Below are 230,686 nucleotides of genomic sequence, written 5' to 3' on the forward strand. Positions count from 1 at the left end.
AAGGTCAAGTATTAATTTACTTGACCTTTTTTCATTTTAGAATCTTTACAGAAATGACGGACTCTCATCCGTTTTTTTTTCATTTAAAAACAAATCTCTTATCGTATTCATTAATAATACTCGAAATATTGTTCGGCTATTTGATTAATTTCTCCTTTGTCATTATAAGAAGTACACAGCAACCAATTACCATTTCTATCATATTTATAAGTATAAGCGGTCGTTTCTTTACTACTAGAATTGGTTTTCATTACAGGATTGCCGAATTCATCATTTTTATACGTAACCACACTTTTAAGTATTGGTTTATCTAAATATCCCGAAGGACCAACACTCCAAAACGATTCTTTTATTTTATAATTATCAGCATCATATTCATAATGTTTTTCCATATTTAGCTTCTCATCCTTATCATAATTCATATGTACAACTAAATTTCCTTTCTTATCACGAATGAAAACTGTTTTCGACTGCAAGATACTTCCCTCATAAAACCAATAACTTACTTCATTTTTAGCCGTATCCTGTTTTACAGTAATAAGAAATGATTGGCTCATTTTTGTTCCCGGATAATAATAGTCAGACGCATTAAGAACACCATCTGTATCATAATAATATTTTATTTCAAGTACTTTAGCATTATAAGAAACAGAATTAGATGAAATAAGAAAGCCTTTTTCATTGTAAGTATTCCCAATTCCCATTCGGCACATTTTATTACTAGCTGCAAGAGGCATCGAAACGCCTTCAAGAAAGCATTGTCCAAATGATTTTACATTCCCTTTCAGGTTAACATCTTTCAGGTCATTGTGATTGGTCTGTGCCAGCGATACATTAAAAGTAAAAAACAGAAGACAGAATGTTGTAAAAAGTGATTGCATTTTTGTTATTATGATTTCTAAGTTAGACCAAAATAAAACAATCTAAATTAAATTCAATTATTTCTGTAACCTTCTTTGATTTATTTCTTCTAATAAATGAACTGACTCTTTGCGCACTAGCTTATATCATGTTTAAGATTCATTCAAAACACCTCAGCCTACTAAAAAATAATGCAATCGTATGAAACATCTGCAAAAAGGTACATTTTACGGACAAACCAATGAAACCATTGCTCTGGATGGAATAACACTCACAGATACTGTTTACACCCACAGCAAAGTAGACTGGCATTATCATGAGAATGCTTATTTTACTTTTATACTAGAAGGAAATGTTATCGAGGGTAATAAAAAGGAAGTATACAATTGCTCTCCCGGAAGTTTGCTTTTTCATAATTGGCAGGAACCCCATTATAATATAAAACCTGACGGATTTACCAGAGGTTTTCATCTTGAAATCGAAAAACATTGGTTTGATACTATAGCATTATCAGATGAGAATTTGCAGGGAAGTATTAATATCTCTAAACCGGAAATCAAGTTTTTAATGTATAAAGTTTTCAGAGCAGCTAAAATTGAAGGCCCTGCTGTAGATTTTTCAACCCAAACCTTACTGATCGAAATCTTATCAAAACTCAGCGCGCATAACAATTCATTATTATACAAAAATCCAAAATGGGTACAAATTATTGACGAAATTCTTCACGACCAGATTGGAGACACCATCTCATTAGAATATTTATCTAAAATAGCCGAAATACACCCTGTTCACTTGTCAAGAGATTTCTCTAAATACTTTCACTGTACTTTAAGCGAATACAGGAGAAAATTAAAGGTCGAAAAAGCACTTTCGTTACTGTCTTTACAAAAACAATCCTTAACCGAAATTGCTTACGAATGCGGGTTTTCTGACCAAAGCCATTTTACAAGATGCTTCAAAGAGGTAAACGGATTAAATCCTTCTGCGCATTTAAAATTACTTTTAATGAAATAATGCAAAATGTTAATCTGGTACAATTTTTAATGCTGCCGGCTGCATAATTTTACACCTCAATCAAAATCAATCAAAAACATGAAACGAACATTTTTTCTATTTGCAATCAGCCTTTTCTGCCTTACTGGTTTTAGCCAGAATGCAGATCTTTTTAAAACCGAAGGAATTACCGGAGAACTTCATCAATCAAACATCGGGAAAGTTACTTTTATGGATGGCAACATTCCGTTAGACCAATATAAAAAAACCGATTTTCTTCAGTCGTTTAATCTTACATACAAATCCAACCTTAACATCAGGATTTTTCTGGATAACTCGATAACGAACTACTTACATGAATTAGCCCCAAATTTGTCGGCTGACAAACTTGTAGAAACAGGCAATCTTCAGTTTGCTTTTTATATTGATAACAAATTCATTTATAAAGATAATATTAACTCAGGATGCAATTTTGGATACGGAAGCAGCAAGAATACCTCAACAGCATTGACTATTCCACTAACCAGCTCAAAAGCCCAAAATCTATGGTCATTGCATATGTGGGATCGTTTTAAACTTAATGGCGGCGAAAAAGCATTAACAAACGGAACTCATACGCTAAGAATTGAAGTTAGACCTTATATCATAACGAATAAAGACAACGAAGCAATAGTGGGAAATTTAATAGCCATAGGACAAATTAAATTAATCATAAAAACTCCTAAAGTGACCGCCAAACAAATGGAAATACAACAGATAGTACCAAACAGCGGATGGGAGATTTCTGACTTTCAATTCAACAAGAAAAAAATCGAATTGCTAAACAAGGAAATTGCTTCTTACAACCTAAAAGAAATAACAAGCGTTGTTGCTGTTTATAATGGCAAACTTTTGATAGAAGAATATTTTAATGACGCCAATAGAAATACCTTGCATGACACCCGATCGGCAGGAAAATCTTTTGCATCGACACTTATGGGGATAGCTATAAATGATGGATACATTAAAAATGAAAACCAAACGCTTAATACTTTTTACAACTTAAAAGAATATACAAATTACAACGTAAAAAAAGACAGCATAAAAATAAAAGACCTTCTCACAATGAGCTCTTCATTTGAAGGTTCAGATATCGATAGCGAATCACCAGGAAACGAAGAAAATATGTATCCTACAGAGAACTGGGTAAAATTTACATTGGATTTACCCACTGATCCCGCCAAAACCAATGGCGGCAAATGGGATTATTTTACTGCGGGAGTAGTTGTTTTAGGAGATATACTGGATAAGAATACCCCTAAAGGTCTTGAAAAATATGCCGATGAAAAACTTTTCAAACCTTTAAACATCACCAATTACAAATGGCAATATACACCGCAAAAAGTACCAAATACCGCAGGAAGCCTTCAAATGACTTCATTGGATTATGCTAAATATGCTCAGTTATACAAAAATAACGGTTTTTGGAATAACCAGCAAATACTTCCTGTAAAGTGGGTAGAAAAAACTCTGACAAAACAAATCGAAATTCCGGGGCAAGACAACCAATTCTACAGTTATTTGTTTTGGAACAAAACCGTTAATTATAAGGGTAAAAATTATGAAACCTATTACTGCGCCGGGAATGGCGGAAACGAATTTATAATTTTTAAAGATTTACCGCTTGTAGTTATAATCACTTCAAAAGCTTTTAACAAACCGTACGGACATGCCCAGGCAGACAAAATAGTTCACGATTATTTATTGCCGGCGATTTTAAAATAAAATTGTCGGTTTGATTTTATAATTCACACCAAATAGCATAAAGAATTAAAAAAGGTAAAACATACAATCTGTTTTACCTTTTTTAATGCCATCAATAAGTCAGGCTAATTATAAATATCCAACATAAAAGCCTTACTCCTGCTTAAATGCTTTTAAACTTCCGTCATCATTAAACTGTATAGAATATCTTTCTCTGCTCCCATTAATACTCGAAGGATACCATCGCATCTGATTATCCCAAATAGAAACATACGCACTTGTAAGTGGTTTGGCTCCTTCTATTTCTTTTGTTTTCTCATTATAAGTAGTGGTGACTTTAGCAACATTTACAAATTTTATTTTATTAAGCGAAACTAAACGCTTTTGCACATCATCCCTAACCGACAACTGAAGAGGTTTAGGCTCAGACCACCTACCCTCTTTATAATCATAAATATCAACATATTTAGGATTTGTAGGATGCTGAAGCATAACATTAATGAGTCCGTCATTATAAAAATACAGCGTCGAATAAATAAAAATCTCTTTTCCGGCATATTGAGGCAATTTTCTCAAAGCCTCTTCCGCTTTTTCTAATTCCTTTGTATCAGTCAAAAGATCGACATTCTTACCTTCAGTATGTGTATGAGTTACAGAATGTGTTTCCAGTGCTGTTTTTATAATTTGCTGAACGTCAATCTGAGTATCTACTGTCGTTTCAGGCACAGGACTTTCTTTTTCCTTTTGAACTAACGTATCATTCGGTTTAAAGGTCTCATCGATACTTCTAGATACCTGCTGACAACCTAACAAAAGATGACAGCAAATTAGTAGTATAATTAATTTTCTCATTTTTAGTCTATAGTATTTAAATCGCTGGCAAAAGCAATTTGGTTTGGATTATCAGGCAGATAAAAAATTTCTATCTTTTCCTGTTTCGTAATATCGAGATCAAGAAGCCTGATCACTTTTTTCAGGCTATTGCGATGAACATGATGTTTATTATCCGTGTACTCAAGTTCAAAACGAATTTCCGGCTGATCATTAATATAAGTCCCGGTCTGGCTCACTTTAACCAATTTGGCCCAGGTTTTTATTCCCTTAAACTTAATCATGGATGAACTACTATTTAATCCTGTAAGCTTACTATAGATAAATTTTAAAAGATACCTAAAAAACAAAAGTACTATTGGACACACAATCAGCGGATGCCCAAAACTCATAAAACGCCAGCCCATACCATAACTTTCGGTTTGATACGAATAAATATAATAGCCAACTACTCCGGCCACAAATACCAGCCAGCCCAATACAATAAACCCTACTCTTATTACATTTAATCCCACTTCTGTAGTGGCAATGATAAAATGCGGAGCCTCTTTTGCATCTCTGTCGAGTATTAAACTTAATTTTTTCCCCGTTTCAAAACGACCTTGATGAGGTCTAGCATCCGTAATAACAGTCTTGCTTGTAATTTCTGTATCGGCCAGGTTTTTAAATGATAGTTCAAGTTCATAGGTATTGAATTTCTCATTGGGCTTAGATGTTTTTACAGCGCTTAAAATTTTTGCTTCACGCAATACGCCGCCTGACTTTAGTTTTTCTATATTTCTTTTTGAAATAAAAATTTGAAGAACCCATTTACGGAAATAGCCCATTAAAACAATCAGCCAAAGAATTATCGAAATCGAAACTATAGCCAAAGCCAACCATGGATCTTTATCTTTTAGCGTATTTATATCAAATTCATTATTTACAGAATAATAAATTATCATGGGAAAAGGAATCGCAAAAAATAACATATAGAGCGCGCCAAAAGCAAGGGCAAAATACTTTCTCATTCCTTTTTAATTATTATTGGGGGTTACTAATTAAAACGTTTATTTTAGAAAAAAAACATTACTTTTTTTGAGTATATCTATCAATTATAACATTGTTGTACAAATAGACACCAATCAAATTTACATAAAAAATTATAGCAGAAAAGAAATTAGAATAAAATCTCAATTAAGAAATGAATCCCTTTTTAAATAAAATTATCGTTTTATGAAAAGAAATAGAATAACTCTAAAATAGATTTTACCTACATTAGAGTATAAATTTTGTAACTAAAATCAATTCATTGCGTCTTATTTTTAAAACCTATAAACCCTTTTTAATCGGTTTTCCTAAAATACTAAGAGCCCTTATTTTGCGTTTGACATCGTTATGAAATTATATTTTTCTTTTTTCCTCTTTTTTATCCTTCCTTATTTTTGCCAGGCGCAGATTGACACAACGTATATTAAACCTTTTTACAATAAAGTTTCCCTAAGAACTTATCTATCGATGAGATTTATTTCGATGGAAAAGGAAACAGACGGAGAAATTAAAAATTTCATGCCCAATACACCGATGAGTTTAGGTTTTGGAGTTTCTATAAAAAATACCATCATCGATTTAAGCTATGGTCATAGTTTGAGTTTCCTCAAAGATGATGAAAAAGGAAAAACCAAAGCACTTGATTTTCAAATTCACCATTACGGAAAAAAGTTCATAATAGACCTTTTTATACAAAAATATCACGGTTTTTATACTTCAGATCAATCGGATAAAAACATACAATTATATCCTGACTTAAATATTCAGCAATATGGCGCTTTTGGCCAATATGTTTTTAATAATAAGAAATTCTCCTATAAAGCTGCTTTCAATCAAAACGAAAGACAATTAAAATCAGCCGGAAGCTTTTTGCTTGGCGGAGGTGCTTATTTTACCAAAATAGGTTCTGACAGCTCTTTTGTACACAAATCTCAAAATTCATTACGTAATTTCCAATTCGGAGTAAGTGGAGGTTATGCTTATACCTGGGCAATTAACAAAAGATGGTTTACCAGCGGATCAGCAACTATGGGGGTAAACTTTGGTACTGAAAGAATAAACGATTTTGGCAAACGAAAGATAGAAATCTACCCTACATTTTTTCCAAGAATATCTGTTGGTTATAATAAAGAAAATTGGTCTCTTGGTCTATCATATATCAATAACCTTATATTTTCTTCTTTCTCAGGCAATGACACTAACAACATTGCTTTATCGTCAGGAAATTTACAAATTGGGTATATCTGGAGGCTAAATTCCAATCCGTTTGTTCGTAATAAGAAACCAGATTAAATAATCTTTTTTTAACAGAAATAAAAACCTAGCTTACAAGGTTTTACCACAACAAAAAACAAATTTCCCAAAAAAAATAAATTAAATAATATTTATTTCACAAAAGAACTTTCCCAACAAAACAAAACTTTACTAAATTCGTTTCCAGAATTATTTAACCTACTAACCTAATCCCAAATTGGTTTATGAAACACTTTTTAATTGTATCATTTATTATGATCACTTGCTCTGCTTGGGCACAATCTGCAACCGGCTATTTTGACAAAGCCATGAAAAAAGCCGAAGCCGGCAACACAAAAGGCGCAATTGCCGATTACACAAAAGCCATTAGCATGAATTCTAAATTCGTCGAAGCATACCAAAATCGTGGTGTTGCAAAATTTAAACTCAACGATCTAAAAGGCGCCCAGGCTGATTTTAGCAAAACAATCGACCTCGACAGCATGAACGCAGATGCCTTTACCGGCAGAGCCAATGTAAATTACAAACTAAACAACTTTAAAGAAACCGTTGACGATTGCACCTCATCACTTGGTTTAAACCCAAAAGATTATATTGCTTACAACTTAAGAGCATTGGCCTACAATAAAATGGGAGACAAAAAAAATGCCTGCAAAGATTTCTCTAAAGCAATCGAATTAGGCAGCCAGAGCGCTATAAAAAACAAAGCAACTTTTTGTAAATAAAGCGACATAAAACATATTCACTACTAAAGCAATCTGTAAAAATCAATTATACAGATTGCTTTTTTTATTCCAAAAACTTCGACCTAATTTCATCTCAAAGTTATGCTTACATTTGTCCTTTAATCCAAAATTTTAATGGCACTTTTAAAAAAGATAAACCACAAAGCACAAACCGATAAAAACTCCGGCTTTGGAGCCAATGCAAACAGTTACGGAGGAAGATTTGTAAACAAAGACGGAACCCCTAATATCGAAAAAAGAGGCATGCACCTTTTTCGCCGCATCAGTTGGTATCACACCATGATTGATATGCCCAACTGGAAATTCATGTCGATTTTGTTTATTTTTTACATTGTCCTCAATTTTATTTTTGCCGTGATCTATTATGCCATTGGCATTGAACATCTCGACGGAATAGAACAATCTCAAAGCGTTTTAACCCAATTTGGCCAAGCCTATTTTTTCAGTGCACAAACCTTTACCACGGTAGGTTACGGACACATTAGCCCAACAGGTTTTTTAACAAGTGCCCTATCAGCAGCCGAAGCTTTAATTGGCTTATTAAGTTTTGCCATTGCAACAGGTTTATTTTTTGGAAGATTTAGCAAACCAACCGCCTTTTTAAAATTTTCAGATAATGCCCTAATTTCACCTTACGGAAAAAACAAAGGATTAATGATACGTCTGGTACCTTTTAAAAATACCAATTTTACAGATGCTACAGCGAAAATAACTTTAGTGATGAGTGTGGAAGAAAATGGAGAGCAAACCAATAAATTTTATAGTCTGGAACTCGAATTAGATAAAATAAATGCTCTTTCGTTAAGCTGGACTCTGGTACATCCAATTACCGAAGACAGTCCACTGTACAATTTTACCAAAGACGATTTCAAAAAAATACACGGTGAGATATTCGTCTTTATAACCACTTTCGATAATATGTATAGCAATACAGTAGCCGCGAGAACATCATATACTTTTAATGAAATCATTTATGGCGCCAAATTCGAAACTATGTACAATCGAAGCAAAGACAGTTCTAAAACAATTTTGCATTTAGATAAATTAAATAAATTCTCCAAGATCAAATTCGATTAATTCTCTAATCTTAAGAAGATTTTAAGACAAATCTCAGATTTTATCCTATTTTTGTTCACCAAATAACCAGTAATGATAAACAATATTAAGACTGTTTTCAGCATAAAAGACCTCGAAAACTTATCAGGAATAAAAGCACACACCATTCGTATCTGGGAGAAAAGATATAACATCTTAGAGCCAATGCGTACTGACACTAACATTAGACTCTATAACCTACAAAATTTACAGAAGCTTTTAAACATTACTTTATTACACGAATACGGATATAAAATCTCTAAAATTGCTACGTATCCCGAAGAAAAGATTCCGCAATTGGTTCGTGAAATTATTTCGAAGAAAAATTCTCAGAATTACGCCATAACTTCATTCAAAATGGCCATGATGAATTTTGACCAGGAAATATTCTTCAATACTTTCGATTGGCTAATCTCTGAGAAATCATTCAAAGAAGTTTTCAAAGATCACTTTCTTCCTTTATTGAAAGAATTAGGATTACTATGGCAATCAGAAACCATAACTCCTGCAAATGAACATTTCATGAGTCATTTGATCAAACAAAAAATATTAATCTATACCGAAAGTCTTCAAATATTAAAACCTACTAAGACCAATAGAATTTTTGTGCTTTCGTTACCATTAAACGAAATTCACCAAATAGGTTTGCTATACCTACAATATGAAATTTTATCCCATGGCTACAAAACCATTTATTTGGGCGAAAGTATGCCAATTGAAAATCTTCAGGATTTAACCAAACATTTCGAGAATATTACATTTATATCTTTCATGACAGTGCAGCCGGATCGCAGTGTTATCAATCAATATGTAAAATCAATGGGGCAAAAATTACTCCAAAAAAACAACGAAATTTGGCTTATGGGCAATATGGTCGAAAACATTGACCAGAAAATGCTGCCCGAAAGAATACGAATTTTCGACTCTATGGAAGAAACAATTAGCATGCTATAAGCTAATTTTGTTTAAAGTTTTTGTACATTTGTTAAACAAATGAAAAAAACAATAGCAATAATAGGATCAGGCTTCTCTGCGTTAGCCGCTTCATGTTACTTGGCACAACAAGGAAACAAAGTGACTCTTTATGAAAAAAACGAATCTATTGGCGGCAGGGCAAGACAGTTCAAAAAAGAGGGTTTCACGTTTGATATGGGACCAAGCTGGTACTGGATGCCAGATGTATTTGAACGTTTCTTTCAGGATTTCAATAAAAAAACTACCGATTATTACGAGCTTATAAAACTAAATCCTGCTTACAGGGTTTATTTTGGAGTAGATGATTTCATCAGTATATATGACAATCTCGAAGAAATAAAAACCACTTTTGAAAGTATCGAAAAAGGAAGTGGCCATGAACTCGAAACTTTCATCAAGCAGGCTAAAAGCAATTATGATATTGCGATTAAAGATTTGGTGTATCGTCCCGGAGTTTCTCCTCTGGAATTAATTACCGTTGAAACCACTAAAAAACTCAATCAGTTTTTTAGCACCGTAAGTACTGATATTCGCAAGAAATTCAAAAACGAACGACTAATTCAGATTTTGGAATTTCCCGTTTTATTTCTGGGCGCAAAACCTACCAAAACACCATCTTTCTATAATTTTATGAATTATGCCGATTTTGGCTTAGGAACCTGGCACCCCAAAACCGGAATGTTCGATGTTGTTCGCAGCATCGAAAAACTGGCTCTCGAACTTGGTGTTACGATTGAAACCAATGCTGCTATCGAAAAAATAGTAGTCGAGAATAAAACCGCAACAGCAATCGTCATCAATGGAAAAACGATACAAGCCGATGTCATTTTAAGCGGAGCCGATTATCATCATACCGAAACTTTACTGGATATCGAGCACCGCGCCTATTCAGAGAAATATTGGGAAAGCCGCGTTTTCGCGCCATCGTCGCTTTTGTTTTTTGTGGGTTTTGATAAAAAAATTGAAAACATTTCGCATCATGCTTTATTTTTTGATGTTGATTTCAACCAACATGCAGCAGATATTTACGATGAACCAAAATGGCCCGATGCCCCTTTGTTCTATGCCAATTTTCCATCAAAAACAGATCAAAGCGCAGCACCGCAAGGCAAGGAAAGCGGATTTTTTCTTATCCCGTTAGCGCCGGGAATTAATGACAATGAAGCACTTAGAGAAGAATATTTCAAAAAAATCATCACTCGTTTTGAGCAGCTTACCCAACAAGAAATTAAAAATAACATTATCTTTAAAAGATCATTTTGCAAGAATGACTTCGTAACCGATTATAACGCTTACAAAGGAAACGCTTACGGAATGGCGAATACCTTATTGCAAACGGCTTTTTTACGACCAAAACTAAAAAGTAAAAAAGTTCGTAATTTATATTTCACAGGACAATTAACCGTTCCCGGACCAGGTGTTCCGCCTGCTTTAATTTCAGGAAAACTAGTAGCCGAGTTAATTCAAAAATCTTTTAGATCGTAAAAAATGAAATCACTATTCGACACCGTTTCTTTCAAATGTAGCAAATTGGTCACCCAAAACTACAGTACATCCTTCTCGCTGGCGGTCAAAATGCTATCACCAAGCATTCGCGAAGCGATTTACAGCATCTACGGATTCGTGCGTTTTGCTGACGAAATTGTCGATTCATTTCATGATTACGACAAAGAAAACCTCATCAATGATTTCGAAAAAGAATATTACAAAGCCGTTGAGTTTGGCATTAGCTTAAATCCTATCCTCAACTCGTTTCAGCATACCGTAAAGGAATACAATATTACCGATGATCTTGTTCAGGCTTTCCTTAAAAGTATGAAATTAGACCTCATCAAATCAACCTACAGCTCCCAAACCGAGTACGAAGATTATATTTACGGTTCTGCCGATGTTGTGGGTTTAATGTGTTTGAAAGTTTTTGTAAAAGGAAACCATCAAAAATACGAGCAGTTGAAAAACGAAGCGATGCGATTAGGATCGGCATTTCAGAAAGTGAATTTTCTGAGGGATCTTAAAGATGATAATTTGGTTTTAAACCGAAATTATTTTCCCGGAGTCGATTTAAATTCTTTCGACGAAAATGCCAAAACCACCATCATCAACGAAATCGAAGAAGATTTCAGAGTCGCCTATCAGGGAATTGTAAAATTGCCTATCGAAGCACAATTTGGGGTTTACACCGCTTATATCTATTACAAAAAATTACTAAAAAAACTAAAAAAAACACCATATTACGAAATTGGAAGCTCACGAATAAGAGTCTCAAATTATACAAAAGCCGGGCTTTTAGCGCAATCTTTTGTAACTTACAAGTTAAAACTGGTTTAGATTTCGCATTTTTTATCATTTCGAGGTACGAGAAATCACACTCGTTAATCGACAAAGATTGACGCTTTTCTTTATGTTCCGAAGCTTCGGGATAGTGCGATTTCTCCTTCGTCGAAATGACAAGATTGATTGAGTTTAATTATAATAACAATTCAAAACATAAAAAATGATTTCTTTCTTCATCTTTTTAGGCGTTTTTCTCTTCATGGAATGTGTTACCTGGCTTACACACAAATACATCATGCACGGACTTATGTGGTATTTTCACGAAGATCATCATCAACCCAAATACGAAGATACTTTTGAGCGCAACGATATTTTCTTTGTCATTTTCGCCATTCCAAGTATTGTTCTTTTTTATTTTGGCGTTCAGGGCGGCTTCAATTATTTGTTTTTCATCGCTTGCGGCGTCACGACTTACGGCGCTTGCTATTTTTTAATTCATGATGTTCTAATTCATCAGCGATTTAAATGGTTCAAAAACACCAAAAATAAATACCTCATTGGTTTGCGAAAAGCCCATAAAATACACCACAAACATTTAGGAAAAGAACACGGAGAATGCTTCGGGATGTTATTCGTTCCTTTCAAATATTATAAAATGTAAACCGTTGGTACGAAAAAAATAACACATAGAAACATAGATTTTTTCTTTTTAAAGAAGATTAAAATAAATAATACATTATTTACACATAGCTATGTGCATTTAGATAAGTGAAACGCTTTTTTGATCATTCGAAATCTATGTCTCTATGTGTTAAAAAATAACCAACAAGTAAAATGTAAATCAATTTTATGAAAGTATATAAACTAGAAACCGTACAACACTTAAACGCCAGTATCGAAAAATGTTGGGACTTTTTTTCCAGTCCACAAAACCTGCAAACCATAACACCTGATGATATGAGTTTCGTAATTGAGGATTTCGATGGCAAACGCATGTATCCGGGACAAGTAATTACCTATACTTTAAAACCACTTTTGGGCATTAAAATAAATTGGATGACCATCATAACCGTTTCATCAGAAAACCAATATTTTGTAGACGAGCAACGTTTTGGTCCTTACGCATTATGGCATCACAAACACTTTTTTGAACCTACAGAAACCGGCACAAAAATGACCGATGTGGTACATTATGCCTTACCATTTGGTTTCTTAGGCCAACTCGCCAATACAATAATGGTCAGGAATAAACTGAAATCCATTTTTGAATATCGCCACAAAAAAATCGAAGAACTATTCAATTCAAAATAATAGTCTGTCACAGATGAATAGTAATTTTTAACGCAGATCTAAACAGATTTAAGCAGATACACACAGATTTATTAAATTAAAATCAAAAATAAATCTGCAGAATCTGCGTGAAACCAAAATCCTTTAATCTGTGATAAAAGAAATATAATAAAATGACAAAACAAAAAGTTACTTTTTTCTGGTTTCGACGTGATTTACGTCTAGATGATAATATCGGATTATTCAATGCCCTGCAATCTGAATTTCCGGTAATCCCGCTATTTATTTTTGATCAAGATATCCTGGAAAATCTTCCTAAAGATGATGCGCGCGTTAGTTTTATCTATGATTCGCTCAAAGCCATAAACAAACAACTTCACGCAATTGATTCCTCTATATTAATCAAAAAAGGAAAAACTTTCGACGTTTGGAAATCACTTACAGAAGAATTAGATATTCAGCAAATCTTCTTCAATAAAGATTATGAACCTTACGCGATAAAACGTGATTTGGCTATTTCAGCTTTATTAAAAGAAAATAACATAGAAGCTTTCTCATTCAAAGATCATGTGATTTTTGAAGAAAAAGAAATCAACAAAGCTGATGGACTTCCGTACACGATTTACACGCCTTATAAAAACAAATGGCTGGAGAAATACCATCTTTCAGGACAAGCTTTTGAATATGATACAAAACCTTTGTTCAGCAATTTTGCCAAAAATCAATTTACTTTTCCTGAACTATCCCAAATAGGTTTTGAAAGAAGCACTATAAAAGTATTTCCGCACAACTTAACCCAAATAGGTAATTATAAAGAAACCAGAGATTTTCCAGCTTTAGACAGCACCTCTTATCTTTCACCACATTTACGTTTTGGGACGGTTAGTATCCGTAAATTAGTCAATTGGGCGAATAAGAAAAACCAGACTTTTTTGAGCGAATTAATCTGGAGAGAATTCTTTATCCAGATTCTGTTTAACTTCCCAAATTGTGTCAATCACAATTTCAAGTCGGCTTATGATGGTATTCAATGGCGAAATAACGAAGAAGATTTTAAACGTTGGTGTTCCGGGACTACGGGTTACCCTATGGTCGATGCCGGAATGCGCCAGCTTAACGAAACCGGTTATATGCACAATCGCGTTCGTATGGTAGTAGCAAGTTTCCTGTGCAAACATTTACTCATAAACTGGCAATGGGGCGAAGCTTATTTTGCTGAGAAATTACTGGATTTCGAATTGGCATCAAACGTAGGCAACTGGCAATGGGCTGCAGGAACAGGATGCGACGCCGCACCATACTTCAGGGTTTTTAATCCGGAAATTCAACAAAAGAAATTCGACGAAAAAGGAATCTACATTCGCAAATGGATTCCGGAATTTGATTTAGGATATAATGAGCCTATGGTGGATCATGCTTTTGCGAGGGATCGTGCTATTGAGACTTATAAGAAGGGAATCATTAAGTAAAATTCCATTTTTTTTAATTCCAAATTCCAATACTTTTCGAAACTTTTACCCCAATCTTGTCATCCTAACGAAGGAAAGATCTCTGCAAGAAACTCCATTCCTAAAAGTAAACCCGACAGGTTTTAAAAACCTGTCGGGTTTGTTATTATAATAAAAATGAATTTCTAATCTTTGTCGAGTTACTAGTGTGATCCCTCGTTCCTACCAATGACGTTTTTTGGAATTAAATAAAAAATCTGTTTAAATCCGAGTCTTTGCAAAGCAAATCCGTGTCATCTGCCTATCATGGCAAAGCTTATTTCACAATCCCTTAGTGATCTCAAAGCAAAGCGAAATAAAGACAAAGCTTAGTGAACCCTGTGCAAACCTTTGCGCACTTTGCGGTAAATGTCATTTTATATTGTTTTTTTTTAGAATAAAAATTATTCCGAGATGACAAGATTGAGGTTGTAAATATTAATAGATAAAAGTTTTTATGAAAACTGTATCCCTAGCCTGGATAGCTATCGCGATCCACAAAAGATATAGCGGTTAGCAGGAAACAGCTCCTAAACCTACTTAATCAATTTATTAAGCATTCCGTTGAAAATAAAACCATGAAACGGTAAAACAGAATACCAATATAGTTTTCCTAAAATACCTTTGGGTTTGAAGGTTGCAGCCTGATATAAAGTATTGTGTATGATTTTGAATTCGAGCCAGGCTTCACCGGGAAGTTTCATTTCGGCGTATAAGATCAGTTTTCCTTCTTGTTTATTGGCGTATAAAACACGCCAAAAATCTAAAGCATCGCCGGAATGAATGTCGTGTTTATTGGTTCGGCCACGGCGCAAACCTACGCCACCAAAAAGCTTATCGATAAAGCCTCGTAAACTCCAGAGCCAATCGCCGTAATACCAACCTGTCTCGCCTCCTATTGACCAGATTCTATCTATGGTATAATCGCGATTTTCGATTTCCTTTTTTCTTCGGTCGATGTAACAATCTTTTTTAGGAACTTTTAGATGTGCTGAGATATTGCGGTTAAAACGTCCGCTTACAAGGGAATCTTTCCAGCTTGAGGCCACTTTATCTTCTTGGACTTTGATCAAAGCTCTCGAAAGCGCTTGTTTATAGGTCATGGGGTTCACTCGCAAAAGCTCATTAATGCGATGATCGTTGCAAATAACCTCGACTTTCATACTGCTTACCAAAGCCGATGCCAGTTTATATGACGTTGAGGTAACAAAATACAACCAATATGATGACAATTTAGGTGTCATGACGGGAATAGTAAAAATGTACCGTTTGAGATTTTTTGCTTCGGCGAAAGCCAATAACATTTCCTTGTAGGTTAAAATATCCGGACCGCCAATATCAAAGCTTTGGTTGTAAGTTACCGGATTTAAAAGTGATTTCGAAAGAAATTCCAAAACATCATTTATTGCAATAGGCTGGCATTTTGTATTGAGCCATTTGGGAGTAATCATCACCGGAAGTTTGTTGACTAAATCGCGGATAATTTCGAATGAAGCGCTCCCCGATCCTACTATAATTCCGGCTCTTAAAGTAGTCAGCGGCACTTTTGCTTTGGTTAAAATACTTTCGACATTTTTACGGGAAGCCAAATGTTTAGAAAGTGATTTATCGTTTACGATTCCGCTTAAGTAGAGGATTTGTTGTGCCTGAGTCTGATTTATTCTTTCGGTAAAATTAGCTGCTGAAATACTTTCTAATTCATCATAATTGGTATCAGAACCCGACATGGAATGAATGAGATAAAAAGCAGCATCGATATCAGCAGGAATTGCTGTCAGTGTTTCTTTTTCAAGAAAATCGACTTCAATGACTTGTACTTTTTGCAGAAAATCTGTAGGTATGTAAAATCTGTTTTTATCTCTTACACAGCAAATTACCTGATGTCCTTGGGCCACTAATATCGGTAAAAGACGTTTGCCAATATACCCTGTTGCGCCTGTTAAGAGAATTTTCATGGTGGTTTAAATTTTAAAATTCACTAAACCATAATCCATTTCGAAAATTTGACCTGAAATGGAATTTGCTTTTTCAGAAATCAGGAAATCAACCATATTTGCAACTTCGTCAGGTTTTAAATAATTTTTCATAGGATGGCGCTCGACCATATTTTCTTTCATGCGATCGTTTCGCAAGATGGAAGCAGAAAGCGAAGTCTCAGTAATTGTAGGTGCAATTGCATTAACCCTGACTACAGTTGCCAACTCAGCTCCCAGAGATTTTGTCAAACCCTCGACACCTGCTTTTGCCGTTGCAATACTGGCATGAAAAGGCATTCCTAATTTTACGGCAACGGTACTAAATAAAACGATCGAAGATTCGTAACCTCTTTTTAAAACAGGCAAATATTTTTGAATCGATTTTACAGCACCAACAACATTGATTTCAAAATCGTTTCTAAAATCATCAACACTTAAATTCGAAATAGGTTTTAGCGTAATTGAGCCAGGACAGTAAATTAAAGTATCGACTTCTGCAATATCCGGAAGTTCGTCCTTTAAAACATCTAAACTAAAATGCGTAAGGTTAGGATGCGTTAGCTTTGGTACGCTTCTACTGATATTATAAACCCGATTTGTCTCTAGCTGTTGCAACAAAATAGCACTTCCGATACCTTTACTGCCTCCGATGATTACAATATTTCTCATTTTTTTGATGTTTATTTTGATTCTCGGAAGATTATTTTCTTCTAATATTTTAGATAATTACTAACGACAATCTTCGCTTTCAAATCAAACATTAAATTGTACAAACCAAAGAAGGTACGGTTCATATAAATGAAATGTTTAGATCCACGATTTCCGTTCATTTTTTTGAGGCTCGTATCATTAGAGAAACGTTCGCCTAATTTGGCAATGCTGTCAAAGAAAGTTTCATCAGCAAAATCGAAAGTTTCATTTTGGAATGGTTTCGTAAAAAGGGATAACAAATCATGAAACATCTCAGTGAAATACTCGATTTCTGCCGGAGTATCATCCCGACGAAGGATTTCTAACTCGAACAACTTTTGATTAAAAAGTGCTTTATCAGTAATTACATTTTTATTAATTAACTCAAAATACGGCACATAAAATTCTTCGGGAATTATTTTCATACATCCAAAATCAAGCGCAATCAAACGGTTTTGATCGTCTACCAAAAAGTTTCCGGGATGTGGATCTGCGTGTACTTTTCTAAGAACATGAATTTGGTACATATAAAAATCCCAAAGTGCCTGCCCTAGTTTATCGCCAACTTCTTTGTCTGTATTGATGGCGGTAAATTCAGAAAGATGAATTCCGGTCATCCAGTCCATGGTGATGATTTTCTCTGACGAAAACTCAGGATAATATCTTGGGAAAAGTAAATTTTCGATTTTACTGCACGCTTCAACTACTTCTTCACTTTGTTTTAATTCGAGTAAATAATTGGTTTCTTCGATGAGTTTGTCTTCGACTTCTTTAAAATATTTATCAGAATCTTTTCCCTGAAGGTTAAACATTCGAATTGCGATGGGTTTTACTAAAGCTAAATCTGATGAAATACTATTGGCAACACCGGGATATTGAATTTTAACGGCTAACTTTTTTCCGTCTTTTACCGCCAAATGTACCTGACCAATACTGGCTGCATTGACAGAATTGGCATTGAATTCATCGAAGATTTCGTAAGGCGTTTTTCCAAAATTAGTTTTAAAGGTTTTTAAAACCAATGGAGCAGAAAGCGGCGGAACTGAAAATTGAGATAAAGAAAATTTCTCGACATACGCCTGAGGCAAAAAGTTCTTGTCCATGCTAAGCATTTGGGCCACTTTTAGGGCGCTTCCTTTCAGGCTTTTCAGTCCGTCGTAAATGTCTTCAGCGTTATTTTCGTTTAGTTTATCGCGTGTCAAATCAGGATTAACCATTTTTTCGGCATAATGCTTCACATAGTTTACACCTATTTTAGCACCGGTTTGCACCAGTTTACTGGCTCTTTCTATTTTTGACGTTGGTATATAATCGATTGTTTTCATTGTTTGCTGTAGATTTTTTCTTTAAAAAGAAATTTACCTAAATCTATCAAGTGATTTAGTGGTGTGACATTCATTAACTCAAATGAAGCATTAACTGATTTTTCGATGAAAATATCTGTTTTCTCAAAAGCGGCTGATTCATCATCAACCCAGAATTTTATCGTAAGCATTAATTGCAACCAGGCAGATTCCTGAATTCCTTTTTCCTGAAATTTCTGTAACTTTTCCTGTTCTAATCTGTAATCGTCGGTTAGGATTTCTGATACATATTCTTTAAAACTATTGCGAAGCGTAGTAAGCTGTACTAAGTTTTTTAACGGATTTCTATCGAATTTTAAGGATTGTAAAACATAACTTCTGTTGGCCGTCAGGATTTCAAAAAAAGTGAAATAAAAACTCAACATTTTATTTTTCATATCATATTCCAGGTAATCGGTGTTTTTATGCAACAAATCGACTGTGTTGGCAAAAAACAATCTGAATATTTCTTTTTCTAAACCTTCTAGTGTTCCAAAAAAGGCATAAAATTCGGCTTCGGTAAAATTATTTTCTTTTGCGAAATGATAAACCGATTTTGGCTTTTGTCCTTTTTCCAGAACTTCTTCCATATATATTGAAACGATGTCTTCTTTACTGATAGTCTTCTTTTTAGCTTCCATCTTATTAAATTTTTTAATTTGCCTTAAAGGTAATCAATGTTTAAGTATCTTTACTTATCGTTAAACAAAATACGCTGTTAAATAAATTATAAACTATCATGGCAAAAAATATTTTACTAACCGGAGGAACTGGATTTATAGGCAAACACCTTACTGATTTACTTATTGACAATGGTTTCGAAGTTTCAATTCTAAGCCGTTCTGATAGAAAAAACACTTCGTCGATCACGTATTACAAATGGGATTTGACCCGCAATTATATTGATGAAGAAGCGATAACAAAAGCAGATTACATTATTCATTTATCAGGAGAAGGAATTGTTGAAAAGCGATGGACTAAAAAACGTAAAAAAGACATACTCGAAAGCCGTACACAGCCTATCGATCTTATTTTTTCTGTCTTAGAGAAAAAGAATAAAAAGCTGGATGCATTTGTGTCTGCATCAGCAATTGGAATTTATGGTGCTCATACCAACCAGAATATATGTACCGAAAATACACCGCCGGCAAATGACTTTTTAGGCATTACTTGTCAGGAATGGGAAAAAGCGGCAGATCAAATAAATTCGTTAGGCATTCGAACCGTAAAAGTGAGAACCGGCATTGTATTGGGCAAAGACGAAGGTTTCCTTAAAAAAATTACCCCAAGTTTTAAAGCTGGTTTTGGTGCCATTTTAGGCACAGGCAAACAATATGTTCCGTGGATTCATATCGAGGATTTATGCAATATTTATTTGAAAGCAATTGCAGACGAGCAAATGCATGGTCCTTATAATTCCTGCGTTACAGACAACACCACAAACGCGAGTTTATCTAAAACCCTCGCAAACTTATTTGGATACAAAATCTGGCTCCCAAAAGCACCTGTATTTGTGCTTAAAATAGTTTTGGGCGAAATGAGTGTGGCTGTTTTAGAAGGCCAAAGGGTTTCATCTGAAAAAATAGAAAAAATGGGATTTGATTTTCAATTTACTGATCTAGAAACTGCACTTGCAAGCTGTCTGAATTAAATTTCATTTTAAAGTAAGATACATCGAATCATTGGTTTTAACGACTCCAATTAATTCGGTGTTGGCCGTTTTTGAAATTTTAGCCGCTATTTCGTTCGGAATCTGAATATTAAAATCAGATACAGAAATAGGAAAGTCAGATATAATCTGAATTCCGCCATCTACTTTTTTAATTAAAGCACTTACCAATACATCTTTCGATTTTCCGCGCAAAACCAATTTCCCTTTTATTTGATATTCTTTCTCCGTTTCATTGATATCCTTTAAATCAAACTTTTCGATTTTTCCTTTAAAAATAGCTTTTGGGTAACGACGGCTTTGCATATAGTTTTCGTTAAAATGTTCTTGCATCATGTCTAACTTAAAACGAAAATCTCTAACAAGCACAGTACAAATTAATGTACTTGTTTTAGGTTCCAGAACAATGGCAACCTGTCTGTTTACAGCTTTTACTTCTTCGAAGAAAGGTACCGAAGCTTCAAAATTGATAGTTCCTGTATTGGTGAAAAATTTATCCTGTGCGATAACAGAATAGGCCGTAAATAGCAAAATAAAAAAAGTAGTTTTTTTCATAATCGTCAATAATTTAAACAATTATGTCATTCGATTTTTTTTATTTTAAGAAGAGAAAAAAAACTGGACTTAATATAAGTTTTTAAAAATTGAATGGCAGTACTCCGTGAAAAAGTGATAACCAAATGTTTATACTTAAAGTTACGAAATTTTCACGGACACGGTTGCCGATTTTTGCCAAATATTTGTGAAATATTTTTTTGATGTAAAATATGGATTTTGAAAATGTGAAATGAAAGATAATGTCACATTATTATCGGCCCGTAGGGACTACATACACATCTAATAATTCCAATTTTCATATAAAATGAAATCATACTGAAAACATTATCCTTTTACTTCTGTACAAATCTCAATCAAAAAACCATCAAGATCCCTTAAATATGCTACAATTTGTCCCCACGGTTTTTGCGTTGGTTCTTTTACCATTATTGCACCAAATGAAGTTGCTTTTTGTACCAATTCGTCAACATTATCGGTGATAAAGCCTATCTCGATTGCAAAAGGTTTATCTTCAGGATTACTTTCGATAAAACCATCTTTTAAATTTTGAGCTGCTAATTTTTTTGAAGCAAATGAAATCGTTGTTTCTCCAGTGATCAATTCTCCATAATCCTTTTCAGGAGTTACAAATTTTCTTGAAAAACCAAATGCGTTTTCGTAAAATGCAATTGACTTTTCGACATCTTCTACATATAATATTGTGTATCCAAACTTTACCATATTCTTTAGTTTTAAATGGAGAGAATTATTCTAGCTAATTTCTAATAATACGTTGTATTTAGCTAAACCTGCCAAATCTTCAATAGAGCTTACATTGGTTACTTTTTCATGTTCTTCGACCTCTTTTCTAAGTTCAATATGTTTGATTGCTTTTCTAAAACGACGAACTTCGTCAAGGTTAGACAAAATTAATCCCGGTACCGGAACACTTTTCCCATCTTTATCTTTCGCTACCATTGTAAAATAAGAGGAATTGCAATGTTTAATTGCTCCTGTCTGAATATTTTCGGCTTCGACACGAATACCCACAACCATTGAGCTTCGACCTACATAATTTACAGAAGCTTTCATTGTAACCAGTTCACCAACCTCAATTGGTTTTAAAAAATTCACCGTATCAACAGAAGCCGTTACACAATAATTTCCTGAAAATTTTGAGGCAGAAGCAAACGCAATCTGATCCAGTAATTGCAGGATGTAACCTCCGTGAATTTTTCCGCTAAAGTTAGTATGCGACGGGAGCATTAATTCTGAAATACTGATTTTTGATGAAGATACCGGCTTAAAGTCTGTTGTCATATTATTTATATTTAAATGGGGAGTTTTCTTTTTGAATAGCAGTGATAAAAAAATGGGAATCTCCCCACCAGCTAAACGTTCTGTAGCGTTCTACATAAGTCAATTTTACATATTGTCCCTGTAGATTATTCAATTGATCTATTACTTCTTTATCACTGTCTAAAACCGAAAAGCTAAAAATTTGCGATCCTGAAACACCCTGGCTCAATTCACCTTCCCAGGTTTTCATTAGCACTCCTTTATGGCTCATTCTGATTAACTCGCCTGAACGATATCCCTCGCTGTAAGGAACATAATAGATAAAGGCGAAATAAGCCGTAAATGCCAATACACAAATTGCTGCGATAATGATTAGAATTCTTTTCATAAAATCTTAATTTAAAGATTGATTTTCGTCTATATTTGCAGCTCTGGCAACTATATTTTCCGGCAATGACTTTTTGGCCTTTGCTCCCATTTTCTTTAATTTTTCGACACTCGAAATTAAATTTCCTCTGCCATCAACCAATTTACTCATCGCGCTTTCATATTCTGTTTTAGTGTCTTTAATTTTGTTTCCAATTCTAACCAGATCGGTCACAAAACCTTCGAATTTATCATATAATGCTCCGGCTTGTCTGGCGATTTCAAAAGCGTTTTCCTGTTGTTTCTGATTGGCCCACATACTGTCGATGGTTCTTAAAGTAGCAAGCAAAGTACTTGGCGTTACAATTACGATATTGCGATCGAATGCTTTATTGTAAAGTGCAGAATCTTCGTTTAATGCAATGGCAAAAGCCGGTTCTATCGGGATAAATAGCAAAACAAAATCAGGACTTTCTATTTGGTACAAATCATGGTAATTTTTGTTGCCCAGTTGTTCCACGTGTCTTCTTATAGAATTTACGTGTTCTTTTAGAAAATCGATTTTAAGAATTTCAGATTCTTCGTTAATCCATTTTTCGTAAGCTACCAAAGAAACTTTAGAATCTACAATCATTTTTTTTCCGTCAGGCAAATTGATCACAACATCAGGAAAAACGCGATTTCCTTCGTTATTGGTAAAACTTTGCTGTACCTCGTATTCGCGTCCTTTTTCTAAACCTGATTTTTCTAAAACACGTTCGAGAACCAGTTCGCCCCAATTTCCCTGCATCTTACTATCACCTTTTAAGGCTTTGGTCAGGTTTAGGGTTTCCTTGCTCATTTGAGCATTCATTTCGCTTAAGCCTACTATCTGCTGACGAAGTGCTGCATGATAATCGATACTTTCTTTGTGGGTTTGCTCTACTTTTTGCTCAAAACCGTGAATTTTATCCTGCAAAGGCAGCAGGATATTTTTCATGTTTTCGCTATTTTGTTCGGTAAACTTTGCTGATTTTTCTTCGAGGATTTTATTGGCTAAATTTTCAAATTCTTTGGTGAATTTTTCCTGTAATTCCGTTATTTCGTTTTTTTGTTCTTTATGGCGTTCCCATAAATTTTCGAAATCTACTTCTTTCTTAGAAAGCTGAATCGCCAGACTGTCTTTTTCTGTTCGAACGTTTTCCTTTTCGACACCAACCAACTGAACCTGTTTTTCAAAATTATTCCTTTCCCTTTCAAATTGCTCTTTTTGCAATTGCAATTGGTTTATAGTCGAATTTAATCGCTCTTCGAGACTCACTTTTTCTGATTGAAATCTAGCCGAAAACAGCAACTTACCCAAAAATACTCCTAAAAATAAAGCGACAACAAAAGCTATTAAACAGGGAAGAAAATCGAACATAACGAAATTTATTTTTTAAAAAAGTAAAAGTAATCAATAATACGAAGTGCTTAATTTTTAAAATCGAAATTTCACATATTAATGCGCAGTCTGAATTAAAAAACCACTTTGAAAATTATTCGTCTTTAAAAAAAACTTTTTTTTAACGCAACCATTTCAAAACATGTGCATCTACAGTATATATAACCTATTAAAAAATTATCATGAAAAAATTAATGTTAAGCTTATTTATAGCTTTTGGATTCAGTGCATGCTCGCTTAATAATGACGATATAAAGGCTGATTGCGGGCCAACAGAAGAATCAGCTTTTATAGGAACTCCTCTTCTATGTGCATACAATGTAAAAACTTATCCAACTGTTCCCACTTATATATTAGTAAATTCAGATGAAAAATTACAAAGTTTCTTCACTAAGCGTGAAAGCTCTAGTGTTTGTCCAAATGCAGGTGATCTAAGCATCGATTTTACTAAAAATTATTTGGTTGGTCTTTTCTCAGGTCTTAAAACTACAACAGGTTATGGTATAAAAATAACTGGTATGGTAGAAAACAAATGCGAAATTCTGGTTACGTATTATGAAAAAGCACCTCAACCTGGAGAACCTATTAGTTCGACAGTAAACTATCCTAGCGATTTTATCTTAATTCCAAAAACTTTAAAACCAATTCTTTTTACTAAAACAAATGAGAATCCTGACAACATTGTAATAGGAAGCTATTTTAATCAATGTACAGGTGCAACAGACTGCAGAAAATTCTATCAATTGAATGATTATAATATCCTGAAATTCCAAAATGTTGCTGCCAATGGTTTTGATTTTAATCAATATAAATATACTGCAACAAGTAAAAAAGGAGATTATACACTGTTCTTAAAAAGCGTACCTGCAGAAATTTTAAGTTTAAAAGGGCAAACAAAAACTTACGGTTCGCCAAATGCAGCTGACCAGGGTGGTACTTATTTTGAGTTACGTCAGGCAGGAATTGTAACTAAGATTTTTATTGATAATAATGATACTAGTGATCAAAGTGCTGAAATAAAAACTTTCAAAAAAGCTATTCAGGATAAAATTGCGGCTCAAAAATAATCAGTCATGAAAAAGCAATTCTTATTATTTATCATAGTTATGTAGCTCTTTTCAATGGCTCATTCGTTAGAATCGACAAAAATGAACACCGGATCTATTGTAAAAACCTGGATCTGGCAAAAATCGACTGGAGGAGGCAGTAACCCATACACGGCGACACCTAAAACTATCGGATTTACAAAGAAGGTCATTTTTACTCCTGACGGAAGAGTTATCCCTTACAAAAACAATGTAGAAATTAGAAATAGTGCTTATCAAATAGAAAAAGGCAGCAGCTTTTTTGACCAGTCAGAAAACGACTTAATTACTTTTGAAGGCAAGACTTATATCACAGAAAGTCTTGACAATCAAAATTTAACGATTGTCAGCAATAACCAGGATGCAACCCTTACTATTTTTAAAAGGTAGTTTTATAAGCTTATAAAAACTATTTTTGCAAAACCAAACAATACTACTTTTTTGAAAGACGATTTAGAAAAATACATTCTACTGTGCATAAAAAATGACAGAGAGGGACAACTGAAAATTTATCAGTTGTTCTCTCCTGTTTTATATGGTATTTGCCTAAAGTATATGAAAAATGAGGATGATGCAAAAGATGTTTTTCAGGAAGCTTTTGTGATTGTATTTCAAAAAATAAGTCAATATAAATTTGAAGGAAGTTTTGAAGGCTGGTTAAAACGTATCTTCATTAACAAACTAATTGAAACCTTAAATAAAAAGAAAAAGGAAAGCTTTTTTTTAGATGTTTTTGATCCTGATACGGATTTTGTTGAGGAAGAAGAATTAGATATTGCTCCTATTGAACAAGAAAAACTATTAGAATATATCCGGGATTTACCTGATCAATACCGAACGGTTTTTAACTTATATGTTTTTGAAAAAATGAAACATCGGGAAATTGCAGAATTATTAAAAATTTCAGAAGGAACGTCAAAATCAAATTTAAACAGGGCCAAGCACATTTTGCAAAAAAGAATACTGAGCATAAAAAATTTTAAAATAGCATGAAAAAGCAAAATATAGAAGATATTTTTTCATCAATGGAAGACTTTTCGAGTGTTCCGCCTCCTGAATTATGGGGTGAAATTGAGAAAAAATTAGACAAACCAAAAAAGAAGAAAAGGGCTATTCTTTGGTGGTCGGCTGCGGCATGCTTATTATTAGGCTTGTTACTCCCTTCTGTTTTACATTTTAATTCAACTTCACGAATTAAAACGATACAAATTGATTCTCAGCAAAAAAATAATGTTGTTCTTGATGATCAGAAAAATGACACGAATACAAACAGAACAATCTCGACTAAGGAAAACAAATCAGGAAAAGTTGTTACCGAAAAAGAATCTGATATTATTAATGACGTTTCATCTATAAAAAACGAGGTTAATCAACCTAAAAATTCTCAAAAAAATCAAAATCAAAAAACAGCAGTTGCCCATTCAGACTCTAAAAATAATAGTAATAATGATATTTTAAATTCAAAAACAAATGCTGAAAAGCCAAATAATAATCAGGCTTTAGCCGAAAAAACACTTGTTTTGGATCAAAAAAACGGATTTAACTCAGATTCGCAGCATCAAATAGCGAAAGCTGATAAAAACGTTTCAAATCAGGTAGTATCAGAAAAAAATACTGTTTCAGGTAAAACAGCATTATTTAATCCAAATTCGAAAATTCAGCCTTTTACAGATAAGAAATTTTCGAACAAAACTTTGGCTGAAAAAGCTTTGGCAGCAGGCAAAACAAACGGATATAATTCAGTTTCTAAAAATCATATTGCAAATGCAGATAAAAAAGCCAGCAATCAGATCTTAGCCGAAAAAACGTTTTCTGCCGGTAAAGTCAATCCGTTTAATCCGAGTTCAAAAAATCAATTATCAAAATCAATTTTTGAAGATCAATCAACTTCAAAAAGCAACAATACTATTGCTTTTGCCACTGCAAACTCAAATTTGAGTGGTAATCAAAAAACTATAACTGACAATCAAGCGAAGCAAAACAGCGCTAATTTATTCTCTGAAAAACAACTGGCAAATAATCAAAAAAACAGTTCGAAATTTAATGATGTTCTAAGCAAAAAAGATTCTGTACAACTGGCAGAACTTCAAAATTTAGAAAAAGGTTTAAGCCCCGAAGAGAAAAAAGAAAACAAAGAGAAAAACAAACTTAATCCTAACGCTGAAAAATGGGCTGTTGAAGTTTTTGCCGGAGTTGCAAGTTCTGAAAACTACAAGAACGAAAAAACTCTGGGCAATACAAACGATTCAAGACAAAGTAACAGTTACGGAGTAAAAACCAAATACAAAATCAATAAGAAATGGGCGGTTGCTTCTGGATTAAAAATTAACGAATTAGGACAGAGTGTTGCAAACGTTTCGTATATAAGTGCAAAAAACAATACTTTCTTTAGTTCTAGTGACTATTTTAATCAAACTGCTTCGGCGGCTGTATCAGCACCTCTTACAGCTAATAATGATTACTTATTTGTTCCTAATTCGACTAGTGATGCATTCAAGCAAAATAACATCGAAAATAACAGTCTTAAAAATGGGAATCTGGATCAAAACTTACGATATCTCGAAATGCCTTTAGAAGTTTCGTATGTTGTTTTTAGTATGAACAGAGCAAGTGTCAATTTAAACACGGGTGGTTTTGTTGGAAAACTGATTTCTAATAATGTGGCATTAGATGGCAATTCGATTGGCCAGAATGTAAATGCAAATGATTATGTTTATGGGTCTACGTTAAGTAGTACATTGCAATATCGTGTTTACAAGAAAACAAACGTTTTTGTAGAACCTGCAATGAACTATTATATAAATCCGTTAAATAATCAATCTTTTAATCAGTTTCAATGGGGATTTAATTTTGGGTTGAATGTTTCTTTTTAAAGTTCTTTTTGTGGTATTTTTACCCAAATAACGCAACACACACCTCCCTTAAAATGACAATCAAAAACAATTGGAATGATCTAAAATCAGTGCCTAAAGATCTTATTATTGCAAAAGAATTGGTTTATGATTGTTGCGATTTTGAAATTGCATCACCTCAACCTGAAAATGAGAGTGCTGATTATGATGCCTATCGTTTTTATTTAAATCAAAAGAGGATCTGTTATCGGACGGCAAAAATTACTCCAACAAAAACAGGTCAGTTCGTAACTTTATGGAAAAGAAATCACAGCCGAATTATCGAGCCTTTTGATGCTTCAGATCCAATTGATTTTGTGATTGTAAGCGTTCGAAAAAATGATTTATTTGGACAATTTATTTTTCCGAAAAGCATCTTGCTGGAAAAAGGAATCTTTTCTACAGCAACTAAAGAAGGAAAAAGAGCCACAAGAGTTTATCCACCCTGGGATGAAACCACGAGCAAACAAGCGCAGAAAACACAACAATGGCAGTTGGATTTTTTCTATAAAATTTCTCCCGACATCGACTTAAACAAATTCAGAAGATTATTCTAAAAAATAAAGAGGCATCCACAACAGCAGATGCCTCTTTTATCATTTAGATTACTTTTATTTTTTTATAACCTTACCTTTATAAACAACTTTATTGTTCTCTGTCAAGGTATAAAAATAAATTCCGGATTGTAAATAACTTACCGGAATAGCGGTTGCACTCAAGTCTTGTGTTGCATTTATTTCTACAGAATTTCCAATTAAATGACCTGAAATATCATAAAATTTTAATTTTAGTTTCTTATTATCATTGGTTTTCACTTCAACATTTACAACATCTGTCGCAGGATTTGGGTATGCTTTTACCAGATATCCGTTTTTCAGCTCATAATCAATTATAGACAAGTTTCCTGTTAATTGAAAACGAGCTATTACTGGTCCGTGATCTGATGTTGTCGTGGTATAATTTGCAATATCCGTACGAGGATCATAAACTGCAATTGAATTTTGAATATACTGATCATTCAATTCATTAGAAATCATGATATGGTCTAAAAATCCTCCCGAACTCAGGAAACTATAAGCACCCGCCTTACTAATTTCTAAAGTAAGTGCAGTATAATTTGCGGTATCATCTACAAACATCTTATACGACGAAGGATTTGGAGTAATAACTGATGCTTTCACATCATCATTATAATCTCCTAAAATAATTAAATTAGAATTTGCATAATATTGATCTAAACTATCTTTTAATACCTGAGAATCATATTTACGCTGGTTGTATTTGCTAATATCAGTTCCGCTATTGGCACGAGCATGAAGATCAACCAAATTAAGCAGTTTTTTTACTCCGCCAATATTCGTTTCGATTTGCACCATATAAGGTAAACGTCCCGATGAAAAGAAACTTGAACCACTACCTCCTGGATAATTTGTTAAATTTTTTGTACCTGCACGAACTTCATCATACAAATCTTTGAACATTACTTTTGTAGCTTTGATAGTAGCAGTTTGTGTATTATAAAGAACTACGAGTTTTTGCGGAGGAAAACTAGGATCTGAATTTGGATCCCATGAATATGACCAAGATGTCGAAATTGTTTTATCGAAGGTCTTACCGTTTATATTTATTTTTTGAATTAAAGCATCAATTTGAGCATCACTGGAAACTTCCTGAACCACATATACATCAGCATTTAATTTATTCATGACTTTTGCCACGTTTTCAAGCTGTATCGTTTTGTCTGTGGGTCCGTAAGCCGCCGTTGGGGCTCCAAAAAATTCTAAATTATAAGTAACCACATCAAAAGTATCTTCTTGTGGTAATGAAGATCCGGTGAAAAACCCAATTTTCTTATTTAAAGAAGTTCCTGTTACCGTTAATGCTCCCGAAATTGCAAATGTTTTTACAGAAGGTACAAATCTTGTAAAAATTGTTTTGGTTGCTAATGCATCTGCCGAAGTAACAAAAACACTAGATTGAAACGAAACATTATCCAGCGACAATTGATAATCTGCCGGCGCTGTTAAGGTGATATCACCATAATTTTCAGCCTTAAGTGTAAATGACTGACTCGCAGAAGTATTTCCCTTATTTACTACTCCAAAATTTAAATTAGGATTCGAATCGACATAACCTATTTCATTGGTAATGGCAAAATCATCTATAGACCATTCTGCTGCATTATTTGTTCCTCCGGCTGTTGTTACATAAACCCACGCCAAATACGTGTTGTTGGTTTTATAAGCATCTAATTTGATGTATTGAGATTTAAAATACGATCCTGTTGTTATTGGAAATTTACCATCTAATTCTGTCCAGGTAGCCGTTTCAGGATTGCTTTTACCATCGTAATTAGTAGAAACCATTAATTTTAAATCGCTTCCTGAGTAGAACTTGCGGGAATAAAACGAAAGCAATGCCATTTTATCAAATTTAGCTGTATTGTCTAAACGTAATCTTGGCGAAATCAACCAGTCTTTGCTGGCTCCTGTATCAGAATATCCGTTCATCAATACTGCACCAGCTCCTGAGTTTACGTTTCTTGCTACTGTTGTTGTACTCCATTTATTTAATGGCCCTGCTACATCATATTGCGTCCAGGTACCATTAGTAAGAACATTTGAGTTATTAAAACCTTCCACATACGGATTAGTTCCTATTCCTGTAAGCATAACTGTTTTTGTTGCACCTTTGGTAATTTCATGTGCAATTTGTCCTGAAAAACTTTCAGCCACAGTTGGAGCAAATCTAACATAGACTGTCGGCGTCGCATTAGAAGCAAAATCTGTTGCTGCATATAGTATCGATGTGGCAAAATTGTTTCCGTCTTTCGAAACTGTAAAATTTCCTGTAGCACTTACCGTAACGTCTGTTGAAATATTTGCTCCCTGAATCTGGTAACTTAAATTTTCTGAATTATAATCTTGTTCTACTAATCCAAAGTCAAGAGAAGCAACTGTTGTTGCCAAAGATGGCACTAATACACTTGCAGTAGTCACATCTGTTTTAGTTACATTATCCTGAATATTATTGAAGGGATCTTCAGAAATAGAAAAAACAGAATAGGCAGTATTTAAACTTAATCCTGTAAAGCTTTTTACATATTCCAGAGAAGCATTTGTAATGTCAAGAAATCCAGATTGCAAAGCTGCAATTCCATTTGAATCCTGACCTACTTTTACTTGAGCAATTGTTGGAGCTGTACTTCCGCCTGGTAGTAAAACATAATAAGTCTTACCTATTTCGTCGATTTTATTAACAAAATCAAATCCTTGTCCCAAAATAGCAGCTGCCTTTGGGTAGCCAGTCTCATTAATAGGAGCGGCATCATCTCTTCCAACTATTATATTATCAATTGCAAAAGAAGGACGTGAACCTCCTCCTGATTCCTGTCTTGAAATCCATCTTATTTGAACTAATGGTTTATTTTCGCACTCAACAGGTAATATAATTTTTTTTGTTTCGAGTTTTTGATCTTTTACACCACTCAACTGATTTTCGGTATTATTTCTATAAGCTGTTGCATCTAACGTAACAAAAGGAGTGTTATCTCCAATTCTATATTGCAAAACCATTTCATTAATCCTGCTATTAGTCGTTTTTGGAGGAATATCATAAGGATTTCTAATCGTCATTGCATCATACTGAACCGGTATAGCAGTTTTACCTATAGTTGAAAAAGCAAAACCAAGTGTAAGATTTAGCGCACCTGTATTTAGAAAACCAATTTTTCCATCATAGTTATAAAAACTACCAGCAGTATTCGCAGCATCTTTACCAGCTATTATGGTTCCGTTAGCTGTTAGAGTAGCATCAGTAACATATGAGGTTTGACCTGCAGTATTACCACCCGCAACCCATCCCTGAAAACCAGGCAAAAAGTTTGTACCATCTATTGGCCAGGTACTAAAATCTTGTTTATAAGGCAATTTTAAAATTGGGTCAGGCATTATAATCTGCGCCAGAAGATTTCCAGAACAGCAACAACAAAAAATTAAAAGTGCCATGAGGTGGCGTACAGAGTAAATGTTTTTCATACGTTGAATAATAGAGTTTTTAGAAATCAAATTTATATCCTTTAAAGTTAAGAGAATATTGTTAAACCTTAAACTTATCGTGTCCAATTTTATAAAAATTCGCCAACTAAATTCACTTTAAAACCAAATTAATTAAACATTTATCAGACAAACACTAGCTTTACAAAATTATATGTTATTGAAAGAATTTACTTCAATTAAAATAATTAACAAGATAAAACTTATTTCAAATACCTGATTAGAAATAAAAAAAGCTACCTCAAATGGAGATAGCTTTTCTTAATTTATAGTAAAAAACTTTAGATTGCAGTATAACCACCATCTGCTATTATATAACTTCCGGTTGTGAAAGAAGATTTTTCAGAACTTAAAAATACTACTAGTTCTGCAATTTCTTCGGCAGTTCCTAAACGGTTCATAGGTGCCTTTGCGGCAATAGCTTTCATTGCATCATTATTTAAATGATCTTTTAATAAGGCGGTTTCAATGTATCCTGGCCCAACTGCATTACAACGAATATTTTTCAGCGCATATTCTGCTGCAATATTTTTGGTTAAACCTACCACTCCATGTTTTGATGCTGTATAAGCAGGACTAAGCGGAGCGGCAACCTGACCGTGAATAGAGGCAATGTTTACAATACTTCCTCCGCCATTTTTCTCCATTTGTTCTAATTGGTAACGACAGGCATAAAAAACTCCGCTTAAATTCAGCGCAATTACTTTATCCCAGGCTTCGGGTTCATATTCTCCTGTTGGTTTTGCGGGGCCTCCCATTCCTGCATTGTTGCAGGAAATGTCAAGTCGGCCGTATTTAGAAACGGTTACTTCGACCATATGTTTATTTTCGCTTGCACTGGATGAATCTCCTTTTACAAAAAAAGCTTCACCACCTTTGTCCTTTATAAATTTTACGGTTTCCTCGCCGTGTTCTACGTTAATATCTGAAAGTACTACTTTTGCTCCTTCTCGAGCGTAAGCTTCTGCCACTGCACGTCCAATTCCTGAACCTCCACCAGATACAAAAGCTACTTTGTTTTCTAAAAGTGCCATTTTTAATATATTTAAAATTTGTACTACAATTTACGAAGATCCACAGGGACGACCAATCTCAAAATCAAGTTTAAAATAACATTAACGTCGTTTGCCAATCAAATGTTATTTTATAAAAAAACGGCTAAATTCAGCAAGATATTCACTATTTAAAGACAGGACTTACTCCTCATCTAATTTCATGTTTCCACGATCTTCATGACTTTCAGGATTAGAATTAGGATAACGATTGGGTGTGATGTCTGAATTTCTGTCTTTATTCTCTACCGTTTTTTTTGCCTCTTCATCTGATGCAACTCCGCGATTTGCATTCGCACTAGATTTTTCATTATCTTTTACTTCTTTTATATCCTCATTTTCATTTCGGGCTCTGTCTACTACTTTTTTGTTTCCGTCAGTATCTGTAACAACTTCTTTTTTTAAATTCGGATCTTCTGTTTTTCCATCGTGCGAGATGTTTTTCCCTTTAGATTCATCTATATTTTTTTGTACTCCATTTATCTTTTTCGATCCTAAATTATTAGCTTCCATAATTTTGTATTTTAGTGTTAGTATTATAATATTACGAATTCTTAGGATGAAAACTAAGTCCTTTAACATTGCATTTGGATTATTCCATCAATATTTTAATTCCATCTGAAACAAAACTATCTTTGCAGTCAAAAAATACGGCATGCATCAACATTTTATTCTTTTTAAACCTTACGGCTATCTGAGTCAATTTATTTATGAATTAAAAAGAAAGAAAAAGCTTTTGGGAGAATTATATGATTTCCCCGAAGGTACAATGGCTATTGGCAGGCTTGACGAAGATTCTGAAGGATTGCTTTTATTGACAACCGACGGAAAAGTGAGTGAACAAATACGAAGCAAAAAAGTCGATAAAGAATATTATGTTCAGGTTGACGGCATTATTACTCCGCAAGCGATTGAAGAATTGCAAAAAGGTGTAGAAATTGGTTTTGATGGCGGCAAATACAAAACGAAACCCTGCTCTGCTTTTATTGTAACCGAAATTCCTGATTTTGGACCAAGGGCAAAAAAGATACGGGACGAACGTCACGGACCAACTTCATGGGCATCAATAACGGTAAACGAAGGAAAGTTTCGTCAGGTGAGAAAAATGACCGCTGCTGTTGGTTTTCCTACTTTAAGATTGGTTCGTGTTCGTATAGGAAATGTATATTTGCAGGATCTAAAAGCCGGTGAGGTTTTAGAAGTTCCGGATTTTTTCAAATTAGAAAAATTTTAATTAGACAATGTGTCAATTTGATAATTTGATAATTATTAAAAACTCATAATTCTTAATTCTTAATTCATAATTCATAACTCAAAAAAATGCTAAACGTTGTTCTTGTAGAGCCTGAAATACCAAATAATACTGGAAATATTGGACGATTATGTGTGGGTACCGAAAGTAGGTTGCACTTAATTCATCCGTTTGGATTTGTAATTAATGATAAAAACCTAAAGCGTTCCGGTTTGGATTATTGGGTACATCTTGATGTTACCGAATATCAAAATATTGAAGAATGGATTCAGCAAATTCCGGATCAGTCACGCGTTTTCCTAATGAGTTCTCACGCTGAAAAATCATATCTGGAAACTGATTTCCAGGATGGAGACTGGTTGGTTTTTGGAAAAGAAAGTGTTGGATTAAGCAAAGAGGTTTTAGCTCGTTTTGACAATCATTTAACGATTCCGATGTCCAAATTAATCAGAAGTTTTAATATTGCGAATTCTGTGGCTTTTGTAGTTGGCGAAGCTAAAAGACAAATTGGATTGAAAATCTAAATATGAGACCTCTAATAGACGCAAATAATCTAAACTATTCTAAAGAAACTTTAATTTATTACACAAGGACAAATATTCTTTTGAGGATATTACTTTTAATTGGACTTGCTGTTGCTGCAATATATTATTTAAACCAGAATCTCTCTACTGTATCGCTTTTATTGTCGGGTATTTTTCTATTTCAAATCCCTTACTTAGTTAAAGAAATAAAGAGAATTGATGAAATTCAGTTTAGAATTAATTCGAAAGGAATTCAATACCGAAATTTAATTCTGGTGCCGTGGAGTAATATTGAAAATGAAAGAGTGGTTACTGAGTATGTAAATTCCGAAAACAGCAATGATTATTTCATTTATTACATCATTGATTCAGGTCAGGTAATGAAATTTGATCTTTCAAAATTAAGTACGGATATTAGTGAATTATCGATCACTCTTAGAATACACAGAAATAGATATAAGAGAGAAAATAATATCGTTTAAGTAATTACAAACTTCCCTTTTTCTGCATCAAAAATAATATGTTCGTCTTTGAACAAATTGGCAAAACTTCCGTTTGAAATTAAATTACAAGGTTCATCCTGAACAATCAACTCCGGTGTCATAATGATCATTTCGTCGCTTAGCTGAATCGCTAAGTCGATGTCATGGGTCGAAAACAAAATACATTTTTGTGTTTCCTGCGTTAGTTTTTTCAGCAATTTAAACAATGAAACTTTGTGTAATAAATCAAGATGTGTTGTGGGTTCATCTAAAATAATAAGCGGTGTATCTTGTGCCAATGCTCTTGCTATTAGGACTTTCTGCAATTGTCCGTCGCTAATTTCGTAATGTTTTTTTTGAGCCAGATGTTCGATTTGAGTCAATTGTAATGCTTCCTGGACTTTCTCGATATCGGTTGGAGTCAAAGTGCCAATCCAATTCGTGTAAGGCTGACGGCCTAATGCCACCAGTTCGAAAACGGAAAGATTACTTGGCGGCAATTTTTCTGTTAAGACTAAACTTAAATTCTGTGCTAAATCAAGAGGTTTATAGGTATTTATATTTTTATCGTTCAGAAAAACATTTCCCACCAAAGGTTCCTGAATTCCTGTAATGGTTCTTAGTAAAGTCGATTTCCCGATTCCGTTTGCTCCTATTAATGAAATGAGTTTTCCTGCAGATAAGTTCAAATTAAGATTCTCTGCAATAACCACAGTTGATTTCTTGGACTTATAGCCAATGCTTAAATTTGAAGTTTTTAGGATTGATTTCATCTTTTAAAGTTACTAAGATTCTGAGATGCTAAGTTTTTTTTGCCACAGATTATAAGATTAAAATGATTTATCAATCTGTGCAAATCTGTTTAATCCGCTTAATCTGCGGGCCAATTATTTACTGAAAATTTCTTTTGCGCATTAATAAATACACTACAACGGGTGCTCCAATTATTGATGTTATGGCATTAATAGGCAATGTCGTATCTAATCCCGGTAATTGTGATGCCATATCACAAAATAGCATGATTATACCGCCGTAAAAAAATGTGCTCCAATATAAAACGGAGTGATTACTCGTTTGAAATGTCAGTTTTGCGATATGCGGAACCGCTAAACCTATAAAGGCTATTGGACCTGCAAAAGCGGTAACACTTCCGGCTAAGATACTTGTGGCGAATATGATGATCAGTCTTGCCTTTTTATAATTCAATCCCATGCTTTTAGCGTAATTTTCGCCAAGAAGTAGTGCATTTAGCGGTTTGATGCTGCTAGCGCTTAAAAGCAAACCAAAACCAACACAAAATGCCAGGATAGAAATCGATGTCCAGGAAAGGTTTCCGAGGCTTCCTAACGACCAAAAAGTAAATTTTTGTAACTGTTCTGCCGAACTAAAATAAGTTAAAACGCCCACGATAGCGCTTGTAAAGCTACCAAACATAAGTCCTATAATTAGAATTGCCATTGTGTTTCGTAAACGCTGTGCTACTAACAAAACCAGCATTAAAACCAAAACACTTCCTAATGTTGAGGCAAATACGATTCCGTACGGGGACAATAAAATTACGTTTAAAAACGAGGGTAAAAAACCTGCTCCTAAAATTACAATTGCTACGGCTAGTATTGCTCCGGAACTTAATCCTAAAACATCCGGGCCCGCCAACGGATTCCTAAATAAGGTTTGCATTAAAAGTCCGCTTATAGACAAACCTACACCAACTAGCATTGCCGTAATTGCTTTTGGCAAACGATAATTAATTATGATATATTCCCAGGTCGATTTACTGGCCTGACCTCCTGTTAAACTCGTACATACTTCTTTGAACGGAATAGTAATAGAGCCCAGACTAATGTCCAGAAAAAACATAAATAAAAGTGCTAAACCAAGTACTGAAAACAGGATTATATTTCGCTTTTTATTGATCAATACGCTTAGTTTAATTTTGATGCAAAAGTAAATTCATAGCTTGGCAATAGATCAGGATGAAAAATCTTGATATAATCTTTTAGCACTAAATCCGGACGACTTGGAGCCAATTCATAATAAACGGTTCCTCCGGTTGCGCCGTATTTACCTTCGAATGTATAAACGTTTTTATTTTTAAAGGCATCGAACTGACTGTAATGCGGATTTGTCTTTTCTATTTCGTCTAAAGTTTTAAACGATCCTGAAGCAATCCAGAAATTGGCAGTTTTGGCTTTTACCAATACTTTTTCAAAGGATAAACCTTCGCTTCCCGTTCCTTTTAAATCTGCCCATAAATAATTAGCATGGGCATCTTTCATAAACTGTGCTACCCAGCTATTTCCTTTGGCTACATACCAAACATCTTCGTACATAGAACCGTATAAAACAGTTGAAGTGGCAGGTTTATCGGCCACTAATTTTTTGGCCTGATCGTAACTCAAAACAATTTTATCAAATAATTCTTTGGCTTTGTCTTCTTTACCAAATAAAGCCCCGTAAAGTTTGATCCATTCTGCTTTTCCTAGTGGAGACTGCTCCATCCAGTCGGCTTGAATTAAAACATTTAAACCACTTTTCTTTAAATTATCCAGCGCTGGATTATTATTGTCTACACCAAAAGTTACAATCAAATCCGGAGACAATTCGATTAATTGCTCGATATTTAACTTTTCGTTTTCACCAACATTTTTAACTGATCCTTTATCGATTAGAACTCTTGTTTTCTCAGATGAAACATAATCAGTATGAGGAAATCCGATCAATTTATCTTCGACTTCTAACATTTCAAGAAACGGAATATTGGTTGTTGAGGTTACTACAACAGATTCTAAAGGAACTTTTATTGTGGTATATTTTTGTAAGCTGTCCGGAACTTTCGCTTCTTTTTCTTTTAGAACATAAGTAAACTTTGCATTGGCATTTGGCCACGGTTCTGTTACGGTTACAACTGAATACCCATCGTGCTTTACGATAGATAGGCCAGATGCGTATTCGATACTATTTTTTGCATTGGCAGATTTTGCAACAGTTTCAGTTTCATTTTTTTTACATCCTACAAGAAGAAAAAAAGGTAAAATAAAAATCAATTTAGAGAATAAATGTTTCATATATAGGTTATCTTATTTTAAGGAATAGTTATTGATTTCATGATTTTGACATTTAATTTAAATCATCACCATTTCATCATTTACGTTTTGATAGTGACAAAGGTAACGCAATTTCTATTTTTTTTATTTACCTTTATTCTTACAAAACGCAACAAATACCACTTTTAACCTATGAATAGCATAAAAACAAAAGTTTGTTCCAGCTGCGAATCTTCTTTTACTTGTGGAGATATTTCAGCAGAAAGCAAATGTTGGTGCAATGATTTTCCTCCTATTTTTAATCTTTCTGAAGGTGGCGATTGCCTCTGCCCGGTTTGTTTTAAAGAAGCTTGCGAAGACAAAATTGATGCTTATGTAGAAACGATTACACCTCAAAAAGCGCTTAAAAACAAAGCTATAACTTTATCCAAACAGGAAAAATTAATTGAAGGAATCGATTATTATATTGAAAATGGCAATTATGTTTTTAAAACATGGTTTCATCTAAAAAGAGGCTCTTGCTGCGGAAATGATTGTCGTCATTGCCCATATTAAAAGTTATGAGTTATGAATTATTAGTTATAAATTTATAACTGTTTTTTTTAATGCTATTGGTCTTTTGCGTTAGGGATAGCAGCGGTATCTTTTTATTTTTTTCTTTAAAAAATAAAAGATATAGCGGATAGCCCGACCGTAGGGAACGCCATAACAATTCACAACTTACAACTTACAATTCACAATTATAATGATTTACTTAATTACAGGAGGCGAACGATCAGGAAAAAGCAGCTATGCGCAAAACCTGGCTTTACAACTTTCAGATTCACCGATTTATGTGGCAACGGCAAGAAAATGGGATACTGATTTCCAGAACAGAATCGATCGCCATCAACAAGAACGTGATGAACGATGGACGAATATTGAAGAGGAAAAGTATTTAAGTAAAATTGATTTTACCGAAAAAATAGCCTTGATCGATTGTGTAACGCTCTGGCTGACCAACTTTTTTACAGATCATCAATATGATGTGAATTTAAGTCTGGACGAAGCTAAAAAAGAGTTTCTTTCGATTGCCAATCAAAAAAATGCCACACTAATTATTGTCACCAACGAAATTGGAATGGGTGTTCATGCCGAAACTCATATTGGCAGAAAATTTACCGAATTGCAAGGCTGGATGAATCAGTTTTTGGCATCTAATGCTGATGAGGTGGTTTTGATGGTTTCAGGGATTTCGGTTAAGATAAAAGGCTGACAATGGCAATTTCAAAAATCAATGTCAATGTCAATAAAAAATCTCAAATTTTAAAATCCCAAATTCCAACGCTATACTTTATCTTTACTTAAATATTAAAATTTCACATTAAAATAATTTTTTGTCATTGACATTGAAATTGTCATTGATATTGAGTTGGAATTTGGAATTTATATTTTGGAATTTTCCACATATTTGGAATTTAAAAAAAATGGAATTTAATAATGAGCTACTTAGATGATATTTTAAAATCGCGCCGGGATACCCGACATTTTACTGCCGATGAAGTTCCTGATGAAGTAATAGAGAAAGCTTTACAGGCCGGACATTGGGCACCATCTGTTGGTTTGACTGATGCTACGCGCTATTTTATCATTAAATCTGATGAAGTTAAAACGGCTGTAAAAAATCTGTTTTTAGATTACAATAAAAAAGCAGAGGAACTTACCGATAATCCGGAACAAAAGGAGCACTATAAATCCTTGAAATTGGAAGCGATTGAAGAAGCACCAATCGGGCTTATTATTGCTTATGATCGATCGGTTCTCAATCAGTTTACGATTGGGACTGTAGGCAGTAACGAAGCGGTAAAATTTAGTTCGGTTTGCGCTGCCCAAAATATCTGGCTTTCGCTTACAGAGCAGGGTTACGGCATGGGTTGGGTTTCGATTTTAGATTATTATCAGTTTAAAAAGATCCTTGATTTACCTGAAAATATAGAACCTTTGGGTTATTTCTGTATTGGAAAACCAGCAACGAATTACGATAATCAACCTATGTTGCAGCAGTTACATTGGAAACAAAAATCTGAAGCTCCGATTTGTACAGAAATTAAAAACGTTACCGAAATTCCTGTTTTAGATTTTAATCTAAAAGTTGAAAAATCAGCTGAACCAAAACCTGATTTCACTAGACTTTTACAGGAAAAAATAGATTCTAAAACCAAACCTATTGGTTCTTTAGGAACTCTGGAAAAGCTGGCTTTTCAGATGGCAACGGTTTTTGAAACTCTGAATCCAAAAATAACAAATCCTAATATTGTGGTTTTTGCCGCAGATCACGGCATTGCCAATCATGGCGTGAGTGCTTATCCGCAAGATGTTACCCGACAAATGGTGGGTAATTTTCTCGAAGGTGGTGCAGCGATAAATATTTTCTGTAATCAGAATGACATTCAATTATCGATTGTAGATGCTGGTGTAAATTATGATTTCCCCACCAATGCGAATTTAATTCATGCGAAAATTGCAAAAGGAACGCAGTCGTTTTCATACATTCCTGCTATGAGCGAAACCGAATTACAGTTGTGTTTCGATAAAGGAAAATCGATTGTTGAGCACATTGCTAAAACCGGTTCTAATTGTATTGGTTTTGGCGAAATGGGAATTGGAAATACTTCTACAGCTTCGGTTTTAATGAGCCTTTTAACGGGTTTACCTATCGAAGATTGTGTTGGAAAAGGAACTGGAGTCGAAAATGAAAAACTACTTGAGAAACAAAATATTCTAAAAAAAGCGATTGAAAATTATTCCGGTCAAGCCGAATTAAAACAACAGCTCTCCTATTTTGGAGGTTTTGAAATTATACAAATCGCCAGCGGAATGTTGACCGCTTTTGATAATAAAATGCTAATTTTAGTTGATGGCTTTATTTGCAGCACCGCATTTTTGATTGCTTTTAAAATAAATCCTGACATTAAAAATAACGCCGTTTTCTGTCATTGCTCTGCCGAGAAAGCGCATCAAAAACTTCTTGATTACCTAGATGCAAAACCTATTTTAAATCTTGATTTACGTTTGGGCGAAGGAACTGGATGTGCAATTGCTTTTCCAATTTTAAAATCGGCTGAAACTTTTTTGAATGATATGGCAAGTTTTGAAAGTGCGGGGGTTAGCAGGAAATGAAAAAAGTCGCAGTTTGCAGTTTCAGTTTGCAGTCCTAATCGTAAATATATAATCACAATTCTTAAATGAAAAAAGAACTACATATTTTCTTTACCTCTTTAATGTTTTACACCAGAATTCCTTGTCCCAAAAACATTGACCATCATCCTGATTATTTAAACAAAGCCACTCGGTATTTCCCTTTGATTGGCTGGATTGTGGGGAGCATTTCTTTTCTGGCTTTCTATCTTTTTTCGTTTTTTCTTTCAACAGAAACAGCGGTAATTTTTGCCCTTATTGTTTCTGTTCTTACTACCGGAGCTTTTCACGAAGATGGCTTTGCAGATGTTTGTGATGGTTTTGGTGGCGGCTGGACCAAAGAAAAAATCCTGATTATTATGAAAGACAGCGCGATTGGTGCTTATGGAGCTATTGGTTTGGTTTTGCTTTTTTTATTAAAATTCAAATTGCTTTCAGAATCTGTTTCGCTTTTTAAAGGAGATAATTCTATTGCACTTATTCAGGTTTTTATTTTGTTTATTTCTGCTCATGCTTTGAGCCGTTTGGCTGCCATCTCTATTATTTTTACGCATGAATATTCCAGAGACGATGCTTCGAGTAAAAGTAAACCTATTGCAAAAAACCATAGCTGGAAAGAAATTTTCGGTTCGTTTTTCTTCGGATTACTTCCTCTTTTCGTTTTCTCTTATTTTCAATATAAATTCCTTTTGGCTTTAATTCCTGTTTTTATAGCAAGATTTTTTCTTGCACGTTATTTCCAGAAATGGATTGATGGTTATACTGGAGACTGTCTTGGCGCAACACAACAGGTTTGCGAGGTTGTTTATTATTTAAGTATTCTTTTGATATGGAAATTTATCTAGTTCGTCATACCGAAACGATTTGCGAAAAAGGAGTTTGTTACGGACAATCTGATGTAGATTTGGCAGAACCTTTTGAATCTGTTTTTGAAAATATCGTTTCGCAATTACCTCCTGAAGCAATAATTTTTTCGAGTCCACTAAAACGTTGTGTCATTTTAGCTGAATATATTCAGGATCATATTAAAACAATTGCATTTGAAAAAGAAGATCGTTTAATGGAAATGAATTTTGGCGATTGGGAAATGAAAAACTGGAATGAAATTCCGCCGGAGCAACTTAATCCCTGGATGGAGGATTTTGTAAATATCAGGGTTTCAAATGGCGAATCATTTGTTGTATTACACGAACGAGTGGGGATTTTTTTATCTCAAATTTCAAAAGAAATAACAAAACCTATCATTATAGTAGCGCACGCAGGAGTAATACGTAGTATTTTATGTCATCATACTTCGTTGCCTCTAAAAGATACCTTTAATAACAAAGTAGATTTTGGTGAGGTAATAAAAATAGCACTTTAAATACCTTTTTGTTTAAATTTTATCCTTAATAGTCAAACAAATTAGAAAATTCGATATTTTTAACTTTATCTTTGCAACCAATTAAGGTTGTGTTATTTCAAAACACATTAAAAGGGAATCAAGTAATAATCAAAATCTTGAGCTGTACCCGCAACTGTAAGCTTAGTTCTAAAAAGAATGTTTGTTGTTAACTCTAATACCACTGCTCGCCCCGGCGAATGGGAAGGTAAACAACAAGACGCAAGCCAGGAGACCTGCCTTTGTAACAAATATCAAGCTCTCGGGAAAAAGAGTTTAGAAATTATGACTTTAAAAAAACTTTTCGCATTTTGTTTATTGCTGCTGTGCCAAATTATTATGGCGCAGAATGATACTATTAATAAACTAAAAGAAGTTGTCGTTTCAGACGCTAATCTTAAAAAGTACTCTGCCTCACAATTGGTTCAGGTATTAAATGATTCCGTTATCAGTAAAAACGCCTCTTCTTTAACTTCTCTTTTAAATTTCAATACTGTCATTTATTTTAAGGAAAATGGTTTTGGTATGACATCCGGACCTTCTTTCAGGGGAACTACTGCAGCACAAACTGCTGTTATCTGGAATGGTATCAACATTAATTCACAATTTTTAGGTCAGACGGATTTCAACACCATCGGAACAAGGGATTTTAATTCTATAGCTGTGAAAGCTGGTGGAGGAAGTGTTTTATACGGAAGCAGTGCCATCGGCGGAAGCATTCACCTTAATAATGATTTGAGATTTAAAAACGAATTCTCTAATCAGGTATTTTTTAGCCTGGGAAGTTACAATACTTTGAGTGCCAATTATCGCATCAACGCATCTTCTGATAAATATAGTTTACAGGTCAATATCTCCAGAAATAGCTCTGATAATGATTTTAAATATCCTGGCACAACAGATCAGAGAAACATAAATGGTGAGTATTATAACACCAGCATGAACACCACTTTTGGGTATAAAATAGATGCTAAAAATACCATAAAAGCATACAGCCAGTTTTATGATGCAGAGCGTCATTTTTCTTTAATCACACCCACAGAAACCAAAACAAAGTACAACGATTTTAATACCCGAAATTTATTAGAATGGGAAAGTCTGTTTAATAGTTTTACATCAAAATTGAAATTGGCACATATTGGCGAGTCCTATAAGTATTTTGCCAATATAAATTCTGAACTGTTTACCTATGGAAAAGTTGAAACTTCTATCATAAAATATGATTTGGCTTTTGATGTAAATGATAAAATCAAACTAAACACTATTGTCGATTACAGTCGTAATAAAGGATATGGTTCGAGCATCGATAATGCAAAAAGAGAAGTTGGCTCGGCTAGTTTGCTGTTAAGTCATTTAGTTACTGAAAAATGGGATTACAATGCCAGCATACGCCAGGAAGTAACCGATAATTTCGGGAATCCATTCCTGTTTTCTTTTGGAACACGTTATCAATTTACTGATTTTTATCGTGTGAAATTTAACGCTTCAAAAAATTTCAGAATGCCTACATATAATGATTTGTTTTGGGAAGGAAGCGGTAATCCTGATCTAAGACGTGAAACTTCTTATCAGGCAGAAATTGGCAATGAGTTTTTTACAAAGAATTTTTCTGTCTCTCTGACAACCTATTATAATTCGATCAAAGACTTATTACGCTGGGTTCCGACTGAAGGAAGCGGTGGCGCCTGGTCACCGGAAAACACAGATAAAGTAAGAGCTTATGGCGCCGAAATAGTATTAGAATGGAGACCCAAAATAGGAAACAACAATTTTACCGTTAACGGAACTTACGCTTATACGGTTTCTGAAAGTAAACAAATAATAAAAGGAGAATCTGTTTACAAGCAATTGATTTACGTTCCTTACCATAAACTAACAGGATCGGTTTCTTATAATTGGAAAAAAGTATCTTCTTATTTTCAATACTTATACAACGGAGATGCTTATACAACGCCTTTTAATAATCCTGCGAGTAAAGTAAAAGATTATAATATTGGGAATATTGGTGTTGATTACGATTTTGGAAAAAAGAACAGTTATAAACTTGGCATACAAGCTTTAAATATCTGGAATGAAAATTATCAACCCGTTACCAACAGACAAATGCCGGGAAGAAATTATACAATATACATAAACCTTAATTTTTAAATACGATGAAAAGATTTAACAAACTATTTTTAACTGTCATAATAAGCTCGGCATTTTTCGTGTCATGTAGCAGCGATAATGATGATACTGCACCAGAACCTCGCGGAAATTACGAAGGTGGATTATTTATTGCAAATGAAGGTCAATTTCTTAAATCGAATGGAAATGTATCTTATCTATCAGATGATTTAAAAATTGAAAACAATGTTTTTTCTTTATTAAATCCTGAAAAAACAACAAATGACATTATTCAATGCATCGGTTTTAATGGAGACTTCGCTTACCTGGTTGTAAATAATTCTAATAAAATTGAAGTAGTAAACAGATATACTTTCAAGAGCATCGCTACTGTTACTGCAAACATCAAAACCCCTAGATATATCGCTTTTGCAAACGGAAAAGGATATGTTACAAACTGGGGGGACGGAGCTGATCCAAATGATGATTACGTAGGGATTCTCGACCTTACCACAAACACTATAACATCTAAAATTCCTGTAGTTGAAGGACCTGAAAAAATAATTGAAAACGGCGGTAAACTTTATGTAACTCATAAAGGAGGTTACAACTTCGGAAATTCATTAACTGTAATTAATGCTGCAACTAACTCGGTAGTGACTAACTTCGTGGTAGGTGATATGCCTGGAGGATTGGTAAAAGACAATGGAAGCTTGTATATTTTATGCGAAGGATATCCTTACTATGCTCCCACACAAACAGCTGGTAAATTAGTAAAAGTTAGTTTAAGCAGTAATACTATTACATCTACTCTTAGTTTTGATGGTGTAATACATCCTGGATATTTAGATATTGAAAACGATAAATTATATTACACTATTGACAGTAATATTTACTCTCTTGCTACAAGCGCTACAGCTTTACCAACTGCTCCAATTTTCAAGGCTACTGAGGTTACCTCACTTTATGGACTAGCAGTAAAAAATAGCAAGATATATGTTGCAGACAAAGTAAATAATGTAGATAATGGAGATATTTATATCTATTCTCTAACAGGAAAACTTGCTAATGAATTTAGCGTAGGTGTTAATCCAAACGGATTTTACTTTAACAACTAATCTAAGAATAGAATTAGTTTATTATTTTGGATAAAAAAAGGCTTTCATTTCTGAAAGCCTTTTTTATGTTTATTATTTTAATGATCTTAAAAGTCCCTCCGGAGCATCTTTAACATACATCTGATTTCTGATACCATCCATTGCTTTGGTATCTGTAAAATTCTTTAAAACAATACCTTTATCCAGTTGCGCTTTTTTACCCGTTGCTCCTGTAATTTGCGAAATAGCAACACTTAATAACGGTTCTGATGTATCACCTAAAACTCCCAGATTAGTAATACGCTCTAGTTGTTCATAAGTTGGTTTTAATCCATCTGTATACTCTCCAAAATCAGCAGCATTTACTATTTTTAGCACCAAAGGCTGCATAGCGTATTTGTGATTTAGATTTCTTTTTGCTTTTCCAAAAGTTGGAGAATCATATAAAGTAACAGAACCAACGTTTTTACCCACTGTTGTTTCCCCTATCTGAACTACTGAAATATACGGCACCAAACCATTTATAACTAATTCACTCGCAGAAGCTGTACCTGTAGTAGTTAGAATATATACTTTAGACAAGTTTAAACTGCTTATTGCCGCTCCATCTACTTTGTCTACAAAACGATTATTTAGATATTCCGGATTATCAATTTCAAAAGCTGCATTTATTTTTGCATTCCATTTTTCCTTAGCAAAAATCTTGTCCGTAAACTGACCTGTAATCATACTTGCCAAACGCGTTGCAGTTTGTATAGAACCGCCGCCGTTATATCTTAAATCCAAAACAAGATCTGTAATTCCTTGCGATTTCAATTCGGCGAAAGCAGCATTTAATTGCGCATCGTAATTGGCATAAAAACCATTATACATTAAATAACCAATTTTATGACTACCTGAAGTAATCACTTTATTGATAAAAATAGGATTTTCGTCTAAAGTTGTTTTTACTAAAGAAACTGTTTTTCCATTAGATTCAAAACTTGTACCATTAAAATCAGCCATATTTAGAGTATAACTATCGGCTGCCAAAAGAGATTGATAGTTTGAAACGGTAAGTTGAGTTCCATTTATTGCTGTAAAAAGATCTCCACGTTTTATTTGTTTTCCTGAAGCATCAGAATTAGGAATAATATAACGTACATAACCCACTAAATCAGTTGTACTATTAGGCTTATAACTTAATCTAAAGTCGACACCATTATTTTTTGTAGTTCCCTGAAGTTCCTGTTCTAAAACAGTATAATCAGATACAATCCAACTAAAGCGATCAATTGCCTGACCTTTTGGAAATTTGCTAATAGGTTTATTTAATAAAGCCTGGAATAAATCTTCCGGTTGAGAATATCCTCGTAAAAAAGAATTTAATAATTCCTGATTATTATTAAAACGTTCATCGGCTAAATTAGGTACATCGGCTTGCCATAAATAGTATTGATTTAAGCCTTTCCAAATAAAATCATTCACCTGCAAATCAGCCGGAGCGGCAACATCATCCTGATCCTCACAAGACTGCAAAGAAAAAGCAAGTAAAAATAATAACAGTACGCCCTTTAAAATTGTTTTCATATAGTAGGTATCTATGTAGTATTAACGTAAAAATAGTATCTTTAGTTTTAACTATGATATTTTTAAAGTGTTTTTTATTATAAAAAAAATTATACTCTGCTGTAACAAAAATAATAGTGCCTCGTCTTGACTATATAAGCTAACGAATAACCAACCAATTTTATGAATCAGAATGTGTTTATAGAATTAATAAATCCTTTTAAAGACAAAGTTTTTCGTCTGGCAAAAAGATTATTAACCAGTACAGAAGAGGCCGAAGATGCTACGCAGGAAGTAATAGTTAAATTATGGAATAAAAAAGAAAATTTAGACAGCTATAATAGTGTCGAGGCACTAGCGATGACAATGACAAAAAATTATTGTCTGGATCAGTTAAAATCGAAAAGAGCAGGAAATCTTCAAATTGTACATAATAACTATACCGACCGGGAACCTCAGTTGGATAAAAAATTAGAGGATTCGAATAGCTTAGAATGGGTGGAGAAAATTATAAGTCAGTTGCCCGAGCAATTACAAATATTAATTCAGTTACGCGATGTTGAACAATATGAATTTGATGAAATTGCTAAAATTGTCAACATGAATGAAACGGCTATTCGGGTAGCACTTTCGAGAGCGAGAAAAAAAATTAGAGAATCAATGGTTAACACACACAGTTATGGAATTCAATAAAATAGAAGATCTATTAGAAAAATACTTTCAGGGAGAAACCAGTATTGCAGAGGAAAAAGAATTAAAAGACTATTTTTCTTCACCAAATGTTGCGCAGCATTTAAAGCAATACAAACCTATATTTGGTTATTTCTCTCAGGTAAAAGAACAAAAATCGACGCAGGACATACCACTAAAAACTAAAAAACGAAATGTGGCGTGGTTATCGATAGCGGCTTCTGTTGTTGTTTTATTAGGAGTTGGAACCTATTTTTATGTAAGCGAAAAAAATGCAGCTCTGGCTGTAGCGCAAACAGAACTAGGAACCTATGATAATCCGGAAGAAGCATTAGCAGCAACTCAAAAAGCTTTAGCCTTATTATCAAGCAATGTTAATGTAGGTATTGGAAGTGTACAATACATTAAGGAATATGAACAATCAAAAAATAAAATTTTTAAACAATAAAACATCAATCAAAATGAAAAATTTCATCATAACACTAGTTTTCGCATTCGTTACCACTACTTTTTATGCACAGGGTGCATTTGACAAATTTGATGGTCAGGACGATGTAACCTCTGTAATTGTAAACAAAAAAATGTTTGATTTAATGAGCAAAGTAAAAGCTGATCCCTCTGATAAAGAAACACAACAGTACATTAATCTCATTAAAAAATTAGACAACTTAAAAGTGTTTACTACTAAAAATCCTAAAATTGAAGCTGATATGAAAGCCTCTGCTGACAAATATGTAAAAACGGCAGGATTAGAAGAATTAATGCGAATTAATGATGGCGGGAGAAACGTTAGAATATCTGTAAAATCAGGAGCATCAGATTCTCAAATAAGAGAATTATTAATGTACGTTGACGGGGCGAAAAACGACGAAACTGTTTTATTATCATTAACAGGTAATTTTGATATCAACGAAATTTCAGTACTTACAGATAAGATGCAACTTCCTGGTGGTTCTGATCTAAAAAAAGCCTCTAAAGGCAAAAAATAAGATGAAAACCAACATTTTTACCTCAGCCCTTTTAGTATTACTGACTTTAGTAAGTTGTAATTCTGATCCTTCGTTGCAAAAATATTTTGTAGAAAACACAGATAACAAAAATTTTATTGCTCTTGATGTTTCTCCAAGTATTTTAAACGTAGAAAAAACAAAATTATCTGCAGAACAAAACGAAGCTTTAAAATCATTTGACAAGATGAACATTCTGGCTTTTAAAGCGAACACTACCAATCAGGTTCAATTTGAAGCAGAAAGAGCCAAAGTCAAAGCGATTCTAAAAGATCCTAAATACCAGCAATTGATGAGTTTTGGCTCAGGTAAAGATGGCGCGTCAATAAGTTATGTAGGTGCTGATGACAACATCAAAGAGTTTGTAGTTTTTGCCAATAGAAAAGAAAACGGATTTGCAGTAGTGCGTGTATTGGGCGAAAACATGAACCCAAATAACATCATGACTTTAATGTCTGTTTTAAGAGAATCAAAAATCGACATGGAACAATTAAAACCTTTACAGCAATTGGTTAAATAATACATCTATCTTACTTTAAACGAGAAAGCTCCATAATTTTGGAGCTTTTTTTTATATAACATTTTTAGAAGATTATACTGAATAATACTTTATTTGAATTGCTTTGATATGAACCTAATTTATCTATATTTGTTATTAACCAAAACATGAAAATAAATTAATATGGTACAAAAAACATCGAATGCCTTTATAGCGGCATCATGGGTAGCTCTTGGAGCAGGAATGGTTGGATACATCGTTGGACTTGCTAGAGCCGAAATGCTACTAAATGAAAAAGGATATTACTTTACAGTTCTAATGTTTGGTCTTTTTGCTGTAGTTTCATTACAAAAAAGCGTTAGAGACAGACTTGAAAAACTTCCCGTAACAGATATTTACTACGGAATTTGCTGGTTCGGAACACTTTTATCAATTGTACTATTAGCTGTTGGACTTTGGAATGCTACCATTTTACCAAGTGAAAAAGGTTTTTACGCATTTGCATTTTTATTAGCATTGTTTGGCGCTATTTCAGTACAAAAAAATACGAGAGATAATATGGCATTTAGCCAAAATGAGTAATCTCTTAGCATTATAATCAAGCAAAAACAACTTCCAGGTCAACAAAACGAAAAGCTCCATTATAGAGCTTTTTTATTACAAAATATTGTACTGCAAATTTAATATTAACAAAAATTAATCTACATTTATCCCTTAATTAACATCTAAAAATCATTGATGAAAACTACTTTAAAAACCCTATTACTTTTTTTAATTCTTTTACTAAACAGCTGTTCTAGCGATAATAACAGCGAAGAAAATCCTGAAACCCCTACTTCACCAACCTCAAAATTTGCAATGACAGCAAAAGTTGATAGCACATTGTGGGAAGTCAACAATCCTTTTAACTCAAATTTTGCCACAAAGCCATTATTTGATTATTATCCTGCAACAGAATATATTCAACTTGTAGGAAGAAAAGGATTAGAAGAAATTAGGCTTTACATTAAAAGAAGCGATCTTAAAATAGGCAGCTATACTATTACCAAAAGCACATATGACGCCTCAAAAACACAGATTGAAGTTTCGATGGCTTTGAGTAAAGAAAATATGCAGGAGGTAATTGAAGGAAATATATCAATAACTTCGATTGACTTAAGTGCAAAAACCCTTGCAGGTACATTTTCATTTAGTTGTGTTGAAGACGATTCAAAACCGGTAAGCGCTTCAAACCCTATTACAACAAAAGTAACAGATGGTACTTTTAATTTTAAATATGATTTTGCTTATTAAGAATGAAGATTGAATGTTGCAAAACTATACCTGATCTCTTTTTAAAGAATCAACATACCATAAAACTAAAAAAGCTCCAATTTTTCATTGGAGCTTTTCTTTTTATATTAGAATTTGAGATTATTTACTCAAATACATTTTTCTTCTAGAGTACAATTCGTAGAATTGATCGTCTTTTAAGTCATCAATAAACAAGATACTTTCTCCTGTCGATTTCATCTCTGGTCCTAATGCTTTGTTTACATTATGGAATTTACTGAAAGAGAAAACCGGTTGTTTGATCGCATAACCTTTTAATTGTGGGTTAAAATCAAAGTCAGTTACTTTATTATGACCTAACATTACTTTCGTAGCATAGTTTACATAAGGCTCTCCGTAAGCTTTTGCAATAAATGGTACCGTTCTTGACGCTCTAGGGTTTGCCTCGATAATATAAACTGTATCGTCTTTTATCGCAAACTGAATATTGATTAGACCAACTGTTTTCAGCGCTCTTGCAATCTTTTTAGTATGATCTTTAATTTGTTGCATTACGAATTCTCCTAAGTTAAAAGGAGGCAATGTAGCATTACTATCTCCAGAGTGAACTCCGCAAGGTTCGATGTGCTCCATAATTCCTATGATATACACATTACCATCAGCATCACAAATTGCATCAGCCTCAGCTTCGATTGCTCCGGCTAAATAGTGATCCAGCAATAATTTATTTCCTGGAATCGTTTTCAATAAATTGATAACGTGTTCTTCTAATTCTTTTTTGTTGATTACGATTTTCATTCCCTGACCTCCTAATACATAAGAAGGACGAATCAATAATGGAAAATCTAAAGTATCAGCAAGTGCAGAAGCTTCGTCAGCCGTTTCAGCAATTCCAAATTGTGGGAAAGGAATATGTAGTTCTCTCAATAAATCTGAGAAACGTCCTCTGTCTTCTGCTAAATCAAGTGCATCAAAACTAGTTCCGATAATTTTTACTCCGTATTTAGATAATTTTTCAGCCAGTTTCAAAGCTGTTTGTCCACCTAACTGTACAATAACACCTTCTGGTTTTTCATGCTGAATGATATCGTAAATATGTTCCCAGAAAACTGGTTCAAAGTATAATTTATCAGCCGTATCAAAGTCAGTTGAAACCGTTTCAGGATTACAGTTGATCATGATTGTTTCGTAACCACATTCTTTAGCAGCCAAAACTCCGTGTACACAAGAATAATCAAACTCAATTCCTTGTCCAATTCTGTTTGGTCCTGAACCCAGAACTATAATTTTCTTTTTATCGGTTACAATACTTTCGTTATCTACATAACGCTCACCATTTGCTTTTTCGATTTCAGCCTCAAAAGTAGAGTAATAGTAAGGTGTTTTTGCCTTAAACTCAGCCGCACAAGTATCAACCAATTTAAACACACGGTTGATGTTTTGATCCATACGTAAAGTATGCACTTCACTTTCTAAACAATTTACCATGTGAGCAATTTGTCTGTCGGCAAAACCTTTTTGTTTCGCTTCAAGCAAAAGTTCTTTTGGAAGATTAGATATCTTATAGTTCGAAATTTCTTTCTCTAAAGTATAAAGTTCCTCGTATTGTTTCAGGAACCACATATCGATTTTAGTAATTTCATGAATACGGCTCAACGGAATTCCCATTGCGATAGCATCATAAATTACAAAAACACGATCCCAACTTGCAAAAGTTAGTTTCTCTATAATCTCTTCGTAGTTTTTATATCCTTTTCCGTCAGCACCTAAACCATTTCTCTTAATTTCAAGAGATTGAGTTGCTTTATGTAATGCTTCCTGGAACGAACGTCCAATTCCCATTACCTCACCTACAGATTTCATCTGAAGACCTAAAGTTCTGTCGGCACCTTCGAATTTATCAAAGTTCCAACGAGGTATTTTTACGATTACATAATCCAAAGTTGGTTCAAAAAGAGCCGAAGTCGATTTTGTAATCTGGTTTTGCAATTCATCTAAGTTGTATCCTAAAGCCAGTTTAGAAGCTATTTTAGCAATTGGATATCCAGTTGCTTTAGAGGCTAAAGCAGATGAACGAGACACACGAGGGTTAATCTCGATCGCTACGATATCTTCTTTTTCATCTGGCGAAACTGCAAATTGTACGTTACAGCCTCCTGCAAAATTACCGATACTACGCATCATCAGGATGGCATAGTCACGTAATTTCTGGAATGTTGTGTCTGATAATGTCATTGCTGGTGCCACCGTAATCGAATCTCCAGTATGAATTCCCATTGGATCCATATTTTCAATCGAACAGATGATGACAACATTATCATTTTTATCTCTTAAAAGTTCTAACTCATATTCTTTCCATCCCATCAAAGCTTTGTCAATCAAAACTTCGTGAATTGGTGATGCTTCAAGTCCGCGAGTTAAAAGCTCATCAAAATCTTCTTTTTTGTAAACAATTGCTGCTCCAGTTCCTCCAAGTGTAAACGAAGGACGAATTACAAGCGGAAAACCAAATTCCTGTGCAATTTCTTTTCCTTCTAAGTACGAAGTAGCTGTTTTTGCAGGCGCAGTTGGTACATTAATTTTTTCTAAAAGCTGTTTAAACTGCTCTCTGTCCTCGGTAATATTAATAGCGTTTACGTCAACTCCAATTAATTTTACTCCAAAATCCTGCCAGATTCCTTTTTCTTCAGCTTCCAAACATAAATTCAAAGCCGTTTGTCCGCCCATTGTTGGCAAAACAGCATCAATTTGTGGATGTTCTTTCAGAATCTCAATAATCGATTTTGTAGTTAAAGGTTTCAAATATACATGATCGGCCATTGTTGGGTCGGTCATAATAGTCGCTGGATTTGAGTTTATCAAGATAACTTCAATCCCTTCTTCACGAATAGAACGAGCAGATTGAGATCCTGCATAGTCAAATTCGCAAGCTTGACCAATAACAATAGGTCCTGACCCTATTATTAAAACTGATTTTATTGATGTGTCTTTAGGCATTTTGTATGTATTGTGTAGTTATTATATGTATTCAAAAACATTCACAGTGCTTTAAAAACTAGAATGTTACATTTTTTTTTACCGACAAGGTATAAAAAAAGGCGATACTAAAAAAGTAATCGCCTTATGTATGTTTATACAAACATTATTTTTTGTGTCTAGGCTCGCTAGAAACAGTTAATTTATGTCTTCCTTTAGCTCTTCTACGCGCCAGAACTTTTCTTCCATTCGCAGAAGCCATTCTGTCCATAAATCCGTGCTTATTTCTTCTTTTTCTTTTCGATGGTTGAAATGTTCTTTTGCTCATTGCTTTGTATCTTTAAAATGGTGTCTATTTTCTGTTTTTCTGTTTTGAATATCGTTATTCCAAAACCGAGTGCAAATATACAAAGACTTTTTTTTCTCGCAAGTAGTTTTATAAAAATATTTTTAATTCATTTTACTATATTTGCAATCACAAATATACATCTATTATGTTTCACAAAAATATTAAACTTATTTTAGCCGGACTTCTTGTAGTTGCTGGCATCTGGCAATTTACGGAAAGCAATATCGGGAACGGAATCTTCCTTATATTATTGACGGCAATTCCAATATTTCTTTACTTTAAAAACGAATTTATCCTTTTAGCCTTCCTAAAATTAAGAAAACAAGACTTCGAAGGTGCTAAAAAATGGCTGGCATACATCAAAAACCCGGAAGCGGCTTTAGTTAGAAAACAACAAGGATACTTTAATTACCTTCACGGAATCATGTTATCTCAAACAAATATCAATCAGGCTGAGAAACATTTCAAAAAAGCAATCGAACTAGGACTATCAATGGATATGGATTTAGCCGTAGCAAAATTAAACCTTGCTGGAGTTGCAATGTCACGCCGCAGAAAGCTTGAAGCAACAAACCTACTTAACGAAGCGAAGAAATTAGACAAGCAAGGAATGCTGAAAGAGCAAATCACAATGATGAAAGATCAAATGAAGAAAATCTAGATTTCTTTAAATCACAATATTTTAAAATCCCAAATTCCAAAGAGTTTGGGATTTTTTTGTTGTCAGGCTCATGGGAATCGAAGCGTCAACCCAATCTTGTCTTTGCAAGGAACGAAGCAATCTCATGCAGCACATCTTGAAAGCTTGCTTATTGTTTGGATGGTTGCTTCGTGCCTCGCAATGACTTTGTTTGCGCATACATTTTTCACGCAACTACCTTTATATAAGATCCCTAATCACAAAACATTTGGAATTTGGGATTTAAAAAAAAAAAAAAAAAATGCAATTTCCCAAAATTTAATCTTCCAAGATGATCGAAGGTAAATTCTCATTCAGCCATTTATATTTATTCAGGATCATAATATGAGTTCCGCCTTTTACCACAATACAACTGTTGATATACTTTATAGGAAAAACATCATCCTGATCGCCATGAATATGAATCACTTTTGTATCGATTTCATTTCTGTCCCATAAAATAACCGATTCTACTGCCCATTGCAAATACTTAAGATCACGAACCGCTAAAAACTTCTCGTATAATTTAATTCGTTTATTGATTTTTTCTCCAAACGAATATTTTGCCAGATTTTCGATATTCAAAATCAACTTCATCGGAATCAGCTTGTAGGCTTTTGTAGTTTTACCAATTTTCATTCTTCTTGGAAATTCAACATTACTTCTCACACTCGAAATAATAATTACTTTTCGGGCTTCGATATGTTTTGCGATTTCCTGAACCAAAATTCCTCCAAACGAAACCCCAATTAAAACCGGATTCTCATGTTTGATATTTTTCGAAATTCTAAGCGCATAATCAGACAAGGATTCTTTGGGTTGCGGAATCTCCCATTCTAATAAACATACCTCAAAAACAGATTCGTCTAATTTGATTCTTTCAAAAATAGCAGGACTAGCCGCCAGACCAGGCATAAAATATACAGGGATTTTACTCATTTTAACAGAAACAGATTATGGTTACAGCTTTTAATTACAAGCTAAAATTACTTTATTTAGCAATATGCACTGCAAATCTTACACCATAATTATTTTAAACAAAATAAATTTACAAAAAAGCATACGTAACCCAAGCCTTTACCGGACTATCAAAAAATAATTTTATATTGAAAATCAAATGATTACCTTTGCACTCATTATAACCAATATCAAAAGATCCGTCCAAGATCTTTTGCACAATACTATTAACGTTCTTTTTCTATTATTTTTTTAATTCAATCCCCAAAAAACATGACTAATATGGAACCTATTGAAACTATGGAAATCAAAGACAATACTTTTGCAAGACAATTTGAAACCATAGTCCCTGAAGGATTACTTTCTGTTGAATATTCATTTCAGGAAAAGAAAATCTTTCTAACCAAAATCAACTCACCAGAAGGTTTTGACAATCAAGCATTAATTGATGTCGTACTTAAAAACATCATGGAACTAATTATCGAAAAAAAATTCAGATTAATGCCTATTCATCCCAGAATTGTATTATTCATCAAAAAAAATCCTCAGTACAAGGAATTACTTCCTCCCGGAATTCGAATTTAATTTTTAAAAATACCCAATAAGTCTTAGCCATAGCCCACCGATAACCATGTAAATAAGTAACATTGTTAATCCGGTGACTAAACCTTTGACCCACCAGCTTTTTAAATCAACATAGCCGCTCCCAAAGAAAACAGGTGCCGGCCCATGACCATAATGCGTTAAAGTTCCGTAAAGAGATCCGACAAAACCAAGCATAAAAGCTAATAACAAACCAGGAATTCCAAGCGAAACCCCTACACCAAGCAAAGCCGCATACATCGCAGCAACGTGTGCGGTCGCACTTGCAAAAAGATAATGACTAAAAAAGTACACCAGTATAATAATAGGAAAAGCCATTTGCCAGCTTAAACCTCCTATTTCGGCTTTTACCAAATTACTAAACCAGCCTATAAATCCTAATTCGTTGAGCGAACTGGCCATCATCACCAAAACCGAAAACCAAACGATGGTATCCCACGCTCCTTTTTCGGCTTTTACATCTTCCCACGTCAATACTGATGTTAAAAGCAAAACGACCAAACCAATAAATGCCGTTGTGGTAGCATCGATAGAAAATAAATCTCCTGTCATCCAAAGAAATAACAAAATAAAGAAAGTCAGCAACATCAACCATTCATCGCGAGTGATCGCACCCATTTCTTTTAGCCTCTGACCTGCAATTTGCGGAGCATCTCCTGTTTTCTTTAATTCAGGCGGATAGATTTTATATAACACAAAAGGAATCACAAAAAACGAAACCAAACCCGGAACGATTGCAGCAGTTGCCCAGGAAATCCAGCTTATTTTAATTCCTAAATCAAGGGCGAATTTTTGACACATTGGATTACTGGCCGTCCCCGTTAAAAACATTGACGAAGCGATCAGATTGACATTATAACTACTCAAAGTCAGGTATGAACCCAATTTCCTATGTGTTTCCGGCTTTTCAGGATCTGAGCCAAAACTCATTGCCATCGATTTCATGATAGGATAAATAATCCCTCCTCCTCTTGCTGTATTACTTGGCACGGCTGGAGCCAAAACCAAATCAGCTAATCCTAAACCATAGGCCAGACCAAGAGAACTTTTTCCGAATATTCTAATAAATAAAAAAGCGATTCTGTTTCCTAATCCTGTTTTAATAAAACCTCTCGCAATAAAAAACGAAATCCCGATCAGCCAGATTACTTTATCCCCAAAACCTCTCAGTGCCAAAGTAATTGATTTTCCCGCCTCACCCGGAGCTAACACTTGCGAAAAAGCTGTTAATGCAATAGCAATCATACACATGGTTCCCATTGGCGCCGCCTTTAGAATGATCCCTAAAATAGTAGAGACAAAAATGGCAAATAAGTGCCAGGCTTCATTTTTTACTCCATCCGGAGCAGGAATTAACCAAATTGCAATTCCAGCTACAAGTGTGATTATGGCTTGAGGAATTTTTACTTCTTTCATAAGATGAGAATTAAATTAAACTAAAGTCTGCACTGAAACTGAATTAAAAACAGGTTGTCATTATAATATGCTGTATTAGGAATATTTTTATCGTATTTATCGATTTCAAATCCCATTTCAATACGACCTGTATAAGCTTTACCAAATTCAAGACTTATCATTGGCGTATAAGTTCTCCTTAAATTTGGACTTGTTTTAAAATTATTATCAAAGGATTCAAATCGGCAGGATAACTCCAATGCAGTCAGTTTTTTATAATCGACCAGATATCTTAAATTAGGTAAAAAATAAATACCACGCATTTGATAATCATCAATTTTAGCAGTTCTGCCTTCCGGAGGCAAAGAAAAATATAAATTTTGATTCGTTCCCTGTTTATATTCAATTTGCAAATCAAAAGTAAATTTATCGGTAAGCTTAAAATCACTTGTAATATCTGCCCCTACAGCAAAAACCTTTTGATTAGATCTTTTTCCAATTCCACCATTCAAACCCAAATTTATTTTATGAACTTTTGATAATCCAAAAACCCATCTGGTAGCATATTGTTTTCCGTTATCATTGTCCATTTCCTGATTTCTTCCGTTTCCGTTTAAAACTGAAATAGCATAACTTATAGGGATTTTACCTACATCGACAGATCCTGTTGCAGAAGCTCCGATTTGAAAACTCGTCCATCCGTTTTTCCCAAATTCATAATACTGGTTCGAAAAGTCAAATGATTTTATAATATCTACCGGAACTAATTCTTCAATACCAAATGCCGGACGAAACTGACCTCCGGTTAAAGCGATATATTTATTAAAAGTATATTTTGCATAAGCATTTTCAAGCACCTTCCCTTTAGGATCTGATTTGAAATCGGCCAGATTCACTAAAATTACAACTTCAGTTGCTTCACTTAACTTTGTATTTAGCCCTACACGCATTCTTTTAATATCAAACGAACTTTGAGTAACCTCACCTGTCGAATGATGAACTCCCAAAACATCTACATTTTCACCAAAACTTTCTAAATATCTAGCCTGTAAAAGACCTTTAAACTGAAACTGTGGATACTTAACACTACTTTCAGAGTCTTCAGGCGCAGGCTCAATGCCCGTTTGGGCATTCATAAAAAGTGGCAGTATAAAAAAAACAAAAACGATTATTACGTGTAAATTTTTACTCATAAGTACTACAAATAAAAAATTAAGCCAATATTGGCAATTGTAAAATTTCGAGCTCTTACTCTTATCTTCTATTCGAACCTCCATTCGCCGGTCTGGTCGTTGCTGGTCTTGCTACGGGTTGTGTTGGTCTAACAGCCTGGCGTGTAGACGGATTAGTTGGAGTAACCGGTCGCGTAGTTGGCCTTGTTGTAGGCTGTGTTGGCCGTACGGCAGGTCGGGTTGAAGGATTGGTTGGAGTTACAGGACGCTTTACAGGTCTTGTTGTATTTGCTGGTCTTGTCGATGGATTAGTAGGACGCGTTACAGGTCGGGTTGTATTTCCCGGCCTTGTCGAAGGGTTAGTCGGACGTGTTGCTGGTCTCGTTGTATTTCCTGGTCGGGTTGGTCTGGTAGAAGTTACCGGCGCCGGTCTTTTATAATCCCTGCCATTATAGGTAGTATTATAGCGACCGTTTGTACGGTTATCTCTCACGATTACCGATGTATTTCTTCTTGACACATAGTTATTGTAATATCTTGGATTTCTTATTACAACCGTTCTGCGATAATAAGGACTTCCGTAATAATGTCCGTGATAACCCCAATAATCATGGTAATAAACCGGACGCCACGGATGCCAGTAAGCAGGATAATATCCCCAATGCCATGGAGATCTATAAGCAACATATACAGGCGAAAATAAAAATAATACAACTGGCCATGCGCTCACACTAGGACTTACATAACTCGGGTTAGTGGTTGTTGTATTATAATTATTGGTTGTGTTATTATTTACAATTACACTACCATCACTTTTATAACCGGGATTTGGTGTCCCTGAAACACTATCTGAAGGTTCTACAATATAATTTTTACCATATAAATCTTCATCGCCAATGGCCTGAACGTGCACATTATTCTTTTTATCTTTATCAACTTCGATAACAGCGACATCTTGTGTTTCGTTATTATTAACAGCAACCTGAAGCACAATTACATGTGTATTGCCTTCCTTATGACTCTCGACCTCGATATAATCGATTTCTCCATCATTATTTAAATCTAAATTATTAACCTTATTATCCGGATCGTTTAATGCTTTTTCGAAATCTTCTAAAGTTTTAGATTTTTGAAAAATATCCAATACTGCATACAAATTAAGATTGTCCCCTGGTAAACCTAAAGCAACAGGCTCATTATCTGTTTGAGAAAATACAGGCAGACTAAATAAACCAGTCATTACAATAGCAAAAAATAAGAAGCGCTTTTTCATGTTAATAATTAGTTAAATAGAATTATGATGACTAAGGTATAAAAAAAACGTAAGAATTTAACCTCATTACATAACTTTCTATAATTGAGACAAAAAAGAGTCTAAACGTATTTTTTCTAAACCATTTTACTTGCAACAAAGCTTCTAATGTAAGATTAATATTCTTAACTTTGTAAATACCCCTCAACCTCTTAAGATATCTTTCTTTTATAATATCTTACAAAATACTCTTTAAGATTTATTACAACTTTAAGAAACAAAATTACGATGAGAAAACATTTACCTATTTTCATTTTCTTTCTTTCACTAACTTACAGCTACGGTCAGATTGAAGTTTCGAGAACTCTTGAAGATGCTATAAATAAAGCAATAGAAAAGAGTGTTTCATTAAAAAATAAAGACCTGGATATAGAGAAATTAAATCTTCAGGAAAAAGGTGTTTGGAACAAGTATATCCCTACTGTTGAAGCCAGCGCGCTATATACTTATTTTGATAATAAACTAACCGTCGATCTTCCTACGGCTACCATACCTATTGTAAATTATCCATTATTTGATGGGAAAACGGCTTTTAAAAATTACGGAAATATTTTTAACGGAAGTGTAATGGCCAAAACAGTTCTCTTTAGCGGAATGCAAATCCCGAACGGAGCCAAGGCAATTCAAGAAAAAACCAAAGGAACTGAATTTTTAAAAGAATCTGAAAAAGATCAAATCATAAAAGACGTCATTAATACATTTGACCAACTTGAGCTATTAAAACAAATAGACCAACTTATAAAAGATAGCGAAAACCGACTGGAAACAGAAACCAAACGTGTTACAAAAGCCATAGAACAAGGACTTGCTGTTCCGTATGACAGAGATAAAATTAAATTGGCATCATTAGAACTGGCTTCAAAAAAAATTGAACTGGACGGAAAACGAAGATTGGTTTATAAAAAGATTCAATATCTGACAGGATATTCTATTGCTGAAATTGAGCAAGTTCAATACAATTTGGTTCCGTATTTAATTACAGATGAAAAATTAAGCACGCAAAACAAGCAGGAGATAAAAGCTCTGGAGTCGTTTAAAACCGCTTACGAATATTTATTAAAAAAGGAAAAAGGCACTTACTTACCTACTTTAGGCGCGTTTGGAGGTGTTTCCTATTCGAGTTTATTTAATGCAAATGCGACAACACCAATCATTACAGGAATAAACGAAGCTTTATATTTAGGATTAAACGAAGCAACGATTAGCAACAACTGGGTTGTGGGCGCGGCCATGAAATGGGAAGTTTTTTCAGGTTTTGAAAGAAAACACAAAGTACACGAAGCCAAGATAAACATAGAACAAGTTCAGAACCAGATCGACGATACCAAAGAAAAGTTAGAATTACTTCTCGAAAAAAACTTTGTTGATTATAGCGTTCTGACTCAAAAAATCGACATTACGCAACAACAGGAAAAAGTAGCAGGCAACAATTTGAATCTGGCCATAAAACAATACAAAGAAGGTTTGATCAACATATCTGAACGTTTGGAAGCCGAAAATGATTCTTATAAGGCATCGGTAAATAAAACCACTACTTTAATCGAACAGCGATTATCAGCCATTGAAACCATCATTGCTACCGGCGATCTATCAAAAAAATTATCTAAATAAAAGTTCTATTTTATGAAAAAAGTAATCATCATAATCAGTTTAATTTTCATTTTTATAAGCTGTCAAAAAGCTAAAAAAGAAAATGTAATTCAGGGAAAAATAGAAAAAGAACAAATTGCCGTTGTGAGTAAAATTCCGGGCAAAATTTTAAAAATCTTTGTCAAAGAAGGAGATATTGTCCAGAAAGGAGATACGCTTGCGATCCTTGATATTCCGGAAGTAGATGCTAAAAAAAGTCAGGCCGAAGGCGCTGTAATATCGGCCAAAGCACAATATAAAATGGCTGTAAAAGGAGCGACCGAAAATCAAATCAAACAGCTTGAAGCCAAAAAAATGGGGTTAAAAGAACAATATGAATTTGCTCAAAAATCAATTAAGCGACTGACCAATATGCTAAAAGATTCTTTGATATCACAACAAACTTATGATGAAACTTTTGCCAAATATCAAGGCGCTCAGGCACAATATAATGCCGTGGTTGCCGAATTGGACGATGCCAAAAAAGGTGCCCGTATCGAACAACAAACAATGGCTCTTGGTCAGCAAGACAGAGCTCTTGGCGCATTGCAGGAGGTAGAAACTGCTGATAAGGAACGTTATATAATTGCACCACAAAATATGAGTATCGAAACTATTACTCTAAATCTTGGCGAACTGGCTTTACCTGGTTATACTTTATTCAACGGATATATTGCCAATAGTACTTATTTTAGATTTACCATACCAGAAAATCAATTGGGACAATTTAAAAAAGGTCAGCAAATAACGGTTCATGTTCCATATAAAAAAGAAGATATAAAAGGAACGATTTCTACCATAAAACAACTTGGAGCTTACGGGAATATTGCAACCGCATATCCGGATTATGAAATGCAGGAAAGTTTATTCGAAATAAAAATAACACCTTCTAACGTAGACGGAACAAAAGATCTTATTACCAAAACCACTGTTACTTTATCTCTTTAGAACTATGCAAAATTTCTTTTCATTGCTTAAACGGGAATTCAGATTATTCTGGAGCAATAAAGTCCTGAGATTGCTTTTTATTGGAGCACCAATTCTCTATGGCGTTTTATTGGGTTATGTATACGGAAAAGGCAAAGTGACCGATTTACCTATCATCATTGTTGATCAGGATCACTCTGAATTAAGCTCAAAAGCCATTCAGATGTTTGAGGATAATGAGGTGCTTTCGATTGCTTCAATCTTGTATGATCAAAACAATCTTTCGCAAATTGCCATTCAAAAAGAAGCGACTTGTGTTGTTATTATTCCGAAGGATTTTGAAAAAATGACACTTACCAAAAAGTATCCGGAGATTACCACTATAGTAAACACCTCAAATGTTCTAACCGCCAATTATGCTTCAACAGCCATACAGGTTTGTCTTGGAACATTGAAAGCCGGAGTTCAAATTGAAACCTTAAGAAAACAAGGCGTTTCTGAAAATTTACTGGCATCGCAATACGAACCTTTTAAAACTACTTTCATAAAAAAATACAACCGGAGCACCAATTATATGTATTTTCTTTGGCCGGGTGTTTTGGCGACTGTTTTACAACAAGTACTTTTATTAGGATTAGCGCTTTCATTTGCATCAGAATTCGAAAATGGAACTTTTAAAGATTTAGTAAAAAGGTGCCCATCAATTTTAAATCTATTAGCTGTAAAAATCATTCCCTACATGATTATGAGTTTAGGAATTTGGTTCATTTACTGGCTTTTTACTTTATGGTTCCGATTGCCTTTTTACGAAAATTTATTGCCGCTTACTTTTATTGCCGGCATATTTGTGCTTTCGGTTTCTTTTATTGGTATTCTGGTGAGTATTTTAGTTCCTAGTCAATTAAAAGCAACAGAGATTTTAATGGTTATTGCAACTCCAAGTTTCATCTTAAGCGGATTTACCTGGCCTTTAAGTCAAATGCCACAGGCTGTTCAGGCAATTGCGAATGTGATTCCGTTAACGCATTTCCTAAAAGCTTTTCGAATATTGATCATAGAAAAGGGAACTTTTTCTCAAACCACAAAACCTATTTGGAACATGATAATTATAGGGATAGTTTGTTTTATTGCAGCTTATATTGCTTTATACTTTAAAAAGAAAAGCGTTTTGAAATAAATTTAAAACATCTCATTTAAAATCGGATAGGAGCCTAGGAATTAATTCCCTAGGCGACCTCCCACACCACCCGGCATACGGATCCGTACCAAGGCGGTTCTTAATTTACAATACATTTTTTAAATGTACTTCCTTGAGGCTGTTTTCAGTTATCCCAATAAAGGTCTGCTCTTCTTGGTAGCTCTGGGATTCCGTCCTATCCTTCCCAAGGTAGTTATCAAGTTACTTGATATATTCTGCATTCGTGCCTTCATAGGTAACATTCATTTACTGTTCATACTTAAATTCAGTCCTTCAGTGCTAAAGCACCTACTATGACCTCTGATGACTGCTTATAGCAATTGTTATCCACAGTTCTGTAAAAAAACTATGTCTATAAGACCTCCCCAGGTAAGAACAACAACTTTCCTCTCATCTGCCTGCTATATTTAACATGATGTTTTTGTGCAGTTTAGGGCTTCAGCTTGTGTTGCAACCTTATCCAACATTTCTGGCCTTATATAAAGTTTCTCTTCGTCAGGCCAAGAGTTTGCCTACTGCTTCCTTTAGATTCCACTCACGCGATGGACACCCTTGCATTCAGATAACACTTCCCACTGTAAAGGCGTGCTTGGGACTTACACCCTAGAGTTATCACCCATGCTGGGCGCACAATAAAAAAAGGCGTTAGAATTAACTAACGCCTTTTATATTATTATGTTTTTAACTAATTATTTTTCGATCTCTCGCATAGAATCCATTTTTTTATGCGCAAGGAAACCTGCTACATCTTCAAAATGTTCTTTGACACGTTTGTTTCCAAACTCAAAAACTTTAGTAGCTAATCCGTCAAGGAAATCACGGTCGTGAGAAACCAAAATCAAAGTACCGTCAAAGTCACGTAAAGCATCTTTAATGATATCCTTAGTTTTCATATCTAAGTGATTCGAAGGCTCATCCAGAATCAATAAGTTAACAGGTTCTAACAATAATTTGATCATTGCCAAACGTGTTTTTTCTCCTCCTGAAAGTACTTTTACTTTCTTGGTAATATCATCTCCCTGAAACATAAAAGCTCCAAGAATATTTTTTATTTGTGTACGAACATCTCCAACGGCAATATTATCGATGGTTTCAAAAATCGTAGCATTTTCATCTAATAAAGAAGCCTGGTTTTGGGCAAAATATCCAATTTGAGAATTGTGTCCAATTTCTACACTTCCTTCATCGATACCAATTTCTTTCATGATCGCTTTGATCATAGTCGATTTTCCTTCACCATTTTTACCTACAAAGGCTACTTTTTCACCTCTTTCGATCACAATATTAGCATCTTTAAAAACCACATGATCTCCGTATGATTTAGAAAGTTCTTTTACTACAACCGGATATTGTCCTGAACGTGCTGCAGGTGGGAATTTTAATTTCAAAGCTGAGTTATCTACTTCATCAACTTGTACAATTACCAATTTTTCAAGCATTTTAACACGAGACTGAACCGCATCTGTTTTAGAAAAAGTTCCTTTAAAACGATCAATAAAAGCTCTGTTATCAGCAATCATTTTTTGTTGCTCATCGTACGCTTTTTGTTGGTGTACACGACGATCTTTTCTTAATTCTAAGTAATGAGAATACTTCGCTTTATAATCGTAGATTCTTCCCATTGTAACTTCGATAGTACGATTGGTAATATTATCCACAAACGCTCTATCGTGCGAAATTACTACAACCGCCTTTGCTGAATTGATCAGGAATTCTTCTAACCATTGAATACTTTCGATATCCATGTGATTGGTTGGCTCATCCAGTAAAATCAAATCCGGCTTTTGCAATAAGATTTTAGCCAACTCAATACGCATTCTCCATCCTCCTGAAAATTCAGAAGTCTGACGTGTAAAATCTTCGCGCTCAAAACCTAAACCAACTAATATTTTTTCAACTTCTGCTTCGTAATTTATTTCTTCGATGGCATAAAATTTTTCACTTAAGTCAGAAACTCTTTCGATCAATTTCATGTAAGCATCACTTTCGTAATCGGTACGAACTGTTAATTGTTCATTGATTTCATCGATTTCAGCTTTCATTTTAAAAATTTCACCAAAAGCTTTTGATGCTTCTTCCATTACAGTCGAACCATCTTTGGTTAATAAATGCTGAGGCAAATAAGCCACAACAGCATCTTTTGGAGTAGAAATACTTCCCGTAGAAGGTTTGCTCTGACCTGCAATTATTTTTAAAAGTGTCGATTTTCCCGCACCATTTTTACCCATAAGGGCAATTTTATCATTTTCATTTATAGCAAAAGAAACATCGCTAAATAATGTAGTTCCACCAAACTGAACCGAAATGTCGTTAACTGTAATCATTTAGATTTTTAGATTTTTAGACTGCTTAGATTTTTAGACTTCTTAGCAAGTGTTTTTTTGAAAGCGCAAAGATAGATTTTAATTAGAATGTGCCAATGAGATAATTAGATAATTTCTTAATTAGAAAATTTGCCAATTTGAGAATGTGCCCATTAGAAAAATCTTAAAATGAAAAATATCATAATGACATATTTTTTACCACACTCAACAAATTATCTAATTGACACATTGACTAATTTTCTAATTAAAAAAATGTTCCCAAATGTTTCCAGAAACGGGGTTTTATTTTGAACTTGTATTCATACATTTGAAATACAGAAAACAGGTAAAAGATGAAAATTTTAATAATAGAGGATGAAGCTGGTTTACGTGAAGTGATACAACAATCACTTGAAAAAGAGAAATATATTGTAGAAACTGCATATGATTATATTTCAGGGCTAGACAAATTGGGCGCTTATGATTATGATTGCATTTTAATTGATATCATGCTCCCAAACGGAAACGGACTGGATTTACTGCAAGAATTAAAACGACAAAAAAAGCAAAGTGCCGTGATTATTATTTCGGCAAAAGATGCTGTCGATGATAAAGTAAAAGGACTCGATCTGGGTGCAGATGATTATTTGAGTAAACCTTTTCATTTATCTGAATTGCATGCCAGAATCAAATCCGCCATACGCAGGAACAATCATAATGGAGATAATCTGATTGTCTGGAAAAACGTAACGCTTTCTCCGGAACAAAGAACGGTTTCTATAGATAGTAAAGAGCTAATTTTAAATAGAAAGGAATTTGATTTGCTCTACTATTTCATCATTAACCCAAACCGACTTATAAATAAAACCGCTATTGCGGAATATGTTTGGGGCGACCATACCGATCAGGCAGACAATTTAGATTTTGTATATTCGCAGATTAAAAATTTACGAAAAAAACTAAAAGACAGTGATGCCGAAGTTGATATTCAGGCGGTTTATGGTATTGGATATAAAATGAATTAATGAAATTACAAAATTATACTCTTCGCTATCTGGCCATAACATTATTGCTTGTAATCCCAATTTGGGCAGGGATTTTTTATGTGCTGATTTTAGATGAAGTATATGACAATATTGATGATGATTTAAAGAACTCCAAAATCATGATCATTCGTCATGCTTTTGCCAATAAGGAATTATTGAACTCTCCTGAATTCGGAATCAATAAATTTACCATAAAACCACTTCCTAAAGGGGAATATTCTAATAAAGAGGAATTTTCGACCTCAAAAGAATTTATGGAATATGATAACGACAATGAACCCATTCGAACTTTAAAAACTGTTTTTAATGATGATAAAGGAAATCCTTATGAATTGACCATAAAAGCCTCGATTGTTGAAGAAGATGAGTTACTCGAAGATTTATTTCTGGCCTTAATAGGTTTATATGTTATGCTTGTTATTAGCATTCTGGCCGTTAACCATTTATTATTACAGAAAATCTGGAAATCTTTTTACACCATTTTAGAAAATCTGAAAGAAATAAAACTAGGAACCGGAAGCCAACTAAAAGCAATCGATTCTCCTATTGACGAATTTAATATTCTGGAAAAAGAAGTCGAGAAAATGCTCAATCGTAATGAATCGATTTATTCGAGCCAAAAACAATTTATCGAAAATGCTTCTCACGAATTGCAAACGCCTTTGGCCATTAGCATCAACAAACTCGAATTGTTTGCAGAAAATAGTGTTCTTGCCGATGAGCAATTAATGGAAATAGGAAAAATTACCGATACCTTAAGCCGATTAACGAGATTGAACAAATCTTTGCTGATGTTGTCGAAAATCGAAAACCAACAATTTTCTGAAGAGGAAGATGTTAATTTCAATAAACTTATTTTAGTACTAACAGAAGACTATTTTGATCTGGCCGATTTTAAAGAAGTAAAAATTACGGTAACCCAAAATGATACTTTATATTTTAAAATGAATAAAGGTCTGGCGATTGCTTTGATTAGTAATTTATTAAAGAATGCTTTAATACACAATCATCATAACGGTTTTGTGAATTTCATCATCAATAAAAACAACATCACAATCTCGAATAGCGGCAATAATTTTCCTTTAAACTCAGACCTTATCTTTAATAGATTCTACCGTCATACTACGACAAACGAATCTACCGGTTTAGGTTTATCGATCGTGAAATCTATTATCAATAATTATTCTATTACGATCGAATATCTATTTACCAATATTCACCAATTCAAAATTATTTTTCCAAAAAAATAGTATTTTTCTTATTTTCCTAATTGTTTCCAAATTCAGGTTATACACTTGTATCAGAATTAAAACATACAATTATGAAAACGAAATTAAATCTGGCTGCATGCCTAGTTGTAGGATTAACATTTGGACTTTCTGCAAATGCACAAAAATCAGTGATTACAAAAGCTGCTTTACCTGCAAATGCACAAACTTTTTTAAAGACTCATTTTACAGGACAGGAACCAACTTCTATAATTGAGGATAAAGAAACATTCTCTAAAGATTACAAAGTAAGATTTGCCAACAACATTGAGGTAGAATTTGACGGAAAAGGAAATTGGGAAGAAATCGATGGTAATCACCAAACAATTCCCGCTACTGTAATTCCTAAAAATATTGCGGCTTACATAAAAACAAATTTTCCCAATACCACAGTTACTAAAATCGACAAAGGAACCTGGGGCTACGAAGTAGATTTAAGCAATGGCATAGAACTGGAATTTAACTCAAAAGGGAATTTTTTAAGAATCGATAATTAAACAACATCAAATTAAATAATACAATCATGAAAAAAATATTTTTAACCGGCTTTATCGCTTTATCACTTTTATTTACCACTACATCATGCGATAGTGACGATGATAATAACGAATCTGTAATTAATGTTAGCGATTTACCAAAAGCTGCAGATACATTTGTTACGACTTATTTCCCTAACACGACTTATGTTACTATAACAAAGCAAAATATTGCTGATATAGACGGATCTATTTATGATGTTAAACTAAGCAATAATTTCGAAATTGATTTTGATGCCAATGGAAACTGGATCGATATAGACGGGAATCATCAGGCAGTTCCTGTTGCTCTGATTCCGGAGAAAATACAAACGTATGTAACAACAAATTACCCTAATCAGTTTGTGACTTCTATTGATAACGAAAAAACAACTGTCGAAGTTGAACTTTCTAATGATTTAGATTTAATTTTTGATCTTCAGGGAAATTTCCTTCGAATTGATCAATAAGAATCATACATAATACTAAAAAAAGCTCCGAAATTAAAGTCGGAGCTTTTCTGGTTTAAGCTATTTCCTCTTTTAAATTCAAATCTATATTCTTACATCTTTAAAAATTTAGCCTTATCTTGTATAACAATTAAAATCAGCAAATTATGAGAACGAAATTAAACTTGATAGCCTGCCTAATTGCAGGATTAATATTTGGCCTTTCTGCAAATGCACAAAAAACCGTTATTAAAAAAGAAGCTTTACCGGCAAATGCTCAAACTTTTTTAAAAACTCACTACGGATCAAAAAAGCCCAGCTATATACTAGAGGACAAAGAATTACTTTCTACAGAATACAAAGTTCAGTTTAACAATAAAACCGAAATCGAATTTGATAAAAAAGGAAACTGGAGAGAAGTAGACGGTAATGGGGATAAAATTCCTTCGTCTATTATCCCGAAAAAAATCGCTTCGTATGTAAAAACAAACTTTCGCAAAGAGAAAATAACCAAAATTGAAATAGGAACTTTTGGCTACGAAACGAAACTCACCAACGGTTTAGAATTAAAATTCAACTTAAAAGGAGATTTTACTAAAATCGATAAATAGTATTTAACTAAAATCTTACATTAATTTTTTGCCACAGATTATAGGATTATCACTGATTATTTCTCTAAAAAAAGTATAGCGTTTTCAAAAAAATCTTTTTTAATTTTATAATCTGTGGCAAAAAATGCAAAAACAAAACCCGACAAGTTCTACAACTCATCGGGTTTACTATTATTATCTCATTATCAAATTGACTAATTATCTAATTAAAATCAGTCTTTTCTCCATTTTTTAGTTTCCTCAAAAATATGCTCTAAGATGGCAGATTCTGTTTCGTCGAAATCTATATTTCGTCTTCCCATCACTAATTTGGCAGTTTCAAATGCTTTTTTGGTTACATAAGTAGTAAATCCGGCAGCTCCACCCCAGGAAAAACTCGGTACAAAATTGCGAGGAAAACCACTTCCGAAAATATTGGCACTTACTCCTACTACAGTTCCGGTATTAAACATCGTGTTGATTCCGCATTTACTATGATCTCCCATCATCAAACCACAAAACTGAAGTCCGGTTTTGGCAAAACCTTCGGTTTCGTAACTCCATAATTTTACTTCTTCATAGTTATTTTTCAGGTTCGAATTATTACTATCAGCTCCAATATTACACCATTCGCCTAAAACAGAATCTCCTAAAAATCCGTCGTGCCCTTTGTTTGAATTGGCAAAAAGAATCGAATTTTTAACTTCTCCCCCTATTCTTGATCCCGGACCAACTGTTGTTGCACCGTACACTTTGGCGTTTAGTTTTACCTGTGCATTTTCGCATAAAGCAAAAGGACCACGAATTACGGTTCCTTCCATAATTTCGGCATTCTTACCTATATATATAGGTCCTGTTGAAGCATTCAGCGTAACAAACTCTAGTTTTGCTCCTTCTTCGATAAAAACATTCTCAGGCGCTATAACATTTACGCTTTTTGGGATGGGCTGCGATCTTCTTTCTTCGGTTAGGTAAATAAAATCTTCACGAATCGCCGCGTCGTTTTTAGAGAAAATATCCCATGTATGTTCTACAGTCAGAGCATCTCCGTTATATTGGATGATTTCGTATGAATCAAAATCTACTTCTTCCTGATTTTCTGTAGTAAAAAAAGCGATAACATCCTCCCCTTTAAAGATGGCTTGATTTTCTTTTAAATCAGAAACCAGTTCTGCAAGGGTATCATTTGGTAAATATGCCGCATTGATCATCACATTTTCTTCCATTTCCACCATTGGGAATTTGGTTGATAAGTAATCTTCGGTAATCGTTGTTATGGTCGAACCTAAACGCGCTTCCCATTTTTGGCGAATCGTCATGATTCCGATTAGTATGTCAGCAACAGGTCTTGTAAAAGTAAAAGGTAGTAAAGCATTCCGGACGGGACCGTCAAAAAGAATGTAATTCATAAATATAAAATTTGTACTTGTTAAAATCTTGATTTGGTTATCGAGATCAAAGTTACAAATATTTTATTGGTTTCATAAAACCGATTGAAATCGCATATTGAAATTTTACCACAGAGTACACAAAGTTTTTTTTCAGCAGAATTTTGTAAAAACACAAAGAACACCAAGCTTTGCGAACTTGTTTTAATAAAACTTCACTAAAATCTTTGTAAACTTTCAGAAACCTTTGTGAGCTCTGTGGTTAAAAATCGATGTTATTAAAGCAAAAATAATCCCATAAAAAAAGCCTTCCGGATTGGAAGGCTTTTGTATAAGTAAAAACAGTTATTAGTTTTTAACGTGTTTTGCATATTTAGTTTTGAATTTATCAATACGTCCTGCAGTATCGATAAGTTTAGATTTACCAGTATAAAAAGGGTGAGATGTTCTAGAAATCTCCATTTTTACAACTGGATACTCAACTCCGTCAACTTCAATTGTTTCTTTTGTATCTGCAGTAGATTTAGTGATAAAAACTTCGTCATTTGACATGTCTTTAAATGCAACTAATCTGTAATTTTCTGGGTGAATTCCTTTTTTCATCTTTTCTTTTTATTTTATTGTTTAGAGCATTTCTATTTTGAAGCTTTTTCATGGTTAGAAAAAGGTGTAAACAAAGGATACTCTTTTTTTGTTTAAAACTTTTAATTATTTCAGTTTGCAAATTTACAATTCTTTTTTAATCTACAAATGTTTATCCCACTTTTTTTTAGTTAAATTCAAAAAGCTTTTTTATCTCTCATATATTGGGAATTGCTATATTTGTGGATTAATTAAACTAATAATTATATGGATAAAAATATATCTCCTGCCAAGTCGGGAACTATGTACGGTCTTTTGTTCGGTGTTATAATGGTTTTAGAGTTTGTCATTATGTATGTAATTGGCATGAAATCATTAGTAAACTCAAGTGTTGGAGTAATTGTAAATATAGCCAACTATTTAGTTCTGCCTCTTATATTTATATACTTAGGTTGCAATCATTATAAGAAGGATATCAACAATGGATTCATATCTTTTTCTGAATGTTTAAAAACAGGAGTTTCAATTACTGTTATTGCAGGTCTGGTATATGCCGTATTTAGTGTGATTTTTAATCTGATATTTCCTGAATTCATAAACGAAATGTTAGAAATTTCTAAAGAAGGAATGATAACTCAGAATCCTAATATATCGTCAAAAGAATTAGAAATGGGACTTAGCATGGTTAAAAAATTCATGAACCCATTAATTGTTCTTCCAGTAACACTTGTCATGTATTCATTAATTGGATTAATTTATTCTTTAATTATTGGAGCAATAGTAAAGAATGACAAACCTTAAGTCTATAATAAAATATAAATGAATCTATCTATACTTATACCGCTTCTTAACGAAGAGGAATCACTAAAAGAACTCTATTCGTGGATTATTAAAGTGATGCAATCTAACAATTACTCTTATGAAATCATTTTTGTAGATGATGGAAGTACGGATGATTCTTGGAATATTATCGAAAGTTTTTCTAACGAAAACCCTAACGTAAAGGGAATTCGTTTCATGAAGAACTTTGGAAAATCACAGGCCCTTCATGCTGGTTTTGCAAAAGCGCAAGGAGACGTTATTATTACTATGGATGCCGATTTGCAGGATAGCCCGGATGAGATTCCAGGATTATACGAAATGATCACGGCTCAAAAATTTGATTTGGTTTCGGGCTGGAAAAAGAAACGTTACGACTCTGTAGTGGCAAAAAACCTTCCGTCTAAACTTTTTAACTGGGCAGCCAGAAAAACTTCAGGGGTTGAATTGAATGATTTCAACTGCGGATTAAAAGCCTACAAAAATACGGTGGTAAAAAACATTGAAGTTTCGGGCGAGATGCACCGATACATTCCTGTTTTGGCCAAAAATGCCGGTTTTAATAAAATTGGCGAAAAAGTGGTGATTCACCAGGCACGTAAATATGGCGAAACCAAATTTGGAATGGAACGTTTTATAAACGGTTTCCTTGATTTAATCACAATTTGGTTCTTGTCAAGATTCGGAAAAAGACCAATGCACTTATTTGGAGCAATGGGTTCTCTGATGTTTATTATCGGATTTTTACTGGCGGGTTATATTGGCGTTTCGAAATTGTACCATATGTATAACGGAATGAAATATAGCTTAATCACCAGTAATCCATGGTTTTTTATTGCTTTAACCACTATGATTTTAGGAACTCAGTTATTCCTGGCTGGTTTTCTTGGTGAAATTATCCTGAGAACTAAAAACAATGAAGCACGTTATAAAGTTGCCCGAGAGGTTAATTTTTAACGTAAAGTCCTAGCCCTGATAGAAGGGAAAATCCTTTTTTATTGTTTTTTCTACAATAAAAAAGATTAGAATGATAGCAGGATTAGCTCCTGAAAATTATTACTATTTTAAATTAAAATTATAAAAATATACGAATGATGAATATAGCACCTAATATATTGAATGCTGTAAACGAATGGTTAACACCTACATTTGACAACGATACACAAGCTGCGGTTAAGGAATTAATGACTACCTCACCAAAGGAACTTGAGGAAAGTTTTTATAAAAACCTTGAATTTGGAACTGGCGGAATGCGCGGTGTTATGGGCGTTGGAAACAACAGAATTAACAAATATACCCTTGGAAAAAATACTCAGGGATTATCTGATTATTTACACCAGGTTTTCCCAAACCAGCCTTTAAAAGTTGTTATTGCTTATGACTGTCGTCATAACAGTAATACGCTGGCTAAAGTTGTGGCTGACGTTTTCTCAGCAAACGGAATTCATGTTTACTTATTCTCTGATTTAAGACCAACTCCTGAATTGTCTTTTGCTCTTAAATATTTAGGCTGCCAATGCGGAATCGTACTTACGGCTTCTCATAATCCGCCAGAATACAACGGATACAAAGTTTATTGGGAAGATGGCGGACAAATTGTTCCTCCGCAAGATGCTGCCATTATCAATGTAATCGAAAATTTAAGCTACGATAAGATTAAATTTAACGCAAACGAAAGTCTTATTGAATATATCGATACTGAAATTGACAAGGCTTTTGTAAAATCATCTATCGAAAACGCAAGTTTTAATACTCCGGCTAAAGCCAAAGATAATCTACATATTGTTTTTACTTCGTTGCACGGAACTTCTATAAAATCTATTCCTGATACTTTATCGCAAGCGGGTTATACAAATGTGCATATTGTTCCTGAACAGGCAGAGCCAAACGGTGATTTCCCAACGGTTAAATCTCCAAATCCTGAAGAGCCCGAAGCTTTGACTATGGCTTTGGCATTGGCAGATAAAACCAATTCTGATATTGTTGTAGGAACTGATCCTGATTGCGACCGTCTTGGTGTTGCCGTTAGAAACAACGAAGGCAAAATGATTTTGCTTAACGGTAATCAGACGATGATTTTGATGACTTCTTTCTTATTGAAACAATGGAAAAAAGCAGGCAAAATCAATGGTAAACAATTTGTAGGCTCTACAATTGTTTCTACTCCGATGATGATGGAATTAGCCACAAGTTATGGCGTAGAATGCAAAGTTGGTTTGACTGGTTTTAAATGGATTGCCAAAATGATCAAAGATTTCCCGGAACTCGAATTTATTGGAGGTGGTGAAGAAAGCTTTGGTTTTATGGTGGGTGACGCCGTAAGAGACAAAGACGCTGTTGCAGCTACATTATTAATATGCGAAGTGGCAGCTCAGGCAAAAGCAGCAGGAAGCAGCGTTTATAAAGAGCTTTTACAGCTTTATGTTGAAAATGGTTTTTATAAAGAATACTTGGTTTCTTTGACCAAAAAAGGAATAGAAGGTTTGGAGGAAATTAATCAGATGATGATTAATTTACGTCAAAATCCTTTGAAAGAAATCAGCGGACAAAGAGTAATTATGGTGGAAGATTATCAATCATCGATTGCTTTGAATTTATTGACTGGTGAGGAATCTACAATGGATATTCCGAAATCTAACGTATTGATTTATTATACTGAAGATGGTTCTAAAATTTGTGCAAGACCAAGCGGAACTGAGCCTAAAATTAAATTCTACATTAGTGTTAATGCAGAATTAGATTCGGTTGCCAATTTTGATGCTGCAGAAAGTTTCTTAGACCAAAAAATACAAAATATCATTGCAGGAATGCAATTGAAATAATAACATTACCGAAATAGCAATCAGATTGATTATCCAACTAAAAGTTGAAATTGCATAACGATAAAAATCAAAATGCTCTATTTCAATAAATTATAATTGTGCAGACAATGTCTGCACAATTTCAGCTACAATTCTAAGTAAATTATTATAGAATTATTACTGAAAAACTCGAAAGAGTAATTGCTAAAGCAGAAAAAAACATATATAAATAAATGAGTAACATAAAAAAAATAATTCCTTTTATATATCCGTATAAAAAATATGCATTCTTAAACATTTTTTTCAATGTTTTGTATGCGCTTTTTAGCACGCTTTCGTTTGTTGCTTTAATACCAATGCTTCAGGTGTTATTCGATAAAAACAAACAAATTACGGAAAAACCGGTATATCATGGAATTTTAAAAATTCAGGATTACGGTCAGGATTATTTAAGCTATTACATTACCACCACAAAAGGTACGCATGAATCCGGGTATGTCTTATCGATAATGGTCGCGATTATTATTTCGATCTTTTTGCTTAAAAACTTAGCCGATTATGCCGCTATGTTTTTTATCACTTTTTTACGAAATGGTGTTTTAAGAGATATGCGAAATGCAATGTACAAGAAAACACTGGAGCTGCCTTTGGCTTTTTATTCTGAAAAAAGAAAAGGAGATGTTATCTCAAGAATTTCAGCTGACGTAAATGAGGTTCAAAACTCATTTCTGGCTATTCTGGAACTTATCGTAAAAGAACCTCTGACGATTATTTTCACCATAACTACAATGCTGATTATTAGTCCCAAACTAACGCTTTTTGTTTTTATTTTTATTCCTGTTTCTGGTTATATTATTTCATTAATTGGAAAACAGCTAAAAAAACAATCTACTAAAGCACAACAGGAACAAGGTACTTTTTTATCGACTATAGAAGAAACTATTGGAGGCCTGAAGGTGGTAAAAGGATATAATTCTGAAAATTATTTCAACACCGTTTTTCAAAATTCCACAGAACGTTTTTTCAACTTATCAAATAGTATTGGTAATCGCCAGAACTTAGCCTCTCCTGCAAGTGAATTTATGGGAATCACTGTAATTGCGATCTTATTATGGTACGGAGGACAAATGGTTTTAATCGACAAAAGCTTAGATGGCGCTGCTTTTATCGCTTATATGGGATTAGCATATAATATCTTAACTCCGGCAAAAGCGATTTCTAAAGCTTCTTATGGAGTAAAAAGAGGAAATGCAGCAGCAGAACGTGTTCTTGAAATTTTAGATCAGGAAAACCCAATTACATCTAAACCTGATGCTATTGTAAAAACATCTTTTGATGATAGTATTGAGGTTAAAAATATCAATTTTAAATATCAGGACGAAACGGTTCTAAAAGACTTTTCGCTTAGTATTAAAAAAGGACAAACTGTAGCCCTTGTTGGGCAATCCGGAAGTGGAAAAAGTACTATTGCCAACCTAATGACCCGTTTTTATGATGTAAATGACGGTACGATTTCTATAGACGGAATCAACATAAAGGACATGAACTTACAATCGCTTCGTGGTTTAATGGGATTGGTTACGCAAGACAGTATTTTGTTTAATGATACTATAAAAGCGAATATCTCATTAGGAAAATTAGACGCTACAGATGACGAAATTATCGAAGCTCTAAAAATTGCTAATGCTTTTGAATTTGTAAATGAATTGCCTTTAGGAATTTACACTAACATTGGAGACAGTGGAAACAAGCTTTCAGGAGGACAAAAACAACGTTTATCAATTGCCCGTGCGGTATTGAAAAACCCTCCTATTATGATTCTGGATGAAGCAACATCGGCTTTGGATACTGAGAGCGAAAAATTTGTTCAGGTAGCTTTGGAGAACATGATGCAAAACAGAACTTCGATTGTAATTGCGCACCGCCTTTCGACCATTCAAAAAGCGGATCTTATAGTTGTAATGCAAAAAGGAAAAATCGTTGAGCAAGGAACTCACGACGAATTGATTGCACACAACGGAACTTATAACAAACTAGTTACGATGCAGTCTTTTGAATCGTAAAATAAAAGAATCAACTTTTAGCCACAGATTACACAGATTAACACGGATTATTTTTCTACTAAAGAATTAAAATCATATATTTATTTGTATAATCTGTGGCTTTTTTTTTAGAATAAATCTTAAAACTCAAAAAATGTATCTCAACAATCCAAACATAACACTTCCTGATGATCCGGATACCATTGTTTGGAAATACTTAGACTTATCTAAATTTCTTGATTTATTATTGTCGAAGAAATTATTCATGTCCCGATCTGATAAATTTGAAGATCAGTACGAAGGTACTTTTAGCGAGCCTACTTTTGAGGAGATCAAAAAACTTGCCGTTGACAATCCAGAATTCTTAAGTTATTACAAGACACATCGCGAAAAAGTAGCCATTAGCAGCTGGCACATTAACGAATACGAATCGTTTGCCATGTGGCAGATTTTTACTCAAAACAGCGAAGGATTAGCCATTCAGTCTACTATTGGCAGATTACAAAAAGCAGTAAGACCTGAAAATAATTTTGACCAGTATATTGGCGAGGTCAATTACATCGACTATAAAAAAGAATACATTCCGTTTGATGATTTATTCTTCCCGTTTCTATTTAAAAGAAAAAGTTTCCAGTACGAGCGTGAAGTCCGCATTCTTACCGACACTTCAAAAAGTGAGATCAAACTAAATGACGGTTTAAAAATAAACGTTGATCTTAAACAATTAATTGAAAAGATATACATTCATCCAAAATCTGAAAACTGGTATAAAAAGCTGGTTATTGAGCTCGTAGAACGCTTAGGATTTGGTTTCGAGATCGAAAAATCTGATCTGGAAAGCGATATTTTGATTTAGATTTTTTTTTAAGCGGCTAAGATTTTAAGACGCTAAGTTGCTAAGTTTTTTTTGCCACCGATTACACATATTAAAATGATTTATATTCTAGTCGCAACGGATTGTGTTGATTACAACGAAATTCATTTTTTTTTTAAATCGCTAAGCTAAACTGGACTGAAGTCCAGCTCTACAATATTGGCCGAGCCTAACGGCTCTTTTTTATCGTAAAAAGAAAAAGCCCTTTAAAAATTAAATTACTTATTTTTTAAAGGGCCTTTTCTTTTATTTTAAAATCTTAGCAACTTAGAATCTTAGTAGCTTAGAAACTTTAAATAGGTTTATAACTCTTAACCTCCCATTTTTTAGATCCTAAATCAATGTAGTTATAATGCAAAACGTCGTTTTTATCGAATTGTCCGTTTTGGTTGGTATCTTCTATTGTTCTAAAGTATAAACGGCTTTTAGATTCTACTAAACTCCAATCTATTAATTCCTGAAAATCTTCGGAAATCTTTGTGAAGTTTTCTCCACTAATACTGCTTAGATATAATGTTTTAATATCTCCTGAATCAATTTTACCGTCTTTATTGGTATCAGAATCCGCCAGAGTATATACCATAATCTGGTTTTGGGTTCTATCTGCAACTGACTTTAAATATGTAGCCGTCAAGATCAAAGCCGGTTTATCTGTTAAAGGACGGATAGAATCTGAATCTACTTTTTGAAATTTTAAATTCTGTAAATATCCCGTAATTTCATATTCGCCTAAATTCGAAATTGTAAAGCTCACATCGTTTACACTCGAAGATCCATATCGGGATTTAGTTCCTTTTTCGAAAACGCGTAAATCGCCAACAGGATGAATTAAATAACTCGTTCCTTCCATCTGAATAGGCAAATCGGCTATTTCAATCTGTGTAGAATCTGTTTTGGATACCACATTTGATTTGTTGGCTGCATCATAAATCACTTTCGGTTTCTGAACTTCGTCTTTACAACTCACTAATGTTCCGACGATTGCCAAGGCTATATAGGTTAAAGATTTTTTCATGTATGCTAATTATATTAGGATATCAAATATAGTATTTTTGATTGTATTATTTCGTTTTATTGAATTTTACTAAGGTAAAGATGTTGAGAACTACGATTCCCAGATAAGCTAGAAAAAGATACCAATACTTTTTATACAGCGCCAAAACATATTGAAATTGCTTTTCTTTCCGTTCTTTTAAGATAAACTCTTTATTAGCTTCCCAATAACCACATGTAATGGGAGTTATTTCTCGTAAATTTTTATCAACCTTCGGCTTCGGCAATATTAAAACAAAAAAATCATTGTTATATTGTTGGTAAGTAGGCATTTGTTCAATTGCTAAAATATCTAAAATTCTAACATAAACTTCATAAGCCATTTTATTTCCCAAATGAATCTGAACACCATTTATAGTATCATTTTCACGATTCATCTTCCTTAAAACAGCCTGAAGATTTTTTAAGCCTTTAGATTCTAAAATTTCAGAACTATTAAAATTAAAAACCTGATAATTTCTTTTAATAGATTCCAAATTTGACTTGGCAAGGGACTTTTCAGAAAAATAGACATCAATATATCCCTCGCTCTTAAAGACATCTTTTCTACACCAAGAATACAAACATAACAACGGAATAAAAACCAAAGATATTATTCCTGGCACGTAAAAAATCTTTTTTCTCTTTTCACGTTTGCCTGTCATAACCGCGCATTGAGCTTAATATTAAAAACTCTCGAAGTCATATAATTCGGAATAGCGTATTGATTTTTAGAATACACATCACGAACCCATGTATTGGTTATTGCGTTTTGATTATTAAAAAGATTAAAAATCTCTAATCCCAGAGATAATTCCTTAAAGTTTTTCAACCATTTTGCTTTTGCCACTTTAGTACTATTATCTACAAAAACTTTAGCAAAACCAACGTCTACCCTACGATAATCGTTCAATCGGTTTTGATACAAATAAGGATCAGAATAGGCCGGAGCCCCACCAGGCAAACCTGTATTATAAACCAGATTAAGATATAATTTTACACTTGGGATATTTGGCATATAATCCTGAAACAACATGGCAAACTTCAAACGCTGATCTGTTGGCCTGGCGATATATCCTTTGTTTTCGTAATTTTCTTCAGTTCTTAAATAACCAAAACTAATCCAGGATTCAGTTCCCGGAACAAATTCTCCGTTCAGCCTAAAATCAAGACCTTGCGCATAGGCAGTTGCGTTATTATTGGCGATATAACGAATTCTCACATTATCGATCGAATATACATTGACATCTGAAAGTGATTTATAATAAAATTCCGTCACCCATTTAAAAGGGCGGTTCCACATTTTAAAATTATAATCATTACTCAAAACAATATGTACCGATTCCTGAGCTTTTACGTTTGGATTCACAACGCCATCCAGATCTCGAAGTTCTCTATAGAAAGGCGGCTGATGATATAATCCTCCCGAAAGCCTGAAAACCATATCCATATCCCAGTCGGGTTTTATGGCAAACTGAGCACGCGGACTGAACACAATTTGATTTTTTCCTTCAACGACAGCACCTGAAACATCCCAACTCTGGAAACGTGCACCTACATTATACCAAATCTGATTAGATCCCAGTTCTGATTTTTTATTGTATTGGGCATAACCCGAAAACCTGTTGATGGTATTAAAATTTGTAGCACGAACATCCTGATATGGCAAAAGAGGTCCTGTATAAGGTTGGTAGGGCTGATTGTTTTTAGGCAAAATAACAATTGGAGGATTAATAGAAAATCCAGCTGAATCAATCATTTCCCATTCTACAATTCTGTCACGAATCGATTCTCTGGTATATTTTAGACCAAACTCTAATTGACTGTCGTTTTTCCATTCTTTAAAACCTTTAATTTCTACATTTGCGATCAAAGCATCAAGATCGTTTCTGGCGTGATTAAGTTGCGAACCAATTCCGCGTGTAAAATCAACCTGAGTTGGTCCTTCCTCCGCTACATTCCCTAATCGATATTGTGCCAAAATATCAAAATGCTCCTCCTCTATAGTATGAAACAGTGAGCCTATAAATTTTAAAGTTAAACTTGACGAAACTTTATAAGTTGTTTTTAAAGCACCAAAATAAGTATCATACTGATCGCGTTCTCTTCCTTCATAATACACCGCCAGCGACATGGGCTGATCGATTGTTCCAAATTTTGTTTCGCGTGTTAATGGCTGATACAAATATTTATTCTGAGAAATATTTCCCAAAAAACTCACCTGCCATTTATCAGAAATATCATAATTTATATTGGTCTGGATATCGGCAAAAGTAGGTGTATAATTGGTTTGTGTATCCTGGCTATTGACCAGTAAACTATTATTTCGATAACGAACACCCGTTACCGCCGACCATTTTTTATTTTTAGAAACGGCATCAACAGAAATACTTCCGCCCAATAAACTGGCTTCTAATGAAGCACCAAACTGAGTTGGTTTTCTATAGGTAATATCCAAAACCGAAGATAATTTATCTCCAAATTTGGCCTGAAATCCTCCAGCCGAAAAATCAACATTCTGAACTAAATCGGTATTGGTAAAACTCAATCCTTCTTGTTGTCCGGAACGAATTAAAAACGGACGATAGACTTCAACTTCGTTTACATACACTAAGTTTTCGTCGTAATTACCACCACGAACTGCATATTGTGTACTGAGTTCATTGTTTGAATTTACGCCAGGCAATGTTTTTAGAATATTTTCAATTCCTGCGTTTGCGCCTGGAATTTTCTTAATGGTAGCGGCATCAATTGTTGCAATTCCCTGAACTCGCTTTTTATTTCTGGAAGAAACAAAAACTTCTCCCATTTGCTCCTCTGAACTACTCATAACGGGATTAAAAACAAAAACTTCATTTGGTTTTAAACTCACTGTAAGGCTCATCATTTTTAAAGAAATATGAGTAAAAATCAGTGACAACTTTTTATTTGAAGGCACACTGATTTCAAAAAAACCATTGGCATCAGATTGCTTCGTAATACCTAAAGAGGCAATATTTACATCTGGAACAGGACGGTTATGATCATCTAAAATAACACCTTTGACACGAGCATTTTGAGCAAACGAAAAACACGTAATGCATAAAAAAAGAAAAACGAATAGTAGCTTATTATGGTTCAATCGCTTTGGTTTTATTTTTGTTGACTTCTAAAAAAACGAGTTTCAAAGATAGCAGAATTACCCACATTATCAATGACTTCTATTTTTAAATCGTTTTCTCCTTCCAGCAACAATTCATCATCAAAAGTATGCGTAATTCTTCTGGCCTTATTTTCATATTCAAATAAAACCCATTTTCCGTTCAGATATCCATTATATGATTTTATACCAGATGAGGAATCGCTAATTGTAAAATCGATTTTTTTCTGGTCACTGATCCATTTTCCTTCAACAGGTTTTGCAAGTTTAATAACCGGAGCAATTGTATCGAGAACCAAACCGTATTGACCAAGTATTTTAGCTTTGGCAGTAAAAACGTCTCCTTTTCTAAATGTTCCGTTATAACTGGTACCTTTCCCGATATACAATTTCTCACGCAAAGATTCAGGATAAGTACTGTCCTTAATAGTAATGGTAAAGTTTGAATGTACCGGAACTGTATCATCATGAATATAAACTTTGTTATTCCTTACATCAAAATTCATATTAAAATCTTCGTAGAAAGTTCCTGCCGGAAAGAAAACCGACATATTATCTTTCTCGAAATTGGAGTCCTTGTTATATCTGACAAAATATTTTGATGTAACAGGTTCTGCCTGCACGGGCGGTGTTGCAGTATCATACTCAATTGGAACTGTAATTGAATTGTGATTTCCGAAATAATCAGAAACTTCAATTCTATAAGTCGAAGCCAGATTGGGTTGAGCCGAAATTATACCGCGTTCTGAATCTGTTTTAATAATACTTAATGCAAAAGGCGTTTTCATAAAAAGTTTCTGAATACGCTGACTTGTCTTTTTATATCTTGAATAATCAATAAAAGCATTGATATAACGCATTTCGTCAAACGAATAGGTATTAAACTGATAATTATAATTTTGATTTCCGTTTAAAAAAGTGGAAACATTAAAAACTCCATTTTTGTTATGAGAAACATCATCATTATCAACCGCGTTAATTCCAAAACCAATTTTTCCGTTTGTTTTAATTTTTCCTGCCAGATACGTTCCGTCTTTTTGAAGGGTCATATTCACCAACAGCGGTTGTTTGGACTGATTAACCGTTGCATTATCTAAAGGATAAACATATAAACTGGACAGCGTTGGTTTTTTGGTGTCCTTAATATTTTGATCAAATCCAAAAAACATCGGATTAATCACAAATTCTGTTTTGCTATCGCGAATTTCAAAATGCAAATGTGGACCTTCAGAAGAACCTGTATTTCCGGAAAGCGCAATTATTTGCCCTTTTGTAACAGGTAATTCAAAAGGTTTGGGAAACACTTCTATTTCATATGCTTTTTCTTTATAATGCGTTTTTTTTACATATTCCTGAATTTCACCAACAGGAGTTTGTAAATGCCCGTAAACTGAAGTATACCCATTTGGATGTGTTATATAAATACATTTTCCGTTTCCGAACGTCGAAATTTTTATTCTTGAAACGTATCCTTCAGCAATTGCGTGCACACTTAATCCTTCTCTTTGATTGGTTTTTAAATCGAACCCTGCATGAAAATGATTGGGCCTTAGCTCCCCAAAATTACCGGAAAGCTGCATCGGGATATCAAGTGGCGGGCGGAAATCGTTCTTTGGATATTGCGTTTGAGCAAAAATAAAAGGGCAAAAAAACAAGGCAAGTAGTGAGAATTTCATAAGCAACATTTTTGCTAAGATAAAAAATTAAGAGGCCAAAACCGAGTAAAAAGCTACAAAAATACAATTGATTGAATTTCATTTAATTGGTTATTTTTAATGTAAAAAAATCGATAAAAAATTGCATTAATAAAAAGGAATACTAACTTTGTATGATTAAGTAATGAATAGGATTTACAATGAGTGTAATTGCAGAAATAATTGATACTCTTGAATATAAAGTCGAAAAGCTTTTTGAGAAGTCAAAAGCCTTAGAAAAAAATAATCAGGTATTACGATTAGAACTAGCCAAAGCTGCGCAAATTATCCAGAAACAATCTGAAGAAATGGAGGCTTTGAAAAAGCAATATGATACACTTAAAATAGCCAATTCGTTGCTCGGCAGCGACAATAACAAGAGAGAGACAAAGCTTAAAATAAATTCATTAATTCGCGAAATTGATTACTGTATAGCACAACTATCAGACTAGAAAGACATGGACGGAAAGCTAAGAATTAAAATATCAATTGCAGACAGAGTTTACCCGCTAACGGTAGAACCTACTCAGGAAGAAGGACTTAGAAGTGCTTCAAAAAAAATTGATGCTATGATCAAGCAATTCGAAGAAAGTTACGCGGTTCGTGACAAACAAGATGTTCTGGCGATGTGTGCCTTGCAATTTGCATCACAAGTAGAACAAAAACAAATTGATAACGCAATCGATGGCGAAGAAACCATCGAAAGAATTAAAAGATTAAATTCGCTATTAGATCAATATCTCGAAAATTAAACGTTCTTTACAGAAACTAAGATACTGCCTACATTAGTTCACAATTGGTAAACTCAACACTAACAAATTAAAGTGAGTGAATCTTCGCTACTATAGTATGCCATGCTTCGGCAAGGAAACTTGAACAGTGAGTTAGCTCAAAACTTGTCTTTACGAGTTTATTCAAGCAATTAATGTAGGCTTTTTTTATATATAAATTTTAACAAACATGGACATAATAACGATCATTATTTCAGGTATTATAGGGATTGCGGCAGGTTTTGCAATCGCTAAAATTATCGAAAAAAGCAATATTTCTAATCTAATCAAGAACGCAAAAAAAGAAGCTTCTTCAATTTTAAAAGATGCTAATTTAGAAGCCGAAAACATTAAAAAAGATAAAATTCTTCAGGCAAAAGAAAAATTCATTGAATTGAAATCTGAGCACGAGCAAGTAATTTTAGCCAGAGATAAAAAAGTAGCCGAAGTAGAAAAAAGAGTTCGCGATAAAGAATCTCAAATTTCTAACGAACTTTCTAAAGCCAAAAAAGTTAACGACGATTTTGAAGCTAAAACAAACGAGTACAATAACAAAATTGAAGTTTTAGACAAAAAACAAGCTGAAGTTGACAAATTACACAAAAGTCAATTGCAGCAACTTGAAGTTATTTCAGGACTTTCTGCAGAAGAAGCAAAAGAACAATTGGTTGAAGGTTTAAAAGCTGAAGCCAAAAGCAAAGCAATGTCTCATATTCAGGACACAATTGAAGAGGCAAAACTTACAGCGCAACAAGAAGCTAAGAAAATTATCATCAACACTATTCAAAGAGTTGGAACTGAAGAAGCAGTTGAGAATTGCGTATCTGTTTTCAACATTGAATCTGACGATGTAAAAGGTAGAATTATTGGTCGTGAAGGACGTAACATTAGAGCGCTTGAAGCTGCAACCGGAGTAGAAATCATTGTTGATGATACACCGGAAGCAATTATTCTTTCTTGCTTTGATCCAGTTCGTAGAGAAATTGCGCGTTTGTCATTGCACAAATTGGTAACTGACGGACGTATTCACCCGGCAAGAATTGAAGAAGTTGTCGCTAAAACAGCCAAACAAATCGATGACGAAATTATCGAAGTTGGTAAACGTACGGTTATTGACTTAGGAATTCACGGTTTACACCCTGAATTAATAAAAGTAGTAGGTAGAATGAAATACCGTTCTTCTTACGGACAAAACTTATTGCAACACTCGAGAGAGGTTTCTAAACTTTGTGGTATCATGGCAGCCGAATTAGGCCTGAATGTAAAACTGGCAAAAAGAGCAGGTTTACTACACGATATTGGTAAAGTGCCGGATACTGAAAGTGATTTACCTCACGCATTATTAGGTATGCAATGGGCGGAGAAATATGGTGAAAAAGAAGAAGTTTGTAACGCTATTGGAGCTCACCACGACGAGATCGAAATGAAATCATTACTTTCTCCTATCGTTCAGGTTTGTGATGCTATTTCAGGAGCAAGACCAGGGGCAAGACGTCAGGTTTTAGATTCATACATTCAGCGTCTGAAAGACCTTGAAGAAGTGGCTTACGGTTTTAGCGGTGTAAAAAATGCATACGCAATTCAGGCTGGTAGAGAACTTCGCGTAATTGTAGAAAGCGAAAAAGTTTCTGATGATAATGCAGCCAACTTATCTTTCGAAATTTCACAAAAAATCCAAACCGAAATGACTTATCCGGGTCAGGTAAAAGTGACAGTAATTAGAGAAACAAGAGCAGTGAATATTGCGAAGTAATCTCTAAACACTATAAAATAATAAAGGCTATCTTCTACAGATAGCCTTTATTATTTATATCAATTTATGATTTTAAATATCGTTAAAGATGATTTTAAAACTAGTCCCTACTCCAACCTCGCTTTCAACAGAAATTGTCCCTTTCATAGCTTCAATTTGATTTCTGGTTATATACAAACCAATTCCGCGGGCTTCCTGATGTTTATGAAATGTTTTATACATTCCAAATAACAAATCACCATATACATTCAAATCAATACCCAATCCGTTATCGGTAATTTTTAAAGATTTATGTCCTTCGGGTTCAATCGAAAAATCAAACACAATAACAGGATCACGATCAGGATGCGCGTATTTTATGGCATTTGTTGCAAAATTCAACAAAACACTTTCCATATAAGCCGGATTAAAATTAACCGTCAAGTACTTCGGAACATTATTTATTATCGTGACATTCTTTTGTTTATCAAACCCTTTTATAGTCGAGATCGTTTTGTCGATATAATCACAAAGTTTTAAGGGTACAACCGCAATATTAATATTGCTTTGCGTTTTTACAATCTGGGTTAAATTTGAAATCGTATCATTTAAGTCATTAGAAACAGTTCTTAAATGTTCCAGCATCTCATTTACAGTTTGTCGCTCGATATCGGCATCAATAAAGTCCAAAATCGATTTTATATTGCCTGCCTGTGTATTTAGATTATGCGAAACGATATGCGAAAAATTTACCAGTCGGCTGTTTTGATCGCTGTATAATTTCATGGTTTTCAAAAGCTCTAACTCTTTTTCTTTTTGTAAAGAAACATCGGTATGCGTACCAATAACACGTAATGGTTTTCCGTTCTCATCCCTTTTGATCACTTTTCCGCGATCCAGAATCCATTTATAATTACCGCTGGAAGTCATTACACGATGGTAATTTTCGTAATATGGAATCTTATTGTCAAAATGTTCCTGAATATCCGAATAGTATTTGGGCAAATCATCCGGATGCACAATTTTATCCCAGCGTTCCGGATCATCAAAAATATCAGTCGACTCGAGTTCCAGAATTTTAAGCGATAACGAAGAATAAAAAACATTATTGGTCATCATATCCCAATCCCAGATTCCGGCCGTAGAAGCTTCAAGAGCAAACTGAAAACGCTCTTCGGATATACGCAGCTTTTCTTCTTTATCTTTCAATTCTGTAATATCAGAAACATGGCCATAAAAACTAACGCAACCATCCGCAGGAGACAATTCGGTTTTAGAAGAAATTTTAAACCAACGCAATCCCTTTTTTGGAAGAACAGCCCTAAATTCAATCTCCCAGGGTTTTATGTCTCTTCGTGCTCTGACTAAGGAATCAAAAAAGAAATCGCGATCCTGAGGAAAAATTCTATCATAGATAATGAGTTTAGGATCACTTGAAAACATTTCGGCGGTAAGCTCAAAAATTTCATCAGCAGATTTACTGACAAGAGGAAAAGTATAATTATTATCGCAATCAATAACAAAGTGAAAAAGCAAATCAGGCATTTCTGCAAATAACTTCTTGTAAAAATTATTCACCTCTAAGCAGTCCTCACTTCCGTATAAATCAAAAACCATATGCTACTTATTTTTACTTAAATTTAGTGATCAAAATAACATTTAAAACAATAAAAGCGCTGTTTGTCGATCTTATCTGCCTTTAGTAGAAAATACATCACAATATATTAAATTTTCACTTAAAATAACTTCTCATAGCAAAAAAATTATTTTCGGGGATGATAAGAATGCATGACTTCTTTTAGAAAACTTCGATCCAAATGCACATAAATTTCAGTCGTTGTAATAGATTCGTGCCCCAACATTAACTGAATCGATCGCAAATCGGCGCCATTTTCAAGTAAGTGAGTAGCAAATGAATGACGCAAAGTATGAGGACTAATACTTTTATGCAAACTAATTTTTACCGCCAAATCTTTGATAATCGTAAAGATCATGGCTCGCGTAAGCTGGTTACCTCTTCGGTTCAGGAACAAAGTATCTTCGTGACCTTTTTTTATGGTTAGATTTACACGAACTTCCTTGTGATAAATCTGTATGTATTTTTGAGTCAATTTCCCAATAGGCACAAAACGTTCTTTGTTTCCTTTTCCGGTAATTTTTATAAAACCTTCATCAAAAAATAAATCCGAAATTTTAAGCGAAATCAGTTCTGAAACCCTGAGTCCGCAACCATATAGAGTTTCTAACATGGCGCGATTTCGCTCCCCTTCGTTAGAACTTAAATCAATCGCCGCAATAAGCGCATCAATTTCCTGTACAGACAAAGTATCCGGTAATTTACGGCCAGTTTTGGGGGTTTCGATTAGCTCCAGTGGATTATCATTTCTATAATCTTCAAAAACCAGGTAATTAAAAAAACTTTTTAAGCCTGAAATAATCCGGGCTTGCGAACGCGGATTAACCTCTTTGGCAACAGCATATATAAATTGCTGTATCGTTTCGTCATTAATTTTTAAAGGAGAAACTTCAATGTGATTCGTTTCCAAAAAAAGACGCAATCGTTCGATATCAAAACCATAATTTTCGATGGTGTTTTTCGACAACCCTCTTTCGATTCGTAAATACGATTGATAATCTTTGATGTATCGGCTCCAATTCATACTTACAAAGTAAAACATTTTTAAGCATAAAAAAACCTTCCTGAATCAGGAAGGTTTCTTAGTATGAAATTATCTAATTAGATTAGAATTTGTAGCCTACAGATAAAGAGAAAACGCTGTTTTTAACTTTTGCGTTATCGCCTTCTTCGTTTTTATTAATATTTGATAAACCAAGATTATAACGTAAACCTACAGAAAGATTTTCAGTAAAATCATATCCAGCACCAAAGTTTACCCCAAAATCAATTGATTCGAAACCATCTTTTACATCTATATCCTCTGAATATTTTTCACCATCTACAGTTTCCTCATACTTTGATTTAGCACTTAGTAAAAATCCAATTTGCGGACCTGCTTCAAGACTAAATTTTTCAGCCACATAATATTTTGCCATTACTGGAATATTTAAATAGCTTACATTTACTTTATTTTCATATGAGCCAAAAAGATCACTACCTTCTTGTTTTGAACCTTGAGTTGAGAATAAAATCTCAGGTTGAATTGCGAATTTATCAGAAAGTTTGATTTCAGCAAAACCGCCAACGTGAAAACCAACTAACGATTTTGCATCATCAACATCTCCTGTAAAAGTAGATAAGTTTGCACCAGCTTTTACTCCAAATCTTGTTTCTTGAGCGCTAACACTCATAAATGCCATAACTGCAACTGCAGATAAAAGAACTTTTTTCATTATTATTTGTTTTGGTTAAATTAATTCGATGGCAAATATAGAAATATACTTACCAAAAAATTATTTGTATTTTAACATTTTTTGTAGTAACTAGGCGCAAAATCTTATTAAAAATATATTTTTCTTACAAAAAAAAGCCTTCCTGATTCAGGAAGGCTTTTTAAATATTTTCAATAAAATATTTAAAACTTATAAGCTGCAGAAAATGAAAAAACACTGTTATGAAGTTTAGTATCATCACCTGCTTCGGTTTTTGCGATATTCGCTAATCCTAAATTATATCTTGCCCCTATTCCAAAATGCTCTGTAAACTCATAACCTGCTCCAAAATTTAATCCAAAATCGATTGATTCGAAACTATCCTTAACATCATCTTCAACGGTTTGACTAAATCCATCCAGTTTTGTTTTTGTCTTTGCAGAAGTTAAAAATCCAATTTGTGGACCAGCTTCGATACTAAATTTTTCTGCTACATAATACTTAAACATCACCGGCACATTTATATAGGATAAATTAAAATTAATATCTCCCGTAAAAAATTCATCGCCTAAGTAATCTCCAATATTTGCAATTTTAGTTCCCTGAGTAGAGTACAGAAGTTCCGGCTGAATAGAGAATTTTTCAGAAATTTTTATTTCTACAAACCCTCCAACATTAAAACCTGCTCTTGATTTTAAATTAGCTCCATCTGTATCTCCTGTAAAATTCGAAATATTTAGGCCACCTTTAAGACCATATTTAACATCTTGTGCATTTGTAAAGCCAAATGCCATAACTGCAATTGCAGATAAAATAACTTGTTTCATTTTATTTTTTTGGTTGATTAATTTCGCCAAATATAGAAATATACTTATTAAAAACCAGAATAAATCAGATACTATAATTTTGGGTGGTAAATTCTTATTATGAAAATTTTGAGCATAAAAAAACCTTTCTGAAATTCAGAAAGGTTTTTGAGATTAATTAATTCTTAAAATTAGAATTTATAAGCTAGAGATAACGCAAGGTTACTGTTTTTAGCACTATTGTAATAATCATCTTCATTATCAATATCTTTATCTGAAAGAGGAGATAAACCAATAGTATAACGAAGACCTACTGAAAGATTATCAGTAAAACTATAACCCGCTCCAATGTTAAAACCAAAATCTACTGATCTTGTATAATCTTTAATATCTTCACCATCAAGTTTTGCAGACAATAAAACACCTAATTGTGGTCCTGCTTCAACATTAAATTTTTTATCTACTATATAATATTTTGCTAAAACCGGAATATTTAAATAATTCAATTTATAATCGTAATCTCCTCCAAAACCATCAAATTTACTTCCCTGCGTTGAGAATAAAAGTTCTGGTTGAATAAAAAATTTCTCTACAACATGAATTTCAGCAAAACCGCCAACGTGAAAACCAACTAATGATTTAGTATCATCAACATCTCCACCAACTACTGTTGAAAGGTTAAGACCTCCTTTTATTCCAAATCTTGTTTGTTGTGCATTAGTAAATCCAAATGCCATTACTGCTATAGCAGCTAAAATAATTTTCTTCATCTTAATTTGTTTTGGTTAAATTTAATGTTCAAATATAAAAATATACTTCACAAAAAATAACTTGCATTTTAACAAATAAAGTGGTAATTAGACAGTTAAACTCATTAAAAGTAAACGGACAAACTTTTATTTGTTGTAAATTAAACCACAAACAAAAAAACCTTCCTAAATAATTAGGAAGGCTTTTAAAAAATATTATAATTCCGGTATTAGAAATGCAATGCAAAACCAATAGTAAATTGAAGAACATCTTTACCAAAATCTTCATTTAATGTTACGTTGTAACGAACGCCTGGCTCAATAGAAATGTTATTTCCAATAAACCATGTATATCCTCCATGAATTCCTAAATAAGAAGGATTCTCATCTGCATCTTTAACACTTGCTCCTGTATAAGAAAGTTCAAATGGAATTTTGTTGATTACATAATACTTTGCTCCAACTTTATAAGAGAACTTAGAAGTACCGTAATCTCCTCCTTGATCACCATACCCTAAACCAGCTTTTATCGCTAAATTATCCATAACGAAGTAACCTCACTCAGCACCAATATTCCAAGAAGTTGTACCATCTTCTGAATTTAGTGCAAAACCTGTGTTACCAGTTCCTCTCGCGCCAAAAGAAGTATTACCCTCAATAAGGTATTTTCCTCTTTTAGTTTGCTCTTGTGCGCTTGCAAAACCAACTGTCATTACTGCAATAGCAGCTAAAATATTTTTTTTATGTTTACAATTTTTTTTTATTATTATTCTATAAAACTAATCTTATACTTGTTAAAAAAAGTCCAAGAGAAGACTGAAAAGTATTAAAATAAGACAGAATTTATAAAGAAACAAAAAACTGAAATTCAAAGGATTAAAGGCAAAAACACCAAATAACAACCGTAAAAAGCGAAAATGAGTGCGAATTTTATTAATTATTTAAACCAATATATAAAACAATAAAATCAAAATAATGTAGTTTTGACTAATAGATAACGTTAAAAAATACCAAATTTTAAAAAAACACTTTTATGAAAAAAATAATTTTAGCGGCTGTTTTGTTCATGGCAACATCAGCTACAATTCAGGCACAATTATTAAAACTTGGAGTTAAAGCAGGGGTTAACTTTGCAAGTCAAACTGGAGATTTTCCAGATCAAATTGACAAAGAAGGTATCACTAGCTACCATGCTGGTTTGGTTGCTGAAATAAAATTACTAGACAAATTTTCTATTCAACCAGAGCTTTTATACTCTACAACAGGTGCATCTTATAAATTTGATGATGTAAGTGGAGATATTAAAAATGAGCTAGGGTACATCTCCATTCCGGTAATGGCTAAATTTTATTTAAATAATACATTTAGTTTAGAAGTAGGACCACAGGCTTCTTTCTTAGTAAGTGAAAGAAATGATTTTGATGTTAAAAATGGTGAAACTTTTGAATTTGGTGTAAATGCCGGTTTAGGAGTAAAACTTACTGAAAACTTCTTTTTACAAGGTCGTTATGGTTTAGGATTGACAGAAGCTTCTAAAAATGCAGATGTTAAAAACTCTGTATTCCAGATCTCAGCAGGGTTTATGTTCTAAAAAAATATATCACATACTTTTATAAAAACCGTTCTATTAATTAGAACGGTTTTTTTATTTTTACCAAGTGCTATGGCAATGGCAATTTCAAAAATCAATTACAATATCACTCAATTAAAAATTCAACATATAATAACTTTAGATTAAATGAACTTATATTACTTATATGGTTTTTTAAAAAAATCTAACTGTTTTTTCAAAATAACTTAAATATGAAAATTGCTATAATCAACGGACCCAATTTGAATCTTTTAGGAAAAAGAGAACCGGAAGTTTACGGAAGTCAAACCTTTGAAGATTATTTTGAAACGTTGCAAAAAACGTATCCCAATATCGAGCTGTCGTATTATCAAAGTAATATCGAAGGCGAACTGATTGGAAAAATTCAGGAATTCGGTTTTACTTATGACGGAATTATTTTGAATGCCGGCGCTTATACACACACCTCAATAGGTTTGGGAGATGCCATTAAAGCAGTAACAACACCCGTAATCGAAGTGCATATTTCGAATACTTACGCCCGTGAAAGTTTCAGGCACCAATCGTATTTATCCGGCAATGCAAAAGGAGTAATTTTGGGCTTTGGACTAAAAAGTTATAATCTCGCCATTCAATCTTTCTTGTAAGTCTTTATTTAACAATTTTTTAATAAGCTCATTTTTAACTTATTCTATTTTTGTTAGATATACCACTTTCATGAAAAACTATACTTTACTTGCCTTTTTATTTTTTTCAATCTCCAATTTTGCCCAAATAAAGGGAACTATAACCGACGAAAAAGGAAACCCGTTGCCTTTTGTTTCTGTATTTGAAGAAAACACTTATAGCGGAACCACGTCAAACGAACAAGGAAAATATCAGCTTAACATAAAAGAAGTTGGTAAAAACAAAATCGTTTTTCAATATCTGGGTTTCAAAACTCAAAAGATATCTGTTTCGGGAGATTCAAAGACAATAGTTTTGGATGTAAAAATGGCTGAAGAAAGCTTTGCTCTAAACGAAGTTGTAATTGATCTTAAAAAAAATCCTGCTGATGCTATTATAAGGAATGCTATAGCAGAAAAAAAAGAAAACTCAGACAAAACCGGAAGATATACTGCCGATTTTTATTCGAAAGGAATGTTTAAAGTCAAGGATTTACCTAAAAAAATTCTGGGTAAAAAAGTAGATCTTGGCCAGGATATGGCATCCAATCTGGATTCTACAGGAACCGGAATTTTGTATTTATCTGAAACTATTTCTAAAATTACTTTTGAAAAACCTGACAAATTAAAGGAGAAAATTATCGCTTCGAAAATTTCCGGAAACAATAAAGGATATAGCTATAACACCGCTTCGTTATCGACTTATGATTTTTATGATAACACGCTTGACTTTGATGTTAAGCTCATCTCTCCTATTGCTGATAATGCTTTCAGTTATTACAAATACAAGCTCGAAGGAACATTTTATGATGATAACAACCAACAGGTTTATAAAATTAAAGTCATACCAAAACGCGATAAAGAACCTGTTTTTGAAGGGTATATTTATATTGTCGACGATAGTTTTGCCATTTACGCCCTTGATTTAGATATAAAAGGGTATCGAATGAAGAATGAATTTACTGAAGTCATGACTCTAAAACAAAGCTTTAGTTACAATACAAAAAATAAAATCTGGACAAAAAATGCACAAACACTCGATTTTAATGCTGGTATCTTTGGCGTAAAATTCTCGGGGAAATTTAATTATGTATATTCTAATTATGAGTTTCCAGCTTCTTTTGAAAAGAAAACTTTTGGAAATGAAATTGTTGCTTTTGAAGCCAATGCCAATAAAAAAGATGATGCTTTCTGGAATCAGATCAGACCAATTCCGCTAACAATTGAAGAAAGCACTGATTATACTAAAAAAGACAGTTTGCAGACCATTAGAAAATCTCAAAAATACATAGATTCGGTAGACACAAAAAACAATAAGTTTAAAGTCACCGATATTTTAATGGGTTATGATTATAAAAACACTTTCAAAAAATATTCGTTTGATTACAAAGGATTATTAAACATCGCTTCTTTAAGTTTTAATACCGTTCAGGGATTTAATTTAGATTCTGGTTTCTCGTTTAAAAAATGGAATGAAGACGAAGGTAAAAGCACTTCGATAAGCACGACTTTTAATTATGGTTTTTCAGATGAGCGTTTTAGAATTACCGGAGATTTTACGCATAAATTCAACAATATAAATTTCGCAACGATTAATATATCAGGAGGAACAAAAGTAGCTCAATTTAATAGTTTCGAACCTATAAGTAAGCTGGTCAATTCTGTAAGTTCTTTGTTTTTTAAGGATAATTACATGAAATTGTATAATCTGGAATATGCCCAGATTGGCTATTCACAAAACATCCTAAATGGCGTAAATTTATTTGGAAAAGCGGGTTACGAGCAACGAAAACCTCTCTTTAATACCACTGATTATTCTTTCTTTAAAAAAGATGACATCTATTCTTCTAATAATCCGTTGGCACCAAATGATTTTACAAAGCCGGCTTTTGATCCTCATCACTTATTTAAAGCTGCAATAAGTACCCGAATTAACTTTGGCAACAAATACATTTCAAGACCTGACGGCAGATATAATATTAAAAATGATAAATATCCAACGGTTTTTTTAGCTTTCGAAAAAGCATTTGCTGCCAGCGAGAAAAAATACGAATTTGAACGCATTGGCGCTTCTGTTGTTTATGATTTATCATTAGGCAATAAAGGAACTCTGGGAATGAATTTAAGAGCAGGAAAATTCTTTAATGCCGAAAATATTTCATTTATCGATTACAGACATTTTAACGGAAACCAGACTCATATAGGAACAAGCGAACGTTATTTGAATGTTTTTAATTTAATGCCCTATTATGCCAATAGCACCAATGACAGTTATTTCGAAATGCATTTGGAACACAACGACAAGGGATTTATTATGAATAAAATCCCGTTATTGAATCTTTTAAAATCTACCATGAATCTTGGGTTTCATTCTTTGGCAATTCCGAACAGAAAGCCTTACACAGAATTTACGGCTGGTTTAGACAATTTAGGATTCGGAAAATTTAAATTGTTCAGAGTAGATTATGTTCATTCTTATCAAGGCGGCATTCAGCAAAATGGTGTTGTGTTTGGGCTGAAGATTCTAAATGTGTTAGACTAATCTAGGCACAAAGGATCAAAAGTTCAGAGTTACAAAGGTATATGCTTTGAGAAATTCTGGACTTCACCCAAAATAACAAGCTATTATAAAAAAAAATCCGTTTACCCTTGAAAAAGAATAAACGGATTTTTTTTATATTTCAATCTTTCTAAAGTTAAAACAAAACCTTTGTCCCTCTGAACCTTTGCCACTTTGAACCTTTGCCACTTTGAACCTTTGCCACTTTGAACCTTTGCCACTTTGAACCTTTTTTTAATGATAATCATCCGGTTCGATATGAATCAGGACATTACCCAATTCAGGAATTCTTTCTTTTAGGGTATCTTGTAGTTTATGTGATAAATCGTGGCCTTCTTTTACCGAAATTTTTGCCGATACAATAGCATGAAGATCGACATGATATTTCATTCCGGCTTTACGGATGAAACATTTTTCGGTTCCAAGGATACCGACCACTTTTAGGGATTCGATTCTGATTTCTTCGACTAAATCATCGTTCAGATTTTCATCCATAATTTCCCCAAGCGCAGGTCTGAAAATTTTATAGCTGTTATATAAGATAAAAAAAGCAGCAAAAAGCGCCGCCCAATCATCTGCTGATTCATACCCTTTTCCCATAATTAGCGCAATCGAAATACCAATAAACGCTGCTACTGATGTAATAGCATCACTACGATGGTGCCATGCGTCGGCGGCTAACGAAGAGCTATTGGTTTCTTTGCTACGATTCATTACCAAACGATATGAATATTCTTTCCAGACAATAATTACACCCAGAACATACAATGTCCATGATTTTGGTAATCCGTGTGGAGTCTGGATATTGGCAATACTTTCGTACCCAATAATGGTTGCCGAGGTGATTAAAAAACCAACAACCAAAAAGGTTATTAAAGGTTCTGCCCTACCGTGACCATAAGGATGGTTTTCGTCTGCAGGTTTATTGGAATATTTGATTCCGAATAACACCAGACAAGACGAAAATATATCGGCAGTAGACTCGATCGCATCTGCAATTAAGGCATAAGAATTGCCAAAAAAACCTGCCAGGCCTTTTACCAAGGCTAAGCAGGTGTTTCCAACTATACTAAATATAGTAGCTTTTACAGCTTTTTGTTCATCTGTCATTTGAGACTATTTTTTTCGCCATTGAATTTCAAAAATTAAAAATTAGTGTAATTCGTGTAATTCGTGGCTAACTCTTATTACGCTCTCACGATTTTAGCTCCAATTGCTCTTAAACGCTCGTCGATACGCTCGTATCCACGATCGATTTGTTCGATATTTTGAATTGTGCTTGTTCCTTTTGCCGATAAAGCTGCAATTAATAATGAAATCCCCGCACGAATATCAGGAGATGACATTGTTGTTGCTTTTAGCTGAGATTCGAAATTATGCCCCATAACCACCGCTCTGTGCGGATCACATAACATAATTTTTGCTCCCATATCGATTAATTTATCCACGAAAAACAAACGGCTTTCGAACATTTTCTGGTGAATTAAAACATCGCCTTTTGCTTGTGTAGCCACAACCAAAACGATACTCAACAAGTCAGGTGTAAATCCTGGCCATGGTGCATCGGCAATTGTTAAAATAGAACCATCGATATCGGTTTTTACTTCATACCCGTCTTTGTGAGCAGGAATGTAAATATCATCTCCGCGTTTTTCGATTGTAATTCCTAGTTTTCTGAAAGTATTAGGAATCAAACCTAAATTCTCCCAGCTTACATTTTTGATCGTGATTTCACTTTTTGTCATAGCCGCAAGACCAATCCAGGAACCAATTTCGATCATATCAGGCAAGATTGTGTGCTCACATCCTCCTAGGCTTTCAACACCTTCGATAGTCAATAAGTTAGATCCTACACCTGTAATGTTAGCTCCCATTGAGTTCAACATTTTACACAATTGCTGTAAGTAAGGCTCACAAGCTGCGTTGTAAACTGTGGTTGTTCCTTTTGCCAAAACAGCAGCCATAACGATATTTGCTGTTCCTGTTACTGATGCTTCATCAAGCAACATATCTGTTCCTGTAAGTCCTTCTTTTGGAGATTCTACTCCGTAAAAGTGATCTTCTCTGTTGTATCTGAATTTTGCTCCAAGGTTAATAAAACCTTCAAAGTGTGTATCTAATCTACGACGGCCAATTTTATCTCCTCCCGGTTTAGGAATATATCCTTTTCCGAAACGTGCCAAAAGCGGTCCAACAATCATAATAGAACCACGAAGCGCTCCACCTTCTTTTTTGAAAGCTTCGGTTTCTAAATATCCAACATTAACTTCATCAGCCTGAAACGTAATCGAACCCGGTTCATTGCGTTGAATTTTAACTCCTAAATTACCCAACAAGGTGATTAATTTATTGATGTCAATAATATCGGGAATATTATTAATTTTTACTTTATCCCCCGTTAGAAGCACGGCACATAAAATTTGTAATGCCTCATTTTTTGCTCCTTGCGGAGTGATTTCTCCTTTTAAAGGAGTTCCTCCTTCGATTTTAAAAATTCCCATATTCTTTTTTTAGAGTTTCTGAGTTACTAAGGTTCTAAGATTCTAAGTTTTTCTCTTTGTAAAAAAACTCAGTAATTTAGCTGCTTAGCAACTTTTTATTTTTGTTTTTGTTTTTTAGGGCTTTGAGTTACTGATATTCTAAGATCCTGAGCTAAAAAAATTAGCAACTTAGCATCTTAGTCCCGATAGCTATCGGGATAGTACCTTTTTTTACTTTTGATTATTTTTCTGAAAAGGTTTTGGTTTTCCCGGACCTTTATTGTTTTTGTTGCTTTGGATTTTTGGTTGTCCCGGTGGCGTGATTTTGTTCGACATGCGTTTGTTGGTACGCAATAAATCAGTAGTATTTAAAAGCTCTTCTGTGCTTTGTAATAAATTGATTTTTCCTCCTGACAATTCAAATAAATGCTCGAAAATCACATCATCTTTTACTGTGTCTTTGTTCCAGCTCAGGTATGATTTTTTCATGTGGTTGGCAATGACCAAAACCAATGCATTTTTCATTTCTCCATCTTCCCATTTATTGGCAACATCAATCATATATTTGATATTATTACCGTAAAATCTGTATTTAGGAAAATTTTGCGGATAGTGTAAAACATCCGGTTTTAACTGCAGCACATCTCTTGACGGAATTGGATAGGGTGATTCTACATTCAATTTAAAATCAGACATGATAAAAAGCTGATCCCATAATTTATGCTGAAAATCCGGTACATCACGCAAATGCGGATTCAGACTTCCCATAACCTGAATGATGTATTTCGCGGCTTTATTGCGCGTTTCATCATCTTCAATAATAGTTGCCTGATCGATCAATTTTTGCAAATGACGACCATATTCCGGAATAAGTAAACGCTGTCTTTCAGAATTGTATTCTAAATTAAAAACAACGTCATTCGCGACTTCTTTTTTATATTTTTCGACCATAATTTATAATGAAACTATACCTTCTATAGTAGAAACTTCTTTGTATTTGCTAATCACTTGATCAGCACTATGCATTGTAACATCTACAGAAACACTGGTAAATTTACCTGTTTTAGATTTTGTTGTTTTAATAACGGCGCCCATACTATCAAATGCTTTTTCAACCCGCTCGACATTATCGTCAACCGAAGGCACTATAAATTTATACAAATATTCTGCAGGCCAAGTATTTGAGTTATCTAACTCTACCTTTAATCTTTCGTAAAATTCGGCTGTGTTTTTTTCTTTATCGTTCTCCATTTGCACATTAAAATAGAAGGCAAATATACGTTTTTGATTTCAGATTTCAGATTTTAGATTTTAGATTTTTCAGACTAAAATAATTGTTTATTTTTCGCCACGAATTTCACGAATTTACACGAATTAATATCATCCAAAATCTAATTTCACGAATTATTGCATGTAATCCTATTTTATAAAGTTAAAGATTAGGGAAAACTCGTGAAATTCGTGGCGAACTTTTATATTTGAGAAAGTATTACACAAAAATTGGCTCGCTAAATCACAAAACAAGAATCTTAAAAAACTTTGTTACTGCGACTTTTCGAGATTAAACCGCAACACTATGAAAAAAATCCTTTTACTTCTTATCGCACTTATAATCAACAATCTTCAGGCACAGGAAATCAAAACGATGACTTATTTTCAGAATGATACCATCAAACTGGATCTGGATTTATACTTACCCAAAAAGAAAACTAACGAAAAAATTCCGTTGATCATTTTTGCTTTTGGCGGTGGATTTTCTGGCGGAGAACGTACAAGTGAAAAAGATTTTGGAATGTTTATGGCAAAAAACGGTTACGCAGTTGCCAGCATTTCATACAGTTTATATATGAAAGGAAAGGATTTTGGCTGTAAAGGAACCTTGACCGAAAAGATAAAAGCAATACAAATTGGTGTAAGCGATATGTGGCAAGCCACATCATTCCTGATCGAAAATGCTAACAAATACAATCTTGATGCATCAAAAATATTCATTTCAGGAATTAGTGCCGGTGCCGAAATTGGTTTTCATGCCTCGTTTTGGGATTATAAACTCATGAATTTATATAAAAACAATCTTCCTGAAAACTTTAAATACAAAGGTTTCATTGGTGGTTCGGGCGCTATTCAGGACATCAATTTAATCACAAAAGAAAAAGCGATTCCAATGTTATTAGCACACGGAAATAATGATGATACAGTTCCATATGCAGCTGGTTCACATCGTTCCTGCCCAACAAACGCTTCAGGCTGGTTGATTCTTTTTGGTTCTTATGCGGTTTATAATCATATGAATGATCTCCATAAAGATATTGAACTGATTACGTTTTGCGGCGGCGGACATGAATTCTCAGGCTATCTTTTTCATCAGGGACAACAATATGTTCTGGATTTTGTAAATGATGTTTTGAAAGGAAAAAGATTTGAATCACATATTATTATCCCGTCGGAGAAGAGGGGCAAGGATTCTGGAAAATATTTGTTTTGTGAGTAAATTAATAAAATAATTTCATGAAAGTAAAAATCATATTATCATTAGTTGTTTTAGGATTATTTACACAATGTAAAGAAGATAAAACAAAAAAAACTACACAAAAAACAGAAAAGCTATCAGCTCTTAACAACTATAATTTTATTGGAAAAGCAAGCATCAGATTTCAATTCTTCTCTGATAGCTCTTATGTTTTTACAATTATCGAAAAAGATGAGAATCACGATAAAATAGAAAAATTTAATGATTTCTGCTATTCTAAAAATGATACAATTTATTTCAGCCGAACAAGATTTCGTTATAATAGAAGCGAAAAAGCAGTAATCAAAAATAATTTTATTGAATTTATTGGAGGTGATTTCCCATTAAAAATTGAAATTCAAAAAAACCTGCTTCAAACAAAAAACAAATTGAATCTTGAAAAATATAATAATTATGCCTTTTTCTCTTTTGAAGAAGAATTTCATAAAAGTTATTTTAATTACAAACCAAACACCATAAAACCTTCAGATTTGAACCAAAAGGAATTAGCTGAAATCGATCAAATTTTAAAAAAATGTTTTTTTGATAATGCGTCAAAACTCAGAAAATTTGACAAATATGTAAATCAATGTATTGTCATAATAAACGAAAACCAAGAAAAAGAAGTTTTGATAAATAGTTATTGCAAGGATCCACGTGATGAAAAAGGTTTTAAATATTCTTTAATTCAAATGAATGATGGAGGAAATTGTAATATAAGTTTAAAAATAAATTTAACGAAGCACAATTATTCAGATCTGAATATTTCGGGTAGCGCATAAAAATAAAAATCATCAAAATATTTGGCTAAAGCCGAAATCATCAAATTCATAAATCCGTTGGTTAAAACCAACGGCTAGTCAAAATAGAATTCTATTTTTATCTCCTACAAGGTTTTTCAAAAACTTGTAGCTATTCATAACCAACTTAGCAACAATATAATTATCCTAGATAAACTGGACTAAAGTCCAGCCCTACAATATTTGCCGAGTCTACGACTCTCTTTCGTTGGAGTTGCGGAGGAACGATTCATTTTATAGGGCTGGTTTAGTCCAGTTTTAGCCAAAAGCAGCAACAATATCACCTAAAATTGCGAAATCATTCGCTCAAGGCAAAATAATCTTTTTAAATACAATAAGTTTAGGTAAATTTGCGCTTTATTTTAAGAAAGTGCAAAAACAAATCATAGTTTTAATTGGTGGCCCGGGAACGGGAAAATCTACTCTTATTAACGAATTGGTAGCTCGTGGCTACTGTTGTTATCCTGAAATTTCAAGACAAGTTACACTCGAAGCACAGCAACGTGGTATCGACCAATTGTTCCTGGAACAACCTTTATTGTTTAGCGAAATGTTGCTGGAAGGACGTATCAAACAATACCAAGACGCTCTTGAAGAACCCGACAATGTAGTTTTTATAGATCGCGGCATTCCTGATGTTGTAGCTTATATGGATTATATAGGCGATGATTATCCGGAGCACTTTGTAAAGGCTTGTGAGGATCTTAAATACACTAAAACTTTTATTTTACCACCTTGGGAAGAAATTTACGAATGCGACACCGAGCGCTACGAAAATTTCGAACAGGCGCTAACGATCCAGAAACACCTTGTTGAAACCTATAAAAAATATGGCTACGACTTAATTGAAGTGCCAAAAGATACGGTTGACAACAGAATTCTTTATATCTTAGATAAAATTTAGGCAGGTGTTTAAAGTTGCAAAACTAGAAACTGATTTCTAAATTTTTTAACTTTAAAACGAGACCATGCCAGAAGCACAAGAATTTCTTTTAAAATACTGGAAACACGACAGTTTTAGACCGTTGCAAAAGGAGATTATTGACTCGGTTTTGGATGGTCAGGATACTTTTGCCCTATTGCCAACCGGCGGTGGAAAATCGATTTGTTTTCAGGTTCCGGCCATGATGAAGCCGGGTATTTGCCTGGTCGTTTCGCCTTTGATCGCTTTGATGAAAGATCAGGTGGCAAATTTGCAAAAAAGGGAGATTAAAGCAATTGCGCTTACAGGCGGAATTCATACCGAAGAAATCATTGATCTTCTGGACAATTGCCAATACGGAAATTACAAATTCTTATACCTTTCCCCGGAACGACTTCAGTCTGACTGGATTTTGGAACGCATAAAAAATCTTCCAATAAATTTAATTGCAATTGATGAAGCGCATTGTGTTTCACAATGGGGACATGATTTTCGTCCGGCATATTTGAAGATTTCAGAACTAAAAAAGCATTTTCCAAAGATTCCGTTTTTAGCTTTAACAGCTACAGCAACTCCAAGAGTCATTGAAGATATTAAAACTGAATTAGGATTGAAAGCCCCAATAATTTTTCAGCAATCTTTTGAAAGAAAAAATATTGCCTATATGGTTTTTGAAGTCGAGGACAAATTGTATCGCACAGAACAAATCTTAAAGAAAAATCCGCAGCCTTCTATTATATATGTACGAAATAGAAAATCGTGCCTCAATATGTCGACGCAATTACAATCCTTAGGATTCAAGGCAACTTATTATCACGGTGGACTTTCATCAAAAGAAAAAGACAAAAACATGCAATTGTGGATGTCTGAACAAGCGCAGGTAATTGTAGCCACCAATGCGTTTGGAATGGGAATCGACAAAGACAATGTAAAAACGGTTATTCATACCCAGCTTCCTGAAAATATAGAAAACTATTATCAGGAATCCGGAAGAGCGGGACGAAATGGTGAGAAAGCTTTTTCTGTGGTATTGACAAATTCGTCAGACAGCATTCAGTCTGAACAGCAATTTTTAAGTATTTTACCGGATAAAAAGTTTCTGAATACTATGTATGTGAAACTTTGCAATTATTTTCAGATTGCCTATGGCGAAGGTTTAGACGATTCTTTTTCGTTTAAACTGAATCATTTTTGCCAGAAGTACGACTTCCCTACCCTTAAAACCTATAATGCTCTGCAATTTTTAAACCAGCAGGGAATTATTACGATGTCTCAGGAATTCTCTGAAAAAATTACGATGCAGTTTTTAATTGAATCGAAAGAAGTAATTCGCTATATGAGTCTGAACTCTAATGACGAAGAAATCATTCTGGCAATCCTGAGAACTTATCCGGGGATTTACGAAATGAAAATGCCATTTAATATTTCGCTAATTGCCAAAAAATCAAATCATACCGAAGCACAGGTTTCTGCTGTTTTAGAAAAACTAAAAGAGAAAGAAATTATTGAATACAAATCTAAAAATAACGACGCTACTATATTATTTAATGAAGTTCGCGAAGATAATCTTACCATAAACAGAGTTTCAAAATATCTCGAAAAACAAAATCAACTTAAAAAAGACCAGCTTTTATCTGTTCTGCATTATATAAAGGACAATAAAACCTGCAAAAACCGATTGATCCTGGATTATTTTGGAGAAGAAACTACAGAAAATTGCGGAGTCTGCTCCTATTGTATTACTCAAAAAGGAAAAATTACCGAAGCCGATTCGATTGCAGATAAAATTCTGCACTTATTAAAGACAGCAGCGTTGACTTCAAGAGAAATTGAAACCAAAATAAAATTAGATGCAAATGATGTAATTTTGGCACTTCAGGAATTACTTGAAAACAATTATATCACCATTCAGGCAAACAATAAATACACTTTAAAATTATAATGGAAAAATTGAGAATTATATTTATGGGAACCCCGGAATTTGCCGTTGGCATTCTGGATACCATTATCAAAAACAATTATGATGTTGTTGGCGTTATTACAGCCGCGGATAAACCGGCAGGACGCGGACAAAAAATAAAATATTCAGCAGTAAAAGAGTATGCTTTGGCAAACAATCTTACTTTATTGCAACCAACCAATTTAAAAGACGAAAGTTTTCTTACTGAATTAAAAGCGCTTAATGCCAATTTGCAAATTGTTGTTGCTTTTAGAATGCTGCCAAAAGTAGTTTGGGAAATGCCTAGTTTGGGAACTTTCAACCTTCATGCTTCTTTATTACCCAATTATCGTGGTGCTGCACCTATTAACTGGGCTATTATTAACGGAGAAACCAAAACCGGAGTTACAACTTTCTTCATTGACGACAAAATTGATACAGGTGCAATGATCCTAAATTCAGAAATCGCTATTGAACCGGAAGAAAATGCAGGACAATTGCATGATCGATTAATGTTATTGGGAAGCAAAACTGTGATTGATACCTTAAAAGTTATTGAAAGCAGAAAAGTAACAACAACAATTCAGGAAGATGATGCCGAAATTAAAACGGCCTACAAACTCAACAAGGAAAATTGTAAGATCGACTGGACGAAATCCGGAGACGAAATCAATAATTTAATTCGCGGATTAAGTCCGTATCCTGCTTCGTGGTGTTTCTTAAAAGATAAAAACGAAGAATTAAGCATCAAAATACACGAGGCCAAACTGGTTTCAGAAAGCCATTCTTATGAAGTTGGAAGCTTGATTAGCAGTAAAAAAGAAATCAAAATTGCGATCAAAGATGGCTTTGTTCAGCTTTTAAGTTTACAATTACCCGGAAAAAAGAGAATGCAAGTGGCAGAATTATTAAATGGGATAACTTTTTCTGATAGCGCAAAGGTCTATTAAGGTCAGTAAAACAGGGGTTTTTATCTGATTTTGAGGTGAAAACAACTAGCGTTATGAACAAAAAAAGCAAGTTATCAACAATTTTTGCTAAAATTAAAGAAAACACTTGCAAGGAACGGATTTCCTACTAAATTTGTGTATTAACAATTTTTTTTAACCAACAATTAATAACTAATTATTATGAACAAATCAGAATTAATCGATGCTATCGCTGCTGATGCAGGAATCACAAAAGCTGCGGCAAAATTAGCTTTAGAGTCATTTTTAGGAAACGTAGGAGCTACTTTGAAAAAAGGTGGTAGAGTTTCATTAGTAGGTTTTGGATCTTGGTCAGTATCTGCTAGAGCTGCTAGAGACGGAAGAAACCCTCAAACTGGAAAAACTATTCAAATCGCTGCTAAAAATGTTGTAAAATTCAAAGCTGGAGCTGAATTAGAAGGTGCAGTGAACTAAGTAAGAAAGTTCTCTAAACTTATAATATAATCAAAACCCTCCCCATGGAGGGTTTTTTTGTGCGGTTTAACGATTTTATTTGGGATTTTAAAAATTTTATGATTAAATTTAATAAAAATTGTAGCCGTATGATTTCAGAAAAATTAAAAAAAGGACACCTGCTTATTGCCGAGCCTTCTATAATTGGAGATTTATCTTTTAATAGATCGGTAATTTTATTAGCAGACCATAACAAAGAAGGATCAATAGGTTTCATCATTAATAAACCGTTAAAGTACACTATTAATGACCTGATTCCTGAAATTGAAGCCAGTTTCAAAATATATAACGGAGGCCCGGTTGAACAGGACAACCTTTATTTTATTCACAATATTCCGGAATTGATACCTAACAGTGTTGAGATTTCTAACGGAATTTATTGGGGAGGTGATTTTGAATCGACTAAAGACTTAATAAACGACGGATCTATTGGTAAAAACAATATTCGTTTTTTCTTAGGCTATACCGGTTGGGACGAAAATCAGCTTGAGAGTGAAATGCAGGGAAATTCCTGGATCATTACTGATAATAGTTATAAAAACAAAATTATCGGAAAATCGACCACCCATTTTTGGAAAGAGCAAATTATTGAGCTCGGAGGCGACTATCTTATTTGGTCGAATGCACCTGAAAATCCGTATCTGAATTAATTTTCAGATATAGATTCATTCAGTTTTTGCACTAATAAATGAGCCAGATTGCTTGTAAACTCCTTTTTTCGATACTTAGTTATCGGTTGTATCCCCGTGATTACATTTGTCAGAAATAATTCGTCAGCTTTTTGAAGATCAAATGGCGAAATTATTTCTTCTACCACTTCTATGCCTTCTACTTTTTTAGCCAAAGATAATATTTGTTTACGCATTATTCCGTTTAAACAACCTTCAGAAATTGGCGGCGTGATCATTTTTTTACCCACTACCATAAATAAATTTCCTTGTAATGCTTCGACAACATTTTTAGTATCATTGACTAAAAGACAGTTAGCCAAACCATTTTCGTGAGCAAAAATACTTCCGGTAACATTTATCATTTTATTAGTCGTTTTAATCGACGATAATAATTGTTTGGTTACATAGAAGTCTTTATACAAATCAACTTCATATTCTTCAATATTTAGTGCGTAAGAAGTGCTTTCAAGTGCAGTTGCGTGAATTAAAAATGAAACCTCATTGGTTTTTGGTAAATACAAACCTCCGTCATTTCTAAAAACAGTAATTCTGGCTCTGGCCGAAGAAGAAATATTTTTTTGATTTACAAGACTTAAAACCTGTTCTTCAAAATATTCCATTGTAAAATTCATCGGAATCTCCATACGAACCACACGCATCGAAGCCATTAATCTAAAATAATGATCTTCAAGAAACAAGATTTTATCATTGACTATTTTTAGTGTTTCAAAAACACCATCTCCATACAAAAAAGCACGATTTTGAGTTAATATATTATCGTCCTGTGCTACTATGTTTCCGTTAAAATTGATCATAAAAAAACCCTGAATTTTGTTCAGGGCAAATATAAGGTATAAAATAGAATTTTACTAAACAGATCCTATAAGATGTTTCAGATCTGAGATCTGATTCTCCCACAATTGTTTAGCTTCTCCTACCTCTTCTTTCTCTGCAAAATCGACTACCATTAATGATACATCTTTAGTCAGTTCATCAACTAAGATATGCAATTCAAAAAAGTATTCCGTATCCTTACTGCTTTCGTCAACCCATTTAAATTTTACCTTTTCTCCTGTTTTTTTAGAAGCCAAACGCGCCTTTTCCTGCGAGTCATTCCAGATAAAAGTGAAAAATTCGCCTCGTGAGTTTACATTGTCTGCAAACCATTCTGACAAACCTGACGGTGTTGATATATATTGATATAATAATTGCGGCGAAGAATTTATAGGAAACTCGATTTCGTAACGTATTTTTGGATCCATGTGCTACTTTTAATTTTTTCGAAATATAAGAATATATGTCCAAAAACAATGCATTTTTAAAAATATTTTTTTTTCTTCATTTTATTCTTGCAACCTTTAATATTATTTCTATCTTTGCACCCGCAATGAGGAACACGGTTCACTTGCAATCTTGGCGAGGTAGCTCAGTTGGTTAGAGCGCAGGATTCATAACCCTGAGGTCACGGGTTCAACTCCCGTCCTCGCTACAAAGGATAAGCCCAGTTTAACGACTGGGCTTTTTTATTGGAGGGATGTTTTGGAGGGATGAAAAATCAACCAAAAATTTTAATTTCTAAAGCTCCTTTTTCAATTGCAGTCATTACTGTTGGGTCAATATAATGTCTTTCCAGAACATCATAAGTAGAGTGCGAAGATAAAAGTCCTGTATTTTTATCCATTACATGATTAACCCAACTTATATAGGTTTTCCTTAAACTCTTCAAACTAACGTCTTTTTCAATTTCAACTCCTTTCTTATAATGAGAAAAAGCTTTCGACATGTCGTTCATTATTGTTTTTGTCATAACCGTTCTTTCTGGAAACAATATATAATTATTGGTATATTTTTTCTCACTGTAGCCCAACTCAATTAACAAATCATTCAAATCTGCATTAATCGGAACGTATCTAAAACATTCTTTCTTTCTTTGACGTTCAACTTTTAAATTGCTTATACGGAAGAATTTGGTTCCATCCATTCTAATTTCAATATCACTCCACTTTAAATCGACCACTTCTTCCCTTCTACCTCCCGTAAAGAGAAATAATTTAAAACCATTCTTCAAGTATGGTCGATACATATTCTTGGATTCTCCTTTTCCTCCTAACTTTGTTTTCGGGTCGAAAGTATCTACTGCATCAAGAATTGCATCAAACTCTCCCTTGGTCAAGGAATAGATATTTTTCTTCTGAACATGTTTAGCTGAATATACCGCAAATGGGTTCTTCATTTGAATTTCTTCTATATCAATTAAGAATTTGAAAAAAGCTTTCAGTCCCGACATGCACTTGTTAAAAGTCTTTTCACCAGGGAAATGTGATTCAGCCCATTTATAAAACCTCGCCACATCAATCTTATTTACTTCATCAATCCTTGAATTTGAAATATCTTTAACTCCTTTAAAACTTTGACAAAAATATTTACAGAATCTAATGCACTCTTTTCTATGTGCATCTGAAACCGTTTTAACATATTGTGCGAACTCATAATCTCCTGACAAATACTGATTATATCTGATAACCGCATCTGCAATAGAATAATCATTTTGAACTGGTGGCAAAATTTCTGCTTTTTGAAAATTATTACGCTTAACTTCATTTTCAAAATCAATCGCTTCTTTAACAGCCTCATTATAGGTTCTTGCAATTAAAACCTTCGTAACTTTATTATTTAGCGTTCCTGTTACATGTATTCTTACTTTGAATTTCTGACTACTAAAATGATTACATTTTGGATTATCACGTTTGCAATCGTTACAATAAATCTTTATCCCTTTATGGGAGTTACTAGGTAATTTCAATTTTATCATGCGGTCAATTGATTAAAAAGCTTGTTATCCTCTTCTGAGGTTAATTGTAGTTTTGTTGTATTTTTTCGAGAACATAATTCTCCCGACAAACTAAGAACCACCAATTCATAAACAGCTTGGTCTTTAACTACTTTTTTATAAATCTCTTTCCAATCACTTGGATATTTATTTTGAAGACTTCGAACAAAAATTTTATCAATCTCTACGTCAATATCAATTTCGTAAACTAAATAACGCTTACGGTCTTTATGTATTGGAATATTTTTTTCGTTAATCCATTTAGTTGCGACTTCATTATCTCGAAGTTTGAGTTTGATTGCAACTTCATTTATTGTTAAAAAGGATAAACTTTTACTTTCTTGTTGTGAATTAAATTCAACCATTATTTTACACAGCCTGTTCCTCTTGTTTTTATTTTAGGCTGTGAGGATTACAACATATACCTCTGTATATGTAATTAGATTTGCTAAAAAAGCAATAACAGACCCAACTCTAACAAATATACTCCGAGAAAATAACGTAACCAACAAGATTTAAGTTTTTCCTGGTCTTAAACTTATAATTGTTATTTTTAAAACTTCAAATCAAAATGGATCGACTGCGTCGATTCCTTTTGATTCATGAAAGATTAAAAAACAAAATCAATAAAATCTATTTTATGATTGACAAACAAACCGCAATGAATCTGGTTTTAAACGACTTTAACGAACTCATTTCGTCACGAATAGTTCATTTGTCAGATTGCAACATTACCCCATTAGATAATGAAAAATTTGAAAGTTCAATTCTGGATGTAAGAAACAGGTTAAGTGTAAAATTGAATAATAATGGAAAATGCAGTGCATTACTGGTTAATCAATTAGCAACTCATCAATGTGGACTTGGCGAGTTATTTATAATAAAAGAAAACAAGGATGACAATAACGAAATATCTGTTATAGAATTTTACCAATCATCCGAAATCCTAAATCTTATTGAAAATTTAGAAACCTCATTAGAGGAAAATCTGTTTACTAGTAGAAACAGCCCTTTTGAAGGTAAAGGTATTTCAAAAACTCATCATGGAGCATACAATACTTTGGGTGCTTCATTAGTAATCAATGTCAAGAACTATTGGTTCAAAAAGAATGGTCAATTACATAATGATAAAGAAGATGAATTTGACGAAATCTATAAAAAATATATTTCAGGAACAGTTAATTCTATCCAACACGCTATGCATCAAAAAGCAATTCATTCTAAGAAACTAACGGGAGAATGGCTAATCTATAAAAGGCACAACAATATAAACTACTATTTTTGCCTAGCTAAGCATAACGAAGGCGACCAAGAAATTTATGACAACAAAATATTAAAATGCTTTCAAGAATTCCCTGAACTACTTTAAAAATTATTTTTTATTCTTTAAAATTATAATTGTGCTGTTCCTGTCCCAGGATCAACACAATTATAAAAATACTTAACTAATTATGATTCACGAGGTTCTTCTATTACTGTTTTAGTATCCTCCACAACTATCCATTCTGGAGCCTCGAGCGAATTATAAACACTTTTATTAACTTCTACTTTGTAAACCTCCGCTGTCCCTTCGTTTTTAATAGATATTGTTGTATCAATTAGTTTTATTTGTGTAGAACAAATTTTCTCTATTTCTTCTTTGGCTGGTTGATTAAGGATAGTATCTCCAGCTTTAGCACCTGACATTCTACATGCATAAACAACTGGAATTCCTACAACAGTTAATTCATTACTTGTGTTAACTAAAGTAACCGTACCATAATCTATACCAATTCCCAATCCCACATCATTAATGAAAACATTAAAACAAGACTTCGAATCATGATAATGCTTATCGAAAATTTCATGACACTCTTCAGCAGATTTTAACGCTCTCACAATAGCATCTTCCCCACTGTAAAATTTAGGAAAAAATGCCAAAATCCCATCACCCGTGAATTTATCAAAAATACCGTAGTTTCCAATTATGTTTTCAGATAATTTTGAACTTAATTCTGTAATAAATTTAGAAAAAAGCTCAGGCTTTCTTGCTTTTAACATAAGCTCCGTTGAACGCCTTATATCTATTGAAACTACCACAGCATCACAACTCTTTGCATCTTCAAAAAGTGCTAGAAACTCACTGGATACGAGTAATTTTTCTCTGGCCTCCTCACGAATCCTTGGTATAATATGATTAATCTTTTCTTTTGCCTTTAATTCAGTATTTAATTTATCAAAATTATCCAAAACCTTTTGCTTATCAGCAGACTGTACACTAAGCTCTTTTGTAGTTGCCACCAACTTACGCTTTAACTCGGTTATTTCATCTACCAATTTCATTTGATTATCTAAACTTGGCTGATTAAAAGATTTCAAAGTGTTTAAATACGAGTCGTTTTCAGGTATACGAGCGAAATTTGAAAGTGCGTGCCCAACATTATAATCTGTAGAGTATCTTTTTGTAGTTCTAAATGAATCAGCAAGCTCAGTTAATGTTCTTCGGGTTGGTGTAAGCTCCATAGAATCAGCAAGCTCAGTGAGTGTTTTTCGAGGAGTTTTAAGCTCCGTAGAATTAGCAAGGTCGGACAATGTTCCTCTTTTTAAAATTGAATCAGTTGAGGTAAAAGAATTTTTACTTTCCTCTGTAGGCTTACTTTTTTCTTCGGAAGATTTTATAACATTTTCTTTTTTTTCTTCCGTTTTTTTTTCCTCGGGTGTTTCCATAATTTATTTGTCAGTGATTTGTTAAAAATTTAATCAAATAAACTAAATATAATCGAGAACGAAATAATTAATCTTACATATTTAACAAGTAAAATTTATTAAACTTAATCAAGAAACAAATCAAGAATACAATCATTAAAATCTAGTTTTTGATGAAAATGTATTTTTTAGACTATACCCAAGCGGTCATACAATTCTAATCAAAATCTAAACAGTTTTATTGAGTTTGTTATGTATCAAAAACAACCACTCTAAAATTAATACGTTTTGAATAAAATTTCTTATCTTTGTTTTATCAAAAGCAAAGAACATGAAAACTGCAAAATATATTAGAGTTAGTACAACGGAACAAAACATTGATAGACAATCAACGGCTAATCATAAACAATACATTGACAAGTGTAGTGGTTCGATTCCATTCAACGAACGTCCAAGTGCAGTAAAATTATTAAAGGACATATCAGACAAAAAAATTGACATGGTAATTGTTCACTCAATTGATAGATTGGGAAGAAACGCTTTTGACATTCAAACAACGTTAAACATGTTAAGCAACCTTAACATAAATGTACATGTAGAAAACATTGGCTTGTACTCTATGATTGACGACAAACCTAACGCTATATTCAAAATGATAACTGATGTTTTGAGTAATGTTGCCGAAATGGAAAGAACATCTTTATTAGAAAGACAAAAAGAAGGTATCTTAATTGCAAAAGCTAAAGGAACTTACAAAGGCAGACAATTAAATACTATTGAAACACCTCAACAATTTTTATCAAAGTACAACCAATCACATTTAGAACTAATAAAAGATAAAAATTATTCAATTAGAAAATTGGCATCGATTACAAATTTATCAAATAACACTATCGTCAAGATTAGAAAAATGTTGTCCTAAATAAATTCAGCATTGAATAATGTAAGAAAAAATATTCTATATATTTGATTAAAACAAAATCGATGAATAGAATTATACTTATAGGAAACGGATTTGACTTAGCGCATGGAATGAAAACAAGCTACAATAATTTCATCAATGATTATTGGAACAATACAATACTGGACATTCAAAAAGCAGGCGGTAAATCATTTGAAAATCCTGAAATTGAAATTTACAGAATACCTAAATACTGGTTACCTGAAAATAATTATCAAACTCTTACTGAAGCATTAGAGCGAATTAAATGCGAGATAGTTTTCAAAAATAAATTTCTTGAAATAATCACTAAAAAACATCAAATACAAAATTGGGTTGATATTGAAAATGAATATTATGGCTTATTAAAAGATTCATTTAAAAATGAGAATTGCGAATATAATATAGCAGATTTGAATAGAGATTTTAATGAGATTCAGAATTTACTGGAAACTTACTTAAGAAACGTTGAAGATAATTTTAAACAAACTTTCGGCAAGGACAATACTGATAAAAATCTTAAAAATTCTATTGCTTATAAGATTTATTCTGATTTTAAATTAAAAGATTTTACCGAAGCATCTATAAACAAAAAAGCTGAAGTGGAATATCAAAAAATAAAAGATGACCTTAAAGCTGTTAATACTGGAAATATTGACCTCAACGAAATAAGTGAAGAAAAACGTGCTTTAATCTCTACAATAGGTAAGAGTGACCCTATCGTAACTATTAGAAGAAGATTACTTTCTGATTCAGGAAGTAACTATTTTAATCTACAACCAACGGAAATTTTATTTTTGAATTTCAATTACACTTTTACGGAAAGAATATATTATGATATGAATTGGTATGACCTTCCAAGAAGTGTAAATGAAAATCTAGAGAAAAATATAATTCATATTCATGGAACTACAAACACTAGAGATAATAACAACGTCATTTTCGGCTTTGGTGATGAAATTGATGAAGATTACAAATCAATTGAAAATCTAAATGACAATACTTATCTTGAAAATATCAAATCTATTAAGTATTTGGAAACTGATAACTACAAAAAACTACTAGAGTTTTTAAATAGTGATGATTACCAAATATTCATTTTTGGGCATTCATGTGGAAATTCAGATAGAACACTTTTAAGTACTCTTTTTGAACATAAAAATTGTGTCTCCATTAAACCCTTTTATCATAAAAGAGAAAATGATGACAACTATAGTGAGATAGCAAGGAACATAACAAGAAATTTTAGTAACAAAGCTGTACTGAGAGATAAGGTTGTAAACAAAGATTACTGCGAACCACTAACATAAAATTATCTTATAAAAAATCTTTTTATATTAGCATAAAAAACAAAACCATGCGATACTCTGTTAATCAAAAAGTTATTTACATTTCTATAAGTGGAAAAAGAGAAGATGCAACTATAATTGCACGTAAAATAGATTTCTAAAATGGATATATCAAAACCGAAAATGCTAGCGGAAATTTTGACTATTTAGTTTCAGTAGTAAAGAATGGAAAAATAGAGCATCATTTCTGCAATGAAAGTGATATTGAATAACCATTACAATTCCCAATATATTACTAACAAAAACACAACGTATTGACTAAAAACGATTACAAAATAGGGATTTTTGGGGGTGTGATGGCTGTCATCTCATCTGCCGTTTATGATTACATAAAAGATAAACCCATACTTAGCTCGATAAAATTTTTCTTCATTTGGATATGGGAGCATATTTTTGAATTTGAGCTAAGAATCTGGCAGATACTAATCATTCTAATCATTTTATTATTTATTTATTCATTTACTAAGACGGATAAGAACGAGAATACTGCACCAAAAAATTTTAGAGACTATAATCGAGACTCAATACATGGAACAACATGGATATGGAGTTGGGAATATGATATGTTTGAGAATAAATGGCAAGTTCGAAATATAACTCCTATCTGTGATAATTGTGGTACAATGATGAAATATGAATTCAGCTACGGAGTTGAATCAACAGCCAAATGTCCAAGATGTGATAATCGTCAAACCAAGCTTAAAGACAAAGAAATTATTGAGGCACTAATTATCGATAATATTCATCAAAACTTGCATTTGGATAAAATCAAAAATAAATAAAAAAATGAAAACCATTGATTACTTAGAAAAACAGTACACTCACGCATTTGAAATGGTCAAATTTGGAGAATCAAAAAACATTGCTTTAATCGCATTTAATGGTGCTATTATTGTTGGAATATCGAAGCTAATTACTGATGAGTTAAGTTGTTTTTTGCATTATTACTTAATTTATGCCGTTGCAATGTGTTCAATATCAATTTTCATCTGTTTCTCTGCACTAATAGCCAAAATTAAGCACACAACAAACAATATGGCTCTTAATAAAAGTAACAACTTACTATTTTATGCTACACTTGCTCACTTATCTGATACAGAACTTATAGAGAAGATTGCTACAAATTATGGTTGCGAAAGGTCAAATGAAAATCACGAAAGAGATTTAGCTAATCAGGTAATTATTACGAGCCAAATTGCCGCTAGAAAATTTAAACTTTACAATGTAGCAATAACTTTCATGTTCATGGGATTATTAAGCCCGCTTAGTTATTTGATATATAAATTATTACTAGACCAAGATAGATAATATGGGATTAAAAAGCGAAATAACAGATAAAGTAAAAGAAATTTTAGATACCAATTTTCAAATTGAAGATGTTACATATGTGCCTGAGATAACTGACAGTAAACTAACCTTTTTAAATAAAGGATTAAAATTTGAAGCAACCGTTCTTTACATTGATTTAAGAGATTCTACAAAAATCCTTAATAAGCATAACAAATCAACAATTGCAAAAATTCATAAAGCATATTTACATACCACAGTCAGAATAACAAAATCACTTGGCGGAGAAGTTAGAAGTTTTAATGGCGATAGTGTCTTGGCGTTCTTTCAAGGAACATCTAAATATACTTTAAGCAATGCCGTAGAAGCCGCAATGAAAATTCGATACATGATTGCTAATTCAGAATCAGGAATCAATACTTTACTGGCAAAATATTCAGCCGTAGATTTTGGAATTGGCATCGATGATGGGCATATACTTTGTGTTAAAGTTGGCGTAGGTGGTGACGCAAATACAAAAGATTTAATCTGGATAGGAAATCCTGTCAATAAATCTGTTGTAATTAGTGATGAATGTAAAGCAAGTTATTACATTGGAATTTCCAACTATGTTTATGGTAATCTAAATGATAACGTAAAATTTGCTACAAAAAAAAATCCTTGGGGGCAAGATGAGAAAGTGAACATGTGGACTTCTTATCAGGTTTTATATAATGGGCAATATGAAACTTTTTACAAAACAAATTATTATTGGGAAGTTGAATAATATCAATTAAAAAAATACAGCATTAAAATCAAGAACATTTACATATCTTTGCAAAAAAAATTAAAGGTTCTTATATAGCTTTGATAGTGGCAAAATAATCCACAAAGAAAAATAAGGAGTGACGAAAAGGAGTGACGAAAACAGCTAAAAACGTTTCAAAACGATTTTGGGCATTTGAAAATCCTTATAATTAACTCTCTACTAATTAGTATAGTATTTATTTATAGGATTCATAACCCTGAGGTCACGGGTTCAACTCCCGTCCTCGCTACAAAAAACAACCCCCTAATCATCAATTGATTAGGGGGGGGTTTTTATTGGAATTTTGTTTCGAAAAATTGTATCAAGTAAGGACTCAAGATAGAAATTTTGCAAAAAGATAAATTTAACTCAAAGAAAAAGTAAATAAAACTTAAAACCTCTACTTCCCAAAAATAAGTTCATTTGCCAAATCTATTTCGTCCTGACTTATGGTATGCCCCATATTTTCATAGATTTTTTTAGTAACAGCTGCGCCCATTTTTTTCAGAAGCACTTCTGTTTCATTTACTCTTTCAACAGGTACGTGAAGATCGGGATCGCTGGTACCGATAAAAATTGGTGTGTTTTGGAATTTTCCTTCGTAATGATTTTCATAAATCTTATCGCCAATAAGTCCACCAGTAAATGCTACAACGCCTCCGTATTTAGCGGCATTTCTGGCAGTAAATTCTAAAGCCAGACAAGCACCCTGGGAAAATCCCAGAAAATAGATATTCTCTTTTTCAATTCCGTTTTGCTGAATTGCAACAACAACCTGATGAATAGCTTCTAATGATTTTGAAAATGAAGGCTCATTTTCATTAATAGGCGCTAAAAAAGAATAAGGATACCAGGTTCTATTTTCTGCCTGAGGGGCAACCAAGGCAAAATCATCGACATTCAGATGTTTTGAAATCGAAAGAATATCATGAGCGCTTGCACCACGTCCGTGAATCATGATCAGCGCCTTTTTAGCATCATTTAAAGGCACACCGTCTGTTATAGTTTCTACATTCATAAGTTCTAAGATTATTTTTTCCAGATATCCAGATATTCATCCGGATGTTTTTTGAATTGTGCATGCACATACGGACAAAGCGGCAAGACCATCAAATTATTGGCGCGTACGTACGACGTCATTTCGTCTAAAAGTTTCTTGGCATATCCCTTTCCTTCTCCTTCAGGTTCAACACCAGTGTGATAAACCGTGAGCAAATCTGGTTTTATGCTTACTGTCATTTCGCCCAGCTTTTTATCATCAATATAAAGATTAAAGGCCCCATGCTTTTTCTCGTCTAATTCCAGTTTTATTGTTTCCATATATTTTCTCTTAAGAATCTAATTTACAAATTTTTAGCTTAATTAATTTTAACCAAATGATTTTCAATACTTGCTCTTTGAGATTCGTATTGTGCGGGAAGCTTTAAGTTTTGACCTAATTCTTCTAAGCTTTCATCAACTGTAAATCCTGGATTATCGGTGGCGATTTCAAATAAAACTCCACCTGGTTCTCTAAAATATAGCGAATGAAAATATTGTCTGTCTATTTGCGGTGTAATTGACAATCCGTAAGCTTCGATTTTTTCACGGAAGTGCATTAAAATTTCGTCATTTTGAACTCTAAAAGCTACGTGATGTACAGATCCGTTGGCAACATGTCCGCGTTTTTCATCTGTCAATTCTACCAAGTCAACAATTGCGGCATTTTCTACTGTACCTGTTGCATAACGATAACGGTTTACATCCTGATCAATCAATTTGTAACCAAATATTTCTGTTAAGATTGCTGCAGTGGGTTTAATGTCGTTTAAAGTCAGCGTAATATTATGAAAACCTTTTGTTGCTGCGTCAGCTTTTACTTCATCTGTTTCCCAACCTTTTCTGTTGTCTCCTGTTTTAGATTCGATTAACTCTAATTTCAACCCGTCCGGATCAAGGAAAGTAAGATATTTTTCGCCGAATTTTTCTGCCGGTTTATTGTAGATTACATTATATTGTTCAAAACGTTTCTGCCAAAAATCAAGACTTCCTTTAGGAACAGAATAACCAATTTCTGTCGCCATTCCAGATCCTTTTCTTCCTTGTTGAATTCCTTCTCCCCAAGGAAAAAAGGTTAAGATGGTTCCTGCGCTTCCCACTTCATCGCCAAAGTAAAAATGATAGGTTCCCGGGTCGTCAAAATTCACTGTTTTTTTGATGAATCTTAATCCGAGTATTTTTGAATAAAAATCGAAATTACGTTTAGCGTCGCCTGCAATGGCGGTAATATGGTGTAAGCCTAAGATTTGATTTTCCATGATATTTTATGTATTAAGTTGTTTTGATTTTCTTTTACAAATTTACCTCAGCTCTTGCTGTTTCCCGGTTAACCTAGATTAAGAAATAAAACTCAGAAATGAATAAAATACTGAAGTCAATTTTAGGCCTAAATTGTTGTTCATATAAAAGATAAGGTTTTATATCAAAAGTGTAGTCTATCACATTAAGTTCAAAAATAGACTCTTTCAAATCCTTATTATCTAAAACTTTTCTTTACACATAAAAAAACATAAAAAATAATAATGCTAATTGGGGTTAAAGTCCCATTTTTGTAAAATAATTAATGCGCTAACAATATGGATATAGTTAAATTTAAAATCACATCAAAAACGATCAAAGTAGAAGTACGCAATTCGAATAATTATGTTTTTAATTTTAATAGTGCTTTAGAAATTGAAAAAGAAGACAGAGACGTTTTATTGAAGCTTTACAATGCATTAGACATTCTTTTTAAGAAAGAAGCTCCTTCTGAAGTAAAAAACTATATATCGCCCAACCAAACCAATATATTGGACCAGATTTCTGCTGTTGATGGTTTACAGGAAGAGAAATAATAAATTATCTGCCATATTTATTACCAAACAAGCCCTTAAACAGTAATTGTTTAAGGGCTTGTTTGGTAAATTTATTTCGAAAACTTTAAAATTGACTTTGTCAAAAAGACTTAACCAATATCGCAGCGCATTGTTGTGACGATTTTTTTGAAACCTGCTTTTTCATAGGCTTTAACTGCTGATTCATTTTCGTCATAGACCTGCAACCTTACCTCTGTTATTCCCTGAGATAAAATCCATTTTTTAAGAGCGGTGAGTAATAAACCGCTAATTCCTTGTCCTCTAAATTCCGGGCTTACAAACATAAAGCCGAGATATCCAAATACTTCGTGTTTTTCATATGGTTTTGCAGATCGAATTTGCGCATAACCACTTCCGATAATTTCGTTATTACTTTCGACAACCAAAATTTCTGTCGCTTTATCTGATATTAATTCCTGTATATCATAATAGAATATTTCACCCTCTTTTAGTGTTGGATCAAATGGTCGTTCTGCGTCAACAAGAGTCTGCAGGAATTCGGCGAGCTTAGGCAAATCAGTATTGGCAGCAGGCCTGATCGTTATGTTTTTGTTATCTGTACTCATATTTCAAATATATTAAATCCTTTTTGATTCAATAAAAAAGTGTTTAGAAAAATTCATTTTTAGCTTTTGCAAATGGTGTTGTTAATTCTGGTCGAAAATAATTAATTTTGAATTTAATAATTCATTTTCAAATTCATAAAGACAAAACTATTTGCTCTTTTATTAAACAAAAATCAAAGTATGGAACAACAACTTTATGAAATAACAAAGAAGGTTTATGATAAAAACAACCGAAATTTGTTCACTTTTTTGACCGGCGCCGGAATTTCTGCTGATAGCGGAATACCGACTTACAGAGGAATAGACGGGATATGGATAAAAGGAACTCAGTTTCATAAACCGGAGGAATTTGGAACTTATAAATATTTTAAAGAACACCCGGAAGAGGTTTGGCAATATTCTCTTTTTAGAAAAAAAATGTTTGAAAATGCTGAACCCAACAAAAGTCATCGCGAAATAGTAGAGATTGAAAATCTTTTGGAAGACAAATTTCATTTAATAACTCAAAACATAGACAATTTACACAGGCGGGCGGGAACAAAGAGAATTTACGAAATTCATGGCAATAACAGAGAGATTAAATGTTCTAATGGCTGTAAAGAAATAGTACATCTTGCTGATGAAATAAAAGGAAAAGATATCGATGAAGATCTAACCGCAAACGATATTGAATTACTAAAATGCAAAGAATGCAGCAGCTGGATGAGGCCAAATATTTTATGGTTTGATGAGCGTTATGATGAAAAAACAAACAAAAGATTTAGCTCTTTGAAGATTGCTAAAAATTCAGGTATTCTTTTTATTGTTGGTACTTCCGGCGCAACAAATTTACCAATGGCAATTGCTGAAACAACTTTAAAATACGGAGGAACAATTGTTGATATCAATACAGAGGATAATTTATTTACAAAATTAATTAAAGACAAGAAAAATAAAATTATTATTCGAGGCACCTCAACGGAAAATCTTAAAACCATAAAAGAAATATTTAAGAACATCTGCTAAGATCAACGAAAATTAAAAAATCAGAAAAAATAAAATCATGTCAATAAAACAAGAGTCAGAATTAATAGCAATGCAAAAGGTCAGTGAAGCTGTGGCTTATACTTTGAAAGAAATGAGAAACTTTGCCAAAGCAGGAATGACGACAAAAGAACTAGACGATTATGGCGGAAAAATCCTGAATGAATTAGGCGCAAAATCGGCTCCTTATTTAACGTATGGTTTTCCGGGATGGACTTGCATCAGTGTAAACAATGAATTTTGTCACGGTATTCCCTCAGATAAAAGAATTCTTAACGAAGGTGATTTAATAAACATTGATGTATCGGCAGAACTGGATGGTTTCTGGTCAGATAACGGAGGTTCGTTTGTAATTGGCGAAGATGTAAACGGACACCAAAAACTGGTTGACGCATCAAAAGATATTTTACAAAAAGCAATAGACAATATAAAAGGCGGAGTAAAAATTTCTGAAATAGGTTATCTTATCGAAACAGAAGCTAAAAAAAGAGGTTATAAAGTAATCAAAAATCTGGGCGGACACGGCATTGGCAGAAGCTTACACGAACAACCGGATGAATTATTAAACTATAAAAACCGATTTGATCAAAGGCGTTTTAAGAAAGATTCTGTTGTAGCAATTGAAACTTTTATCTCGACCTCATCCTCTATTGCGGTAGAACTTAAGGATGGCTGGACGATGGTAGGCAACAAAGGCGGACATATGGCGCAACACGAACATACTATTGTGGTTACGAACGGCAAACCTATTATTTTAACCGAAATGAACGGAATCTGGAATTAACAGATTCTCAAACGACACTTAAAACAGACCCTTAAACTAAATTATTTAAGGGTTTTGTGTGTTGAGGGTCTAATTAAGAATAAAAACAATTTAACACATAGAAACATAGGTTATAGAACTGTAAAAGAGGATAAAAAAGAAACAAGTTTCTTCACACATAGTCCCGATAGCTATCGGGATGAATTAATGCTAGTGAAACGCCTTTTATAATTTTACAATCCCGATAGCTATCGGGACTATGTGTTAAAAATAATTATACTAAGAGTTTTATTTTTTTTATTTGTCTACCGATTTTTGCAATTGTGCAGGATATCGATCTCCTTGTATGGTGGTTTGGGCAAAAGCATCATCAATTTTTTTAATATCATCTACAGATAGTTTAATTGAGGCTCCACCAATATTTTCTGTTAATCGGTGTGATTTTGTTGTTCCTGGAATTGGAGCAATCCAGGTTTTTTGTGCCAACAACCAACCCAATGCAATTTGCGCAGGAGTTGCTTGTTTTTGAGAAGCAATGGAAGATAATAAGTCCACTAATTTTTGATTGGCTTTTCTGTTTTCTTCACTAAAACGAGGTAACGAATTTCTAAAATCGGTCGCTTCAAAACTTGTACTTTCGGTAATTGCACCTGTTAGAAATCCTCTTCCTAAAGGGCTAAACGGTACAAAACCAATTCCTAATTCTTCAAGTGTTGGCAAAATTTCTACTTCAGGTTCTCTCCACCAAATAGAATATTCGCTTTGTAAAGCAGACACTGGCTGAACGGCATGTGCCTTTCGAATAGAGGATACACCCGCTTCAGACATTCCAAAATATTTTACTTTCCCTTCTTGTATAAGATCTTTTACCGTTCCTGCAACATCTTCCATTGGCACATTTTGATCTACTCTGTGTTGGTAGAATAAATCAATAACATCGGTTTTTAAACGTCTTAAAGATTCCTCGGCAACAGCTCTGATATTTTCTGGTCGGCTGTCTTGTCCGTTAAACGCCTGTCCTCCTTTAAAACCAAATTTGGTCGCAATAACTACTTCTTTTCTAAACGGGCTTAAAGCTTCTCCTACCAACTCTTCATTGGCAATACCATACGCTTCGGCAGTATCAAAAAAAGTAATACCCTGTTCATAGGCTTCCCTAATTATTTTTATAGCCTGTTGTTTTTCTATTTGGGCACCATAGGCAAAACTTAATCCCATGCAACCCAATCCCAGTGCAGAAACTTCTAAACCCTGAGTTCCTAATATTCTCTTTTCCATAACTTAATTTTTACAAATATTGATATGATACCTTGATTATCATTTTTAATACTACAAATTTCCTCCAATAATTCCAGCTGTCTATCATACATATTACTGCTATTCTAACCATTTTTACTGATTTGCATAATCAAGCTAAGTTATTAAAAATCTGAGTAGTATATTTGTATGTATAATTTCATAGACGCATCATGGATCCTATCATAAAACTCGAAAAAGTTGCACAATACAATCAATTAAAAGATATTGAAACACAACATCCTTTAATAAGTGTTTTTGATAATTCTAATAGTAAAGCACTCCCCAATCATACCCGCATACACTTTAGTTTTTATGCTATATTTTTAAAAGCCGGAAATTGCGGCGAACTAAAATACGGGCGTAACAATTATGATTATGATGACGGTACAATGGTTTTTGTAGCCCCCGGACAAGTACTTGAGGTTAATAATACAGACAATTATAAATCTACAGGTTTAACATTACTTTTTCATCCTGATCTGATAAGAGGAACTTCATTGGCTAAAAATATAAGTCAATATTCATTCTTCTCTTATGACTCGCACGAAGCGCTTCATCTATCTTTGAAAGAACAGCAAATAATAAAAGATTTATTTAGTAAATTAGAATATGAATTAAGCCAGTCTATTGATAAACACAGCAAAAACATTATAAGTAATAACATAGAGCTACTTTTAAATTATTGTGTGCGTTTTTACGACAGACAATTTATTACCCGTGAGAATATCAATACTGATATTTTATCAAAATTTGAGAACTTACTAAATGCCTATTTTCAATCTGAAAACGCGCAAGATTCAGGTTTGCCTTCGGTGGGATATTTTGCAGATCGTTTGCATCTTTCTGCTAATTATTTTGGAGATTTAATTAAAAAAGAAACAGGCAAATCTGCTCAGGAACACATTCAGTTAAAATTAATTACCTTAGCCAAGGAACGAATTTTTGATACTGATAAATCGATTAGTCAAATCGCATTTGAACTGGGTTTTAAATATCCGCAGCATTTTAATCGAATGTTTAAAAAGAATACGGGTTACACCCCAATTGAATACAGAAGTTTAAACTAAAATCCATAAACCAAAAGAATGCTTGAGAATTTCCCTTTTTATTTAGGTCTGTTAATTATTATTTTATTACTGATTATGTTGGCTAATAAAATAAAAGTAGCTTATCCAATATTATTAGTATTGGCTGGATTGGCTATCAGTTTTATTCCCAAAGTACCTTTAATACAAATCGAACCTGATCTTATCTTCTTTATATTTCTGCCGCCATTATTATACGAAGCTGCCTGGACGGTTTCATGGAAAGAAATGTGGCGCTGGCGACGTATTATTACCAGTTTTGCCTTTGTCGTTGTTTTTGTCTCGGCACTATCTGTAGCATTAGTTGCGAATTATATCATACCGGGATTTTCATTAGCATTGGGTTTTGTCCTGGGCGGAATTGTATCGCCTCCTGATGCGGTAAGTGCCGGTGCTATTTTGAAATTTGTAAAAGTGCCTAAAACTATTTCATCGATTTTAGAAGGCGAAAGTTTACTGAATGATGCTTCGTCCTTAATTATTTTCAGATTTGCGATGATTGCCGTAGCGACAGAGCAGTTTATATTTTATAAAGCCGCAGTAAGTTTTAGCTGGATGATATTTGGTGGCGTTGGAATTGGCTTATTAATTGGATGGCTTTTTATGAAAGCGCACAAATATTTACCTACAGATGCCAATGTAGATATCGTTTTATCATTAGCAACGCCGTATATTATATATCTTGCTGCCGAAGAAGTTCATAGTTCCGGTGTATTGGCGGTTGTATGTGGCGGATTGTTATTGTCGAACAACCGACACCGATTTTTGAGCAGTAGATCTCGTTTGCAGGGTATAAATGTCTGGCAGAGTCTTACTTTTATACTCAATGGTTTTGTGTTTATGCTGATTGGCCTAGATCTGCCACAAATTACAAACGGACTTAAAGTCGAAGCTGTTAGCATTTCGTCGGCAATTGGTTATGGTGTCTTGATAACTTTTGTTTTAATTGTCAGCAGGATCTTATCTTCTTACGGTGCGGTCCTTGTGACTCTTATTGCACGAAATTTTATTACCGTTGCCGATAGTAGAAATCCCGGTTACAAAACTCCCTTTATATTGGGCTGGACCGGAATGAGAGGCGTAGTATCATTGGCTGCAGCCTTATCTATACCTGTTTATCTAGATAATGGCAATGGCTTTCCGCAGCGAAATCTTATCTTGTTTATCACTTTTATCGTTATTCTTTTAACCCTCGTTATTCAGGGACTCACATTACCGTATTTCATTAAAAAAATCAATCTTACAGATGTCTATGATCCTCTTCCAAAAGAAGAAGCTCACAATAACCTGCGTCATGAATTGGCGGAATTTGCTTTAGATTATCTTAAAACCAATTATAGCGATCAGATCGAACATAATACTTCGCTACAGCATCTTATTCACAAATGGGAACAATACAGTAATGGCATTGATGATGAAGAAATAGGAAAAGAGCTTAAAGTAATTTATCTCGATTTATTAAATAAGCAAAGGCAATGGCTGATCAGTAAAAACAAAGAAGACCAAACTCTGGATGAAACCATCATTAGGCGACAAATGCATTATTTAGATATTGAAGAGGAAAAATTACGTTATATTTAAAAGTCATTTATTATAGCATTCTACTAAATCCGATCCTTTATATCCGGAATTTTCTCCGTCAGATTTTTCCAATATCGTTTTGGCATATGCTGAAGATGAAGCTTTGTATTTTTTCGGGATTCGATATTGACACTCTTGAAATAATTGCGCCATAAATCCTGAAAAAGTTCTTCGCCCTCATCGCTTATTTCGGCTAAGAATTTAAAAGAATTAGATTCAGTATTAAATTGTAATGCTACTGTCGAAACATTTTTAAGGTCATAATAAATACCATATTTACGCTTTGCATCATAAATTAACCAGCGCTGATCAGCATAACGGTTTTTAAAATGATTTTCTATAAGAGGCAGGACATTGCAATGGGGTTCGACGATTGCATAATACAATTGGTCTTTTGTTAATTGAAACCTGACAAATGCCTCCATTCGATGTGCTTCTTTCCCGGTCAGTCGAATGGCTTTTCGAAGTTCTAAAACATCATTATGACCAAAATCATCTTCTACATTTACAGAACTTGACAATACATATTGTACATACCGAAACATGATTTCTTCGATCTTATGGGTTTCTGATAAAAAGGCGTGATACAAACCCTGAAGTCCATTTTTCGAAAGACGTTTTTGCAAACCGCTTAAAACGCGTTTTACTTTTACCTCATCTGTAATCACGATATGATTGGTCGAAAAAAGCAAATCGGCAGAAGCTTCGTTTTTGGCAAAAACAATATCCTTCAATTTATATTCATAAATTTCGAATACGGCTGTAATCCAGCCTTCATAAGTTCCATCGTAAATTACCTGTGTCATTTAATTTAATTCAGCGATTGTAATTCTATTTGCTTTGCACATGCCACAAAAAAATATTATTAAACACATAGAAGCATAGATTTTTATGTCTCGTAAAGGAGATAAAAAAGAAATACATTTTTTTCACATAGCTATGTAAATTTTAAATAAGTGAAACGCCTTTTTTAGGTAAATAAAGGCTATGTATCTTTGTGTAAAAAATTACACCCAATACATTTAATTAAAATAAAGCAAGTTGATTCGAAAAGTCATTTTTGTATTTACTCTTTTGCGTATCTAAAATATGATTCTTGATTTGAATCGACGTTAAATCCTTTTGTAATTGAAATGGCGTTGCAAAAGCCAGAAAATATTTGGCGCGCGTATAGGCAATTCCTAATTTTTGCAAATCCTGAGGAACGAGTTTTTTAAATTTTCTTGCCGCCACAATTTTTTTTGCACTCAAAAACCCAATACCCGGAATACGCTTAATCAGTTCGAGATCGGCCGTATTGACATCAACCGGAAACTGATTCATATTGCGCAACGCCCAACCTAATTTGGGGTCGATATCCAGATCAAGATTAGGCTGATCAAAACCTACAATTTCATTTACATTAAAGCCGTAGAGCCGAATCAGCCAATCGGCCTGATACAAACGGTTTTCGCGAATCATAGGAACCGGAGTTCCTATTGCAGGAAGCCTGGTGTCATAACTTATAGGTACGTAGCCGGAATAATAAACGCGTCGCATGTTCATTTGATCATAAAAATAATTGGCCATTCCCAGTATTTCCATATCATTTTCCTGGGTTGCACCAATCACCATCTGCGTGCTTTGCCCCGCCGGAGCAAAAATTGGCGCTTTGTAGTTGAGTTTTTTTTCTTCTTTGTGACCAACAATTTCATTTTTCAGATATTCCATTGGTTTGATCACATCGATATGATTTTTATCGGGCGCCAATAATTTCAGACTTTTCTCTGTTGGCATTTCGACATTTACACTCAACCGATCGGCGTACATTCCGGCTTGCTGCAGTAATTCATCGCTTGCTCCGGGAATTGCTTTAAGATGTATATAACCATTGAAATTTTCCTCTAATCGTAATTTCTTGGCAATCCTTACCAAACGTTCCATCGTATAATCCGGGTTATCAAAGATGCCAGAACTCAAAAACAAACCTTCGATATAATTTCTTCTGTAAAAACCAATTGTAAGATCAACCACTTCCTGCACGGTAAAAGCAGCACGTTTTACATCATTACTTTTTCGGCTTACGCAATACGCGCAATCAAAAATGCAATGATTGGTCAGTAAAATTTTCAGCAACGAAACACAACGCCCGTCTTCGGTATACGAATGGCAAATACCATATCCTTTTGCATTTCCTAATCCTTTATCCTTATTCTTGCGATTACTTTGACTTGACGAACATGACACATCATATTTCGCTGCATCAGCCAAAATCGACAACTTCTCCATCACTCTTTCATGTACCATTTTGAGCCTTTTTAGTGGTTAAAAAACTAAATTTGTTTCATCTCAAAACTACTCTTTTATGATGCAAAAAATCTGAAATTGATTGTTCTAAATTGTATCAAATTTCAATAAAGCAATCTCAACTAATTAATAATAAAAACATTGAAAACATTTTTTTTAAACACATAGAGACATAGTTTTGGTTTCTTTAAAAAAGGCGTTTCACTTATTTACAACAAACATAGCTATCTCAATAAGAGAAATGTATTGCCTTTAATCAATTAAATCTAATTAATGATAAAAGATCAAAGCCCGATTTTCCCTTCTGCCCAGTAGGCTTGTGTATAGATTTTTTTATTCGAAATACCTTTTGCTTTTAATGCCTTCCTAAAGGTCTGAATAGACTTTGCATTTCCCATTAAATAAAAATGTGCGTGTTGCCATAAATCCCAAATGGTATCGTCGAAATTATTTAGAATATTTACGGCACGTTCAGCACTATTAGCCGATTTGGGTATAATATCAACCGCAATTCCTAAATCTTTTGGTACTTCTGCAGAAGCTGGATCTAATTCTAAAATGCCCAAATAGTTGTTTTCATTCGCATTAATTTCATCTTTAAAACTTTTAAAAACACTTATACAGGTTTCATCTCCATAAAAAAACTGGTATTTTTCTTCGGTCTTAAAAAATTCAAAACCTCGCGGCAAACCTACCGTAATTTGATCATTTGGTTTTAGGTTTTCGACAAAACGACTTCCGGGACCTTTTTTATGAATATGAAAGATTACTTCAAACGTTCCTTCTCCGCTATTCCATTTACTTGGGGTATAATTGCGATAATTGGTATCATCAATCCTGATAATGATAGCCTGACCAATTTTAAAATTGATGTGCGGAAAATGACCTTTGAACCTGATTCTCTTTATATTTTCGCTCAGCAATTTAGTATCCGTAACTTTTACTTTGCAAATTTTACTGCTAAAGGCAAGTTCCATAAAATCTCCAATAATTTTGGGCATCGAATTCATAATGGTATGTTTTAATTTCAATGCAAAATTGAAACTAAAACATAAAAAAAAGGTTGCAGAAGAAATAGGGATGATTGGACTATTCGCGGAATTTTAATCTAAATACTAAAGGGGTGTCGCCGGTTATTTTTTTGAATAATCTCGAAAAATAAGTATGGTCCTCATATCCTAACATAAAAGCGATCTCTTTGACATCATATTCTGTATAATACAAAAATCGCTGTGCTTCTATAATCATCGCATTCTGCAGCCAATACGTCACCGATTTACCTGTCGCAATATTGACACAATAATTTAAATGTGAAGTAGTAATATTTAACTTCTTAGCAAAAAAAGAAGGACTTTCTAAAAAAGTAGCATCAGAAATTAATTGTTTAAAATTAGAATAAATCAGCATCGATTGATTTTTAAGTTCTGATACCGGAGTATTGGATGCTGAATAAATATTAACAAAACTGTAAACCAAAGCATTAAAAAGACCATTGACAATAGCCGTTTTATTTGAAATTGCTTTTTCAAAAGAACGGTGCAATAACGTAACGTTTTGTAAAAGATCCTTCTTCTGGAGTTTATCGATTTTATTGAACTGATCAGTAATTTTCAGGTGCTGAAAAACTGCTGCGCAATCATTCGGAATTAAAAATGGAGCGACACTAATATAATACCCAACTGCATCCGGCGACACCATTTTTGGTGCATGAATCTGAAAAGGTTTAACTATTGCAATACTTGGCGCACTTGCTTTTACCTCTATCATGTCGCACTCCATGATCACTTTTCCTTTCGTCAGCACAAATAAAATATAAAAATCATCACGATGCGTTCCTAATTTATTTATGGTTTCTGAATCCTTTCCTAATAAAGATAATTCGGCGATATAAATACCACCAACTGCTTCTGAACTCTGATTGTAAACAGGAATTTTCAAAATTTATTTTTTTGATTATTAAGGAAATATTAGTTCTAAACGATGAGGTTGTACAAACTTAGAAAATTAATCCTAAAATGATTATCTCTATCAGGTAATCTATTTTTAAAAAGCAAAATCCCTTTGAACATAAACTGATCAAAGGGATTTATTTCTTTATTAAAAAAAGTAAGAAAACTTAGAAAGTCACAAATTTCACTCCAAGACTAAACCATCTTGAAGGAAGCGGAACTGCACCAACTTCATAATAAGTAGCATTGAAAATATTTTGAGCATCGACATATACGGTTACTTTTTTGATCGATTGACTTACTCTAAAATCATTTACCCAATACGATGGTCCGGTTACTCTTTGACTAAAACGCGTTGCGAATAAAGCTTTAAAATTTTTATGCTGAAAATCTATAGTACTGGTTACCTGATGTTCCAGAGACGAAACCAAATATTTAGCATAAACAGCCGAAATTACATCCTGAAATTTAAAATCAAGATAAGAATATGCCAGATTGATATTCAACTTAGAATCGTTAGAAAAACTCACTCTATAATTGGTACGCAGGTTAAAACCATTTGTATTGAGGTTTCCGTAATTGTTACTTTGCCAAGGCTCGGTAGTTACGTTTCTTGTCCAATCGATAAAATTGCTGATCTTTCTAAAGAAATAATTGGCATTAAAACTAAAATCTCTTTTGATATATTTAAATCCGATTTCACTCTGAAAAGCATTTTCGGTATCCAGATTAGGGTTGCCAATATTTCCCGGACGCTGGTTGAGGTATAAATCCGTAAACGAAGGAATACGCTGGCTTGTTCCGATATTTCCGATGATCTTAAAAGCATCTGTTATGGCATAACTCGCATCAAGTCCCGGATAAGCCTGCCATTTATAATCTGAATTATAATTGACATAGGTTCCAAAATTTACATCAAGCTTTTCGATAAAAGTTGTTCTGTATTGCAGATAAATTCCGTAGTTGTCGCGATTATGATCCCCAATGTTAGACGAACTAATATCCTCTGTTCGTACTTCGGCTCCAAAACCTAATTCTCCAGTTTCCATTTTGTACGTGGTATTCAATTCCGCCGCAACTGAATTAGTATAATGCTGACTTCTACCCGCTTTAAGATTAGCAATTCCGTAATAACGATAATCATCATAATTGTATCTGTAACTTACTCTAGGCATCAAAGTCCATTTTTCAGAAAGCTGATGTTTTGATTGTACAGATGCAAAAGTTGTTTGCACCACTTCGCTTGAGTTTTTATCTCCCGGAGCCGCATAAAATCCGTTGGCGCCAAAACCATTCTTGATATAACCAAATGAAGTTAAAATTTCATTGGCATTATTTAACTGGTAATTACCCTGATAGAATATTTTATTATTTTCGAAAGCGGTGTTATAGCGGTATCCGTTGCTTTTATCGTGCGAAGCAAAAAGTGAATGTTGCTGTTTCTCTTTACTTAAAACACCTCCAACCTGAATTCCGGTACCATAAAAAGTATCACCGGTATCCTGTGTATCTTTTTCGAAGTTTGAACCTGCATAGGTATTTACTAAAAATCCGGATTGCGTTGGTTTTTTGGTAATAATATTAATCGCTCCGGTCAAACTATTTACTCCATAAGTAAGCGCTGCCGGACCACGTATGATTTCGATTCTTTCAATTACCTCAACGGGAATAGGCAGATTCAGCATATTATGCGCGGTTTGAGAATCTATTATTTTGGTTCCGTTTATAAGTACAACGGTTTGTTCGAAGCTTCCTCCGTCTACACTTACATCGGCCTGGCTTCCAAAAGGGCCTCTTTGTCTCAGGTCAACTCCGTTTGCATATTGTAGAATTTCCTGAACAGATCGTCCCGGTAATTTTGCAATTGTGGCCTGATCAATTACATATACGTTTCTGTTTTTCTTGGATATTGGTGTACTAAACCTGTTTTCATGAATAATTACTTCATCAATATTAATGGTATCTTTTTGCACCTGAGCTTGTAAACTAACACTTATTAGAGTCAGTGCAGCAAAATAAAGTTTTGTCATTTGTTTTAATTTTTTGCAAAAGTAGTATCTTGCCGTACTACTAATGTATACCAGTTTTACAAAAATGGATAGTCCGGTTCAAATTCCTTTTAAAAGTTTTATTCAGCTTAAGCCCGAAGAAACTACCGCTTTGTATTTGCAAATCGTTTTTGAGTTTATAAAAGCGATACAAATTGGCTTACTTCCTGAAGGCACAAAACTTCCGGGAACCCGTATATTATGCAAAGTCTTAGAAGTAAACAGAAACACTCTGATTAAAGCTTTTCAGGATCTCGAATTGCAAGGCTGGATCGAAATTTTGCCCAACAAGGGAACCTTTATATTATCTGAAAAACAACAAAAAAATAAAGCCGATTTTACTGACGATAACAAAAATGTTTCAAAAGCAAACGAAGGTTTTACCTTTAAACATTCTACTATTCTTGAAAATCCAAAAGAAACCAGCAATTTACCGTATCAGTTTAATGATGGTTTGCCTGATTTGCGATTGGTACAAAGTGATGTTCTGGCGAGATTGTATGTTTCTAAACTAAAAAACCAAAAAACGACCAAAACCTGGGAACAAATTCAGGCGCAATCGCATTTGAATTTTAAAACCCAGTTTTCTAATTTTTTAAATTTAACGAGAGGAATTCGCATTTCAACCTCCAAGTTACTTACTACAAGCAGTCATGAAATTAGTTTGTATCTCGTGACCAAACTACTCATTTCTCCAGGTGATAAAGTGGTGGTGGCTTCTCCGGGATATTATATTTCGAATATGACATTGTCTGATAGTGGCGCACAAATAATCACGATACCGGTTGATAAAGATGGCATCGATACCCAACAGTTAAAACAAATTTGCGAGGAACATCAAATCAGGATTTTGTATTTAACGTCCAATTATCATTATCCAACAACAACTTCATTGAGTGCAAAAAGACGAATGGAAGTTCTGGAACTGGCCAATCGCTACGGATTTGTAATTATTGAGGATGATTACGATTTTGATTTTCATTATGACAATAACCCCGTATTGCCCCTCGCCGCTTTAGATTCAAACCAAAGAGTAGTTTACATTGGATCGTTTGGAAGGTCTCTGCCGGCAGGTTTTGGTTACGGATTTATCGCTGCGCCATCTGCATTTATAAAAGAGTTAGAAAAACATCAAAACATTCTCGAACCCGGAATTGATGTTATAAAGGAACAGGTTTTAACCGATTGGATCAAGGAAGGTGAAGTGCATCGACTTTCGAAAAAAAACAAAAAAATCTACAAAGAACGCAGGGATAATTTTGTTTTATTATTGAAAGAAAAGCTCGAAGGAAAAATCAAATTTCAGGTTCCGCTAAGAGGTTTGGCAATTTGGGTAGAATGGCTGGATCACTTTAATTTGATACAATTGCAGAAACAATGTGCTGCAAATGGATTATTTTTGCCTAAAACGGTTTTATATCAAACCAAAAATCTCACGGCAACGCGTTTAGGTTTCGGACATTTTGATCCATCTGAAATGGAAAATGCCGTAACTATTTTACGACAGTCTCTCGATACTATTTTATAATCTAAGTGTTAGATATTTTTCGCGCAGATTTAGCAGATTTTTTTATAATCTCTTTAATCCTTTAATCTGTGCCTTGATTTAAAACATTTTAAAATAAAAACATAACATGGAAATAGAGCAAATTCTTGACCTAATATATCCTCTTCCGGAACTTTCAAAACTAAAACTTCAAAATTGCGCGAAAGAAGTGCGTTTCTCTAAAGGTCATATTTTATTGCGCGCTGATAAAATTGAAACCACTATTTATTTTATTCGAAAAGGAATTGCAAGAGCTTATGCTAATCGCGATGATAACGAGGTTACTTTTTGGTTTGGTAAAGAAGGAGACACGGTTTTATCAATGAAAAGTTATGTCGCCAAGCAGAAAGGATATGAAGATATTGAGCTTCTGGAAGATTGTGATTTATATGAATTAAAGTCTGAAAAACTGCATAAGCTCTTTGAAGAAGACATCCATATTGCCAACTGGGGACGAAAATTTGCCGAAAAAGAACTTGTAAAAACCGAAGAACGACTTATCTCCCGCCAATTTCGTACTGCTTCAGAACGCTATAAAGAATTACTTACGGATTATCCGCATTTGATTCAGCGGGTTCAATTAGGACATATTGCCTCTTATTTAGGAATTTCTCAAGTGAGTCTGAGTAGAATTCGAGCCGAAATAAAATAGTTTGCTTTTTTAACAAATGTAAAATTCCCGGTCAATTCCTTTTCTAACCTTTGCAAAAAAAGATATGAACTGGATTATTTTAATTATTGCCGGCTTATTTGAAGTGGGCTTTACGTTATGTTTAGGAAAAGCAAAAGAAACAACCGGAAACGAAATGTACATGTGGTATACCGGATTTTTGATATCGCTTATTGTTAGTATGGGACTTTTGATGAAAGCGACACAAACTTTACCTATCGGAACCGCTTATGCCGTTTGGACAGGTATTGGAGCGGTTGGAACCGTTTTAATTGGTATTTTAATATTTAAAGATCCGGCTAATTTCTGGCGACTCTTTTTTATTACGACCCTTATTGGTTCTATTATTGGTTTAAAAGCAGTCTCTCATTAATAACAAACTTTATAAAAACAGACGGATTAGCATTTACTAGTCCGTTTTTTTATGTCTAAATTTTTATTTTTTAAAATCAGGTATTTCTACGTAGTGCTGTAAATGTTAAAAAAGCGAATTTTGTTTGCAGAATGTGAGAAACCGTAAACAATTCTCAATAAACGATTATAAATTAGCAAGAGATTTAGTTAAAATTAAAAAAGATAGTCATTACAAATTTCAAACCTGAAAAAGAAAACCATGAAAAATCTTTGGTGTTGGCGTTGCAAAATGGAAGTTCCTATGCTGGATGAAAAGGAATATAAAATAGCCTCTAAACTCTATCGTGATGGTTTTCAAACAGGAAAATGCAGTATGACCAGAAAGAAACGCTTTAAAGACTTACTGGATTATTATAAAGATCTAACAGGATTTGAAGAAACCAATCCTAACGCGATCATGCACCATCGAATTGATTTATATGGTTCTGCATGTGAGAATTGCTCTAAACCTTACAGAACTCCAAAGGCTTCTTTATGTGCTGCATGCGGTAATAAAAGAGCATCTGTAATTATCAATTATACCGAAATTCTACACGAAGCAGCACCAAAATGGTGGCAGAGATTTTTAATTTTGAATAGAGCCGAGTAACTATTTTTATTTAATTTTATAAAAATCATAAAACTACGAAGATCAACTATAAAATTCAATTTGCTCTATTAATCCTTTGTATTTTTTTATTGGTTTAGCAATATTCGAGATATCCAATACAGGACTAAAAACGGGAACAGATCTTTTCTGGCAAATCTCTGCTTTTGTTCCGTTTATATCATCAGGAATTATTTTTGGAATGAACTTATATTCAAAACGAATTAAAGATTAAGTTGTCTGTATCTTTTTTATTTTAAGAACGTTGCTTTTCACTTAGATAAAGGAAAATCCTTTTTGCTAATCACCAAAAAAAAAATCTTCTTTACGGAGCTACTTGTGTGGATTGCTTTGCCAGTTCGCTATCGCTAGTGTCCTCATTCGGGATGACAACCACGAAAATAAATCTGCTTAATCTGTGAGAGAAAAAACTAATCGCACAAAGACGCTAAGGCGCAAAGTTTATATACAATCTTGTCATTCTCAGCGGCATTAGGCTACTAAAAAAATGTTTCTATTATAAAAATAGGGATGATAAGATTGTGCTCATAATAAATCGCTGACTATTTCTTCAATGTCAAAAATGCGTTAAAAAACTTTTCGGATAGCAGTTTTTCGACAATAAAAAATACTTTTGTGAGATAGGAAACAAAGACTTATCAGCAACCCGAAAACAATAGTATGGATTACGAAAAATTCATCTTCTGCCTCGAAGGTGTTCCAGACGTAGACGATGACAGAGCAACTCTAGTAGTAAAGAACTTAGAAGAAATCGCTATTGATCAAGGTATTGCCAGTATTTATAAAACCTGCGATACGATTGAAGGCCTGGAAGAAAGTTTGAATGTATTGCTTTATGAAGATCATAATTTTAAGGATTATGAGATCATTTATCTGGTAATGCCAGGTGAAGCCAATACTATTTGCCTTCATGATTATTATTACAGCCTCGAAGAAATAGCGGAACTTTTTGAAGGGAAGATGAAAGGTAAAATCATTCATTTTGCCAATCTGAAAGTACTGGATTTAAATGACGAAGAAGCCCAATATTTTCTGGACATCACCGGCGCGCGCGCGATTTCTGGTTACGGATCTACTTATAATAAAATTGCCAGTTCCAGTACAATCGATAAAGCTTTTTTTAGTTTGTATCAGGATAATGATGATATTACTGAAGTGGTAGAGGAATTGTATCAAAAACATTATGCTTTGTGCAAATTGCTCGATTTTAGATTGTATTATTGAATATGAAAGCAAAGACAATTGAAAAAATAAAAACCTATAGCCCAACAGGATTTCGCGAGAAGTTTCTAGGACAAGACAATCCTATTCATTTGCTTTTCAAATCGAATTCCGATCATTTTTTCTGTCTTGAAATTGAGGACATGATGCAAATGCAGTATCCGGTTCCGCCTTCTAAACATTCTTGCCACACTTTAATTTTTATTTCCTCAGGTCAGCATGTTATGAAATTGGGATATCAGGAATTTACGACTACAGATAACGAAATAATTGTGATACCTGCAGGCCAGATCTTCTCGCTTGAGAATGTTAATAATATACACAAAGGTTATATATGCCAATTTCACCCCGATATTTTAATTGGAAAATACGGCAGCCGCGAAATGATTAATGAATTTGATTTTATGAAAATTTCCGGTAATCCAAAAATCACGCTGGATGTTAACGATGTTACTGATATTACAGCTATTCTTAAGCGGCTTCAAAAAGAATATTCTGAAACCTCAAGTGCAAATCTCAATATCGTGCAATCGTATTTGATTACATTGTTTTATGAAATGAATAAAAATTCGGTTAAAAGTGCTAAAAGCATTTCGGCTGCCGAAGTTATTGCAAACAAGTTCAAAGAGTTAATTCATCAAAATATAAAAACACACCATTTGGTTCATTATTATGCGTCGTTATTAAACGTTACGCCAAATCATTTGAATAAATCTGTGAGAACTGTTACAGGAAAATCAGCAGCAAAATGGATTGATGAAACCATATTACTGGAAGCCAAATATCTATTGTACCAAACTACGCTTTCTGTTAGTGAAATCGCCATGAAGGTAGGTCACGAAGATCAATCCTACTTTAGCCGTTTCTTTAAAAAACATGAAGGAATTACTCCTGTTCAGTACCGAAAATTGATTGATAAATCCTAATTATTGCTTGCAGAATCCTATCAAAACGAAAAGCATTTATTGAAATTTGCAAACATAAAAAAAGCAAATTATGATTTATGTTTTTAAAACTTCCGTTGATACAAATTCGAAATTAGAGTTCGCAAATGCATTACTTCAGGAATTGCTGCCAAACGCTTTATGGAATTTTGATCTTGAAGATTGTGATAACATTTTAAGAATTGACAGTGAAGACGAAATAAACGAAAGGGTATTAAAAAATGAAGTTTTCGATTGTATCGAATTAGAATAAACTGCCATTTTTTAAATCCTCTAAAACCTCAACTTAACATCATGGATACTGCATTGCACCAGAACAAAACCTTTGACACTATTGATTACTCTGATCAGAAATTATCTGATAATGAATTTGTAAACTGCGAATTTATCAATTGCAACTTTTCTAAAAGTGATTTTAGTTCGATCGATTTTTTAGATTGTACTTTTAAAAACTGTAATCTCTCGCTTTCTGTTCTTAAAAATACAGGATTAAAAAACATCAAATTTATTGGCTGTAAATTAATGGGATTAGATTTCAGTGCCAGCAATAGCTTTTTATTTTCGATGTCTTTTCAGGATTGTCTTCTTGATTATTCGACTTTTATTTACAAAAAATTAAAAAAGACAAACTTCATAGATTGCTCCCTAAAAGATGTAGATTTTTCGAATACTGATTTGTCTTTGTCTATTTTTAAAAATTGTGATCTTGCCAATGCTACTTTTCAGGATTGTATTTTAGAGAAAACAGATTTCAGAACGTCAAGAAATTACACTTTTGATCCATCTGAAAATAAAATTAAAAGAACCAAAGTATCCCATGCTGCACTTGCGGGATTATTAGAAAAATTTGATTTGGATATTGAATAATTGAAAAAGTTTTCAGTCGGGGTTTTGAAGTGAGTGTGAAAATATTTACAAAATTAGAAACAAAAAAAAAAGAGATGCAAAAACTGCATCCCTTTTTAAACTAATCTATAAATATTACTTATTTAATCCAACGTGGATCTCCAATTAAATTGTCTTTTAATGTTTGATTACCAATTGTAAAATTACCACCTGCAGCATCTGTAAATTGTGGGTTTGCAGTAGTTGCTGAAGTATCCACCTTATTACTTGCAATTGCAGTATTAGTGAAACTTGGTGCTAAATAATAATAGTTCTTATTAAATAATGGCTGGAATGTAGTTGTCTGATTGGTATAAATTGCACTTGTTGATGTAATCAAAGTATTTTTTACTGTTGATGTATTTGATCCAAAACGCAAATATAAAATTCTTTTATTCCCCGCAGTATTTGACACATTATATAATGTACAACCATCAATTAACACATTTGTTGTTAATCCAGTTCCTGAAAAACCACCATTAGCAGGAAGTACCGCATCAACTCGAACAAAATCACGTCCTATTGAACAAGAGTTGAAGGTACTGTTTTTCACCACTATACTTGCTACGTAAGTATTTCTGAAATCTATAAAATCTGCTTGTGCATTAGTATTTACATTTTTTACAATAGTATTATCCACAGTAAATGAAGTTACTTTTGAACCAGATACAGCTCCATACATTAAGGCACGTAAATAGTCGTGAATATAACAACCACTAATTAAAATATCTCCATAATTAGTATTAGCGCCAGATACTGTAATAAAACTAGTATCTCCCACAGAGGTTCCCTCTGAATCCAAATCAATTAATGAAACTTTACCAGTACCTGCAGTAAGTGTAAACTTAACATGTAATTTTGGTTTATCGCCAGCTCGTAATCCTCTTATGGTAATTTCTTTATTTACTATTATCTCACCTTTAAACACATTATAATCTCCAGGCATCAACACTAATGTTGAACCTGCAGGAGCGGCTGTAATTACAGCATTTAAGTCATCTGTTTCTTTTACTAAAATACCAGTTCCTATATCGATTCCAGTTTTAAAGCTTCTGACTCCTCTTGTTTTAGTTCCGTTTAATAAAGTCACTGCATAATCTGTTTCACCAGTTAATCCTGTTACAACTGCCACTCCCTCTGTTTTTTCTGCAGGTGTAATGTTGTGTGTAATTCCGCCCGGTGCAATCGTAATTTGAGTTACAGTACTATTTGGAGTCCATCTTAAGGTAACTTTTGTTGCCTCAACATCTTTGTCCTCAATAGGAAATAAAATTTGCTCCGTTAATGTTTTTGCAGTGACATAAGACCATTTAGAATCTGCTAAACCTGCTGCACTTACTCCTTTTACCCTGATTGAATAAACGGTTTCTCCTTCTAACGGAATTGTTACCGGAAGTTCTGTTGGTAATACATTAACTGTTTTGTAGATTGTTTTAAACTCAGTGTCGTCTGCGCTAAATTCTACCACGTAATGATCTACATCATTTTTTACTGTCCAGTTCAATTCGACTGAAGTTTGATTTCTAACAAAGGCTTTAAGCTCTATTGGAGAAAATACGCTACTTGCTCCTATGTCTTCCAATACTGGTTCGTTGTAGCTTTCGCAACCGGCAACTATCAATAAAAACATAGCCAGCAATCCTTTAAATATATATTTTGCTTTCATAATTATATAACTATAATTTATTTGTTATTTTGATTAGTTTCCTAAGACCCAGTCATTTGTTAACTGACCGTTGCTTGCATCAATAAAAGTTTGCCAAATTGGCCAAAATTGTCTTTTATCAGGATCAACTCCGGCTTTGTACAAAGTAGTTATTTTATTATCTTCTAATTTATCCCATGCTTTGGATGTAAAACCAACCGGAGCTACAGTTTCACCTCGGTTTAAACCATAAATATCCAATGTAATTCCGTCATCTTTATATTTATAGTACAATATTGAAGGCACATCTGCATAAGCAGCAGAACGTGTTTTAAGATCAGCCATTTTAACTTTAGCTTCGTCTAATTTTACTTTTAACAAATTCCATCTTACAAGAGAAAATTTACGCTCCATTTCTCCTGTAAATTCATATTTATTTTCTTCAACAATAGCATTAAACATAGCATCTTTACCAGTCAGTTTATCAACATAAGTGTCTACTTTTACAGCCTGATCTGCAGGCGCAAAAGCCCTGCGTCGGATTTCTTTTAAATAACCTGCAGCAGCTCCTGGCCCTTCTATTTCGTTAGCAGTCTCGGCAGCAATTAAAAGCACTTCTGCATATCGCATATAAATTTTATTTAGACCATCGTCATTTGGAGCCGTAACAAGACGGTTCATCCATTCAAAACGATATTTACCAAAATACCAGGTCTGTAAATCCGTAAGTTCTTGTTTAGCTTTACCATTTACAGCAGCTCCCCATTTATAAGGTACGCAAGTAACATCTCTGCGGGTATCAGCCCTGTCATAATCATAAAAAACAAATGGCAACGGGCCGTTAACTCCACCTTTATTAGTTCCCATTTGTTGAAACTGATCTGCAGCATCATGTCTAACGGCAAAGGTAAAGAGTACCCTTCCTCTTGTAGCGGCAAAAGGAATTTCCCAAAGTGATTCTCCTCCGGCTGTTACAACTTCCTGATTGTATTTTCTCCACAATCCTTCAAAAGTTGGTTCTAAATGTGCAGAACCACTATTGATAACTGAACGGCATTCATCTAATGCCAGCTTATACATTTTTGCTACTGAAAGCTCCGGATCTTTACTTCTTCTAACTCCATCAGAATATTGCTGATATCCGCTTGCCATCATTGCCAGACGAGCTCTTAAACTTTTTACAAAAGCTTTATTTACGCGTTCTGTACTGTTTGTTGCTGCAGTTTCATTAGGCCAGGCTACCAAATCTGAAGCTTCACCTAAATCTGCAATCAATTGCTTATAAATTTCGTCACGGCTTGTTTTAGGTATATAAATAGTTGCAGTAACAACTGGTTCAAAACGGGCAGGAACATCCCCCCAGTTTCTTACCAAATCGGCATAATAAATGGCACGAAGTGTCAATGCTTCTCCTAACAATTGTCCTAATTCTTTATTAGATTTTACATTACCATATCTACGCAAACCTCTAATACACAAATTGGCACGTTCAATTCCTTCATACATCATTGCCCAGGCATTTTTTGGCGAGTTCATTTCTGTATTATCGGGTCTTGCATTGTAAACTACCAAATCAGATTTAACGTTATCACTAGAAGATGCTAAAAGCCACTCCGTATCTGTATTCAATCCCTGATAAGCTAAAAGTCTTCCTCTGTAGGACTGCTCCTCTCCAAATGATACCTTTATACCGTCAACAGCACCTTGTGCTAATTCAGCATTAGCAAAGATAATCTCGTCTCCTAATGTCGATTGCGCAGGAGTATCAAAGAATTCATCTCCAAAATCCTGACAAGAAGCCAACAAACCTGAGATAATCAATCCTGCTATTATTACTTTATATTTCATTTTGATAAATTTTAAATTAGAAATTAAGGTTTAAACCAAAAACCAATTGTCTGCTGCGAGGATATGCTGAATAATCAACTCCTGGCGTAAGTGGTGTTTTTCTTTTTGTTGACACCTCAGGATCCGGACCAGAATAATTTGTAATTATAAAAACATTAGTTGCTGTAAAATAGAACCTTAACTTACTTACTCCCAGTTTCGAGGTCAATGCTTGCGGTGTGCTGTACCCTAAGGTTAAATTATTTAACCTAAAGAAAGAGCCATCTTCTACTGCCCAGTCTGTAAACATAAATTTCTGCATGTAAGGAGACCACATTGTCGTGTTGGCATTTAGCGCCTCTAATGTAGCAGGATCTGTCACTAATTGCCCAGAAGCAGGATCTAAATTTGTCCATCTTGTACCATCTGCCATTTCAGTGCTTAAATTTTTATATTGCCCGTTTCTGTTTGAAGTTGAAAACTCAGCTTTGTTAGCATTGTAGATATCATTTCCAATAGTCCAGTTGAAAGCCGCAGAAAGATCAAAACCATAAGCATTCGCATTGATAACTAAACCTCCAGTACTTTTTGGATTTGCATTACCAATAATGGTTTGATCTGATGCGGTAACTTTATTATCTGCAGAACCATCTGTATTTTTTAATTTCATCATTCCTGGCTGTACAGCACTCCCAATAGCACTACTTGCATCAACAACACCGGATTTTAAAATATACTTTCCTCCAGTGTAATCAAAATCCGACACTTCGTATCGTCCGGCACTTTGATAACCGTACATTAACCCCATTGGTGAACCCACATTTACTGCGTAATCATTACCAATATCAGTAGATGCCCAGTTGGTATTTACTCCAAAATTGTCCATCACACCAAGAGAATTAATTCTGTTTTTGTTAATACCTACATTCACAGAAAAATTTAAACCAAAATTCTCTCTTTCAATTGCTACAAAGTTTACGGTAGCTTCGAAACCTGTATTTTGAGTTTCACCCATATTTCTGTACTGAGTTTTATATCCTGTACCTCCTACCGGAAATTCTATTAACAAATCATGAGTTACATTTTTATACACATCAAAAGTTCCATTCAAACGATTTTTAAAGAATCCAAAATCAAGACCAACGTTTTGTGTAACGGTAGTTTCCCATTTCAAATTAGGATTTGCCAAAACACTCGATGGAGCCCAATAGCTTTCAAAACCATTTATATAAGAGTTCGTATTAGACATATAACTTTGAACTGTTTGTCCTACCGGAATATTATTATTACCCGCTTCACCATAACTAAGTCTTAACTTCAAGAGATTCAGCCATGAAGTGTTTTTAAGGAAACTTTCTTCAGAAATCTTCCACGCTGCTGCTGCTGCTGGAAAATATCCCCATCTATTATCATCCATAAATCTGCTTGAACCATCTGCACGAAAAGAAGCTGTTAATAAATAACGATCTTTATAATCATAATTTACACGTCCGAAGAATGACAATAATTTATCATCAGGGCTGTAAAAATTATCAACAGAAAACGGTGTTCCCTGAGTTGTCAATTTTCTTGCATCATTCAGGTCAAAGAATCCAGGATAATTTAACATTGTCGTGGTTACATTATTTGAAGTAGTAGTGATCATTTCTTCTCCCAAAAGTGCTGTTAAATGATGGTTTTCTCCCAAAATATTTTTGAAATCATAATTTAATGTATTAGCATTTCTAAAACGAACATCTTTACGATCGCTCATCACCATTGCCGGCTTTCCTGCTCCAACTTTAGCAGTACTTGAGAAATAGGTCGATGAACCATAGAAACGATAATCCTGATAATTGTAATTATCTAATCCTAAATCACTTTGAAATTTTAGATTTTCAGCAAGCTTCCATCCAAAGCTTCCTAATAAATTGTAATTTTTTCTGGATTGCTGGCGATTATTATCTGATATCGCCAAAAATGGATTTACTAAATAACTGTTCACACTTTGGTCATCATTATCTGTAGTCAAGCCCGGCATTGGAATTGGGGAATAACCCACACTGTGACGCAAACGGCTATCTAGTGATGAAACTTCATTTTGTTCATTAGCACCACCACCATTTATTTTTGTATCAGAATAACGTACTGTAAAACCAAGATCAATTTTATCACTTGCTTTATTCTTTAATGCCAATGATAAGTTATTTCTTTTATAATCAGAACCAACCATAATGGCTTTCTCATCATAATAAGCATAATTAAAATTATAGCTCAACTTGTCTGTTCCTCCGCGAATTCCTAAATCACGGCTACTTACTTCACCACGACGTCCATAAATTTGCTTTTGCCAGTCTGTTCCTTTTACTCCATTATACAAATCGCGGTCCTGCCAGTTTCCAAAATACTTGGTATAAGAATTTGGATCGCTCATAATAGTTTTATCAGTTTGAGAAAGCAAAGCATATTCGTATTGCCATTTTACAAAATCATCTACCGGAAGAACATCAATATCATTTGCCATTGTTTTCATGCCATAGAACATATTGAAACTTACGTCCATTTTTCCATTTTTACCGGTTTTCGTTGTAATAATGATAACCCCGTTTGCTCCTCTGGAACCATAGATTGCTGTAGAAGCGGCGTCTTTTAATACGGTCATTGATTCAACATTAGAAGCTGCAATATCGCTCATACTGTTTACAGGAAAACCATCCACTATAATTAAAGGTGAAGCATCCTGGGTTAACGATCCTCCGCCACGAACTCTAATCTTAATATCTGCATCCGGAGAACCTTCACTTGAAGTCACCTGAACTCCCGCTATTCTTCCCGTTAAAGCTTCTGCAATATTAGAAACAGGAACTTTCTTCAATTCATTTCCTGAAATTGAAGAAACTGCACCTGTTAAATCAGATTTCTTTACAGATCCGTACCCAACAACAACAACTTCATTTAATGCATTGGAGTCCTCAGATAAAACAACATCAAGTTTCGATTTACCGGCAACGGCTTCTTCTTTAGTCTTAAAACCTATAAAGGAATAAGTAACTATAGCTTTCGGGTTTGAAAGTTTTAGTTTATAGCGTCCGTCAAAATCTGTAGAAGCACCATTTTTTGTTCCTTTTTCTAATACATTAACACCGGGTAAAGTTAGTCCTGCAGCATCTTTAACGGTTCCTTCAAGTGTTACGGTTTGAGCATTCATTCTATTGCTCGTCAGTAAACACAATAAGAAAACAACTGCAAAGCAACAATGTGTTCCTTTGTTAAATAAATCTTTAAAATTCATGGTTGATTGTTTAAGTTATTAATAGTTTATTGTTTTATAAGTGGTTTTTTAAAGTGTAATCTATTCCGCTTTTTATTTACTAAAAGGCTATTCTTACTGAGAATAATGCTTGTTTTAATTTCTAAACAGCTTCTTTTTAATGCTATGATAAAAAGTTGTAATCGATTACACAAACATAAATATTTTTTTTATATAAAAAGTTAAAATTCATAATAATTTCATAAATAAAATAACGCATTAAAAATAAAATGCCTTTTTTATACGACTAATGTAATTTTAGTCGAATATAAATATGAATTATAATATTATTTTTTTGTGAATTCATTGCGATTTTACAGAAAAAACAATCGATTACATCTCTAATGACTGCAGATTTAGTAATGATCAAATCAAGACCGCAAATATTCTTAAAGAGCATGAGAAAAAAATATCAATGAATTCGCGAAAGATTCATAATGAAGAAAGACAATAGTTCAAAAATGGATTGATTAACTTATAACCACAAAAAAAAAGCCCTTAAACAAATTTGTTTAAGAGCTTTCTATTTTTAAAAGAAAATATTTACATCTTCTTAAGCACGCTGCAATTGCAAATTACTTTTATGTTTTTGCATTAGAACAAAAGTGATAACCATTCCAATAATTGCCATTACAACACCAATAAGGTTTGGCGAGGCATAACTGTATCCGGCAGCTAACGGTAATCCTCCTAAAAAGGCTCCCAAAGCATTCCCGATATTAAAACTTCCCTGAAGTGCTGCCGAGGCAATCATCTCAGCATCTTTGGCCGTTTTAATCATTAACATTTGGATAGGTGCAATAACAGAAAAAGAAATAGCACCTGTTAAGAAAGTCAGGAATAAAGAAATGTATTGATTTGAAGAGAATAAATAAACCAGAATCAAATCGATTGACATTACAAATAACAAAGCTAATACGGTTGGTGCCGGCGAATATTTATCAGCCAGTTTACCTCCCAAAAAGTTACCAACTACCATACCCAAACCTGCTAAAATCAAAATATACGAAACGTCTTCGGCCGAAAATTTGGATACATTAATTAATAAAGGCGCGATATAACTAATCCAGGCAAACAATCCTCCAAACCCCACTGCAGTAATTCCGATAATTAGCCAGGCTTCGGTTTTCTTGAAAAATTGCAATTGGGTTTTCATATTTACATTTCCGCTTTTCTCCAGATTTGGCATCCATAAAGAAATAAATAAAAAGGTAAGCAAGCCAACAGCAGCAATTAATATAAAAGTATAACGCCATATAAAATGATGTCCTATATAAGTACCAATAGGCACCCCTATTAAATTGGCCAATGTTAGACCCGAGAACATAATTGCAATAGCCTGCGCTTCTTTGCCTTTATCGGCCAGGCGGCTCGCTACAACTGCTCCAACCCCAAAAAAGGCTCCGTGTGGTAATCCCGAAAGAAATCTCGAGGCGAATAAAAAATTATAGGTAGGCGCGATGATCGAAAGCGCATTAAATACGGTTAACATCAATGCTAAAATTAAAAGCATTTTTTTGGGCGGAAAGTTTCTTCCCAGGATGACTAATAAAGGAGCTCCAATAACAACTCCCAGCGCATATGCAGAAATTAAATATCCTGCCACCGGAATCGAAACTTTCATATCTGAGGCAATATCTGGCAACAAACCCATCATAACAAACTCGGTAATACCGATAGTTAATCCTCCTAATGAGAGTGCGATAAGACTTTTTTTCATTTGTTTTTACAAGAAAGGAATAGATTTTCTATGGTGCAAAGTTAACGCTGTTAAACAGAAAATTAGTTGTACATTTGTGATATAAACTTGTAAATTTAAGATATGCCAATATTGAATCAATTCAAAACTCTGGTCATTGATGAATTTGAAGACGAGAAATTTCACCTTCCGCCGCACACCCATACTTATTACGAAATTATTTATATCAAAAAAGGAAACGGCGTTCACCATCTGAACAGCAACTTATTACCTTATAAAACAGGTGATCTTTTTGTGATTTCGCCGGAAGACGAGCATTATTTCGATATTAAAAAATCGACCCGTTTTTTCTATATTAAGTTTACCGATAATTATTTCAACTCGAAACAAAACCTTACTTGCGATGAATTTTTAATTCACACTCCGGAAAGTTTCATGCGTGATAAAACATTAAAAGAAACCGTTCTTAAACTAGATGATCCCTGCAAAACAATATTAAAAAACACAATCGAAAACATTGCAGCTTACAATTGCAAAACCGACGTTTCTACCTCGCCTATTGTATTCTATCAGATTCTTTCGATTTTCGGGTTAATTAAAGAAACCATGCGCGGGCAGAATCTTGTCGTGAAAGGAAATTCGATTGATAATGAACAAATCACTTCTTATATTCATCAGAATATCTACCAGCCAAAATTGGTTCAGATAAAAGTGATTGCGAATCATTTTAATATCGCAGAAACCTATTTTAGCGCTTATTTCAAAAGAACATTCGCTATTAGTTATCGTGAATATATTCATAATTTGAGAACTACATTAATCGAAAAACGAATTCACAACAATCAGCTTCCTATTAAACAAATTGCGTATGAGTTTGGTTTTACAGATGAAAGTCATCTTTCGAACTATTTTAAAAAGAGAAAAAACATGAAACCTACAGATTTCAAAAAAACTTAAAATTGGAAATCTTAAATATATAGTTGCTCTTAAAAAAAATATCTAAATTTGTACTTTCAAAAAACAATTTCATTGACTAAAAAATTCCACATATTATTTCTCTTTTTAACTCTTGGCTTCTTTTTGATGTCCAGTTCGGGTTATGCTTGTGGAAGAGCCCAAGAGAAAATGGATTGTGAAAAGAAGGAAACTTCTAAAAAAGAAACTTCAAATTCCTGCAAAAAGAATTGTTGTAAAGAAAATAAAAAAGATAAAAAAGGCCAAAACGGCTGCAACGGAAAATGCGACCATTCGGGTTGTACAACTTCATTTCTTCAATTGAGCTTAGTCACAAACGAAATTGATTTAAGCAATAATCTTTTTAATTTTTCTACAAAAAAGCCAATCTCATACTACAATAATGCTAGTATTTCTGATGGTTTTACTTCTATCTGGTTACCTCCAAAAATAAAATAATTGGATTTCTGACAGCCATAATTATGTTTAGCCGCTAAGGCTCTAAAACTCTAAGGTTCTGAGAGAAAAATCAAACTTTGCGTCACTGGGACTTTGCGAGATTAAGTATTGAATTAAAAAATAAATTTATTTAACTTAGAGGATAAATTCATATTCTCTATCAAAAATCACATAAAATGAAAAAGACAATTTTAACTATAGCAGTAGTAATCACATTATTATTTTCTACAAATACTATTCAGGCAACTACAATAAAAACAGTAATAACTACAAATGAAGATGTTGATTCTAGTCAGTTACAAGCTGTTTATGATGCTTATTTTACGGTAAAAGATGCTTTAATAAAAAGCGATGCCAAATTAACTTCGGGGAAAGCTAATGATTTACTAGCTGCAATTACTGCCGTAAAAATGGATAAGCTAAAAAGTAACGAACATACTGTTTGGATGAAAGTGGTAAAAAAATTAACCGCCGATGCCAAAAATATTTCAGGTACTTCTGATCTTAAAAAACAACGTGAGACTTTTAAATCACTTTCAAAAAACACCTACGATTTAATTAAAGTTTCTAAATCTGATGTAGCGGTTTACAAACAATATTGCCCAATGGCAGATGCTGATTGGTTAAGCAAAGAAAAAGCAGTTAAGAATCCATATTACGGTTCTTCGATGCTGACTTGCGGAAACGTGGTAGAAACCATCAAATAAATATGACACTCTACATCAAAAACATGGTGTGTGGTCGCTGTAAAATGGTTGTGAAGTCTGAGTTGGACAAACTCGGACTTCATACTATTTCTGTTGAATTAGGCGAAGTAGAACTGCAAGATGATATTACCGATTCTCAAAAAGAGATTTTACTAAAAAACCTTCAGGCTTTGGGTTTCGATTTTATTGACGATAAAAAAAGTAAAACCATTGAGAAAATTAAAAATCTAATTGTCGATTTGGTTCATCATAAAAATAACGAACTCAAAGTTAATTTGTCCGATTATTTGGTCGAAAACCTCAATCAGGATTACAGCATGCTGAGTAATCTGTTCTCGGAAATTGAAAATACTACCATTGAAAAATACTTTATCAGCCAAAAAATAGAAAAGGTAAAAGAACTACTGATTTATAATGAACTTTCGTTAAGCGAAATTGCTGACATACTAAACTATAGCAATGTCGCTCATTTAAGCAATCAGTTTAAGAAGATTACGGGTTTCACGCCTACTTATTTTAAACAGCTGAAGGATAAAAAACGCATTCAAATAGAGAATTTGTAAAAGGTCAATTTCTCGCAAAGTCGCAAAAGCGCAAAGTTTTTAATCTCTCGCAGAATCTGCGAGAGATTATTTTTATTATCTTAATAAACATAAAACTTCGCGACTCTGCGACTTTGCGAGATTATTACAAAACCCAGAAGAGCCAAAATTATTAGCGCTTTTTGCGGTTAAATAATATTACAAATCATTCTCAAAATTATACAAACCGTTGTAAAACTTACTTCGGAAATTTGCATTGTAATACCTTAAAAACAAAAAGAACAATGACTCATCAATATATAATTTCAGGAATGTCATGCAATGGATGCCGTACTAAAGTCGAGAAAACGCTAAATGAAGTTGAAGGAATTCAGGCCGAAGTAACATTAGATCCGCCACTAGCCACCATAACAATGGAAAAACATATTGTAACTGAAAAATTTCAGGAAGTTTTATCAGCTGCGGGAAAGTATACTATTGAAATGAAGTCTCCAACTCATGGTACAGAACCCGCTGTAAAATCATGTTGTTCAGTTCATAAAAAAGAAGATCACTCTTCAGATTCCCATAAAAAAGAAAAAACTGCAATTCCTCCTAATGCAACCGGAGTTTTTTACTGCCCTATGCATTGCGAAGGCGATAAAACCTATAATAAACCCGGAGACTGTCCGGTTTGTGGCATGGATTTGGTTGCTCAAATTGCCATTGGTACACAATTTACCTGCCCAATGCATCCGGAAGTTATTTCGAATGAGCCGGGCGACTGCCCAATCTGTGGGATGGATTTGGTGGCCATGCAGGCATCTGAATCTGAAGAAAACAAAACGTATACTGACTTATTAAGGAAAATGAAGATTGCGACATTGTTTACGCTTCCAATCTTTATTATTTCAATGTCAGAAATGATTCCGAATAATCCACTTTTTAAAATTATGTCGATTGAAAAATGGAACTGGGTTCAGTTTTTATTTTCAGTTCCGGTTTTGTTTTATGCGGGATGGATGTTTTTTGTTCGTGCCTATAAATCGATTATTACCTGGAATTTAAATATGTTTACCTTAATTGGAATTGGAACGAGCGTTGCGTTTCTATTTAGCGTTGCGGGAATGTTTTTCCCGGATCTTTTTCCATCCGAATTCAAATCACATCACGGAACCATTCATCTTTATTTTGAAGCCGCAAGCGTTATTATAACTTTGGTTTTATTAGGACAACTATTAGAAGCCAAAGCGCACGGACAAACCAACGGCGCGATTAAAGCATTACTAAAATTAGCGCCCACCGAAGCTACTTTAGTAGAAAACCGAACGGATAGAACCATCTCTATTCACGATATTAAAAAAGGAGATTTACTTCGTGTAAAACCGGGAGAGAAAATTCCGGTTGACGGAAAAATAACTTCCGGGGAAAGCAGTATCGACGAAGCGATGATTACCGGAGAACCTATTCCTGTTGATAAAAAAACGGGAGATACTGTAATTTCAGGAACTATAAACGGAAACAAATCATTTGTGATGATAGCCGAAAAAGTAGGTTCAGAAACTTTGCTTTCTCAGATTATTCAAATGGTAAACGATGCAAGTCGTTCGAGAGCGCCAATTCAAAAACTGGCAGACCGCGTTGCGAAATATTTTGTTCCAACCGTTGTTGCCATTTCTATATTGACCTTTATTCTCTGGGCAAAATTTGGTCCGGAACCTTCTTATATCTACGGATTAATTAATGCGATTGCCGTTTTAATTATTGCCTGTCCTTGTGCTTTAGGATTGGCGACTCCAATGTCGGTTATGGTGGGCGTTGGAAAAGGTGCTCAACACGGAATTTTAATCAAAAATGCCGAAGCGCTCGAAAACATGAATAAAATTGATGTTCTGATTACAGATAAAACCGGAACGATTACAGAAGGAAAACCAACAGTAGAGAAAATTTATGCGATCGATAATAACAAAGACATTCTTTTGCAAAACATTGCTTCACTAAATCAGCACAGCGAACATCCTTTGGCGCAAGCCGTTGTTAAATTTGCAAAAGCCAAAAATCAGCAATTATTGGAAGTTCCGGATTTTGAAGCCGTTGCCGGAAAAGGGGTATTAGGAACCGTTAATAACTCAAAAATTGCATTAGGAAACAAAAAACTAATGGAACAGATAAACGCTTCTGTTTCTGATGATTTTGAAAGCAAAATTACAGCCGAACAAAATCTGGGAAAAACGGTTTCATACATCGCGGTAAACAATATTATTGCTGGTTACGTAACCATTACAGATGCCATAAAAGTAAACAGTGCCAAAGCGATCAAAGATTTGATCGATCAGGGTGTTGAAGTTATTATGCTTACCGGAGATAATAAAAATACAGCCAAAGCGGTGGCAGATCAGCTTCATTTAAGTTCTTTTAAAGCCGATTGTCTTCCAGAAGATAAACTGAGAGAAATTGAACGTTTGCAAGCCGAAGGAAAAGTGGTGGCGATGGCCGGCGACGGAATCAACGATGCTCCGGCTTTGGCCAAAGCAGATATTGGAATCGCAATGGGAACCGGAACAGATGTTGCCATCGAAAGTGCTAAAATAACGCTTGTAAAAGGAGATTTAAACGGAATTGTAAAGGCTAAAAAACTAAGTTATTCGGTGATGAAAAACATCAAACAGAATTTATTCTTCGCCTTTATATACAATGTTTTGGGCGTACCAATTGCGGCGGGAATTTTATATCCTGTCTTCGGGATTCTGCTTTCGCCAATGTTAGCCGCGCTGGCTATGAGCTTAAGTTCGGTTTCGGTAATTGTAAATGCTTTGCGATTGCGAAACCTCAACCTTTAAAAAATCAACATGAAACTACATACTATTTTAATTGTTTTTTTGATTGCCTTTAGCGCAAAAGCCCAAAAAGTAGTTCGCTATGATTTACACGTTCGGGACACAATTGTCAATTTTTCCGAAAAAGAAAAACGCGCTATTGCGGTTAACGGACAAATTCCGATGCCAACATTAACTTTTACCGAAGGTGATATTGCCGAAATTTATGTACATAACGATTTAAAAAAAGAAAATACTGCACTGCATTGGCACGGTCTATTTCTGCCAAATAAAGAAGATGGTGTTCCGTATTTAACGCAAATGCCCATTAAACCGGGAACAACGCACAAATATACTTTCCCAATTATCCAAAACGGAACCTATTGGTATCATAGCCATTCGGGATTACAGGAACAAATTGGTTTATACGGACTTTTCATCATTAATAAAAAGAAAGATGATTCGACTTTTAGAAAAGGAATCGACGATTTACCAACCGTTCCCGTTATTTTAAGCGAATGGACCGATCTAAAACCAGAGAACGTGCAGCGAATGCTTCATAATGCGAATGATTGGTTTGCCATAAAAAAAGGCACAACTCAAAGTTATGCCGAGGCAATTAAAAAAGGTCAGTTTTCGACCAAAGTCACCAACGAATGGAAACGTATGAATGCCATGGACGTGAGTGATGTTTATTACGAAAAGTTCCTGATTAACGGAAAAAATGAAGATCAGCTTTCGCAGTTTAAAGCAGGTGATAAAGTTAGATTGCGAATTGCCAACGGAGGCGCTTCGAGTTATTTCTGGCTGACGTATGGCGGCGGAAAAATAACGGTTGTGGCCAGCGATGGAAACGACGTTGAACCTGTAGAAGTCGACCGTTTGATTATTGCCGTTTCTGAAACTTATGATGTGGTGGTTACGATTCCTGAAGATAAAAAATCTTTTGCTTTTTTGGCTACAGCCGAAGACAGAACCGGGTCTGCTTCTTTGTTTTTAGGTGAAGGAACCAAACAGTCTGTTTCTCATCTTCCGAAATTAAAATATTTTGAAGGGATGAAAATGATGAACGACATGATGAAGATGAACGGAGAAATGAATGATATGGGGATGAAAATGTCTCTCAATAAAATGGATATGAATGCCGTAATGTATCCTGAAATTTCTGGTGAAGATGCATCTGTAAAACCTGAAGATCATTCGATGCATAATATGGAAGGTATGAAAATAGATGACATGAAAATCTCGAGCGATACTACAGAAGTTGCCGAGATTACGACTTTGAATTATGGAATGCTAAAATCTCCAACCAAAACAACATTGCCAAAAGATGCTCCGGTAAAAGAATTACGTTTTGAATTGTCCGGAAATATGAACCGTTATGTCTGGAGTTTAGACAATAAAGTGATTTCTGAAACGGATAAAATCTTAATTAAAAAAGGAGAAAACGTTCGTATTGTTTTGTACAACGGATCAATGATGCGCCACCCAATGCATTTACACGGACATGATTTCAGGATTATAAACGAGCATGGCGATTATTCTCCGCTAAAAAATGTAATTGATATTATGCCAATGGAAACCGATATCATCGAATTCCAGGCAAATGCCGATGGGGATTGGTTTTTCCACTGTCATATCTTATATCATATGATGGCGGGAATGGGACGTATTTTTAGTTATGAAAATTCAGCTCCGAATCCGTTAATTCACGATCCGAAAATGGCGTACAAAATGCTAAAAATGGACGATCGTATGTTTCATTTTATGGCAGAAAATGATTTTGCATCAAACGGAAATGATGGTGAAGCGATGTACAGCAACACCCGTTGGAGCATTGGAACCGAATGGAGATTGGGTTATAACAATGAACACGGTTATGAAACCGAAACTCATATTGGTAGATATATTGGTAAAATGCAATGGTTTATGCCTTTTATAGGTTTTGACTGGCGTTATAGAAAAATGGGAATGGACGAACAGGAACAAAATATGTTCGGACAAAAGAATACCAAAGACAATCGTTCGGTTTTCAGTATTGGAGCTGAATACACTCTGCCCATGCTCGTAAAAGCTCAGGTCGAAATGTATACCGATGGAAATGTGAGGATTCAATTTGAACGAAAAGACATTCCGATTTCGAGACGTTTGCGAATGAATTTGATGTGGAATACGGATAAAGAATACATGGCGGGTTTAAAATATATTGCCGGCAGAAACTTTGGGATCACGACACACTACGACAGCGATATGGGAATTGGTTTTGGAGTGAATTTGAATTATTAACAATAATTTTAATATTATATTGACCTCCATTAACTTATCGTTGACAATTTCGAAAACCAAATCGTATTATATTTGAAAAACAATCGTTTATCAAAAAAAGAATAATATCTAACAACTAAATTATATTAAAAATGAAAAAATTATTTACCGTTTTAGCCATCGCTTTATTTACAATTGGATTACAAGCGCAAGACGCAAAACCAGCTCCTAAAAAAGAAAAAGCGAAAAAAGAATCCTGTTCTAAAAAATCAGGTGACGCAAAAGACAAAAAATGTTGCTCTAAAAAATAATTGCAGCATCATTTTACCAAAAAGGCTTCGAATATGTTCGAAGCCTTTTTTTATGTTTTTTTTCGCCACGAATTTCACGAATTGACACTAATTTAAAACACGCTCCTATTTGCACAAATTAATTCGTGCTAATTGGTGAAATTCGTGGCAAAAAAAACTCGTTATCAACTTTGACAAAGTTCTTCGCAAAGAAATCCTTTTAATCTTTTAATCTGTGGCAAAAAAACTAAAAAACTATTTTACGGTTGCCACATTTCCTGTTCTGGTGAGAACTCCCCAGCTTTGACTTTCGCCTTTTATGGCTCTCTTAAGTGCTCTAAAGAGAATTACGTACATCAATTGTCTGTAAACAAATCGTTGTGGAATTAACCATATTAATTTAGTCAGTTTTTCTTTTTCGAAAATAAAAGCAATAACGCTAACTAGCATATCTACTACCATAAAAGCGATATAGTAAACCAATATTTTATGCAGACTATCCGGATCGTTATGATTCCAGATCAAACTTACAATAAGAACTAAATCCGCAAGAGGCGCAAAGATGGGCAACACGATTTGAAAGAGAAGAATGTTGGGCAAAGCAACCATTCCTAAACCTTTATATCTTGGGTTAAAACAGGCGTCTCTGTTTTTCCAAAAAGCCTGCATAATACCATAACTCCAGCGAAAACGCTGTTTCATAAACTCTTTTAAACTTTCGGGAGCTTCTGTTACTGCTACAGCTTCAATGCAATTTATAATACGATAGTCATTTCTTAAAATACGAATAGTTAAATCGCAGTCTTCTGCAAGTGTATCGGTTGTAAAACCACCTGCTTTTTCTATTGCTGTTTTCCTAAATGCACCAATTGCACCGGGAACAACCGTAATTCCGTTTATTAAATCAAAAGCCCTACGGTCAAAATTCTGTGCGGTTGTGTATTCAATGCTCTGCCATTTGGTAAGCATAGTGTTTTCATTTCCGACTTTTACATTTCCGGCAATGGCGCCAATTTCTTCATTGTTTTTTAATTGAATGGTAAAACCTTTCATCAATTGCGAAATGGCATTGGTTCTAAGTTGTGTATCGGCATCGATGCAAACCACATAATCACTTTCCGTTAAAGCAATTCCGTAATTTAATGCCGATGCTTTTCCTCCGTTTGGTTTTGTATTCACTTTTACTTTCGGATTGTTGGCAAAAGCTTCATTGATCATGGCAAAAGTTTTATCCTTAGATCCATCATCTACAAAAACGATATCAAAATCCGGATAATCCTGACCCAGTAAATTTTCGATTGTTTTTACTGCGTTTATTTCTTCATTATAAGCCGGAACAATAATGCTCACTTTTGGAAGTGACTTAATAGAGGTTTTATAAACAGGGGGATATTTATGGTCTTTCCATTTTTTTATTAAAGCCATTATCGCCATTAATGCAATTCTCAAAAATCCAAGGAAGATAGCAACCCAAAATGTGGCTGTAATAAAATGCCCAAACCAATATCCGAAATCAAAAATTAAGTTATCGACTGTAATAAACGGACCTTGGGCTTTTGGCATAATCTCGTCTTTGGTTTTACCAAGCAAATATGCAACCGTAGTAAACTGAATATGTCTATCTTTAAAATATTTAATAATTCGGGGCAGCGCTGTTACGGTTGCCTCTCTGTTTCCGCCCGCATCGTGGAGCAAAATAATTCCTTTATCGGGATTTGTCTCATATTGCGATATAACCCTGCTATAAACAGAATCGGCACTTACGCCTTTTTCCCAATCATTTGGGTCGATACTTTCTCCAACCGTATAATAATTTTGTGCTTTACTTAAAGCAATAGGTTTTAGTTCGGCTTCAGTTGTTGGTTCAGCGTCTGCATTATAAGGCGCTCGAAAAAGCACTGTACTTTTTCCGGTAACGGCTTCTATTAATAATCTTGTGGTTTCCATTTCTTTCGCCGCTCTTTCCGGACTTACCAAAGCAATGTTTGGATGTGTAAAAGTATGGTTGCCTATTTCGTGGCCTTCGTTATAAATTCTTTGCAGCAACGGAATATTATTTTCTCCCTGAATACCAATCACAAAAAAAACAGCGGGTACTTTTTCTCTCTTTAAAATATCTAAAACCTGAGGCGTATAAGTCGGATCTGGCCCATCATCAAAAGTAAGAATGACTTGTTTGTGTACATTACCAAATTTACTAATTACATATTTCGTTGGTAATTCTACATATTTCTGTTCCGTAATAATGTCTTCATCCTTATCGATTTCCAATTCAATTTTTCCTGGCTGGGGATCCGCAATAACATTTAATATTTCGCCGTCACCAATATAAGCGGGACTTTCGATTCGTGTATTGACGCGTTTCATTACCTTAAAATCAAAAGTTTTTTTCCTGATGCTTTCGTTTGTTAAACTTCGCTGATAATAACTCCACAAACGCTGATCTTCGCTTCCTAAACGCCATAAGGCAGTTCCTGCCAAACCATATTCGTCGCTAAACCTAATGGTATTAAAATTAGTTGCGGCATCTTCAAAATTAACCTCATGTTTTTTACCATTGCTGTCTGTATAATTAAAAGAGTTGTTATAACTGGTATTGTCAAATTTAATTACGGCATTATGCTGTTTTGCAATTGCAATTGCCTGATCGTAGGTAATGGTTTCTCCTTCCTGCTTTTCCTGCCAATCGTAACCATAACCGGCAAAACAAAGGATAATTTTATCTGACGGAATTTCTTTTGCCGTTTTATCTACTATTCTTTCTATCCATTTCTGACTGCTTACATCTCCGGGAACACTGCCGGCATAATGCTCGTCATAAGCCATAAGAAACATATAGTCATTGTATTGTGCCAATGCTTTTACATTAAAATCGTCATCTCCTGCCATGATATCCTGCGTAACGAGATAACCCAGCGGATGCAGTTTTTCATACAATGCTTTTTGAAAAGCAATTATGGGTTCGTCGCCTTTTTCTTTAAATTCTTCGAAATCAATATTGATTCCTTGTAAATCATATTTTTTTAATGCTTTTACAATATCATTAATGAGTCGTTCTCTTTTATTGGTATCATGAAGAATACGGTGAACAAGATCGCCGTCAAAATCGCCTTCGCCTAAAGATTCGTTGATATTATTGATTAAAGGAAGGATTTTTACTTTTCCCTTTTTCATTACTTTTAAGGCCGCAGTATCAATTTCTGTGCGTAGTAAATCGGTTTTTGGATCAATAAAAAACCATTCCGGGACTACCATATTGAGTTTATGAATGTTTTTTTGGAGCGAAAGCAAACTCTGCGGATCCCAATCGACATAAAAAGCAGCTCTGATTTCTGAAGCTGTTTTCGAATCAATAGGCTGATTTTTTAGTTTATCAATCTTTGTTTTTGCTCTTAAGAAATAATCAAATCCTTTAAACTTTTTGAGTTCTTTTGCGCTCAAATCTTTTGGTGTAATAGGATTTTCGAGACTATGCCCCACCTGACTGCTATTTGCCAAAAGCGGTAAAGGCGGTTTTAATCCTCTTTTTAGGGTAATGAAGAAAATAGGAATCATTAAAATAAGAAGAAACAAAATAAGTCGGGTCGACCATTGAAAAGTTTTCCAGCGTTTTTGAGTTGTGGTCTGGAATATTTGTTTTTTATCATCCATATACTTTTACTTTTTGAGGCAAATACTTAAAAAGATAAATTGAAAACTTACTGACTTTTTATGGTCTGGTAAATTCTATTTATCTGAAATGATGTAAATAAAGCTTAATTTGAATGTAAAACTATTATTACTAAATGAAGTTCAAATTAATAAACTGCATTTTGATGTAATAGGAATTGTGTAATAAAAATACAAAATAAAATGAGAAAACGCATTGATTCACAAATTGGTATATAAAAAAAAGACCTCAATGTTTTGAGGTCTTTCTATATGTTTTTTTTTCGCCACGAACCGACTGATAGCGAACCGGCGAAGCAATTTCACAAATTTACACTAATTTAAAATCTAAATTGCTGATTAAATTTGCACAAATAATTCGTGGAGATTATTGAAATTTGTGGCAAAAACTTAAAAGTTATTTAATTCTTACACTCCATTCAAAATCCATTTCTGAAACCTGAACTCCTTCTTCATTTGTTCCTATAGATTTCATCCAGAAGGTTTGACCCTCGCCTGTTTCGATGGTTTTTTTGATGGCTTCAGCAATTAAAAGTCCGTCGTTGCAAACGAAAGTTATTCTTCCTGTTGCTTTTTTAGTGAAGTTTCCTTTATTATTGGCGACCAGCATTGAGATTTTTTTTCCGCTTTGCTGAATTTGCGAGATTACTAATGCTCCTGTTGTTAGCTCTGCTGCCATTGCCTGAACTGCAAAATACATGGAGTTAAAAGGATTTTGATTGATCCATCTGTGTTTTACGCTTACCACACATCTATCTTCATCGATTGCCTTTACGCGCACACCACAAAAGTATGCTGATGGTAATTTGAATAACACAAATTTATTGAGTTTAGAAACTGATATTGCCATGGTATTTTATTTTTTTATGTAAAAATACAAAAAAACTATGCACGCACAATAAATCGCAATTACTTTCCTAAAAAACCAACAAAATCAAGTCTTTTGAATGGTTTTCAATGCATTATAAGCAATTTTAAAATTTCATCTTTGTTAAAATTTTGTTAATATTTGGTACTATGCAAAACAAGATACTGTCTTTTAGACATATATTTGCATAAGAAAATACTATATACTTTTAATCATGGAAACAACAACACCACTCATCATGGAAACAACAACAGAAAGAAACGTCGCAACGTTCACACATCTAAGTACTTTAAGTCAATATATCATTCCGTTTGGGAATTACATTTTCCCAATATTGATCTGGACGAGTTACAAAGACAAATCAGAATTTGTAAATTTTAATGGAAAACAAACCTTAAATTTTCAATTGAGTCTTTTGCTTTATACTTTGATTTTAGCTTTAATTGCCATTCCGATTTTTGCATTCGTGCTTTTAAAAAACCTACCAATCAATACGGTTTTTAACGATGAAGATTTAATCGTCAGAAATCTAAACATCGACGGAAATATTGGAATTTTAAGTATTGGAGCAACAGCAGTTTTACTTTTTGGATTGTTAAAATTTGTTGAATTCTTTTTAGTGATTTACGCTTCAATAAAAACTTCAAACGGAGAATTATACAAATATCCGATTACGATTCCTTTTATCAAGTAATAAAAAAGGGCTTCCACTTCGCTCAGCCTGACATAAAAAATTAAAAGTTATAGTCGAAACTTTACAAGCAATCAACACGAATTGTTTCGCAATCAATCTTCAATCATCATCAATCAATCATCATCAATCAAAAAACGAATTGTTCAATCTAAAAAAAACAAAATGAAATTATGAACATTGAAAACACAAAAGCACAGATGCGCAAAGGTGTTCTTGAGTTTTGCATCTTATCGGTTCTAAAAGAAAAAGACGCATACACATCAGAAATATTAGACACTTTAAAAAACGCAAAATTACTAGTTGTTGAGGGAACAGTTTACCCACTTCTAACGAGGCTGAAAAACGACGGTTTACTTAATTATCGCTGGGAAGAATCGACTTCAGGACCACCACGAAAATATTATGGATTAACCGAAATAGGACAAACATTTTTAAACGAACTTAGCGGAACATGGACAGAATTGTCTGACGCCGTAAATCTAATCACCAATCAAAATCAATAAGTCATGAACAAAACAGTAAATATTAACTTAGGCGGTATGGTTTTTCACATCGATGAAGACGCATATTTAAAATTGACACGCTATTTTGACGCTATAAAACGATCATTGAACAACTCATCTGGACAGGATGAAATTATTAAAGACATCGAAATGCGTGTTTCTGAATTATTAATAGAGAAACAAAAAAGCGACAAGCATGTTGTAGGACTGAAAGACGTTGATGAAGTGATTGTAGTGATGGGACAACCGGAAGACTATATCCTGGAGGACGAAGAAAAATCGAACCAATCCTTTAATGACTACGGAGCAAGAAAACATAAAAAATTATACCGCGATAAAGAAAAAGGTATGATTGGTGGTGTAGCAACTGGTTTGGGTCACTATTTTGGAATTGACGCTGTTTGGATCAAAATCATATTCTTGATATTTGTTTTTGCAGGTTTTGGAACAGGGATTTTGGCTTATTTCGTTCTTTGGATTGTAACTCCGGAAGCGGTTACAACATCTGAAAAATTGGAAATGACGGGTGAACCGGTTACGATTTCGAACATAGAGAAAAAGGTTCGTGAGGAAATTGAATCATTGTCTGATAAGTTTAAAAGTGCAGATTATGACAAAATGGGAAACCAGGTAAAGTCGGGAGCTGAGAGAATAAGTCGTTCATTTGGAGACTTTATTATGACGGTTTTTAAAATCTTCGCAAAGTTTTTGGGCGTAATTTTGATCCTGTCAGGAATTAGTGTTTTGATCATGTTATTGATTGGGGTTTTTACCTTAGGCACAAACATCTTTATCGATTTTCCTTGGCAAAACTTTGTTGAAGCAGGAAACTTTACAGATTACCCTATCTGGTCATTTGGTTTATTGATGTTCTTTGCTGTTGGAATTCCGTTTTTCTTTTTGACACTTTTAGGTTTCAAATTGTTATCTCCAAACTTAAAATCTATTGGAAATATTGTAAAATATACTTTGTTAGCCATTTGGATTATTGCAGTTGCAATCGCAATTAGCATAGGAATTAAACAAGCTACTGAAATTTCATACGATAATAAAACAGTAGAGAAAAAAGTGCTTAACATCACGACAAAAGATACTTTGTTTGTAAAATTTAGATACAATGATTATTATGCAAAAGATCTAAATCATCACAGCGAATTTGAATTTGTTCAGGATTCAGCAAACAATCAATTATTATATTCAAATGATGTTCGTTTACATGTTTTGCGAACGGATGAAGCTGCTCCTTATATTCAGATCGAAAAAAGTGCCAGAGGAAATTCATTTATCTCGGCAAAACAAAGAGCAGAGAAAATCAATTACAAATTTCAGATCAACGGGAATCATTTAGTTTTAGATAATTATTTTCTTACTGATGTAAAAAACAAATTTAGAGGTCAGGAAGTTGATGTATATTTGTACTTACCTGAAGGTCAATTATTCAAGCCAGATGCTTCTGTTCAGGACTATGATGATTCTGAAAATGATTTTTTCAACTTACACTTTAGCGGTAACTATAACTATAAAGTAGAAGGTTCTAAAATTAAATGTTTGAATTGTCCATCTGAAGAGAATGACTATAATGATATAAACGAAGAAGAAACTCAGACTGACAATGACACAGTAAATGAGGTTTCGGTTAAAATTAATGGAAAAGAAATTTTAAACGGAAAAAAAACTAACGGCAGATTAACCACTGACAAAAACGGAGTTATAATCAAAATTAACTAAGCCATGATAAAAATAATCATTCATATTACGAAATTTATAGTTGCGACTGTTACAGCACTATTGTTTGCCTCATGTAACTTTAACGTGAATACAATTGAAGGAAGCGGAAATGTGACTACTGAAAAAAGAATTGTTCAGGGAGATTTTACAAAAATAGATGTAAGCAATGCAATTGACTTAGTGGTTATACAATCTGATTCGACTGAAATTGTTGTTGAAGCGGATGATAATCTTCAGAAAGACATTATTATCAAAGTAGAGAACGGAACTTTGATCATTAAATCTAAATTCAATTCTTTTCGAAATATAACAAAGAAAAAAGTAACGGTAAAAATGCCTAAAATTGACAAGTTGGAAGCTTCAAGTGCTTCAACTGTATCAAACCAGGGAATAATTCAGGGTGAAAATCTAGATTTAGAAACTTCGAGTGCAGCCACTATAGATGTGACTGTAGAATCTGATAATATCTCTGCTGATTCAGGAAGCGGAAGTACGATTAGCATAAAAGGAAAAGCATTAATATTCCATACTTCGGCATCAAGCGGCTCTAATGTAAATGCAGGTGAATTATTAGCCAATGATATTCATGCTGAAGCTTCAAGCGGAGCCAGTGTAAATGTTCACCCTATTGTAAAATTGAAAGCTGAAGCAAACAGCGGAGGAAGTGTTAACTATAACAACACTCCTAAAACAATCGAGAAAACTTCGAATTCAGGAGGAAGTATTAGCCAGGGGTAAAAGATATTTATCTGTTAAATATAAAAAAATCATTCATCGAAAGTGGATGATTTTTTTATATTTGTGAAAATCAAATCTAGAATTAATGAAAAAAAATACAGCCTTACTCCTATTATTATTGGTTACGACATTAACTTTTGGTCAAAGAAGAGAAAAAATAAAAGGATCTAAAATCGTAACCACTTCAGTAAAAGAAGTAGGAGAATTTGATGGCATTGAAGCCGATGATAATCTGGAAGTTTATCTTGAAAGAGGAGAAAAAAACGAAATTAAAATTGAAGCCGATGATAATTTACATGATATTATCGGGATGGATTTAAGAGAAAAAGTACTTCGTTTATACACCTCTAAAGAAAGTACTATTTTTAAAAAGCTAATTGTTCGCGTGACTTATACCAGTTCCTTAAAAACTGTAATAGCAAAAAATGATGCTCTAGTTTATGCCATTCAGGAACTTCAGTTAGAAGATATTACGTTTAATACTTTTGATTATGCTAAATTATTTTTGAATGTAAATTCTAAAAAGTTTACATTATTTGCTGATGATAAATCAAAGACCGAATTGAACTTAAAGTCTGAGGATGCAAATTTACAGTTGAGTAAAAACTCCTCGATAAAAACATTGGTATCGGCTATAAAATTCAAATGTGATTTATATCAAAAAGCAGTTGCCAACATTGAAGGAATTGCCGAAAAAGCAACTATTCGTTTAGATAATAATTCCATCTTTACAGGAACCAAATTTACTCTGAAAGATGCCAATATCACTGCAGAAAATTATGCAACAGGAAGTGTTCTAGTAGAAACTACAGCCTCAATAGCGCTTGGAGACAAAGCTGAACTTTCTCTTTTAGGAAATCCTACCATTACGCTGACTCGTTTTTCTGAAGAAGCAAAACTGCTTAAGAAGATAAAATAAAAAGTCACAGTATTCAGTTTCAGTTTTCAGTCTAAAACTTCTTAAATATAAATAAACAAAAAGTCCCAATCTTGAAGATTGGGACTTTTATTTTATAGCTCTATCACATTTCAATAAACTGAAAACTGAGACTGAGACTGAAAACTTATTCCTTAGAAGCCAAATATCTTTCAGCATCTAATGCAGCCATACATCCTGTACCTGCAGCAGTAATTGCCTGACGGTATACATGATCTGCAGCATCACCAGCTACAAACACACCCGGTACATTTGTATTAGAAGTTCCCGGAGTATTGATGATGTAACCTGTTTCATCAAGTGTGATGTAATCTTTAAAAATATCTGTATTTGGTTTGTGACCAATAGCTACGAAAAATCCTGTTGCAGGAATTTCAACAACTTCAGCAGTAGTTTTGTTCAACGCTTTTATACCGTGTACAACATTTCCATCTCCTAATACCTCAACAGTATCGTGGTTTAGTAAAATTTCTATATTTTCGGTTTTGCGAACGCGTTCTTCCATGATTTTAGAAGCTCTGAATTTCTCGCTTCTTACCAACATTGTTACTTTTTTACAAAGTTTAGATAAGTAGTGTGCTTCTTCACAAGCAGAATCTCCAGCTCCTACAATTACAACTTCCTGATTACGGTAAAAGAAACCATCACAAACGGCACAAGCAGAAACTCCGCCACCCATTTGTAAGTAATGTTGTTCTGATGGTAATCCTAAATATTTAGCAGATGCTCCTGTAGAAATAATAACCGTTTCACAGTGCAATTCGATTGAATCGTTAATCCATACTTTATGAATATCTCCTGAAAAATCAACTTTTGTAGCCCAGCCATCACGGATATCAGCTCCAAAACGTTTTGCTTGCTCTTGTAATTGAACCATCATTTCTGGTCCTGTAACACCGTCAACATAACCCGGAAAATTTTCTACTTCGTTAGTAGTAGTCAACTGACCACCAGGTTGCATTCCCTGATATAAAACTGGATTCATATTTGCTCTGGCGGCATAAATAGCAGCAGTATAACCTGCAGGACCAGAACCTATGATTAGGCATTTAATTTTTTCGATTGTATCTGACATAATATGATTCTATTAATAATTGATGGTGCAAAAGTAAGTTTTTATTGTTGGAATAAAGAACTCAATTAATCAGTTTTTGCTATTCTCAAATAGAGAATAATGAATACGGCAGAAATAAAAAAACCTTCGTGACGCATCAATCCTAAATATTGTAGAGAAACATTAAAAATTTTATGTTCCTAATTGTTTTTTACCGCAGAGATCACAAAGGTTTTCGCAGAGTTCGCTATGCTTTGAGTTGTGTTTACACAATCTAAGTCCGCAAAGATTTGTGAACTTTGTGTTTTACTAAATTTAAATAACTTTGCGTTCTCCGTGTTAGTTTTTTTTCTCTTGACAGGTTTTGAGATTAATTCATATTTTACTCAATACTATAGTTTTTTAATTACCAGTCAATCATAAACTATTTTGACAATAGAGATACAAATGCTTTAGCAGAATCTTTCAATGCCAAAATAACAGCATTCAGATCAAAATTCAGAGGCGTGAGAAATGTAGATCTCTTCTTATTCAGATTGTCTAATTTTTTCGCCTAATCCCCAACTTTTGGACCTGATCCGTTTTCGTGTTGATCCATAAGATAGAATTTTAGTTTTATGCAAAAAAAAAGTCTCTTCAAAAAATGAAAAGACTTTTGTCGGGGTGGCAGGATTCGAACCTGCGGCCTCCTGCTCCCAAAGCAGGCGCGATAACCGGGCTACGCTACACCCCGTAAGCGGGTGCAAATATATAACTATTTTTTGCTTATCCAAAACAATTTTAGAAATAAGAACAAAAATATTTCACAACAAATTATAATTAGAAACAAATGAGTCAATTACTAATTTATACAAACAACATAAATATGTCTTTTAATATCATAAGTATGGCCTTTACAATAAACCTAATTGTCTAGATTAAGCTTTTTTTGCAAAAAAAATCAAGAAAATGAAAAGAATACTATTATATATTATTTTCACTATCTCAGTGACAGCCGTTGCACAAGAGAGCCCAATATCCAAAGATGAAACATCAAGATTGAAAATTTAAAATTGCATACAGAAAAGGCACATGCTTCTTATTATCATGATAAATTTAACGGAAGAAAAACAGCAAGCGGTAAAAAATTCGACAACAATAAACTGACTGCCGCGCATAAAAAGCTTCCTTTTGGTACAAAACTAAAAATCACAAACGTATTAAATAAAAAATCTGTTATAATAGAAGTTACCGATAGAGGTCCTTTTGTTAAAGGCAGAGAAATTGACCTTTCTAAAAAAGCTTTTATGGATATTGCCTCAAACAAAAATAGTGGAGCGATTAATGTAAAAATTGAGATTTTACAAAACTAGGATCCTAATTTTAACAGCTGTCCTAAATATTTTTTAAAATTAAAGTCATAACAGTTATCACCTGATTGAGAATCATAGCCCGTGGTTTAAACCATGGGAAACGTATAATAATACATTGTGATAAATGTATTAGAACCCAACGGTTGAAACCATTGACTATGCTCAAATGCGATAAATGCCTCTTTAAGGTTTTGCCATCCTGATTGAAAACTGGGATGTTACCAGATTGGAATAAAAAAACTCTGAAGATCAATTGACCTTCAGTGTTTTGTTTGAAAGGTTTCTAATGAGTCTTTCTTTTTACTTCTCCATAGTAATATACGCAGGATACGATTCACGATTAGGCAAATCAAATTCTTCATCATAAGGTTTTGTACCTTCGGCATTGTTATAAAATGCCACACGTTTCACACCAGTTGCTGTACTGCCGCCGATACCATTGATAACATTTTGAATATTACCCGGACCTGCAAAACGAGTAATACACATTTTTTCGAGTTTCACATTTGGGCTATTAGGAGCTTCAAAACCATTTTTCTTATTCACTTTACCATCAGTTCCTGTAAAAACGGCATAAGATCCCATTCCTATACTTTGATGTTCTTTTACAGTATTAGCAACTTTGAATGCTGCATAACCATCAACTCGTCCTCCCTGACTACTCCAACTCGCCTGATTTGGCGCATCGTATGGTGGTTCATTCTGAAAGAAATAAGTTCTGCCGCGTTCTCCTAACCAAAGCACTTCATATTCTTGATAATGTTCTGTAAACAAAGCATAAAGTGTAACATCATCACCGGAAACAATAAGTCCGTTTTTGCATCTATCTCTTAACCAACGTAAATCTCCACCACGCTGCGAACCATGGTCGGCGCGCCACAGCCAAAAATGATCACCCACCACATTGTTACTATTTATTTGCATAGAAGCATGTATCTGAATATTTTTTGACTGAACTCCACCTACTCTACAAGTAATATCTGTAACCAAAATAGGATTTCCCGAATGATCTGCATTTGCTCCTTCGTCACCAATTCTAACCTGATACGTTGTACTATTGAATGAATCCACAAGAAGTCCTGCAATGATAATACCGTCCTTGTCATCAGCATAGATACATCCCCAGGTATTTTTCTCAGTAGGCTCCAGCGTTACCGATGCTATACCGGCACCCAGAAGTATGGCATCTTTTCTATTTACCTGAATAGGTGCATTCAATGTGTAATGTCCTGGTGTAAAAAATATATTTTTGCCATTTTTTAGCGCATTATTGATTTCTACATCAGTGTCTCCTTCTTTGGCAACGTACCAGTTGTTAAGTAAATCCTGAATTTTTCCTTTACCCATATCTGTTGACGACCATGAAACTCCTACTCTGTCCTTTTGCCATGCCGGAACAAATACTTTGTACTCGCCATCGTTATCTATAAAAAGAAAAGGTTTTTCTCTGATAATAGGTGTAGTAGGAACCGGTGAATTGGCATCATCTGCTTGTGGGGGATTGACGCAACCTTGCCAAACCATATTATATGAACCTCCCATTGCTCCGGAACCTGACGGAAAAACAGCATTTCTGGTATACCATTGTTGTTGTCCTCCCCAGTTTGGCCTGGATGATGTATAATGAGTATCAGCAATAAAACCGCCGCTACCCCAAAAACTGGTATCTCCAATATCCGAAATATATTTTGAAGTACTTTCAATCAGCATTCTTCTTGCACTGGTTGATTGAGAAACTGTCCAGGCAAAATCCCGCATCACTGCTACATTTTCTACAGAACGCCAAAATGTACAGGTAGCATTTGCTCCTCCTGAAAGGTGAGGTCTGGTAAATACAGCACCCAATTTAACAGCCGATGGCACTTTACCCAAACCCCCTATGTGAGAATAAAATCCTAATTCTATTGAATTCGCTGTTGCAGATGATGCAGATCCCGACCCGCCCGAATCGTAAGTCTGATCTTTAATATTTGCTTTAAAATAATAAGCCTGACGCTTTGTAGTCCACTCACCATTTGATCCGCCAAGACCAATAGCACTAAACTGCGAATTAATATGGTTTCGCGCAGTTTCTGCTTTTTCATATTTTCGATCATAGAAATACATATTATTGCCAAAGATTTGGTTCTCCAACGAAACTATTATGGTTATAGCATTACGGGTAATTTTATAATAGTTCTCGTATTTATCAGTATTTGGTTTATTATCTGTAAATGTCAATTTGGTAGTCGAACCAACAGAAACAAAATCTGATGCCAGGTGACTTCCTCCTCTTGTAATTACGTAATTTCCTGAAGCGCCAAATGCCGGCCATGATAAGGTTATACTATGTTTCTTTTTGTTGTAAACAATCTTGCCTTCTGTCTTATTCTCCTGATTTTTTTCATCAGATAAATTTAGCGTTACAAAACTGCATAGCATCAGCATGACTGTAAATGCAGTAAATACTGAGATTAACTTTTTAATCATAAATAATCTTTTTGGTTTAATAGTAATAATAGTTTTTAAGGATTCGAAAAATAGTCATAATCTTTAACCTACAGGTCCGTATTTGGTCCCGATTTTCTCATCAAAAACTATACAAAGGCTCAATTTTCCTTTAATACCAACGCTAAAAGTTAAAGACTGAATACCTAACAGAGTTGTAATTACAAATAGAGCGTTTTGGATCAGGTGAATTCTATAGAAAAACAAATATTTCATTTAACACGAAAAGAACTAAAAAAATCACCTTCGTATCAAAATGTTATTATATTTACCAATCATAACATTATACTTAGTTCTTTATGGAAAGTTTTCTTATAGTTGCGTTATTTTGTTTTTTAATCTACATCCTTAATACAATCAAAGGCCGTTTCGACCGTCTTGAAAACGACATTAATAGACTTAGCAAGAAGATTGATGTTTTAAAAACAGTTGAAAAACCTTCTGAAATTACTCCTGTCGCACCAATTGCTGTTGCAAAGAAAGAAGAATTCAAAATTGATCCTAAACAGTCGAACAAGGCTATTTTTGAACCTACTCCACCAGAAGTTGTCAAAGAAAAGATCTCAGACGAGCAATTAGAAAAAATAGCTTTATCTTCTAATATTGATAATACATCTAAACCTATTGAATCGAGACCTCTGGAACCAAAACCAGTTCAAAAACCAATTATTCCTGTTGAACCGAAAAAATCTTTTTGGGAAAATTTCAAAGAGCAAAATCCGGATTTAGAAAAATTCATTGGTGAAAACCTTATCAATAAAATTGGAGTTTTGATTCTTGTATTAGGAATTAGCTATTTTGTAAAATATGCCATAGACAAAGACTGGATCAACGAACCTGCCCGTGTTGGAATTGGTGTTTTATGTGGCGCCCTAGTGATGGGAATTGCTCATAAACTACGTAAAAATTATGCCGCCTTTAGCTCTGTAATTGTTGCTGGGGCAATTGCGATATTCTATTTTACAATAGGAATTGCTTTTCATGATTATCATTTATTCAATCAAACGGTTGCCTTTAGTATCATGGTAATTATTACGGCATTTAGCGCTTTAATATCATTATCCTATGACCGAATTGAGTTAGCAGTACTTTCGCTAATTGGCGGATTTGCGGTTCCGTTTATGGTCAGCACCGGCGAGGGGAATTACGTGGTACTTTTTACCTATATCATCATTTTAAATATCGGGATTTTAGGCATAGCTTATTACAAAAAATGGAATCTGGTTAATGTACTTGCCTATATATTTACCGTCTTATTATATGCCGCATGGTTAACCAGAGATTTAAGTTCTGACAAACCTCACTATTTAGGAGCCTTAGTATTTGGATTTATTTTCTATTTCATTTTTATATTAATGAACCTTGTAAACAACATCCGATCTAAAGGGGAATTTTCTAAAACCCAACTCACAATTCTGGCTAGCAATACCTTTTTGTTTTATGGTGCCGGAATGGCGATTTTGACTAATTATCATCCGGAATTAAAAGGTTTATTTACTACGATTCTTGCCTTGCTGAATTTAATTTATGCCTGGTTTTTATACAAAAAATTCGATCTCGACCAGAAAGCTGCTTATTTACTTATTGGCTTAACGCTGACTTTTATAACATTAGCAATTCCTATTCAGTTCGAAGGCAATTATATCACCTTATTTTGGGCAGCAGAAGCCGTTTTGTTATTGTGGTTATCTCAAAAATCCAAGGTTACAAGCTATCGATTTGGCTCTATAATAGTTCACATTCTAATGATTTTCAGCCTTATCATGGACTGGAACAAATACTACAATGGCACTTTAGCTTTAAATATTATTATAAATCCTATATTTATAACGGGCATTTTTGCTGCAGGTTCTTTGTTTGCGATTTGGTATTTATTAAAAAATGAAACCGAAAATTCAACTATTTTCGACATCAGTTTTAATCCTGAAAAATATAAAAGAATCGTTTTAGAAGTTGGCTTTGTGATTACCTATTTCACAGGTTTGCTCGAAGTTATTTATCAGTCCAATCATTATATCGAGAGCATTTACAGTTCTATAGCATTACCTGTTTTGTATCATTTGCTATTCTCTGCTTTGTTCTCATCTTATCTCATAAACAGAAAACCAGGGGCAGGATATCAGGGCGCTTTATTACTTGTGATTTCTAATATTGTATTGTTTGCTTTATGGTTTTCAAATTATCCTTTTTTTGAACATAAAGACATTATTAGCTCAGGAAACGGAAAAGCAATTGCTTTTTACCTTCATTACATTTCATTGATTATCACGATTTATTTTGGTTATCAATTGTTTCAAATCTATAAAAAAGTTGATTTTACTTTTCTTAAAAGCCGATACTTTATGTGGGTTGCTGCTTTTTTTGTCATTTACATTGCCAGTTCAGAAGTTATGCTTCATGGCCTTATATTTATGAATTCTCCGGTAACCGTTCAAGACATACAGACAAGTCCTATGTACGCGAGTTATAAATCGAATTTGCCTTATTTACGTGATTTTATTGCCGAAGATTATATTGGATTAGCCAGAACTAAAATCATCAAAACAGGATTTCCGATTCTTTGGGGAGTTTTAGCTTTTGTGTTTTTGATAATAGGAATAAAAAAACAACTTAAATCTTTACGTATAATCGCTTTATCCTTATTGGGCCTAACGATTTTAAAACTATTTTTATACGACATAAGCAATATTTCCGAAACCGGAAAAATCATATCGTTCATCCTTTTAGGAATTTTAATTTTGATTATCTCTTTTGTATATCAAAAAATCAAAGTATTAGTTATTGACGAAAACAAGCCTGAAGAAACCAATGAAACTAAATAAATTTATCTTATTGCTATTGGTCGCAAACCTCTCGTTTGGGCAATATCAAACTACTGCGAAACTAAAAAAAGTTAGTCAGAGTGGTTTTAATGAAATCATTTTATCACCAGAGGTTCGTTCTTTTTCGAAACAGGATTTGAGCGACATTAGGTTATTTGATGCTAAAGGAAATGAAGTTCCGTATTTTATTCAAACCCCTAAAAATGTTTCATCAAATGCTTTTGAAGAATATACTATTGTTTCAAAAACAACTATTCCTAAAAAGAGTACTTCGATTATTATTGCAATTCCTTCAAACAAACACAATAATAAACTTTCGCTCTTTATCGCTAATTCTGATGTAGAAAAAAAATATTCTGTTTCAGGAAGTGACAACCAGAAAGAATGGTTTGGAATCTCTGACTCGCAAACACTTTATGATTTAAACAGTACATCAGAAACAAGTGTTGTTAAAACGATATCTTATCCTTTAAGTACTTATCATTATTTAAAGATAGATTTTGATGACCGAAAAACACTTCCCATCAATGTTCTGAAAGTTGGAAATTTTACCTCGCAATCACAAAAAAGCGCTTTACAAGAAATCTTTCCAAAGAAATCCGTAACAACAGAAATTCCTTCAGAAAAAGAAACTCAAATTCATATTCTATTTGATGCGCCACAGGTTATTAATGAGATTTCATTTGAAATTTCAAAACCTACTTATTACAAGCGAACTGCTATTCTTTATAAGAAAACAAAACGCCAGACAAAAAGGAAATCCCAAATATTCGACGAAGAAATTACTTCTTTTGAATTGAATTCAACTGCTACAAATACCTTTATATTTCCTCAAATATTCGAAAAAGAGTTCTTTATTAAAATCAAAAATCACGATAATCAGCCCTTATCGATTTCAAAAATAAAATACTATCAAAAACCCATTTCTATTATTGCAGATTTAAATTCTAATGAAACTTATATCCTAAAAACAGGAAACAAAAACCTGGCAGAACCGGAATATGATCTTTCAAATTTTAAAAACAATATTGCCGGCAATTTACCGCAAACAACCCTCTACGATATTCAGCAAAAAAATGCGGTAAAAAATCCAATAGCAAATCAGTCTTTTTGGCAAAAATCCTGGTTTATGTGGCTTTGTATTGTTTTAGGCGGTATTACAATTTTATTTTTTACAGCCAGTTTAGTAAAAGATTTAAAAACAAAAAATTAAAATAAAAACCAGATTTAAGGTTTAAATACTTTTTTAAGATTTAAACCACAAATTGTTCTTTTATACTAAAAACAAGAATAAAATAGAACGAATTTTCGGTACTATTTTTTTATTCTATAAGAAATTAAATCCCTCAGAACACGCACCATACAACGATTAACCGAAGTTTCTTAAATGTTAACAAAATAGATTTTCAGAAACCATAAATAATTGTATTTTTACGGTTCAAAATTCAGAAAATAAATGGGCAAAATCATTGCGATTGCTAATCAAAAAGGAGGCGTTGGAAAGACTACTACATCGGTAAATCTTGCAGCCTCATTGGGTGTTTTAGAAAAGAAAGTATTGTTGATCGACGCTGATCCTCAAGCAAATGCCACATCTGGCCTTGGGATCGATGTAGAATCTGTTGAGATGGGTACCTACCAAATACTTGAACACAGTAACACTCCCAAAGAAACCATTATAAAATGTTCAGCTGTAAATGTTGATGTGATCCCTGCGCACATTGACCTTGTTGCCATCGAAATCGAATTGGTTGATAAAGAAAACAGAGAGTACATGCTTAAAAAAGCATTAGAAAGTGTAAAAGACGAATATGATTATATCATCATCGATTGTGCACCTTCATTAGGTTTACTAACCTTAAATGCTTTAACAGCGGCTGACTCAGTTGTTATTCCTATTCAATGCGAATATTTTGCACTTGAAGGATTAGGAAAATTACTGAACACCATAAAAAGTATTCAAAAAATACACAATCCGGATCTTGATATCGAAGGATTGTTACTTACTATGTACGATTCAAGATTACGTTTATCCAATCAGGTTGTAGAAGAGGTTCAAAAACACTTTAACGATATGGTTTTTGATACCGTTATTCAGCGAAATGTAAAATTAAGCGAGGCTCCAAGTTTTGGCGAAAGCATCATTAATTATGACGCAACAAGCAAAGGAGCAGTAAATTACATTCATTTAGCTCAAGAAATTATAAAGAAAAACAGTAAATAGTTTTTATGACAAAAGCAATTAAAAAACAAGCCTTAGGAAGAGGATTATCAGCATTATTAAAAGATCCGGAAAACGACATTACATCAGTAGAAGATAAAAATGCTGACAAGGTTGTTGGAAACATCATTGAGCTTGAAATAAGTGCTATCGAAATAAATCCATTTCAGCCTAGAAGCAATTTTAATGAAGAATCGTTACGCGAATTAGCCACTTCTATTAAAGAACTTGGCGTGATTCAACCTATTACTGTTCGAAAATTAGACTTCAATAAATATCAGTTAATTTCAGGAGAGCGCCGTTTGCGTGCTTCAACTTTGGTTGGCCTGACACATGTTCCTGCATACATTCGTATTGCAAACGACAATGAGTCACTGGTTATGGCTTTGGTAGAGAATATCCAGCGTCATGATTTAGATCCAATCGAGATCGCACTTTCGTACCAACGTTTGATTGATGAAATTCAATTGACACAGGAACAAATGAGTGAGCGCGTTGGAAAAAAACGTTCTACAATTGCCAATTATTTACGTCTTTTAAAACTGGACCCGATTATTCAAACCGGTATTCGCGATGGTTTTATCAGTATGGGACACGGTAGAGCAATCATCAATATTGAAGATTTAGATGTTCAGACTGATATCTACCAAAAAATAGTAAGCCAGAATTTATCTGTTCGCGAAACAGAGACTTTAGTAAAAAATTACCACGAAAGCTTAAAACCAAAAGTTGAAGGAAAACCAAAAGCAGATTCTTCATTTGTGGTGAGAGAAACACAAAAAAACACTTTCAACGATTATTTTGGTGCGAAAGTTGATGTAAAAGTCGCAGGTAACGGAAAAGGAAAAATCACCATTCCTTTTAATTCTGAAGCCGACTTTAATCGAATTATAAAATTAATAAACGGATAGTGAATAAGATTGTCCCCATAAGTCTATTGTTCTTTCTCATAGGAACCGTTTCTCTTTTTGCCCAGGCAAAAAAAGACACGGTTTTGGTTGTTAAAGACACTAGCAAGTTACAAGAAATAGATCCGCTTACACCAGCAAAAGCAGCTTTTTACTCTGCAATCTTACCCGGTTTAGGTCAGGCATACAATAAAAAATACTGGAAAATACCTTTGGTTTACGGAGCAATTGGTACCAGTTTATATTTTTATATTGACAATAATAACAAATACCGCGATTATCGTAACGCCTACAAACGAAGATTAGAAGGTTACAACGATGATAAATACCAGTTTCTGGACGAAAGCCGACTTGTTGCAGGTCAGAAATTCTATCAGCGAAACAGGGATTTATCAGCTTTATTTGTTGTTGCTTTTTATGCCCTAAACATTATAGACGCCAATGTTGACGCAGCTTTGATTCAATTCAACGTAAACGAAAGACTATCAATGCGTCCGGAGGTTTATCCTAACGACATTACTTTCAGACCAAACGTTGGACTAACTTTTAATTACCACTTTTAAATAACTGCTGTTATTTAAACTCAAAAAATACATACAAAATGAAAATTGCGCTTTTAGGTTACGGAAAAATGGGTAAAGTAATTGAACGAATTGCTTTAGAAAGAGGTCACGAAATTGTTTTAAAGAAAGACGAATTCAACACATACGACGGACTTTCAACTGCAGATGTTGCAATTGACTTTAGCGTTCCAACCGCAGCAGTAAGCAACATTTCGAGCTGTTTTAACAACAATGTACCTGTTGTTTCAGGCACAACTGGCTGGTTGGAGCATTTTGACGAAATGGTCGCTCTTTGCAACGAAAAACAAGGTGGTTTTATATCGAGTTCAAATTTCAGCTTAGGAGTAAATATCTTCTTTGAATTAAATGACTACTTAGCCAAAATCATGTCGCAATTTGATTCTTACAAAGTATCAATGGAAGAAATTCATCATACTCAAAAATTAGATGCTCCAAGCGGAACAGCTATTTCTTTAGCAAAAGGTGTTATCGAAAATAGCAATTACACCAATTGGACTCTGGATCAGGCAAAAACAAATGAGATTCATATTGAAGCAAAAAGAATTGGCGATGTTCCGGGAACTCATACCGTAACTTACGACTCAATTGTAGACAGCATCGAATTAAAACATACTGCACACAACCGCGAAGGTTTTGCTCTTGGAGCTGTAATTGCCGCCGAATGGCTTGCTGGTAAAACAGGAATTTACAGCATGAAAGATGTATTAAATTTAAAATAATCAATTTTTAAAGCATCAGGAGTTTCTATAGAACAAACCTGAACTTGAAACATAAAACAAAAAACTATGACACTATATCTTTGGTTCGTATTTTTCTTAGCCGTACAAGTAATTCACTTTCTAGGAACCTGGAAACTGTATCAGGCAGCCGGGAGAAAAACCTGGGAAGCTGCAATTCCGGTTTACAATTCAATAATTTTAATGAAAATAATCAGTCGCCCAACCTGGTGGACTTTATTACTTTTCATCCCGATTATTAATTTAATTATGTTTCCTGTTGTTTGGGTAGAAACCTTAAGAACATTTGGTAAAAAATCTACTTTAGATACTTTATTAGGTATTTTCACTTTTGGATTTTATATCTATTATGTAAATTATACTCAAAAATTAGAATATAATGCCAACAGAGAATTAAGACCTCAAAATAAAACTGCAGACACTATAAGCTCTTTACTTTTTGCTATTATCGTAGCAACATTAGTACATACTTATGTGGTACAGCCTTATACAATACCTACTTCATCATTAGAAAAATCATTATTAATTGGTGACTTCCTGTTTGTAAGCAAAGTAAATTACGGCCCTCGTGTACCTATGACAACGGTGGCGCTGCCAATGGTTCACGATACGATACCATTTGTAAAAAGAAAATCCTATTTAAGCTGGCCACAATTACCTTACTTTAGATTGCCGGCTTTAGAAAAAATAAAACGATCTGACATTGTGGTTTTCAACTGGCCTGTAGATACGGTTCATTATTTTTACGAGCCAAAAGGAAGACCCGGAGTTATAAAACCTATCGATAAAAAATCGAATTACGTAAAAAGATGTGTTGGTATTCCTGGTGACAGCTTGTCAATTGTAGACGGTTTTGTTTTTATTAATGGAAAAAAATTAATTTTACCGGAACGTGCAAAGCCTCAATATTCATATGCTGTAGCTTTAGACGGGAAAACTCCGGTTGATTTTGAATCATTAATGAAGGAGCTTGACATTACGGATGGCGCTTATATTAAAGATCAGGAAAAAAGAGATACTATATATTTTAGAGCATTAACAGAAGCTAGTGCAGAACGTTTAAAAAACACTCCCGGAATTACTGCTGTAAAAAGAGAAATTGACAGAGGAAATGACAACGCAATTTTCCCTCATATCAACAAATGGAGTCAGGATAATTTTGGTCCAATATACATTCCTCAGGCAGGAAAAACAGTCGCTTTGACCAATGAATCTCTACCATTTTACAAGGAAATCATTACCAAATACGAAGGAAACACTTTGCAATTAGATGGTTCTCATTTTTTAATCAACGGAAAACAAGCTACTACATATACCTTTAAACAAGACTATTACTGGATGATGGGAGACAACCGTCATAACTCTGAAGATAGCCGTTACTGGGGTTATGTTCCTGCAAATCACATCGTAGGAAAACCGGTTTTTATCTGGATGAGCTGGGACACTAACGGAAAAGGAATTAATAAAGTTCGTTGGGACAGGGTTTTCACTACCGTTAATGGCGAAGGACAACCACAATCTTACTTTAAATACTTCTTAATTATTCTTGCAGCCTATTTTGTTGGAGAATATTTCTGGAGAAAAAGAAAAGAAAACAAAGCATAAAAAAAATAGTTATTTTTGTTTCAGGTTTCAAGCTTCAGGTTTCTTTGCGAACGTGAAACTTGAAACCTGAAACTTTTAACGTAAAACTTAATAAAATGAATTCCTTATTACTTCCTACCTATTTTCCGTCGATTAGTCACTTTGCAGTTATGGCTCAATCTGAAAATATTACTTTTGAAATGGAAGATAATTTTCAAAAACAGACCAATAGAAACCGTACTTACATCTATAGTCCAAACGGAATTCAGTTATTGAACATTCCTGTTAAGCATTCAAAAACAACACATCAAAAAACGAAAGATGTTTTGATCGAGAATGAATTCGACTGGCAAAAACAACATTTTAAATCACTGGAAGCAGGATATAGAAGTTCGCCTTTTTTTGAGTTTTTTGAAGATGATATACGCCCTATTTTCGAAAAGCAACATACTTTCCTTATGGATCTGAATATGGAAGTTTTAGACATTGTAACGAAGTGCTTACGAATGAAATTAGAATTTTCTAAAACCACCGAATATTTTCATGAGGCCGAAAACATCACTGATTCCAGATTTTTGGCAAACGGAAAAAAAGATCCCAATGTATTTGAAAAATACACCCAGGTTTTTGATGACAAACACGGATTCATCAACAATTTAAGTGTTTTGGACTTGCTTTTTAACGAAGGTAAATTTGCCATGGATTATTTAAAAACACAGAAACTAGTTTAATTACGTTTTTATGTTTTCTTTTTGGAATTTGGAATTTTAAAAAATTGATTTTCTTTTCAATTTATTCCATCGAAAGTCTCGCCATTATAGGATAATGATCTGAATTTTCGAAATCGGGGAAACTTTCAAAACCTTTTACTTTCATCTTACTGTCAGTAAAAATATAGTCAATTCGGGCTGGGTAATAACGGAATTTATAAGTCGCGCCAAAACCTTCTCCTGCTTCTTCAAAAGCATCTTTTTGTTTTCCTTTTATACTTCGGTATACATACGAAAACGGACTATTATTCATGTCTCCACAAATAATAAACTGAGTTTTGCATTTTTTAATATTCTCTTTAAATATTTCAGCCTGCTCCTGTTGCTGCCTGAATCCTTTACTTATTCGGGTATAAATAAGCTGTGACTTTTCCTGATTTACATTATCTATATTATTCGAAATATTAGTGACATCAGGCGAAATTTTGATGGATTGCAAGTGCATATTGTATACCCGAATTACATCTTTGCCACGCTTTATATCAGCATAAATTACATTATTATCCGAATTAGGAAAAATAATATTCCCTTCAAATATGATAGGAAACTTAGAGAAAATAGCCTGACCAGTTTTAATCTGATTTCCATCGATAAATATATAGCGATGAGGATACACTTTTAAGTCGATATGAGCAGAATTGGAATATTCCTGAATACAAAGAATGTCCGGATCTTTTTCATCAATAAAAGCTTTTATATTTGACGGAATATCATCACGGTCCAGCCATTTAAAAACATTAAAAAGACGTACGTTATAACTCATAATAGAGAAGTCCTTCTCGTCTTTGATATATTCCTTGGCAGAGAATTTATAAAATTTACTGATAAAGGTAATTCCGGTCAGCAAAACCAAACCAGATAAAATAAGACGTTTTTTAAACTGAATTGCCCAATAAATAAAGAACAATCCATTCAGCACGAAAAAAACCGGCATAAAGAGCGTAAGCACCGATAGAAGAGGAAAACTTCTAGGTGCCAAAAATGGTAAAATATAAATACTAAATGTCACTACAGTCAGTACTATATTCAAAAAGAACATTATTTTATTAAACCACGAAAGGTTTTTCATATTTCTATGCTAAAAGGATTATTTTCCAGCTTTAAATAAAAACTCTTTTTCTTCTTTTGTAAGACAATCATAACCCGACTGGCTAATCTTATCTAAAATTTCATCAATTTGCTGTTGCGTTTTATCTTTTGTAACAATTCTTGACGTCACTTTTTCTGTAGGTTTTTTGTAATTTTTATGAACTTTTTTGAAAGGGGTCGAAGGGGATTTTTTAAATAGATTTACAAAGAAATCTATTGTTCTGGAAACTATTTTACTTAAATCTGTTCCGTTTTGAAGCAGTTTAATAAACAGGAATCCAAAAATTGCTCCGGCTAAATGAGAGACATGCCCACCGGTATTATCTAATCGAAACTGCATTAAATCAAGTACCAGGATTACAGCTGTAATATGCCAGAGTTTAACATTGCCAAAAAACATTAAACGCACACCCATTAAAGGCTGATACGTTGTTACAGCAACAAGAATTGCCATAATCGCAGCAGAAGCACCAACAATAGGAGCCGAAATATTAAAAAAGTAAAAACTCAGGGCAAAAGCAACACCTGCAAAGATTGCTCCTAAAACATACAATCCTAAATATTGTTTTTGGGTAAAAAAGGTAAGAAACAAATTGCTCGCAAAGTTTAAAACCATCATATTAAACAGCAAATGCAGGAACGATGCATGAAAAAAAGCATACGTTAAAAATGTCCAGGGCTTAAACAAAAATATATTGGGATCTGATGATAAGGCCAACCAGGTTGGATAATTAAAACCACCTCCTGAATATGAATAAAAGAACACCAACGAGATCAGAAAACAAACAATGTTCCAATAAATAACACGCATTGCTATACCACCCAATCTATACTGTAATTTTAAATCATCAAGAATATTCATAAAAGCTTTCTTTAGTTTTTATTTGCGATATTAAAGTTAAAAATTAATTCCAACGATTACCATTAAACTGATTTTTTTTCCAGTACCACATAATCAAAAATCCAGTCAAAGCTCCACCAACGTGTGCAAAATGTGCGATTCCAGTTCCTCCGCTTCCAAATAAAGAGCTTCCTCTAAATCCTAAAAACAAATCAACAGCTAAAATTCCAGGAACAAAATACTTAGCCTTAATAGGAACAGGAATAAACATAAGCGCTAACTCAGCATTAGGAAACATAAAAGCGAAAGCTGTAAGCAAACCGTAAATAGCTCCTGAAGCCCCCACAACTGTACCAATGTAAGAATCTGTAAAACTTGAGAATTGAGAAACAGAAACTAAATCCTGCCATCTTGTATCTATTTTACCTTCGCTCAAAAGCTTCATGACATCCGCTTTTTGATATCCATTAGCCATTAAAACATTCATAGTATCCTGAAAAGAATAATAATTTACTGCTGTATGTAGTAACGCAGCACCTAAACCACATGAAATGTAGAAAAATAAAAATTTCTTACCTCCCCAAAAATGTTCTAAAGCTGAACCAAATGAAACCATTGCAATCATATTGAAAGCAATATGCATAATACCGCCATGCATAAACATGTGTGTTATGGGCTGCCATGCTCTGAAATTTGGATTTTCAGGAAAAAACATAGCAAAATATTCATAAGAAACCGGCACTAATTGAGAACCAATAAAAAAAATAATATTAATTATCAATAATTGTTTTACAACGGGAGTCATATTCATCATAAGGCAAACTTTTTATCTATATCTTCCACACGCATGGTGATGAAAGTAGGTTTTTGAAAAGGTGAAATATTTGGATCTTTACAGGCAAACAAACCGTTTACCAAATTATCTTGTTCTTTTTCGGTTAAATAAGACCCCGTTTTAACCGCTAAACTTTTGGCCATCGATTTGGCAATTGTATCGTTCTGGCTATAACTGCTGGCCGGGATTCCGTCTTGCAAATCGCTCAACAATTGTTCTATTACAAGGGAAACTTCACTTTCGGTAATATTTACCGGAATTCCTGAAATGACAATATGATCCGTCTGCGCTTCTTCAAACACAAAACCGGTTGTTTCTAAAGAAGGTTTTAATTCTTCGATTAATGTCATTTCATCAGAAGAATAAAATAAATTCAACGGAAACAGCAATTGCTGACTCGAAGCCTGATTAACGGTCATATTAAGCAGAAATTGTTCGTACAAAATACGCTGATGCGCTCGTTGCTGATCAACAATGACCATTCCGGATTTTATAGGCGAAACAATATATTTTTTATGAATTTGATAAGTTCCCTGACTTGCCTGCTCAATTTCATTATCATTAAACAATGATGAAGTTACTTCTTCATTTTCGAATGTAAAAGGCGAGCTTTCTATTGTATCGGTTTCTAAACCTACATATAAACTTTCCCACGTTGCCGTTGGCTCTACTCTTTTATTATATCCTGAATATGAATTTGAACCCGAACCAGATCCCGAACTAAAACCAGAGCCTGAACCTGAACCCGATCCGGAACTTGTTTTAGCATAATGCTGGTTGGTTTTATCATCTGTAAACGGATTAAAAGTTCCGTCAACCTGAATTGTTGGCGTTTCTGCCTCTAAATCTTTATAGTGATATGGTGTATCTAAATTGGCATCGCGATCAAAATCAAGAACAGGTGCAACATTAAATTGCCCCAAACTATGTTTGATCGAAGCTCTTAAAATAGCATACAAAGCTTGTTCATCGTCAAACTTAATTTCTGTTTTAGTAGGATGAATATTGATATCGATCGTGTTTGGCGGAACCTTCAAAAACAAGAAATAACTTGGTTGAGAACCATCTTTCAGAAGTCCGTCATAAGCCGCCATTACTGCATGATGCAAATAACCACTTTTTATGAAACGATCGTTTACAAAAAAGAACTGTTCTCCCCTGCTTTTCTTGGCAAATTCAGGTTTGCAAACAAATCCCTGAACATTTATTATTTCTGTATCTTCATTAACAGGAACCAATTTTTCATTGGTTTTGCCGGACATAATCCCCACAATACGCTGACGATAACCTGCAGCAGGCAAATTATACATTTCGCTTCCGTTATGATAAAACGTAAAATGGATATTAGGATGTGCCAAAGCTACACGCTGAAATTCATCCATAACATGACGGAATTCAACTATATCAGATTTTAAGAAATTGCGCCGGGCAGGAATATTAAAAAATAAATTTTTAACAGCAAATGAAGTTCCTTTTGGTAAAACGGCGACTTCCTGCGAAACAAATTTACTTCCTTCGATTACGATATGAGTTCCCAGTTCGTCCTGATCTTGTTTGGTTTTCATTTCCATGTGCGCAATTGCCGCAATAGAAGCCAATGCTTCACCCCGAAAACCTTTTGTACATAAAGAAAATAAATCCTCGGCCTGGCGGATTTTAGAAGTGGCGTGACGCTCAAAACACAAACGTGCATCAGTCACACTCATCCCTGAACCATTATCGATAACCTGAACTAATGATTTTCCGGCATCTTTAATAATCAATTTAATGTCAGTTGCCTTAGCATCAACAGCATTTTCTAACAGCTCTTTTACGACTGAAGCAGGTCTTTGAACCACTTCTCCAGCGGCAATTTGGTTAGCAACGTGATCAGGAAGTAATTGAATGATACTCGACATTAAGAAAAAATAATTAAAAAGTTAAGGTTAAAATTTTCGAACCAAGAAGCACAAATTTAATGAATTTCTCTTGGCTTTTAGAATAAGTGCTGTCATAAAAAAAACAAAAAACCTGCACTATTTTACACAGTACAGGTTTTTAATATTTTAGAAGAAAAATATTGCTATTCTTTCTCGATTTTTATCGGCGTTTCTTCTATCTGAATTGCTCCTGAAGACAACAATGGTTGATTAAACGGATGTGACATCGAAGCTTGTTGGCGAATATAAGCCATTTTGATCGCAGCAATCGCAGCTTCAGTACCTTTGTTTCCGTGAATTCCTCCACTTCTATCAATCGACTGCTGTATATTGTTGTCTGTCAAAACGCAAAAAATAACCGGAATATCAGTTTGAACATTCAAATCTTTAATTCCTTGTGTTACACCTTCGCATACAAAATCAAAATGTTTGGTTTGTCCCTGGATTACGCATCCAATTACAATTACTGCATCTACATTTTGTGTCTGCAACATTTTTTTTGCGCCATAAATCAACTCAAAACTCCCCGGAACATTCCAGCGGATAATTTGTTGAGCCGGAACTTCATTATCAATTAATGCTTCAAAAGCACCATTATAAAGTCCTTCAGTTATAGTTTCATTCCACTCAGAAACAACAATCCCAAATCGAAAATCTTTCGCATTTGGGATCGTGTTTTTATCGTATTCTGATAAATTTTTATTTTCGGTAGCCATCTGTATATTTTAAATTTTTAAATTCTCAACTACAAATCTACAATCTTAAATCTTAAATCTAAAATTATTATTGCGCTAATCCAATCAATACATCAACAGAAGCTGCTTCCGGAGTTGCATCGTAATTTTCTTTAATATCTGTTAAATATTTCAAAGCATCCTCTTTTTGACCTAAAGCCAAAGCAGTTTTACCAGCTTTTAATAAGAAACGAGGTGTTGTAAAATCGTTTTTGTTAGATTCAGCTGCTTTTACATAATAGTCTAAAGCTTCTTTTTGTTGGTTTTTTTGAGAATAAGCATCTCCAATTCCACCAATTGCCAAAGCATTCACGATAGCTTCTTTAGATTTAAAGTTACCTAAATATTTAATAGCCTCATCAAATTTACCTGTATTCAAATATGCCATACCAGCATAATAGTTTGCTAAATTTCCAGCATCAGTTCCAGAATATTCTTCAGCAATTTTCACGAATCCAAATTTACCTTCAGAACCATTCAAAGCTAATTTGTATAATGAATCACTTGCTACACCATTTGTCGCTTTATCAAAATTTTGCTGAGCAACAAACATTTCGCTTGCAGCTTCGTCTTGTTTAGGAGCTTCGATGAATTTTTGGTAAGCCAAATATCCAATAGTAGCCACAGCAATACCGGCAACTAAACCAATAATGATTTTTTGATTTTTAGCAACCCAATCCTCAGTTCTTGAAGCAGTTTCATCTAGTTTAGAAAAAACGTCAGCAGTAGTACTGTTTTTTCCATCAAGAATTACTTGTTGTTCTTCATTCACAACCTCCTCTTTAACTTCCTTTTCCTTTGGTGCTTTATATCCTCTTTTATTGTAAGTAGCCATTTAAAATTAATTTAGTGAACGGCAAAAATAAAATTTTTATTGAAACTAACGTAAAAAAAAGCAAATTTATATCTATTTAAAAAAAATAATTCACTAAACAGCTAATTCTTTCACTTTAATCTCGAAATAATTCATCCCAAAATCCGCTAAATACCTAACTATTTGGATCTTTTTACCCATTTGCATCTGACTATTTTCTAATTAATAGAAAGTCTCTAATTCTATTAAAAGTAATTTTTAGCGACAGATTTCACAGATTCTAACAGATTAAGCATTAATTGAATTAAATTTGCGGAACAAAATCCTTTTTAATCTTTTATCCCGATAATTATCCGGAGCTGTAGAAAAAACCTAATCTGCAGGAGAAAGTCATAAATTGGACAAGCCAACTTTTATTATTACAGTTTCAAAAAAAATGTATTTAAACAAAATTTCTTTATTCAATTATAAAAATTTCTCCGAAGTCAGTTTTGATTTTGACCGCAAGATCAATTGTTTTGTGGGCAAAAACGGAATTGGAAAAACGAATGTACTGGATGCTATTTACCATCTGGCTTACGGAAAAAGTTACTTTAATCCGCTGGCCGTGCAAAACATCAAGCACGGAGAAGAGTTTTTTGTTATTGATGCCGAACTGGAAAAGAATGACAGAACAGAACAAATTGTTTGCAGTTTAAAAAAAGGGCAAAAGAAAATTTTAAAACGCAACGGAAAACCTTACGATAAATTCTCAGATCATATTGGATTTATTCCGTTGGTAATTATATCTCCGGCTGATCGTGATTTAATTGTTGAAGGAAGCGAAACGCGTCGTAAGTTTATGGATAGCGTCATCTCGCAATTAGACTCCACTTATCTGCATCAGCTCATTCAATATCAAAAAGTAATTGTACAGCGAAATGCTTTATTGAAGTATTTTGCATTGAACCGTACTTTTGACAATGATACCTTATCTATATATAATGACCAACTGAATAGTTTTGGGCAATCGATTTTTGAAAAAAGAAAAGATTTCCTGGAACAATTTATACCTATATTTAATATACACCATCAGGCCATAACCGGATCTGAAGAAACAGTGCAATTGGTTTATGAAAGTCATTTGTATGAAAAAGACCTGTTGACTCTTTTAAAAGAGAACATCAATAAAGATCGTGCGCTGCAATATACAAGCGTAGGAATTCATAAAGATGATTTATCTTTTGAGATCGATTCTCATCCTATAAAGAAATTCGGATCACAAGGGCAGCAAAAATCATTTTTGATTGCTTTGAAATTAGCTCAGTTTGAATTTCTAAAAAAACAAAGTGGTGTAAAACCGCTATTGCTTTTTGATGATATTTTCGACAAGCTTGACGAAATCAGAGTGGGTAAAATCATCGAAATGGTCAACAGCGAGACTTTTGGTCAGCTTTTTATTTCAGACACACATCCGGAACGTACCGAAACTATCGTAAAATCGACACATCAGAGTTATAAGATATTTAATTTGTGATTTTTTTTGCCACAGATTAAAAAGATTAAATGGATTTCAAATCTTTGACAAAGTAACCACAATATTGTCATCCCCTATTTCTATGATAAAACCAAATCTTTTTTTTCAGGAGAGAATCTCGCTATCCGTTTCAAACGAAGTTCACTGAACTACGAAATAAAATAGAAATTAAGTGAAGTAATCTTTTGTGGCTAACCGCGCCAGAAGAGTTTTTCCACTTCTTTAGAGACTAGGCATTAGTTTTCCTAACAATATTTTTAAAAACTATTCATGAAATTGGTGGCAAACTTTTTTTATTTCACTTTCTATTAAGAATTCAAAATTGAAAAATCATTACTTTAGCGATACCATATTTAAAATTTAATTCCATGAAATTCCCCAAAATTTTATTGCTAATAGTTTCAATTGTACTTATTTCCTGCAACGATAAAAAATCTAGCTCCTTTGAATCACTGCATTCAAAAGAATTTGCAGAAAAAATTAAAACAACAGATCATCCACAAATTTTAGACGTTCGAACTCCTGACGAATTCGAATCGGAACATATCGATAATGCCAAAAATGTAAACTGGAATGGTGACGATTTTGAAGCAAAAGCAGCATCTTACGACAAATCGAAACCTGTTTTTGTCTATTGCCTAAGCGGAGGAAGAAGCAAAAAAGCAGCCACAAAACTAAAAGAATTAGGTTTTGATACTGTTTACGAATTAGATGGCGGTTTCCTGAACTGGAACGAAGAAGGATTTGGAATTCCTGCAGAGGTAGATGCCGGAATGTCTATGAATGAATTTAATGATTTATTAAATTCTGACAAAAAAGTTCTGGTTGATTTTTATGCGGTATGGTGCGGACCATGCAAGCAAATGGAACCGTTTCTTTTAACAATGCAAAAAGATATGGCAGATAAAGTAAAGATTATTAGAATTGATGTTGATAAAAACAAAACGTTGGCAACTCAATTAAAAATTGACCAATTACCAACAATTGTATTATATGAAAACAAAGCCGTACAATGGAAAACTACAGGCTTTATCAGTGAAAAAGACTTAAAAAAACAACTGCAATAAAACAAAGAATATGCTAACGAAAGAATCATTGCAATTTTTAGACGATTTAAAAAAGAACAACAATAGAGAGTGGTTTCAGGACAATAAAAAACGATACGAGATTTTCAAAAAAGATTATCACCAGTTAGTGAGTGATTTTCTTGACGTAATGAAACCTCTTGATCCGTCATTAGAATTACTGGAAGTTAAAAATTGCACTTTCAGAATCAATCGCGATATTCGATTTTCTAAAGACAAATCACCTTATAAAGCGCATCTTGGTGTTTGGCTTTCATCAGGAGCAAAAGGACAAAATCGTTCCGGATATTATGTTCATATCGAAAAAGGAGCCAGTTTTATTGCTGGAGGATTTTATTCGCCAGAACCTGATCAGCTAAAGAAAGTCCGTAAAGAAATTGCTTTTTTTCATGATGATTTAGAAGCTATTCTTGCCGATAAAAACTTCAAGAAAGAGTTTGGAAATTTGGATGTAAATGAAACCAATTCGCTTAAAAATCCGCCAAGAGGTTACGAGAAAGACCATCCGGCAATTGAATTTTTAAAACTAAAAAGTTTCACGGCTACTCAAAAATATGATATTTCCGAAGTCACTCAAAAAGAATTTGTTGCCAAAATGAGTAAAAAACTTATCGCTTTAAAACCACTAAACGAGTTCATTAATCGCGCCTTAGAAACGGACGAAGAATTTTAAAAAAAAGTTAGCCACAGATTAACACAGATTAAAAATCCTTTAAATCTTTTAATCTGTGGCAAAAAAAACAAATAGGTAAAAAAATTACCACGACTAATTAGTGAAAATTCGCGAAATTCGTGGCAAAAAACTACTCCTCAAATGACAAAAAGAAAAATACTTTTTCTTGGAGAATCCTATCGCGCTGACGCTATTACATGGATGAATGGCTTGAAGGAATTTGGCGACTTTGAAATTCGCACCTGGGAACTTCAAACACCAAACAACTCGAAACTCAACCGCTTCAAACGTATTTTAGAATATATCTTCTCTCCGCTTTCTATTCGAGAAACAATCCGAAAAGAAAAACCGGATATGATTATTGCCGAGAGAACGACCAGTTACGGCTTTCTGGCTGCGATTTCAGGAATGCATCCTATTGCAATTGCACAACAAGGCCGAACCGATTTATGGCCGGAAGGTTCTGTATTGTTACCCTTAAAAAAAATCATTCAGAAACACGCTTTCAAAAAAGCCGATTTAATTCATGCCTGGGGTCCGGTTATGACAATTTCAATGAAAGCAATTGGTGTTGATATGAATAAAGTTTTGGTTATCCCAAAAGGAATTGACTTATCACTTTTTTCTCCTTCGATCAATAATTCAAATAAAATTGAAGCCATTGTTACACGTTCTTTACAACCGGAATATCGACATGATTCGATTTTGAAAGCATTCGCCATTTTAAACCAAAGAGAAATCGATTTTTCGTTGACGATTGTTGGCGACGGAACACGTTTGCAATCTTTGAAAGATTTAGCTGCAACATTACAAATCGAGAACAAAGTAATTTTCACAGGAAGAATCCCAAATACCGAACTTCCTAAATTATTACAGCAATCCAATATTTACATCAGTATGCCAATTACCGAAGGGGTTTCGGCTTCTTTATTCGAGGCAATGGCTTGTAATTGTTATCCGGTAGTTTCGGATATTCCCGGAAATCAAAGCTGGATCAAACATCGTGAAAACGGACAATTAATAGCAATTGATAATATCGAAATGCTGGCCGAAGAACTAATTTGGTCTTTCGCGAATACTGAATCCAGAAATGATGCTATTATTCAAAATCGAAAATTTGTAGAAGAGAATGCGAATTATGATATTAATATGAAGATTATTGCAGATAAATATCATGAGTTGCTGAACAATCGCTAAAATTTGAAGCCCATATAAAAACAAAAGACTAGTTTATCAATCAAAAATGAAAGACTTTTTAGAAAAAATCAGATTAATATTCTTACCTTTTTTCGCTGTTGCAATAAGCTTTATTCTAATTTATACTTTCCTTCATTGGCTATTATTTATAAAGTTTGAAGTTTTTTCTGTTAAAGAAATATTTTTAAAATTCTGGTTGCCGTTTCTATTACCGTGGTTACCCATATATTTTATTTTAATTCCAAGATTAAAAATTTTAAAATTTAAAGATGACAATAAATCTTTTGGTTTTCAGTTTTTAGCAGTTTTAATTGTTGCAATTCCGACCATTATTGCACAAGAATATTTGGTTACAGCAACAGGCAAATTGAGCAAACTTAAAACAATCTATGAATTTGAAAAAAAGAAAACAACAAAGTATTACACTTTAAGAAAATTCCACATTGACAAAACGAATATTGGAGTTTTTAAAACCAGTGATGTTTCAGGCAAAAACAACGAACATTTTAATATTCTGATTTATGTTGCAATGCCAATTTTCGAAAACACAAAAGACACTTCAAAAACCGAATGCAAGTATTGGTTAGGAAAGCGATATTCTAAAGAAATCAGCAATCATTTTTCTATTGATGAAAAAAAGACAAAATATCATGAATTTGAACAAGAAGTTGAGGCTGAATTTGTAAAAACTAATTTTAACGATTTTACTTATTTAGAGTTAATTGGCAATACAGACGATCACGAAAACTTTAATGACGCTATTAACGAAAACAAAAAATACGATTTTAACGAACCACTTGTTTTTGAAACACATAAAGATTCTTTTAGAAACAGAAATGGTGAGAAATTAAGCTGGTTCCTTGGCACATTAACAGGAGGCTTTTTAGTTTGGTTAATAATTTTATCTTTTATAAAATTTCAACCAAAATCTAAAAAAAACAAAACCAGTATTTCCAGGAAAACTTCAAATTTAAAAGACCTTATAAGTTTTTTAACTCCTAAAGAAGAATTTTACATTACGCCTATTCTATTGAACCTTAATATTATTATCTTTCTAATAATGTTATTTGCCGGATTTAGCTATGGCTTTCTTTCTATTAAAAGCAAATATCTATTAGAATATGGCGCAAATTACAGTTCTTACATCAAAGAGGGGCAATTTTGGAGATTACTAACTTCTACATTTTTGCATGGCGGAATAATACATTTATTCAATAACATGATTGGACTGTGGTTTATCGGAATGTTTCTTGAACCATCTCTTGGAAGAATAAAATTTCTTTCTGCTTATATAATAACCGGAATTTTAGCAAGCATAGCTAGTGCTTGTTGGCATCCTGTTACGATTAGCGTCGGTGCATCTGGTGCAATTTTCGGGCTATGTGGTTTATTTTTGGCTTTATTGGTTTTCAAAGCTTTTCCTTCAAATTTCAGCAAAATATTTTTAAACCTTATTTTAGGTTATGTCGGAATTAATTTAGTTATGGGGCTTTTAGGTGCTGGAGTCGATAATGCAGCTCACATCGGCGGACTTGTAAGTGGCTTTCTGATGGGCTGCATAATGTCTCCTCAATTAAGAGAAGAAAATGAATTTGACAATGAATAAAAAACAACTCAAATAAATTATAATCCTTACTTTTGAACTCAGATTATAAAAGCCTTTTATTTATGGAAATCCAATCCAATTTTTCTTTAAAAAACTACAATACATTTGGTATCGAAGCCAAAGCAAAACAATTTGTTGCCGTTCATTCAGTAGACGAATTAAAATCAATTTTGAAACAATACAAAAACGAGAAAAAATTTATTTTAGGCGGCGGAAGCAATATGCTTTTAACTAAAGATATTGAAGCTTTGGTCATTCATATTGATTTAAAAGGCAAAAAAATCATTAAGGAAGATGACGATTTTGTCTGGGTCGAAAGTCAGGCTGGCGAAACATGGCACGATTTCGTTCTTTATACCATCGATAACAATTTTGGAGGTTTAGAAAACATGTCGCTGATTCCAGGAAATGTGGGTACAACTCCGGTTCAGAATATTGGCGCTTATGGAACCGAAATAAAAGATACTTTTGTTTCGTGCGAAGCCATGAACATTGAAACTCAGGAAATAAAAACTTTTACGAATACCGAATGCAATTTTGGATACAGAGAAAGCATCTTCAAAAACAACGTTAAAGACCAATATATTATTACGGCTGTAGTCTACAAACTAACAAAGCGCAATCATAAAATCAATACTTCATACGGAGATATTACGGCCGAATTGGCTAAAAATAATATCGTTACTCCCACTTTAAAAGATGTGAGTAATGCTGTAATTGCCATCAGACAAAGCAAATTACCGGATCCTAAAGAACTGGGAAATAGTGGAAGCTTCTTTAAAAACCCAATTTTATTGAAATCTGATTTCGAAAAAATTCATCAAAACTTTCCTGAAATGAAATACTATGAAGTTTCAGAAACCGAAGTAAAAGTTCCTGCTGGCTGGCTAATTGAGCAAGCAGGTTTTAAAGGAAAACGTTTTGGCGACGCCGGAGTGCATAAAAATCAGGCTTTGGTTTTGGTAAATTATGGAAACGCAACAGGACAGGAGATTTTAGCAGTTTCAAAAGATGTTCAAAAAACGGTTTTCGAAAAGTTCGGAATTCATATTGAAGCTGAAGTTAATATTATTTAGATTCTTTTCGCCACGAATTACCGAGAATTAATTAGTGTAAATTCGTGGAATTCGTGGCAAAAAAACACTACTCTACTTTTCTCAAATGAAAGAACTTATTTCCATAAAAATCGAAAATCCAGACGACGAAAAAGTTTTGGCAATCACAGAAGAATTATCAGAAAATCTTTATATTCGTTTTGGAAGTGACGGAAAGAATTCTTTTCAGGATTGGGAGAATGAAAATTCAAAGTTTGTATTTGTTATAGCTCAAATTAATACTGAAATTGTGGGTTGCGGAGCCATCAGACCAATTGACCCAACTACTGGAGAAGTAAAACGAATGTATGCCAAATATCCTGGAAAGAAAATCGGACAAACGATTTTAGACTTTTTAGAAAATAAAGCTGTAAATCTTGGTTATGCTAACTTGATTTTAGAAACACGAGTAAAAAACAAAAGTGCTTTTCGGTTTTATCAAAAACAAGGCTATAAAATAATTCCGAATTACGGAAAATATACAGATCGAACAGAAGCCATTTGTCTGGGAAAATCTTTAAATCAAAATTCATAAAAATGTATACTCCTAAAATATACAAAGACGAAGATCCTGAATCGATCAGAGCTTTTTTGAAAGAAAACAGTTTTGGCATTCTGATCAACCAGACACACGGAAAATTATGCGCAACACATATCCCCATAGAACTTGAAGTTACAGCTGAGGGAAAAGAAGTTTTGCAAGGACATATTTCAAAATTAAATACACAAGCAGAAGGTTTTGCCCAAAACGATCAGGTTCTGGCTGTTTTTACAGGTCCGCATAGTTATATTTCGTCTTCCTGGTACGATCATGAAAATGTACCTACCTGGAATTATATAGCCGTACATGTTTATGGCCGAATTAAAATTGTAGACGAAGCCACCACAATAGAACAACTTAAAAAATTGGTTGATAAATACGAAGCCACTTCTGAAAATCCGGTTCGTGTTGAGGATTTATCAACAAAAACAATGCGCGAAGCCAGAGGAGTATTTGGTTTTGAAATTGAAATTGATGAAATTCAGGCTACCAAAAAACTGTCTCAGAACCGCGACGACCACAATTATAAAAACATTATTACGGAATTAGAAAAAACTGAAAACCCTCAGGCTATTGCTGTTGCGAAAGAAATGTCGAAATGCCGAAAGTAAATTGGCTTTAGCCATTGAAATCTAGGAATTCATAAGTACATTTGCACGCGCAAGATTCAGAAATTAAAAGACATTAAAATCAGATGCTTATAACTTTATTTTACTTCTTTATTGCTATTGTTGTTATCCAGGTTTTCTACTACTTAGGAATTTTTGGAAAGTTTGCTTTTGCCAAACCACAAGATATTACATCAAAAAAATTGCCTGTATCTGTAATTGTTTGTGCTAAAAATGAAGAAGAAAACGTAAAAAAGTTTATTCCGTTATTGGCAGAACAAGATTATCCTGATTTTGAAATTGTTTTAATAGACGATGCTTCAAGCGACGAAACCCTAGAAGTTTTTGAGCAATTCGAACAACTATATCCTAATATTCGTTTAGTAAAAGTGCAAAATAATGAAGCTTTTTGGGGAAATAAAAAATATGCTTTAACCTTAGGAATCAAAGCATCCAAAAAAGAATACTTGTTATTTACTGATGCTGATTGTTATCCTACTTCAAAAAACTGGATCACGGCAATGACTTCTCAATTTACCATGAATAAAACAATTGTTTTAGGATACGGAGGTTATGAAAAAGTAGAGCGTTCTTTACTAAATAAAATCATTCGTTTTGAAACTGTTTTAACAGCCGTACAATATTTTTCATGGGCAAAATTAGGACTTCCGTACATGGGAGTTGGCCGTAATTTAGCTTATAAAAAAGAAGAGTTTTTTAATGTAAATGGTTTTATCGAACACATCCAGATTCGTTCTGGCGATGATGATTTGTTTATCAATCAGGCGGCAAACAAAAACAATACAACTATATCCTATACTCCGGAAAGTTTCACCTATTCCAAACCAAAAGAAACTTACAGAGAATGGTTTACTCAAAAAAGAAGACACATTTCTACCGCTGAACATTATAAGTTTTTCGACAAAATGCAGCTGGGTCTGTTTTTTATATCACAATTATTCTTCTTTATCTTAGTTATAGTATTATTGGCTTTCCAATTTCAATGGATTGCTGTACTGGCTATTTTAGCAACACGTTATACCGTGGCATGGACTGTAATTGGATTTTCTGCCGGAAAATTAAAAGAAAATGATATTAAAGTTTGGTTTCCTATCGTAGAAATCATGCTTATATTCACGCAAATTAATATCTTTATAACTAATATCTTTTCAAAACCTGTATATTGGAAATAAATTCTAAAATAGAAAAAGCGAAAAAGGGCGATCAAATCGCCTTTACTTTTTTATTAGATTATTTCTGGAACGAAGTGTACGGCTTTATGCTAAAGCGCACTGAAAACGAAACTACTGCCGAAGATATCACCATCGAAACCTTCTCTAAAGCTTTTGACAAAATAGGCTCTTACAACCCTGAATTTCAATTCAACACTTGGTTAATTGCTATTGCAAAAAATGTATACATTGATTTATTGCGTAAAAAGAAAACCAATCTTTTTATAGAGATCACTGATAACGAAGACCAACAGGCTTACAATATTGCCGACCCCACTCCATCAGCCGAAGATGCTTTAATTAAAGAGCAAAATCTTTCGCGATTGCTACAATGCATCAAAGAACTGAAACCACATTATCAGGAAGTAATCCAGTTGCGTTATTTTCAGGAAATGACTTATCAGGAAATCGCACTTAAAATCGATGAACCTTTAAGCAATGTAAAAGTAAAATTACTTCGTGCTAAAAAATTATTGGCAGAAATCATCGAACGTAATAGATAATTTATTATCTTTAGGTAAAGAATAAAATATAATTCGCTTTATTCTTAAAAAAGTAAATTATCCACACATTAAAACAACAACGCTTCGTTGTTTGCTAAACCCAAAACCTTATTGCTTATGATTTAAATGTTACTTAACCTTAAAATCCATAAATCATGTCTAAATCAAGTATCTACGAAACAAGCTGGACCAATCTTGTTTTCGAAAACAAAAACAAAGAGTACGGCGCCTACCAATTACGCCAGGAGAATTCAAAAACCACCATCTCAGCTCTATTTATGGGTTTGCTATTATTAGCCGCTTTGGGAAGTGTATCAGTGTTAATTAACAAATTCAGGCCTGTTCCGACAGAAATAGTACCATTAGATCCTGGTCCATTAGTTGTAACACCGTATGAGGTACATCCTGTTATTCCAAAAACAGAAGAGCCAGTAGTTCCTCAGCAACAAAGTGCAGCTGCGGCGCCAGCTACCAGTACACAATTAACAAATCCTGTTGTTGCTGCACCAGATCAAGCTACTCCTGAAATTGCGACTAATGCAAATAATGCTCCTGCTGTAGAAAATCCTACAGGAACAGGATCTGTTGTAAACGCAATACCAACTACTGGAGGTGGAGGTGGCGAAGCCGAAGTACCTGTCATTACTAATGAACCTTTACCAACTGCACTTTTAGATAAAATGCCGGAATTTCCAGGAGGAATGGCTAAGTTTTACACTTATGTAGGTAACAATTTCAACAGACCGGAATTGGATGCTGAAAAAACATTAAGAGTGTATGTTTCATTCGTAATCGAAAGAGATGGTTCTATTACCGATATCATGGTAAAAAACGATCCTGGTTACGGACTTGGAAAAGAAGCGATCAGAGTATTAAAATCATTAAAAACAAAATGGATTCCCGGAGTATTAAACGGGAAAGCAGTTCGAACTGCCTATAACCTTCCGATCACTATAAAAACGGAAGCTCAATAATAAAAATAGAAAAGCAGAATTTAGGTTCTGCTTTTTTTTTGCGCGTTACCTCAACAACGAAAATTTCTTTCGATCATCCTGATACCCCAAATTACGACTTTGCTCCTTCAAATTTTTATGTTTTTTTTCTCAGCAAAGAAAACCTCACGCAAAGCCACAAAGACGCAAAGTTTAAAAATTCAAAACTTTAAAAAAAGCTTTGCGACTCTGCGCCTTTGCGCGATTAAATTTTTAAAAAGCTTTCCATCTTTGCGACTTTACGAGATTAAATTTTAATTACTTTTACAACACCTTTTAAAGGAAAATCAAATCTATCAAAATTAAAAACTAAAAAATGGGAATATTTTCAGCTATCCTTGGCAACGCCGGTTCTGTAAGTCAGGAAGATTTAATTAAAAAATACGGTCAGCTTTTGACTGATAATGAAGAGATCGAAATGGGTTTTAAATTAATCCGCGATACTTTTATCTTTACGAATAAAAGATTAATCTTAGTTGACGTACAAGGAATAACGGGCAGCAAAACAGAATACAAATCGATCGCCTACAAAAGCATCACTCGTTTTAGCGTAGAAACCGCAGGAACTTTTGATCTTGATGCCGAATTAAAAATTTGGGTTTCAAGCGAACTAAACCCAAGTATTGTAAAACAATTTAATAAATCTGTAAACGTGTATGATGTACAAAAAGTACTGGCTTTTCACGTTTTAGGTTAGTGTCAAAAATAATAAACCCGACAAATTTCTCAGAAACTTATCGGGTTTTATTTTACTGTCAGAAATTATTATTTCTTTTTAGTAGTTGTTTTTTTCCTAGTGGCAGCTTTTTTGGTTGTTGTTTTCGTAGCTACCGGTGCAGTATTTACAATTTTTTGTTGCACATACGGTTTATACAAACCATCTTTTTCTGCTCTTTTCTTAGCATCTTCGGCTCTTTGTTGTGAATCCGGATGCGAACTCATCATCTGATCGATAAATGACGCTTGCGATCCTTCGCTCATCTTCGCCAGAATTCTAAAAGCAGATTCTTCGGCATTTACATTATAACCATTCTTTTTCAAGAAATTGTATGAGAACAAATCAGCTTCGGCTTCTTGTTTACGGCTAAATTTACTGTCGATTATCGCGCTTCCTATTTTACCCAGCTGACTATCTGTAACGCTTGCAATCGTAGCAGATTGTGAAGCCGCACCTTCTAACAAAGCTTCTTTTCTGTAAGCTGCTTTTATCGCATCTCTTGAATCATTATTGGCAACGTGACCAATTTCATGGCCAATTACTGCAAGAAGCTCATTATCATCCATGATATCCATTAAACCCGAATATACACGAACACTTCCGTCTGCAGTTGCAAAAGCATTAACTTCCTTTAATTTATACACTTTATAATTTAAAGTATATCCGTCACCAGTAGTATATTTTCCAAAAACTCTGTTCAATCTTAAAGTGTAAGGATCCGTTGCACTTGCAACTTCATTTTCAGTATCCATCTTATCTACTGCAGCTTTAGAAAGTGCAGCTGCATCGGCATTACTAAACGTAAAACCAGTTACTCCTTTTTGAACAGCTCCAATGGCTTTTTCGCCAAAATTAATCTGCGCATTCATTTTAGTAAAACCAAAAGCGGCAAACAAAACTCCCAATACAATAAATTTCTTTTTCATGTTTTATATTATTACAATTTAACAACAAATGTATTACAATGTTTAGTTTTTTCTATTTCAATTAAATACAATTTATAACAAATAAAGATATAAATATTAAACGAGTAAAAATCAACCCTGTGCTATAATTATCCTTCTTACTCAAATAAACAAACAAAAATTAACGGATTTTATTAGCATCATGATTTAAAAACAATAATTTAACACGTGGGTAGAATTATCATCAAAACAGCTTTTCAAACTATAAAGAGATCAACACCAAATTAAATGGTAAACGAATCATCAAATAAACTACATTCCTTATCTTTGTACTTTGAATTTTGATATATGGAAACAGTCATTGAAAATATACCAACTGGAAAACCTAAATGGTTAAAAGTAAAACTTCCAATTGGACAAAAATATACTGAACTTCGCGGTTTGGTCGATAAATATAGCTTAAACACCATTTGTACCTCAGGAAGTTGCCCAAATATGGGTGAATGTTGGGGTGAAGGAACAGCTACTTTTATGATTTTAGGAAATGTTTGTACGCGTTCATGCGGATTTTGCGGTGTAAAAACCGGAAGACCGGAAACCGTAGATTGGGACGAACCTGAAAAAGTGGCGCGTTCTATAAAAATCATGAACATCAAGCACGCTGTTATTACAAGTGTTGACAGAGATGATTTGAAAGATGGCGGTTCTATTATCTGGATCGAAACCGTAAAGGCCATTCGAAGAATGAATCCACACACTACTCTTGAAACTTTAATCCCTGATTTTCAAGGAATCGAAAGAAACCTGGACCGAATTGTGGAAGCAAATCCTGAAGTAGTATCTCACAACGTTGAAACGGTTCGTCGTTTGACTCGTGAAGTACGTATTCAGGCAAAATACGATCGTAGTTTAGAGGTTTTACGTTACCTGAAAGAAAAAGGAATTAACAGAACCAAATCCGGAATTATGTTAGGTCTTGGAGAAACTGAAGAAGAAGTTTTTCAGACTATGACAGATTTACGCAATGCAAATGTTGATGTTGTTACTATTGGTCAATACCTACAGCCAAGTAAAAAACATTTACCTGTAAAAGAATTTATTACCCCCGATCAATTTGCACGATACGAGAAATTTGGTCTTGAATTAGGTTTCCGTCATGTCGAAAGTGGACCTTTAGTTCGTTCTTCATACAAAGCACAAAAACATATTCTATAAAAAAAGTTATTGGTTCAATCGTTTATTTGTTTAATCGCATCAGCGGCGAAACAAATAAACGATTGAACAATTTAAACAAATAAACAAAGCACTTGAAAACAAGAATTGCTATTAATGGTTTCGGAAGAATTGGTAGAAATTTATTCCGCTTACTTTTAAACCATCCTGACATTGAAGTTGTTGCCATCAACGATATTGCCGATAACAAAACCATGGCCCATTTGACAAAATACGACAGTATTCATGGGGTTTTACCTTTTATCGTTAGTCATGACGAAACAGGAATAATTGTTAATGCAAAACATTATTTATTTTTTCATGAAAAAAGCATTTCAAAGTTAGACTGGAAAAGCCATAATATTGATTTTGTAATAGAATCTACAGGAAAATACAAAACCCACGAAGAACTAAACGCTCATCTTGAAGCAGGGGCTAAAAAAGTAATTCTTTCAGCTCCTTCAGAAGTGGATACGATCAAAACAGTCGTTTTGGGAGTTAACGAAAATATCCTGGACGGAAGCGAAAACATTATTTCAAACGCAAGTTGCACCACAAATAATGCTGCCCCGATGATAAAAATCATCGATGAATTGTGCGGAATTGAGCAAGCGTACATCACAACGATACATTCTTACACTACAGACCAAAGTCTTCACGACCAGCCACATAAGGATTTACGCCGTGCAAGAGGTGCAAGTCAGTCAATTGTTCCAACAACTACAGGTGCAGCTAAGGCATTAACAAAAATTTTTCCTAAATTGCATGAAAAAATCGGAGGTTGTGGAATTCGCGTTCCCGTTCCCGATGGTTCATTGACAGATATTACGTTTAATGTAAAACGTGCTGTTACTATTGAAGAAATAAACAAAGCATTTCAAGAAGCCTCAAAAACAAATTTAAAAGGAATATTAGATTACACAGAAGATCCTATTGTTTCTGTTGATGTAATTGGCAATACACATTCGTGTTTGTTTGACGCGCAATTAACCTCTGTCATTGACAAAATGGTAAAAGTTGTGGGTTGGTACGATAACGAAATTGGCTATTCATCAAGATTAATCGATTTGATTTTGCGTACAAGAAAAACATAAGATTCATTGTAAAAGCATTGCATTACATGAAATACCACTTTTTTATTCTTTTTTGTTTTTTTAATTCATTTTTGTATTCTCAATCCAAAAAGAATACGGACAGTGTTTCCTATTACAACAAATTAGTCAATAAAAATCTGGAAAATAAAAAATACAACCAAGCTATTTTTTATACCCAAAAATCTATCAATTTTTGCGAATCAAATCACAAACATGAAGGTTTAGCCAATCAAACTTTTAAGCTTGGAAAAATTTACTACAAACAACATAAATACGATGAAGCCCTAAAGAGTTTTCATAAAAGTGTTGCTTCATTTGACAGTGTAAAACCAACTTGTACCAAAGTTCTGGCATTGCACTATATTGGCGTAGCTAATACTGCAAAAGGCGATTATGAAACCGCTGCTCTTTATTACAAAAAAGCCGAATCGCTTTTGAATCAGTTAAAAATGACTGATCATGCCCAAGTTTTGAACTATCAAAAAGCGATGGCATTAAAAGCAAATAAAAATTTACCTCTTGCCGCAAAATCTTTTCGCGAAATAACACAAAGAGCTGACAACCCTTCTATCCTAAAAACTAAGACTGATGCCTATTACCAACTAGGGTTAATCGAAACACAACTTAAACGAAATGATTCTGCTATAATTTATCTGGACAGCGCTTTAGAATACAATTCAAAAAGCAATAATCTGGCTCAGAAGTCCAAAATCATTTTAGCGATAAGCCAATATTACAAAAAAAACAAAAACTTTGACCTCGCCTACTCTTATCTGGATGAGCATTATCAGTTAGAAAATTATATTTTAAAAATAAAAAATGCAAAACTTGATCTTAATGAGTTCGAAAAATTCAAAAAGAATCAATCCTTAAACAATACAATTAAACGCGAAAGCGAAGAAAAAATTCAGTTAAAAACATATCGTTATTCTAAATTGGTCAGCATTCTGGCCATTGCACTTATTTCGATTTTATCTCTTTTAAGCTTAGCATTGTATAAAAATAATATTATTCGAAATCAGAATAACTTACTTTTAAGAGAAAAAAACAAAGAACTTATTTTAGCCAAAAACAAAGCTGAAAAGGCGTCAAAAGCCAGATCCGAATTTCTATCAACGGTAAGTCATGAGCTCCGGACGCCCTTAAATGCTATTAACGGAATTACGCATTTACTTCTTCAGGATAATCCAAAAAAAACACAATTAAAATATCTAGAATCTTTAAAGTTTTCAGGAAACTATCTCACGACATTTATCAATGAAATTCTGGAAATTAATAAAATCGACTCGACAAAAGTTGAAATAGAAAATATTAGTTTCAATTTAAAAGAGTTGTTATTCAATATTCAAAGCTCCTTAAAAGAATTAGCAACGGCCAACAAAAACTATTTCAACCTTGAAATAGATGATGCTATTCCGGATAATTTAATTGGTGATCCTACTAAGATTTCTCAAATCATTTTAAACCTAATTAATAATGCTTTAAAATTTACACAAAACGGCAATGTAAATGTAATTGCAAAATTATATACGAAAGAAGAAGATAGTGCTACAGTTTATTTTGAAATTGTAGACACAGGAATTGGTATTCCAGAAGACAAACTGCAAACTGTTTTTGAAAGCTTTTCGCAAGGCTCAATCGAAGTCAATCGCAAATATGGCGGAACTGGTTTAGGATTAACAATCGTAAAAAAACTGATTGAACTTTTAGGAGGCGAAATAAAACTAAAAAGTGAAGTGGGTAAAGGTTCTACTTTTACCTTTAAATTGAAATTTAAGATTAACAATGAACCTTTGGAAGTGGTAGAAGAAGCAAAACCCTATAACGACAAACAATTAAAACACAAGTCGATTTTATTGATTGAAGACAACAAAATCAATCAAATGATTACTCGAAAAATGCTGGAAAATAAAGCCATCACCTGCGAAATAATCGATAATGGCGAAGATGCAGTTGAGCTTTTAAAAGTAAAAAGGTTCGATATGATTTTAATGGATGTTCATTTACCCGGAATCAATGGCACAACGGCCACAAAATTAATCAGGGAATTTGATAAAACAACCCCAATTATTGCCTTAACAGCGATTTCGCTTGACGAAAACAGAGATATGCTTTTATCTTTTGGGATGAATGATGTTATTACAAAACCTTTTGTTCCCGATGAGTTTTATAGTATTATTGCGAAGTTTTTCGATTAATTCTTGTTGCTGCTAAGATTCGGAGTTTAATTTAACATACTCTAAAATCGTTGCGTCAAAATTTTGCTGATGATTGATAAACGTACTTCTTATTGGCAGATAATACAATTGCGAAGCCAGTTTAGAATCTTTTAAACGCACATAATCCTTTTCTGTTGTAATGATTTTTTTATTACCCGCTTTACCCTGAATCGACTCTAAATCACTCTCCGAGAAATTATGATGATCCGGATAAGTCAGGCATTCATCATTTTCATTTTTTAAATAATTAAAAAACGGCGTTGGTTTTGCAATTCCTGCAAGAAGCAATTTCGATTCTGATTTTATTTCATTTACAGCTATTTTTTTATTTTCTCCATAAATATAATCATCGTAATCTATAAACGTAAAATAGATTTTCTGCGAACAAGTCAGTTTCAATTTCAAAAGAATTTCTGCTTGTTCTGTATCTGACAAATCTTTCGGGCATTTCGTAACAATTACAATATTTGCCCTATTGGCTCCACTTCTGCTCTCGCGAAGATTTCCAGTTGGCAGAATAAAATCATCGGCATATAAATCACCGTACGAACTTAATAAAATATAAAAACCCGCTTTTACTTTTCGGTGTTGGTAGGCGTCATCTAATAAAATAACCTCTGGCTTTTCATTCTGCGAAAGCAATTGTATAATTCCGTTTGTTCTGTTGGCATCCACTGCAACCTGAATATGAGGGAATTTTTGATAAAACTGAAAAGGTTCATCGCCTAGAATTTCTGCATTAGAACTTGAACTGGCCAAAACAAAACCTTCAGATTTTCGTTTATAACCACGGCTTAAAGTAGCCACTTTATATTGATCAGATAATAACCGTATTAAATATTCTATTTGAGGAGTTTTCCCGGTTCCACCTACGCTTAAATTCCCAACGGCTATTACAGAAATATTAAATGAAGTCGATTTGAGAAATCCTTTATCAAAAAGAAAATTACGAATGCTTGTAATGAATCCGTATAAAACGGCGAAAGGAAAAAGTATTTTTCGAAGTAAGTTCATATATTATTTATCAGAATAATGTCCCATTGCAGAAACTATAATAACGGTCACAATTTCTTCTTCTACTCGATAAATCATTCGGTCTTTTTGATTAATCCTTCTAGACCAATACCCATTAAAATTATATTTCAACTCCTCCGGTTGTCCTTCTCCAAAAAAAGGAGTTTCAGTCAATTCTAAAAGTATTTTTTCAATCTTTTTTATAGTAGCTTTATTTGCTGATTTATAGTGATTTTTTAAATCTTTACGAGCAATATCGTCAAATTCTACAAAATACTTCCCCATATATCATCTGGATTTAATCTTGTCGTTTTTCCTTGTCTAATATTCTCTTCCGCTTTTTTAACTTTTTCAATAAATTCAGAGCTGTAAATACTTGGCTCTTCATTAACCTGTCCATATGTTGGTTCAACGATCTCAATACCTTCAACACCTTTAAAAAAAGCTTCAAACATCGCCATAAATGCTTTTCCTGTCTTCGTTTGCTCGTTAACTTTTATTGTAGTCATGACTTTAGGTTTAGAACTACAAATATACGAAAATCGTACAATTTAATATCAGTAATTTATACCACCAGTATCAACTATTTATACTTGGCAACAACTTTTAACTAAAGCATCAAGCTCTCAAAGTATATTATTTTTCGTTAATTTGTTTCAAATTTAAAGTTTCAAATTACAATGTAAAACCTGAAACTTGAAACCTGAAACAAAAGAATAATGAAAATCAAAGAAATATTAGCAGTCCTGGAAGAAATGGCTCCTTTGGCTTACGCCGAAGATTTTGACAATGTTGGTCTTTTAGTTGGCGATGCTGAAACCGAAAGTACTGGGATTTTAGTTTGTCATGATGCTTTAGAAAATGTAATCGATGAAGCCATTGCTAAAAACTGCAATCTGGTAGTTTGCTTTCACCCGATTTTATTCTCCGGAATTAAAAAAATTACGGGTAAAAATTATGTAGAGCGCGCTATCCTGAAAGCCATCAAAAATGATATTGCTATTTATGCCGTTCACACAGCTTTAGATAATCATTCGGCTGGAGTTAATAAAATATTTTGTGATGCTTTAGGATTAACGAATACTAAGGTTTTAATTCCGAAACAGAGTTTTATCAAAAAACTAGTTACTTACACTACTCCTGATAATGCTGATAACGTCCGAAACGCCTTGTTTCAGGCTGGAGCAGGAACTATAGGCAATTATGACAATTGTAGTTTTAATACCGAAGGCTTTTTTACTTTTCAGGGAAATGAAGACAGTAATCCTGTCATTGGAGAAAGAGGAAAATTACATACCGGAACCGAAATAAAAATTGAAGTTGTTTTTGAAAAACATTTACAATCCCGAATTTTAAAAGCTCTTTTCGCGAATCATATTTACGAAGAAGTAGCTTATGAAGTTTATGATTTACAAAACTCCCATCAAAATATTGGCTTGGGAATGATTGGTGAATTTGAAACAGAAATGGATGAAAAAGATTTTTTGCTTTTTGTAAAAAATAAAATGATTGCCAACGGAATTCGTCATTCGGCCTTTACAGGAAAAAAAATCAGGAAAGTTGCCGTTTTGGGAGGCTCAGGAAGTTTTGCCATAAAAAATGCAATTATGGCCGGAGCCGATTCTTTTTTGACTGCCGATTTAAAATACCATCAGTTTTATGAAGCCGAAAACCAACTACTTTTAGCCGATATTGGTCATTTTGAGAGCGAACGCTATACAAAAAACTATATTGTTGATTATCTTCGAAAAAAAATCCTTAATTTTGCCATCATTTTATCAGAAGAAAATACAAATCCAGTTAAGTACTTATAGAATATGGCGAATACGAAAGAATTAAGTGTTGAGGACAAGTTAAGAGCAATATACGATTTACAGCTTATTGACTCTAGAATTGACGAAATCAGAAACGTGAGAGGAGAACTTCCTTTAGAGGTGGAAGATCTAGAAGATGAAGTTGCAGGTTTAAGCACGCGTTCAGAGAAACTGAAAAGTGAACTTGAGGTTATTGAAGATCTTATCAAAGCAAAGAAAAATGCAATTGATGAGCACAAAGAGGTTATCAAAAAATACACAAAACAACAAGAATCAGTTCGTAATAACAGAGAATTTAATTCTTTGACTAAAGAGGTTGAATTTCAGGAATTAGAAATTCAATTGGCTGAAAAGCAAATCAAAGAAATGAAAGCTTCTATCGAACATAAAAAAGAAGTTACTTCGAACTTAAAAGAAAAACTTGACGCTAAAAGTTCTCATTTAAAACATAAAAAATCTGAACTTGATGCTATTATGGCTGAAACTCAAAAAGAAGAAATCTTCTTGTCTGAGAAATCAGCTGAGTATTCTGCTCAGATCGAAGAAAGATTATTAGCTGCTTACACTAGAATTAGAAGTAGTGTTCGTAATGGTTTAGCGGTTGTATCTATCGAAAGAGGAGCTTCTGCAGGATCATTCTTCACAATTCCACCTCAAACGCAGGTAGAAATTGCTTCTAGAAAGAAAATCATTACTGATGAGCACTCTGGAAGAATTTTAGTTGACAGCGCATTAGCTGAAGAAGAAAAAGAAAAAATGGAACAATTGTTCTCTAAATTCTAATACGAGTCCCGATTTTATCGGGACTTTTTTTTTGTTTTTTTTGCCACAGATTAAAAAGATTATAAAGGATTATTTTATCTCAAAGCTGAGTAATTCAATCTGTGTTAATCCTTTTAATCTGTGGCAAAACAATTTTTATCCAGTTTAAAATCTTATTTTTTACCTTTATAAAAAAATTAAGTTTTGGGAATTAAAAAAGGAATTCGTTTCATTACATTAAAATCGGTTGGGTCTTATATCAACTTCTTAAGCTATGTTCGCCCACAAAAAGCTGTTGAACTTTCTTATGCTCTTTTTAGCCAGCCCAGAGTTGGTCGATTACAAAAAGAAGATTTACCCAAAATATTAAAAAATACAGAAACCGAAACGTTTCATCATAACGAACATCATTTTCAGACGTATATATGGAAAGGGAATCAAACCAAAATTCTTCTCGTTCACGGTTGGGAAAGTAATGCTTCGCGCTGGAAAAAAACATTACCACATCTTCAGAAATCCGGAAGTACCATTATTGCTATTGATGCTCCTGCTCACGGACAAAGCAGCGGTAAGGAATTTAATATTCCGCTTTATGCTGAATTTATAAACAAAGCGGTCGAGAAATACCAACCAACCATTATTATTGGTCACTCAATTGGTGGTGCGGCTTGCGTTTATCATCAATATTTATTCCCGAATACGAGCATTAATAAAATGGTGATTCTTGGAGCGCCATCGGACTTAAAAACATTGATCGACAATTATATTGCCATGTTGAGTCTGAATACTAAGATGTTTTCACTTCTTGAAACTAAATTCATCAATCGTTTCAATTTTAAAATTGGGGATTTCTCCGCACAAAAATTCGCATCACAATTTAATGTTGCCGGTTTTATCGCTCATGATACTTCAGATAAGATTGTTGCTTTTGAAGAAGGTCGAAAAATTGCCAGTAACTGGAAGAATAGTCAGTTTATAGAAACTGAAGGTTTAGGCCACGGTATGCATGATGATGAATTGTATGAGAAAGTAATTGAGTTTTTGTTTTCTGTAGAAAAGGCTTAATGCCGCTCAGTCGCTAAGGATCAAAGTTTTTTTTTCATTCTAATTGCATTGTATATTCTCTGCGGAGTTTCTAGTGCGATTCTTCGTTCCTCAGGATGACAAGATTGAGAATAGAGGATTGTAAAGAAAAAAATCCGTTTAAATCTGCGTTTTTGCAATGCAACTCCGCGTCATCTGCGTATCATTATTCGCTATTTATTTTATTTTAAGTTTTTCTTTTTTCAGCATAAAATGAAAATAAAACTTAGTGCCTTTGTGTCTTTGTGGCAAATCTAAACAACTATTTTAAAAGACTTCAACATTTCTTTTTCGCCTTTTCCTGTTATTATGATTGCCCTTGAATCTTTGGTTTTTCTGATCCAGTCTTTCTCCAGCATTTTATTCAACAACAAAGTTCCTACTGATCCTGCGATATGATATCGTCTTTCGCTCCAGTCAAGGCAAGGTTTTAAGAATATTCTTTTTTGCTTTTGAGCTTCTTCTAAATTAATTCCAAAATCTGAAAACCATTTTTCTCCTTCGGGACTAATTTCGAAAGTACTATTCTTTTCGATTATTATTTTTTGTTCTACTAAACTATCGGCTAAAGCCACTCCTATTTTACCCGCCAGATGATCATAACACGTTCGGCAATATTTTACGGGAGGATAATTTTCGGTTTTCTTTTTTGAAGAAATCTCCGGCTTGGGGATAAGATTAGCCATAGCTTCAACAACGTAGGCTACTTCTTTACTCGAAAATCTATAATATTTATGTCGGCCTTGTTTTTTGACAGTCAGTAAATTTGCCTCAAGAAGTTTACCCAAATGCATACTCATATTTTGCGGCGATGTATTTACAGCAATCGAAAGCTCTGTGGCTGTAAAAGCTCTTCCGTCTAACAATGTCCACATAATGGCTGCACGCGTGGCGTTTCCAATTAATCCTGCCGCTTTTATAAATTGATCTTCCATTTTAGGTTTCCATAGTTAAATATAGAATGAAGTATTCTTTTGTAAAGTTAAATAACTTTGCTTTATTCCGTCAACCTAGTGAAGTTTTATGGTTTTTATTTCATGAATATAAAACGATTACACTTTTAGAAAATAATATAAAATACGAACCCTTGATTAATGCCAGATTAGCTAAAGTATCTGGATGCGATAAAATAAAAAACAAAATATGATAGCAGTAATTTTTGAAGTAATCCCTAACGAAGGAAAAAAAGAAGAATATCTGAACATCGCCGCAAGTCTGCGACCAGAATTAGACTATATCGACGGATTTATTTCGATAGAACGTTTTCAGAGTTTTAGCGATCCTGAGAAAGTTCTATCCTTATCTTTTTGGAAAGATGAAGAAAGCATCCAGCAATGGCGAAATCTCGAAATGCAAAGTCACGCACAGGCAAAAGGCCGAAATGAAGTTTTTAAAGACTACCATTTAAGAATTGCCACAGTTGTTCGCGATTACGGAATGTTTGAGAGGAAAGAAACGCCTGAGGATAGTTCTGAGTTTCATTCTTAAAATAAGGTTCAAAGGGGCAAAGGTTTTTTTAGATAAAGTAACCGCATGTTTGTCATCCTGAGGAACAAAGGATCACACCAGAAACTCGACAAAGATTGTCAACTTTCTTTACGGAATTACTCATGTGATCCTTTGTCCCTCAGGATGACAAGATTGTGTGAAATCTAAAATTCTACCAATCCAACAATCCAACAATCCAAAGATCTAATAATCTAAAATTCTAAGAAGTCCAAATTTTGCTTACTTTTGCAGTATGGAAGAGAATTTAAAACGTCTGAATAAATTTATTGGTGAAACAGGATATTGTTCCCGCCGTGAAGCTGATAAACTTATTGAAGAAGGACGCGTAACAATAAATGGTGTTGTACCTGAAATGGGAACGAAAGTTTCGCAAAATGACGAAGTGCGTATTGACGGAAAACTGATTGTTGAGAAACACGAAAAATTGGTTTACCTGGCTTTCAACAAACCGGTTGGAATTGAATGCACCACGAATCTTGAAGTTCGAAATAATATTGTGGATTATATTAATTATCCAAAACGCATTTTCCCAATTGGACGATTGGACAAAGCCAGTGAAGGATTAATTTTTATGACGAATGACGGCGATATCGTAAACAAAATTTTACGCGCCAGAAACAACCACGAAAAAGAATATACCGTAACGGTAAACAAACCTATTACAGAACGTTTTATACAACGTATGGGAAATGGTATCCCGATTCTGGATACTGTAACCAAAAAATGTAAAGTAGAGCAGATTAGTCAATTTACTTTTAAAATCATTTTAACGCAGGGTTTAAACCGCCAAATTCGTAGAATGACCGAATATCTGGGTTATGACGTAACGGCCCTTAAACGTATCAGAATTATCAATATTTCGCTTGATGTTCCGGTGGGCCGTTATCGTGATTTGACTGATGATGAAATTAAAGAATTAAATCATTTAATTGAACCGTCAAGCAAAACCGAAGAAGCAAGTTTACCAAAACCTGAAGCTCCAAGACGACGAACTGATTTTTTATCAAAAGATGATGTTCCTAAGCGACGAACAGATTTTATATCAAAGGATGATCCCAGATTTAAGAAAAAAGGAGATTATTAAATTAATCTTATAAAAAAAAGACCCTTTCGTTGCTGCGGAAGGGTCTTTTTTTTTATAACGCTTTTCTAATTTATTTTATCAAAACCATCTTCTTCTTTTGAATAGATAAACACCAAAAATAGATAAGATTACCGATACTAAAAGTAATATCCAGATTCCGTATTTACTTTCTTCTAAACCGTTTGGCACGTTCATTCCGTATAAACTGGCAATTAAAGTGGGGATCATTAAAATAATAGAAATTGAAGTCATTTGCTTCATAATATTATTCATATTGTTCGAAATCACCGAAGCATAAGCATCCATCATTCCGGTTAAGATATTGCTGTAGATATTTGCAGTGTCTTGCGCCTGACTTAATTCGATATCAACATCTTCCAATAAATCCTGATCAAAATGTTCTCTTTGGGCTTTTAGATTTTTAATTCGGTGAAACAAAACATCATTTCCTTTTAAGGAAGTAATAAAGAATACCAGACATTTTTCTATTTGCAAAAGTGCTTGTAATTCTTCGTTCTTGATTGATTTCTCTAAATTATCTTCGGCCAGTTTGATCTTTTGATTAATTTGTTTCAGATATTTTAAGTACCAAACACTTGAGGATAATAACAATCGTAAAACGAGATCAAAATTATCTCTTATGTGTATATTTTTTCGATTGGTATATTGTACAAAATCAGAAATGATTTCGGTTTCGTAAAAACCGATGGTAACACAAATATCTTCTTTAAAAATTAATCCTAACGGGATAGTTTGAAAAGGCAGTTTAACATCATTACTTTTTACAGGGATACGCATGATAAACAAAGTCCAGCCGTCTTCAGATTCCATACGAGGTCTTTCGTCGATATCTTCAATATCATTATAAAAGGCTTCAGGAACTTGCAGTTCTTCCAGTAAGTATTTTTTTTCTGTTTCTGAAGGAGACTCAATGTTAATCCAGCAGTTTGGAGTCCATTCTTTTGTCTCGGTTAATCCGTTGTTGTTTTTGTAAAAGGCTTTCATTTCAAAATTGCAGGGTTTTATCATAGCATTTTGAAATAATTCAAAAGCTATTTTAATTTAATACTAACGAATAATAATCGTCCATTGGAGAAGTTTTTTTTAAGTGGTGCAAAAGTATCCTTTATTTTTAAAACCCAAAAGTTTAAAAGTATAATTAAATACTAAAAAACCACCTTGAGTATTTTACTAAAGGTGGTTTGAGGAAAAAATTACTTTTTATTATTCAAAAACTCATAGTACAACGCCTTTGATAAAAATGTCTTGTTTTGATATTCATCAATCTCTTCTTCTTTTCTAATTTCAATTAATTTTCCATCTAAGTGAAGTTTTGAAAAATACGCTCTTCGGGCTTCGTCATTAAAATTCAAACCGCTCAAAAATAGTGGTTCGACACATTTGTTTACTGCAATATTGTAAGTCGTAATCAGATTTCCCCAATTTACAAAACTGCACAACAAAACCGTTCCGTAAAAATACCATACCATTTGGTTGGCCAGATAAGCGTTTGTTTTTTGTTTTGTTATTTTTAGAAAAACAAAAACTAAACCTATGATAGCCAAAGTCAAAAAAGCATAAACTCCCAATCGTTTATAAGTTAATCCGAAAACTGAAATGTATTCTGAGTTTTTAATAATGGTACTTACTATTAAAAGTCCGTTTAAGACAATCCAAATTTTAGCCAGTTTTTTGAGATTAGCTGCTTGTTTATCAAAATTGAATCCGCCTTTAAAATAGAACATAATAACACCAACAGCCATAACAATCGAGAAAATTACCGAATTGACTCTTTCGTGTGTATCTGCGCTCAGGTTTGATTTTTCTATCACTTCAAAAAACTGTTCGTAATTGTAGGTTACAATAAATACTAAAAGCATAATATTTAGCAACAGTAAAGTGATCTCACCGCTTTTTCTCTCGAAGTCAATATCTAAAAACGAAAATGTATTTTGGTTTTTAATTTCGGCTATGTTATTAAAATCATTGTCTAATAATTCATTTTTTTCATAACAAATTTCGGGTACCCAGTAATTCCAGAAACTGAATGAAATATAAAACCCTAATATTCCAATTAAGATTACTTCTACAATATCGATATCTAAAGTATAATCTGTAAGTAGAGAAGAGAAATGAGTACTTCCAAAAGAATAGGCTGTAAAAAATACTATTATAAAAATTGTTGGAATAACGAAATAAGCGATCAGCTTCTTGGCAAAGTTGTTATGAATTTTTCTTTCCGGAAGCCATTGGCTGAACATAAAAATACGACCTATCGACGCGAATGCATTTAAAAATACCAATGGAAATACCTGTATGATTTTAAGTTTTGATTCCTGGGTTTTAAACTGCAAAAAGAGAATGGAGATTGCCAAAGCCAAAAAAGAAACAAAATCTCCGTACCAGGCAAAAGCCAGACAAGATAAAACCGAAGTAACAACCAAGATTAAATGTGATCTGTCTGTAAAGCGATCCTGAAAGAAATAACAGATTGAACCGGTTAAGAATAGTCCAAAAATAGCGAGGTTTACTCCTATTGACTCGTTGTAAAAAAGCAGTGTAAATAGTATACTGCAAGCTAGAATGATTTGATGTTTTTTCATTGTTTTAAATTTTAAAAGTACTTTGTGTTTCAAAGTATTTAGGTAAAAAAATATAGTTATTACGATTTCATTAATTTTTCAAGGTAAGAAAGGTGTTCCTTAAAAGCCGCACGTCCTCTGGGAGTCACCTGGTAAGAGGTTTTAGGTTTTTTACCCACAAACTCTTTTTTGACTTCGATATATTCTGATTTTTCGAGCGCTGAGGAATGACTAGCCAGATTACCATCTGTAATGTTCAGAAGGCTCTTCATCTCGGTAAAATCAACCCATTCATTGACCATCAGGATGGACATAATACCCAATCTGACACGGCTTTCAAAATCTTTATTTAGTTTATCAATGATTCCCATTGCTTGGATTTATTTGTATTTTTTGAACATTATTAATCCGTAAAAGATATGCAAAATACCAAAACCGATGATCCAAAAAACTAAACCATATCCGATATAAAAAAGAGAAACAAATCCTAAAAATAATTCACAGAATCCTAAGTACTTAACATCAGAAAATGTATATTTTTCTGCATTTACAAGTGCTAAGCCGTAGAAAATTAAAGTAGCCGGAGCTACTAATCTATAAATTTCGTGGTATAAAAGTGCCAGACAAAATATACCTCCGGCCAAAAGAGGAACGGCTAAATTGAATAACATATTTTTTGTTGCCGATGTCCAGATTGGTAAATCGTATTTTCTGCTTTTTCTGATTGTAAAAAATATACCAAAAGCAAAAGCACAAACTAAAATTGCAACGCCAATCCAGAATAATTCTGAAACTAAGTTACTAGTCAACAATATATGTTGATCAGTAAAATATTCTATCCCGTTTACTTTGAATAGCTGATACACGTACAATCCGCCAATTAAAGCCGATAGGCCCGCAAATACTCCTGAGAGTCCACTTAGGGATATAAATCTTGAAGAGCGCTCCATCATGGAACGAATGTGTGCTAAATCTTCTTGATGCTTCTGATTCATAAATAAAGTACTTTGTACTGCAAAGTTATATTTTATTTTCAATTAGCAAATAGAAAATTGATTTTTTTGTTGTGATTTTTTTTCGATGCGCCTAAATCGCTCTACAACCGGTAACTCCTAGCGGAGTTTATTCTGGAAATTAAATATTGTATATTTTAATATGTCACCCCGATGGGGCTCTACAAAACATAAATCATATATTTCTATAAATATATCGTCCCTCTGGGACTGCCGCATCACGCAACGTTGCGTGAGGGATATGGTCGGGCCCAAAGTATATAAAACAGCAAAGCCTACTCGATTGAATAGGCTTTGTTTATTATTTGATGTGAAAAATTACTTTTTCGCGCTTCTCATTTTTCTGGCTAAAAGGGTATTTTTAAGCAGCATTGCAATTGTCATTGGTCCTACTCCACCAGGGACTGGCGTGATAAATGATGATTTTTTGCTTACTTCATCAAAATCAACGTCGCCTTTGATTACATAACCTTTTGGGTTTGATGCATCGTCTACACGAGTAATTCCAACATCTATAATTACAACTCCGTCTTTAACCATGTCTGCTTTTAAGAATTCAGGAACTCCTAAAGCGGTGATAATAATATCAGCATTTTTAGTGAATTCGGCTAAATTTTTAGTGCGGCTGTGGGTTAAAGTTACTGTTGAATCTCCAGGATTTCCTTTACGGCTCATTAAAATACTCATTGGTCGGCCTACAATGTGGCTTCTACCAATAACAACGGTATGTTTTCCGGCAGTTTCTACGTTGTAACGCTCTAGTAACTGCATTATACCGAATGGCGTTGCAGGAATAAAGCTTTCCATCTCTAAAGCCATTCTCCCGAAGTTTGTTGGGTGAAAACCATCAACGTCTTTATCCGGATCGATTGCCAATAAGATTTTTTGCTCGTCGATATGTTTTGGTAACGGTAACTGAACGATGAAACCATCAAGATCGTCATCTCCGTTAAGTTCTTTGATTTTTGCCAGTAAAGCTTCTTCGGTAATATCTTCGGGTAAACTTACTAAAGTTGAATCGAAGCCAATTTGCTGGCAAGATTTTACTTTACTTCCTACGTAAGTTAAACTTGCCCCGTTTGTACCAACGATTACGGCTGCCAAATGAGGTACTTTTCCTCCGGCATCTTTTATCGATTGAACTTCGGCTGCAATTTCGTTTTTAATGTCTTCAGCTGTTTTTTTACCGTCTAGTAGTTGCATTTCTTTTGAGTTAAAAGTGAGAAGTTAACTGCTTCTCTATTATTAATATAGTTAAAAAATTTAAGGTCTAAAATTCCAAGCAACTTGAAACTTTAAACCTTAAACAAATTTTTCTTTATCTCGGCATTCCGCCTGGCATTCCTTTCATGCCTCCCATCATTTTCATCAGGTTTTTTCCGCCCGGACCTTGCATCATCTTCATCATTTTGCTCATTTGGTCGAATTGCTTCATTAACTGATTTACTTGCTCGACTTTGGTTCCGGAACCTTTAGCGATTCTGGCTTTCCTTTTTACGTCGATTATGGCAGGTTTGCTTCTTTCGATTGGCGTCATCGAGTGAATGATTGCTTCTATATGTTTAAATGCATCATCTTCTATCTCTACATCTTTCATGGCTTTTGAAGCTCCCGGAATCATTCCAACCAGATCTTTCATATTACCCATTTTCTTTACTTGTTGAATCTGCGTTAAGAAATCGTCAAAACCGAATTCGTTTTTAGCGATTTTCTTTTGAAGTTTTCTGGCTTCTTCTTCGTCAAATTGTTCCTGCGCTCTTTCTACAAGTGACACAACGTCTCCCATACCTAAGATACGCTCGGCCATACGATCCGGATAGAAAACATCAATTGCTTCCATCTTCTCGCCTGTACCTACAAATTTGATTGGCTTGTTGACAACCGATTTAATCGAAATTGCAGCTCCACCACGGGTATCTCCATCTAATTTGGTTAAGATAACTCCGTCGAAGTTCAGGATATCATTGAAGGCTTTTGCTGTATTTACAGCATCTTGTCCTGTCATTGCATCTACAACAAACAAAGTTTCCTGTGGCTGAATTGCTTTGTGAACACGTGCAATTTCATCCATCATCTCCTGATCTACTGCCAAACGACCAGCGGTATCGACAATAACAACATTAAAACCGTTTGCTTTTGCATGTTTGATTGCGTTTTGAGCAATCTCTACAGGATTTTTGTTTTCTGGTTCTGAGTAAACCTCAACACCTATTTGATCCCCAACAACATGTAACTGGTTGATCGCCGCAGGACGGTAGATATCACAAGCTACAAGAAGTGGTTTCTTGTTTTTCTTAGTTTTTAAAAAGTTGGCAAGTTTACCAGAGAAAGTCGTTTTACCAGAACCCTGAAGTCCTGACATCAAAATAACGCTTGGTGTTCCCGAAAGATTGATTCCAGCAACATCGCCACCCATTAATTCTGTTAGTTCGTCTTTTACTAACTTCACCAATAATTGTCCTGGCTGAAGTGTTGTTAAAACGTCCTGACCTATTGCTTTTTCTTTTACTTTGGCAGTAAAATCTTTAGCAATTTTAAAGTTAACATCGGCATCAAGTAAGGCACGACGAACTTCTTTTAAGGTTTCGGCAACATTTACTTCTGTAATTTTACCGTGCCCTTTTAATATATGGAAGGCTTTATCTAACTTATCACTTAAATTATCAAACATAATTTTTTCTTTATTTGAAGTGCAAAGATAATCTAATTAGGTATTTCAGGCAATTTTTATTTATATGTAGTTTTTTGCCACTAAGGCGCTAAGACACAAAGTTTTTTTCACCAAGAACGTTGAGTTTTTTTTGCTAGCAAAGTCGCGAAGACGCAAAGTTTTTATTGTTTCATGCAGATTAAAAAAGATTTTAGCTGATTTTCAAAACCCACTTAATTTATGGCTTTAAATATAAAAGGCGCAAAGAAAAACCTTTGCGCCTTTGTAACTTTGTCCCTTTGAACCTTTTTTTTTAAAACTGAAAGTAGATAAATGGCTGCGAACCTGCAACGGCTGTAGCGTACACTATCCAGTAAACAAAGCCCAGGATAATTGCTTTTCCTATTAAAGGGGTTTTATCGAAAACAAATTTCATTTTTGATGTGATCACTTCTGGTAGGAAATGCCAAACATATCCAAAAAGCATTAATCCGAATACATTTTTATATCCTAATATAATGGCTTGCCAATGTTCTGGTTCGAATGTTAACTGACCAATATTGTTGATGACCTGCAAAGCTGTTTCGAAATCTCTGGCGCGGAAAAAGATCCAACAGAAAACTACAAAATGGAATGTGATTACAATAGAGAAAAACGTCCATAAAAAATTGGAACCTTTGCCTTCTTTTTTGGAAGGAAAAAATTCCATGAAGATTTTATGCACTGCCAATGCTAGTCCGTGTAGTGCTCCCCAAACAATAAATTGTGCTCCTGCTCCATGCCATAATCCTCCTAAAAGCATTGTGGTAAACAAATTGAAATTGGTTACCAATGTTTGATGTTTTTTCTTGGAAAGTAAAAATGTCAGAGAGAATAATACAATTGCTCCAATTGCTATACCTAACGGAATAAAGCTCTCGTTTATATTTGACATTCCCCAAAGCAATAATCCGAAGAAGAATAAACTTGGGAATAAAAATCCGGCGAATGTTCCTTCTCTGTTTCCTCCTATAGAAATATACAAGAAATCTTTTAACCAGGTGGATAATGAAATATGCCATCTTCTCCAGAAATCAGTGATCGAAGTTGACTTGTATGGCGTTCTAAAGTTGGCCGGTAATTTGAATCCAAGCAACAATGCAATACCAATTGCCATATCTGAATATCCCGAAAAGTCACAATAAATTTGAATAGCGTATCCGTAAGATGCCATTAAATTTTCGAACGATGTATAATTCATTGGCGTGTCGAAAACACGGTCCACAAAGTTTATTGAGATGTAATTTGAGATTACCGTTTTCTTGATTAACCCACCAATAATTAAAAACAAAGCATTGTTTACATCTTGCTTGGTCAGATTTAGCTTTTGATAAATCTGTGGCAAGAAATCTTTTGCTCTAACAATTGGTCCGGCAACTAACTGCGGGAAAAACGAAACGAAAAATAAATACTCAATATAGTTTTTTGTTGGCTTGATTTCTTCACGATAAATCTCGATAATATAACTCATCGACTGAAACGTATAGAAAGAAATTCCGACTGGCAGAAAAATATCATGAAGCTTATAATTACCATGAAACATATCATTGAATGTTACAATCATGAAGTTCATATATTTGAAATACCCCAATAATCCTAAATTCAGGATTACACTTATAACCAGATAAATTTTCTTTCTGCTGTCTTTTGCTTCTCGATAGATAATTTGGCTCAAGCCATAATCTACAACCGAGGAAAGCAATAGGAGCAAAAAGTAAATTCCGCTTGACTTATAATAAAAGAAAAGCGAGAAAAGAATCACGTATGTTAATCTCAAATAAAATGTCTTGCGTAAAAAAGCATACACAAAATAAAACACGAGAAACAATCCTAAGAATAAACCGGTATTAAATAATAGTTTTTCTTCGGGATTGTATATGAACCAACTTTTAGCCTGTTGTAAAGTAACTGCACCGAAATTTTGAACAAACCAATTATTTATGTTATCTATTGTAATCAACTTACTTTTTTAATTTAAAATTATCGTATGCTTTTAAAAACGCCTCTGTAAACAAGTCTCCTTGTTTTTCGTATCCTTTTTTAGAATAATGAACCCAATCGGGCCCTATTAATCCTTGAGATTTTAATTGCTGAATTCCATGCATTCCACCAAATTCATCATATAAATCCCAAACAGCTACATTGTCCGTTTCGGTCATTTGAATTATACTTCTCGCATAATCGAATATGTAAGTATTAGTTCTTCTTCCTTTAAGCAAAGAAGGTGCTGGCGTACTAATAATTATCGGCACATTTATATTCTGCTCTCTCACTTTCTTAATAAAGAGACGAATCTGTTCAATATAAGCTGAAGCTTCCATGTGATCATAACTTTCATTTGTTCCAAAGGAAAGAACCAACATATCAGGATGCAAAGCTTTTAGTTGTTCAAAAAATAATGAATACTTATTATAATCTGAGAATTTTGCTCCGTTTACCCCAATACCACTGTACATGATTCCAGGCGCATCTTTTTCCAGAACAATTCCGTTAAGCGCGTATTTATCAGCATTTTTATTCGGAATCAGAAAGATTTTATCCAATGCTTTATCCGAGTGATAAGAATGAGAAAAAGAATCAGATTCGAGATCTAATGAAACAAATGCTGAACTGGTAATATTTTTAGGCTTTGTTTCATTTGTTAAAATCCTCAGCGTTCTGCCCGCACGGATGTTATTTGACTTCAGATGATTCTCTCGTTTAATTTCAGCAATCGAGATCTTATACTTATCAGCAATTGTCGAGATCGCTTCGCCTTTTTTAATTTTATGAGTAATTACTTTTCGCTCTGTTGACTGAATTGTTTTGGTTTGGGATGATGTAGCCAAATCAAACATATTTTCATTTTTGGGCGTAATGATATGAATAGTATTAAACTTAAAATTTGCCTCTTTGATATGCAATTCGATTGCAAAACCACCATTATCTCTCCATAATGCTATCCCGCTTAAACCAACAGGAACATTTTTAAAAGGATGAATATTTCGATAACTTTCCAATGCTCTGTTCGAATAAAAACGCTCGTTATAAGAACCATTTGTTTTTGCCAGTTGATAAGGAAAAACCAATCCTCTGCCGGCATTACCAAACTTTCGCTGAAGATTAAGCCTGATTTCATTGGTCATTAAATCACTCTGAATATGAGAATCGCCAATATGTACAATACTTATTTTTTGATTATTATGATCCTCGTTTTCTTTTAATTTCTCAAAAAAACGCTTTAAGACTTTTGCATTATAGATTCCATCCTCTGAAAAAGAATCAACTGTTGCTGTATCGACTTTATGAATCATGTTTTTTGTTATTGGTATTGGATCTGGCTTTTGCATTTTATCGTTTGTTGCGAAAAAAAGGCAACAAAAGAAAATCATTAATCTAGTCATTTACGCTATCATTTTTTACAGAAACGGAATCTGTATTTGTTTTCCTGACGGCTTTCCGCTTATTAACGTCAGTTTCTCTATTTTCTCGCAATGCTTTATATTGCTCGTAACCTTTATTTAATTGATCGTATAATAATTTACCTATAGCTTTTGCTCCTCTTTGATTAAAGTGTGTATAATCTTTATTGGCTTTTGCCGGAGATTCATCTACCCATTTTACCATAGATCCGTCGCCTCCCATTAAAGTATACAGATTCACAAATCCGGATTCGGTTTCGAGTGCATATCTTTTTTGAGCTTTCATTAAAGGCACAACGGCAGAATCTGTTTTCATTTCCATATCATATTTTGTAGACTTATCAGCTGTTGAAATAATCAAAATAGAAACTCCCGGAAAAGATTCTTTTATTTTATTCACCGCTTTTGTCATTCCTCTTTGATACCAGGAATAATTCTTGGTTCCGTAGTTTAAAACGTTGGTTCCGTAATGCAAAATAACCAAATCGTATTTTAAGCTATTATTGAAGCCCTTCATTACATTGGCATTAAACATCGAAATTGGCAATCCTGAATTTCCTCTTTGCGAGAAATTATCAACGTGAACTCCAATCCCATTATCAAAATTAAAGCCATAAATAGGAATTGAATCAGCATGGATGAAATTAGCTTTGAATGCCTTGATACTTCCCGAGCTTACTTTTAAGGTATTGATCAAATTGTTTGGGACAAGAGTTTTTCGTAAAGTATCTTTTCCGATAATAAAATTTACACTTCCTTTTTTAGACGATCTTCCATAATACAAAGTAGGATTATCTAAAGTTGTCGCGTATTTATTAAGACCTGCCTCGTATTGAACCCAGGTGGTATTTACTTTGTCATTTGCAAAAAACACATGACCGTTTACTCCAAAAGGACTAATTGGATTTTTAATATTTAAATACGAGAGTGTTTTCCAATTTTTAGAATACGAAGATTTTACAGATCCTCTTGAAGCTGCAGATTCTGAAGTTATCGAAACAAATCCAACACCATTACCTCCAAAACGTTCCTGATAATTAGATCGAACATCCTGCACGATCAAATCGCCATCTGTCATGGAATCTCCATAATAAGCAATCCTAACTTTGGCCTGCGGATTCTTTTCGAGTTGATATAATTTTTCATAAAAAGAAATCAGGTATTGATATCCTTTATAATTATCAAAAGTTTCAGATGGAAATTCGACTCCCTCAGCAGCGTCAAAAGTAATTTTTTCTCCTGCTTCCTTCTTTTCACTTTCAGAAATACTGTCGCCTTTTAGCGCCAAAGAGTCGTTCGCTACTGATTCTAAAAGCAAGCTATCTATAAGCACATTTTTAGAATCTACCTTACTATCTGGAAAGATTTTATCAGGTAAGATTTGTTTAAATCCAATGAAAGCTATGAATGCCAATGCTACAATTGCAAAAGACTGAAAAAAATAAGATTTTGTGTTCACTAGTAATTATAAATTTGAAGAAAGGATATGTTAAAATTTTTATTCAAAATTCCTGTTAATTCCTTATAAAAAAGTATCTGCAAAGATAGAATTAAACATTAATTTATGAATTATTTTTAGCATTAAAATAAAAACAAAAAAAGAGGCTAGATTTATCTAACCTCTTTATCAAAAAAAATAAAAAAAACAAAGCTAATGATTAACTGAATTATAATGTGGTGTATGATACAATATTGGTTATCAAAGCTTAAAAACTAAAATTTTCACTTCACCTAATATTGCAAATATTTTCTTAGAATGTAGTAGTACTATTAGCTTGATAAGCGAAATTAAATGTATAATATCTTGATTTAGATTCTGCCGTTGGATTTGCTGGCGCACCTTGATAATAGCTTAAGATTTCGAATTTTGCATATTTTCCATCATGCGTTTTTACAACAAAAACTTTTCCGGCAATAGGAGAAATTACAGTATTTGCATAGTTATACCATCCTTGTCCACTAACTGCTGGAATTGAGTAAACTGTAGCTGCATCTTGTTTAAAAGTAGATGCTCCTGGAAATGTTGTTACAGCTCCAAAAGTATTAGAAACAATACTAATAGCTCCTGATCCTGTTCTTGCCGGTTCACCTGCATCATCAACATTAACTTTTGCTCCTCCATTTACAATAATAAAAGTTCCACGAAAAGCAATATCCCATTTATCAGTAGTAACAACTTTATTTTCAGAAAAGCTGAATTTTGTATATTCACCACCTGTTGGTTGTCCCGTTCCGCCTCCTCCTGTTTGTGGAGCATAAAGATCTTTAACTGGTGTTGTTACAACTACTTCAGGAGTTGTGTCTTTATCATCATCGCTGCTACAAGATGCAGTAAAAAGTACTAGTGCTAAAAGCGAAAGTTTTAAAAAATTTGTTTTCATAGTAATGGTATTTAAATTATTGTTGATTTAGAAATTGTATTGAATTCTTGCATAAAGTTGTCTTCCCGACAAACTCGGAATTTGGCCTGGATCTGTATAATCGAATAAATTATTAGCTCCCGCCTGAAGCATCAATTTATCTGCAATATATTTTGTGGCTGATAAATTTGTAATAAAATAATCTCCTATAAAATTGTCGTATTTGTCAAGAATCCCGTTTCCATTGCTGTCAAACAGACCATATTTACTGCGATATAAAACACGTAAATTAATGTCTGTTTTGATTGACGGGATGTTATAAGTAAATTTAAGATTGGCAGTGTGTTTCGATCTGTTGTATAAACCAAAATAGTCTGATTTATCAATTTTAATCGTTTGTAAATCAGAATTACGGATATACTGATGCTCTTCAAAATTATCAACAACTGATTTGTCTTTGGCAGTCAAATATTGATATCCTACTGAAACTGAAAAATCTTTAGTAAATTGATAAGCAGAATTAAATTCTACACCATAGGTAAATACGTTGCTGTAATTGAAATAGCTAAAAATGTTTTGTCCCTTTTTCTTTGTAGCGATAACGCCAGTATCAATTAAATCGCTAATCGAATTGTAGAAAGCATTTATTTCTACTTTAAGTTTGTTCTTTTTATAAAAACCTCCAAAATTAAAGTTTATCGAACTTTCCGGTTTCAATGGTTCACTAAAATCTATTCCGGCTACTCTCGACGAAAGCAAATCCTGGCTTGCAAATTCATTTAATCGGGCTTCGGCCACATTATATCCTAAAACGGTATATTCTACCGATGGATTTGTGAAATCGAAATATAACTGACGGAAATCTGGCGCTTTATAACCATATCCTAGTGAACCTTTTAAAGAAAAACTGGTTTTAAATTTATAATTTACGGCTAATTTTGGACTAAATTGTGAGGCATATTCGCTATGATTATCATATCTAAATCCGGCAAGAATATTTAATTTCTCCCTTGGATTATAATCATATTGCAGATAAACATATTGTGAATTAAATTTGACATTACTGGCAAAGTAAGTACGGTCTAATGTTTCATAATTAAATCCAACTCCTGCTGTTAATTTATCTTTATTTATAGACCATGTGGTTCTAACTTCTGGCCTAACCAGCCATTGATTATAATAGGTACGATCAAAAAGTACGTTATCCGGATTATTCAAAAATGCATCATTTTTATAATTGGTAGCATACAATTCATATTCCCAATACAATTTAGAATTCCATCTATGCTCTACTTTAATTTGCGAATTCCACTCATTTTCTTTTGCATCACCTTGATATCTTTCAGATTCTATTACCTCCCTGTTATCTATCTTTTGATTAAAAAAACGATTACTAAAAGCTAGTTTAAGGTTTTCTGAAAAATCGTAATATATTTTTGGCTGAATTGTGGTATTGTGATATTTTTCGACATTCTTTAACCACGTGCTTTTATCTAAGTCAAATCCGTCAGTCGAATAAAAATTGGCAAATAAGTTCGCCGCAAATTTTTTCTTTTTCCAAAGTAAATTAGCGTTCGCATCATTGGTATTAAAAGTACCGTATCGATAAGATAGATTACCTGAAAACATATCTTTTTTAGGTCTTTTTGTAATCACGTTGATAACTCCGCCCATTGCTTCTGAACCGTACAAAGCTGAAGACGCTCCTTTTACAATTTCGATTCTTTCTATGTTTCCAACAGAAATTCTCGATAAATCTAAAACTCCTGAACTCCTACCTACAAGAGGAACTCCATCAATAAGGATCATGGTATATGCCGCATCTAAACCTTGTATTTGCACGCCTTCAAAACCACTTTCATCAGGAATCAATATAATTCCTGTTTGTTCGTTTAAAATTTCGTTCAATCTTGTAACACCAGATTTTATAATTGTTTCAGATGTAATAACTGTCATAGGTAATGGCAAAGAAGAAAGTACTCTTTCAGTCCTGGTGGCTGTAGTAACCATAACTTCAGACAATTCATTGGTTTTAACACTATCTTTTTGCATTTCCTGTCCAACAGAAATCTGAGAAAAAAGGATAACCACAAAAAGTGTAAATTTTATCTTCATTATTTTTATTCAGTCTTAATAATGATGCAAATATATAAACTATTTTTATTTGTTCTAAATAAATTTATATATTTGCGAAAATTAAAAACAAAAAAATAAGTTATGATTTCAAAAAGCCTCTTCTTTTCAGCCGTTATGGCTTTGACTTGTAGCCTTGGTTTCAGTCAGGATAAAAAACAACAAGACATTAAATCAATCAAATCTATGTGCGGTTGTTATGAAGTGAAATTTAATTTTACAGAAACTTTTCAATATCCTAAAGACTCTCTTACTTACAAGCCTTCAGAAACGAAACATGAATCTGCTTTAGAATGGGTAGAGCTATTAGAAGACACTCCAAATAAAATTGTAATGCAACATTTATTGATAGTAAGTGACGATATGATCATCAAACACTGGAGACAAGATTGGCTATATGAAAACACAGACTTATACTCGTTTGACAAAGGAACTTCCTGGAAATATAAAAAACTGGACAAAAAAGCCGTAAAAGGACAATGGACTCAAAAAGTATATCAGGTAGATGATAGTCCGAGATACGAGGGATCATCAACTTGGGTACATGTAGACGGACAAGATTATTGGAAAAACGTTGCTGATGCTCCTCTACCTAGAAGAGAGCAAACAAAACGTAATGACTACAATGTATTGAAAAGAAGAAACATTCACGAAATTACTGCTACTGGATGGAACCACGAGCAAGATAATGACAAATTGATTCGTGATGACAGCGGAAAAGATGTTTTGTTAGCGCAGGAAAAAGGTATGGATATTTACACTAAAGTTGCAGACATTAAATGTATCGCAGGACAAAAATGGTGGAAGGAAAATAATGCGCTTTGGAAAAACGTGCGCGATAAATGGCAAACGCTTTTTGACAGACATAAAGACTTAAACCTTGAAGCAAAAGTTGATAGAAAAGCGCTTTATTCTCTTTTGTTCGATTTGAAACCAACTGCTACAAAAGCAGAATCAGATGCTATTATCGACAAATTTGTAAAATAAAAATATTTGTGTTAGTTATTAAAAAAGCCGATAGTTTTAGGACTATCGGCTTTTTTTTGCAATAAACCTTATTACATTCTTTCAGGAACTTCTATTCCTAATAATGTAAAGGCTGATTTTATAACTTCGGCTACTTTCTGTGAAAGCTGCACTCTGAATATCTTTTTAGTCAAATCTACTTCTCCTAATATATGTACTGACTGATAGAATGAATTGTATTCTTTTACCAAATCATAAGTATAATTTGCAATTAATGCAGGGCTGTGATTTTGAGCTGCATTCTGAATTACTTCAGGAAAAACTTCGATTTGTTTTACCAATTCTTTTTCTTTTTCGTGCAATTCTTCGGTATGGGTTGTGGCAGAAAAATCAAAATCGGCTTTACGGATTATCGATTGAATTCTGGCATATGTGTACTGAATAAACGGACCTGTATTTCCGGCAAAATCAACAGATTCTTCAGGATTAAACAAAATACGTTTTTTAGGATCTACCTTTAAGATGTAATATTTTAAAGCACCAAGACCAATTGTTTTGTACAATCTCGCTTTTTCTTCAGCAGAATAACTGTCTAATTTCCCTAAATCTTCAGAAATTTGTTGTGCTGTATCGGTCATATCCTGCATCAAATCATCAGCATCTACAACAGTTCCTTCACGGCTTTTCATTTTTCCTGATGGTAAATCAACCATTCCGTATGATAAATGATATAAACTTGAAGCCCAATCAAAACCTAACTTTTTCAGGATCAGGAATAATACTTTAAAGTGATAATCCTGTTCGTTACCAACGGTATAAACCATTCCGCCAACATCCGGCATATCCTTTACACGCTGAATCGCTGTACCAATATCTTGTGTCATATAAACCGCAGTTCCATCAGAACGCAAAACAATTTTACGATCCAGACCTTCATCTGTTAAATCAATCCAAACAGAACCGTCAGGATCTTTTTCGAAAACGCCTTTATCAAGACCTACCTGAACGACATCTTTTCCTAATAAATAGGTATTACTTTCGTAATAATATTTATCAAAATTAACTCCAAGATTGGTGTACGTTGTTGCAAAACCATCATAAACCCATTGGTTCATCATTTTCCAAAGGGAAATTACAGCATCGTCTCCAGATTCCCATTTTTTAAGCATTTCCTGTGCTTCAATAATAATGGGAGCTTGTTTTTTAGCTTCTTCTTCGGTTTTACCGGTTTCTACCAATTGTGAAATTTCCGCTTTATACGCTTTATCAAACTCCACATAATATTTACCTACTAACTTATCTCCTTTTAAGTTTGAACTTTCAGGAGTTTCACCATTTCCAAATTTCTGCCATGCGAGCATCGATTTACAAATATGAATTCCACGGTCGTTTATGATTTGAGTCTTATATACTTTTTTACCTGAAGCTTTAATGATTTCGGCTACAGAATATCCTAACAAATTGTTACGAACGTGACCTAAGTGTAAAGGTTTATTCGTATTTGGCGAAGAATATTCGACCATAATAGCTTTGTCCTCCGGACTTGGAGTTACATATCCAAATTTGTGATTGTCTCTTATTTCATTAAAGAAATTCAAATAATAACTATCGGCAATTACAATATTCAAAAAGCCCGAAACAACGTTAAAACGTGATACTTCAGGAAGATTTTCGACTAAATAATTCCCTATTTTATTTCCTAATTCTACCGGGTTGCTTTTGATCACTTTTAGTAAAGGAAAAATTACCATTGTAATATCGCCCTCAAACTCTTTTCTGGTAGTTTGAAATTCGATTTTATCAACAGTAACATCAAATAATGCTTGTATTGCTTTTTGTATAGAAGGAGTAAGAATTTGTGATAATGACATGTAAACTTATTTTTAAAGTGAGCAAAGATACTGCTTATTCATCAATTACAGAAAATGAAAAACATATAAAATAGAACAAAACACTTAGAACTTCTTAAAAAGCTTTTTATTCTAATTGTTAAAATTATCAAAAAATTAAAATGCTAATCTATTAAAAAACAGGGCATCTTAAAAAAAACAAAATGTTTTTTAATTTTTCCTGTAACATATCGATGATAAAAGAGTCTTAATAGGGACTTTGAATTCGTTTGAAGCAAAAAAAAAAATCTAAACAAAAACAAAAAACAAATCATCATCATCAATCAAATCAAAATAATCACGACAACATTATGAAATTAAAATTCTTTCTGTTTGCATTACTGGGGGTAATTGCAACAACACAAGCCCAGAACACGGGAACAGTGTCCGGGAAAATTACCGAAAAATCGAATAATGCGCCTATTTCTTACGCCACAGTCTCAATCAAAGATAACGGAAAAGTAGTTACAGGAGTAAATACAGATGATAATGGAAGCTTTTCGATTAAAAATTTGGCTTTAAAAAGTTATACTATCGAGATTCAGTACATTGGATTTAGAAAATACGTTGGGTCAGTAATTTTGAGCGACAGTAAAAAATCAGCCACAATTAATGCTGCTCTTGATGAAGAAGCAACGCAACTTAAAGGTGTAAATATTGTAAGCGATCGTTCGACAATAGAACAAAAAATTGACCGAAAAGTAATTACTGTCGGAAAAGATTTAACAACTGCCGGAGCTTCTGCATCTGATATTATGAACAACATTCCATCTGTAAACGTGGATCAGGATGGAAAACTTTCACTTCGTGGAAACGATAATGTTCGTGTATTAATTGACGGCAGACCATCAAATATTGATCCTGCTCAATTATTAAAACAAATTCCATCAACTTCGATCAAAAAAATTGAGTTAATCACTAATCCAAGTGCGAAGTACAATCCGGAAGGAATGTCTGGAATCATTAATATCGTTTTGCATAAAAATGCCAATACTGGTTTTAACGGAAGTTACAGCGGTGGAATCACGTTTGGAGAAACGGCTAAATACAACCAGTCTTTGAACCTGAATTATAAAACCGGAAAAGTAAATTTCTTTGGAAACGTAGGTCAGAATTTTGGAACTTATTTTAATGAGGGCTATATCAAAAGATTAGATCAGGACATTACTCAAAATTTAGATATTAAGAATGACAATGATTCTTACTTGTATAAAATTGGAATGGATTATTTAATCGATGATCATAACACTTTATCATTTTATACCAACCAAAACAAATCTAACGGAAAAGGATTTGTAGACACAAACATTGATTACAACAATGTAGCTGATTCTGATTTATTGAATGTTTTTCAAAAATCTAAATATACTGGTCCGGATCAGGTTGGAACTTACAACTTAGCATACAAACACATCTTTAAAAAAGAAGGTCATACTTTAGATTTTGAAGGAAACTATAGCGATAACAAAGAAACACAATATGCTTCATTTGATACTCAGTCAACAAAACTTGACAATACTAAAAATAGCGTAATTTATGATGACTACATTAGAGGTACTCGTAAATTAAGTACTTTAAACGTTGATTATGTAAATCCGTTAAACGAGAAAACTACTCTTGAAGCAGGTGCTGAAGCCAGAATTACTAAAACGGATAACGATTATACTACAGGCAACCCATTAGCTGAAATTCCGGTTTCTAATTATACTTACGACACTGATATTTATTCGGCTTATGTAACTTTTGGACAGAAATTTAAAAAATTCAGTTACCAGTTAGGAGCTCGTTTTGAAAGCTATAAAGTAGCTGCAAATTTAAATCACGGTCTTGAAAAATTTGATGATGATTATATTACTTTATATCCATCAGCTTATTTCACTTATAATTTGAATGAGAAAAACACTTTACAATTTAGCTATAGCCGTCGTGTAGACCGTCCTAGTTTAGAACAGACAAAACCTATTCGTGAGTTTTCTACTCCTTTAGTAACTTCATTAGGAAATCCTGAATTGAGACCTCAATTTACGAACTCAGTAGAAGTAAATTACACTAAAACTTTCGAAAAAGGAAGTTTTACAACAGGAGTATTTTACAGAAGCATCAATGACCAAATTAGCAGAATTTTATACCCGGATGACACAGATCCAAGTGGTAACAAACAAATCATGACTTTTACCAATTATGATCATAATACTTCTTATGGTTTCGAAGTTTCTTTCAATTATAAGATAACAAAATGGTGGGACATCTCTCCATCTATTGATTTCTCAAGTATTAACCAACAAGGAGTTGTGTTTTTATATGATCCGGCAACAAAACTCAGCAATCCAATTGAAAGAAAAGTTACGGTTGCTGCTTTCAACGGTCGTATGAACTCAAACTTTAAAGTAAACAAACGTTTAAGCTTCTTATTATTCGGATTTTACAGAGGTGCTGTTGATGGATTGCAAAATAATAGCCATGAAATGTACAAAATGGACATAGGTTCGCGTTATACATTGTTAGACAACAAGATGAACATTAGTTTACGTTTTAATGACGTCTTTAATACAATGAAATATGCTTTTGATACGATGTATCCTTATCCTCAGAAAGGACAATTTACATGGGAAAGCCAAACCGTTTATTTAGGATTAACCTATAATTTTGGTGGAGCAAAAATCAAAAATCTTGAGCGTAAACAAAGAGAAGACAACACTAATAAAGGTGGTGGCGGAATGTTTTAATCCCACTTTTACTAGTAGATTTTAATAGTTCTTGTAGAAAAGAAAAGCCTGGAGTTTGCCAACTTCAGGCTTTTCTTATTTTGTGTATTACTTATAAAAAATTCCGCAATTCCTTTATCTCTTCGGGATTTGCTGTTTGGCTATTATCTGTAATGGCTGACGAATGGTAAAAAGTAGGTTCTAATTTTTCCTGTAATAATTTAATATTCGAAGATCGTAGGCCTCCTCCGGGCATAATCTCGATTCGGTCTTTGGCAAGTTTCTGAATCATTTCTAAATCATCAATTCCTTCCTCTACATTTTTTCCACTTCCAGAGGTTAGGATGGTTTGAAAACCGCAATCAATAACATCTTCAAGAGCCCGTTCTATCGAATTAACACTATCGAAAGCACGATGAAAAGTACAGGAAAGCGGACTGGCCAAATTGACTAATTCCTGATTTTGTTTTTTATTGACACTTCCCTCAGGATTTAAAATCCCAAAAACAAAACCATCAACACCCAATTTTTTCAGGTGTTTTATATCTTGCTTCATTTCTGTAAATTCTTCATCAGTATATACAAAATCCCCTCCGCGAGGTCTTATGATGACATGCATTTTAATTGATAATTTTTCACGAACTCTTACCGCCAAAACAGCATTAGGTGTTGTTCCGCCAAGTTGCATGTTTTCGCATAACTCAATTCTATCTGCACCACTTTGCTCTGCAATCAGTG

Annotated in this window: 213 protein-coding genes, 2 tRNA genes, 1 pseudogene and 1 riboswitch (1 of these 217 cut by a window edge); of the genes and pseudogenes, 125 read left to right on the plus strand and 91 right to left on the minus strand. The window is 33.7% G+C overall.

Going from position 1 to position 230,686, the window contains the following annotated elements; genetic code table 11:
- Positions 1–110: 110 nt before the first annotated feature.
- Entirely contained in the window at positions 111–881 is a 771-nt protein-coding gene (locus IRZ78_RS11735; protein WP_194616728.1) for a hypothetical protein, read from the minus strand.
- 181 nt (positions 882–1,062) lie between these two features.
- Here IRZ78_RS11735 and IRZ78_RS11740 point away from each other — a divergent pair, with 181 nt between their 5' ends.
- Both IRZ78_RS11740 and IRZ78_RS11745 read left to right on the plus strand, forming a co-directional pair.
- Positions 1,063–1,875, plus strand: coding sequence for a helix-turn-helix domain-containing protein (locus IRZ78_RS11740; protein WP_194616729.1), 813 nt, complete (start codon positions 1,063–1,065; stop codon positions 1,873–1,875).
- Positions 1,876–1,953: 78 nt separating this feature from the next.
- Positions 1,954–3,618 (plus strand): serine hydrolase, encoded by a 1,665-nt coding sequence (locus IRZ78_RS11745; RefSeq protein ID WP_194616730.1) that lies wholly within the window; start codon positions 1,954–1,956, stop codon positions 3,616–3,618.
- A gap of 132 nt (positions 3,619–3,750) precedes the next feature.
- Here the strand turns inward: IRZ78_RS11745 and IRZ78_RS11750 are convergent, their stop codons facing one another.
- Both IRZ78_RS11750 and IRZ78_RS11755 read right to left on the minus strand, forming a co-directional pair.
- The gene (locus IRZ78_RS11750) at positions 3,751–4,449 is read right to left on the minus strand and encodes a hypothetical protein (protein WP_194616731.1); all 699 of its coding nucleotides are present in this window, start codon (positions 4,447–4,449) and stop codon (positions 3,751–3,753) included.
- 2 nt (positions 4,450–4,451) lie between these two features.
- Complete coding sequence (locus IRZ78_RS11755) at positions 4,452–5,438, minus strand: hypothetical protein (RefSeq protein ID WP_194616732.1); 987 nt, start codon at positions 5,436–5,438, stop codon at positions 4,452–4,454.
- 367 nt (positions 5,439–5,805) lie between these two features.
- On the opposite strand from IRZ78_RS11755, the gene IRZ78_RS11760 reads away from it, so the two are divergent.
- From IRZ78_RS11760 to IRZ78_RS11800, 9 genes are all read left to right on the plus strand, one after another.
- Positions 5,806–6,750: a DUF4421 family protein gene (locus tag IRZ78_RS11760; protein WP_194616733.1), complete on the plus strand. Its 945-nt coding sequence runs from the start codon at positions 5,806–5,808 to the stop codon at positions 6,748–6,750.
- Positions 6,751–6,935: 185 nt separating this feature from the next.
- Positions 6,936–7,436, plus strand: a complete 501-nt coding sequence (locus tag IRZ78_RS11765) for a hypothetical protein (protein ID WP_228520451.1) — start codon at positions 6,936–6,938, stop codon at positions 7,434–7,436.
- A 135-nt stretch (positions 7,437–7,571) separates the two neighbouring features.
- A complete protein-coding gene (locus IRZ78_RS11770; RefSeq protein ID WP_194616734.1) occupies positions 7,572–8,534 on the plus strand; it encodes an ion channel in 963 nt (320 codons plus the stop codon).
- 72 nt (positions 8,535–8,606) lie between these two features.
- Positions 8,607–9,506, plus strand: a complete 900-nt coding sequence (locus IRZ78_RS11775; protein ID WP_194616735.1) for a MerR family transcriptional regulator — start codon at positions 8,607–8,609, stop codon at positions 9,504–9,506.
- A 39-nt stretch (positions 9,507–9,545) separates the two neighbouring features.
- Complete coding sequence (crtI, locus tag IRZ78_RS11780) at positions 9,546–11,012, plus strand: phytoene desaturase family protein (protein WP_194616736.1); 1,467 nt, start codon at positions 9,546–9,548, stop codon at positions 11,010–11,012.
- A gap of 3 nt (positions 11,013–11,015) precedes the next feature.
- The gene (locus IRZ78_RS11785) at positions 11,016–11,855 is read left to right on the plus strand and encodes a phytoene/squalene synthase family protein (RefSeq protein WP_194616737.1); all 840 of its coding nucleotides are present in this window, start codon (positions 11,016–11,018) and stop codon (positions 11,853–11,855) included.
- 166 nt (positions 11,856–12,021) lie between these two features.
- Positions 12,022–12,462 carry a sterol desaturase family protein gene (locus tag IRZ78_RS11790; RefSeq protein WP_194616738.1) on the plus strand — a complete coding sequence of 147 codons (441 nt, stop codon included), beginning with the start codon at positions 12,022–12,024 and terminating at the stop codon, positions 12,460–12,462.
- Between the two features lie 188 nt (positions 12,463–12,650).
- Entirely contained in the window at positions 12,651–13,112 is a 462-nt protein-coding gene (locus IRZ78_RS11795) for an SRPBCC family protein (RefSeq protein WP_194616739.1), read from the plus strand.
- A gap of 152 nt (positions 13,113–13,264) precedes the next feature.
- Positions 13,265–14,560, plus strand: a complete 1,296-nt coding sequence (locus IRZ78_RS11800) for a deoxyribodipyrimidine photo-lyase (protein WP_194616740.1) — start codon at positions 13,265–13,267, stop codon at positions 14,558–14,560.
- Positions 14,561–15,114: 554 nt separating this feature from the next.
- Here the strand turns inward: IRZ78_RS11800 and IRZ78_RS11805 are convergent.
- From IRZ78_RS11805 to IRZ78_RS11820, 4 genes are read right to left on the minus strand one after another with little or no spacing between them, the layout of a single operon-like run.
- A complete protein-coding gene (locus IRZ78_RS11805) occupies positions 15,115–16,533 on the minus strand; it encodes an SDR family oxidoreductase (RefSeq protein ID WP_194616741.1) in 1,419 nt (472 codons plus the stop codon).
- A 6-nt stretch (positions 16,534–16,539) separates the two neighbouring features.
- The gene (locus IRZ78_RS11810) at positions 16,540–17,223 is read right to left on the minus strand and encodes an SDR family oxidoreductase (RefSeq protein WP_194616742.1); all 684 of its coding nucleotides are present in this window, start codon (positions 17,221–17,223) and stop codon (positions 16,540–16,542) included.
- A gap of 41 nt (positions 17,224–17,264) precedes the next feature.
- Positions 17,265–18,569: an AarF/UbiB family protein gene (locus IRZ78_RS11815; protein ID WP_194616743.1), complete on the minus strand. Its 1,305-nt coding sequence runs from the start codon at positions 18,567–18,569 to the stop codon at positions 17,265–17,267.
- Complete coding sequence (locus tag IRZ78_RS11820; protein ID WP_194616744.1) at positions 18,566–19,228, minus strand: TetR family transcriptional regulator C-terminal domain-containing protein; 663 nt, start codon at positions 19,226–19,228, stop codon at positions 18,566–18,568. Before IRZ78_RS11820 ends, IRZ78_RS11815 begins: the two co-directional genes overlap by 4 nt.
- A gap of 98 nt (positions 19,229–19,326) precedes the next feature.
- Between IRZ78_RS11820 and IRZ78_RS11825 the strand changes: the two genes are divergently transcribed.
- Positions 19,327–20,238 (plus strand): TIGR01777 family oxidoreductase, encoded by a 912-nt coding sequence (locus IRZ78_RS11825; RefSeq protein WP_194616745.1) that lies wholly within the window; start codon positions 19,327–19,329, stop codon positions 20,236–20,238.
- A 3-nt stretch (positions 20,239–20,241) separates the two neighbouring features.
- Here IRZ78_RS11825 and IRZ78_RS11830 read toward each other — a convergent pair whose 3' ends face one another.
- The 5 genes from IRZ78_RS11830 to rmuC all read right to left on the minus strand — a co-directional run bounded on the left by IRZ78_RS11830 (position 20,242) and on the right by rmuC (position 23,860).
- Positions 20,242–20,811: a YceI family protein gene (locus IRZ78_RS11830; RefSeq protein ID WP_194616746.1), complete on the minus strand. Its 570-nt coding sequence runs from the start codon at positions 20,809–20,811 to the stop codon at positions 20,242–20,244.
- 327 nt (positions 20,812–21,138) lie between these two features.
- On the minus strand, positions 21,139–21,534 hold the full coding sequence (locus tag IRZ78_RS11835) for a VOC family protein (RefSeq protein WP_194616747.1): 396 nt from the start codon (positions 21,532–21,534) through the stop codon (positions 21,139–21,141).
- A gap of 30 nt (positions 21,535–21,564) precedes the next feature.
- Entirely contained in the window at positions 21,565–22,113 is a 549-nt protein-coding gene (locus tag IRZ78_RS11840; RefSeq protein ID WP_194616748.1) for an acyl-CoA thioesterase, read from the minus strand.
- Position 22,114: 1 nt separating this feature from the next.
- Positions 22,115–22,480: a 6-phosphogluconate dehydrogenase gene (locus IRZ78_RS11845; RefSeq protein WP_194616749.1), complete on the minus strand. Its 366-nt coding sequence runs from the start codon at positions 22,478–22,480 to the stop codon at positions 22,115–22,117.
- Between the two features lie 6 nt (positions 22,481–22,486).
- Positions 22,487–23,860, minus strand: a complete 1,374-nt coding sequence (rmuC, locus tag IRZ78_RS11850) for a DNA recombination protein RmuC (RefSeq protein ID WP_194616750.1) — start codon at positions 23,858–23,860, stop codon at positions 22,487–22,489.
- A 203-nt stretch (positions 23,861–24,063) separates the two neighbouring features.
- On the opposite strand from rmuC, the gene IRZ78_RS11855 reads away from it, so the two are divergent.
- From IRZ78_RS11855 to IRZ78_RS11875, 5 genes are read left to right on the plus strand one after another with little or no spacing between them, the layout of a single operon-like run.
- Entirely contained in the window at positions 24,064–24,948 is an 885-nt protein-coding gene (locus IRZ78_RS11855) for a protease complex subunit PrcB family protein (protein ID WP_194616751.1), read from the plus strand.
- A gap of 54 nt (positions 24,949–25,002) precedes the next feature.
- Positions 25,003–25,356 (plus strand): hypothetical protein, encoded by a 354-nt coding sequence (locus IRZ78_RS11860; protein ID WP_228520452.1) that lies wholly within the window; start codon positions 25,003–25,005, stop codon positions 25,354–25,356.
- 51 nt (positions 25,357–25,407) lie between these two features.
- Positions 25,408–25,959, plus strand: coding sequence for a sigma-70 family RNA polymerase sigma factor (locus IRZ78_RS11865; RefSeq protein WP_194616752.1), 552 nt, complete (start codon positions 25,408–25,410; stop codon positions 25,957–25,959).
- Positions 25,956–27,839, plus strand: coding sequence for a hypothetical protein (locus tag IRZ78_RS11870; protein ID WP_194616753.1), 1,884 nt, complete (start codon positions 25,956–25,958; stop codon positions 27,837–27,839). The genes IRZ78_RS11865 and IRZ78_RS11870 overlap by 4 nt, the downstream gene beginning before the upstream one ends.
- Before the next feature lie 53 nt (positions 27,840–27,892).
- Positions 27,893–28,414 carry a MepB family protein gene (locus IRZ78_RS11875; protein WP_194616754.1) on the plus strand — a complete coding sequence of 174 codons (522 nt, stop codon included), beginning with the start codon at positions 27,893–27,895 and terminating at the stop codon, positions 28,412–28,414.
- A 54-nt stretch (positions 28,415–28,468) separates the two neighbouring features.
- On the opposite strand, the gene IRZ78_RS11880 is transcribed toward IRZ78_RS11875, so the two are convergent.
- The 3 genes from IRZ78_RS11880 to IRZ78_RS11890 form a co-directional block, all read right to left on the minus strand.
- Complete coding sequence (locus IRZ78_RS11880) at positions 28,469–31,894, minus strand: choice-of-anchor J domain-containing protein (protein WP_194616755.1); 3,426 nt, start codon at positions 31,892–31,894, stop codon at positions 28,469–28,471.
- A 299-nt stretch (positions 31,895–32,193) separates the two neighbouring features.
- Positions 32,194–32,946: a glucose 1-dehydrogenase gene (locus IRZ78_RS11885; protein WP_194616756.1), complete on the minus strand. Its 753-nt coding sequence runs from the start codon at positions 32,944–32,946 to the stop codon at positions 32,194–32,196.
- A gap of 162 nt (positions 32,947–33,108) precedes the next feature.
- On the minus strand, positions 33,109–33,477 hold the full coding sequence (locus IRZ78_RS11890) for a hypothetical protein (RefSeq protein WP_194616757.1): 369 nt from the start codon (positions 33,475–33,477) through the stop codon (positions 33,109–33,111).
- A 142-nt stretch (positions 33,478–33,619) separates the two neighbouring features.
- On the opposite strand from IRZ78_RS11890, the gene IRZ78_RS11895 reads away from it, so the two are divergent.
- From IRZ78_RS11895 to IRZ78_RS11905, 3 genes are all read left to right on the plus strand, one after another.
- Positions 33,620–34,198: a pseudouridine synthase gene (locus tag IRZ78_RS11895; protein WP_194616758.1), complete on the plus strand. Its 579-nt coding sequence runs from the start codon at positions 33,620–33,622 to the stop codon at positions 34,196–34,198.
- 86 nt (positions 34,199–34,284) lie between these two features.
- The gene (locus IRZ78_RS11900) at positions 34,285–34,740 is read left to right on the plus strand and encodes a tRNA (cytidine(34)-2'-O)-methyltransferase (RefSeq protein WP_194616759.1); all 456 of its coding nucleotides are present in this window, start codon (positions 34,285–34,287) and stop codon (positions 34,738–34,740) included.
- Positions 34,741–34,742: 2 nt separating this feature from the next.
- Positions 34,743–35,222 carry a hypothetical protein gene (locus tag IRZ78_RS11905; protein WP_194616760.1) on the plus strand — a complete coding sequence of 160 codons (480 nt, stop codon included), beginning with the start codon at positions 34,743–34,745 and terminating at the stop codon, positions 35,220–35,222.
- Here the strand turns inward: IRZ78_RS11905 and IRZ78_RS11910 are convergent.
- From IRZ78_RS11910 to IRZ78_RS11920, 3 genes are all read right to left on the minus strand, one after another.
- Entirely contained in the window at positions 35,219–35,995 is a 777-nt protein-coding gene (locus tag IRZ78_RS11910; protein ID WP_194616761.1) for an ABC transporter ATP-binding protein, read from the minus strand. The genes IRZ78_RS11905 and IRZ78_RS11910 overlap by 4 nt on opposite strands.
- Positions 35,996–36,113: 118 nt before the next feature.
- Entirely contained in the window at positions 36,114–37,082 is a 969-nt protein-coding gene (locus tag IRZ78_RS11915; RefSeq protein WP_194616922.1) for an iron ABC transporter permease, read from the minus strand.
- 65 nt (positions 37,083–37,147) lie between these two features.
- Positions 37,148–38,290 carry an ABC transporter substrate-binding protein gene (locus IRZ78_RS11920; RefSeq protein ID WP_194616762.1) on the minus strand — a complete coding sequence of 381 codons (1,143 nt, stop codon included), beginning with the start codon at positions 38,288–38,290 and terminating at the stop codon, positions 37,148–37,150.
- Positions 38,291–38,461: 171 nt separating this feature from the next.
- Here IRZ78_RS11920 and IRZ78_RS11925 point away from each other — a divergent pair, with 171 nt between their 5' ends.
- The 7 genes from IRZ78_RS11925 to IRZ78_RS11955 all read left to right on the plus strand — a co-directional run bounded on the left by IRZ78_RS11925 (position 38,462) and on the right by IRZ78_RS11955 (position 46,051).
- Positions 38,462–38,824, plus strand: coding sequence for a DUF5522 domain-containing protein (locus IRZ78_RS11925; RefSeq protein WP_194616763.1), 363 nt, complete (start codon positions 38,462–38,464; stop codon positions 38,822–38,824).
- A gap of 190 nt (positions 38,825–39,014) precedes the next feature.
- Positions 39,015–39,524: a bifunctional adenosylcobinamide kinase/adenosylcobinamide-phosphate guanylyltransferase gene (cobU, locus tag IRZ78_RS11930; RefSeq protein WP_194616764.1), complete on the plus strand. Its 510-nt coding sequence runs from the start codon at positions 39,015–39,017 to the stop codon at positions 39,522–39,524.
- Positions 39,525–39,748: 224 nt separating this feature from the next.
- The gene (gene cobT, locus IRZ78_RS11935) at positions 39,749–41,428 is read left to right on the plus strand and encodes a nicotinate-nucleotide--dimethylbenzimidazole phosphoribosyltransferase (protein WP_194616765.1); all 1,680 of its coding nucleotides are present in this window, start codon (positions 39,749–39,751) and stop codon (positions 41,426–41,428) included.
- 65 nt (positions 41,429–41,493) lie between these two features.
- On the plus strand, positions 41,494–42,291 hold the full coding sequence (locus IRZ78_RS11940; RefSeq protein ID WP_194616766.1) for an adenosylcobinamide-GDP ribazoletransferase: 798 nt from the start codon (positions 41,494–41,496) through the stop codon (positions 42,289–42,291).
- Positions 42,276–42,809: an alpha-ribazole phosphatase gene (gene cobC, locus IRZ78_RS11945; protein ID WP_194616767.1), complete on the plus strand. Its 534-nt coding sequence runs from the start codon at positions 42,276–42,278 to the stop codon at positions 42,807–42,809. Before IRZ78_RS11940 ends, cobC begins: the two co-directional genes overlap by 16 nt.
- Before the next feature lie 67 nt (positions 42,810–42,876).
- Positions 42,877–43,086: riboswitch (cobalamin riboswitch) on the plus strand.
- Positions 43,087–43,166: 80 nt separating this feature from the next.
- Positions 43,167–44,975, plus strand: a complete 1,809-nt coding sequence (locus tag IRZ78_RS11950; RefSeq protein WP_228520453.1) for a TonB-dependent receptor — start codon at positions 43,167–43,169, stop codon at positions 44,973–44,975.
- Between the two features lie 5 nt (positions 44,976–44,980).
- Positions 44,981–46,051 carry a DUF5074 domain-containing protein gene (locus IRZ78_RS11955; protein ID WP_194616769.1) on the plus strand — a complete coding sequence of 357 codons (1,071 nt, stop codon included), beginning with the start codon at positions 44,981–44,983 and terminating at the stop codon, positions 46,049–46,051.
- Between the two features lie 72 nt (positions 46,052–46,123).
- Here IRZ78_RS11955 and IRZ78_RS11960 read toward each other — a convergent pair whose 3' ends face one another.
- The gene (locus tag IRZ78_RS11960; protein ID WP_194616770.1) at positions 46,124–47,599 is read right to left on the minus strand and encodes a S41 family peptidase; all 1,476 of its coding nucleotides are present in this window, start codon (positions 47,597–47,599) and stop codon (positions 46,124–46,126) included.
- A gap of 162 nt (positions 47,600–47,761) precedes the next feature.
- Between IRZ78_RS11960 and IRZ78_RS11965 the strand changes: the two genes are divergently transcribed.
- From IRZ78_RS11965 to IRZ78_RS11990, 6 genes are all read left to right on the plus strand, one after another.
- Positions 47,762–48,271, plus strand: coding sequence for a sigma-70 family RNA polymerase sigma factor (locus IRZ78_RS11965; protein ID WP_194616771.1), 510 nt, complete (start codon positions 47,762–47,764; stop codon positions 48,269–48,271).
- Positions 48,258–48,716 (plus strand): hypothetical protein, encoded by a 459-nt coding sequence (locus IRZ78_RS11970; RefSeq protein WP_194616772.1) that lies wholly within the window; start codon positions 48,258–48,260, stop codon positions 48,714–48,716. Before IRZ78_RS11965 ends, IRZ78_RS11970 begins: the two co-directional genes overlap by 14 nt.
- 13 nt (positions 48,717–48,729) lie before the next feature.
- Positions 48,730–49,257 carry a DUF4252 domain-containing protein gene (locus IRZ78_RS11975; protein ID WP_194616773.1) on the plus strand — a complete coding sequence of 176 codons (528 nt, stop codon included), beginning with the start codon at positions 48,730–48,732 and terminating at the stop codon, positions 49,255–49,257.
- A 1-nt stretch (position 49,258) separates the two neighbouring features.
- Complete coding sequence (locus IRZ78_RS11980) at positions 49,259–49,795, plus strand: DUF4252 domain-containing protein (protein ID WP_194616774.1); 537 nt, start codon at positions 49,259–49,261, stop codon at positions 49,793–49,795.
- A gap of 162 nt (positions 49,796–49,957) precedes the next feature.
- Positions 49,958–50,356, plus strand: a complete 399-nt coding sequence (gene yiaA / locus IRZ78_RS11985) for an inner membrane protein YiaA (RefSeq protein WP_194616775.1) — start codon at positions 49,958–49,960, stop codon at positions 50,354–50,356.
- Positions 50,357–50,512: 156 nt separating this feature from the next.
- Positions 50,513–51,067: a DUF6252 family protein gene (locus IRZ78_RS11990; RefSeq protein ID WP_194616776.1), complete on the plus strand. Its 555-nt coding sequence runs from the start codon at positions 50,513–50,515 to the stop codon at positions 51,065–51,067.
- A 120-nt stretch (positions 51,068–51,187) separates the two neighbouring features.
- On the opposite strand, the gene carB is transcribed toward IRZ78_RS11990, so the two are convergent.
- Together carB and rpmH are read right to left on the minus strand one after the other, a co-directional pair.
- A complete protein-coding gene (gene carB / locus IRZ78_RS11995; RefSeq protein ID WP_194616777.1) occupies positions 51,188–54,043 on the minus strand; it encodes a carbamoyl-phosphate synthase large subunit in 2,856 nt (951 codons plus the stop codon).
- Between the two features lie 145 nt (positions 54,044–54,188).
- Entirely contained in the window at positions 54,189–54,350 is a 162-nt protein-coding gene (gene rpmH / locus IRZ78_RS12000) for a 50S ribosomal protein L34 (protein ID WP_008464848.1), read from the minus strand.
- A gap of 166 nt (positions 54,351–54,516) precedes the next feature.
- On the opposite strand from rpmH, the gene IRZ78_RS12005 reads away from it, so the two are divergent.
- Positions 54,517–55,032 (plus strand): hypothetical protein, encoded by a 516-nt coding sequence (locus tag IRZ78_RS12005; RefSeq protein WP_035682014.1) that lies wholly within the window; start codon positions 54,517–54,519, stop codon positions 55,030–55,032.
- Between the two features lie 297 nt (positions 55,033–55,329).
- Here IRZ78_RS12005 and IRZ78_RS12010 read toward each other — a convergent pair whose 3' ends face one another.
- A complete protein-coding gene (locus IRZ78_RS12010) occupies positions 55,330–55,989 on the minus strand; it encodes an alpha/beta hydrolase (protein ID WP_194616778.1) in 660 nt (219 codons plus the stop codon).
- A 291-nt stretch (positions 55,990–56,280) separates the two neighbouring features.
- Here IRZ78_RS12010 and IRZ78_RS12015 point away from each other — a divergent pair, with 291 nt between their 5' ends.
- Positions 56,281–56,592, plus strand: a complete 312-nt coding sequence (locus tag IRZ78_RS12015; protein WP_228520454.1) for an N-acetyltransferase — start codon at positions 56,281–56,283, stop codon at positions 56,590–56,592.
- Between the two features lie 3 nt (positions 56,593–56,595).
- Here IRZ78_RS12015 and IRZ78_RS12020 read toward each other — a convergent pair whose 3' ends face one another.
- The 3 genes from IRZ78_RS12020 to IRZ78_RS12030 form a co-directional block, all read right to left on the minus strand.
- The gene (locus IRZ78_RS12020; protein ID WP_194616779.1) at positions 56,596–58,026 is read right to left on the minus strand and encodes an anion permease; all 1,431 of its coding nucleotides are present in this window, start codon (positions 58,024–58,026) and stop codon (positions 56,596–56,598) included.
- Positions 58,027–58,046: 20 nt separating this feature from the next.
- A complete protein-coding gene (locus tag IRZ78_RS12025) occupies positions 58,047–59,198 on the minus strand; it encodes a porin (RefSeq protein WP_228520455.1) in 1,152 nt (383 codons plus the stop codon).
- A 61-nt stretch (positions 59,199–59,259) separates the two neighbouring features.
- A complete protein-coding gene (locus tag IRZ78_RS12030) occupies positions 59,260–60,450 on the minus strand; it encodes a hypothetical protein (protein WP_194616780.1) in 1,191 nt (396 codons plus the stop codon).
- A gap of 267 nt (positions 60,451–60,717) precedes the next feature.
- Here IRZ78_RS12030 and IRZ78_RS12035 point away from each other — a divergent pair, with 267 nt between their 5' ends.
- From IRZ78_RS12035 to IRZ78_RS12045, 3 genes are read left to right on the plus strand one after another with little or no spacing between them, the layout of a single operon-like run.
- Entirely contained in the window at positions 60,718–62,100 is a 1,383-nt protein-coding gene (locus IRZ78_RS12035) for a TolC family protein (RefSeq protein ID WP_228520456.1), read from the plus strand.
- Between the two features lie 12 nt (positions 62,101–62,112).
- Positions 62,113–63,066: a biotin/lipoyl-binding protein gene (locus IRZ78_RS12040; RefSeq protein WP_194616781.1), complete on the plus strand. Its 954-nt coding sequence runs from the start codon at positions 62,113–62,115 to the stop codon at positions 63,064–63,066.
- A 22-nt stretch (positions 63,067–63,088) separates the two neighbouring features.
- Positions 63,089–64,222 carry an ABC transporter permease gene (locus IRZ78_RS12045; RefSeq protein WP_347349827.1) on the plus strand — a complete coding sequence of 378 codons (1,134 nt, stop codon included), beginning with the start codon at positions 63,089–63,091 and terminating at the stop codon, positions 64,220–64,222.
- 710 nt (positions 64,223–64,932) lie between these two features.
- On the opposite strand, the gene IRZ78_RS12050 is transcribed toward IRZ78_RS12045, so the two are convergent.
- Positions 64,933–66,567 (minus strand): ABC-F family ATP-binding cassette domain-containing protein, encoded by a 1,635-nt coding sequence (locus IRZ78_RS12050; protein WP_194616783.1) that lies wholly within the window; start codon positions 66,565–66,567, stop codon positions 64,933–64,935.
- A gap of 332 nt (positions 66,568–66,899) precedes the next feature.
- Here IRZ78_RS12050 and IRZ78_RS12055 point away from each other — a divergent pair, with 332 nt between their 5' ends.
- The 5 genes from IRZ78_RS12055 to IRZ78_RS12075 all read left to right on the plus strand — a co-directional run bounded on the left by IRZ78_RS12055 (position 66,900) and on the right by IRZ78_RS12075 (position 70,435).
- A complete protein-coding gene (locus tag IRZ78_RS12055) occupies positions 66,900–67,571 on the plus strand; it encodes a response regulator transcription factor (RefSeq protein ID WP_194616784.1) in 672 nt (223 codons plus the stop codon).
- Positions 67,571–68,842, plus strand: coding sequence for a HAMP domain-containing sensor histidine kinase (locus IRZ78_RS12060; protein WP_194616785.1), 1,272 nt, complete (start codon positions 67,571–67,573; stop codon positions 68,840–68,842). Before IRZ78_RS12055 ends, IRZ78_RS12060 begins: the two co-directional genes overlap by 1 nt.
- 71 nt (positions 68,843–68,913) lie before the next feature.
- A complete protein-coding gene (locus tag IRZ78_RS12065; protein WP_194616786.1) occupies positions 68,914–69,357 on the plus strand; it encodes a PepSY-like domain-containing protein in 444 nt (147 codons plus the stop codon).
- Positions 69,358–69,383: 26 nt separating this feature from the next.
- Positions 69,384–69,845 carry a PepSY-like domain-containing protein gene (locus IRZ78_RS12070; RefSeq protein WP_194616787.1) on the plus strand — a complete coding sequence of 154 codons (462 nt, stop codon included), beginning with the start codon at positions 69,384–69,386 and terminating at the stop codon, positions 69,843–69,845.
- Positions 69,846–69,991: 146 nt separating this feature from the next.
- The gene (locus tag IRZ78_RS12075; RefSeq protein WP_194616788.1) at positions 69,992–70,435 is read left to right on the plus strand and encodes a PepSY-like domain-containing protein; all 444 of its coding nucleotides are present in this window, start codon (positions 69,992–69,994) and stop codon (positions 70,433–70,435) included.
- A 212-nt stretch (positions 70,436–70,647) separates the two neighbouring features.
- Here the strand turns inward: IRZ78_RS12075 and IRZ78_RS12080 are convergent, their stop codons facing one another.
- Together IRZ78_RS12080 and IRZ78_RS12085 are read right to left on the minus strand one after the other, a co-directional pair.
- Entirely contained in the window at positions 70,648–71,823 is a 1,176-nt protein-coding gene (locus tag IRZ78_RS12080) for a GlmU family protein (RefSeq protein WP_194616789.1), read from the minus strand.
- Positions 71,824–72,150: 327 nt separating this feature from the next.
- A complete protein-coding gene (locus tag IRZ78_RS12085) occupies positions 72,151–72,405 on the minus strand; it encodes a type B 50S ribosomal protein L31 (protein ID WP_029272307.1) in 255 nt (84 codons plus the stop codon).
- Positions 72,406–72,651: 246 nt separating this feature from the next.
- On the opposite strand from IRZ78_RS12085, the gene IRZ78_RS12090 reads away from it, so the two are divergent.
- The 5 genes from IRZ78_RS12090 to IRZ78_RS12110 all read left to right on the plus strand — a co-directional run bounded on the left by IRZ78_RS12090 (position 72,652) and on the right by IRZ78_RS12110 (position 78,902).
- Positions 72,652–73,185, plus strand: coding sequence for a DUF4199 domain-containing protein (locus IRZ78_RS12090; RefSeq protein ID WP_194616790.1), 534 nt, complete (start codon positions 72,652–72,654; stop codon positions 73,183–73,185).
- A gap of 18 nt (positions 73,186–73,203) precedes the next feature.
- A complete protein-coding gene (locus IRZ78_RS12095) occupies positions 73,204–74,160 on the plus strand; it encodes a glycosyltransferase family 2 protein (protein ID WP_194616791.1) in 957 nt (318 codons plus the stop codon).
- 137 nt (positions 74,161–74,297) lie between these two features.
- A complete protein-coding gene (locus IRZ78_RS12100) occupies positions 74,298–76,025 on the plus strand; it encodes a phospho-sugar mutase (RefSeq protein WP_194616925.1) in 1,728 nt (575 codons plus the stop codon).
- A 212-nt stretch (positions 76,026–76,237) separates the two neighbouring features.
- Positions 76,238–78,067: an ABC transporter ATP-binding protein gene (locus IRZ78_RS12105; RefSeq protein WP_194616792.1), complete on the plus strand. Its 1,830-nt coding sequence runs from the start codon at positions 76,238–76,240 to the stop codon at positions 78,065–78,067.
- 133 nt (positions 78,068–78,200) lie between these two features.
- The gene (locus tag IRZ78_RS12110; RefSeq protein ID WP_194616793.1) at positions 78,201–78,902 is read left to right on the plus strand and encodes a hypothetical protein; all 702 of its coding nucleotides are present in this window, start codon (positions 78,201–78,203) and stop codon (positions 78,900–78,902) included.
- A gap of 310 nt (positions 78,903–79,212) precedes the next feature.
- Here IRZ78_RS12110 and IRZ78_RS12115 read toward each other — a convergent pair whose 3' ends face one another.
- Genes IRZ78_RS12115 through IRZ78_RS12130 form a run of 4 tightly spaced genes read right to left on the minus strand, consistent with a single transcriptional unit; the run spans position 79,213 to position 84,767 of the window.
- On the minus strand, positions 79,213–79,935 hold the full coding sequence (locus tag IRZ78_RS12115; RefSeq protein ID WP_194616794.1) for a hypothetical protein: 723 nt from the start codon (positions 79,933–79,935) through the stop codon (positions 79,213–79,215).
- Between the two features lie 46 nt (positions 79,936–79,981).
- Positions 79,982–80,617 carry a hypothetical protein gene (locus tag IRZ78_RS12120; RefSeq protein WP_194616795.1) on the minus strand — a complete coding sequence of 212 codons (636 nt, stop codon included), beginning with the start codon at positions 80,615–80,617 and terminating at the stop codon, positions 79,982–79,984.
- Entirely contained in the window at positions 80,614–83,073 is a 2,460-nt protein-coding gene (locus IRZ78_RS12125) for a carboxypeptidase-like regulatory domain-containing protein (protein WP_194616796.1), read from the minus strand. The genes IRZ78_RS12120 and IRZ78_RS12125 overlap by 4 nt, the downstream gene beginning before the upstream one ends.
- An 11-nt stretch (positions 83,074–83,084) precedes the next feature.
- Positions 83,085–84,767 carry a M23 family metallopeptidase gene (locus tag IRZ78_RS12130; protein ID WP_194616797.1) on the minus strand — a complete coding sequence of 561 codons (1,683 nt, stop codon included), beginning with the start codon at positions 84,765–84,767 and terminating at the stop codon, positions 83,085–83,087.
- Between the two features lie 179 nt (positions 84,768–84,946).
- Between IRZ78_RS12130 and IRZ78_RS12135 the strand changes: the two genes are divergently transcribed.
- From IRZ78_RS12135 to rny, 3 genes are all read left to right on the plus strand, one after another.
- Complete coding sequence (locus IRZ78_RS12135; protein ID WP_065451073.1) at positions 84,947–85,237, plus strand: hypothetical protein; 291 nt, start codon at positions 84,947–84,949, stop codon at positions 85,235–85,237.
- Between the two features lie 6 nt (positions 85,238–85,243).
- Positions 85,244–85,537, plus strand: coding sequence for a cell division protein ZapA (locus IRZ78_RS12140; protein WP_041516860.1), 294 nt, complete (start codon positions 85,244–85,246; stop codon positions 85,535–85,537).
- A 208-nt stretch (positions 85,538–85,745) separates the two neighbouring features.
- Positions 85,746–87,308 (plus strand): ribonuclease Y, encoded by a 1,563-nt coding sequence (gene rny / locus IRZ78_RS12145; protein WP_055091880.1) that lies wholly within the window; start codon positions 85,746–85,748, stop codon positions 87,306–87,308.
- A gap of 72 nt (positions 87,309–87,380) precedes the next feature.
- Here rny and IRZ78_RS12150 read toward each other — a convergent pair whose 3' ends face one another.
- From IRZ78_RS12150 to IRZ78_RS26150, 7 genes are all read right to left on the minus strand, one after another.
- On the minus strand, positions 87,381–88,904 hold the full coding sequence (locus IRZ78_RS12150) for a PAS domain-containing protein (protein ID WP_194616798.1): 1,524 nt from the start codon (positions 88,902–88,904) through the stop codon (positions 87,381–87,383).
- A gap of 146 nt (positions 88,905–89,050) precedes the next feature.
- Entirely contained in the window at positions 89,051–89,947 is an 897-nt protein-coding gene (gene xerD, locus IRZ78_RS12155) for a site-specific tyrosine recombinase XerD (protein WP_194616926.1), read from the minus strand.
- An 82-nt stretch (positions 89,948–90,029) separates the two neighbouring features.
- Positions 90,030–90,638: a porin family protein gene (locus IRZ78_RS12160; protein WP_194616799.1), complete on the minus strand. Its 609-nt coding sequence runs from the start codon at positions 90,636–90,638 to the stop codon at positions 90,030–90,032.
- A gap of 182 nt (positions 90,639–90,820) precedes the next feature.
- Positions 90,821–91,444, minus strand: coding sequence for a porin family protein (locus IRZ78_RS12165; RefSeq protein ID WP_194616800.1), 624 nt, complete (start codon positions 91,442–91,444; stop codon positions 90,821–90,823).
- Between the two features lie 170 nt (positions 91,445–91,614).
- Positions 91,615–92,193 carry a porin family protein gene (locus tag IRZ78_RS12170; RefSeq protein ID WP_194616801.1) on the minus strand — a complete coding sequence of 193 codons (579 nt, stop codon included), beginning with the start codon at positions 92,191–92,193 and terminating at the stop codon, positions 91,615–91,617.
- Positions 92,194–92,402: 209 nt separating this feature from the next.
- Entirely contained in the window at positions 92,403–92,717 is a 315-nt protein-coding gene (locus IRZ78_RS12175) for a hypothetical protein (protein WP_228520457.1), read from the minus strand.
- A gap of 12 nt (positions 92,718–92,729) precedes the next feature.
- Positions 92,730–92,885 (minus strand): hypothetical protein, encoded by a 156-nt coding sequence (locus IRZ78_RS26150; protein WP_228520458.1) that lies wholly within the window; start codon positions 92,883–92,885, stop codon positions 92,730–92,732.
- A gap of 320 nt (positions 92,886–93,205) precedes the next feature.
- On the opposite strand from IRZ78_RS26150, the gene IRZ78_RS12180 reads away from it, so the two are divergent.
- From IRZ78_RS12180 to IRZ78_RS12190, 3 genes are all read left to right on the plus strand, one after another.
- On the plus strand, positions 93,206–93,763 hold the full coding sequence (locus IRZ78_RS12180) for a porin family protein (protein ID WP_194616802.1): 558 nt from the start codon (positions 93,206–93,208) through the stop codon (positions 93,761–93,763).
- 212 nt (positions 93,764–93,975) lie between these two features.
- Positions 93,976–94,389, plus strand: coding sequence for a type II 3-dehydroquinate dehydratase (aroQ, locus tag IRZ78_RS12185; protein WP_194616803.1), 414 nt, complete (start codon positions 93,976–93,978; stop codon positions 94,387–94,389).
- A 70-nt stretch (positions 94,390–94,459) separates the two neighbouring features.
- The gene (locus IRZ78_RS12190; RefSeq protein WP_194616804.1) at positions 94,460–96,949 is read left to right on the plus strand and encodes a DUF5686 and carboxypeptidase regulatory-like domain-containing protein; all 2,490 of its coding nucleotides are present in this window, start codon (positions 94,460–94,462) and stop codon (positions 96,947–96,949) included.
- A 252-nt stretch (positions 96,950–97,201) separates the two neighbouring features.
- On the opposite strand, the gene IRZ78_RS12195 is transcribed toward IRZ78_RS12190, so the two are convergent.
- From IRZ78_RS12195 to IRZ78_RS12210, 4 genes are all read right to left on the minus strand, one after another.
- Positions 97,202–98,077 (minus strand): cation diffusion facilitator family transporter, encoded by an 876-nt coding sequence (locus IRZ78_RS12195; protein WP_194616805.1) that lies wholly within the window; start codon positions 98,075–98,077, stop codon positions 97,202–97,204.
- A 77-nt stretch (positions 98,078–98,154) separates the two neighbouring features.
- Positions 98,155–99,468, minus strand: coding sequence for a UDP-N-acetylglucosamine 1-carboxyvinyltransferase (gene murA / locus IRZ78_RS12200; RefSeq protein ID WP_194616806.1), 1,314 nt, complete (start codon positions 99,466–99,468; stop codon positions 98,155–98,157).
- A 210-nt stretch (positions 99,469–99,678) separates the two neighbouring features.
- Positions 99,679–100,398 carry a DUF4290 domain-containing protein gene (locus IRZ78_RS12205; protein ID WP_194616807.1) on the minus strand — a complete coding sequence of 240 codons (720 nt, stop codon included), beginning with the start codon at positions 100,396–100,398 and terminating at the stop codon, positions 99,679–99,681.
- A 3-nt stretch (positions 100,399–100,401) separates the two neighbouring features.
- A complete protein-coding gene (locus tag IRZ78_RS12210) occupies positions 100,402–100,698 on the minus strand; it encodes a DUF493 family protein (protein ID WP_017498101.1) in 297 nt (98 codons plus the stop codon).
- A 325-nt stretch (positions 100,699–101,023) separates the two neighbouring features.
- Here IRZ78_RS12210 and IRZ78_RS12215 point away from each other — a divergent pair, with 325 nt between their 5' ends.
- From IRZ78_RS12215 to IRZ78_RS12245, 7 genes are all read left to right on the plus strand, one after another.
- Positions 101,024–101,938 carry a carboxylesterase family protein gene (locus tag IRZ78_RS12215; protein ID WP_194616808.1) on the plus strand — a complete coding sequence of 305 codons (915 nt, stop codon included), beginning with the start codon at positions 101,024–101,026 and terminating at the stop codon, positions 101,936–101,938.
- 17 nt (positions 101,939–101,955) lie between these two features.
- Positions 101,956–102,738 (plus strand): hypothetical protein, encoded by a 783-nt coding sequence (locus IRZ78_RS12220; RefSeq protein WP_194616809.1) that lies wholly within the window; start codon positions 101,956–101,958, stop codon positions 102,736–102,738.
- A gap of 388 nt (positions 102,739–103,126) precedes the next feature.
- Positions 103,127–103,660 (plus strand): ATP-binding protein, encoded by a 534-nt coding sequence (locus tag IRZ78_RS12225; protein ID WP_194616810.1) that lies wholly within the window; start codon positions 103,127–103,129, stop codon positions 103,658–103,660.
- Positions 103,661–103,724: 64 nt separating this feature from the next.
- On the plus strand, positions 103,725–105,620 hold the full coding sequence (locus tag IRZ78_RS12230; RefSeq protein ID WP_194616811.1) for an ATP-dependent DNA helicase RecQ: 1,896 nt from the start codon (positions 103,725–103,727) through the stop codon (positions 105,618–105,620).
- On the plus strand, positions 105,620–106,567 hold the full coding sequence (fmt, locus tag IRZ78_RS12235) for a methionyl-tRNA formyltransferase (protein ID WP_194616812.1): 948 nt from the start codon (positions 105,620–105,622) through the stop codon (positions 106,565–106,567). The genes IRZ78_RS12230 and fmt overlap by 1 nt, the downstream gene beginning before the upstream one ends.
- Before the next feature lie 180 nt (positions 106,568–106,747).
- Positions 106,748–107,020 (plus strand): HU family DNA-binding protein, encoded by a 273-nt coding sequence (locus IRZ78_RS12240; protein ID WP_017498096.1) that lies wholly within the window; start codon positions 106,748–106,750, stop codon positions 107,018–107,020.
- Between the two features lie 128 nt (positions 107,021–107,148).
- The gene (locus IRZ78_RS12245) at positions 107,149–107,709 is read left to right on the plus strand and encodes a YqgE/AlgH family protein (RefSeq protein ID WP_194616813.1); all 561 of its coding nucleotides are present in this window, start codon (positions 107,149–107,151) and stop codon (positions 107,707–107,709) included.
- On the opposite strand, the gene IRZ78_RS12250 is transcribed toward IRZ78_RS12245, so the two are convergent.
- Both IRZ78_RS12250 and IRZ78_RS12255 read right to left on the minus strand, forming a co-directional pair.
- Positions 107,706–108,545 (minus strand): aminotransferase class IV, encoded by an 840-nt coding sequence (locus IRZ78_RS12250; RefSeq protein ID WP_194616814.1) that lies wholly within the window; start codon positions 108,543–108,545, stop codon positions 107,706–107,708. The genes IRZ78_RS12245 and IRZ78_RS12250 overlap by 4 nt on opposite strands.
- 54 nt (positions 108,546–108,599) lie before the next feature.
- The gene (locus tag IRZ78_RS12255; protein WP_026984135.1) at positions 108,600–108,992 is read right to left on the minus strand and encodes an START-like domain-containing protein; all 393 of its coding nucleotides are present in this window, start codon (positions 108,990–108,992) and stop codon (positions 108,600–108,602) included.
- Positions 108,993–109,145: 153 nt separating this feature from the next.
- Here IRZ78_RS12255 and IRZ78_RS12260 point away from each other — a divergent pair.
- Positions 109,146–109,219 (plus strand) — tRNA-Met (locus tag IRZ78_RS12260).
- Between the two features lie 66 nt (positions 109,220–109,285).
- On the opposite strand, the gene IRZ78_RS12265 is transcribed toward IRZ78_RS12260, so the two are convergent.
- Entirely contained in the window at positions 109,286–110,542 is a 1,257-nt protein-coding gene (locus tag IRZ78_RS12265) for a tyrosine-type recombinase/integrase (RefSeq protein WP_194616815.1), read from the minus strand.
- The gene (locus tag IRZ78_RS12270; RefSeq protein WP_194616816.1) at positions 110,539–110,925 is read right to left on the minus strand and encodes a hypothetical protein; all 387 of its coding nucleotides are present in this window, start codon (positions 110,923–110,925) and stop codon (positions 110,539–110,541) included. The genes IRZ78_RS12265 and IRZ78_RS12270 overlap by 4 nt, the downstream gene beginning before the upstream one ends.
- Before the next feature lie 275 nt (positions 110,926–111,200).
- Here IRZ78_RS12270 and IRZ78_RS12275 point away from each other — a divergent pair, with 275 nt between their 5' ends.
- On the plus strand, positions 111,201–111,929 hold the full coding sequence (locus IRZ78_RS12275; protein ID WP_194616817.1) for a hypothetical protein: 729 nt from the start codon (positions 111,201–111,203) through the stop codon (positions 111,927–111,929).
- Between the two features lie 80 nt (positions 111,930–112,009).
- On the opposite strand, the gene IRZ78_RS12280 is transcribed toward IRZ78_RS12275, so the two are convergent.
- Positions 112,010–113,266, minus strand: coding sequence for an adenylate/guanylate cyclase domain-containing protein (locus IRZ78_RS12280; protein ID WP_194616818.1), 1,257 nt, complete (start codon positions 113,264–113,266; stop codon positions 112,010–112,012).
- 310 nt (positions 113,267–113,576) lie between these two features.
- Here IRZ78_RS12280 and IRZ78_RS12285 point away from each other — a divergent pair, with 310 nt between their 5' ends.
- The 5 genes from IRZ78_RS12285 to IRZ78_RS12305 all read left to right on the plus strand — a co-directional run bounded on the left by IRZ78_RS12285 (position 113,577) and on the right by IRZ78_RS12305 (position 117,587).
- The gene (locus IRZ78_RS12285) at positions 113,577–114,167 is read left to right on the plus strand and encodes a recombinase family protein (RefSeq protein ID WP_194616819.1); all 591 of its coding nucleotides are present in this window, start codon (positions 113,577–113,579) and stop codon (positions 114,165–114,167) included.
- A gap of 62 nt (positions 114,168–114,229) precedes the next feature.
- Entirely contained in the window at positions 114,230–115,495 is a 1,266-nt protein-coding gene (locus tag IRZ78_RS12290) for an AbiH family protein (RefSeq protein WP_194616820.1), read from the plus strand.
- Positions 115,496–115,788: 293 nt separating this feature from the next.
- Positions 115,789–116,316, plus strand: a complete 528-nt coding sequence (locus IRZ78_RS12295; RefSeq protein ID WP_194616821.1) for a hypothetical protein — start codon at positions 115,789–115,791, stop codon at positions 116,314–116,316.
- Positions 116,317–116,320: 4 nt separating this feature from the next.
- Positions 116,321–116,842 carry a Pycsar system effector family protein gene (locus tag IRZ78_RS12300; protein WP_194616822.1) on the plus strand — a complete coding sequence of 174 codons (522 nt, stop codon included), beginning with the start codon at positions 116,321–116,323 and terminating at the stop codon, positions 116,840–116,842.
- 1 nt (position 116,843) lies between these two features.
- Complete coding sequence (locus IRZ78_RS12305) at positions 116,844–117,587, plus strand: adenylate/guanylate cyclase domain-containing protein (protein WP_194616823.1); 744 nt, start codon at positions 116,844–116,846, stop codon at positions 117,585–117,587.
- 421 nt (positions 117,588–118,008) lie between these two features.
- On the opposite strand, the gene IRZ78_RS12310 is transcribed toward IRZ78_RS12305, so the two are convergent.
- The 3 genes from IRZ78_RS12310 to IRZ78_RS12320 are packed head-to-tail and all read right to left on the minus strand — an operon-like array spanning position 118,009 to position 119,905.
- Entirely contained in the window at positions 118,009–118,626 is a 618-nt protein-coding gene (locus IRZ78_RS12310) for a dienelactone hydrolase family protein (protein WP_194616824.1), read from the minus strand.
- Between the two features lie 11 nt (positions 118,627–118,637).
- Positions 118,638–118,928 carry a GNAT family N-acetyltransferase gene (locus IRZ78_RS12315; protein WP_194616825.1) on the minus strand — a complete coding sequence of 97 codons (291 nt, stop codon included), beginning with the start codon at positions 118,926–118,928 and terminating at the stop codon, positions 118,638–118,640.
- Positions 118,929–118,966: 38 nt separating this feature from the next.
- On the minus strand, positions 118,967–119,905 hold the full coding sequence (locus IRZ78_RS12320; protein ID WP_194616826.1) for a ring-cleaving dioxygenase: 939 nt from the start codon (positions 119,903–119,905) through the stop codon (positions 118,967–118,969).
- 318 nt (positions 119,906–120,223) lie between these two features.
- Here IRZ78_RS12320 and IRZ78_RS12325 point away from each other — a divergent pair, with 318 nt between their 5' ends.
- The gene (locus tag IRZ78_RS12325) at positions 120,224–120,481 is read left to right on the plus strand and encodes a hypothetical protein (protein ID WP_194616827.1); all 258 of its coding nucleotides are present in this window, start codon (positions 120,224–120,226) and stop codon (positions 120,479–120,481) included.
- 110 nt (positions 120,482–120,591) lie between these two features.
- Here IRZ78_RS12325 and IRZ78_RS12330 read toward each other — a convergent pair whose 3' ends face one another.
- On the minus strand, positions 120,592–121,068 hold the full coding sequence (locus IRZ78_RS12330) for a GNAT family N-acetyltransferase (RefSeq protein ID WP_194616828.1): 477 nt from the start codon (positions 121,066–121,068) through the stop codon (positions 120,592–120,594).
- A 180-nt stretch (positions 121,069–121,248) separates the two neighbouring features.
- On the opposite strand from IRZ78_RS12330, the gene IRZ78_RS12335 reads away from it, so the two are divergent.
- Positions 121,249–122,073: a Sir2 family NAD-dependent protein deacetylase gene (locus IRZ78_RS12335; protein ID WP_194616829.1), complete on the plus strand. Its 825-nt coding sequence runs from the start codon at positions 121,249–121,251 to the stop codon at positions 122,071–122,073.
- Between the two features lie 37 nt (positions 122,074–122,110).
- Positions 122,111–122,875, plus strand: a complete 765-nt coding sequence (gene map / locus IRZ78_RS12340) for a type I methionyl aminopeptidase (RefSeq protein WP_194616830.1) — start codon at positions 122,111–122,113, stop codon at positions 122,873–122,875.
- 276 nt (positions 122,876–123,151) lie between these two features.
- On the opposite strand, the gene IRZ78_RS12345 is transcribed toward map, so the two are convergent.
- Complete coding sequence (locus IRZ78_RS12345; RefSeq protein WP_194616831.1) at positions 123,152–124,132, minus strand: aldo/keto reductase; 981 nt, start codon at positions 124,130–124,132, stop codon at positions 123,152–123,154.
- A gap of 191 nt (positions 124,133–124,323) precedes the next feature.
- Between IRZ78_RS12345 and IRZ78_RS12350 the strand changes: the two genes are divergently transcribed.
- Positions 124,324–125,220, plus strand: a complete 897-nt coding sequence (locus IRZ78_RS12350; protein WP_194616832.1) for a helix-turn-helix domain-containing protein — start codon at positions 124,324–124,326, stop codon at positions 125,218–125,220.
- A gap of 18 nt (positions 125,221–125,238) precedes the next feature.
- The gene (locus IRZ78_RS12355) at positions 125,239–126,819 is read left to right on the plus strand and encodes a Na+/H+ antiporter (RefSeq protein WP_194616833.1); all 1,581 of its coding nucleotides are present in this window, start codon (positions 125,239–125,241) and stop codon (positions 126,817–126,819) included.
- Between the two features lie 23 nt (positions 126,820–126,842).
- On the opposite strand, the gene IRZ78_RS12360 is transcribed toward IRZ78_RS12355, so the two are convergent.
- The 5 genes from IRZ78_RS12360 to IRZ78_RS12380 all read right to left on the minus strand — a co-directional run bounded on the left by IRZ78_RS12360 (position 126,843) and on the right by IRZ78_RS12380 (position 133,084).
- Positions 126,843–127,625 (minus strand): TIGR03915 family putative DNA repair protein, encoded by a 783-nt coding sequence (locus IRZ78_RS12360; protein ID WP_194616834.1) that lies wholly within the window; start codon positions 127,623–127,625, stop codon positions 126,843–126,845.
- A 220-nt stretch (positions 127,626–127,845) separates the two neighbouring features.
- Entirely contained in the window at positions 127,846–129,105 is a 1,260-nt protein-coding gene (locus IRZ78_RS12365; protein WP_194616835.1) for a putative DNA modification/repair radical SAM protein, read from the minus strand.
- Between the two features lie 284 nt (positions 129,106–129,389).
- Entirely contained in the window at positions 129,390–130,115 is a 726-nt protein-coding gene (locus tag IRZ78_RS12370; protein ID WP_194616836.1) for a siderophore-interacting protein, read from the minus strand.
- A gap of 79 nt (positions 130,116–130,194) precedes the next feature.
- A complete protein-coding gene (locus tag IRZ78_RS12375) occupies positions 130,195–131,043 on the minus strand; it encodes a helix-turn-helix domain-containing protein (protein ID WP_194616837.1) in 849 nt (282 codons plus the stop codon).
- 178 nt (positions 131,044–131,221) lie between these two features.
- The gene (locus IRZ78_RS12380) at positions 131,222–133,084 is read right to left on the minus strand and encodes a TonB-dependent receptor (protein ID WP_194616838.1); all 1,863 of its coding nucleotides are present in this window, start codon (positions 133,082–133,084) and stop codon (positions 131,222–131,224) included.
- Positions 133,085–133,148: 64 nt separating this feature from the next.
- Here IRZ78_RS12380 and IRZ78_RS12385 point away from each other — a divergent pair, with 64 nt between their 5' ends.
- From IRZ78_RS12385 to IRZ78_RS12420, 8 genes are all read left to right on the plus strand, one after another.
- Positions 133,149–134,630 (plus strand): PLP-dependent aminotransferase family protein, encoded by a 1,482-nt coding sequence (locus IRZ78_RS12385; protein ID WP_194616839.1) that lies wholly within the window; start codon positions 133,149–133,151, stop codon positions 134,628–134,630.
- Between the two features lie 106 nt (positions 134,631–134,736).
- The gene (locus IRZ78_RS12390) at positions 134,737–135,300 is read left to right on the plus strand and encodes a Crp/Fnr family transcriptional regulator (protein WP_194616840.1); all 564 of its coding nucleotides are present in this window, start codon (positions 134,737–134,739) and stop codon (positions 135,298–135,300) included.
- A gap of 64 nt (positions 135,301–135,364) precedes the next feature.
- On the plus strand, positions 135,365–135,691 hold the full coding sequence (locus tag IRZ78_RS12395; protein ID WP_121322022.1) for a multidrug efflux SMR transporter: 327 nt from the start codon (positions 135,365–135,367) through the stop codon (positions 135,689–135,691).
- Positions 135,692–135,931: 240 nt separating this feature from the next.
- Entirely contained in the window at positions 135,932–136,321 is a 390-nt protein-coding gene (locus tag IRZ78_RS12400; protein ID WP_228520459.1) for a hypothetical protein, read from the plus strand.
- Between the two features lie 678 nt (positions 136,322–136,999).
- Positions 137,000–137,563 carry a DUF6642 family protein gene (locus tag IRZ78_RS12405; RefSeq protein ID WP_194616841.1) on the plus strand — a complete coding sequence of 188 codons (564 nt, stop codon included), beginning with the start codon at positions 137,000–137,002 and terminating at the stop codon, positions 137,561–137,563.
- Positions 137,564–137,565: 2 nt separating this feature from the next.
- Positions 137,566–138,486, plus strand: coding sequence for a helix-turn-helix domain-containing protein (locus IRZ78_RS12410; RefSeq protein ID WP_194616842.1), 921 nt, complete (start codon positions 137,566–137,568; stop codon positions 138,484–138,486).
- 70 nt (positions 138,487–138,556) lie between these two features.
- Positions 138,557–138,757 carry a hypothetical protein gene (locus IRZ78_RS12415; protein WP_194616843.1) on the plus strand — a complete coding sequence of 67 codons (201 nt, stop codon included), beginning with the start codon at positions 138,557–138,559 and terminating at the stop codon, positions 138,755–138,757.
- Positions 138,758–138,798: 41 nt separating this feature from the next.
- Positions 138,799–139,371 carry a pentapeptide repeat-containing protein gene (locus tag IRZ78_RS12420; RefSeq protein ID WP_194616844.1) on the plus strand — a complete coding sequence of 191 codons (573 nt, stop codon included), beginning with the start codon at positions 138,799–138,801 and terminating at the stop codon, positions 139,369–139,371.
- 118 nt (positions 139,372–139,489) lie between these two features.
- Here the strand turns inward: IRZ78_RS12420 and IRZ78_RS12425 are convergent, their stop codons facing one another.
- From IRZ78_RS12425 to IRZ78_RS12440, 4 genes are all read right to left on the minus strand, one after another.
- Positions 139,490–141,055 carry a DUF5123 domain-containing protein gene (locus IRZ78_RS12425; protein WP_194616845.1) on the minus strand — a complete coding sequence of 522 codons (1,566 nt, stop codon included), beginning with the start codon at positions 141,053–141,055 and terminating at the stop codon, positions 139,490–139,492.
- A 33-nt stretch (positions 141,056–141,088) separates the two neighbouring features.
- Positions 141,089–142,882 carry a RagB/SusD family nutrient uptake outer membrane protein gene (locus tag IRZ78_RS12430; RefSeq protein ID WP_194616846.1) on the minus strand — a complete coding sequence of 598 codons (1,794 nt, stop codon included), beginning with the start codon at positions 142,880–142,882 and terminating at the stop codon, positions 141,089–141,091.
- Positions 142,883–142,898: 16 nt separating this feature from the next.
- Positions 142,899–146,132 carry a TonB-dependent receptor gene (locus IRZ78_RS12435; RefSeq protein WP_194616847.1) on the minus strand — a complete coding sequence of 1,078 codons (3,234 nt, stop codon included), beginning with the start codon at positions 146,130–146,132 and terminating at the stop codon, positions 142,899–142,901.
- A gap of 571 nt (positions 146,133–146,703) precedes the next feature.
- Positions 146,704–147,870 carry an MFS transporter gene (locus tag IRZ78_RS12440; RefSeq protein WP_194616848.1) on the minus strand — a complete coding sequence of 389 codons (1,167 nt, stop codon included), beginning with the start codon at positions 147,868–147,870 and terminating at the stop codon, positions 146,704–146,706.
- A 102-nt stretch (positions 147,871–147,972) separates the two neighbouring features.
- Between IRZ78_RS12440 and IRZ78_RS12445 the strand changes: the two genes are divergently transcribed.
- From IRZ78_RS12445 to IRZ78_RS12475, 7 genes are all read left to right on the plus strand, one after another.
- The gene (locus tag IRZ78_RS12445; RefSeq protein ID WP_194616849.1) at positions 147,973–148,806 is read left to right on the plus strand and encodes an AraC family transcriptional regulator; all 834 of its coding nucleotides are present in this window, start codon (positions 147,973–147,975) and stop codon (positions 148,804–148,806) included.
- A 72-nt stretch (positions 148,807–148,878) separates the two neighbouring features.
- On the plus strand, positions 148,879–149,262 hold the full coding sequence (locus IRZ78_RS12450) for a hypothetical protein (RefSeq protein WP_194616850.1): 384 nt from the start codon (positions 148,879–148,881) through the stop codon (positions 149,260–149,262).
- Positions 149,263–149,438: 176 nt separating this feature from the next.
- Complete coding sequence (locus IRZ78_RS12455; protein WP_194616851.1) at positions 149,439–149,969, plus strand: DUF3347 domain-containing protein; 531 nt, start codon at positions 149,439–149,441, stop codon at positions 149,967–149,969.
- A 2-nt stretch (positions 149,970–149,971) separates the two neighbouring features.
- Positions 149,972–150,532, plus strand: coding sequence for an AraC family transcriptional regulator (locus IRZ78_RS12460; RefSeq protein WP_194616852.1), 561 nt, complete (start codon positions 149,972–149,974; stop codon positions 150,530–150,532).
- Positions 150,533–150,795: 263 nt separating this feature from the next.
- Positions 150,796–153,330 (plus strand): heavy metal translocating P-type ATPase, encoded by a 2,535-nt coding sequence (locus tag IRZ78_RS12465; protein ID WP_194616853.1) that lies wholly within the window; start codon positions 150,796–150,798, stop codon positions 153,328–153,330.
- 9 nt (positions 153,331–153,339) lie between these two features.
- A complete protein-coding gene (locus IRZ78_RS12470; RefSeq protein WP_194616854.1) occupies positions 153,340–155,592 on the plus strand; it encodes a multicopper oxidase domain-containing protein in 2,253 nt (750 codons plus the stop codon).
- 131 nt (positions 155,593–155,723) lie between these two features.
- Complete coding sequence (locus tag IRZ78_RS12475; protein ID WP_194616855.1) at positions 155,724–155,882, plus strand: hypothetical protein; 159 nt, start codon at positions 155,724–155,726, stop codon at positions 155,880–155,882.
- 234 nt (positions 155,883–156,116) lie between these two features.
- Here the strand turns inward: IRZ78_RS12475 and IRZ78_RS12480 are convergent, their stop codons facing one another.
- Together IRZ78_RS12480 and IRZ78_RS12485 are read right to left on the minus strand one after the other, a co-directional pair.
- On the minus strand, positions 156,117–159,512 hold the full coding sequence (locus IRZ78_RS12480; RefSeq protein ID WP_194616856.1) for a polysaccharide deacetylase family protein: 3,396 nt from the start codon (positions 159,510–159,512) through the stop codon (positions 156,117–156,119).
- 415 nt (positions 159,513–159,927) lie between these two features.
- Positions 159,928–160,380, minus strand: a complete 453-nt coding sequence (locus IRZ78_RS12485; RefSeq protein WP_194616857.1) for a DUF4442 domain-containing protein — start codon at positions 160,378–160,380, stop codon at positions 159,928–159,930.
- A gap of 232 nt (positions 160,381–160,612) precedes the next feature.
- Between IRZ78_RS12485 and IRZ78_RS12490 the strand changes: the two genes are divergently transcribed.
- From IRZ78_RS12490 to IRZ78_RS12510, 5 genes are all read left to right on the plus strand, one after another.
- Positions 160,613–161,092: a DUF4870 domain-containing protein gene (locus IRZ78_RS12490; protein WP_228520460.1), complete on the plus strand. Its 480-nt coding sequence runs from the start codon at positions 160,613–160,615 to the stop codon at positions 161,090–161,092.
- Positions 161,093–161,262: 170 nt separating this feature from the next.
- Complete coding sequence (locus tag IRZ78_RS12495) at positions 161,263–161,595, plus strand: PadR family transcriptional regulator (protein WP_008464689.1); 333 nt, start codon at positions 161,263–161,265, stop codon at positions 161,593–161,595.
- 3 nt (positions 161,596–161,598) lie between these two features.
- Positions 161,599–163,323: a PspC domain-containing protein gene (locus tag IRZ78_RS12500; protein ID WP_194616858.1), complete on the plus strand. Its 1,725-nt coding sequence runs from the start codon at positions 161,599–161,601 to the stop codon at positions 163,321–163,323.
- Positions 163,324–163,326: 3 nt separating this feature from the next.
- Complete coding sequence (locus tag IRZ78_RS12505) at positions 163,327–164,061, plus strand: head GIN domain-containing protein (RefSeq protein ID WP_194616859.1); 735 nt, start codon at positions 163,327–163,329, stop codon at positions 164,059–164,061.
- 85 nt (positions 164,062–164,146) lie between these two features.
- Positions 164,147–164,980 carry a DUF2807 domain-containing protein gene (locus IRZ78_RS12510; RefSeq protein ID WP_194616860.1) on the plus strand — a complete coding sequence of 278 codons (834 nt, stop codon included), beginning with the start codon at positions 164,147–164,149 and terminating at the stop codon, positions 164,978–164,980.
- A 145-nt stretch (positions 164,981–165,125) separates the two neighbouring features.
- On the opposite strand, the gene trxB is transcribed toward IRZ78_RS12510, so the two are convergent.
- The gene (trxB, locus tag IRZ78_RS12515) at positions 165,126–166,073 is read right to left on the minus strand and encodes a thioredoxin-disulfide reductase (protein WP_194616861.1); all 948 of its coding nucleotides are present in this window, start codon (positions 166,071–166,073) and stop codon (positions 165,126–165,128) included.
- Positions 166,074–166,471: 398 nt separating this feature from the next.
- On the opposite strand from trxB, the gene IRZ78_RS12520 reads away from it, so the two are divergent.
- Entirely contained in the window at positions 166,472–166,609 is a 138-nt protein-coding gene (locus tag IRZ78_RS12520; RefSeq protein ID WP_347349828.1) for a transposase, read from the plus strand.
- A gap of 101 nt (positions 166,610–166,710) precedes the next feature.
- On the opposite strand, the gene IRZ78_RS12525 is transcribed toward IRZ78_RS12520, so the two are convergent.
- A tRNA-Pro gene (locus tag IRZ78_RS12525) sits at positions 166,711–166,785 on the minus strand.
- Between the two features lie 340 nt (positions 166,786–167,125).
- Here IRZ78_RS12525 and IRZ78_RS12530 point away from each other — a divergent pair.
- Positions 167,126–167,404, plus strand: a pseudogene (locus tag IRZ78_RS12530) (septal ring lytic transglycosylase RlpA family protein); the annotation flags it as partial.
- 300 nt (positions 167,405–167,704) lie between these two features.
- On the opposite strand, the gene IRZ78_RS12535 reads toward IRZ78_RS12530, so the two are convergent.
- Positions 167,705–169,873, minus strand: coding sequence for a hypothetical protein (locus tag IRZ78_RS12535; RefSeq protein WP_194616862.1), 2,169 nt, complete (start codon positions 169,871–169,873; stop codon positions 167,705–167,707).
- 317 nt (positions 169,874–170,190) lie between these two features.
- On the opposite strand from IRZ78_RS12535, the gene IRZ78_RS12540 reads away from it, so the two are divergent.
- The 8 genes from IRZ78_RS12540 to IRZ78_RS12575 all read left to right on the plus strand — a co-directional run bounded on the left by IRZ78_RS12540 (position 170,191) and on the right by IRZ78_RS12575 (position 179,478).
- Positions 170,191–172,713: a DUF2339 domain-containing protein gene (locus tag IRZ78_RS12540; protein ID WP_194616863.1), complete on the plus strand. Its 2,523-nt coding sequence runs from the start codon at positions 170,191–170,193 to the stop codon at positions 172,711–172,713.
- Positions 172,700–173,926: a hypothetical protein gene (locus IRZ78_RS12545; protein WP_194616864.1), complete on the plus strand. Its 1,227-nt coding sequence runs from the start codon at positions 172,700–172,702 to the stop codon at positions 173,924–173,926. Before IRZ78_RS12540 ends, IRZ78_RS12545 begins: the two co-directional genes overlap by 14 nt.
- A 243-nt stretch (positions 173,927–174,169) precedes the next feature.
- On the plus strand, positions 174,170–174,937 hold the full coding sequence (locus tag IRZ78_RS12550; RefSeq protein ID WP_065450999.1) for an AAA family ATPase: 768 nt from the start codon (positions 174,170–174,172) through the stop codon (positions 174,935–174,937).
- A 5-nt stretch (positions 174,938–174,942) separates the two neighbouring features.
- The gene (locus tag IRZ78_RS12555) at positions 174,943–175,845 is read left to right on the plus strand and encodes a ParB/RepB/Spo0J family partition protein (RefSeq protein ID WP_194616865.1); all 903 of its coding nucleotides are present in this window, start codon (positions 174,943–174,945) and stop codon (positions 175,843–175,845) included.
- Entirely contained in the window at positions 175,845–176,405 is a 561-nt protein-coding gene (locus IRZ78_RS12560) for a DUF5683 domain-containing protein (RefSeq protein ID WP_194616866.1), read from the plus strand. Before IRZ78_RS12555 ends, IRZ78_RS12560 begins: the two co-directional genes overlap by 1 nt.
- A 38-nt stretch (positions 176,406–176,443) precedes the next feature.
- Positions 176,444–177,145, plus strand: coding sequence for a 4-hydroxy-tetrahydrodipicolinate reductase (gene dapB / locus IRZ78_RS12565; RefSeq protein WP_194616867.1), 702 nt, complete (start codon positions 176,444–176,446; stop codon positions 177,143–177,145).
- Positions 177,146–177,211: 66 nt separating this feature from the next.
- Entirely contained in the window at positions 177,212–178,768 is a 1,557-nt protein-coding gene (lepB, locus tag IRZ78_RS12570; protein WP_194616868.1) for a signal peptidase I, read from the plus strand.
- A gap of 95 nt (positions 178,769–178,863) precedes the next feature.
- A complete protein-coding gene (locus IRZ78_RS12575) occupies positions 178,864–179,478 on the plus strand; it encodes a WbqC family protein (RefSeq protein ID WP_194616869.1) in 615 nt (204 codons plus the stop codon).
- 61 nt (positions 179,479–179,539) lie between these two features.
- On the opposite strand, the gene IRZ78_RS12580 is transcribed toward IRZ78_RS12575, so the two are convergent.
- The 6 genes from IRZ78_RS12580 to IRZ78_RS12605 all read right to left on the minus strand — a co-directional run bounded on the left by IRZ78_RS12580 (position 179,540) and on the right by IRZ78_RS12605 (position 185,770).
- Positions 179,540–180,556: an endonuclease/exonuclease/phosphatase family protein gene (locus IRZ78_RS12580; protein ID WP_228520464.1), complete on the minus strand. Its 1,017-nt coding sequence runs from the start codon at positions 180,554–180,556 to the stop codon at positions 179,540–179,542.
- Positions 180,557–180,604: 48 nt separating this feature from the next.
- Complete coding sequence (locus tag IRZ78_RS12585; protein WP_194616871.1) at positions 180,605–181,468, minus strand: rhomboid family intramembrane serine protease; 864 nt, start codon at positions 181,466–181,468, stop codon at positions 180,605–180,607.
- Positions 181,469–181,511: 43 nt separating this feature from the next.
- A complete protein-coding gene (locus tag IRZ78_RS12590) occupies positions 181,512–182,261 on the minus strand; it encodes a rhomboid family intramembrane serine protease (protein ID WP_194616872.1) in 750 nt (249 codons plus the stop codon).
- Positions 182,258–184,180: a DNA mismatch repair endonuclease MutL gene (gene mutL / locus IRZ78_RS12595; RefSeq protein ID WP_194616873.1), complete on the minus strand. Its 1,923-nt coding sequence runs from the start codon at positions 184,178–184,180 to the stop codon at positions 182,258–182,260. Before mutL ends, IRZ78_RS12590 begins: the two co-directional genes overlap by 4 nt.
- Before the next feature lie 164 nt (positions 184,181–184,344).
- The gene (ribH, locus tag IRZ78_RS12600) at positions 184,345–184,917 is read right to left on the minus strand and encodes a 6,7-dimethyl-8-ribityllumazine synthase (RefSeq protein WP_194616874.1); all 573 of its coding nucleotides are present in this window, start codon (positions 184,915–184,917) and stop codon (positions 184,345–184,347) included.
- A gap of 67 nt (positions 184,918–184,984) precedes the next feature.
- Positions 184,985–185,770 carry a tetratricopeptide repeat protein gene (locus IRZ78_RS12605; RefSeq protein ID WP_194616875.1) on the minus strand — a complete coding sequence of 262 codons (786 nt, stop codon included), beginning with the start codon at positions 185,768–185,770 and terminating at the stop codon, positions 184,985–184,987.
- A gap of 415 nt (positions 185,771–186,185) precedes the next feature.
- Here IRZ78_RS12605 and IRZ78_RS12610 point away from each other — a divergent pair, with 415 nt between their 5' ends.
- The 12 genes from IRZ78_RS12610 to IRZ78_RS12665 all read left to right on the plus strand — a co-directional run bounded on the left by IRZ78_RS12610 (position 186,186) and on the right by IRZ78_RS12665 (position 197,493).
- Positions 186,186–187,265 (plus strand): DNA replication/repair protein RecF, encoded by a 1,080-nt coding sequence (locus IRZ78_RS12610; RefSeq protein ID WP_194616876.1) that lies wholly within the window; start codon positions 186,186–186,188, stop codon positions 187,263–187,265.
- 368 nt (positions 187,266–187,633) lie between these two features.
- Positions 187,634–188,332, plus strand: coding sequence for a thioredoxin domain-containing protein (locus tag IRZ78_RS12615; protein WP_194616877.1), 699 nt, complete (start codon positions 187,634–187,636; stop codon positions 188,330–188,332).
- A gap of 10 nt (positions 188,333–188,342) precedes the next feature.
- A complete protein-coding gene (locus IRZ78_RS12620) occupies positions 188,343–189,023 on the plus strand; it encodes a DUF2461 domain-containing protein (protein ID WP_194616878.1) in 681 nt (226 codons plus the stop codon).
- Positions 189,024–189,164: 141 nt separating this feature from the next.
- A complete protein-coding gene (locus IRZ78_RS12625) occupies positions 189,165–190,220 on the plus strand; it encodes a glycosyltransferase (RefSeq protein WP_194616879.1) in 1,056 nt (351 codons plus the stop codon).
- A 196-nt stretch (positions 190,221–190,416) separates the two neighbouring features.
- Positions 190,417–191,826 (plus strand): rhomboid family intramembrane serine protease, encoded by a 1,410-nt coding sequence (locus tag IRZ78_RS12630; protein ID WP_194616880.1) that lies wholly within the window; start codon positions 190,417–190,419, stop codon positions 191,824–191,826.
- 62 nt (positions 191,827–191,888) lie between these two features.
- Entirely contained in the window at positions 191,889–192,902 is a 1,014-nt protein-coding gene (gene murB, locus IRZ78_RS12635; protein WP_194616881.1) for a UDP-N-acetylmuramate dehydrogenase, read from the plus strand.
- Between the two features lie 85 nt (positions 192,903–192,987).
- Complete coding sequence (locus IRZ78_RS12640; RefSeq protein ID WP_194616882.1) at positions 192,988–193,455, plus strand: GNAT family N-acetyltransferase; 468 nt, start codon at positions 192,988–192,990, stop codon at positions 193,453–193,455.
- Positions 193,456–193,457: 2 nt separating this feature from the next.
- Complete coding sequence (locus tag IRZ78_RS12645) at positions 193,458–194,072, plus strand: FMN-binding negative transcriptional regulator (RefSeq protein WP_194616883.1); 615 nt, start codon at positions 193,458–193,460, stop codon at positions 194,070–194,072.
- A gap of 83 nt (positions 194,073–194,155) precedes the next feature.
- Entirely contained in the window at positions 194,156–195,262 is a 1,107-nt protein-coding gene (locus IRZ78_RS12650; protein ID WP_194616884.1) for a glycosyltransferase, read from the plus strand.
- Positions 195,253–195,804, plus strand: coding sequence for a sigma-70 family RNA polymerase sigma factor (locus tag IRZ78_RS12655; RefSeq protein ID WP_194616885.1), 552 nt, complete (start codon positions 195,253–195,255; stop codon positions 195,802–195,804). Before IRZ78_RS12650 ends, IRZ78_RS12655 begins: the two co-directional genes overlap by 10 nt.
- 155 nt (positions 195,805–195,959) lie before the next feature.
- Positions 195,960–196,778 carry an energy transducer TonB gene (locus IRZ78_RS12660; RefSeq protein WP_194616886.1) on the plus strand — a complete coding sequence of 273 codons (819 nt, stop codon included), beginning with the start codon at positions 195,960–195,962 and terminating at the stop codon, positions 196,776–196,778.
- 334 nt (positions 196,779–197,112) lie between these two features.
- Positions 197,113–197,493, plus strand: a complete 381-nt coding sequence (locus tag IRZ78_RS12665; RefSeq protein WP_065450978.1) for a PH domain-containing protein — start codon at positions 197,113–197,115, stop codon at positions 197,491–197,493.
- 68 nt (positions 197,494–197,561) lie between these two features.
- Here the strand turns inward: IRZ78_RS12665 and IRZ78_RS12670 are convergent, their stop codons facing one another.
- Entirely contained in the window at positions 197,562–198,440 is an 879-nt protein-coding gene (locus IRZ78_RS12670; protein ID WP_194616887.1) for a M48 family metalloprotease, read from the minus strand.
- A 327-nt stretch (positions 198,441–198,767) separates the two neighbouring features.
- Between IRZ78_RS12670 and lipA the strand changes: the two genes are divergently transcribed.
- The 3 genes from lipA to IRZ78_RS12685 all read left to right on the plus strand — a co-directional run bounded on the left by lipA (position 198,768) and on the right by IRZ78_RS12685 (position 202,923).
- Complete coding sequence (gene lipA, locus IRZ78_RS12675) at positions 198,768–199,634, plus strand: lipoyl synthase (RefSeq protein WP_194616888.1); 867 nt, start codon at positions 198,768–198,770, stop codon at positions 199,632–199,634.
- Positions 199,635–199,726: 92 nt separating this feature from the next.
- Complete coding sequence (gene gap, locus IRZ78_RS12680; protein WP_194616889.1) at positions 199,727–200,725, plus strand: type I glyceraldehyde-3-phosphate dehydrogenase; 999 nt, start codon at positions 199,727–199,729, stop codon at positions 200,723–200,725.
- Between the two features lie 26 nt (positions 200,726–200,751).
- A complete protein-coding gene (locus IRZ78_RS12685; RefSeq protein WP_194616890.1) occupies positions 200,752–202,923 on the plus strand; it encodes an ATP-binding protein in 2,172 nt (723 codons plus the stop codon).
- A gap of 12 nt (positions 202,924–202,935) precedes the next feature.
- Here IRZ78_RS12685 and lpxK read toward each other — a convergent pair whose 3' ends face one another.
- Genes lpxK through IRZ78_RS12700 form a run of 3 tightly spaced genes read right to left on the minus strand, consistent with a single transcriptional unit; the run spans position 202,936 to position 204,467 of the window.
- A complete protein-coding gene (gene lpxK / locus IRZ78_RS12690) occupies positions 202,936–203,958 on the minus strand; it encodes a tetraacyldisaccharide 4'-kinase (protein ID WP_194616891.1) in 1,023 nt (340 codons plus the stop codon).
- A 3-nt stretch (positions 203,959–203,961) separates the two neighbouring features.
- On the minus strand, positions 203,962–204,243 hold the full coding sequence (locus IRZ78_RS12695) for a Txe/YoeB family addiction module toxin (protein WP_194616892.1): 282 nt from the start codon (positions 204,241–204,243) through the stop codon (positions 203,962–203,964).
- Positions 204,225–204,467: a DUF2683 family protein gene (locus IRZ78_RS12700; protein ID WP_194616893.1), complete on the minus strand. Its 243-nt coding sequence runs from the start codon at positions 204,465–204,467 to the stop codon at positions 204,225–204,227. The genes IRZ78_RS12695 and IRZ78_RS12700 overlap by 19 nt, the downstream gene beginning before the upstream one ends.
- A gap of 210 nt (positions 204,468–204,677) precedes the next feature.
- Here IRZ78_RS12700 and IRZ78_RS12705 point away from each other — a divergent pair, with 210 nt between their 5' ends.
- From IRZ78_RS12705 to IRZ78_RS12715, 3 genes are all read left to right on the plus strand, one after another.
- Entirely contained in the window at positions 204,678–205,772 is a 1,095-nt protein-coding gene (locus IRZ78_RS12705) for a Nif3-like dinuclear metal center hexameric protein (RefSeq protein WP_194616894.1), read from the plus strand.
- 3 nt (positions 205,773–205,775) lie between these two features.
- Positions 205,776–206,555, plus strand: a complete 780-nt coding sequence (locus tag IRZ78_RS12710; RefSeq protein WP_194616895.1) for a C4-type zinc ribbon domain-containing protein — start codon at positions 205,776–205,778, stop codon at positions 206,553–206,555.
- A 183-nt stretch (positions 206,556–206,738) separates the two neighbouring features.
- Positions 206,739–207,599: an alpha/beta hydrolase gene (locus IRZ78_RS12715; RefSeq protein WP_194616896.1), complete on the plus strand. Its 861-nt coding sequence runs from the start codon at positions 206,739–206,741 to the stop codon at positions 207,597–207,599.
- A gap of 272 nt (positions 207,600–207,871) precedes the next feature.
- On the opposite strand, the gene IRZ78_RS12720 is transcribed toward IRZ78_RS12715, so the two are convergent.
- Positions 207,872–208,552 carry a winged helix-turn-helix domain-containing protein gene (locus IRZ78_RS12720; RefSeq protein WP_194616897.1) on the minus strand — a complete coding sequence of 227 codons (681 nt, stop codon included), beginning with the start codon at positions 208,550–208,552 and terminating at the stop codon, positions 207,872–207,874.
- Positions 208,553–208,760: 208 nt separating this feature from the next.
- Here IRZ78_RS12720 and IRZ78_RS12725 point away from each other — a divergent pair, with 208 nt between their 5' ends.
- On the plus strand, positions 208,761–209,105 hold the full coding sequence (locus IRZ78_RS12725) for an antibiotic biosynthesis monooxygenase (protein ID WP_194616898.1): 345 nt from the start codon (positions 208,761–208,763) through the stop codon (positions 209,103–209,105).
- A 253-nt stretch (positions 209,106–209,358) separates the two neighbouring features.
- Positions 209,359–210,210: a 23S rRNA pseudouridine(2604) synthase RluF gene (rluF, locus tag IRZ78_RS12730; protein ID WP_194616899.1), complete on the plus strand. Its 852-nt coding sequence runs from the start codon at positions 209,359–209,361 to the stop codon at positions 210,208–210,210.
- A gap of 78 nt (positions 210,211–210,288) precedes the next feature.
- On the opposite strand, the gene IRZ78_RS12735 is transcribed toward rluF, so the two are convergent.
- From IRZ78_RS12735 to IRZ78_RS12785, 11 genes are all read right to left on the minus strand, one after another.
- Entirely contained in the window at positions 210,289–211,239 is a 951-nt protein-coding gene (locus tag IRZ78_RS12735; RefSeq protein ID WP_228520461.1) for a magnesium transporter CorA family protein, read from the minus strand.
- A gap of 185 nt (positions 211,240–211,424) precedes the next feature.
- A complete protein-coding gene (locus IRZ78_RS12740; RefSeq protein ID WP_194616900.1) occupies positions 211,425–212,813 on the minus strand; it encodes a DUF4173 domain-containing protein in 1,389 nt (462 codons plus the stop codon).
- A 59-nt stretch (positions 212,814–212,872) separates the two neighbouring features.
- On the minus strand, positions 212,873–213,163 hold the full coding sequence (locus tag IRZ78_RS12745; RefSeq protein WP_194616901.1) for a transcriptional regulator: 291 nt from the start codon (positions 213,161–213,163) through the stop codon (positions 212,873–212,875).
- Positions 213,164–213,172: 9 nt separating this feature from the next.
- Positions 213,173–213,787, minus strand: coding sequence for a hypothetical protein (locus tag IRZ78_RS12750; RefSeq protein WP_194616902.1), 615 nt, complete (start codon positions 213,785–213,787; stop codon positions 213,173–213,175).
- 336 nt (positions 213,788–214,123) lie between these two features.
- The gene (locus tag IRZ78_RS12755; RefSeq protein ID WP_194616903.1) at positions 214,124–215,008 is read right to left on the minus strand and encodes a tetrahydrofolate dehydrogenase/cyclohydrolase catalytic domain-containing protein; all 885 of its coding nucleotides are present in this window, start codon (positions 215,006–215,008) and stop codon (positions 214,124–214,126) included.
- Between the two features lie 115 nt (positions 215,009–215,123).
- The gene (gene ffh, locus IRZ78_RS12760; protein WP_083694162.1) at positions 215,124–216,476 is read right to left on the minus strand and encodes a signal recognition particle protein; all 1,353 of its coding nucleotides are present in this window, start codon (positions 216,474–216,476) and stop codon (positions 215,124–215,126) included.
- Positions 216,477–216,768: 292 nt separating this feature from the next.
- On the minus strand, positions 216,769–218,454 hold the full coding sequence (locus tag IRZ78_RS12765) for an MBOAT family protein (protein ID WP_194616904.1): 1,686 nt from the start codon (positions 218,452–218,454) through the stop codon (positions 216,769–216,771).
- 1 nt (position 218,455) lies between these two features.
- Positions 218,456–219,823, minus strand: coding sequence for a GDSL-type esterase/lipase family protein (locus tag IRZ78_RS12770; RefSeq protein ID WP_228520462.1), 1,368 nt, complete (start codon positions 219,821–219,823; stop codon positions 218,456–218,458).
- Positions 219,824–219,869: 46 nt separating this feature from the next.
- Entirely contained in the window at positions 219,870–221,354 is a 1,485-nt protein-coding gene (locus tag IRZ78_RS12775; RefSeq protein ID WP_194616906.1) for an SGNH/GDSL hydrolase family protein, read from the minus strand.
- A 292-nt stretch (positions 221,355–221,646) separates the two neighbouring features.
- Positions 221,647–222,276, minus strand: coding sequence for an HmuY family protein (locus IRZ78_RS12780; RefSeq protein ID WP_194616907.1), 630 nt, complete (start codon positions 222,274–222,276; stop codon positions 221,647–221,649).
- 27 nt (positions 222,277–222,303) lie between these two features.
- Complete coding sequence (locus IRZ78_RS12785) at positions 222,304–224,370, minus strand: TonB-dependent receptor (protein WP_194616908.1); 2,067 nt, start codon at positions 224,368–224,370, stop codon at positions 222,304–222,306.
- Positions 224,371–224,472: 102 nt separating this feature from the next.
- Here IRZ78_RS12785 and IRZ78_RS12790 point away from each other — a divergent pair, with 102 nt between their 5' ends.
- Entirely contained in the window at positions 224,473–225,375 is a 903-nt protein-coding gene (locus tag IRZ78_RS12790; protein ID WP_194616909.1) for a DUF6607 family protein, read from the plus strand.
- Between the two features lie 71 nt (positions 225,376–225,446).
- Here the strand turns inward: IRZ78_RS12790 and argS are convergent, their stop codons facing one another.
- The gene (argS, locus tag IRZ78_RS12795) at positions 225,447–227,225 is read right to left on the minus strand and encodes an arginine--tRNA ligase (RefSeq protein ID WP_194616910.1); all 1,779 of its coding nucleotides are present in this window, start codon (positions 227,223–227,225) and stop codon (positions 225,447–225,449) included.
- A 329-nt stretch (positions 227,226–227,554) separates the two neighbouring features.
- Between argS and IRZ78_RS12800 the strand changes: the two genes are divergently transcribed.
- Positions 227,555–229,969, plus strand: a complete 2,415-nt coding sequence (locus IRZ78_RS12800; RefSeq protein ID WP_194616911.1) for an outer membrane beta-barrel family protein — start codon at positions 227,555–227,557, stop codon at positions 229,967–229,969.
- A 91-nt stretch (positions 229,970–230,060) separates the two neighbouring features.
- On the opposite strand, the gene IRZ78_RS12805 is transcribed toward IRZ78_RS12800, so the two are convergent.
- Positions 230,061–230,686: the 3' portion of a copper homeostasis protein CutC gene (locus tag IRZ78_RS12805; protein ID WP_194616912.1), read on the minus strand. The gene runs 46 nt beyond the window's last position; 626 of the gene's 672 nt are visible here — the last part of the coding sequence; its start codon lies off the right edge, out of view; the stop codon is at positions 230,061–230,063.

Origin of the sequence: Flavobacterium sp. CSZ (assembly GCF_015350725.1) — a bacterium.
In the GTDB taxonomy this organism is placed as follows: domain Bacteria; phylum Bacteroidota; class Bacteroidia; order Flavobacteriales; family Flavobacteriaceae; genus Flavobacterium.

What these genes read in the sequence shown, in the direction of transcription:
- IRZ78_RS11735 (WP_194616728.1), bottom strand. Translation starts at nt 881, where the DNA reads ATGCAATCACTTTTTACAACATTCTGTCTTCTGTTTTTTACTTTTAAT.
- IRZ78_RS11740 (WP_194616729.1), top strand. Translation starts at nt 1,063, where the DNA reads ATGAAACATCTGCAAAAAGGTACATTTTACGGACAAACCAATGAAACC.
- IRZ78_RS11745 (WP_194616730.1), top strand. Translation starts at nt 1,954, where the DNA reads ATGAAACGAACATTTTTTCTATTTGCAATCAGCCTTTTCTGCCTTACT.
- IRZ78_RS11750 (WP_194616731.1), bottom strand. Translation starts at nt 4,449, where the DNA reads ATGAGAAAATTAATTATACTACTAATTTGCTGTCATCTTTTGTTAGGT.
- IRZ78_RS11755 (WP_194616732.1), bottom strand. Translation starts at nt 5,438, where the DNA reads ATGAGAAAGTATTTTGCCCTTGCTTTTGGCGCGCTCTATATGTTATTT.
- IRZ78_RS11760 (WP_194616733.1), top strand. Translation starts at nt 5,806, where the DNA reads ATGAAATTATATTTTTCTTTTTTCCTCTTTTTTATCCTTCCTTATTTT.
- IRZ78_RS11765 (WP_228520451.1), top strand. Translation starts at nt 6,936, where the DNA reads ATGAAACACTTTTTAATTGTATCATTTATTATGATCACTTGCTCTGCT.
- IRZ78_RS11770 (WP_194616734.1), top strand. Translation starts at nt 7,572, where the DNA reads ATGGCACTTTTAAAAAAGATAAACCACAAAGCACAAACCGATAAAAAC.
- IRZ78_RS11775 (WP_194616735.1), top strand. Translation starts at nt 8,607, where the DNA reads ATGATAAACAATATTAAGACTGTTTTCAGCATAAAAGACCTCGAAAAC.
- crtI (WP_194616736.1), top strand. Translation starts at nt 9,546, where the DNA reads ATGAAAAAAACAATAGCAATAATAGGATCAGGCTTCTCTGCGTTAGCC.
- IRZ78_RS11785 (WP_194616737.1), top strand. Translation starts at nt 11,016, where the DNA reads ATGAAATCACTATTCGACACCGTTTCTTTCAAATGTAGCAAATTGGTC.
- IRZ78_RS11790 (WP_194616738.1), top strand. Translation starts at nt 12,022, where the DNA reads ATGATTTCTTTCTTCATCTTTTTAGGCGTTTTTCTCTTCATGGAATGT.
- IRZ78_RS11795 (WP_194616739.1), top strand. Translation starts at nt 12,651, where the DNA reads ATGAAAGTATATAAACTAGAAACCGTACAACACTTAAACGCCAGTATC.
- IRZ78_RS11800 (WP_194616740.1), top strand. Translation starts at nt 13,265, where the DNA reads ATGACAAAACAAAAAGTTACTTTTTTCTGGTTTCGACGTGATTTACGT.
- IRZ78_RS11805 (WP_194616741.1), bottom strand. Translation starts at nt 16,533, where the DNA reads ATGAAAATTCTCTTAACAGGCGCAACAGGGTATATTGGCAAACGTCTT.
- IRZ78_RS11810 (WP_194616742.1), bottom strand. Translation starts at nt 17,223, where the DNA reads ATGAGAAATATTGTAATCATCGGAGGCAGTAAAGGTATCGGAAGTGCT.
- IRZ78_RS11815 (WP_194616743.1), bottom strand. Translation starts at nt 18,569, where the DNA reads ATGAAAACAATCGATTATATACCAACGTCAAAAATAGAAAGAGCCAGT.
- IRZ78_RS11820 (WP_194616744.1), bottom strand. Translation starts at nt 19,228, where the DNA reads ATGGAAGCTAAAAAGAAGACTATCAGTAAAGAAGACATCGTTTCAATA.
- IRZ78_RS11825 (WP_194616745.1), top strand. Translation starts at nt 19,327, where the DNA reads ATGGCAAAAAATATTTTACTAACCGGAGGAACTGGATTTATAGGCAAA.
- IRZ78_RS11830 (WP_194616746.1), bottom strand. Translation starts at nt 20,811, where the DNA reads ATGAAAAAAACTACTTTTTTTATTTTGCTATTTACGGCCTATTCTGTT.
- IRZ78_RS11835 (WP_194616747.1), bottom strand. Translation starts at nt 21,534, where the DNA reads ATGGTAAAGTTTGGATACACAATATTATATGTAGAAGATGTCGAAAAG.
- IRZ78_RS11840 (WP_194616748.1), bottom strand. Translation starts at nt 22,113, where the DNA reads ATGACAACAGACTTTAAGCCGGTATCTTCATCAAAAATCAGTATTTCA.
- IRZ78_RS11845 (WP_194616749.1), bottom strand. Translation starts at nt 22,480, where the DNA reads ATGAAAAGAATTCTAATCATTATCGCAGCAATTTGTGTATTGGCATTT.
- rmuC (WP_194616750.1), bottom strand. Translation starts at nt 23,860, where the DNA reads ATGTTCGATTTTCTTCCCTGTTTAATAGCTTTTGTTGTCGCTTTATTT.
- IRZ78_RS11855 (WP_194616751.1), top strand. Translation starts at nt 24,064, where the DNA reads ATGAAAAAATTAATGTTAAGCTTATTTATAGCTTTTGGATTCAGTGCA.
- IRZ78_RS11860 (WP_228520452.1), top strand. Translation starts at nt 25,003, where the DNA reads ATGGCTCATTCGTTAGAATCGACAAAAATGAACACCGGATCTATTGTA.
- IRZ78_RS11870 (WP_194616753.1), top strand. Translation starts at nt 25,956, where the DNA reads ATGAAAAAGCAAAATATAGAAGATATTTTTTCATCAATGGAAGACTTT.
- IRZ78_RS11875 (WP_194616754.1), top strand. Translation starts at nt 27,893, where the DNA reads ATGACAATCAAAAACAATTGGAATGATCTAAAATCAGTGCCTAAAGAT.
- IRZ78_RS11880 (WP_194616755.1), bottom strand. Translation starts at nt 31,894, where the DNA reads ATGAAAAACATTTACTCTGTACGCCACCTCATGGCACTTTTAATTTTT.
- IRZ78_RS11885 (WP_194616756.1), bottom strand. Translation starts at nt 32,946, where the DNA reads ATGGCACTTTTAGAAAACAAAGTAGCTTTTGTATCTGGTGGAGGTTCA.
- IRZ78_RS11890 (WP_194616757.1), bottom strand. Translation starts at nt 33,477, where the DNA reads ATGGAAGCTAATAATTTAGGATCGAAAAAGATAAATGGAGTACAAAAA.
- IRZ78_RS11895 (WP_194616758.1), top strand. Translation starts at nt 33,620, where the DNA reads ATGCATCAACATTTTATTCTTTTTAAACCTTACGGCTATCTGAGTCAA.
- IRZ78_RS11900 (WP_194616759.1), top strand. Translation starts at nt 34,285, where the DNA reads ATGCTAAACGTTGTTCTTGTAGAGCCTGAAATACCAAATAATACTGGA.
- IRZ78_RS11905 (WP_194616760.1), top strand. Translation starts at nt 34,743, where the DNA reads ATGAGACCTCTAATAGACGCAAATAATCTAAACTATTCTAAAGAAACT.
- IRZ78_RS11910 (WP_194616761.1), bottom strand. Translation starts at nt 35,995, where the DNA reads ATGAAATCAATCCTAAAAACTTCAAATTTAAGCATTGGCTATAAGTCC.
- IRZ78_RS11915 (WP_194616922.1), bottom strand. Translation starts at nt 37,082, where the DNA reads ATGTTTTTTCTGGACATTAGTCTGGGCTCTATTACTATTCCGTTCAAA.
- IRZ78_RS11920 (WP_194616762.1), bottom strand. Translation starts at nt 38,290, where the DNA reads ATGAAACATTTATTCTCTAAATTGATTTTTATTTTACCTTTTTTTCTT.
- IRZ78_RS11925 (WP_194616763.1), top strand. Translation starts at nt 38,462, where the DNA reads ATGAATAGCATAAAAACAAAAGTTTGTTCCAGCTGCGAATCTTCTTTT.
- cobU (WP_194616764.1), top strand. Translation starts at nt 39,015, where the DNA reads ATGATTTACTTAATTACAGGAGGCGAACGATCAGGAAAAAGCAGCTAT.
- cobT (WP_194616765.1), top strand. Translation starts at nt 39,749, where the DNA reads ATGAGCTACTTAGATGATATTTTAAAATCGCGCCGGGATACCCGACAT.
- IRZ78_RS11940 (WP_194616766.1), top strand. Translation starts at nt 41,494, where the DNA reads ATGAAAAAAGAACTACATATTTTCTTTACCTCTTTAATGTTTTACACC.
- cobC (WP_194616767.1), top strand. Translation starts at nt 42,276, where the DNA reads ATGGAAATTTATCTAGTTCGTCATACCGAAACGATTTGCGAAAAAGGA.
- IRZ78_RS11950 (WP_228520453.1), top strand. Translation starts at nt 43,167, where the DNA reads ATGGCGCAGAATGATACTATTAATAAACTAAAAGAAGTTGTCGTTTCA.
- IRZ78_RS11955 (WP_194616769.1), top strand. Translation starts at nt 44,981, where the DNA reads ATGAAAAGATTTAACAAACTATTTTTAACTGTCATAATAAGCTCGGCA.
- IRZ78_RS11960 (WP_194616770.1), bottom strand. Translation starts at nt 47,599, where the DNA reads ATGAAAACAATTTTAAAGGGCGTACTGTTATTATTTTTACTTGCTTTT.
- IRZ78_RS11965 (WP_194616771.1), top strand. Translation starts at nt 47,762, where the DNA reads ATGAATCAGAATGTGTTTATAGAATTAATAAATCCTTTTAAAGACAAA.
- IRZ78_RS11970 (WP_194616772.1), top strand. Translation starts at nt 48,258, where the DNA reads ATGGAATTCAATAAAATAGAAGATCTATTAGAAAAATACTTTCAGGGA.
- IRZ78_RS11975 (WP_194616773.1), top strand. Translation starts at nt 48,730, where the DNA reads ATGAAAAATTTCATCATAACACTAGTTTTCGCATTCGTTACCACTACT.
- IRZ78_RS11980 (WP_194616774.1), top strand. Translation starts at nt 49,259, where the DNA reads ATGAAAACCAACATTTTTACCTCAGCCCTTTTAGTATTACTGACTTTA.
- yiaA (WP_194616775.1), top strand. Translation starts at nt 49,958, where the DNA reads ATGGTACAAAAAACATCGAATGCCTTTATAGCGGCATCATGGGTAGCT.
- IRZ78_RS11990 (WP_194616776.1), top strand. Translation starts at nt 50,513, where the DNA reads ATGAAAACTACTTTAAAAACCCTATTACTTTTTTTAATTCTTTTACTA.
- carB (WP_194616777.1), bottom strand. Translation starts at nt 54,043, where the DNA reads ATGCCTAAAGACACATCAATAAAATCAGTTTTAATAATAGGGTCAGGA.
- rpmH (WP_008464848.1), bottom strand. Translation starts at nt 54,350, where the DNA reads ATGAGCAAAAGAACATTTCAACCATCGAAAAGAAAAAGAAGAAATAAG.
- IRZ78_RS12005 (WP_035682014.1), top strand. Translation starts at nt 54,517, where the DNA reads ATGTTTCACAAAAATATTAAACTTATTTTAGCCGGACTTCTTGTAGTT.
- IRZ78_RS12010 (WP_194616778.1), bottom strand. Translation starts at nt 55,989, where the DNA reads ATGAGTAAAATCCCTGTATATTTTATGCCTGGTCTGGCGGCTAGTCCT.
- IRZ78_RS12015 (WP_228520454.1), top strand. Translation starts at nt 56,281, where the DNA reads ATGACTAATATGGAACCTATTGAAACTATGGAAATCAAAGACAATACT.
- IRZ78_RS12020 (WP_194616779.1), bottom strand. Translation starts at nt 58,026, where the DNA reads ATGAAAGAAGTAAAAATTCCTCAAGCCATAATCACACTTGTAGCTGGA.
- IRZ78_RS12025 (WP_228520455.1), bottom strand. Translation starts at nt 59,198, where the DNA reads ATGAGTAAAAATTTACACGTAATAATCGTTTTTGTTTTTTTTATACTG.
- IRZ78_RS12030 (WP_194616780.1), bottom strand. Translation starts at nt 60,450, where the DNA reads ATGAAAAAGCGCTTCTTATTTTTTGCTATTGTAATGACTGGTTTATTT.
- IRZ78_RS12035 (WP_228520456.1), top strand. Translation starts at nt 60,718, where the DNA reads ATGAGAAAACATTTACCTATTTTCATTTTCTTTCTTTCACTAACTTAC.
- IRZ78_RS12040 (WP_194616781.1), top strand. Translation starts at nt 62,113, where the DNA reads ATGAAAAAAGTAATCATCATAATCAGTTTAATTTTCATTTTTATAAGC.
- IRZ78_RS12050 (WP_194616783.1), bottom strand. Translation starts at nt 66,567, where the DNA reads ATGATTACAGTTAACGACATTTCGGTTCAGTTTGGTGGAACTACATTA.
- IRZ78_RS12055 (WP_194616784.1), top strand. Translation starts at nt 66,900, where the DNA reads ATGAAAATTTTAATAATAGAGGATGAAGCTGGTTTACGTGAAGTGATA.
- IRZ78_RS12060 (WP_194616785.1), top strand. Translation starts at nt 67,571, where the DNA reads ATGAAATTACAAAATTATACTCTTCGCTATCTGGCCATAACATTATTG.
- IRZ78_RS12065 (WP_194616786.1), top strand. Translation starts at nt 68,914, where the DNA reads ATGAAAACGAAATTAAATCTGGCTGCATGCCTAGTTGTAGGATTAACA.
- IRZ78_RS12070 (WP_194616787.1), top strand. Translation starts at nt 69,384, where the DNA reads ATGAAAAAAATATTTTTAACCGGCTTTATCGCTTTATCACTTTTATTT.
- IRZ78_RS12075 (WP_194616788.1), top strand. Translation starts at nt 69,992, where the DNA reads ATGAGAACGAAATTAAACTTGATAGCCTGCCTAATTGCAGGATTAATA.
- IRZ78_RS12080 (WP_194616789.1), bottom strand. Translation starts at nt 71,823, where the DNA reads ATGAATTACATTCTTTTTGACGGTCCCGTCCGGAATGCTTTACTACCT.
- IRZ78_RS12085 (WP_029272307.1), bottom strand. Translation starts at nt 72,405, where the DNA reads ATGAAAAAAGGAATTCACCCAGAAAATTACAGATTAGTTGCATTTAAA.
- IRZ78_RS12090 (WP_194616790.1), top strand. Translation starts at nt 72,652, where the DNA reads ATGGATAAAAATATATCTCCTGCCAAGTCGGGAACTATGTACGGTCTT.
- IRZ78_RS12095 (WP_194616791.1), top strand. Translation starts at nt 73,204, where the DNA reads ATGAATCTATCTATACTTATACCGCTTCTTAACGAAGAGGAATCACTA.
- IRZ78_RS12100 (WP_194616925.1), top strand. Translation starts at nt 74,298, where the DNA reads ATGAATATAGCACCTAATATATTGAATGCTGTAAACGAATGGTTAACA.
- IRZ78_RS12105 (WP_194616792.1), top strand. Translation starts at nt 76,238, where the DNA reads ATGAGTAACATAAAAAAAATAATTCCTTTTATATATCCGTATAAAAAA.
- IRZ78_RS12110 (WP_194616793.1), top strand. Translation starts at nt 78,201, where the DNA reads ATGTATCTCAACAATCCAAACATAACACTTCCTGATGATCCGGATACC.
- IRZ78_RS12115 (WP_194616794.1), bottom strand. Translation starts at nt 79,935, where the DNA reads ATGAAAAAATCTTTAACCTATATAGCCTTGGCAATCGTCGGAACATTA.
- IRZ78_RS12120 (WP_194616795.1), bottom strand. Translation starts at nt 80,617, where the DNA reads ATGACAGGCAAACGTGAAAAGAGAAAAAAGATTTTTTACGTGCCAGGA.
- IRZ78_RS12130 (WP_194616797.1), bottom strand. Translation starts at nt 84,767, where the DNA reads ATGAAATTCTCACTACTTGCCTTGTTTTTTTGCCCTTTTATTTTTGCT.
- IRZ78_RS12135 (WP_065451073.1), top strand. Translation starts at nt 84,947, where the DNA reads ATGAGTGTAATTGCAGAAATAATTGATACTCTTGAATATAAAGTCGAA.
- IRZ78_RS12140 (WP_041516860.1), top strand. Translation starts at nt 85,244, where the DNA reads ATGGACGGAAAGCTAAGAATTAAAATATCAATTGCAGACAGAGTTTAC.
- rny (WP_055091880.1), top strand. Translation starts at nt 85,746, where the DNA reads ATGGACATAATAACGATCATTATTTCAGGTATTATAGGGATTGCGGCA.
- IRZ78_RS12150 (WP_194616798.1), bottom strand. Translation starts at nt 88,904, where the DNA reads ATGGTTTTTGATTTATACGGAAGTGAGGACTGCTTAGAGGTGAATAAT.
- xerD (WP_194616926.1), bottom strand. Translation starts at nt 89,947, where the DNA reads ATGAATTGGAGCCGATACATCAAAGATTATCAATCGTATTTACGAATC.
- IRZ78_RS12160 (WP_194616799.1), bottom strand. Translation starts at nt 90,638, where the DNA reads ATGAAAAAAGTTCTTTTATCTGCAGTTGCAGTTATGGCATTTATGAGT.
- IRZ78_RS12165 (WP_194616800.1), bottom strand. Translation starts at nt 91,444, where the DNA reads ATGAAACAAGTTATTTTATCTGCAATTGCAGTTATGGCATTTGGCTTT.
- IRZ78_RS12170 (WP_194616801.1), bottom strand. Translation starts at nt 92,193, where the DNA reads ATGAAGAAAATTATTTTAGCTGCTATAGCAGTAATGGCATTTGGATTT.
- IRZ78_RS12175 (WP_228520457.1), bottom strand. Translation starts at nt 92,717, where the DNA reads ATGGATAATTTAGCGATAAAAGCTGGTTTAGGGTATGGTGATCAAGGA.
- IRZ78_RS26150 (WP_228520458.1), bottom strand. Translation starts at nt 92,885, where the DNA reads ATGACAGTTGGTTTTGCAAGCGCACAAGAGCAAACTAAAAGAGGAAAA.
- IRZ78_RS12180 (WP_194616802.1), top strand. Translation starts at nt 93,206, where the DNA reads ATGAAAAAAATAATTTTAGCGGCTGTTTTGTTCATGGCAACATCAGCT.
- aroQ (WP_194616803.1), top strand. Translation starts at nt 93,976, where the DNA reads ATGAAAATTGCTATAATCAACGGACCCAATTTGAATCTTTTAGGAAAA.
- IRZ78_RS12190 (WP_194616804.1), top strand. Translation starts at nt 94,460, where the DNA reads ATGAAAAACTATACTTTACTTGCCTTTTTATTTTTTTCAATCTCCAAT.
- IRZ78_RS12195 (WP_194616805.1), bottom strand. Translation starts at nt 98,077, where the DNA reads ATGACAGATGAACAAAAAGCTGTAAAAGCTACTATATTTAGTATAGTT.
- murA (WP_194616806.1), bottom strand. Translation starts at nt 99,468, where the DNA reads ATGGGAATTTTTAAAATCGAAGGAGGAACTCCTTTAAAAGGAGAAATC.
- IRZ78_RS12205 (WP_194616807.1), bottom strand. Translation starts at nt 100,398, where the DNA reads ATGGTCGAAAAATATAAAAAAGAAGTCGCGAATGACGTTGTTTTTAAT.
- IRZ78_RS12210 (WP_017498101.1), bottom strand. Translation starts at nt 100,698, where the DNA reads ATGGAGAACGATAAAGAAAAAAACACAGCCGAATTTTACGAAAGATTA.
- IRZ78_RS12215 (WP_194616808.1), top strand. Translation starts at nt 101,024, where the DNA reads ATGAAAAAAATCCTTTTACTTCTTATCGCACTTATAATCAACAATCTT.
- IRZ78_RS12220 (WP_194616809.1), top strand. Translation starts at nt 101,956, where the DNA reads ATGAAAGTAAAAATCATATTATCATTAGTTGTTTTAGGATTATTTACA.
- IRZ78_RS12230 (WP_194616811.1), top strand. Translation starts at nt 103,725, where the DNA reads ATGCCAGAAGCACAAGAATTTCTTTTAAAATACTGGAAACACGACAGT.
- fmt (WP_194616812.1), top strand. Translation starts at nt 105,620, where the DNA reads ATGGAAAAATTGAGAATTATATTTATGGGAACCCCGGAATTTGCCGTT.
- IRZ78_RS12240 (WP_017498096.1), top strand. Translation starts at nt 106,748, where the DNA reads ATGAACAAATCAGAATTAATCGATGCTATCGCTGCTGATGCAGGAATC.
- IRZ78_RS12245 (WP_194616813.1), top strand. Translation starts at nt 107,149, where the DNA reads ATGATTTCAGAAAAATTAAAAAAAGGACACCTGCTTATTGCCGAGCCT.
- IRZ78_RS12250 (WP_194616814.1), bottom strand. Translation starts at nt 108,545, where the DNA reads ATGATCAATTTTAACGGAAACATAGTAGCACAGGACGATAATATATTA.
- IRZ78_RS12255 (WP_026984135.1), bottom strand. Translation starts at nt 108,992, where the DNA reads ATGGATCCAAAAATACGTTACGAAATCGAGTTTCCTATAAATTCTTCG.
- IRZ78_RS12265 (WP_194616815.1), bottom strand. Translation starts at nt 110,542, where the DNA reads ATGATAAAATTGAAATTACCTAGTAACTCCCATAAAGGGATAAAGATT.
- IRZ78_RS12270 (WP_194616816.1), bottom strand. Translation starts at nt 110,925, where the DNA reads ATGGTTGAATTTAATTCACAACAAGAAAGTAAAAGTTTATCCTTTTTA.
- IRZ78_RS12275 (WP_194616817.1), top strand. Translation starts at nt 111,201, where the DNA reads ATGATTGACAAACAAACCGCAATGAATCTGGTTTTAAACGACTTTAAC.
- IRZ78_RS12280 (WP_194616818.1), bottom strand. Translation starts at nt 113,266, where the DNA reads ATGGAAACACCCGAGGAAAAAAAAACGGAAGAAAAAAAAGAAAATGTT.
- IRZ78_RS12285 (WP_194616819.1), top strand. Translation starts at nt 113,577, where the DNA reads ATGAAAACTGCAAAATATATTAGAGTTAGTACAACGGAACAAAACATT.
- IRZ78_RS12290 (WP_194616820.1), top strand. Translation starts at nt 114,230, where the DNA reads ATGAATAGAATTATACTTATAGGAAACGGATTTGACTTAGCGCATGGA.
- IRZ78_RS12300 (WP_194616822.1), top strand. Translation starts at nt 116,321, where the DNA reads ATGAAAACCATTGATTACTTAGAAAAACAGTACACTCACGCATTTGAA.
- IRZ78_RS12305 (WP_194616823.1), top strand. Translation starts at nt 116,844, where the DNA reads ATGGGATTAAAAAGCGAAATAACAGATAAAGTAAAAGAAATTTTAGAT.
- IRZ78_RS12310 (WP_194616824.1), bottom strand. Translation starts at nt 118,626, where the DNA reads ATGAATGTAGAAACTATAACAGACGGTGTGCCTTTAAATGATGCTAAA.
- IRZ78_RS12315 (WP_194616825.1), bottom strand. Translation starts at nt 118,928, where the DNA reads ATGGAAACAATAAAACTGGAATTAGACGAGAAAAAGCATGGGGCCTTT.
- IRZ78_RS12320 (WP_194616826.1), bottom strand. Translation starts at nt 119,905, where the DNA reads ATGGAAAATCAAATCTTAGGCTTACACCATATTACCGCCATTGCAGGC.
- IRZ78_RS12325 (WP_194616827.1), top strand. Translation starts at nt 120,224, where the DNA reads ATGGATATAGTTAAATTTAAAATCACATCAAAAACGATCAAAGTAGAA.
- IRZ78_RS12330 (WP_194616828.1), bottom strand. Translation starts at nt 121,068, where the DNA reads ATGAGTACAGATAACAAAAACATAACGATCAGGCCTGCTGCCAATACT.
- IRZ78_RS12335 (WP_194616829.1), top strand. Translation starts at nt 121,249, where the DNA reads ATGGAACAACAACTTTATGAAATAACAAAGAAGGTTTATGATAAAAAC.
- map (WP_194616830.1), top strand. Translation starts at nt 122,111, where the DNA reads ATGTCAATAAAACAAGAGTCAGAATTAATAGCAATGCAAAAGGTCAGT.
- IRZ78_RS12345 (WP_194616831.1), bottom strand. Translation starts at nt 124,132, where the DNA reads ATGGAAAAGAGAATATTAGGAACTCAGGGTTTAGAAGTTTCTGCACTG.
- IRZ78_RS12350 (WP_194616832.1), top strand. Translation starts at nt 124,324, where the DNA reads ATGGATCCTATCATAAAACTCGAAAAAGTTGCACAATACAATCAATTA.
- IRZ78_RS12355 (WP_194616833.1), top strand. Translation starts at nt 125,239, where the DNA reads ATGCTTGAGAATTTCCCTTTTTATTTAGGTCTGTTAATTATTATTTTA.
- IRZ78_RS12360 (WP_194616834.1), bottom strand. Translation starts at nt 127,625, where the DNA reads ATGACACAGGTAATTTACGATGGAACTTATGAAGGCTGGATTACAGCC.
- IRZ78_RS12365 (WP_194616835.1), bottom strand. Translation starts at nt 129,105, where the DNA reads ATGGTACATGAAAGAGTGATGGAGAAGTTGTCGATTTTGGCTGATGCA.
- IRZ78_RS12370 (WP_194616836.1), bottom strand. Translation starts at nt 130,115, where the DNA reads ATGAATTCGATGCCCAAAATTATTGGAGATTTTATGGAACTTGCCTTT.
- IRZ78_RS12380 (WP_194616838.1), bottom strand. Translation starts at nt 133,084, where the DNA reads ATGACAAAACTTTATTTTGCTGCACTGACTCTAATAAGTGTTAGTTTA.
- IRZ78_RS12385 (WP_194616839.1), top strand. Translation starts at nt 133,149, where the DNA reads ATGGATAGTCCGGTTCAAATTCCTTTTAAAAGTTTTATTCAGCTTAAG.
- IRZ78_RS12390 (WP_194616840.1), top strand. Translation starts at nt 134,737, where the DNA reads ATGGAAATAGAGCAAATTCTTGACCTAATATATCCTCTTCCGGAACTT.
- IRZ78_RS12395 (WP_121322022.1), top strand. Translation starts at nt 135,365, where the DNA reads ATGAACTGGATTATTTTAATTATTGCCGGCTTATTTGAAGTGGGCTTT.
- IRZ78_RS12400 (WP_228520459.1), top strand. Translation starts at nt 135,932, where the DNA reads ATGAAAAATCTTTGGTGTTGGCGTTGCAAAATGGAAGTTCCTATGCTG.
- IRZ78_RS12405 (WP_194616841.1), top strand. Translation starts at nt 137,000, where the DNA reads ATGGATTACGAAAAATTCATCTTCTGCCTCGAAGGTGTTCCAGACGTA.
- IRZ78_RS12410 (WP_194616842.1), top strand. Translation starts at nt 137,566, where the DNA reads ATGAAAGCAAAGACAATTGAAAAAATAAAAACCTATAGCCCAACAGGA.
- IRZ78_RS12415 (WP_194616843.1), top strand. Translation starts at nt 138,557, where the DNA reads ATGATTTATGTTTTTAAAACTTCCGTTGATACAAATTCGAAATTAGAG.
- IRZ78_RS12420 (WP_194616844.1), top strand. Translation starts at nt 138,799, where the DNA reads ATGGATACTGCATTGCACCAGAACAAAACCTTTGACACTATTGATTAC.
- IRZ78_RS12425 (WP_194616845.1), bottom strand. Translation starts at nt 141,055, where the DNA reads ATGAAAGCAAAATATATATTTAAAGGATTGCTGGCTATGTTTTTATTG.
- IRZ78_RS12430 (WP_194616846.1), bottom strand. Translation starts at nt 142,882, where the DNA reads ATGAAATATAAAGTAATAATAGCAGGATTGATTATCTCAGGTTTGTTG.
- IRZ78_RS12435 (WP_194616847.1), bottom strand. Translation starts at nt 146,132, where the DNA reads ATGAATTTTAAAGATTTATTTAACAAAGGAACACATTGTTGCTTTGCA.
- IRZ78_RS12440 (WP_194616848.1), bottom strand. Translation starts at nt 147,870, where the DNA reads ATGAAAAAAAGTCTTATCGCACTCTCATTAGGAGGATTAACTATCGGT.
- IRZ78_RS12445 (WP_194616849.1), top strand. Translation starts at nt 147,973, where the DNA reads ATGCCAATATTGAATCAATTCAAAACTCTGGTCATTGATGAATTTGAA.
- IRZ78_RS12455 (WP_194616851.1), top strand. Translation starts at nt 149,439, where the DNA reads ATGAAAAAGACAATTTTAACTATAGCAGTAGTAATCACATTATTATTT.
- IRZ78_RS12460 (WP_194616852.1), top strand. Translation starts at nt 149,972, where the DNA reads ATGACACTCTACATCAAAAACATGGTGTGTGGTCGCTGTAAAATGGTT.
- IRZ78_RS12465 (WP_194616853.1), top strand. Translation starts at nt 150,796, where the DNA reads ATGACTCATCAATATATAATTTCAGGAATGTCATGCAATGGATGCCGT.
- IRZ78_RS12470 (WP_194616854.1), top strand. Translation starts at nt 153,340, where the DNA reads ATGAAACTACATACTATTTTAATTGTTTTTTTGATTGCCTTTAGCGCA.
- IRZ78_RS12475 (WP_194616855.1), top strand. Translation starts at nt 155,724, where the DNA reads ATGAAAAAATTATTTACCGTTTTAGCCATCGCTTTATTTACAATTGGA.
- IRZ78_RS12480 (WP_194616856.1), bottom strand. Translation starts at nt 159,512, where the DNA reads ATGGATGATAAAAAACAAATATTCCAGACCACAACTCAAAAACGCTGG.
- IRZ78_RS12485 (WP_194616857.1), bottom strand. Translation starts at nt 160,380, where the DNA reads ATGGCAATATCAGTTTCTAAACTCAATAAATTTGTGTTATTCAAATTA.
- IRZ78_RS12490 (WP_228520460.1), top strand. Translation starts at nt 160,613, where the DNA reads ATGGAAACAACAACACCACTCATCATGGAAACAACAACAGAAAGAAAC.
- IRZ78_RS12495 (WP_008464689.1), top strand. Translation starts at nt 161,263, where the DNA reads ATGAACATTGAAAACACAAAAGCACAGATGCGCAAAGGTGTTCTTGAG.
- IRZ78_RS12500 (WP_194616858.1), top strand. Translation starts at nt 161,599, where the DNA reads ATGAACAAAACAGTAAATATTAACTTAGGCGGTATGGTTTTTCACATC.
- IRZ78_RS12505 (WP_194616859.1), top strand. Translation starts at nt 163,327, where the DNA reads ATGATAAAAATAATCATTCATATTACGAAATTTATAGTTGCGACTGTT.
- IRZ78_RS12510 (WP_194616860.1), top strand. Translation starts at nt 164,147, where the DNA reads ATGAAAAAAAATACAGCCTTACTCCTATTATTATTGGTTACGACATTA.
- trxB (WP_194616861.1), bottom strand. Translation starts at nt 166,073, where the DNA reads ATGTCAGATACAATCGAAAAAATTAAATGCCTAATCATAGGTTCTGGT.
- IRZ78_RS12535 (WP_194616862.1), bottom strand. Translation starts at nt 169,873, where the DNA reads ATGATTAAAAAGTTAATCTCAGTATTTACTGCATTTACAGTCATGCTG.
- IRZ78_RS12540 (WP_194616863.1), top strand. Translation starts at nt 170,191, where the DNA reads ATGGAAAGTTTTCTTATAGTTGCGTTATTTTGTTTTTTAATCTACATC.
- IRZ78_RS12545 (WP_194616864.1), top strand. Translation starts at nt 172,700, where the DNA reads ATGAAACTAAATAAATTTATCTTATTGCTATTGGTCGCAAACCTCTCG.
- IRZ78_RS12550 (WP_065450999.1), top strand. Translation starts at nt 174,170, where the DNA reads ATGGGCAAAATCATTGCGATTGCTAATCAAAAAGGAGGCGTTGGAAAG.
- IRZ78_RS12555 (WP_194616865.1), top strand. Translation starts at nt 174,943, where the DNA reads ATGACAAAAGCAATTAAAAAACAAGCCTTAGGAAGAGGATTATCAGCA.
- dapB (WP_194616867.1), top strand. Translation starts at nt 176,444, where the DNA reads ATGAAAATTGCGCTTTTAGGTTACGGAAAAATGGGTAAAGTAATTGAA.
- lepB (WP_194616868.1), top strand. Translation starts at nt 177,212, where the DNA reads ATGACACTATATCTTTGGTTCGTATTTTTCTTAGCCGTACAAGTAATT.
- IRZ78_RS12575 (WP_194616869.1), top strand. Translation starts at nt 178,864, where the DNA reads ATGAATTCCTTATTACTTCCTACCTATTTTCCGTCGATTAGTCACTTT.
- IRZ78_RS12580 (WP_228520464.1), bottom strand. Translation starts at nt 180,556, where the DNA reads ATGTTCTTTTTGAATATAGTACTGACTGTAGTGACATTTAGTATTTAT.
- IRZ78_RS12585 (WP_194616871.1), bottom strand. Translation starts at nt 181,468, where the DNA reads ATGAATATTCTTGATGATTTAAAATTACAGTATAGATTGGGTGGTATA.
- IRZ78_RS12590 (WP_194616872.1), bottom strand. Translation starts at nt 182,261, where the DNA reads ATGATGAATATGACTCCCGTTGTAAAACAATTATTGATAATTAATATT.
- mutL (WP_194616873.1), bottom strand. Translation starts at nt 184,180, where the DNA reads ATGTCGAGTATCATTCAATTACTTCCTGATCACGTTGCTAACCAAATT.
- ribH (WP_194616874.1), bottom strand. Translation starts at nt 184,917, where the DNA reads ATGGCTACCGAAAATAAAAATTTATCAGAATACGATAAAAACACGATC.
- IRZ78_RS12605 (WP_194616875.1), bottom strand. Translation starts at nt 185,770, where the DNA reads ATGGCTACTTACAATAAAAGAGGATATAAAGCACCAAAGGAAAAGGAA.
- IRZ78_RS12610 (WP_194616876.1), top strand. Translation starts at nt 186,186, where the DNA reads ATGTATTTAAACAAAATTTCTTTATTCAATTATAAAAATTTCTCCGAA.
- IRZ78_RS12615 (WP_194616877.1), top strand. Translation starts at nt 187,634, where the DNA reads ATGAAATTCCCCAAAATTTTATTGCTAATAGTTTCAATTGTACTTATT.
- IRZ78_RS12620 (WP_194616878.1), top strand. Translation starts at nt 188,343, where the DNA reads ATGCTAACGAAAGAATCATTGCAATTTTTAGACGATTTAAAAAAGAAC.
- IRZ78_RS12625 (WP_194616879.1), top strand. Translation starts at nt 189,165, where the DNA reads ATGACAAAAAGAAAAATACTTTTTCTTGGAGAATCCTATCGCGCTGAC.
- murB (WP_194616881.1), top strand. Translation starts at nt 191,889, where the DNA reads ATGGAAATCCAATCCAATTTTTCTTTAAAAAACTACAATACATTTGGT.
- IRZ78_RS12640 (WP_194616882.1), top strand. Translation starts at nt 192,988, where the DNA reads ATGAAAGAACTTATTTCCATAAAAATCGAAAATCCAGACGACGAAAAA.
- IRZ78_RS12645 (WP_194616883.1), top strand. Translation starts at nt 193,458, where the DNA reads ATGTATACTCCTAAAATATACAAAGACGAAGATCCTGAATCGATCAGA.
- IRZ78_RS12650 (WP_194616884.1), top strand. Translation starts at nt 194,156, where the DNA reads ATGCTTATAACTTTATTTTACTTCTTTATTGCTATTGTTGTTATCCAG.
- IRZ78_RS12660 (WP_194616886.1), top strand. Translation starts at nt 195,960, where the DNA reads ATGTCTAAATCAAGTATCTACGAAACAAGCTGGACCAATCTTGTTTTC.
- IRZ78_RS12665 (WP_065450978.1), top strand. Translation starts at nt 197,113, where the DNA reads ATGGGAATATTTTCAGCTATCCTTGGCAACGCCGGTTCTGTAAGTCAG.
- IRZ78_RS12670 (WP_194616887.1), bottom strand. Translation starts at nt 198,440, where the DNA reads ATGAAAAAGAAATTTATTGTATTGGGAGTTTTGTTTGCCGCTTTTGGT.
- lipA (WP_194616888.1), top strand. Translation starts at nt 198,768, where the DNA reads ATGGAAACAGTCATTGAAAATATACCAACTGGAAAACCTAAATGGTTA.
- IRZ78_RS12685 (WP_194616890.1), top strand. Translation starts at nt 200,752, where the DNA reads ATGAAATACCACTTTTTTATTCTTTTTTGTTTTTTTAATTCATTTTTG.
- lpxK (WP_194616891.1), bottom strand. Translation starts at nt 203,958, where the DNA reads ATGAACTTACTTCGAAAAATACTTTTTCCTTTCGCCGTTTTATACGGA.
- IRZ78_RS12695 (WP_194616892.1), bottom strand. Translation starts at nt 204,243, where the DNA reads ATGGGGAAGTATTTTGTAGAATTTGACGATATTGCTCGTAAAGATTTA.
- IRZ78_RS12700 (WP_194616893.1), bottom strand. Translation starts at nt 204,467, where the DNA reads ATGACTACAATAAAAGTTAACGAGCAAACGAAGACAGGAAAAGCATTT.
- IRZ78_RS12705 (WP_194616894.1), top strand. Translation starts at nt 204,678, where the DNA reads ATGAAAATCAAAGAAATATTAGCAGTCCTGGAAGAAATGGCTCCTTTG.
- IRZ78_RS12710 (WP_194616895.1), top strand. Translation starts at nt 205,776, where the DNA reads ATGGCGAATACGAAAGAATTAAGTGTTGAGGACAAGTTAAGAGCAATA.
- IRZ78_RS12720 (WP_194616897.1), bottom strand. Translation starts at nt 208,552, where the DNA reads ATGGAAGATCAATTTATAAAAGCGGCAGGATTAATTGGAAACGCCACG.
- IRZ78_RS12725 (WP_194616898.1), top strand. Translation starts at nt 208,761, where the DNA reads ATGATAGCAGTAATTTTTGAAGTAATCCCTAACGAAGGAAAAAAAGAA.
- rluF (WP_194616899.1), top strand. Translation starts at nt 209,359, where the DNA reads ATGGAAGAGAATTTAAAACGTCTGAATAAATTTATTGGTGAAACAGGA.
- IRZ78_RS12735 (WP_228520461.1), bottom strand. Translation starts at nt 211,239, where the DNA reads ATGATAAAACCCTGCAATTTTGAAATGAAAGCCTTTTACAAAAACAAC.
- IRZ78_RS12740 (WP_194616900.1), bottom strand. Translation starts at nt 212,813, where the DNA reads ATGAAAAAACATCAAATCATTCTAGCTTGCAGTATACTATTTACACTG.
- IRZ78_RS12745 (WP_194616901.1), bottom strand. Translation starts at nt 213,163, where the DNA reads ATGGGAATCATTGATAAACTAAATAAAGATTTTGAAAGCCGTGTCAGA.
- IRZ78_RS12750 (WP_194616902.1), bottom strand. Translation starts at nt 213,787, where the DNA reads ATGAATCAGAAGCATCAAGAAGATTTAGCACACATTCGTTCCATGATG.
- IRZ78_RS12755 (WP_194616903.1), bottom strand. Translation starts at nt 215,008, where the DNA reads ATGCAACTACTAGACGGTAAAAAAACAGCTGAAGACATTAAAAACGAA.
- ffh (WP_083694162.1), bottom strand. Translation starts at nt 216,476, where the DNA reads ATGTTTGATAATTTAAGTGATAAGTTAGATAAAGCCTTCCATATATTA.
- IRZ78_RS12770 (WP_228520462.1), bottom strand. Translation starts at nt 219,823, where the DNA reads ATGCAAAAGCCAGATCCAATACCAATAACAAAAAACATGATTCATAAA.
- IRZ78_RS12780 (WP_194616907.1), bottom strand. Translation starts at nt 222,276, where the DNA reads ATGAAAACAAATTTTTTAAAACTTTCGCTTTTAGCACTAGTACTTTTT.
- IRZ78_RS12785 (WP_194616908.1), bottom strand. Translation starts at nt 224,370, where the DNA reads ATGAAGATAAAATTTACACTTTTTGTGGTTATCCTTTTTTCTCAGATT.
- IRZ78_RS12790 (WP_194616909.1), top strand. Translation starts at nt 224,473, where the DNA reads ATGATTTCAAAAAGCCTCTTCTTTTCAGCCGTTATGGCTTTGACTTGT.
- argS (WP_194616910.1), bottom strand. Translation starts at nt 227,225, where the DNA reads ATGTCATTATCACAAATTCTTACTCCTTCTATACAAAAAGCAATACAA.
- IRZ78_RS12800 (WP_194616911.1), top strand. Translation starts at nt 227,555, where the DNA reads ATGAAATTAAAATTCTTTCTGTTTGCATTACTGGGGGTAATTGCAACA.